Origin of the sequence: Rathayibacter sp. SW19 (assembly GCF_030866825.1) — a bacterium.
GTDB lineage: Bacteria > Actinomycetota > Actinomycetes > Actinomycetales > Microbacteriaceae > Rathayibacter_A > Rathayibacter_A soli.
In genome coordinates this window covers 285,097-515,782 of the sequence record NZ_CP133020.1, presented here as the reverse complement: position 1 = coordinate 515,782, position 230,686 = coordinate 285,097, and the positions used below count along the sequence as shown (strand labels likewise).

Below are 230,686 nucleotides of genomic sequence, written 5' to 3'. Positions count from 1 at the left end.
TCTTCGCACAGTGGATATCTCAATCACGGACCCATCCCCGGCCGACAAGATCGTTTCGGACCTGCAAGCGCACCCCGACACACAGTTCTTCATCACCCCGGGTGACCAGTTCCAGATCGGGCTGGGCCAGAAGGCAAAGCTGGCGGGAGTCACGAACGCCAAGGGGATCGGACAGTCCTCTGTCGCGCCGAACATCCAGCAGATCGCCGGAGGCCAACAGACGGCAGGGTTCGCCGTCGACTACGACATGTACATCTGGATGGCGCTTGACGAAGGCTTCCGACGTCTGCAGGGTCAGGATGTGAAGTACGACGACTGGTCAAAGGTGGTGCTGTCGATGTCGCGGGTACTCACCGAGAAGACCGCGAAAGACTACTCCACCCCGGCGGGCTACATCGCCGACCCGAACATGGCAGCGGAGTTCGTCAAGCTCTGGAAATGATCTGAGGCGAACACGAGGGGCCCGGACACCGTCCGGGCCCCTCGCTGTGTGCTTGTCAGATCACTGATTGCGGGTCTTGATCACCTTGTCGAAGTACGGCGACGGCGCCACTGTTGCCCGGATCGGCTTCACCTCGTGGGCGTCTACCGAGCTGCGCTTGCTGTCCGGCTCGCCCCACAGCAGCGTGAGCTCCGTGCCGGGCTCGGCGTGTTCGAGGCCGACCAGGGCAGTGGAGACGAGGTGTCCACTGTTGGGGGTGAACGACGACCACTGTGAGACGCCGACGATGTCACCCCCGGCCAGGACGGCATCCGACTCGAAGGTCGCGTACATCGGAGTCGGCATGGCCATGAACCTGCCGGCGCGCGCTCCCCCGAAGAGTGAAGACGCAATAGCGCCGGCCACGTCGTCGTCATTCCACTCCAGTGTGACCTTCGTGCGCCGCTGATTGTCGGCCTTCTGCCGGAGCGCGTCTCGTCCCACGAAATCGCGATCCCAATCGACTAGTCCACCGTAGCCGACTTCAATCGGGTCGACGTAGTAGTCCTCGATCCGATCGGACACGAGGCTTCCGCCCAGCGAGCCGATGGTCTCAAGGAAGTAGCCGTTGAGCCACTCGCGGTATGCGCCGAGCGCGGGGTCGGCGTAGATCGCGGGAAGTGGCATCGGCATCCACCCGGATTCCTGTGCCGTCACCGAGTATGCGAATGAACCGGTGCGGCGGATGTCGTACTTCTCGCCAATTGCGAGGAGCGTCTCGCGCACCGCGTCTTGGTCGGCCCACGCGCCGTAGATCTCGAAGCCCGGCGTGCCGGCCATCCCGTGACGCAGCGCGCGCACCGGCTTTCCGCCGATCGCGAACTCGCCGATGCCGAAGAACTTCACATCCGGCAGCGTTCCGCCTGCGGCTTCCGTGACGACATCGAGGGCGTGGCGCCCCTGCACCTGCACCCTGAAGACATCGCGGGGAGCCTGGCGCACAGACCAGTTGTCGTTCTTCTCGGCCGAGATATCGAGTTCGCTGCTCTCAGCGTTGAACTGTAGCCAGTCGCTGGCGAACGGAGCGCCGACGACTCGGTAGAAGTTCTCGTCCTCGTGGAAGATGATCGCGTCGGCGATGAGGTTGCCGTCCGGTGCGGCGAGCACGAGCTGCTTGCCACGTCGAACGGGAAACACGTCGAGCTTGTTGACCGCGAACTGCTTGAGGAACGGGATCACCTCCGGCCCGCGCAGGTGTAGTTCTGTCATGTGATACGACTGCTCGAGCAGAGCAACGCCGTCTTTCCATGCACGCACCTCGTCCCGCCAGTTCGTGAACTCGGACGGGATGCCCGGGAACTGGTACGGGCCGAGGCTCGAGCTGCGCAGCAACGGGACCGCGCCCCCCGCCTGGTCGATCAGAGCCTGCAGGCTCGGTGGATTCTGCGCATCGTTGCTCATGGGTACTCCTTATCATCGGACGCGACAGCGCGCCACGGATTCTCGCTGGTAAAAACAATACGGGATACTGACTAGTATGCAGATTACAATCAGTAGGTCAAGCCTTCGGCGCGGATTGAGGAGTCCAGGCTTTCGTTGACAGGGTGGAAGCGCGATAAGATACTGAGTTGGATACAGATTCCGATCGGAATGTGAATCATATTGATCGCACTGGATGCTGAAGCCAGATCGCGACATGCAAGGGAGCATCAACATATGTCCGACTTTGCACACACTATTCCCACTCTCGAGCAGCGACTCACGGATGCCGGCGGTGCCGTGTCATTACTGAGAGGGCCCGGCCAGCTTGGCCCATACGTGTTCCCCGACATCCCAACGGAGTTCACGAACTGGCGTGCGGAGCAGCGGGCGTGGAAAGACGGAGTCGCTCTGCTCGAGCAGTCGTACCATATGTCTGAGCTCCATCTTCGAGGCTCCGGGGTGATCCTCTTTCTCAAGCAGTTCGCCATCAACAAACTCGATTCTTTTCCCGTTCGCAAGGCGAAGCAACTGGTCGCGGCGAGTCCGGACGGGTATCTCGTGGGCGATGCCATTCTCTTCCACGAGGACGATGGTTTCTTCCGGCTCGTGGGAGCGCCGTTCCTGCACGACTGGCTGCTGTTCCACGCGCAGACGACGAACCACGACGTGACGGCAGAGCTCAATCACAACTGGTCGGTCGTCGAGGCTCCGCGCGACGTCTTCCGTTTGCAGATCCAGGGTCGCTATGCCTTCGATCTGATGCGCGAGGTGGTCGACGGCGATCTGCCTGAAGTGAAGTTCTTCTCGATCGGCGAGATCTCAATCGCCGGCCACCAGGTCCGAGCCCTTCGCCACGGCATGGCGGGTACGCCAGGGTTCGAGGTGTACGGCCCCTGGGACAGCCAGTCAGCTGTTCGCGACGCCTTCGATGCCGCCGGGCGCGATTTCGGGCTGCGCAAGGTCGGTGCGTTCGCCTATGCCACCGGCGCACAGGAGTCCGGATGGCTGCCGCTACCGCTGCCGGCCGTGTACCACGGTGACGGCGTGTTGCACGCGTATCGGGAGTGGACGAGCGCGTTCTCGCTCGAGGCGATGGGTTCGCTCGGCGGAAGCCTGGAATCCGAGAAGATCGAGGACTACTACGTCGATCCGATCGAGGCAGGATATGGCGGGCTCATCGACTGGGACCGTGATTTCCTCGGCAGAGAGGCGCTGCGCCAGAGGGCAGACGATCCGCGCCGCACCAAGATCACTCTGGTCTGGAATGACGAGGATGTCGCGGCGGCGATCGACTCGTCGCTGTTCGACACCGAAGATGCCGCCCAGTTCCTCGCGCTGCCGTCGCCGATGTACTCGACGTGGGCGGCCGACGCAGTGCAGAGCCGAGGAGAGACCGTTGGCTTTTCGCAGTACATGTCGCACTCGGCCAACGCCGGACACGTTCTCTCGCACGGCATCATCGCGACAGAGTTGTCCCAGCCTGGGACCGAGTTGACTCTTCTCTGGGGCGAACCGAACAGCCGTCGCGACAACGTTGACCCGAACTCCCTTCGCAGTATCCGTGCCACGGTTGCGCCCTCGCCGTACTTCACGAAGGCGATCAAGGCCGACAATCGCTGAACTCCCACCCACACCGATCTGACGACGAGGACTTGTCCCTGATGAACCTCACCGAGCCCGACACCGCTGGTGCCCCGCCAACGATCCCAGACGAGATGGTGAGTGATCTCATCGCCGTCGTGGGGGAGGATGCCGTATTCATCGATCGAGCGAAGCTCGACGAGTTCTCGGATGCATACTGGATCCCCGCCGACGATACCTATGCTGCGTCGGCTTTGGTTCAGCCGAGCACCACGGAGCAGGTGCAGGAGATCGTTCGCATCGCCAACCGTTATGCGGTGCCGGTGTGGCCGATCAGTCAGGGGCGCAATCTGGGGCACGGAGGCCCGTCTCCCCGCGTGCGCGGCTCGATCCAGCTCGGCCTCCAGCGAATGAATCGCATCCTCGAGATGAACGACGAGCTCGCGTACGCCGTCGTCGAGCCCGGGGTCACCTGGCAGGACTTGTACGACGCGGCCGCCACTGCGGGCTACCGGCTGCTCACTCCCGCGCCCGATCTGGGCTGGGGCTCGATCGTCGGTAATTCGATGGACAGCGGTCACACCTATCAGCACTACGGCGCCGATTACATGATGCCCACCGGGCTCGAAGTGGTGCTGCCGGACGGCGACATCCTCCGAACAGGGCAGGGTGGCATCCCGAACAGCAGCACGTGGCATCTCTACAAGCGCAGTCTCGGGCCGACCCTGGATCCACTGTTCCTCCAGTCGAACCTCGGCATCGTGACGCGGATGGGCGTATGGCTGAAACGCCTCCCACAGGCGTATGCGCCGCTCACCCTGGTCATCGACGATGACGCCGACCTCGAAATCGCCATCGACACGATCCGCGAGCTCCGCCTCGAAGGGCATCTCGAAGGGATCCCCGCGGTCTACTCGACCCTGCGCGCCGCGCAGATGGTGCGTGACAATCCGGTGCCAGCGCGGCAGGAGCCGTTCTCCGACGACGAACTGCGTCAAATCGCCGCAGAGCGAGGGGTTGGAGCGTGGGCAGTGCGCGCGTATGTCTGGGGCGACCCCGAGCTGGTAGCGCTGCGCCTGCGGCGGATCACTGCCGCCTGGCAGACGATCCCGAGCGGCCACGTCGACGAGCCCCGGATCTACACGCCGGACGAGTACGGTGAGTTGACGCTCTCGGCAGCGCAGATCGGCATCGGCATCCCGACGCTCAAGGCGCTGGAGACCACACCGGCGCACGTCGCGCACCTGGACATCTCGCCCATCGTGCCACTACGGGGCACCGACATCCGGATCGTTGTCGACGAACTGCGCCGGCAGTACGCCACGGCCGGTCTCAATTTCGGGCTCGGCATCATGGTCACCGGTGAGCGCTCGGCTGTTCCCATTGCGGGCATCCGCTACGACAGGACGGATGTGGCAGCCGTGAACACCGCACTGGACCTGGGGCGCACCATGATCGAGGCACTTGCCCGGCTTGGCTATGTCGACGGTCGCCCGCACTTGCATTTCATGGATTTCGCCGCCGAGCAGCACTCATTCAACGAGCATGCCTACCGGCGTTTCGTGGAACGCATCAAGGATGCGGTAGACCCCGGTGGCATACTTGCGCCGGGGCGCCACGGCATCTGGCCCGCTCGATACCGCGAGGCCGCTTCGTAGGCGGTCGGTGCATGCAGTCCCGGCGCGCAGGTATTCTGGGTAGGTTCCGACAGGCCCCTCACCGGTGCTGTCGGGTCCGGAGCGAAGGAGGATCATGGCGCGGCTGACGCGAGAGCAGAGTCAGGCACTGACGCGCGAGCGGATCCTGGAGGCGGCGGGAGATGTCGTCGCACGTGATGGCTACGACGGTGCGTCCGTGGATCGCATCGCCGAAGCCGCCGGCTATTCGAAGGGGGCTTTCTACTCGAACTTCTCGTCGAAGGAGGACGTGCTCAATCATCTGCTCGAAGGCAACACCGGCCGTGATTCGGTCGAGCTTCGCGAAATCCTGGCAGATCTCACCGAGGTGGATGAGATCATCGATGCTGTCGCTCAGTGGAGTGACTCACGGGCCGCGGAGTTGAAGTGGGGCATGCTCGCCATCGAGTTCCTTCGGCGCGCGCGTCGTGATGGCACCCTCGGCGACGAGCAGCGGCATCCGTTCATCGTGCAGTGGCGCGAAGTCGGCACACTCCTCATGACCAAGCTCTTCCCCGGTCAAACTCCGCCGATCGATCCCATCGACTTCGGTGGCATCCTTCTCAACCTGACCTACGGCGGTATCACCGTGTTTCTCGCGACGAGCAGCACCGGCCAGATGGTGCGCGAGGTGCTGACCGCGTTCGTGGCGGCATATCGCCCCGTCTCAGCGCGCTAAGCGCACTCGCATCCGATCGTCGGCGCGTGACGCGCTTGACGTGGCGTCCCATCAGAGATACTGTCAAGTATCTGAAGACTTCTAAGTATCTGGCTTGTGCCGGGTGTCGATGAAGATCAAGCTGACACCGCTGTCGTGGCGATGTCCTGTCTGCGATGAAGGAGCGCCACGATGACCGGTCTTGTGATCGACTGCCATGGGCACTTCACGACTGAGCCGACGGCGTTTCACGGCTACCGCCGTGCTCTCGTCGAGCACGCATACGGCCGCGCCGACGCGCCCGTCACCTATGACGGAGTCGACGACGACGAACTGGCCACGATCATCTCGGGCAACCAGCTGCGCCTGCAGCGTGAGCGTGGAACGGACTTCACGCTGCTGTCGCCGCGCGCGTCGGGAATGGGCCATCACGTGCCGGGGCAGCAGGCCGCCGACGCGTGGGCTCGGCTCTCCAACGACACGATCGCGTCGATCTGTCGGCTGTTCCCTGAGAACTTCGCGGGAGTGTGCCAGCTTCCGCAGACCGTGGACGGCGACCTCGGGCCGGTCATCGCGGAGCTGGAACGGTGTGTGGATGCCGGCTTCGTCGGCTGCAACGTCAACCCAGACCCCTCCGGCGGGCACTGGTCGACACCGCCCTTGACCGACTCCTGGTGGAACCCGCTCTGGGGTGCTCTGGAGCGACTGGACGTCCCGGCGATGATCCATGTATCTGGGTCGACACTGCCCGCCGTGCACACCACCGGCGCATACTATCTGTCGGCAGACACGACCGCGTTCATGCAGCTGCTGCAAGGCGATCTCTTCTCCACTCGCCCTGGGCTGCGGCTGGTCATCCCCCACGGCGGCGGTGCGGTCCCCTATCACTGGGGCCGATTCGAAGGCATCGCGATCGGGTTGGAAAAGCCGGCGCTGGCCGAGCACCTGCTGTGCAACGTGTTCTTCGACACATGCGTCTATCACCAGCCAGGCATCGACCTGCTGTTCGAGACGATCGGGGCAGGCAACGTCCTGTTCGGCTCGGAACTGCTCGGCGCAGTGAAGGCGCTCGACCCGAGCACGGGACAGGCATTCGACGACACGAAGCGCTACGTCGATGCCCTCGACCTGGACGACGAGAGCCGTGCCGCCGTGTTCGAGCAGAACGTGCGAGCCGTCTACCCACGGCTGGACGCTCTGCTGGCACGTCAAGGCCGATGACGAGACGACGCAGGAAAGGAATCCGCAATGACCGAATACGCGACGCTGCGATTCGCCGGAGGTGCCCAGGGATTCAACTGGCTTCCGGTATTCGTCGCCGAGGAGCAGGGGCTCTTCGACCGCGCCGGCCTGAAGATCGAGTATCTGCGACTCGGCTCGGTGGGCAAGGCCACTGCTGCCGTGCGCAGCGGCGACGCCGACGTAGCGATTACGCCCCCAGAGGGCGCAATCGTCGACCACCTGACCGGCGGATCGCTGCGCATTGTGGGTTCGAACTCCCAGCGGCTGCCGATGTCGCTCGTGGCGCGGCCAGGGATCACAGAGCTGTCTGGCTTGAAGGGTGGACGGATCGGCACGTCGTCGCTGACAGAAGGGACGTCGCTGTACACGCGGCCGCTACTGGCCACGGCGGGGCTGACATATCCGGATGACTATGAATTCGTGCTTGCCGGTGTGCATACCAGCAGGTGGGATGCCCTGCAGAACGGCGAGATCGATGCCGCACCGCAGCCCGCACCGTGGAACTTCCTGGCCGAAAGCGAAGGCTACGGTCTGCTTGGAGAGATTCCCGACGTCATCCCCGAGATCATCTTCGCCGCGGTCATCGGCAACGAGTCGTGGCTGACCGAGAACAGGAAAGCCGTCACTGGCCTGATCGGCGCGCTCGCCGAGGCGCACGACTTTGTGAACGACGCGGCCAACGATGCCGTGACGCTGCCGATCTACCAGCGCATCACCACCCCGGACGAACCGGAGCTCGCAGCGCGGGGCCTGACGTACACACGCGGGCTGGGGATGTGGCCAGCGAGCCTGCGGGTGTCCGCCAAGGCCCTTGAAGCGACCATCGACGTCATGATCCAGGCCGGCCTCATGACTGCTGATCGCCGGGCCGACGCGCGCGGTGTCGTCGACCTCGACTTCACGAAGGTGGCGTAGGCGCGCCATGGCCACCGTTCACACCGTGGTGTCACGCACCGAGAAGACATTGGCAGCAGCCTTCGCCGAATGGGGCGTGGCCACGGTCCATGAGGCGCAGGGACGCACGGGACTGCTCGACCACCGTCTCATCCCGCGCCAAGAAGGTTCCGCTATCTCGGGCACGGCGCTGACGTGCGAGGTCGCGCCAGGCGACAACTGGATGATCCATGTCGCCATCGAACAGGCGCAACCGGGAGACATTCTTGTCGTCAGCCCGACATCGCCCTGCGACGATGGCTACTTCGGCGACCTGCTGGCGACTTCCGCGGCGGCCCACGGCATCCGAGGTCTTGTGATTGACGCCGGCGTGCGCGATGTCAAAGACCTGCGCCGAATGGGGTTCCCGGTCTGGAGCAAGACAGTCAGCGCGCAGGGCACGGTCAAGGAGACGCTCGCCGATGTGCAGGCGCCCCTCGTCTGCGCGGGTCGGCTGATCCATCCCGGCGATGTCGTGGTGGCCGACGACGATGGTGTCTGCATTGTGCCGAGGGTGGATGCAGCGACCGTCCTTGCCGCGGCACGTGACCGAGCGGCAGCCGAAGAAGACAAGCGAGCTCTTTATGCCTCCGGGCTGCTGAGTCTGGACGTCAGTCCCTCCCTACGGGACGGACTCAACAGAAAGGGACTGGTCTATGAGCGGTCTTGATGAGAATTACGTGCCACGCCGAGTGGTCACAGCAGTGCGGGATGGAAAGTCGGTGTTCCTCAGCGACGGGCCGCCGCCGAATGCCCACCAGTACAGTGCAATCCCGGGGATGATGACGTCAGTGGTGTACCGCACGGCGGCGCAGTGCTCGGTGGATCCGACCGGCGACGAGACCGCACCGATTTTGGGCGCACTCCTGCCGGCGCCTGGCGAGACGAGCCTTGTCATTGTCACGTTTCCGCCCGATAGCGTCTTCGCCCGCCCTGGTCTCGATTTCGCCGCAATCGACCAGGAACAGTACGACTTCGCACCGGACTTCGCCGACGCATTCGAAAAGGACAACCCGGGCAAGCACCAGACCGACAGCATCGACTATGACATAGTGCTCGACGGTGAGATCTGGCTGGAGCTGGACGAGGAGACCAAGCACCTGCATACGGGTGACGTCGTCATCCAGGGCGGTGCCCGCCACGCATGGCGAAACAAAGGTGATCGCCCGGCCACGATGTGCTTCGTGCTCGTCGGGGCACGGCGATGAGCCAGCGTACCCAGGCTGACCCAAATCGACCCGACTGCACGCACAGTACGGGTCACCATCACAACGGAGAACGAAAATGACGACGATACTTCCCCGCGAACAGGTCGAGGACACGACGCGGCGGCGGATGCGCGCTGCCCGCATGCACCAGGTGGGCGAACCTCTGGTCATCGAGGATGTGGACCGCCCGCGCGCCACCGGTACCGACGTGGTCGTGCAGGTGAAGGCCTGCGGCATGGTGCCGAACCTCGGGAACGTGCTTGCCAACTGGGAAACCTGGTACCCGCACGAACCGCTGCCGCCGCGCCCCGCGATATTCGGACTTGACCCGGTCGGCATCGTGCACGAAGTCGGTGAGCAGGTCGTCGCGTTCACCCCAGGTGATCGCGTCTATGTCAACCCAACGCGCTCGTGCGGCGCCTGCCACGCCTGCACATCGGGAGCGCCGCAGGCCTGCGACTACTGGACCTTCTCCGGCTACTTCGGTTTCAACCAGAACAGCCTGCAGATGTACGAGAAATACCCGGAAGGGGGCTTCTGCGAGTACATGAAGGCTCCGCAGGCGTCGCTAGTGACGCTGCCAGACAACCTGGGCTTTCGGCACGCGACCCGCCTCGGCTACCTGGGCACGGCATATGCTGCAGTGAAGAAGCTCGGGCCGCTCGCTGGCAAGACGCTCATCGTGAATGGTGCCACGGGGACCCTCGGGGTCGGCGTCACAATCCTCGCCCTCGCGCTCGGCGTCTCCCGCGTCTTCGCCGTCGCCCGCGGCGTGCCGCTGCTCGAACGCCTCCAAGCGCTCGCTCCCGGGCGAATCGAGACGTTCTCGAACCTCGACGGCAGCGCCGCCGAATGGGTGATGTCGCGCACGGACGGCCGCGGTGCCGATCTGATGATCGATTCGCTCGGCGCGGTCGCTTCGCTCGATTCATTCAAGGATGCGATGCATGGACTGCGTCGCGGGGGGCGGCTCGTCAACGTCGGCGGAACCGCCGGTGAACTCGGTTTCGACGTGAAATGGGGCATGGACAACTCCATCTCGTTCACCGGCTCGGCGTGGTTCACGACAGCGGAAGGGCTTGAGCTCGCAGACATGATTCGCTACGGGGTCGTCGATCTGTCGATCATGGAGCCCAAGTCGTGGCCGTTTGAGCAGATCAATGAAGCCATCAACGGCGTCACCAGCGGTGACGGCGGCTTCACCAGCTACCTGATCGAGATCTGAGAACGAGGAGAAGCATAATGGCACATATCGCGCCCGCAACGAGCAAGACCGCAGCTTTGCAGCTGGTGGATGACTTCTCTCTGGAGATGACGGGGAAGGACGTTCCTGGGTTGCAGGAAGCGGCGTCGGTGATCCCGGCTGGCACCAAGGTCAATGTGACCTTCCTGGGCAACGAGGACCTGCCGATGCGCGTCGCCGCGGCGAAGGCAGTGAAGGAGGCCGGGTTCGTCCCGGTCCCGCACATCTCCGCCAGGCGGATCGGATCGCAGTCCCAGCTGGAGGACTTCTTGGGTGCCCTGCACGAGGTAGGGGCCACTGAGCGCGTGTTCAGCGTGGGTGGCGACCCCGCCGAGCCCGAGGGCCTATATCCGGACTCGCTTTCGCTGATCCGCACCGGCATCCTGCAGAAGTACGGGGTGAAGCAAGTGAGCATCGCCGGGTATCCGGAAGGGCACCCCGATATCCCAGACGACGTGCTGTGGCGGCATCTTCAGGACAAGTCGATTGCGCTGAAAGAGCAGGGAATGGATGCTGTCATCCTGACCCAGTTCTCCTTCGACACCGACCCGGTGATGTCCTGGATCAAGCAGGTGCGCGATAAGGGGATCGACACGCAGATCCGGATCGGCACGCCCGGACCGGCAGGAATCAAGCGGCTGCTCGGATTCGCTCGCCGGTTCGGGATCGGGGCGAACGCGATGATCGTGAAGAAGTACGGGTTCTCCCTGACAAACCTGATGGGCACCGCCGGCCCCGACCGGTTCGTGTCCGATCTGTCCGCACTCCTCGCCCAGGACGAGTCGTCCGGTCAGGTGAAACTGCACTTCTACACGTTCGGCGGGCTGAAAGCCACTTCCGAATGGGCCGCTGAATATACGGCAGCGCAGTCCTGATGACGGCGCGTGTGCTGGACGGAAAGGCTGCGGCTGCGGCAATCAGGCTGGAACTGGCAGAGCGGGTCGCGGAGCTGAATGCTCGGGGGGTCACTCCGGGGATCGCGACGGTATTGGTTGGGGATGATCCCGCCTCGCAACTGTATGTGGGAATGAAGCACCGGCAGTCCGAGGCGATCGGGATGAACTCGATCCACGTCGAGCTGCCGGCCGACGCGTCGCAGGCAGAGGTTGAGGCGGCGATCGATCGGCTGAACGCGGATCCGGGATGTCACGGATACATCGTGCAGTTGCCGCTGCCGAAGCACTTAGACACCGACGCGATCCTGGAGCGGATCGATCCGGGCAAGGATGCCGATGGCCTCCATCCGACGAATCTTGGCCGGCTGACGTTGAACGTGAACCGTCCGATCACCACCCCGTTGCCGTGCACTCCGCGCGGGGCGATCGAGCTGCTGGTACGCAACGGCTACGACCTGAAGGGCAAGCATGTGGTCGTGGTGGGCCGCGGGGTGACGATCGGCCGGTCGATCGGGTTGCTGCTGACGCGGCGTGAGATCAACGCGACAGTGACGTTGACGCACACCGGCACGGTGGATCTGCCGTCGTATCTGCGGCAGGCGGATGTGATCGTGGCCGCCGCAGGAGTCAAGTATCTCGTGCGACCGGGGGACGTCAAGCCTGGAGCAGCGGTGCTGGATGTCGGGGTGACCCGCCAGTACGACGCTGAAAGCGGCACGTCCACGGTATTCGGCGATGTTGACCCGGCCGTGATCGAGGTCGCCGGATACGTGTCACCGAACCCGGGCGGAGTCGGCCCGATGACCGTCACCCTGCTGATGACCAACGTCGTCGAGGCCGCCGAACGCGCAGCATCCTGACCACAGAACGAATCCTCAAGGAGAATCCCATGTCCCCGCATATCACGTTGAAGATCGATCACGCGTGCCTGATTGTGCACGGTCCGGACCAGCCTGGTCTGGTCGCTGCGGTCACCGGGCTGATCACCCGCAATCAGGGCAACATCATCTCACTGGATCAGTACACGTCCGATCCGGAAGGCGGCGCGTTCTTCCAACGTGTGGTGTTCCACCGTGCCGACCTTGCCGCCGCGATCCCCGACATCGAAGCCGATCTGCGCGAGGCGCTGGCTCTGTACGGGGTGGAATACACCCTCACCGACCAATCCATCCCCAAACGAATGGCGATTCTGGCCTCCACCAGCGACCATTGCCTGCTCGAATTGCTCTGGCGGCACCGGCGCGGCGAATTGCCCGTGACCATCCCGATGGTCGTCAGCAACCACACCAACACTGCCGAAGACGTCCGCAGCTTCGGGATCCCGTTCTTCCACATCCCCTCGCAGGCGCCGGACAAGAGTGAGGCAGAATCGAAGATCCTGCAACTACTCAAGGGGAACGTGGACTTCGTGGTCCTGGCCAGGTACATGCAGATCATCAGTGATGACTTCCTGAACGAGATCGGTGTCCCGGTGATCAACATCCACCACTCGTTCCTGCCGGCTTTCATCGGCGCCGCCCCGTATCGAAAAGCTGCAGAACGCGGCGTGAAACTGATCGGGGCGACATCCCACTACGTCACCCGCGACCTCGATCAGGGCCCCATAATCGAGCAGGACGTCGCCCGCGTTGACCACTCCATGACAGCGGCCGACCTGCAAGCTCGCGGCGCGTATGTGGAACGTGCCGTCCTGTCCCGTGCCGTCGAGTGGCACGCCGAAGACCGCGTCATCCGAGACGGCAACCACACCATCGTCTTCAACTGAGCGACTCCGTGCGTGCTCGCCAGCTCGTGGAGGGCTGCTCGCTCGACATGGTGGGCAGACACCTCGACGCGCTGCCGTCGGCGGCGGCCCTGCTGCGGCCGGGCACCCGGATCAACATCGCGGCGGCGCCTGGCGAGAGCCCGGAGCTGCGCCGAGCCACGGCCGCGGCGATCGCAGCACATCAGCTCACACCGGTGCCGCAGGTGGCCGCCCGTCGGATCACTTCCGCCCAGACGCTGAAGAGCTTCCTGTCCGGATTGCAGGCGGACGGCACGTCGGGTCATCTGCTGACCCTCGGCGGTGACCCGGATCCCGCGGAGGGGCCGTACGCCCAGGCCCTCGCAGTGATCCGATCGGTCCGCCTTGCCGACTACGACGCGGTGACCGTCGGCGTCGCCGGCCACCCGGAGGGCCATCCTGCGGTTCGCTCCGATGTGCTCTGGGACGCGCTGCGGGCCAAGACCGCTGAGCTTGCGGCACAGGGGCTCAGCGCCGAGATCTTCACCCAGCTGACGCTGGACGTCGATGCCGTGGTCTCGTGGATCGAGGTGGTACGCCGGGAGGGGATCGCGGTACCCATCCGCGTCGGGCTCAGCGGACCGGTCGAGCCTGCGCGACTGCTGGCGTACGCGCGCCGGGTGGGTGCGGCATCGGGCACCGAGGTCGCAGAACGGTACGGACTCTCGCCGGATGATCCGCCGCAGCCCGTCGGCCCAGCCCGGTTCATCGATGAGCTTGCGCGACGGCTCGACCCAAGGGACCATGGCGACGTGCGGGTGCACCTGTACTCACTGGGCGGCCTGCGCGAGACCGCCGAGTGGATTCACGACGCGCTGCGGTGATGGGTGCGCATCATCCGTCTCACCGTGTCATCTCGGCGCCGGAGAGCAGGAAGTCGCGCAAGGCGACGTACTTCGCCGTGCGAGGCCCATCGCGGGGCCGGCCGAGGCCGACCACGGTCGGCGAGATCCGCTCGGCGAGATCGAGGGTGGCGAGGGTGTGACCGTCGTACGTCAGCTGTGACGCGGGGCGTTGATAGAGCACCGAGTAGCCGAGGCCGCGGCCGACCAGGCACCGCGCGAGTTCGTAGTTTGTCGTGGTGTGTCCGATGGACGGCCGAAGGCCGAGCGAGGCGAATAGATACTCGGTGTTCTGCAGACTCGGCTGCATGTCGAGCTGGATGAGCGGTTCGGTCACCAACTCGGCAAGGCGCACGCTGCGACGGCCGGCGAGACGATGAGAGTCGGCCACGATTACGTGCGGACGATACTCATTCAGTGGTTCGAAGCTCACCTGCCCCGACACGTCGATGCGATAGAGCAGGATCGCATCGACTCTGCCCTGAAACAGGAGATCATGCAGCTCCGGGGCGGATGCCTCGACGAAGTCGAGCTCAAGCCCGCTGTGCGTTCGGCGGAACCCGTCCATCACGGCGGGAAGGAAGAACGGGGTCAACGGTGAGAAGCATCCGACGACGAAACGCCCGGTCAGTCCGACGGCGCTCTGCGACGCCTCGCCGGCGAAAGACTCGGCGCCGGCCAACAGCTGGCGTGCGTGTGCGAGTAGGCGCGCGCCGGCCGGCGCCAGCTCCACCCCTTTGCCCTTGCGCCGGATGAAGAGCTGGAGGCCCAGACGAGATTCAAGTTCATCCAGCGCCAGGGCGAGTGCGGAGGCGCTCACATGACAGCGATGGGCCGCGCCGGCCAGCGAGCCTTCGCCAGCGATGGCATCGAAGTACTCCAGCTGACGCAGAGTGAACGGCACGGGCATGGTCACAGTTTAGCTGGGGTGAATACGCATATAAAACTGTTTTACATGCGATCCCATTGAGATGACACTGGAAGCAGGGCCGGAGCAGGCCCAACCCGCTTTTCAAGGAGGAATTACCGTGGCTACCAATCTCGAGGAAGCGATCGCCGAGGCAGGCGACGCGCACACTTTGCTCTGGGAGTCGCAGAGCCCGCCGATCGTCAGCACCCCAGTGACACCGGAGTTCAGCAATTGGCGTGACGAGCAGCTCGCGTGGCGGCATAGCGCGGTGCTCTTCGACCAGTCGCATCACATGGCCGACCTGAACATCAAGGGTCCGGATGCGCTCAAGCTCATCCGCGACACTGCCGTCAACAGCGTCGAGTACTTCCCGGTGGATGCCGCGAAGCAGTACGTGGCAGTGAACGCGGACAGTGAGTTGATCGGTGACAACATCCTGTTTCGCTACGAGGAGGACGAGTTCCAGGCCGTCGGCATCCCGCCGTCGATCAACTGGCTTCAGTTCCACGCGGAGACCGGCGGCTATGACGTCGAGATCTCACGCGACAACCCGTCGTACGGGCGGGTGGGTGACCCGGTGTCATACCGCTACGAAGTGCAGGGTCCTGGCGCGATGGACGTCATCCGCGAGGTGCTCGGCGAGGAGCCTCCGACGGTGAAGTTCTTCCACGGCACCCGCTTCACAATCGCGGGCAAGACCGTGCGCGCGCTACGCCACGGAATGGCCGGTGAGCCTGGGTTCGAGTTCGTCGGGCCGTGGGCCGATCGCGACGCCGTGATCGGCGCGATCGTGGAGGCCGGCGAAAAACACGGACTCGTGAAGGTCGGCGGGCGAGCCTACCTCACGAACTCGCTGGAATCCGGCTGGATGCCGCGGCCGCTGCCCGCGTTTTACTCCGGCGACAGCACGGCGGACTTCCGCAGATGGCTGTCGGCCTCGGACATCGACTCCGACGTGTCGCTCGGCGGCAGCTTCTACTCGCAGAACCTCTCGGACTACTACCTATCGCCATACGACGCCGGGTACGGACGTGTCATCAAGTTCGACCACGACTTCATCGGACGGGGCGCGCTTGAGAAGCAGGTCGAGTCCGGTCGGTCAACCGCGCGCCACAAGGTGACGCTGGCATGGAACGGCGACGACACCGAGAAGGCGTTCGGGTCGATGTTCCACGGCGGCGCAGGGGCGAAGTTCATCAACCTGCCGATTGCGCACTACGCCACTTACCACTACGACCGTGTGGAAACCTCCGGCGGCGACCTGCACGGTCTGTCGTTGCACACAGGGTACTCGGCGAACTTCCGCTCGATGCTGTCGATCGCGACCGTCGACCAGGAGATCGCCGAGCCAGGAACCGAGGTTGAAGTTGTGTGGGGAGAGCCCAGGCCGTCGTCCAAGCCGGCCGTCGAGGACCACGTGCAGGTCAAGATCCGCGCCACGGTTAACCCGGCGCCGATCGAGGCTAAGGCACGCAACGAGTACCGCTCAAACACGGCGGCGTAGCTGCTCACTGGGTAGATGCTCACACGAGGGGAGGGTCGGCCGCCCCCCTTGTCGGTGGCGGGTCGTGACACGCTCCTTGCAGTCGATGCAGCCATGCACCATCGCAACCAATAGAACGAGGAGGAAGATTGTGTACAGCAGTTCTCCCGCGGACATTTATGCCGAATTGTGCATGCGCATCGGCGAAAGCCGCCCTCAGCCCCGGCTCTCCGCAACTCGGCACGCACTGAGCGAGCTGGGGAATCCCCATCTGAATTTTCCATTCATTCACGTAACAGGTACAAACGGCAAGACGACCACGAGCAGAATCGCCCAAAAGATCCTCCAGACAACCGGCAGGCGAACAGGCCTTTTCACGAGCCCGCACCTGGTCGGCTTCTCAGAGCGAATCGCCATTGACGGTGTGCCGATCTCTGCGCACGACCTCGCTGCCAACTGGCGTGCGGTCAGCGTGGCGCTCGAACACACTGACTCTCAGTTACGTGGCATCGGCCAGCCCCCGCTGTCGTTCTTCGAAGCGCTCACAGTGCTCGCGTACACAAGCTTTTCTCGAGGACGCGTGGATTGCGCCGTCATTGAGGTTGGGATGGGCGGCGCCTGGGACTCCACCAATGTCGCAGATGGAAACGTCGCAGTGATCACGCCGATTGCGCTGGATCACACCGCTCAGCTGGGCCGCACAGTGGAAGCGATCGCTCGCACGAAAAGCGGGATCATCAAGTCACGCGCGCACGTCGTATGCGCGGCACAACCACCGAGCGCTCTGCGCGCTATCGACGACGCGGCGCGGAGCCAACGCGCGACCATGACCACGTTGGGACGTGACTTCGGGGTGACGTCGTCTACGATTCCCACGGGGCAACAGATCTCAGTGTCGGGCCTACGCAACGAGTACCAGTCACTGTATTTGCCTCTCCACGGAGACCATCAAGCAGTCAACGCCGCACTTGCGATCGCCGCCGTTGAAGCCTTCCTACCTGCCCATGGTCTCGACTCGGCGACGGTCGCAGCGGGGTTGCAGAGTGTCACATCGCCCGGACGACTTGAATGCATCCAACAATCTCCCGATGTTTTCCTCGACATCGCGCACAACCCTGCCGGTGTCAACGCGCTCGCATGCACTCTGAACCAGATCTCCGACCGTACCTTGGCCGCGGTCGTTAGTGTTCTGGAAGAAAAGGACGCTGCAGGGATCATCTCCGCCCTATCACACGTCACGCGAACATACTTTGTAACGCGGTCGGCTTCTGATCGCGCACTATCGCCACGCCGACTCGCCAACACGATCCGAGCGGTGGATCCTGATGCCATGATCGACGTGCACGAAACGCCGCGCGGTGCCCTCGCAGCGGCATTGGCCTGGGCCGATCGACGCGACGACCGGTCAGTCATCGTCACCGGATCCGCAACCCTGGTCGGTGACGTGATGAAACTTGCAGCGAAGCATCCGGAAGTTTACAGTGTCCCTGCCTAGTGTTCGGACGGTTCCGACTGCTGTTGGATCGGCCACAACGAGAGAGTCCAGAATCGATCCTGCGGCATTCGCGCGTGTCTTCTTCATGGGACACGAAGATGCATTCTGGCTTGACGGCGGGCCTGACGGCGACAGTCTCTTCGGATTCGGAAGCGTCATTTCCGGCGACGAAACGCTGAAAGAGATCGATCGATGTCTTGGCGCTTTCAGGGCGAGGTCCAGCGAAGCAACCGGGCCGCAACCGGGATTCGTGGGTTGGATTCCATACGATTTCACGCGCAGAACATTGCTCATCGACCTACAGCGCGACGGGGAAGCGCCCGAGGTGTCCTTTATCAGGGCAGAGCACATTGTGCGAATCGACAATCGCTCCGGTGACATCGAAATCGCCGTATTTCCTCAAGGGGACAACCAGACCGTCGTTCCATGGCGAGAAGCAGTCGCGCAGATGATTCGGCAATCCCGCCTTGGTTCGGACACGGATGCGCCGCCATGCGATTCACCCGTGTCGTGGACGGTTGACGACGACGAATATGGCGCGAAGATCTCGCGCTGTCAGGACGAAATCGCGTCCGGCAATGCCTACGTGCTCTGCCTGACGACGCGCGTGATTGCGCCGGGGGCGTGGGACGACCTCGAGACTTTCATTGCACTGCGCGAGTCCAGCCCAAGTCATCATGGCGCGCTGGTCAGGATCGGCGCCACGAGCCTGGTCAGTTGCTCACCGGAGAGGTTCATCGAGGTCGCCGCGGATCGGACCATTCGCACTCATCCGATCAAAGGAACCCGGCGCAGATCTGACGATCGCGAAGTAGACGATGCGCTGCGAGACGAGCTTCGGAGCGATGAGAAGGAGCGGTCTGAGAACCTCATGATCGTCGATCTGATGCGCAATGATCTCGCGCGTGTATGCACGATCGGTAGCGTGGGTGTCGAGAGACTGTTCGCGGTGGAAACGTACCCGCATGTCCATCAGTTGGTGAGCACGATTGTCGGAACGCTGCTCGATGGCGCGGGCGCGGCAGAAATCATTTCAGCCGTGTTCCCAGCCGGGTCGATGACGGGAGCGCCAAAAGCAATGGCTGTGCGACTGCTCGACGCCATGGAGAGCAGCCCGCGGGGCTTGTACGCCGGTGCGTTCGGACTCATCGGTCTTGACGGCACGATCGATCTGGCGATGAGCATCCGATGCGTCGAAATTCACGAAGGATACGCGCAGATCGGTACTGGCGGTGGGATCACTGCGATGTCGGATAGGCGTGCGGAAGTGGATGAGATCCATCTCAAGGCGGCGGCCCCGATGGCCGCTTTGCGCAGTCGAGTGCCCTCGCGCGAACTCGCCGGCGCAGGGGTGTAGTAATGCACGTGTTTGGCGTGGTGAATGCCACCCCCGATTCGTTCAGCGACGGGGGTCGTCACAACGAAGTGCCAGAAGCCGTTGACCACGCGCTGAGGCTTGTTCGCCACGGTGCAGATGTGATCGACGTCGGCGGCGAATCGACGCGGCCGGGCGCAGTTCCAATCGGACCCAACGAGGAACAGCGTCGCGTCATGCCGATCATCGAGCGACTCGTCGCGCACAACATTCCCGTCAGCATAGACACCATGCACAGCCAGACCGCGGGCGCAGCGCTGCGCGCCGGCGCTCGGTTCGTCAACGACGTATCGGGCGGGCAGGCCGATCCACTGATGATCCCGACCGTCATCGACGCCGACGTTGACTACATCGCAATGCATTGGGGAGGTGGAGCGAATGCGACGCCGCCGTCCGGCAGCGCCACGGGCGGCGTGATCGCGTCTTTGCGTTCGACAGTCCGCTACCTCGTCTCAGCCGGAATGCGAGCGGAGCGGATCATTGTGGATCCCGGCCTCGGGTTCGGCAAATCCAACCAACAGAACTGGGAGCTGATTGGCTCGCTCAAATCCTTGTGCGAGATCGGGCCGAGAGTACTAGTAGGTCACTCGCGGAAGCGATTCATCGGAAGCCTGCTGCCCAACGGGACGCAACCGGCAGATAGGGACGTCGCCTCAGCGGGCATCAGCATTCTCTGCGCTGCCGCCGGAGTATGGGGTGTGCGAGTGCACGACCCTGAGGTCACTCGTCGCGTGCTCGCCGCAACCGGAATCGTAATGTTCGACGGATAGCGTGCTGTATGCCTTACAGTGCTGACCCCGTTCGGGTCATACGTGCGTCCGACCCTGCGAAGATCGTAAGTTGTTCGCTCCGACTGATGCCGTCGCGGTGGGCGTCCGGCTTGCGGGCGCACCTGCAGTCTCTCCCAGCGTCGCCTTCACGCGGGGAGTGCAGCGTACAGACGGGTCCATTTCCGATGGTAGGCGGGACGTGCTATTCCGGCACCGGCCGCGATGAGGGCCGGGTAAGAGGACACGAGTCCGTTCCACGTCGAGGTCTGATGCGTCTTCTCGATGGGACTCAGATCGGTGACTAACGAGTCCGACTTGCGAGTGTTGCACGCGGCGTGAAGCGTGGTTAGGTTCTCGAGCACATTCGGGCCGCCGAGACTATGCGGGTAGACGTGGTCAGCTTCGGGTGCCAAGGCCCAGAAGACCGGGTGGATCTTCCCCCTCGCATAGTGCGCGTCGTATGGGACCGTGTCGGGGAAGAGATCGTGGATCGCGACGAGAATGCTCCGCGGTACAGCACGCCCGCCGCAACAGGTGCACCGAAACCGGTCGCGTATGAACACCTGCGCTCGAAGGGTTTCGTTCGTCAGTCGTGCGCGGGCGGGCCTTTCGCCTCCTCCCGTCGGCGTCTTGCTTGCAGAGGTTAGTCTGCCCGTCCAAACCTCGCCGGCGATCGGGTGCAACTGAGCGGCCGCGGCGATCAGGTCGCCTTCGCTAACGCTGGCCACGGTCCTTGCGAGGACGTCGGCGTACTTCTCCACATCGGCCTCGTCGAAGGCGGTGATGTCAACCATGACCGCAAACGTAGCCGATCCAACAGGATCGAAAGCGTCGTTCGGCGTCCCGCCTGCATGCGAAGCCCAGACAGGGATGGCGTTGTGAGACACCCGGTTCAGCGCTTTCAGAGTCGCTAACGTGATGAGCAGGCGATCGCGCGGAACCCGGTCCCGGCTATGGCCCAGGTCGTGCCGCTCTGGTGCATTGCAGCGTCGTCGCCGCGACCATCACAGGCGAGGGTGCGGACGTGGTGCTGACGGGCAACGGGTTCGCTAGCGGAGGTCCTCCGATGTGGCACCTTCGAATCCGAAAAAGGCAAGGTAGGCCGGGACCATCTCGAACAACATGTCGCTACCGTTTTGAATCATGCAGCCCCTATCGCGTGCTGCGGCCAAGAATGGGGTGATTTCAGTCTTGTTGACCACATCTGCAACGTGGGCCCCGCTGTCGACGCTGTCGAGGTCGACAGGCAGCGGGTCGCCCTCATGCGTGCCCAAGGAGGTCGCGTTCACGATCAGGTCATACCCTCGAAGGTCTTTCGACCCAAGACCAGTCTTCACACCCGGGTAATAGATTCCAAGACGCTGTGAAAGAGCCTCTGCGGGAGCGCTGTGACGATTGAGGAGTCCGATCTCACTAACCTGCGCCCCCGCCAAAGACGCGGCGATGGCTGAACCTACTCCGCCCGCGCCAATGATCATCACGCGCTTGCCTCCGGGGTCGAATCCCTTTTTGACAATCGCGCGGACAAAGCCGGCACCGTCGAACTGGTCAGCCAGCAGTGAGCCGTCTTCACGCTTCACTACGGCGTTAGTGGCACCAGCGATCGCCGCTGCGGGGCAGACTTCGTCAACAAGCTCCATAGTAGTGACCTTGTGGGGCATCGTGACGAGTGCCCCGCGGAGATTGGTCAGGGTGAACAAGGATCGGAAGAGGTCCGGATAACCTTCTCCCTTGGCCGACATCGGAACGACTGCCGCATCGAAACCGTTTTTCTCAAACCAGGGATTGCATATTGAGGGCGAAGTGAAAGTGTCCGTTGGGTAACCCAGGTGCACTATCAGCGTAGTCCTCCCGCTGATCATCGGAAATCCCTCTTGGTGTGGCCGACCTCATGCCGGCCCATACACACGTCAGAAATAGGCCTCAACGCATCGTCTCCCCTCTTTGGTAGGTCTTCCTGCACGTGATTCGTAACGTTGTCGCAGGCAATTTTGTAACAAATGCCCGCATCGCTGGAGCTTGTGTTCGTTCTCATTTAGGCGCCCAACGTTCGCGTGTCGACGTGGTCGTGTCTGCCTGCGAGGACGTCGTCGAAGAGTATCGGTCGGTGGAGGGTTGCGGAAATGTAGACAGATTGCACGAGCGCTAATGCATTGAAAGCGTCTTGAATGGTGACCTGGGGGGCCTCACCTGTCTGGATCGCGCGGACGACATCTTGGTACTGGCGGTGATGGCTTGCTGGATCGAGGCGGTACTGACCGGCGTCGGTCGCGGCTGGAAGAGGCAATCCAAGGCGGTATTCTGGCTCAGCCGTCGTTGCGAGGATCTCGGCCGCATGGTTTCCCTGTGCCACGCGAAGCCCCATGGGTCCGACATTGGTCCCGGCTTTCGCGGCAGCGTGGTAGTAGGCCAGTTCGTCGTCTTCTATTACGGCGGAGCCGAGGGTTCCCATCAGCTGGAGGCGGGTCGAGAGTCCCGGATAGGCGGCCGTTGTTGCGTGTACTGCGGCCACGGCGCCCGATTCGAAGCTGATTGTGGCGGTGGCGGAATCTTCGACTTGTATCCGCTCATGGGCGAGGAGAGCGGTGTGACCGGACACTTCGGTGGGGTGTCCCATGAATGATAGGAGTAGATCGACGTTGTGAACGCTTTGGTTCATGAGGGCTCCGCCCCCGTCCATTTGCCAGGTGCCGCGCCATGGCGCGGAGTCGTAGTAACTCTGGGGGCGCCACCAGGCGGTGGATGCTATCGCGCTGGTGATCCGGCCGAAAGCTTGGCTCGCTAACGCTTGGGCGATGAGACGGCTTGCTGTGTCGAAGCGATGCTGACTGATGACGCTGACGACCAGACCGTGATCTTTGACCATTTGGGCCCGGTCAGTGAGCGCCCGGGCTCTGACCAGGTTGACGTCCAGGGGCTTTTCGATGATGACGTGCCGCCGCGCATCGAGCGCGGCGTTTGCTTGATCGATGTGTAGTCCGCTGGGCGTTGTCAGCACGACGAGGTCGACCTCGTGGAGGGCTAGCGCTACTTCCAAGGACTCGCATTCTTGTGGGCGACGGAACCCCTCCCTCGCCAGCTTGTCGGCTAACCGGGCCGTGGCCGCACCCACGGCGTCCACGACGGCGACGATCTCGATTGAATCGAGACCGGAGGCGATTGCGGTATGCACCTGTCCAATCGCGCCGCACCCCACGATTGCTACGCCGATCCTCGTCGAGCTCATGTCTCCTGCTTTCGTTGCGTTGTTCATTACGTCTGTGGGGGAATATCTCGTCGTCATAGCGACGAAGCAACCCCGTTTGCGATCACGCTCAGTCCGCCCGGAGCTGCAATCAGGAGCGTCATGGGGCGGATGATTCCTCCGGGACGCGGCGGGTGAAGATCGACCCGACGATTGCCTCCACGATGAGGCCGATGACCGCCCACCATAGTTGGCTGAAAGCGAGCGCGGTCGCAACCACAATGACGATGCCCGATACCAGGGTGAGCGTCGGTGTCCGGATCGTCGAGGCGATCAGGTCAGGAGCGTTGGCGCCACAATGATCGCGGCGGGAATCAACAGTCGTGCAGCGTCCCCTAACCTCGCTGATCGGTACGTCCGGATAAGGACGTACGCGTTGAGCAGGATGGACATGAGCAGGACCGTTCTTGTCGACTCAGCATGTCACCCAGCGAGACTACGGAAAGGTCGACGGTGATGTCAGGGTTCGCCTTCTCGAAATTGACGATGTTCTCCTTCAGTGCGGCAGAACGGGGAGTGTTCTGACTGGGGTCGATGAAATCTCAGTACGAGATCGTCACTGGCCCGGATGTTTGCTGTGCGTCGCCGGAAGCGGAGCACCCGGTGAGCATCATGCCGACCACTGCCAGTGCTCCTGCGGAAAGGACCCAGCGTTTGTTTTTCATGTTTCTCTCCTTTGGTTGTGTTGGTGCTGCGGCAGCCCATGTGGCGGGTTACTGTGGTGCGTCGGAATTACGACTGAGTTAGGACTTTGAGCTTGGCCGACCGGGAATGTGGCTGAGAATCGATATTGAGAAGCCACCATCGACAGTGATATCTTGCCCCGTGACGTAGCCGGACAGCGGGCTGACGAGGAATTCGATGACATTCGCGATGTCGATGGGGTCCCCAATTCTCGACAACGGGATGAGTAATTCCCGGGCCTTTTTGATTTCGGGGTCGGTGTACATTTTTTCGGTCATTCCTGTGCGAGTCATGCCCGGGGAAACGACGTTGACACGGATTCCGTCAGGAGCCCATTCCAATGCGAGCGTCTGAGCTAGGAGTGTCAGCGCGGCCTTAGTGGGACTGTAGGCACCGGATCCGGCGTGCGGTATGTGGCCGGACTGCGAAGAGGTGAAACACACGGCACCGTGGCTGCCCCTCAAGTGCGGGTAACTTTCTTTGGCGAGGAGCCACGCGCCGCGGACGTTGACGGAGAACATGTCATCCCAGTCGTCAACGGAGAGGTCCTTCAGCGGGACAGGGTTGGCAGTTCCGGCGTTCGCGACCAGTGCGTCCAGGCCGCCGAATTCGTCTATTGCAGCTGCTACCAGCTGGGTTGGCACGTCGGGATCGCCGAGGTCGCCTACCAAGGCAATTGCAGTACCTCCCATTGCCTGAATCGAACGAACGACGTCTTTTTGCGTCTCGTTCTGCTGGTGTCCACACACCGCGATCATCGGCTGGGTGCCCCGGGCAAGAGCCGCCTCCGCGAGTCTCAGGCAGGCGGCTGCGCCGATGCCACTACTTCCGCCGCTTACTATAGCTTTCATTGCACACTCATCCTCTTTCTTCTGGTTCCTTCTGGGCGTTGTTCGTGTCTGGACGACTTAGGATGGTCCCGGCCATGGGATTCGGTGAGTTCGTTGGCGATGAACGGTAGTCACGTGTGGCGCCCGACCTTTGGCGGGTGGGTGCCGGCGTCGACGTTCCAGCCGCGGCTTTTGAGGTAGCGCATCGCCGCGTCAAATTCATCCCGCGGGTTTTTTTCGCGGATGATTTCGAGAACGACGTTTTCCGAGCCGAGGGTTGCCTCGACGGCCTCGCCTAACCCGTTCCAGTCGATTACGCCAGTGCCGAGCGGATCGTGGCCCCAGGTGTCTAAGCCCGTATCTGAGATGTGCATCAGGGCGATCGATTCGTGATGTGAGAGCAGACTTGCCAGAGGGTCTTCGCGGATGTAGGCAGCGTTGGCGACGTCGTAGACGATTTTGAGGGAATCGTCGTTGACCGTGTGCACGATGCCGGTCAAGTCTTGGATCGTAGGAGCGAAGCAATAGGGTGTGTTTTCGAAGAGCAAGCGCACACCTGCCTGCTTGGCTATGGGAATCAGGTCGTTCAGGCTCTCGTAGAGCCAACCGTGGACGCTCTCAAGCGGTGGCGAGATCATGGGGCGCCTTGTGCCAGGAGAGATCACAACCTCGGAGGCTTCCCAGACCTCGGCCAGTTCGATAACCGACGTGATGTGGTCAATGCTCTTTCGTCGCATGTTGGCGCCAGGGCTCGCGAGGTTGATGTCGTACCCACCAGCATTCAGAGACCTGATCTTTGCTCCACGTTGCTTCAGGTCTTCGAACGACTCGGATCGCTTCGATACCGACATCTCGTCGGGCCAGCAGTGCGGTGAGCTGATCGGCACCTCGAAGGTGTCGTACCCGTTCTCACACAGTTCCGCGATCGCCTCCGCGGCAGTCGCTGACCACAGGTAGGAGAATGTGTTGATAATCATGTTCATGTCGGTTCCAATCAGTATTTGAAATCGGTCACGCGGGCGACGGATGTCTAAGCCGTAAGCTTCTCCGCGGCAGCGAGGTACGCGTAGCTTGGCCAATCCCAGTTGCGGGGCTACGTACCCATCCCCAGGTGCGCACCTCCCGCAACGTCGAGACTGACACCGGTGATGTACCGATTCCGGGGATCCGTGAGGAACAGCGCCGCACTCGCGACCTCGTCCGGCTGCGCGAACCGCTGCATCGGCAGCTGGGCGGCACGCTCCGCCCGTGCACGCGTCGCCGAGTCAGCAGCGTCCCCCGAGGCGTCGGCGAGTTGAGCCCACATGTTCGTCTCCACCGGGCCCGGAGTGATCGCATTCACCGAGATTCCCGAGGGTCCCAAGATCTGAGCCATGGACCACATAATGTGGAGCACGGCGATCTTGCTCGCGTTGTAGGGCAGATAAGTCCGGCGAGCCTCTTTGGCTGCCACCGACGAGAACAGCAGGATTGTTCCCTTGATCTGGTGATCCAGCATCGCCTGCGCAGTTTCACGGACGATGGTGAAGGTGCCGGTGGCGTTGATCGTCATGATGCGCGCGAACTCGGACGTGCTGGTCTTCAGCGGGTCGGGGGTCTCCCCCAGCACGCCGGCGGCATGAACCAGCGCGTCGATCCGGCCGTAGCGGTCGATGATGTCGGCGACAGCAGCTGCCGTCGCTCGCTCATCCGTTACGTCGAGGTCGAAGTATGCGACTGCTGCCTCGGGCTTCTCCCCGCCGCGATCCGAGGCGATGACAGTTGCTCCGCTTTCAGCGTAAGCCGAGACCATCGAGCTGCCGATGCCGCCGTTCGCGCCCGTGACGAGGACGATCCGATTCTGTATAGACAACGTGAAATCCTTCCCGTGCTACTTCTTCGCGTGGCTGGACCAGGCGCGACCGGGCTGCTCTTCAACCGGCAGCCCTGCCGCCGACAGGATGCGGTCCAGCAGCTGTTGCGTTTTGGCTGCCTCCGCACCCGAGGTAAGTGGCTGCTTGCGATCCCGGACGCGATCGAGGAAGTGGTTCACGGCGCCGGCGAAGCCGAAGGTCTGGGTCGCGGTTGCCCACCCGAACGCCTCCGATGACATCTCCCGAACAGTCGTCTGACCGTCGTGCGTGATCGCGACGCTGTCGGGGGCTGAAATAGTTGCTGTCACACCGTCGCCGTAGGCGTCGAGCTTCTCACTCCAGGCGCCCGCATTTCGCGCGGCCATCAGCACGCCGGTGTTGCCGCTGTCGAATCGAATGAGCGCGCTGACGCCGTCTTCCTGCCACGGGTCGTCGCCGGCGGGGTGGGCGTTCACCTCCACCGGTTCGCCTCCGCAGTACCAGCGCAGAAGGTCGACCATGTGGATGGCGTTCTCGAACGTCGCGCGGTATTCAGAGCCGGCTCGGTTCTTCTGCGCGACGCAGAAGGATGCGCCGCGCGCGCTGAATGCTTCCCGGCCGGCCTCGTAGACGGGGGCGAAGCGTCTATTGAATCCCACCATCAAGATGCGGCCGCCCTCGTCTGCTTGCTGCGCGAGGGACAGTGCGTCTTCCGTGCGGGTGGCCAGCGGCTTTTCACAGAAGACGTCGACTCTGGCCGCCAAAGCAGAACGTGTGGCCTCCACATGCTCCGAACGCGGCGTCAGGATGAACACCGCATCGAGGGTCTCCGCCTCCAGCATCGCGTCAACCGTCGAATAGGCCCGTCCGAAGCCCCACCGGCGCATCAGCGGCTGCGGATCCGCTTTGCGGGTGACCACGGCACTCAGCTCGACATCGTCACGGGCCACGAGGGTCGGCAGTTGCGCGATCGTCGCGATGTTGCCTACGCCGACTACACCGACACGGAGCGGCCCAGCGGTCACTGGGACACCACCGCGGAGAGGATCGCGCGCACCGCCCGGGCGGAGTCGGCGAATCCCGTAGCAGGGCCAGGGAGATCCTGCGGGTGCCAACGGTATTCGTACTCGAGGGTCAGCACCTCGTCGTATCCGCGGCGCGAGAGCTCTTGGATGATGTCCGCCCAGGGCACGCTGCCGGTGCCGACGACACGAGAGCGGATCGCGCGTTCATCCGCCTTGACCCGGGCGGTGTCCGAAGCCCGGAACGGAGCGTTGCGGTCCTTGAAGATGAGGTCCTTCACGTGGACGTGGCTGATCAGGTCACCCTGAACGGCGAAGGCCTGAATCCAGTCCTCGTCGTGTGTGAACGTCAGGTTGGCCTGATCGTAGAGCACACGCACGGCCGGTGAGTCGACTTCGCGAACCAGGCGGGCGGTGTCGGACGCCGTCTGTGTCATGGTTCCGAAGTGGTTCTCGACACACAACACCACGCCGGCCTGCTGCGCGTCGACCGCCAGGACGCTCAGCGCCGCGCTGAGCCGTTCCCAGTGCGCACTGTAATCGGCTGCCCCTGGTTGCCAGGCGCCGGCGTAGACCCGGACGCGCGCGGCGCCCACTTCGTGCGCTGCCTCGATGCATCCCCGGAACTCGTCGATACCAGCTTGCCAGCTCTCGACGTCGAGGCTGTTGATGCTCGTCGTGTAGGGGGTCAGCGCGACGATGGGGAGGCCTTCATCGTGGGCAACAGCGGCTGCGTGCTGCGCCGACTTCTTGTCCGAAGGAGAGATTGCGGCGGGGTACGCGTCTTGGTAGATGACTTCCGCTGCGTCCAGTCCTGCCGTCTTGAACAGGCGGATCGCTTCCTGGAGTGTCATGCCCGGTGTTCCGAGCGTGTGTCCGGCGATGATCATGAGGAAGTGGTTCTTCTTTCGATGGGGCGGATCCAGTCCGCCGGTCCAACAAAGTTCGGGGGGCTCTGCACGCGGGAGCGGTCAACCAACTCCATCAGAAGACCCCAAGGTGTGAGGAAGTAGATCCAGCGATTGCCCGCGACGGCAGGACTATCCCCGGCGACCTCTTTGCGTTCGCCGAGGATGCGCACGCCGGGGATCTGCTGTAGATGACTGACGGCCCGATCGACGTCGTCCACGGCGAAGCAGAGGTGATGACCACCTCGGTCGCTGTGACGGGGGTGCTCCGTTCGACGTTCCACGGTCTGCCACCGAAACAGCTCGATATTCAGGTTGGGCGGCATTCTCAGCATCGACAGTTCGAGGGCGGCGTCGGAGGGCACATCGAAGTTGGCAGGCATGAACGCCGCATCCGGACCGCGCGAGGAGCGGTACAGCTCTTCTGCCCCGAGAACGTCGACGAAGAAGGACACCGCCTCGTCGAGATCCGGAACCGTGTAGGCCGCATGGTCCACATACTGGAGTCCGGGCATTCGCGTCGAGCTCATCGCACAGACCTCGTCGAGGAACGGATGAGCAGTTCCGGCTGCAGGATCACGTGCTCGACCTCGCCGTTCTGCGAGGCGCGCTCGGCCAGGCTTATGGCGATCCGGCCCATTTCGGCGATCGGCTGCCGCACCGACGTCAGCGGCGGGTTGATGTGCGCGCCGAGGAGAAGGCCGTCGTAGCCGACGACCGAGACGTCATCGGGCACGGAGAGGCCGTATGTGCCGAGTGCGCTGATGACGCCGAACGCGACCATGTCGTTCGCCGCGATCACCGCTAAAGGCCGATGGTCCATCGTCGCCAGATCCTGCGCGGCACGCGCTCCGGCATGCGCGCCGATGCCGCTGTCCAGCTCGATCGGGGTCATCCCATGCCGCGCAGCAAGGTCCTGGTAGGCGGCGCGCCGATCTGCAGCCGTGTGTGTTCCAGGGATACCCGAGACGTAGGCGACCGAGGTGTGGCCAAGCTCCAGCAGATGGTCGAACGCCAGCTCGATTCCCTTCGCGCTGTCGACGGTCACGGTGGGCACCTGAACGTCCGACTCGATACGGTCGATGACGACCAGGCGGTTACCGAAGCCGAACTGCACGAACTCGGCCGGGTCCACCCGCGTCGAGGGTGCGATCACCCCGAACGGCGCATACATCGACTGCATAGCGTGAAGGTATCCAGCTGTCGCCCCGGGTTCGTTCTCGGTGACGCACAGCACCAGCTGGTAGCCGCGCTCCCCGGCAACCGCGGTCATCGTCTTCGCCAGCTCTGCGAAAAATGGGTTGGTGATGTCCGGGACGATGAGCGGCACCAGAGTGCTGCTCTTGGTACGAAGCGCCTGCGCGAGCGGGCTCATCGTATAGCCCATCGAGGCGGCGACCTTCAGGATGTGATCCCGCGTTTCCTGCTTAACCGCTTCAGGGCGCGAGAATGCGCGCGAAACCGTCGAACGGTGCACGCCTGCCGCGGCTGCCACCTCGTCAATGCTGTAGTTGGACACCGATACCCCCTAGACCTGCCCTTGAATACGCATCCCAGACGACGGTCATCGTCGCTTCCAGGTCCTGAATCCCCGGAAGCCCCTCGAACCCGTGGGTCAACTGGTCGGCCACCTTGTTGACGAACGGTTCGTACAGGGGGTCGCTGTCCACGTTGAGTTGCGATGTCTCGGTGAGGCCGCCGGTGGACGTGAAGGATGCGCTTCCATCCGACCATATCGTCGCCGTTCCCTCGGCGCCGATCCGCATATACGCGCAATGGCGCTTCAGCGGCGAGGCTGGGAAGGCGTAGCCCACCTGGACGGTCGCGACCCGCCCGTCGGGGGTGGCGAGGGTGAGCGAGGCGTAGTCTTCGACCTCCCCGCTATGCAGCTTGGCGGAGATTGCCGCTGTCACGGTGACCTCTTGAGCTCCCGAGGACTGAAGGAACAAGTCCACGAAGTGGGGCGCCAGGTTGATCATGCACCCGCCTCCGGCACGCTCGAGCTCCACCATCCAGGGATTGCCGCTGATCGGGTATCGGTCGGGGGGTCCGGCGATGAACTGAGTGCTCTCGTAGACGGAGCTCCCCGCCTTGCCGAGCCACTGCTCCACGGGGCCGCCTCGCTGCACGAGGGGGACGGCGATCGGTACGCCGGCTGCTTCGGCGGCCCGCCGAACCTCCACCACTTGGTGGAGCGAGATACCGGCCGGCTTCTCAACGACGAGCGGAACCCCTCGCTCGATGAGTGCTAGGCAGATAGTGCGCATCGTGTCGTGAGGTGCGGAGACGTATGCCAACTCGATGTCGTCGTAGTTTGCCAGCAGCTCCTCCCATGAGGAGTGCAGCGTGCCCCCCCACAGGTGGCTCAGGGGTTCGACCCGAGGCATATCCGGATCAGAGGCGCCGAGCACTTCGTGCCGATCCGCGATCGCCTGGGCGTAGAGCGGAACGTGCCAGTGCGATGCACCGATGATGACAGTTCTTGCTTTGCTCATACCCGCTCTCGCACCTCTGCCAGAATCGCGTCTGCGATCTCAGTCGCTCGCAGCGCTTGCCGATATCCAGCCGTTGGACGCTGTCCACCGGCGTTCAGGAGCCCAGCTTCCGCCTGTCTGCGAATGAGGGCGACGACCCGCGCACCGTTCGCAAGGAAAGAATGGGCATGACGACTCCCGGCCCACCCGGCCGCGCCGATGACCGCCACCCGGATCGCTTCGCTCATCCCTTCACCCCACCGGATGTCAGCCCCGCGATGAACCAGCGCTGGAACAGTGCGAACAGCGCCAGTACGGGAATGAATGCGACAGTGACGAAGGCTGCGAAGAGGCCCCAGAACGCGCCGTACCCCGTTTGGAGGTACTGCACGATGCCATTCTGAACCGTCTTCATGTCTTGAGTCGTGGCGAGGACGGTGCCCACCAGGTAGTCATTCCAGACGAACACGAAGATGAAGATCGCGATAGCGGCGATGCCGGGGCGGATGAGAGGGAGGACGATCCGCCACAGGATTTGCACACGCGAGCATCCGTCGATGGCCGCAGCTTCTTCGATTTCAAGAGGAATGTTCTCGATGAAGTTTCGGATGAAGAGGATGGTCTGCCCGCAGATGATCGCCGCGTACACGACGATGAGGAAAGGGTACGTGTTGATCAGCGCCGTCTTCACGAACATGGAGTACAGGGCTATGAAGACGACGATGGCGGGGACCATGGATAGCACGAGGATTCCGGTCATCACGGTTTCCATGCGACGGCTGCGGAACCTGGTCGCGACGTATGCCGCGGGGATGCAGATCGCGAGGGCGAGAACGATCGAACCGCACGAGTAGATCAACGAGTTGAGGAAGAAGCGCATGTTCGTCGGTGTGAAGATACCGGCGTAGTTCGCGAAAGAAAACGGGTCCGGGATCCAATTCGGCGGGAACTGGATGGTGTTGGCCGGGAGCTTCAGGGAAGTCGAGAGAATCCATGCCACGGGCGGGAGCACGAGTAGGGCCGAAAGGACGATGAACACCCATCTCGGGATGCCCCGGAGGATGTTAGCCCACCGGCTACTCCGGCGAGCGGTCGTTGACGTGGTCATAAGCTTTCCCTCCGTCGGAAGCGCAGCGCGATCAAGGTGAGGACGACGTTGATGGCGAAGAGGAGAATGGCTGTCGCGGACGCGCCGGACAGATTGTACTGCTGGAAGACTTGATTGAAGACACGCATCGAGAGCGTCTCGGTGGCCCGGAGCGGGCCGCCTCGCGTGGTGACCAGGATGATCGTGACCATCTGCACGTAGAGCATCAGCAGCACTACCACCACGGATACGATCGTGTTTCGTAGATAGGGCAGCGTGACGTTGGCGAAGCTGCGCCAGACGCCACCACCGTCGACCCGGACGCTTTCGTAGAGCTCCTTGGGCACGGTCTGGAGCGCGCCGAGGAAAAGCAACATTGCTTGCGGATACGACCACCACGCCGTAATAAGGGTGACCGCGACCAGGGCGCCCCCTGTCGTGGAAAAGACGTCGGATGGGCCGAATCCGAGAGCTTGGGTGATGGCGTTCCCGGGTCCGTAGTTCGGGTTGAGGAACCAGACCCACATGGTCCCGGCTGTTGCCTGGGACAGCAGCCAGGGCAGGAGGAACAGGCTTCGTACGGTGCGCTTGAACCGGTGCAGGTTATTCAGGACCATCGCTGACAATAGGCCGGCGGGTAGCGCGATTACGAGCGCCCCGAGCGAGAAGACAACGGTGATGCCGATGCTGTTCGCCAGGTTGGGGTCGGAGAAGAGCGCGACGAAGGACTCCAGTCCGCTGAACTTTCCGATCTGGTAGTAGGTGGTTTCGTGGAGCGCTGTCCATGCGGTGTAGAAGAGAGGTCCGACGAAGACGAAAAGGAAGACCACGCAGACAGGGGTGACGTACAGCCACAGAACGCGGTCTTTTCGTCGTCGTCGGCCGGTCGAATCTTGTGGTCGAGGAGGCTGCTGAACGGAGCTGCGCGACGACAGACTCGTCGTTGACATGATGTCCTGCTTTCCTTGGGGGAGCCGGCGGGCGCTGGCTCCCCCAAGCTATTCGGGCCGGAGGGGCTACTTGCTGTTTCCGGCGTCTTGCGCGGACTTGATGAACTCGGTGCCAGAACTGCCCTTCAGGATCAAGGCCTGGCCTGCGTTGGCCAACCCTGTGGACAACGTGTTCCAGTTGTCGGGATAGTTGCGGGGCTTGCTGTTGCTCTTCACAAAGTCCGCGATGTCATTGATCGTCTTCGCGTCCGCCGTGGAGAAGAACGGCTGCTTGAACGTCGCCGCGCGAGGAGGTACTTCACCGCCAGTGGCCATCACCGCACCAGCCTTCGGACCCGTCATGTACTGGATGAATTTCCAGGCGTCGTCGGCATGTTTGCTGCCGGCACCGATACCGAGGGTCCAGCCGAAGGTGGTCCCGGTTGTGCCACCGGTGCCCGCCGCGGGAAGCGAGGTCCACTTCACGTCGGGCGCGGTCTTACTGAACGTCACGATGCGCTCCGTACCGAGCACCGCCATAGCGACGGTCCCGTTCGCGAGCCCATCGGCGACCGAACTGTACGTGTCCGAAACGACATTCTTACCGAGAGCCTTCGCATCCCGAAGGTCGGCAAGGAAATTGCCGAACGCATCGCCTTTGGACGTCGCGAAGTCGTATTTCCCGTTCTTTTGAAGCGGCTGCCCGATCTGGTTCATGAAGCAATCGAAGAAGGTGCCGATGACGGCCGAGTTGTCCGTGTCCGAGAACCCCGTGCCGAACCCGGTGAACCCGGCGGCGGCGGCCTTCTTGGCGACATCGACGACCTGGTCGTATGTCGTCGGAACCGTGGCGCCGATCTGATTCAGGATCTTCTGGTTGTAGTACAGGGTGCAGGTGCGGTACTCATACGGCTCCGCCACCTGCTTCCCGTCCGGCCCCGCCAGATTGCTCGTCGGATGCAGCCAGTCAGTGATCTTCGAGGCGTCGGCGGGCAGTGGCGAGTACGCACCCGCGGCAGCCATCTGAGGAACTACTGGCGAGAACATCTTGAACACATCGGGCGCAGTGCCCGCCGCCGCAGCCTGCGGCAGCCGAGAAAGCATGTCACCCAGCGACACCACCGAAAGGTTGATCTTGATGTCGGGATTCGCCTTCTCAAAGTTGGCGATGTTCTCTTTCAACGCGGCAGAGCGCGGGTTGTCCTGATTGGGATCGATGAAGTCCCAATATGAGAGCGTCACTGGTCCTTTCGATTTGGTGGGTGCGGATGTCGGGGAGCATCCAGCGAGCACCATTGCTGCAATCACTGCGGACGCGACTGCAAAACCCCATCGCTTTCGATACATAGTCTCTCCAATGAGATCGGTTGCTGAGATCGGTTGCAGTTACATTAACGTCTAGCAGCTCCAATGTCAACCCTCCATGTCGCGAAAATGAGATCGGTTGCATTTTCGCCACCGGGCGTGTTTACTGGGTCGCGTGTTCCACAAACTTGACACTCTGACGACCATCCACGATTCCGGCGCCGTGCTCATCGTTCGCCTCGACGACGCGGAGGAAGCCTTCCAAGCGGCCTCGGCCGCCGTCGACGGCGGGATCCGCGCGCTCGAGATCACCCTCTCGATCCCTGGCGCGCTGCAGGTGATCGAGCGACTGACCGAACGCTTCGCCGGCCGAGACGTCACGATCGGCGCCGGAACCGTGCTCGACGGCTACGCCGCGTGGTCGAGCATCCAGTCCGGGGCGCAATTCCTCGTGAGCCCCAACCTGAACCCCGAGATGATCCGCGTCGCCAATCGCTACCAGGTGGCCACGATCAGCGGTGCATACACACCGACGGAGATCTTGAACACTGTCGAAGCTGGATCGGACATGGTGAAGCTCTTCCCGACCGAGGCCGGCGGAATGCCCTATGCCAAGGCGATCCTCGCGCCGCTCGCTCACATCCCGCTCGTTCCTGCCGGAGGCGTAACCACTGCGAACGTCGGTGAATGGTTCAACGCCGGCGTCGTGGCTGTCGGCGTCGGCAGCGCGATCACGAAGGCCGCCCGGAGCGACGGTGATGTGAAGCGCGTCACGAAGGCTGCGGAAGACTTCGTCGCCGCGATCGAGCGGGCCCGCAGTCCACGATGAGCCCCGCCAGGCGGGCCGCCGCATACATCACGCTCGGAGGGGCCGGGTCCGGCAAATCGACGGTGTCTCGCCACATCAGTGAGTACACGGGCGCTCTGTACCTGGACAAGGATGCCCTAGCCGGTCCGCTGGTCGGCGTTGCACTCGAGGCGCTCGGCCAGAACGCCTCGGACCGGGAATCGAACGACGTCTACCTTTACAGGGTCATGCCGCTCGAATATGACGCGCTGTTCGCGGTCGCCGGCCAGAATCTGCGCCTCGGCCACTCGGTCGTCCTCGATGCGCCGTTCGTCGCATACCTCTCGGATCCTGACTACCTTCGCACCGCCATGGCGGGAGCGTCCTGGCCGGAGGTGCGAGTCCGTGTCATTCAGGTGGTCGCCTCTGCGCAAACCGTCAAGCGACGTCTGATCGAGCGCGCCAGCGCCCGCGACCGCATCAAACTCAGCGACTGGGACGCGTACTGGCAAGCGTTCGGATCTCTGAAATGCTCGTGGCAAGGCGTTGAGCATGTTCAGGCCGCCAACGACAAGGACAACGATTTCTCGGAGATCGACACCCTCCTGGGTGCCCTTCACGATTGACCCTCGGACCACGACCGTCCCGCGAGCCGCCATCGTACTTTCACGCGATTGTCAGTAGGCCGAAAAGGTACTCGAAGGAGAGCCAACCGATGAGCTCACCAGGAAAATCCCTCACCCAGGATCTCGTGACTGAACGGCATGATCGCTCAGAGCGCCCCATCAACATGATCGCGGGAACGATCGGCCACTTCGTCGAGTGGTACGACCGTCCTCCAGGGCATTTCCGCCGGCAGTGAGCAGCGGAGCGCGATCGCAATCATGGTCGAGCATGCACCAGCGAAGCGGTAGTTGATGCGCGCTGGAGTCATTCGGTCGCCGGGCGTCTGCTGAAGGTTCCTCAAACGGGACGGTCGGCACCGCCATTTCAAATCGAAAGAACACCGCCACGGAAATCAGAAGTCACAAAGCTCAGCTGTGAGCAGGCCCGCCACAGCCAAGAGCCTTACGGCGGGCACATACGCCGTCCAGCAGATCGTGGACCTCGTCAAAACGCCCCGGGGCCTTAGCGGACGTTTCCGTTCCACTATAACTCAGACCCCTGTCCTCCTTGCCGCTCGGGAACCTCCACAGTCGCCGCAGCGTTGAGAAGCCCGGCGTGCGAGACGTGACACGTAGAAACGCGATGCCGTTGGGTGGTCAGATACCGCTCACTTTTGAGTACTCTGTTGCAACTTTCTTGCTTCTGTAGCAGACTTCGGGTGTGAATGATTCGGCGCTTCCGGGGTCGGCGCAACTAGGCCTCGTTGCGGGTATCGTCCATCTCAACGAGCGTGAGGCCGTATGGACTGCGATGCTGGCAGGCTGGGAACGGCAACAGCGCAGTCGCGGCGTTGGCGCGACGACGGTGGCTGCAAACGTCCGGATCGTGAGTCGGTTCTTCGCGTTCGCGGGGACCTACCCGTGGCAATGGATGCCGGGCGATGTCGAGGATTTCACCGTGCAGCTGATGGCGGGAAACGACCGGCTGGCTCCGAGCACAATCCGGCGTTACCACGCAGCGATTCGCTCGTTCTGCACGCTTGTGACCGACGCGCGCTATGGCTGGCCTGTCGAGTGCGAGCGACGCTTCGGCGAACTACCTCAGCAGATCTGCCATGCACAGAACACGCTCGCGCATCTGGCGGAGTATGAGGGCAAGCCGGCTCGACGCCCGTTCACGTTCGATGAGATTCAGAGGCTGTTCGACACTGCTGACGACGAGGTGGCCCGCGTGGGAAGCGGCCACACCAAGGGCGCCGTCAGCGCACTGCGCGACGCATACATGGTGCGCGTCGCGTATGCGTATGGGCTCCGTCGCCGTGAACTCATCATGTTGGAGACCGTTGACCTGCATCGCAATCCCGCGTCACCAGAGTACGACAGTTTCGGCGCACTGCACGTACGCTTCGCCAAGGGGTCACGAGGCACCGGGCCCATGCGTCGCACGGTGCTCACCGTGCCCGAGTTGGACTGGGTTGTCGAATCCCTACGCGAGTGGTTGCACTACCGGGCAGAGGCAGACATCGAGGGGACCGTCCTGTGGCCCTCCGAGCGCGGTGGAACGATGGGCTCGGGTTACTGGGATCGACGATTTAGCCACATCCGAGAAGTCGCCGGCCTCGACGCCCACCTCACCCCGCACGCGCTTCGCCATTCCTATGTGACGCACCTGACCGAGTTCGGCTATCCGATGGAGTTCGTGCGACAGCAGGTCGGCCACCTCTACGCCGCGACGACGCAGACCTACGCGGCCGTCTCTGACGACTTCCGGCAACGCCTGATCATGAATTCCCTTGCCCGCATCAATCAGATGGGAACACCCCGATGAACGCCACCACGACGGTTCACTGGCACCTGCGCGAACTCCTGGCCCTCAAGGGCATCTATCAAACGACGCACCTGGTCCCGATGCTCGCGGAGCGCGACGTGCATCTTTCTCGCGAGCAGGTCTACCGCCTCGTCACGCAGACCCCGCAGCGACTGAACCTCGACGTGCTCGCGGCTCTGTGTGCCGTCCTCGGCTGCGGGCCAGAGGACCTGATCACCTTCTCGGCCGAAGAGGTCGCCGCTCCACGTCGCGCCGCCGGCGCCTCAAAGCGCGGGATCGCGCCAGCGGCAGCCCGACCGTCGAAGACCACCATCCGGCGGCCAAGCTCGAACGATGGCTGACGCGATCGCCCGCATTGCCGCGGTGATCTCGGCGCAGTTTCCCGGGGTTGACGATGATGTTGTCAAGACCGCGATCCTGGAAACGCGAGGGCCGTCGGCTCCCGGTCGCCTCTCGCGGCTTGCGCGTTTCGTCGAGGCGAATCCTGACTTCGCCCTCAACCCGACACCCGCACTGCCGGCCATGCTCCAGCGCCTGAGCGCAGCGCTGCAGCACGCCGGATTCCCGTCGCGTCTGCCCCGGTGTCAGTCCTGCACACACGAGAGGGTGCTGCTGAAATCCAGTCGGTCCGGCCTGTCCGTCTGCCGCTCGTGTCGGACATACGAGGCCGCCGAGACGTGTTCTCGCTGCCGTCGGCATCGCCCGATCGCAGCCGTTATCGACGGGCAGAGACTCTGTTCCCCCTGTGGCCGCCTGTACCCTTCGCGACACACAACCTGCATCAAGTGCGGCCTGGCGAAGCCAGCCGTGGTCAGAACCGCCGATGGCGGCATCTGCCAGGCTTGCTACGTCTGCCCAGAAGAGATCTGCGGCGGCTGTGGCGAGCTGAAGCCCGTCACCGCCCGCATCTGGGGCTCGCCGCGATGCGCGAAGTGCTGGATGAGAGCGAAACGGGCGCCGGCCAACTGTCCAGGATGCGGAGAGCTTCGCGTTGTCGCCTATCCGAGCCCTGGCGACAGCGCCATGCTTGTTTGCGCGCGATGCGCCGGGAAGGGATCAAAGAATGCTTGCGAGGACTGCGGGCGTGAAGACCTCCGATACGCCCGCCGGTGCCAGCTCTGCGAACTCTCGCGTCGGCTGAACGCGCTTTTCGAGCACCCACACCCGTTGCAGCGCACCTGGGTCGACGCGTTCGAGAGCAACCTCCTCGACGTCATGCAACCCTCCAGCATCCTCCGCTGGCTCGGACAACGTGGCACAGAAGAGCGGCTGCGATCACTTGCAGCGAGGGATAAGCCTCTCACCCACTGGGTGGTATCCAGCGCCCAGCGATGCCTCGACCTCGCAATGGTGGGACGGAACAAACTGGACCGAGCACAAGCGAGTGCCCGAAGGTAGTTAGACGCCGCTATTTCTGGCACGATCTCGCGCAGGAGAAAGCCTCCGGTATCCGCAAGGAGCCGGGGGCTTTCTCACGCTCCCCCACGCGGCTCACGCCGTTTTGTAGCCATTTCGCGCGATCTTTCCGGCGCTACTCACGGCTCCAAGAGTCGCGCATTTCGTGCGCCGGATGGTGTGGGCGTCTTTACACTACCTTTCCTTGGAATTCGCTGAGAATTGTGTAACGTTAACGACATGCCCGCCATCCGGCGAGCAATACAACACAAAAGAGCCGAGCAACTAGCCCGGCTCTCTTGAAAGATCCGGCCCGTTACAGCGGGCCAGAATCGAGGAATTGCAGTGATCACGAAGAACGATAGCACTTTCGACGTGCGCCGGTTCACAGCCAGCGTCAAGGACATGTCGGACCATATCGGCGTCGACACGTCGACCATACGGCGTTACGTTGCCCAGGGCATCCTCAGCGCTGTGCGGATCGGCAAGACGACGCTGCGGATTGACCCTGACTCGCTCCAGGTAACGCCGGTTGGAGCGGCGGCATGAGCTGCGAGAGCCCGCGCGGCGAGGGTTCCGCCGCCGCCTCCGTCAGAGGGCTGTGTCTCCGGCATGCGGTCAAGCTGGCCGCGCATCTCGCCGCACCCCTTCCCGTGATTGACAGGCCGCTCCACCCGAGCACGCCTGGCTACCAGGAAGCCGTAGACGCGATCCTCAGCGCCGATCGCTGCGACGAGTGCCCGGCGCTTACGGACGACATCCCAAGGCGTCTATCGCCCTACCAGCCGCGGTTAGGCAAGAATTGCCTGGATGACGCAAAGAAGGCCGCGGATATGGAGTACCCTCACAATCTGCCAAGGGTCGAGATCGGAACCCCTCACTCGGACCAGGAGCGCGCGGCATCCGCAGTGGCGCTGCAGGCACAGGGTCTAATCAATGACGCATGGGAGGCCGTGATTCTCTCGTGGCAGCCTTGCGAGTACTGCCCTGTCGCTGAGCCGCCGAAACCGCCGAAGAAGGAGCGGACGGCGAGCCCGGCGGATGCGGTCTTGGAGGTGCTGGCAAGGACCGGCGACGAACTAGGCCGCTCAGCGCTTATCGAGATGGTGGCCAGCCTCGATAAGAACAACTTCTCGAGCACGGTGCAGCCCCTTGTTGATTCGGGGCAGGTCACCGAGCGGAAGGTGGGGACCGCGAAGCTCTACCGGCTCGCCACGCCGTAGCGACATCCCCCACCATTACGGCCCCGGTTGGTTCCTCCTCCTTCCGGGGCTGTTTTGGTTGTGTTGTCAGTCCTTCCTGTGGGCCGCTCTTGGCTCGATGCATATGTCCGTCCGTCCGTGCGCTCCTTTAGGAGCGCCGGGAAGGACGAACAGATCATCAGCGTAGAGCGGCGAGGGTTTAAGTGTTGTTGGTTGTTCCGTCCGTCCGTTCGTGAGTGAGTTTTGAGGGAGCCGGGGGCAGGGGCAAGCGGGGCAGGCGACCCACGTCCTAGCGAAATTTGTCCACGCTCCCGCCCCGCCCGTTTTTCGCCCCCGCCCCCGTGACAATCCGGGATGTTTCCGCTCCATCTGCTGCGATCATCCGAAGCTAGAGGATCACAATCTCTCGGGGCCGCTACCCCCTCGACGCCTCCTTGTAGAGAGCGCGCTCGCCGTCGCCCGGGGCTGGCTAGATTGCCCTGTCATTGAGTCACACATTGCATGGAGATTGCACGAGCCAATACAGCAGCGGCGCTTACAGTGGCTGGAATTGCCATTTGACCGGGACTTTTACAGTGTGCGCCCGAAGGGATTCGAACCCCCAACCTTCTGATCCGTAGTCAGATGCTCTATCCGTTGAGCTACGGGCGCGATCGGTGCTGGCCTTCAGTTCCGTACTGATTCAGCCAACCTGAAGACTATATCAGGAACCGACGAGTGACTTCGCACTCGGCCCTTCTGTAATGGTTGTGGCTGGTCTGGTACTGGCTGGCAGACTGGCGTTTTCAGCTTTGTCTGGTGTGACTCACCGCCCTTCCGACCGCGCGCAGCGTGTGTCTTGCAGTCGACATGTCCACCAGGCAGGGCGGGAAGCGCCGGCCTGACCGCGTGAACATGGCTTGATAGAAGCTCGTCCGGGACCTTGTAAGAGATCCCGTGACTCATTACAGAAACGCCTGCTCGACGACCAGACCGGCACGTAATAACACCCCCTACAGAAGGAGTTACCGTGCCCATCGTCTCACAACTGGTTTGGCAACAGTACGACCACGTCATCGGGGTCGACACGCATGCCAGGACCCACACCCTGGCCGTGCTCAGCAGTGCCGGAGCGCTGCTGAAGTCGGCGACTTTCCCGACCAGTAAACCCGGGCTGGACCGCGCCTACGCGTGGATGCTGCGCGAGGCACCAGGCCACACCCTGGTCGCGATGGAAGGCACCGGCTCCTACGGGGCAACCTTCACCGACCTGCTGAGTGCCCACCGGGTGGAAGTCACCGAAACGAAACCACCGAAACGAGGTGTCCGCCGGGCCGGTAAAAGCGACGTCATCGACGCCGAACACGCCGCCCGCCACGCACTGGCCCTGCCCGTGGACCGGCTGATGATCCCCCGCACACACCACGGCGACCAGGCCGCACTGCGAGTCCTTTTGACCTCCCGGAAAGCACTGCAGAAGAACAAAACCGCCACCAGCAACGCGTTGACCGCGCTGCTGCGTGGCTTTCCCCTCGGCATCGACGCCCGCAAGAAACTGACGAAAGCACAAATCGGCCAGGTCGCCGCCTGGCGCACCCGCAGCACCGACACCCCCGCACAGAACACCATCCGAGCCGAAGCAACCCGGATGGCCCAGGAAATCCACACCCGGCAGGGCGAGATCGCCACCATCAACGCCAAGCTGACCATCCACGTCACCGCACTGGCCGCCTGGCTACTGGAAGAGAACGGTCTCGGACCCTTCACCGCCGCCCAACTCCTGGTCTCCTTCTCCGCCCACGGCCGCATCCGCTCCGAGGCCGCATTCGCCCGCCTCGCCGGCGTCGCCCCGATCCCCGCGTCCTCCGGGAACACCACCCGGCACCGCCTGCACCGCGGCGGCGACCGGCAACTCAACCACGCCCTCTACATCATCGCCTCCCACCGCATGCTCAACGACGAGCCCACCAAGGCCTACACCGCCAAACGCCAAGAACAAGGCCACAACCGCCGCGAAACCCTCCGCAACCTCAAACGCCACATCGCACGCTCAATCTTCCGAAAACTCAACGCCAACACTTGACAAAACCCATAGAAGCGTCGACTACGCTCAGGGACCGACAGCAAGCACCTCGGCAAGGAAGTCGACGAGCGCACGCCAGCTGCGCACATCCGCTACGGGGCGATAGCGATCGCTGCCCGGTACGGTGAAGGCGTGCGGCGCACCGCTGTAGCTCACCACCTGCCAGTCGAGTGCAGGCACAGCGCGCAGTTCGTCCTTGAATGCGTCCAGTGCAGCGTCGGGCACCGCCGGGTCCGCCGCGCCTGTCAGCACCAGCAACGACGCACGAATTGCGGATGCGTCACTCGGCTCATGCGCAATCAACACACCGTGAAACGACACCACGCCACGCACCGGCGCCCCAGTGCGTGCGAACTCGAGAGCCGCGCTGCCGCCGAAACAATAGCCCATGACCGCGATTCGTTTCGGATCCACCCGCGGATCGGCCGCCAGCCGCTGATACCCGGCCTGCACCCGCTCGCGAAGCAGCGACAAGTCGGCGTAATACTTGCGGGCTTCAGCGGATGCCGCCTCCCCCGTCGGGCGCACCCCCTTGCCATAGATGTCGGCGGCGAGCGCCACATAGCCGAGACGCGCCAGCATTTGGGCGCGCATCTGCACGTTCGGGCCGACGCCGGTCCAGTCGTGCACGATCAGCACGGCCGGACGTGGGCCGGTCAGCGCGGCATCGTGCGCGAGGTAGCCCTCGAGTTCGGTGCGTTCGCCGGATGCCGCCACGTGCTCGTACAGCACACCTTCAGTCTCGATCCGTGCGGCCGGCCGCACCGGCACGGTCTCAAGGATGGTGCGCTGCTCGTCGCTGAACGCCTCTGTCACGGTTGCTCCTTCGGTCTGCGTCACAGTGGTCTGCGCCACAGTGCATAGACAGGCTATGCCTCAGCAACCGTCGACGCCACGACACTCATGCGACCAGAATGACCGCCAGCACCACCATCGCCAGGCTCAGCACCCCGAGGCCCGCCCGCAGCGCCAGCGCGCGCTGCCCGCCTCTGCGCACGCGCGTTGCCAACGCGGTGTCTTCGGGAGCCGCGACGACCGCTCGACGCAGGCGCGACATCCGCCGGGCCTGAAGAACGCCGACACCGAGCACAATTAGAATCACGACTGCGACGACCACCAATAGCGTCGACACAACGCTCCACGGCACGGCCGCCAGCAGAATGATGCCCGAGATGTAGGCCAGCACAAGTGCAATCGTTGCAACGATGCCGAAACGCGGGCCGAAGTGGCGGAAGAACGCCACGCGATCGTGACGAGACAGCGTGGCCGTCGTGCTGCGTGCGACGACGACCAACGCCACCCATCCGCCCAGCCAGACCGCGGAGGAGACAATCAGCACGCCGAGCAGCGTGCCGGCGAGCGCAGCAGGAAGGTCAGTGCTCATAGAAGGTCAGTGCTCATAGAAAGTCCGTGCTCATAAAAGCTCAGCGTTCATGGAAGGCCCCGCGTTCACGGAAGGTCCGCACTCATAGCGAGCCCGATGCCCGAACGACTCAGCGCAACGCAGCACAACTCGACTCAGGCGACCGCCACCGGCCGAGCAATCTCGACGCGCCACACCTCGGGGCCCTGCTCCAGGTATTCCCAGGTGAAGTTGCCCGCGTGCTCGGCTTCGAACTGGTAGTACAGCGGCTTCGGATCGTGGTCGTTGACCAGGATGTAACCCTCGCCCGGCGTGAGCGCGTTGTAGTGCTCGAAGATCAGCTCGTGTCGACGCTGCGGAATCTCTGTGCGAACATCGAGCACGGGGCGCTCAGCCATTGTGTTCCTTTCGGTTGTCATCCTGGAGCTCAGATGCTCAGGACATTTAAAAGTAATAAAATCATCGTAAACCAGCTTCATGCTGTTTGCTCAACACCCTGCTCGCCCAACACGATGCCCGCGAAACGAGGACGACATCCACGACGCACCCGGCAAGCCCACGGCCGGCAAGCCCACACCCGGCAGGCGCCCGCGCACGCGGCCCGTGCTCAGCCGCACCGGCACGCGCCTTGCGTTCCTGATTCCCGGCGGCATCGCACTGCTGGCCGGTCTGGATGCCGCGCTGCTCCTTCTCGGACTCCCCGCCCCCCTGACATTCGCGCGTTTGCCCATCGTGCACGGTCCGCTGCTGGTGTTCGGTTTCATCGGCACGGTGATCGCCCTCGAACGCGCGGTGGCGATCCGCAAATGGTGGGCATTCGGCTCACCCGCCGCCTTCGGCCTGGCCGGCTTCCTAATGCTCTCGCCGCTGCCACTTGCCGTCGGCGCCGGAATGTTGGCGGTCGGGTCGATCGCGCTGCTGTTCATCTACCTGGCGATCTGGCGCCGGCAGGCGATGCTCGCATCAGCCATCCAAGCCCTGGGCGCATTCCTGGGGCTGGCCTCTGCAGTGCTGTGGATCGGCGGCCTGGACGCATCCGCCCTCGTTCCCGGCATGGCCGGCTTCATGATCCTGACCATCGCCGGCGAGCGCGTCGAACTCGCCCGGATGGTCGCCCTCAGTCACGCGACGGAGCGCGCCGCCTTCGCGGTCTGCGTTGCACTCGCACTCGGAGTTCTCGCCGCGATGCTGTGGCCTGCGGCGGGGTACCCGATCTTCGGTGCCGCGCTGATCGCCGTCGTCATCTGGTTGACCGTGTTCGACGTCGCCACTCGGCTTGTCAAAGCCAAGGGGCTGCCCCGGTACATCGCGGCCTGCCTGCTCGCCGGCTACTTCTGGCTCGTCGTCGCCGGCCTGATCTGGCTGTTCAACGGGCCCGTCACGTCCGGGCCGCTCTACGACGCGACCGTGCACTCGGTTTTCCTCGGGTTCACCCTGGCCATGATCATGGCGCATGCCCCCGTGATCCTGCCTGCCGTGCTGCGCAAGCCCTTGCCATATCGCCCGATCTTCTACCTGCCGGTCGTGCTGCTGCACCTGTCGTTGGCGCTGCGCATCCTCGCCGGCGATCTGCGCGATCTGCCCGTTCTCGTACAGTGGGGCGGCGTGCTGAACATCATCGCTGTGCTGCTGTTCGTGATCCTCGCCATTGCATCCGTGCTGCGCGGCGTTCCTAAGAAGCAGGCTGCGGCCGCCGCCGCAGCACGACGCGAGCGGATTTCTGCGGCGGAGCGCCAGCATCCGGTCGCGCATGCAGACCTGCCTGATGAGGCCCCGTGAGCCCGACACTCGGGCGCGGCGCCGCGAGCGGGCAGCGGCATCCTGCAGCTCGCGGCGTGCGCCGCAAACTCTGGTACGGCGTGACCAACTCGATCGTCGCGGCCTGGCTCGTGGCGGCACTCGTCGTCATGATCTCGCAGCGCGGCATTCCCGCCGCGGACTGGCTGGGCGTTCACCTCACACTGCTCGGCGCGGCGAGCACCGCGATCATCATCTGGAGCCAGCACTTCGCGGATACTCTGCTGCGCCGCGGGGCGGGCGCCGGTCGGGTCGGGCTCAGCATCCGTCTCGGGGTGCACACTGCTGGCGCGATCGCGGTCGTCGTCGTCGTCATCATCGCTTCTGTCTGGCCTCTGGTCGTGGTCGGCGGGGCTCTCGTTCTCGGTGCAGCCATCGCGCAGGCGACCAGCCTGACGCTGCAAGTGCGGGCAGCCCTGCCGTCGCGGTTCGGCACGCTCGTGCGCTACTACATCGTGGCCGCACTGATGCTGGTGATCGGTGTCGTGCTCGGCGTGCTGATGGCCGAAACGGGGGCGACCGGCGAGGATCACGATCGCCTTTATCTCGCACACATCGGCTTCAATCTGGCCGGTTGGGTGGGCCTCACCGTGGTCGGCACGATCGTGTTGCTCTGGCCGACCGTGCTGCACGCGCGCATTCTTCCCACAGCGGATGCCGCCGCCCGGCGCGCCCTCCCCATGCTCGCGTTCGGCGTGCTCATCATCGGCCTCGCCTGTTTGATCGGGCTCCGTTGGGGTGTTGTGCTGGGTCTCGCGCTGTACCTTGCCGGCCTCGCTCTGGTGCTGATCGAGGCCGGTCGGCAGGCAGTCAAGTCACCGCCCACGACATATGCCGGTTGGAGCATGGGAGCCGCGCTGCTCTGGTTCTTCGGCTCGGTGCTGACCTTCGCAGTGCTCGTCGCCGTTGCTCCGAACTGGGCGGATGCTGCGGCCGGCCTCCCCGCTCTGCTGATTCCCCTGGTGGTCGGCTTCGTGGCTCAGCTGGTGTTCGCAGCGCTGAGCTACCTGATCCCCGTCGTTATCGGCGGCGGGCCGGTGGCGACCCGTTGCATGAACTACGAGGTCGATCGATTCGGCGTCTTCCGGGTAATCGTCGTCAACGGCGCGCTGCTGGTCGGACTGCTGCCACTTCCCGTGCCGGTGGAGATCACTCTCATGGCGATCGTGGCCGTCGCGTTGCTGACGGTGATTCCGCTCGCCGTCAGGGCGGCCGTCGTTTCCCGGCACGCGAAGGCGGAAGATTGGCCGGTGACCTCGCCGAAGAGCGCGAAACCCACGTTGCACACGCGCAGCGGCACGATGATGTCGGCGATCGGCACCCTCGTGCTGGCGGTGGCCGTCGGCGTTGCGTTCAGCCCCGCAGGCACGCTCGGGCCGACCGGGGCGGCAAGCGGCGGCGGCAGCGGCGCCGGAAACGGCGCGGCCGCGGGCACCTCCTCGGTTGTGGCAACCGGGCAGACAACCACCGTGAAGATGAGCATGAAGGACATGCGATTCTCGCCCAGCTCCGTGCGCGTGCCGGCGGGCAACAAGCTAATCATCGACCTGACGAACGCCGACGACATGGTGCACGACCTGACGCTGGCAACCGGGGTAACCTCCGGGCGGATGGTGGGCGGGGCATCCGCGAAGGTCGATGTGGGCGTGATCACCGCCGACATCGCCGGTTGGTGTTCCATCACCGGCCACCGGCAGTTGGGCATGGTGATGAACATCGTCGCGATCGGTGCGCCGTCTGCGACGGACTCGAGCAGCGCGTCGGGCGGCCACGACGGCATGGACATGGGCGCTGCGACCGGGCCGTCCGCTGCAAAGGACATCGACCTTGCGAAGAAGCCACCCGCGTCGTTCCAGCCGTATGACGCCGCGCTGAAGCCCGCCGCAACTGCGACAGCACCGGGCGGCACCGTGCACACGCTGACTCTGACTGTGCGCGACACACTCACGCAGGTTGCTCCAGGCGTCTACCAGACCCTGTGGACCTACAACGGCACGGCGCCGGGGCCGACACTGCGTGGGCACGTCGGCGACAGGTTCGAGATCACCCTGGTCAACGATGCGTCTATGGGTCATTCGATTGACTTCCATGCCGGTGCACTCGCGCCGGACAAGCCGATGCGCACCATCCAGCCCGGCCAAAGCCTGCACTACACGTTCACGGCGACGCGTTCCGGCATTTGGCTGTACCACTGCTCGACCATGCCGATGTCTGCACATATCGCCAACGGAATGTTCGGTGCCGTCATCATCGATCCCCCCGGGCTGGATGCGGTCTCCGCGGAATACGTGCTCGTCCAGTCCGAGTACTACCTCGGTCCGCAGAAGGGCGAAGTCGATGCGGCCAAGGTTGCGACCGAGAAACCGGATCTGGTTGTCTTCAACGGGTACGCGAACCAATACAGCTATCGTCCGCTGACGGCGAAGGCCGGCGAGAAGGTTCGCATCTGGGTGCTGGATGCCGGCCCCAACCTGTTCAGCGCATTCCATATCGTGGGCGCACAGTTCGACACCGTCTATTCGGAAGGCGACTACCTGCTCAGGAACGGCGGCAGCACGGGCACGGGCGGCTCCCAAGTGCTCGGGCTGTTGCCTGCACAGGGCGGGTTCGTCGAGCTGACCTTCCCGGAAGCCGGCAACTACCCGTTCGTGACGCATGCGATGTCGGATGCCGAGCGCGGCGCATCCGGAACCTTCGCCGTGTCGAAATAGTCCGCTTTCGCTCCCTGCGCGGAGCCGACGGGCGATCAGGTTCGATCGGCGATCAGCGCGGGCAGCTCACCCATCGATTCGAAGATCGTCGTGTTCGGGCCCTCCAACCACTGTGCACGGCTCAGCCCACCCGCGTATGCCAAGACCTCCATGCCTGCACGCCTGGCCGCCGCAACGCCGAACCTGCTGTCCTCGACAACTAGACAATGCGCAGGGTCCACGCCAAGCGTGGCCGCGGCATGTAGAAACAGATCAGGTGCGGGCTTGCCATGCAACACGTCCTCGGCGCTGAACGCAGCACCATCGAAATAGTGAAACAACTCGACCTGATCGAGCATGCGGCGAATTCTCTCGTGGCTACTGTTCGAGGCGACGCAGAACGGCAGCTTCAATCTCGCCAGCACAGGCTCGATACCGGCAATCGGTTTCAGCTCACGCTCGAATGCGTCTGAATACCACGACGAGTACTGCTGGTTCCACCCGGGTTCGAGCGCTCGACCCAGGTGCTCCTCGAGCTGACGATCGAAGGTGCCCGTCGCAGAGCCGAGAAAGCGCTCCACGATCTCGTCGATGCTGAGCAGCCATCCGAAGTCGGCGAGAACCGATTGGCTGACGGTGGCTGCAATCGGTTCGCTGTCGACCAGTACTCCGTCGCAGTCGAAGATCACCAGCTCGATCATCTGAAGCGCGATGGCTGGAATGCGTCGAGCAGCGGATGCGGCACATCGCGCACGATCGTGTCGGCAAGAAGCTCGCCGGCTATCAACCCGATTGTCGCGCCGCTGTGGGTGAAGGCAACGTGGTAGCCGTCCACAGAGTCAAGCGCGCCGAGCACGGGTTCACCGTCGCCTGGAATGGGCTTTCTGCCGACGAAATAGCGCTCGAGTTCGAGCCGCGGATTTCCCTCGAGCACCCGCGACGCCTCGGTGAGTAGTTCCTCGACGACGCCGTCTGGCACCTCCCAGCCGCCGTCACGCTCGACGACCGCCCGCTGGGACCATCCGGAATCCATCACCAGGGTTCCTCCAGGCGCCGGGCGCAATGACACACGCGGGGTGTTCAATACAGCGTTCAGCGCGACATCGACTTTCTTCGTGCGCACCAGCAGTGCGTTGGTCGTTTGGGCCGGAAGTTCGACGCCCACGGATCGTGTCATTGCCGGCACGGCGGCGCCGGTGGCCACGAGCACCGCGTCGGCCTCGATGCGAGTGCCGTCGGTCGTCACCACGCCGGTCACGCGCGAGCCGGCCATTGAGACTTCGGTTGGTCCGGCCTGTTGCACGAGCCTGCCGCCGAGCGCGAGGAATTCCTGTGCGAGGTCGTGAACCAGCGGCACCAGGTCGACCCACCCTTCGCCCGGATTGAAGACGGCACCATCCGGGCTGACGGCCGCCGCGTCCACACCGGGGGTGGTCGTAGCGACCTGGTCGGGGGTAAGCCAGTGCGCGTCGTACCCGTGCGCGCGCTCGTGGTCGAACAGCTCACGCAGGGCAGGCGCCGCCGCGGCTGTCATCCACCGCAGTCCACCGCCGAATTGCAGGTAGTCGGAGCTCGCGCCCGCTGCGGCACGCGTTCGATACCGGTCGATGCCGAGAGTACGAAGCCGATGGTACGCGGCCGAGTAGGTGCCCGACGAGTTCAACCAGGACAGGGATCTTCCGGACGCTCCAGCCGCCAGACCCTTCTCGTCAACGAGCACGACCGTTGCTCCGGCCCGCGCAAGCGACACTGCGCTCGACACCCCGATGATTCCGGCGCCGATGACGACGACGCGCTTACGCGTGTTCACACTGTCTCGATTCACGCTGTCCATCCTCATTTTCCGATTCCGTCAGACAGGCCACGAACGAAGTACCGTTGGCCCGCAAAGAACATGATGATCATGGGCAGTGCTGCCAACGTCATCCCGGCCAAGACCATCGGATAGTTCGTTGACAGCCGCGACGAGAGGTCGGCAAGCCCAACGGGGAGTGTCTTCACCACATCGCTGCTGACGAAGATGAACGCGAAGAGGTATTCGTTCCAGGCAAAGAGACATTGCAGGATGATGCTCGACACGATGATCGGCATCGACATCGGGAAGGTGAGTCGCCAGAAGGTCTGGGCTCGAGTGCAGCCGTCCAGCCGAGCGGCTTCATCCACTTCGTACGGCAGGTCGATCATGTACGACCGGATCAGGAAGGTGATGAAGGGAATGCGAAACGCCGTGTACAGAATGATCAAGCCGAAGAGCGTGTCATAGATGCCGAGGGTTTGCAGTAGCTGCAGAAGCGGCACGAGAGCAACTGTCGGTGCGAGCATCAGGCCGCCGACGATCATGAACAGTACGGTCTTGGAGAACGGCATCACCAGCTTGGTCAGCCCGAAGGCCGCCCACGCGCTGATCAGTGTTGTCGTGACGACCGAGAACACGGTGACGATCAGGCTGTTCAGCAGATACTGGCCGATCCCGCGGTCCCAGGCCACTGCATAGTTCTCGAAGTGGATGGATGTGGGGAGCCCGAACGGGCTTGAGAGAAAGTCTTGATTGTCTTTCACACTGCCGAGCACCATCCACAGCAGCGGATACAGCACCAGGATGGCCAGCACGATCAAGACGCCCCAGACGAGCAGCCGCAGCACAATGCCCGAGAAGCCGAGTTTCGTTACCATTCGACTCTCCTTTTGCGAGCGAACCAGAGTTGCCCCATCGCGAGCCCGAAGGTGATCACGAAGATCACGGTCGCGATCGCCGCGGCGTAACCGAAGTCATTGTTGATGAAGCCGCTGTTGTACAGCCAGGTCCCGAGAACCTGACTGGAATTATTCGGCCCACCGCCTGTCATCACCATGACCTCGTTGAACACTTGGAACGCCCCCGAGATTGTCACGATGATCAGCAATGTGCTCATCTCGCGCACGAGCGGCATGGTGATCTGCGTGATCCGGCGGATCGGTCCGATGCCGTCGATGTCTGCCGCGTCGTACAGATCGTGAGGAATCCGCTGAATAGCCACCGAATACAGCAGCGTGGTGTAGCCGAAACTCTGCCACTGACTCATCACGATGATGGCCCAGATTGCGGTGTTCTCCTGCCCGAGCCAGGTCTGCGCGAACTGGCCGAGACCAACGGTGTTCAGCGCGACATTCAACAGCCCGGTCTCCGGCTGGTAGATGAAGTAGAACAGCAGTGCCGCAACCGTGATCGACACCGCGGACGGAATGAAGTAGATCGCCCGAAGCGCTCCGCGGAATCCCTTGCGAACGAAGTCCTCGATGATCGCGGCAAGAACCAACGCTCCACCGACTTGGAATACGAGCGAGACCACGGCGTAGGCGATGTTGTTGAACAGCGATCGCCAGAAGACCGGGTCACCGGCGGCTTTGACGTAGTTCGCACCGCCCACGAACTTCTGATCGGGGTCGAATACCGTCCAATGGAAGAAACTGAGGACAACGTTCTGAACCAGCGGAAAGTACACGAAGACGGCGATCAAGACCAACCCGGGCAGCACCCAGATGAGGGAACGCCAGCCACCGAGGCGGCTGCGCTTGCGCGAACCGTCCTTGTACCCTCCATCGGGTATGCGGTGGGTGCGCCCGGCGCTTGTCGCACCGGGCGCATCCATCATGCGATTGTCCACCATCAACTCCGCGAGGTATTACTGCTATCGCACGCCGGCTGCGGCGGACTGCACGGACTTCATGACCTCTTCCGGCGTGAGACTGCCGGAGATCAGCCCTTCAACACCGGATAGATACGCCTGGGCGACCGGAGGTGCCGTCACCGTGTCCAGCCAGATGGCGAATCCGGATGCCTTGTTCACCACGTCGAGCGCGTCAACTGACTGCGGGCTGGCGTTGTCGGCAGTGAGAGAACCGAGAACGGGGCTGGGGTAGCCGATCATCAGCTTTTGCATGATCTTCGCGTTGTCCTTGCTGACGACGAACTTCATGAAGTCGACAGCGAGCGCTGCATTCTTCGCTTTCGGGTTGATCAGGAATCCGTCGGGAGCACCGGTGATGACGTCGGTGGCCCCTGCTGCACCGCTCGCGGCGGGCAACTGGAAGAAGCTCCAGTCGTCTTTGGCCAGCTGCGTTCCGTCGACCGCGCCGAACTCAACCCACTCCTGGTACATCATGGCTTCCTTGCCGCCATAGAAGGAGACTGCCGCGTCGTTGTGGTCGATGCCGTTGGACTTCGCGCCGCTGCTCGTGCAGTCGTCCAGGATCTGCTTGAACTGCGTCAGCGCCTTGACGTAACCGGCATCGGTGAACTTGCCGACCTTGGGGTTGTAGTCCTTGGCCAACGTGGCGGCGGGTACGTTGTATGCGTTCAACTGGGTGATGTAGTGGATCGCCGGCCAGCCGTTCTTGTTCCCGAACGCGATCGGGTCGACACCGGACGCTTTCAGTGTCTTGCACGAGCCCAGGAGGTCATCGAGCGTCTTCGGAGCAGTCAGCCCGGCTGCGTCGAAGATCTTCTTGTTGTACAGCATGAACTTTGCGTCGAGGTCGAGCGGAATGCCATAGTTCTTGCCGTCGTACTCGAAGGCAGCAACCGCAGACGGCGCGAGGGTCTTGCCCCAGGTCGTGTCCGCACCGATCTGCGAACTGAGGTCCAGTGCGAACCCGGCGTTCACGAACTGTTTCGCGTAGTCACCCGCCCAGGAGAAGTAGATGTCAGGGAGGTTCTTCGTCGTCGTCAGCACCTTGATCTTGTCTTTGTAGCCCTGATCGGACTCCTGCTGGATCGTGACCTTAACGTCGGGGTGCAGCTTTTCGTACGCCTTCGCCATTGCGGGGAAGAACGCGGATGTCGTCGGGTCTGCGAACTTGTTCACCATCGTGATCGTGCCGCTGTAGTCGACCTTGTTCAGGTCGGCTTTTGCGCCGCCGGATGTCTGAGCCGAGCAGCCGCTCAACAGCAAGAGCGCCGCGACGACGCCTGCGCCCACCTTCACGACCGATTTCTTGGCCATCATCTTTCACACTTACCTCTCTGTAACGTGCATTGCGCCTCATGGCGTTGCCCGAGTATAACCATGATGTGATACCGGTATCAATAGTAAATCACAGATCGTTACGGATCGGGCGCTCGCAGCCGCGGGCGCTACTGCGGTGGTCTTGCGATCGAGTGCCTCTGAATGATCCTGGCCTGCAGGGTGTGCACGCGAGGAGCGCCCGCGGTACCGTCGATGCGTCTCAGCAACTGCTCCGCCGCCGTCACGCCGAGCTGGGCCATGGGCTGTTCGATCATGGTGAGCGGCGGGTCGATGACGCGAGCCCACGCGCTGTCGTCGAAGCTGATCAGTGAAATATCGCCCGGGTATTCCAACCGTTTGAGCCGCATGGCGCGCAGGGCGCCCACCAGGGCGTCCGTCTCGGTTGCGATCAGCGCGGTCGGCGGTGCCGACAGTTCCAGCATCCGGCCGACGGCCAGAGTCGTACCGACTTCGGTGCGCGGGCCGTGCGTGACCAGGTCAGGGTCGAATTCGATGTCCGCGGCCGCGAGGGCCTCGAGATAGCCGCGCAGACGTTCGGCCTCGCTGAAGATCGTGAGCCCGGCCAGTTCGAGCAACCGGTCGCCGGAGTCCGCCGGCACCGGCGTTGTCGGACCCCAGACGAACGCGATTCGGCGATGCCCCTCGGCGATGAATTCGTCGACAGCGGCTCGCGACACCTCCCGGTTGTTGATCACAACGGTGTCAAGCTCGAACGCGTCGATCGTGCGGTCGAGAAGAACGATGGGGATGTCGCGGTCGAGAGCATCCCGAATATGTGAGACGTCATCTTTTCGCGTGGCGGCGGATGCGAGGATGATCCCGTCGACCTGCTTGTCCATCAGCACGCCGATCGCCGCTCTCTCGTGCTCGAGATTCTCATCGGTGCTGATCACGATCGCCGCATAGCCACCGAGATGACACGCGTCGTCGATGCCTCTCATCACACCGGCGAAGAAGGGGTTGCCGATGTCTGCCACCAGCACTCCGAGGGTCTGCGTCTTGCCGGTGGTCATGCTGCGCGCCAGGCTATTCGGCCGGTAGCGGAGTTTCTCCGCAGCCGCGATCACACGGGCCCGTACCGCCGGGCTGACCGACCCGTAATTGCCGAGCGTGCGAGCGGCCGTCGCCCTGCCGACCCCCGCAGCGGCGGCAACCTCATCGATCGTCGCCGGTGGGTTGTGCCGGTGGTGTTCAGGGGGCAATGGAACGTCCTCCTCGACTTCGCTAGCGTGCTTCGAGCATCAACCTACACCGAACTCATCCACTGCCCGAGCGCGAGCACGACCGTAGCCGAACGCGCCCGCGACAAGGCACTGACGCATGGCGAAGTCTGCAGCATCTCCCAGCGCCCGCGCCACGACGTCGGGACCGGCCAGGGTGTCGCGGTTCCAACCAGAGCGAAGGAGCTCGACAGCGAAGGCCGCGACGAACGCGTCACCGCAACCCATCGTGTCGACGACCAGTGCCGCGTTCGGGATGGGAACAGCCGCGGTGCGGTGGAACATCGTGCCGTCGAACAGAATCGCCCCACGCGTTCCGCGCGTGCCCAGCGCGTAGCGGGCACCGTGGTTCACGACCAGCGCCAGGTCCCGCTTGGTTTCGACCTCCGTGAGGTTCGAGCATGACAGCAGAGCCAGGTCAACGAACGGGGCCACGCGCTGAAGATAGTCTGCCGAACGGAATTCCCGTTCGCTCGAGAGGTCGTATGACACCAGCGCATCCAGGGTGCGCAGCTTCGCAAGCTCCGATTCAGAATTGGAGTAGACGCTGGAATGCACGAGGTCAAATTCTGCAAGGAAGTCAAGCTCTCCCGTGCCGAGCAACAACGGCTCAGCCACGCTGACACCGCCGAGATTGCCACCGCGAAAGTGCCGCTCACCGTCGACGACCTCGACTTCTGCGTAGCCACTTTCACCGACACGCACGATCGACTGGGAGACGTCAACGCCGATCTCGTCGAGCACCTCCCGGATGTGTCCGCCGGCGGCATCGGACCCGAAGACGCCGAGATATGCCGCAGATGCTCCCCTTTGACGCGCGAACACCGCGAAGTTCACGCAGTTCCCGCCCGGATAGTCGATGCCCCTGTCGAGAAAGCGATCGATCACATTGTCGCCGAAGCCCGCTACCTTCGGCGCCGGCCGCAACCCCACGCCGGCTCTAGTATTCGACGACACGGTAATAACGGCGTAGGGCGAGGTCGTGGTTGCGCTCGGCCTCGAGGTGTTTGCTGACGCGGGTGGCGACCGTGTCCATGATCAATGGGCTGAGCAGCCCTCGGAATTCCGGGCTGATCTCGGCGAGAGGAAATTCTGCCGTGTCGAGAGTGGTCACGTCGTCAGAGTAGTTCTGAGCAAATCTTTGCACACGCTCCATGAGCGGACGGGTTTCGTCTTCACCCACGAACAGTAGAACGGTCGTGTCCTTCTCGATCAGTTCGAGCGAACCGTGGAAGAACTCTGCCCCGTGCACGCGCGTCGTCCGCAGCCACTGGCATTCCTCAAGCACGCACATCGAATACAAATATGCGAAGCCCCACAGGTTTCCAGCGCCCACGACGAATATATAGTCGCTATCTTTGTGAGCGCGCGCAAATTCGGCAGCGGCCGGATCGGCCTGCATGGCGACATGCACCAAGGCCTGCGGGATTGTGGCGAGTTCACCCACCAGTTTCTCGTAGCCCGCGAACTCTCCCCGACTGGACATCAGCCGGGTGGTGAGGAGCAGCAATTGCAGGTCGAACCACGTCTCGGGCACAGTGAGAAGCACACGATCCACGGCGCGCGCGATGGGACTGTCGCCCGCCCCTGTTAGTGCAACCGTGTACGCGCCCTGCGCCTTCGAGTACTCGATCGCCTTCAGCACATCTTCCGTCGTACCCGAAGCGGATGCGAAAACGGCGAGCGACTGAGGGCCGAACGTGGCGTCGCCGGAGAGAACGAGTTCGGCGGCGATGACGGCACGCGTCGGAAAGCTCGAGTTGCGGCGCATCAACAGTTCGTATGGCATCATCGTCGCGTACGTGCCGCCGGCACCGATCAAGAAAAGGTTCTTCAGCTCCCGTTTGTGGACTTCCTCCACGAGCGCCTCAATCTCCGGGCGCAAGCCGAGCGCGCTGGTCAGCTGAGAAACGAACTCTTCTTCATTGAATTTGAGCATTCCGTGCACCTTTCCTACGGTATCGATCGTCGCAATTCGCGTATTGATACCGGTATCAATTTCCTAATAGTGGCACAGAATCGCCAGCGCGTCAAAGCTCAGGCAGACGTGCTACAGAACGGCCGATCGCTATCGACGACGAAGCACGTTGAACGCGATTTCGCTTCCGCGATGGTAATCCTGGGCGAACAACACGCGCGTCCCGTCGACCGTGAGACACGTCTCGACGACGAGAAGCCAGGCGCCAAGACCGCCCAGCTGATACCGCGATTCGACGTCCTCCGGGAGCGTCACCGCGCTGATCTGGGCGGCTGAAGAGTTAATGGCCCAGCCCTGGGCGTCCAGCGCGGCCGTGACAGACCCGGTCCAGTCCCTGTGCACAACGGCACCGGGGAGCGCCTCGCGCAGGATCGTATTGACGCTGAACACCATCGGCCGGTCGTTACCGTAGCGAAGCCTGGTCAAGCGGATGACCGGATCGCCGGCTTCGATCCCGAGTGCGACGGCTTCGGCCTGCGTCGAGGAGACCTCCCCGACCTCTAGCACCGCATTCGTGACAGCGTAACCGAGCTCCTCCAGCATCGAGGTGATGCTCTCGTACTTCGTGATTGGCCGCTCAACGCTCAGCGAGCCGATTGCGGACAGAAATCGCCCGTTGCCCTGCACTGCGTGAAACAGCCCCTCGTGTTCCAGTCGCTTCAGGGCCTCTCGCACGGTCGAGCGCGCGACGCCGTAGAGCTGCGCGATCTCGGCCTCGGTCGGGAGGCGATCGCCCGGGCGCAGGTTGCGATCATCGACGAGCTTGCGGATGTCGAGCCGTACCTGGTCGACGATCTTCATCGGAAATCATTCCCTCGGAGGTTGTCCTGTCCCACATGTCGCCCAGTACGCGTGTCGGCCTGGCTGCACCTGAAATGCTCAGTGCTTGAGAAGCTCAGTGCTTGAGATGCTCAGTGCTTGAGAAGTTCTGTGCTTGAAGAGCTCTGTGCCTCAAATGTTAGCGGGCTCCTGACGCACTGCAGCGTGAACCGCTATCGAACTGCCTCCTGCGGGTACCCACCGCGATGCCGACAGGTCGCCGACGCCCATGCAGAACCCTGCAACAACGCCTGCTGCACGGACGCGCCACGGCACCTACTCGCGACGAATCCGGCGATGAAGCTGTCGCCTGCACCGGTCGTATCGAGCACGTCCGTCGGCAGCGCGTCTTGTTGCCACCACGTGTCGCCATCGTAGGCAACGGAGCCGCGGGCCCCGCGGGTGATGACGGCGAGGCGCGCTCCTGCCGCGAGCGCTGCAGTGGCGCGTGACTTCGCATCCAACGCGTCTTCGCCGACCGACTCGAATGCGACGGCAAGGCCGTCGTGCCCGCTCGATACCGCGCAATCCTGGCTGATAACGACGGCAGGATTGCGAGCAAGCAGCTCGTTCCTCAGTTCACCCGCCCTCGGCAGCATGCCGATGTGCACCCAGTCCGCTGCAGCGAGCTCTTCCAGTGCCGGCGCATCAGGATAATACTCCGCGGTCACTCCGAAATCCTCCCTCTCGAAGACTCGATCGCCGTCGCGTGTGAGCCGGATTTGCGTCAGGGCCGTTTCCCCCGGTATCACGACTAAACCGGAGGTGCTCACGCCGGACCGCGAAAGCCCGCCGGCGATCAACTCGGCTTCCGGATCGGCGCCGACTGCACCGAAGTACACGACCCGTTCCGCAGCCAGGCCCAGCTGCGCCGCAACGTTGAGTGCGTTTCCTCCGATGAATTCGGCTTCCCCGGCACCCACGTAGCGATCGATCGTATTGTCCCCCACAACAGCGAACGACGGTCGGTCGTCTTTGCGCCGAGCGGAATGAAGGTCTTCAGTCATGGCACTGACTCACGATGAGTTGTCACAGTTCAGTAGGGCACGCGCTTGTAATAGCGCCGGGTCGTCAGCGGGTGATCGCGAAGCACCTCGAGGTGAGCACTGAGGCGCTCGAGCACCGTAGCGATCAACACCTGGGAAATGAGCGCGCGCACCTCAGCCGATACCCCGGGCAACTCGAATTCCGCTGCGTCGATGACTCGGACACGGCTCGTGATCGTCGGCGCCCACGCTTCGATCCGCTCGACGAGCGCGCGCGTCGAGTCTTCGCCCTTGAACACGAGCAGGCTCACCCCCTCTTCCAGCAGTTCCAGCGTGCCATGGAAGAAGTCTGATGCGTGCACCGGGCGTGTGCGGATCCACTGCATCTCCTCGAGGATGCACGTGCTGTAGTACCAGGCCTCCGGCCAGGTCGACCCCGCCCCCGTGATGATGTGATATTCGTCGTCTTTGATCTCGGCCGCGAGCAGAGCAGCCCGGGGCTCGAAGCTGCGCTTCACCTCCACCAGCGCGGCGGGCAGGGTGGACAGTTGCGCGATGACGGCCCGATAGTCCGCTTCCGTGTATTCGCCGAGGTGACACAGCAGCGACAGGGCCAGGACGAGGGACTGCAGGTAGAACGACTCTGACGACGTGTCGTCCGCGGTGAAGGTGGTGAAGTTGTGATCTGCCTGTAGCGCCAGCGGCGTGTCGGCATGCCCGGTCAAGGTGATGACCGTCGCACCCTTCGCGCGGCTGAACTCGAGGATTTCGACAGCTTCCTTCGTCGTACCGGACACCGAGGGGATGACGACGATCGAGTGCGGACCGAGGTTGATCGAGTCCGTCATCCGCAGCTCGGCCGCCTGGGTCAAGAAGACGGGAAAACTCGTGCTGCGCTGTAGCAACTGCGCGGCCGGCTGCATCAGAACTCCGACGCCGCCGGCACCCAGAAAGTAGAGGTTCTTCGCGCCCTGGGAGACGAGGGCGCCAATGGTTTCATGGATTGGGTCGGCGAGCGCAAGGGCATCCGATTGAATGCGAACAAAACGGTTCTCATCGAAGTTCAGCATGGGTAGCGCCTTTCTGGGTGGTCCGTCGTCCGGGCGGAGCGACAGCACGGTCTCGGTGTTGGCAGTATTCGGAATACGGAGCAAATTCAGTTGTCTGATGACTCTTGAGGTCCTCAGACATGAAGTATCACCGGTATCACTTGGGAAAGCAAGCCCCTACCCTGACTATTGACCCTCGTTGCCAGGCGTGCAACGATATCAACTGTACTGATACCGGTATCACAAATGGGAAAGCAGGAATCAATGACGACGACAGACTTTGCTTCGGCGTTGGACATCGACGAAGATGCCTTCGTGAGAGCGGGAGCAGCTGCACTCTCTCGGCGCAAGCAGATCGAGCGCGTTGCGGACGAATTGACCGCCCGCGGCGTCACGTCGTTGGCTTTCATCGGTTCAGGCGGCACATACGCGAACGCATTCCAATTCGAACAGCTTGCACGACTGAGTTCGACACTCCCCGTGCGAGTATTGGTGGCCGCGGAGGTCGTAGCGTCGGGCGACCCGCTTCTCACAGCGACATCCATAGCGGTATTCACCTCCGACAGCGGAACAACCGAGGACGTGCGCGCGGCGATTGACTACTGCCGCTCGCGTGGAGTGCATACGATCGGCTTCGTGCCTGTCGCAGACAGCCCGATTGCGCAGGCCGTCGACTCGTACATCCAGACCGAGCCGGAATGGCGCGGATGGGACATTTACCTGCTCCTCCTGACGGCGCGACTGCTGTCCTCCCGCGGCGAGTTTGACGGCTATGAGCAGCTGGCCACGGAATTGAGCCTGCTCCCTGCCGCGCTCTTGGAGGTGGCAAAGCGGGCCGACCCGATTGCCAAGAACTTCGCGCAGGCGCACCGGGACACCCAATACATGTTCTTGGTCGGATCGGGCAATCTGTGGGGCTTCACATACATCTACTCGATGTGCGTCCTCGAAGAAATGCTCTGGATCAGAACGACCCGAGTCACGGGTGCGGAGTTCTTCCACGGTTCGCTCGAGCTGATCGAGCGGGACACACCGGTGCTGATCCTGCAAGGCGAAGATTTCTCGCGCCCGATCACTGACCGGGCCATCCGCTTCGCACGAGAATACTCCGACGATGTGACCGTGCTGGACAGCAAAGACCACGCGCTAGCGGGCATCAGCGAGCGCTTCCGCCCCCTTGTGTCTTCGGCCGTGATCGGCGCCGTAACGAGGCGCATCAGTCTGCACCTGCAGAACGAGCGCGATCGCGATCTCACGCTACGTCGCTACTACCGCGTGGTCCCGTACTAAGCGCGCGCAATCCGCGCTGCGCGGCATCCGCTCGTCATAGCGCTGTGGCGGAAGACTGGTGGTGGCGCGCACCGAGCACTTTGCTCAGCAGGTCGAGCAACACGAGCGCCAATGCGGCGAGCGCGACGGTCGCCCACGCCGCGAGCGTGCCGCTGAGCAGGCAGGCGAGCACCGGTAGCAGGATGCCCGGTATCGCCAGCAGGGCGATACCGCGGATCGGGCGGCCCAGCCGCACGCCCACAGCGGCGTTGACCAGGTAGAAACCACCGATACCGCAGGCGAGTAAGACGCGACCGGCGAGCGACAGCGGGGCACTCGCATCCGCAACCGCTAACCCGATGGACGCGGCAACCAGCGTCAGTGCGGTGACAAGAAAGAACGGCAGATACATGACCACATCGCGCATCGCGCCGTACGATCGGGCTCGCCTCGCCGCGAGGAGTCCAACCTCGGTGGTCGGCGAACCCCATCGATAGAACGCGCGCGCCAGCAGCGCGCAGATCAGCAATCCCGCGATTCCCGCCGCGCCGCCGCCGATCGTCGGCTGGTGTGCGAGTTCGGTCACGGCAAGGTAGACCGCTTCGCCGATCACGATGACGACGAATAGACCGACGCGCTCCAGCAAGTGTGAAATCGACGCCTCCTGGTAGATGCTGTCAGAAAACCCGCCTTGGCGGATCGCAAGCAGGAGTACCTCCGCCACGACCGCGATCGCCCAGAGCGCGTATCGATACGGCGTCGGAACCGCGATCGAGCCCAGCCAGATCGCCGCCGTACCCAGGTTGTACACGAGCGGGCGCCACAGCGGCACGACGATCGCCTTCTTCGCGTATGCGATCAGCCACATCGCCAGGAGCACCAGGCGAATCCAGGCAGCACCGGCTGCGTACAGCCATCCGTCATTCTGGATGCCGCCGGACACGGCGATTGCCATCGCCGCCGCGCCGGGCATCGCGGCGATCACGAGCGCCCCGATGGCCGGGAATCGCACGCCGTAGAGGTTGTTGGTCACCATCAGGTTGACCCATGCCCACCACAGGGGAAAGAACAGCAAGACGAACACCAGCACCGTGCCGACGGTCGGATCAACCTCGATCATGTCGGCCGAGATCGCGATGACGACAACGAAGACGAGGTCGAAGAACAGCTCGTACCAGTCGGCTGCGCGTCGCTCATCTGGCTGCTCGAGTGCCGTCGTCATTGCCGCTCCTCCCGCGGTCAACAACAATAGTGCCCGCGGCCATGGACTCATCCATGGCCGCGGGCATGTCATGGGCACGCGCGGTCGTGCCGTGTTCGATTAGCCCTGATGCGCGAGTGCCTTCGCCTTCAGCGCGTTGTACTCGTCTTGCGTGATGGTCCCGGCGTCGAGCAGTGACTTGGCCTTCGCAATTTCATCGGCCGGACTGGCACCGGCAACACTGCGAATGTAGTCGTTCGCTTCACTCTGCGCCTGCCTGCTGGCCTTCTGGCTGCGCTCGGCCATGCCGCGGCCGCGTGCAATCAGGTAGACCAGTGCGGTCAGGAACGGCACGAAGATCAGGAAGACGATCCAGAGTGCCTTCCACCAGCCGTTGAGCTTGCTGTCGCGGAACAGATCCGCCACGATCGCGAACAGCGCGAACAGGTAGGCGACGAACGCGAAGCTCCAGAAGAAGATCCAAAGAATATTCCAGAAGTTCATGTCAGGCATTTCCTTTCCGTTGATGCAGAGTGCCCAGCGTAGTGCCTCGCACGGCCGCGAGTGCAGGCCTTTCTTATCTCATTCATAGAGGATGCCGGGCCAGACGCCATCATCCGATTGGGGTGAGCCTGCGTGCTCCCGCAGGTTCTGCTGGATCACGCGCAACCGCGCGACCGCGCGGCCGCTGCGCTCACCGATTGACCGCTGCAGCTAGAGCTGGCCGATGCCCTTGCCGATCACAGCGACGCCGATGACGAGCAGCAAGATCGACATGATCGCCGCATTGTTCTGGGCAAGCCAGCCGCGCATGGCGTCCAGTGGAGCCCGGAGCTTGTCCGCTGACACCAGGTAGCCCACGACGGGGATCAGCACTGTGCTGGCCGCGATCAGCACGAAGATGACGATCACGATGGTCGAAGAACCGATTGACAGCGCTGCCGCTCCGACCGTGACGCCCGCCGAAATCGCCATAATCAAGTTCTTCGGGTTGACGCCCGCGAGCAGAAACCCGAGGACGAACGCGCGAGCGGCTGTCATCGAATCAATAGCGCTCATCCACTTCGGCAGCTTCGCCTCGTCACCCGTCTTCGGACGACTCCGCCATTGCTTCACAGCTACGAGCAGCAACAACACCCCCAGCACCAGCTGCACGATTGCGACGATCGGATGCGACACCGACGAATCCTGCGCCGGCAAGATCGCGGAGAGCAACGTGAAGACGACGACGACCACGACCATGCCGAGCACCCAACCGACCAGGAAGCCAACACTGGTCGACCGCGCCTTCGGCGAGAGGAGCATCAGGATCGCCGCGATGATCGGGATCGGGCTGATTGCGATTCCGACGGCAACTGGAAGTATTGCTCCGATGACAGGTCCCATGGTGTGTTCCTCTCCTGCGAGCGCAACCCGGCGGTCTTGCCTGCCTCGAGAATACTGGCGCGTGCGCCCGCACCGGTCCTCTATTTCGGGTGAGGGTGGCCGCGCGTCATGAACGAGGACGATGCGCAGCCGCGCGAGCGCCGACTCAGTCGGAAGGCCGATCGTCGCGGCCGCGATCCGCTTGTTCATCGCGACCCCGACCGGAAAGGTCGTCATGATGTCCCAGCGGGCGATCGCCCCCCAGGCGATGGGTGATCCGTTCGGACAGATACGAGACGATCAAGGCACTGGCGGTTCCAATGATCGCGACGCCGCCGACCATCAGCACGACGGCCAGAATCCGACCCATGACGGTGACCGGGGTGTAGTCGCCGTAACCGACCGTTGCGATCGTGACGCACGCCCACCAGATCGAGTCACCGAACGAGACGATCGTTGCGTGCGGGGCATGCCGTTCGATTGCAAGCTCGGTCAGGGCGATGATATAGACGAACATCGCCGCGTACGCGAGCGCGATCACGACAACCCGCGACCGAAGGGCGGTGCCGCCATTACCCCTGAAGCCAGGCAGCGTATGCAAAAGCCTCAGCAGCTTGAACGGACGCACCAGCGGGAGCACGGCGGAGGCGAGATCGACTTTCTCTTGGCGCGCGTACGCGGCGCGCGACCCTCGCGGCGTTGCAACGAAGCGCACCACAAAGTCGACGACGAATGCGGCCCACGCGATGAAGAACACATCCACGAGCGCCAGTCGCGGCCCACCGGACGGCAACGGGGCCAGCACTAGCAGTGAATACACAACGATGAACGCAGCTGACAGGCCGAGCAACGGCCACCGGGTCACGCGCTCCCAACGATCGCGGAACCGCACCCGGCTCCGTACGGCAGCTACTGCCTGCGAACGTGCCATCAGGATGCCCCCGCCGGCACCTGCTCCGCGGGCTCGACCACGATCATCCGCGGCGCGCGGGAGACGAGCAGCCACACCGGCAGCACCGCGATGCACAACACCGGCAGAACGACGATGCCGCCGGTGACGGCAGTGGCGACGAAGATCGCGATCCAGCCGTCGCGAGCAACGGCCAGGACCATCCCGAGCACCCCGGCCGACACCGCGACTGCCAGCGGAATACCCGGGATGAGCGCGCTCGCGAACAAGCCGATCGCGACACCGATGAAGACGGCAGGGAAGATCCGGCCGCCGCGGAACCCGGCCGCGGCCGCAATCACGAGCGCGACGATCTTGACCGCGACGATCAGCGCCAACTGGCCCGCGCCGTAGTCGGCACGCTGCGCGACCAACTGACCCATTTGCGAGAGGCCCTTGAACAGTGTGATCGGCCCGCCGATCGCGCCGAGAACGCCGAGCAGCACCCCACCGAGGGTGATGTACAACACCGGATTGCGCAGCATCCGGAACGCACTATGCGCTCGCGGAAGCGCAACCGACGCGGCGAGGCCAAGCAGCGCAGCGACGGCAGCGATCACGGCACAGCTGAGCAGGTCGATCGGAGCCACGGAGGTGTAGGCCGGAAGGGTCAGGGCCATTCCGGCTGACTGGTCGAACATCAACATGGTGATCGAGCCGGCCGCCGCCGCGACCAACGGAAGAAACAGCCGATCCCAGATCGCACCGCCGGCCTTGAACGCCCCGACGACCCCCGTGAACACCAGCGCTGCGGCAACGGGCGTGCCGAACAACGCCCCGATGGTCGCGGCGGCGCTCGTCATCACGACCAGAGCTGTTGGCACCTTCGGCCAAAGCCGCGCGATCACCGCCACAAGCACCCCGGTGTTGATCGCGATGATCGGATTCTCCGGGCCGAGGCTCACCCCGCCGGCGAGCGCGAGCACTGTGACGACAATGAGCGACGGCAACACGGCCAGGCGCAGCGGGTCCGCGATCAGCTCGGTCGTCGCAGAGTCCCGTCCGCCGTGGCCGGGCATCAGCCAAACGACGAGCCCCACTGCAAGCCCGGTGAGGCTGAGAACACCGAAGATCCACCATCCAGACGCCGGATTCACGCCGAGTGCCTTCGGCAGACCCGACCAGATCCCGGTCTGCAGGAGGCCGGCGAGCGACTCGAGACCGTAGAGGATCGACGCCGAAACAACTCCGACGAGCAGGGCAGGCACCGACAACACGAGTTGCATTCGTACCGTCGGCGCAGTATTCGCATCCGTGGCTTCCATGACGAACCCCTTCGCTCACGCGCCCGGCTCTCCTCCCTTTCGGGTGAAAGACGAGCATCACTCTAGTGGAGCCGGTGACGCCTGCCTAGGGTGGATGGCATCCACCCGCCTCCCCCAGTTGCGTGCGCTCGTGACGGAAGCTCCACGCCATCCGAACAAGAGTCAAGAGCCAGGCGAACATGAGTCAAGAGTCAGGCGATCTAAACGGCAGGCTAACGTGAGAACCGTGAGCACGCGCCCAGAACTCATCGGGTCCTTCGGTATGGCCGCGTCGACGCACTGGCTCGCGTCGGCCGTGGCCATGAGCATTCTCGAGCGCGGAGGCAACGCCGCCGACGCCGCAGTCGCGGGCGGTTTCGTGCTGCAAGTCGTCGAACCACATTTGAACGGACCGGGCGGCGACGCCCCGATCCTCGTCTGGTCGGAGAGCGACCGGGCCGTCTCGGTGATCTGCGGTCAAGGAGTCGCCCCGGCCGCAGCATCCATCGAGCGGATGCTCGCCCTCGGCGTCGAGGCGATCCCCGGCACCGGCATGCTCCCCGCCGTTGTGCCCGGCGCATTCGACGCGTGGCTGACACTGCTCGAACGCCACGGCACCATGACGCTGAGGCAGGTGCTCGAGCCGGCCATCCACTATGCAGACGATGGGCATCCGCTGTTGCCGAGCGCGGCGGCGACAATCGCACGGGTCGAGGCGCTGTTTCGAGGCGAGTGGACGACATCCGCCGCTCTCTGGCTGCCCGACGGGCACGTGCCGCAGCCGGGTGCGAGAGTGCGCAACCGGGCACTCGCCGCGACGTTCCGGCGCGTGCTCGCCGAAGCAGAGAGCGCTGGCACGAGCAGACAGGCGCAGATCGACGGCGCCCGGCGCTCCTGGTATCAGGGCTTCGTCGCAGAGGCGATCGAGCGGTTCGTGGCGAACACCGAGGTGATGGACGCCACCGGCAGTCGGCACCGCGGGCTGCTCACCGGCGACGACCTCGCGTCGTGGCACGCCACGATCGAGTCTCCCGTGTCATTTGCCTATGGCCGATACACGGTATTCAAGACACAGACCTGGGGCCAAGGACCCGTCTTTCTGCAACAGTTGGCACTGCTCGAGGCGACGGATCTCAGCGAAACCGAACCCGGTTCCGCCGACTGGATTCACACGATCGTCGAGGCCGGCAAGCTCGCCTTCGCCGACCGCGAAGCCTGGTATGGCGACCCGCAGTTCACCGATGTGCCGCTCACCGACCTCCTGTCGCCGGAATACAACGCACAGCGCCGCATCCTCATCACAGCGGATGCTTCGCTCGAGTTGCGACCCGGGTCACCGGGTGGGCGGGCGGTGCGGATGCCGCCGCTGCCGGCATCCGCCGATCACGGCTGGAAGACAACCGACGAGGTGCGAATCGGCGGCGCGGCGGCCGGTCTCGGTGAGCCCACCGTCGCTCCGGACGGCATCACCCGCGGCGACACCTGCCACATCGACGTGGTCGACGCTGCGGGAATGATGATCTCCGCCACACCGAGCGGCGGGTGGTTGCAGTCTTCGCCGACGATCCCGTCCCTGGGTTTTTGCCTCGGCACACGCGGGCAGATGTTCTGGCTGCAGCACGGCCTGGCGAACTCCCTGCGGCCCGGTGCGCGGCCCCGCACGACGCTGTCACCGTCGTTCGCACTCCGCGACGGCGAGCCGTGGATGGCGTTCGGCACGCCTGGCGGCGACAGTCAGGACCAGTGGTCACTGCAGTTCTTTCTCAGCCTGGTGCACGGCGGGCGCAATCTTCAGGAGACGATCGATGCGCCGGCCTTCCATTCCGATCATGCGCCCGATTCGTTCGCCCCACGCGCGTCCCACCCGGGGCAGCTTGTTGTCGAGAGCCGTATCGGCGCGGACGTCATCGAGGACTTGCGGCGGCGCGGTCATCGTGTCGTCGTCGGGCCGCCGTGGTCGGAGGGCCGTCTCAGCGTTGTCGCACGCGACGGCGGCTGGCTCAAGGCTGCTGCCAACTCGCGCGGGAACCAGGGGTACGCCGTCGGGCGCTGAGGGTGCCGTCAAGCACCGAATTCCCATGGGGCGCGGAACGCCCGGCGGGCAGTCAGAGCGAGCGCGCGCAGCGGAACCCGATGTGTGTCGTCGCTGAATCGTCGGCCTGCGGCGAGCGCGCGGCCGGTCGATAGCGCAGGCAATACTCGGGCGCACACAGGTGCGACCCGCCCTTGAGCGCCCGGCGCGGGATGGCGGATCCGGGCTCGGCACTGCGTGCGCGAGCCTGCTGCTCGTCGACGCCGGTGCGTGCCAGCGAGGCGGCGTCCGGTCCGCAGGCGCAACCGTCGCCGCACGATCCGGATGCTGCGAGCGCAGCTTCGCCCGTCGCATCCGTCGCCGAGGTCGCGGCGTTCGCCGCGTTCGCAACCGACACGTCGGTCAACCCGAGCACCCGTCCGACCGGCACGTCGTGCCGCGGCGCGTAGTACGTGCTCGTCCACTCCCACACGTTTCCGATCATGTCGACCAGGCCGTTGGCGTTGGGCTGGAACGAGCCGACCGGCGAGGTGCCGATCCAGCCATCAGCTCCTGTGTTCAGGTAGGGAAAGCGCCCTTGCCAGGTGTTGGCCATCAACGCGCCGTCGACCCGCGGCTCCGCGCCCCAGGCGTATGGCCACTCGGCCGGCGCGCCGGCGCGGGCCGCGAATTCCCACTCGGCCTCGGTGGGAAGCCGCTTGCCGGTCCACGCGGCGTAGGCACTCGCATCCTCGAAGCTCACCTGCACGACCGGGTGCCGCTCCCGGCCCTCGATGCTCGAGCCTGGGCCGAACGGATGCCGCCAATCGGCTCCCGGCGCCCACGACCACCACTGACGCCAGTCGGACAGGTCGACCGGGCCGCGCGACCCGGTGAACACGAGGCCGCCGGGCACGAGGTCGGCCCGATCGACCCCGGGGTAATCTTCGGCGGCGAGCGGGCGCTGTGCAACCGTCACATAGCCGGTCTCATCGACGAACCGAGCGAACTGAGCATTGGTGACCGGATGCACATCCAACTCGAACGATGCGACTGTCACCTCATGCACGGGGCCCTCGTCTGCGTAGAACGACTCCGACCCCATTAGGAACATTCCGCCGGGGACGGTCACCACGCGGTCGGCCGCGGTGGCAAGCGAATCTGACATGCGGACATCCAATCTCGACGAAGTCGGTCCGCTACCAGTTTCGCAGGTCAGAGTGCTCGCGCGGAGCTTTCGCGCGGCCTTTGCGAAGTCGGCAAACGCACCGCCCGGTGGTCGAGTAGCGAGCCTCGGCGGTCGAGTAGCGAGCGTCGGTGGTCGAGTAGCGAGCGTCGGTGGTCGAGTAGCGAGCGTCGGTGGTCGAGTAGCGAGCGTCGGTGGTCGAGTAGCGAGCGTCGGTGGTCGAGTAGCGAGCGTCGGTGGTCGAGTAGCGAGCGTCGGTGGTCGAGTAGCGAGCGTCGGTGGTCGAGTAGCGAGCGTCGGTGGTCGAGTAGCGAGGAACGAGCGTATCGAGACCCGTATCGAGGTCTCTTGGTCTCGATACGCTCGCTACTCGACCACCGTCCGTTCCTCGCTACTCGACCACCGTCTTTTCCTCGCCACTCGACCACCAGAATCGCTCGAATTCACGATTTTGCAAAGGCCCCAGGGTTTTTTCGTGCGCGCGGCTATGGTCGCTCGCCTACCAGGCGGACGCCGGCGCCTGCACGATCTCGACCGGTGCCGTGCTCCAGTGCGAGCCGTTGCCGTAGTGGCTGGCAGCCCACGGTGAAGCCCAGATCGCCTGAGCCGTGGCATCCGCCGAGGTGCCAGCCGCCAGGCCCGCGACGATGCCCGGGTAGCCGCGCTGCAGATTGAGGGCGGCGTACATCGCGGCGTCCTCGAGGGTAGCGTAGCTGCCGAATCCGGAGCCGCCGCCGGAACCGTAGCCGTTGTTCAGCGGATTGTTGCGGTTCCACCAATCGGGCGGGCCGTTCTCCTGACGCATCCAGCGAAGCATGACGGTGATGTTCGCCGTCGTTTGCGGCCAGCCGCCGTCGAGGAGCACAAGCTTGGCCCAGTCTTCGTTGGTGCCGCTTGTTGCCAGGGTCTGCACGCCGGCCGTCGTCGTATAGACAGCCTGGCTGAGCACAGGTGCAGCAACGTTACTGTCGACGAGCAACACACGCTGCGAGGGCATGGAAACATCGGCGGCCGGCAACGCGGCCTGCGCGTGCTGCGTCGGCGCAATGGACAGGCCGGCGACCAAAGCGAGTACGACGGCGCCGACGGCGACCGTGACCTGCAGCGAAGCCTTCTGTCGCGATGGCTTCTGTCGGGGTGCCTTCTGCCCCGGTGCGTTGCGTGGCGATGGCTTCTGCCGCGGGGCCTTCTGCCGGAGTGCCTTCTGTCGTGCAGCAGGCGCACGCGACGTTGTCAGTTTGTGTTGCGGCGCCGTGACGTGCAGGCCCGCACTGCTGACTGTCGAATCCACCGCGGGGGCCACGACAGGGCGGCCGGCAGAGCGGCGGCCGTGAGTCGGGTTGGCAGATTCGGGTGGCATACGGTATTAGAGGTTAGCAAACTCTCGTGGGAGCGCCAGTCCGGCGGCGAATGTCGACGGCTGCCGCCGACATCTGGCGGCAATAGAGTTGAAGTCGGTCCGCGCCGCATCGCTGCGGTCGTTGCGGGCCGCTTTCTGTTCCGGAATTCAGGAGGACCCATTGGCCGAATCCGCACCGCTCGATCCGACGTCGTCACCCGCGTGGCAGCAACTCACTCGCATCGCAGAAGGCTTCTCGCCTGATCTTCGCGGCTGGTTCGAAGCCGACCCCGCTCGAGCCGATCGATACACCTTCCAGGCCGCCGACCTGACGGTCGACCTCTCGAAAGGGCTCCTGACCGAAGATATCCTGACCCAGCTCCTGAGGCTGGCCAAGGATGCCGACGTCTCCGGTCGCTACCAAGCCATGATCGCTGGCGATCACATCAACGTGACAGAAGACCGGGCAGTTCTGCACACGGCCCTTCGCCGCCCGAAGGATGGCACAGACCTCGTGCCGCCGCAGGGTTTTCTCGTCGACGGTGAAGACATCGACGCCGAAGTCCACGCCACGCTGGACAAGGTCTACGCCTTTGCCGAATCCGTGCGGTCCGGCACGTGGACAGGTGTGACGGGCAAACGCATCGCGACCGTCGTCAACATCGGGATCGGCGGTTCCGATCTCGGCCCCGTCATGGTCTACGAGGCACTGAAGCCGTATCTGCAAGCGGGGCTCGAGTGCCGGTTCGTCTCAAACATCGACCCCAGTGACGTGTATGAGAAGACGGCAGATCTCGACCCCGAGACCACGCTGTTCATCGTCGCGTCGAAGACGTTCGGAACCCTTGAGACCCTCACGAACGCGCGGCTGGCACGCCAGTGGCTGTGGGAGCGACTCGGTGCCTCGGGCGCCATCAGTGACAGCGATGCGGCCAGACAGGATGCCGTCGCGAAGCACTTCGTCGCCGTGTCGACCGCCCTCGACAAGGTGGCCGCCTTTGGGATCGACCCGGCGAACGCCTTCGGGTTCTGGGACTGGGTCGGCGGCCGCTACTCGGTCGATTCCGCGATCGGCACCTCCGTTGTCATCGCCATCGGGCCGGACAACTGGCGCGAATTCCTTGCCGGCTTCCACGCCATCGACGAGCACACGCGAACCGCACCGCTCGAACAGAACGTGCCGGTGCTGATGGGTCTGCTCAACGTCTGGTACACCAATTTTCTGGGGGCGCAGAGCCACGCGGTTCTCCCCTACGCGCAGTACCTCCACCGTTTTCCCGCCTACCTCCAGCAGCTCACCATGGAATCGAATGGAAAGAGCGTGCGCTGGGACGGCTCCCCTGTCACCACCGACACCGGTGAGATCTTCTGGGGTGAACCGGGCACGAACGGTCAGCACGCGTTCTACCAACTCATCCACCAAGGCACACGTCTGATACCGGCGGACTTCATCGCCGTGGCGAATCCGGCGCATCCGCTCAAGGACAAGACCGGCGACGGCACCACGGTGCAGCCCGGCCAGGACGTCCAGGCGCTGTTCATGGCCAACTTCTTCGCTCAGACCAAGGCGCTGGCGTTTGGTAAAACGGCCGAAGAGGTGCGTGCAGAAGGAACCAAGGAGTCTGTCGTGCCGGCCCGGGTATTCAGCGGCAACCGGCCGACCACCTCGATCCTCGCACCGGCTCTCACGCCGAGCGTTCTGGGCCAACTCATCGCGCTCTACGAGCACATCGTGTTCACAGAAGGCACGATTTGGGGTGTCGATTCGTTCGATCAGTGGGGCGTGGAGCTTGGCAAGCAACTCGCACTTCAGGTCGCTCCGGCTGTCGACGGTGATGCCGAGGCACTCAGGTCCCAAGATTCGTCAACCCGGGCACTCATCGCGAAGTACCTGGAGTTGCGCGACTGACTCCGCGCGCCGTCAGTGTCGGCGCGCTGTCAGTGTCTGCGCGCTCTAGCGCCTGTATCCTCTGCCCGCGCCGCCGAACATCGCGTAGGTCAGCGGAAGGGCCGAAACGCACATCAGCACGATTCCGAGCGGCGCAGCATCCGGAATCAGAAGGATGCCACCGATCAGGAATCCGCCGAACAGGATCGCGCCAACGGCGCGATGGACGAGCCGCTCGAGCCGGCTGAGGCGGCGATCGATCGAGGGAGTCGCGACCGTCACCGTGCCCTCGTTGATGCGCGTGATGAGTGCGTCGATGCGGCCAGGCAGGCGCGCGGCGATGCCTGCAGCCCCAACCGCCTCTTTCGCGACCGACGCGACGACGTTGCCGCCCTCCTCGCGCAGCAGCCGCGACGCGTACGGTTCGATCGCGCCCCAGACATTGAACTCGGGATCGAGCGCGCTGCACACACCCGACGTCAGCGACATCGCACGGATGACAAGCAGAAAGTTCTCGGGCAGCTGCAGCGGCAGTGAGCGAACGACGGCGCCGAACTCCCGGCCGAAATCGCGGAACTCACGTTGATCGATGTTGCGCAGCTGCGCGAATCCCATGCCCCCGAAACGGTCGAAAAGCTGCGTCATGGCGTGTTCGAGGTCAGTCGTGTTGGTGGTGGGCAGCAGGATGCCGACATCCTGGATGCTTTCCACGAGTCTGCGCCCATCGCGGGCGGCGACCGCGATGAGCAGTCTGCGCAGGCCGTCGCGCAGCTCGTCGGTAACCTCGCCCATCATGCCGAAGTCGACGAAGGTGAGCCGCCAGGCGGGGCCCGCGGTGTTCCCGCCGGGCGCTGCCGCGTCGCGGCCGGGCGCCGCAGCGACTGGGGTCACGAAGATGTTGCCGGGATGCGGATCGGCATGGAAGTAGCCGTGACCGAAGAGCTGCTCGAACATCACCTCGGCGAAGACGGCAGCGACCTCGGACGGATCAATGCCCGCCGCACGGAGACCCTCGACGTCATTGATCTTGATGGCCGTGACATCCGACAGTGTGAGCACCCGCCGGGAGGTGCGCTCCCAGACGACCACCGGCACGGCGACGCGCGGGTCGCCTGCGAACATTTCGCCGAATCGCTCCGCACCGGTCGCTTCGTGGAGGTAGTCGATCTCTTGGAGGCTCGTCGCCGCGAACTCCGCGACCAGCGCATGCGGGTCGACATGGTCGGACACGACTCGCAACCGGCTGAGCCATCCCGCGACCCGGCGCAGCGCGGCGAGGTCGACGTCGACGATGGCCTGAATACCCGGCCGCTGCACCTTCACGACGACGTGCTCGAAGCCGCTCTGTGCAGCATCCGTCGCCATGAGGCGGGCACGGTGCGCCTGACCGAGGGATGCAGCGGCCACCGGCATCTCGTCGAACGATGCGTAAGCGCGCGAGAGCGGCACCCCCAACTCCGCCTCGGCAAGCTCCCGGATCGCAGCGAAGGATGCCGGCGGCACCTCGTCCTGGAGCCCCGCGAGCTCTGATGTGATCTCCGGCGGCAGCACGTCGAGTCTTGAGGACAGGAACTGTCCGACCTTGATCATCAGCCCGCCGAGCTCGATGGCGAGAGCGTGGAAGCGCTGCGCGATGTGCGTCAACCGGGCGGTTCGCCCGCGCTCCGCGACGCGCTCGAGCCCGATGCGCGGCAGCAGGATTTCAAACCACCAGGTCTGCGTCAGCGCGCGCAAGGCGAACCGCAAGATCCGGCGATATCGGGCGCGCTCGGGCCCGGTGTCGTACGTCGCGCGCTGTCGAGGGTCGGCTGCCACCGGCATCCGTCAGCCTTGGGCGAGGATTGTGTAGAGCTTGCGGCGGGCCTCGTCGAGCACGGCCACAGCCTGTTCGACCTGTTCGGGAGTACCCGTGTGCTTCACCTGCGCGGCGGCCTGCGCCAACGCCATGCCCGATTTGGGCAGAGCGCCCATGCCGAGCAGGTCACCGCGATCGGATGCCTCCCACGGCGCTCCCTTGTCGGCTGCGGCTTCCGCCTCAGCGCGCCCTTGATCGGTGAGCGAGTAGGTCTTTCGGCCGTCCGCCACTTCGACGCTGACAAGGTCCTCATCGGCGAGCAGCTGCAGCGTCGGATACACCGAGCCCGCGCTCGGCTTCCACGCGCCGCCGCTGCGCTCATTGATCTCAGCGATGATCTGGTAACCGTGCATCGGCTTCTCGGCCAACAGCGTGAGGATGGCGGCGCGCACGTCGCCACGCGCCATCCGGGGGGCGACGCGCTGCTCGAACATCGCACGTAGCTGATCGACCGCTTCTGCCAAGTGCGGGCCGACGGCACCCGCCCGCCCGCTACCGAAACTGCGGGAGCCGAAGCCGCCGCCGGTGGATGAACCGCTCATGATGACCTCTCCGATCTCGAGGCTCAACTCGGCCTCGACGACATACTACGATATATCGTTCAGAATTGGTTGTGTCGAGAATTCTTGTGGTTCATTATTTCTCGTCTCGACGAGGGGTGGCGCCGAGAAGTGCGTCAGAAGAGCATGTACAACAGGTGTGCAAAGACGCTCCGCTGATATTCTGGCATTCCTGGCTCATGTGCGGGTCGTTCGGGTGCGCCTCAACTGGGACAAATGCCCGCCCGTTTCCATATTGCACGGTTTTCGGGTCGGCTCACGATAAGAAAAAAAATGAACCCATGGATGCGACAAACGAGCCTCTAACCACGTTCGCAGCTGCCGCCGAGCCGCACGTGCGCGACCGCGCGCGGGTCATGCTCTACGTTGTACTGCTCATCGGCGTGCTCGTCGTGAATGTCGTCGTGTTCGCGTGGGGCATGGTGGCTGGATGGTGGCAGCCGCACGCGACTAGCTTGCAGTTCATCGCGGCGATTTCCCAGCTGAACATCTTGTTCGCGGTTCTGCCGCGCCAGCACTGGATGGTGAACTTCATCTCCTGGGCGGCGACGCGGCCACCGTCGTCGTGGCCGTTGCGGTTACGTTGGCGGTTCGCACAGTACTATCACGTCGGCGGCCTGCATGTCGGCGGCGCCCTGTCCGGCACGGCCTGGTACGTGCTCTACGTTGTGCTCCTGGCCCCCGCGTGGGCCAACGGGGAATTGGGCTACGACGATTTCTCGGTGGGTTTCGCGCTGGCGATCGCGGTCCTGTTGCTCGCCATCTGCGTTCTGGCGACGCCCGGGTTGCGTACCCGACACCATGACCTGTTCGAGGCGTCCCATCGTTTCGGCACCTGGACGGTGTTCCTGTTTTCGTGGATCAACGCGCTGCTCCTTGCGCAACTGCAAACCCCGGCGCGCACCTTCGGCGAGGCGTTGTTCACCTCGCCGATCTTCTGGATGCTCGTGGCGTCGACCGTGCTCGCGGCATGGCCGTGGCTGTTGCTGCGGAGGGTGGCAATCACGGTCGAACACCCCTCTCGTCACGCGGCAATCGTGCGGCTGGATCACGGATCCGTTCCGCCGGTGGGTACGACGCGTGCGATCAGTCGGCATCCGTTGTTCGGCTGGCACCCGTTCGCGTGCGTGCCGGCAGTATCCGGAGACTCCGGTTATCGCATGGTGGTATCGCGGGCGGGCGGATGGACCTCGCAGTTCATCGATCAGCCCCCGACGCACGTGTGGGTCCGAGGCATTCCCACCGCCGGGGTCGCGAATGCGAAGCGGCTTTTCTCCCGGGTACTGTACGTGGTCACCGGAAGCGGTATCGGTCCCGTGCTGGGGCATCTCCTGACCGACACGCAGGGTGCCCGACTGGTGTGGGTCACCAAGGCCCCGCGAGAGACCTACGGCGATGGACTCCTCCACGAGGTGACCACCGCGCAACCCGAAGCGGTGATCTGGAACACCTCCGAGCAGGGCAAACCCGATGTGTTCACGCTGTCCTACGACGCGTATGTCATCTCCGGGGCGGATGCCGTGATCTGCGTCGCGAACAAGTCCGTCACCGACCGAGTCGTCGGCGAGTTCGAACGCCGCGACATCCCCGCATTCGGTCCAATCTGGGACTCCTGAACTCCAGGCACGCACTTAGAACGCCGCCATCGCAGATCATCATGTGCGTTATCCAGGCCTGTCCTGCACGCCATCAGCAGCAACGCTATCGGCAGATCGTTGGGTGACGGACGGATTCTGCCATCGCGTTCTGATGAACGCGTGCTCAGCCGCCGGGTCCATCCCGAACTTCGCAGTGCAGGCCCAGACCGACACGGGATGGTCGCTGCAGGAGTGTAAGTGCGGCGAGTGCGACCAGATTTAGTGCGAGCACGACGAGGAATGGTGCTGCGTGCTGCACGGTGAAAAGAGTGCCGAACAGTATCGGGCAGATGATTTCGGCCGCCATGAACGAGTATTGCCACACCGCGAGGTAGTCGCCGCGTCGCCTCGTGGCGGCCATCGAGCTCACGATGGCGACCGACGTCGGGGCGTGCAGGATCTCGGCGAAGCTGAAAGCGAAGACCGCGGCGGCGAGTATGGCCATGGCGACTGGGAGGGCGGTGGATGCGGCAATAGCGAGGAGGGCGCATCCGGCGGCCCAGCAGGTGGCGGCCATTCGGAGCACGCTGAAAGGGCGATGCCGGGCAGCCCGGCGCGCACCTACGATGCCGAGGCTCGAAATGATGAGCGCGTTCCCGACGAGCACGACCGAACTCAGCCATCCCGGGCCGTTGAGCGCGTCGTGCACGACCACCGGAATGGTGAGCCCAAGGAGCAGTGTCGAGATGGCGAACACCGTGTTGGTGGTGAGAAGACCGAGGAAGCGGGCGTCCCGGAGCACGCTGTCTGGCGACGGCGACTGGGATGGCAGCGACTGCGGCGACGAGGACCGCGTCAACGACTGCCATGCAGCGGCGGGCAGCATAAGCACTGCGGATGCCGCGAGGCAGAGCGCCGCGGCATCCGCGAGCATGATGTAGACGGTCGTGCCGGGAACGGTGAGTACGATGCCGGTGATGACACCGCCGGCGGCGAGTCCGGCCGTGCGTGCAATGTTGGTGATGGCGAACCAATGCTGTTGCCGAGCATCGTCGCCGGCGTGGTCGGCGACGGCCGCGAAAATCGTGGACCAGAACAGCCGGCCACCGATAGACATCAATGCCGTCACGACGAAGACGCTCAATGAATCCCGGGCGAAGACATACCCGGCGAAGGCGACCGCCTGAATCGTCTGCGCGACCACGACGAGTCGGATCGCGCCATAACGGTCGGCGAGGCGCCCGGCCATGGCGGGAACCGGGACCGAGGCGAGGCCGGACAGTCCGACTATGACGCCGACGACGCTCAGCGGGATGACGGTGAGTTCGGTGAAGAACACCAGCGAGAGCGGCAGGAAGAGGCCGGTGGCGATGGAGACGAAAACGAGGGAAGCAGTCAGCGACGCGTCACGTGCGCGTCGCCCGAGAAGGACGGACATCGAAAGACTTTCGTGTGGAGGTTGACAGGGCAGCATGCATCGCCCGCGCGCCTCAGCGACACGCGGGAGCTAGCCCTGTCTGACGTCCATCACGAAGATCACGTCGCGATCATAGACCAGCGGAGCACCCGTCGGTAGGCGCAACCCTCGGCAGACGCGGAGGAAGCTAAAGCAACCAGGTCAAACCCGTCGCTCACCGTGACCGCCGACCAGGACGGCAACACGGGAGTCCTACGCGTCGCCGACTCCCCTGCGACGAAGCCTGCTTCCTGATCTTGTTGAACTTATTCCCGAGACAACCCCGGAGGTGTGCGTGACGATTCTGCACGTGATCAAACCGCTGACTCCCGAGACCTTCCCGGCGTGGCTTGCGCTCGCGCAGAAGCACAACGGGGTCTGGGGCGGGTGCTACTGCTCGTGGTTCCACAACGACACGGAGCACACCGTCAAGAGCGACTACCACGGGCCGACGTTCAAGCAGAGACTCGTGGCGGAGGGTGTCGCGCACGCCGCGCTCGTCTTCGACGGCGACGACGCTATCGGGTGGTGCGAGTACGGCAGCCCGGTCGAACTGCCGCGCATCTACCACCGCAAGGAGTACGACGCGGGCGAGACCAAGCCGGCGCCGTGGCGCATCACTTGCTTTTTCGTCGACCGCGACCACCGACGTTCGGGAGTGGCACGGGAGGCGTTGGATGGTGCGCTCGAGCTGATCGCGCGGGCCGGCGGGGGCGAGGTGGTCTCGTTCCCCAACGAGCTCGCGCCAGGCAAGAGGACGTCGTCCTCGTTCCTCCACAACGGCACGAGGCCCATGTTCGAGAGGGTGGGATTCACGTTCGAGCGTCACATCGGCAAGAGCAAGACCGTGATGCGCAAGACGGTCCCGTGGGCTCGCGGCTGACGCCGGCTTCGCGCAGGCCGGCCGACAGCGTCATCCACGCCAATCGCCTTGCGCGGTTATGGTCGGCAAGGATTAACTGGACTGTTGCCAGATTCTTGCCAATGGTCTGATATTTGTTACGGAAACATTGTCTGACCAGATAAGACAAGGGCGGAGACGGAGGGATTTGAACCCTCGCGTGACTTCAAAATCTGCCAGCCATCCGTGACTATTCGCTGAATTACTGGGCTTCCTGGCGCACCACGGCACTCTCCAATTAGCACAACCGAGCACAGTTGTTGCCATTTTGTTGCCACAGGGTTGGTAGTTGCGGTAGGCCATTACGATTCGCGGGCCGGCCACTCTAAACCGGCGACAGTCGGGAATGTACGCTCGCACTGCCCCGGAACCGCAGCTGCCGTCGACCGGATGCCTTGCCTCGGCCCACTGCCACCGCACCCCGGGCAGGCAACACGCCCGACCCTCAGCTCCAACTCGACAAAAACAACATCATTACTGCCCGTGAGGCAACAGGGCGACGACGAGCCCCGGGCGCCGAAGGCGGTCCTACTGTTGGAATCGAACGTGGCCAGAGCTTTTGCTGTTTGGACATCGAAAGTGACATTCGGAGGTCGTGCTTAACGTGGAACAGTATGGCGCTCCTGGCGGAACGCCGACTTACTCTTTACCGGCGCCAACTACCAATGTCTTGGACTCGCAACACAATCATTCAGCTCGATTGAGGCGTCTCTCGGACCGCCAGGCCGCAGGCATTATGCAAGCGCCAAGCTCAATCAACAAGCGCTAAGACAGTGCGAATTTCTCCCACGAGCGCAAGACGTAAGCACGAACCCGCGATGCCCTGAGGCATCTCAGCCCTGGCCCATCACAGCGGTGGTTGCTTCGCGCTTGCCTGACCGCAATCTCGGGTCAGGTCGAGGAAACCGGGAACCAGAAATCTGCGGGACGACGGTGGGTGGCGATATGTTGACGACATGGCCACTATCCTTGATCCTCGCTTGAGCTTGGCGACTGCGCTAGACAGCCAGCCAGGTGTTTACGCGCTCTTGCTCGGTTCAGGGGCCTCGACCGGCGCTGGGATCCCGACTGGCTGGGGCGTTGTCGAATCTCTGGTCAGAAAGGCGGCGGTCGCCGGAGGAGAAAGCCCTGGAGCGACATTCGATGCCGATAAATGGTGGGCGGTCAACGGCGAAGGCGAACTCGGATACTCGTCCGTCCTGGCCGCGCTCGCCTCGACTCGGAGTGCGCGGCGGGCCCTGCTTGCAAGATTCTTCGAGCCGACAGACGACGACCGAACCGATGGTAAAAAGGTACCCGGTAGCGCTCACAAGGCGATTGCGGCCTTGGTCCGCAAAGGAATCATCCGGGTGATCGTGACGACTAATTTCGACCGATTGATGGAGTCGGCCTTACAGGCCGAGGGCGTCACGGTGCAGGTCATCGACTCCGCAGCCAAGGCAACCGGAATGGAGCCACTACAACATATGGCGTGCACCGTGATCAAACTGCACGGGGACTATGCGAGCCTTGATCAGCGCAACACGGTCGACGAGTTGGCTTCGTACCCGACGCCCATCAAACGACTGCTCACTCGTGTCTTGGATGAATACGGCTTGATCGTCAGTGGTTGGTCCGGCGACTGGGATGCGGCGCTGGTGTCAGCGATCGAAGCGAACGCGAACCGCAGATACCCACTGTACTGGGTCGCACGCTCCGCTCCTGGAGGTGTCGCCCAACGACTCACCGCTCGATCCGGCTCCCATATCATCGAGGGGCTGACCGCAGACGAGTTCTTTCCCGACTTACTCTCGCGCATTGACGCCTTGGAAACTATGGGAGAATCGCCCGACTCGGTCAATCTTGCGCTTGGTCGTCTGAAGAGAGTTCTACCAGATCCAGTCAGGCACATCGAGGTTCGAGACCTGTTTGATGCGGAGTTGGTCAAGCTTTCGGAGTTCCTCGAAGAGGCAGTGAAATGGACCCAACCCCCAGACTGGGACGGTGCCGAAGCCGGTCTCGCGGATTTGAGGACGCACACGGCCACCCTCCTCAAGCTCTACACGAACGGCATCCTGCTGGATCGCGATCGTCAACACACCGACTTATGGGTGGAAGTGCTTCGACGCTCAATGGCTGCTCGGAGGCCGGACTGGGCAAACTCCTGGTGGCTCAAGTACCTGCACGTCCCAGCATTACTTCTGATGCGGGCCGGAACCATGGCGGCGTTGCTGGCGCGCCACGAGGACGTGGCGCGCAAGATCATGCAGGAGCCCACATGGCACTCGATCTTCGTCGACAGCAACACAGCACAACCGGCCTGGTCGGTGCTCCAGCCGTGGAACGTCTTTGCAGATACACTCAACAACCTTCCGCGGTTCGCCCTCACCGGCTCAAAATACCACTGGCCTGAGAGTCGCCTCGTGCGGGAAGACCTCCAAGAGTTCGTCGAGCCACTCGCCGCAGGCGAGGACTACACAACACTGCATGACCGAGCTGAGTTCCGAGCAGCGTTGGCCTACCAGTTTGCAGAACACCAATACCGCCAGCCGATTCACGGCGAGTTCATCGGCGACCAAAAGTGGACGTGGCGCGCGGGTGACGGTGAGAAGGAGAAGCCGATCCTCGGAATCGACTTCGCGGAGAATGGCGACACTAAGGCATGGGGTCTCGACGAAGAAAACAGCGATTGGTTCAACACTCAGATCGAAGAGCTATACGAACAACTTCGGAAGGGTCGACGTTTCGGCTGAGCACTACCGTCAAGCTGAGAGATTTTTGAACCTCTTTGTCGAACGGTCTTCGAGTAAGGAGGCAGCAAGACCGGACCGAACGAGGTTATGCCCTGCAACGTCGACGCCTGACGCCACCAAGTCGCTGCCAACCACGACTGACGCTTGCCCCTTCAACCGCCGAGGGTCGTGCTGAGGCGGCAGGAATGTGGCCAAAGGCGGGTAGTCGCAGGCAGATCAACAACTTGCGGAACTGTAATAGTACGCTCATCAGCCATTTCCCTGCGGAGATGGAGGGATTTGAACCCTGTCAAAGTGGGTCATGCTCCCGCCGATCGGCTCTTCTCTCGCGTAATTCCGCGGTTTTGGAGTCAACGCGACGACTTAGGTTCACATGGATTGCAGCCCGCTTGTTGCCGTTCTGTGCCAGCTAAGGTCGGGCGTAGGCGTGGGACGCTAGTCCATGGCGGCAACGCGAAACCGACGAAAACCCAGCGACACTTCCAAGTATCAGCAGCACTCTGGCATGCCGCGGCCTACGTCAACCTTCCTTGATTTCGTTCAAATGCGGCCCAATGAGGCCACCAGGACCGGCGCCGCATGGATCGCCTCGCCAGTGAGCATTTGCGTTCAGGGCGCTCAATGCCGTCCACGTGAAACTGACGACAGACGACCTGATCACTCTGAATGGCCAGGCGGTTACCGGCACGAACCCACCCGCAACGTTCCGGCGTGGCCATTTCGTCTTCCTCTCGGATGCAGGAAGTGCCGATGCCGACGGCAAGGGTTGGCAGCCGTCCAACTGTGGCGGCTTCGCCGGAGACCTCGGCATTGAGACCGGCGAGCGAGCCACAACATGTGGAGTGTTATCGCCCCGGATTGGGTCTCATCCGAAGCGCGTAACTCCTCCTATCTCGCCTTCACCCCTCGATCGGACGCAACCGTTGGCTAGGTCGCGAGTAGCCCCTCGGGAATCGAGGCACTAAGCACTGCTGCCTGAAGTTCTGGGTTGAGTGCGATACCACCTTCGGCCATAGCGTCAAGCACAGTGCCGAGAATGGGAACTGCTCCGGTGGCCACGATGGCGCAGCCGGGAACGGCAACAGAGAGTTCCGCGGTCAGAGCGCGGCGTAGCACTGAGTCGGTTGCGGCAAGCACGCTTCCGCCCAACACGATTGTTGGTTGTTGCAGGTCGACCCGAGCCGCACTGACTGCGGCGTAGTTGGCAATAGCGGCAGCGTGATCAGCAACGATCGCCATCGCAACCGGGTCGCCGGCCTGTGCCGTCGCTAGAACGGTACGCGCGGCACTTCCCTTTGCGATGTGGCCGAGGTGGGCATTCCGGTTGGTAAATGCATGCAGAAGACCTTCGACCGTGGATTGTCGATAGAACTCCAGCAGTGCCGCGCTGAGGGCTGTCTCCTCAGCCAGGCCGAGCTCGGCAAGCATTACGGCTTTCACCGCATCGCTGCCGAGCCCGGTCGCGCCGAAACCGCGCTGGAACCACCACGACACCACGAACTCTTCACCTGCACTGCCGCGTGCACCGATCGCGGCGCCGGTGCCGAGTGAAATCGCCACACCGATACCTTGCGTGTCGCCGCAGCGTAACAGGGCCAGGCCGTCGTTGCTGATGCTTCGCGTCGTGCGCCGCGCCAAAACCGGGGCAAGCGCTTCTTTCCACAGCACGGCATCTTCGGGCCAGTCAACACCGGCCAACCGGAAGGCTGCAGCGCGCAGGTCCTCAAGACCCGCCCCAGCATTTGCCACAGCCTGCCGGAGAACATCGCAGACTACATTTACTGCGTCCTGCGGCGTGGCCGCACCATATATGTCGCCGAGGCCTCCGCGCGCGAAACCGAGAATGCGACCGCTGTCATCGGCGACCGCGGCCAGGGTTTTGCTGTTTCCGGCGTCAACGCCGAGGAAGAGTTCGCTCATTGCCCCTGCTATTTCAGCAGGCGCGCCGGAAGGTACTGCGCGTGCGCGGCAGCCATTTCGTCATACAACTCCTCTGCCACCGGCAGGTTATCCACCAACGGGTTCGCGACCAGTGCGCGGATGCCGTCGGCCCGGTTGCCGTCCCAGCCCGCCTTGGCCGCGAGAATTTGATATTCGGCCAGCTGCTGGGTGATGCCAAGCACCGAGTGTGGTAGCGGCTTCTGTGATGGGATGTGGAATCCTGATGCGTCAACCTTGGTCCACACTTCAACAACCGTTTCCTCGGAAAATCCGGGCAGCGCCCCGCCCTTATTGGGCAGGTTGACCGGAAGTACCGCTCCGGTGTCGTTGTAGTGCGCGCTCATCACATCGATCGCCAACTCCAGTTCATGGATACCGCCGCGGGAGCGTGCCGGGTCAAGTTCTGGCTTGGCCACGGCAGCTTGCTCCCGGTAGTGCTCCCAATAACCGGGAATCGCATCCATGATGATCTCCGAGCGGGTTCGTAACGCACCCTGCTGCTCACGCAGCAGCTCCTCCCGGAAGTAGTAATAGTTGAAATAGTCGGAGGGGATCGAGCCCATAGTCACGGCCAGGTGAAGCGCCCGCCGCGAGTTGGCGTCCAGAGTGGGGTTGGCCAGCTGCCGTTCCCAGGCCTGTGCCAGCAGCGGCATCACATCCTTGCCGTCGTAGAGGTGTTCCGTGCTCCAGATGTTGTGGTTGACCCCGGCCATCGTCACGCTTGCTCGCGCTGGGTCAAGACCGGCCGCCTTCAGCACGACCGGCGGGAAAACAATTGCCCCCTCGCACATGGAGACGATCTCGACGTCGCTGTACTGGCTGACCGCCTGGGCGACAATGTTCACCGGGTTGGTGTAGTTGAATATTTTTGCTCTCGGCGCAACCGCGTTAAGGTCGGCGACTACATCTTTAAGCACTGCAACCGAACGTAGCGACATAAAGAACCCACCTGCGCCCTGAGTTTCTTGACCGATCACGCTGTGTTTGACCGGGATGCGCTCATCCAGTGCGCGGGCCGCAAAACCACCGGGACGGAAACTAGACAGCACCGCGTCCACATCATCGAGTCCGGCGCGCCTGTCGGTTGTCGCCGTGACAATCATATCGATTCCGGCATCGGCAATCAACTTTTCGGAGATTGTTTTCACAATCTGTAGGTGATCGGCGTCCAAGTCGATCAGGGTGATCTCGGACCCGTCGAATTCTTTGCCGTGCCAAATCAGCGAGGCCATGGTACCTGCCGCGCGTGACGAGCCGCCGCCCAGATATGCGAGTTTGATGCGTGCCATTGTTGAAAGAGCCTTTCTTAGTGGGTGGTGGTTAGGCAATCGGCTCAAGCAGAGCAGCTGCCGCGCGGTCAATCAGAAACAGTGGAGAGTTGCATTCGCTGAGGATGGTGGCCGGCCAGCTTGGGTCGTATTCGGTTGCCGCGCTGATTCGGCGCACAGCCTCGCTTTTTTGCTCCCCGAGCGCGATCATGATCACTGTCCTTGATAGCTTTTGGATGGTTTGGATACCGACCGTTGCGCCAACCCTTGGTACATCATCCAGCCCGGTGAAACTAGGGAAGGTGTCCAGGTTGTCTCGCCGGGTGGACTCCTCCAACTCAACAATCCTGGTCATGCTCTGACGGTCTGAACCAATCGGGTTGAGCGCGATGTGCCCATCGGATGCTCCGGTGGCGAGCAGGAAAACATCGATTCCACCGGCGGCTTCGAGCTTCCGGTCGTAGTCACCGGGGTTTTCCAGCTGCGGAAACCAAAGGTTGTCTGGCGTAATGCCCTTGCCCGGTCCGGCTGCGGCCGACAACGGTGCAACAATCTCGCGTCGCCCGAAGCCCACGCAACTGTGGGCGCGTCCTGCATCAACCAGGCGGTAGCCGGGCGGATCGAGTTCGACGTACTCATCCATCAGCGCAATCACCACCCGGCTGAGGTCAAGCCTGCGGCGGGTTGTCTCGGCGGCCAGCGCCCGGTAGGTGCTCACCGGGCTGCGTCCACTTGGGCAGCCCAGCACAAACGGCCGGTCCCCAGCGGCAACTATCGCGTCTGCAATGAGCAGTGCCGCCTGCTGACCAACGTCATCGGGTGTTTCAAAAATCTGTGCTGTTACCTGCATTGATTGTGCTCCGAATTTCTTGTGGATAGGAGTGGGAAGAAAACGTGTTCCGCGTGCAACGGGGCTACTCTTTGAGCGCCCCGTTGATCACGCCCTGAATGAAGTGTCGTTGGAAGAAGACATAGAGAATCAAGACCGGGAGGGCAACAATCAGCGCACCGGCTGCGAGGTGACTGATGTCCACCGTCCGCTGCCCCTGAAACACGCCAAGGGCAAGAGTTGCTGGCTGTTTGGTTGGGTCTGAGATGAAAATCAGTGACAAGAAGAAGTCGTTCCAGGTCCACATAAACGACAGCAGCGCGAGGGTGAAAACCGATGGCCGGGCGATTGGCATGAGCACCCCCCAGAGGATGCGCCAAGAATGAGCACCATCGATCTGCGCCGCCTCGATCAGCGCCTTGGGAATGGCGCGGAAGGTTGCCCGCATCCAGAACACACCGAACGGTACCCCCATCCCGATTTGGATAATGATCAATCCCAGCCAGGAGTCGGTGAGCCCGATGGCCTGAAACTGGTAGTACAGCGGAATGATGAACACCTCGGAGGACACCATCAGGCCAACCAGGATGATTGGAAAGATGATCTTCTGCCCGACGACACCCAGAATGCCGAAGCCATAACCGGACAGAATGGCCAAAAGAACTTGCCCGAGCACCGAGCCGACCGTGATCACAGTGGAGGCCCACATCGCCGGAGCAAAATTGCCAACCTGCCAGGCACTCGGAAAGTTGCTGAACGTGAGGTGGGTCAGGTCAATCTGGCCGGTCGTCGAAGGGCTCAGGGAAGTCAGTACGAACCAAATCACCGGAAATACGACCAGAATCGAAACAATCACGAGGACGGTGTGATTGAGCGCCCTTTCGGAGTGTGAGATCATCCCTATTTCTCCTCTGACACACGGTTGACGACCAAAGCAATCACCAGGCAGAACAGGGCCATGACGATACCGATCGCGGCGGCCGTTCCGATATCGGGATTAAGGAACGCCTTTTGATAGAGCAACAAGGCGGGCGTGGTTGTGGAGGTGCCAGGGCCACCCTGGGTGATGATCCAGACCAAGTCGAATGCGCGCAGCGCGCCGGTCACGGTCAGCGTGATCGCAATGGCCATCTGGCCGCGCAGGCCGGGCAGGGTGACCGCAAAAAACTCGCTGATCGGCCCGGCCCCATCGATGCGCGCCTGCTCATAAAGTTCGTTTGGGATGCCAGCGACACCGGAGATGAAAAGCACCATACAAAAGCCGAGTGTTCCCCAGGTGCCAATCAGGCCGAGCGCCGGTAGCGCCCAGTTGAAGTCGCCGAGCCAATTCACTGCAAGATTTCCCAGTCCCACCGCGTGCAGCGCCTCGTTGATCGGACCGGACGGGCCGTAGAGACGCTTCCAGATGATGGCAACAACAACACTGGTCAAAACCTGCGGCAAGAACAGCAGCCATTGGTAAATCCCTTGGCCTTTGACCCGACCACGGCCCAGTAGCGCGGCACTGAGCAGTCCCAGAATGATAGGGAGCATGGCAAAGAACACCACCAGCACCAGCACATGCTCAAGCGAGGCCAGCAAAGCCGGGTCGGTGAAGAAGGTGATGTAGTTGTTGATCCCCACCCAGGTGGCTGTTGTGACCCCGTTCCATTTGTAGAACGAGTAGTTCAGGCTCTGGAACAGGGGCACGATCACGACATAGCCGTACGCCACGATAGCCGGTGCGGCATACGCCAGCCCGATCCAACCACCGCGTTTGCGCCGACCACGTTGGGTACGCCGCCGGGCGGTGGGCCGGACTCTTGGTGCCGAGGCGGCGACCGGGATTTCCGGTCGCCGCACCTGGGCGTTCGATGGCATTGCCTGCCCTATTTCCGGCTAGCTTGGAAGGCTTCGTAATCGGTTTGGCCAGCCTGAGCTAACTTCTCCGGGGTGGACAACCCAGCCAGCAGTTCCTGCACCTGACCGCCCAACGTGTTCAGCATGGTTGGAGTGGACCAGTCGAAGTACGGAACGTAACCGTTGTCTTTGTCCAGGCTCTGCTGGCCAGCAATTTGCGAAGACAACAGGAGGTTGTGTTTCGGCACCGTCACCGCGTGCAAAAGCGGGAGAAACCCGTTATTGACCGCGATCTGCGCCGACTGCTGGCCAGCCATGAAGTTCAGGAAAGCCGCTGCCGCATCGGGATTCTTGCATTTAGAGGAGATCGCCAGAATGCCATTCGCCGCGCCGGTTCCCACCACAGTGTTACCGCTCAGCTGCGGTAGCTGGACATAACCGAATGTGTTGTTTTGGGCCGGTTTGAACGGAATGGTACCTGTGTAGTCAAAACGGAACACGCCGTGACCGTTGAGGAAATTCGTCTCGGCGTCGGTCGACTGAATTCCGGCATAGTCCGGTGTGAACCAGCCGTTATCCGCATATTGCTTCAACTTGGTGGCAGCCTGAACCATGCCAGTATCAGTGATCGGCACGGTGCCTGTGGAGTAGATGAAGTTGCCGATGTTCTTGACGCTGCCGATCAGGTCCTGCAGGGCGAACAGATCCGCAGTCGCTGAACCTTGATCTTGCGAGCCAAAGGCGATTGGGATCTGTCCAGCGGCCTTGATTTTCGCGGAATCGGATTCAAAATCGGCAAGTGTTTTCGGCACCGACAGATGCAAGGAGTCAAGAATGGTTTTGTTGTAGTACAACCCGATCAACGACGAACTGGCAACCGGGGTGGCGTACATCGACCCGCTTCCCATGCTCTTACCGTCAGCGGTGAACTGCACCTGACGCAGCTGGGTTTCTGGGAATTCTTTGTTCCAGCCGTAGAGGTTGGCGTAGGCGTCCAGGTTCATCACCCGGCCCCCTTGCGCGAGTGTCCCTAGCGCCTGCCAGCCGTTGTTGACCGTCTCAATATCCGGCCCATTGGGGTCAGCCAAACGCAGATTCGCGGTCTTGACCACTGTTCCCCAGTCTTGGGTAGTGCGTTTGATGGTGATGTTGGGGTATTTTTTCTCGAACGCCGCGATGCTCTGCGTCACCCAGGGGTTCTGTTGGTAAAAATCGAGAAGTTTGAGGGTAACTTTCTTCCCTGAAACATCCATCGACACCGCCTTCTGCGTTCCGCTTGCAGTTGAACCAGTTGGCGCGCATGCGCTCATCAGCAACAGCATGGGTAGTGCAACGGCAAGAGCACCGATAATGTGTCTTTTCTTCGTCACTCGCGAGTCTCCTTTGAACTCCGACTCCCGCTCGGGAGAACATGCGACCAATAATACGCACATGCAGACCAGTTAATCCAGTAATTCATATTTACATACCAGTAGGTTAACTGGTACGGTCGGCGTATGGCTTCTGAAACAGTGAGCGATAGCGTCTATCGCCAACTTGCCGATTCCATTCGGCGCGGGCTCTACCGCCCCGGAGTTCGGCTCCCCGGCGAGCGAACACTCGCTGAACAGCTCCAGGTGAGTCGGTCCACACTCCGGGTCGCATTGGAACGACTCGAGAGCGACAAAACACTTTCCCGTTCCGCCCAGCGCGGCTGGTTTGTCCCCCAACCCACCCTTGGTGAGCCCCCGAGCACATTGCAGAGCTTCAGCGAAATGGCCAGGATGCGCGGACTCAACCCCACCGCCCAGGTGCTCGAAAAGAAAGTGCGCACCGCCAGCCTTGACGAAGCCGAACAGCTCGGAATCGCCCCCGGCGCCTCCGTTTTCACGCTCGTTCGCCTGCGCGGAATGGACAGAACTCCGGTTTGTGTCGACTCGAATGTGCTCGCACTTGCCGTCGCCGAACCGCTGGTGGATGCCGACCTCACCGATCGATCCCTCTACGAAGTACTCGAGCAGCTCTGCCATATCACCATCCAACGCAGCGCATATTCCGTACAAGCCGCCGCCGCAAGCGGCGAACTTGCCCCCCTACTGAATGTCACACCGGGAAGCCCGGTATTGATTGGACGCGAAGTTGCCTACAGCCCGGAAGGGAAACCGGTACTTCTCGGTATTAACACCTACCGGGGAGATGCGTATCGATTCGAAGCAGATCTGTATCGCGCAATCCCCTAAGGCCGAGCAAAATACAGTCCACGCACCTTCGTTCGGATCTTACTGATCCGCCATTATCCTCGACTCCGGCGAAAGCCTTCTGCCCCACGGCGGCTCCGCAATTCAATGCGGACCAAGGTGATTTGGCGCCCTGCGCCCGATCCTGGCCCACACTCGGTTTTTGAGCTCTATCGCACCGCTAAGTTTCACGGTGCATTGAAAGGTTAGCGAGCGATACTTCCATACCGCGAAGAGCGGCCGGTGCCGATACCCTTGTGTTCTTTGAGCGGACCGTTTACCAATGGCAAAACCCATCGGCATCCGCGGTACGACGATCCGAAGATGGCAGGGCGAAGCGGCGGCACATTGCGAACGTCGCGATGGAATCATTCGGACTCTGCAGGAGCCTTCGCCTTTCAGAAATCGTCAAGCGGAATGCGCCTTCCTACCAGGTGCAGGTTTGCACCCGTGATGCCCGCCGCAACGCCGGCGGCGTTGTGCCGAGCGCCGCAGCGGTGCGGCCAGCGTTCGTCAAGCTGACGTTGCGTTCGGTCCGCTTAACGTTCGCAAACGCGGTGATATCGATCCCGACCAATTTCGCCAACGCGTCCTGAGATATTCCGGGGTGAGCAGCGTGACGGTGTTTGATATTCTGACCGAAGTCCTCCGCAACTGTCGACTCAGGCACAAGGCAAATGTGCCGGTTACACAATCACCGTTTCTGCATGAGCTGGAGTCACTCCACCAGAGGGCCATTCGAGGCTCGTCGCCAAGTTGCTGCCGCACACGACAGTGGGTTCCTATCCAAATGCGACACAGGCGCGTCGGTGGGCCGCCCGGCTGAACGAGATCCGATTCGGGTGGATTGCGTAGTACTGCTCGCCTGCGGCGAAATAGCTGTCCCAGGTGGTGCCGACCCAGGCTTTGAAATCGGCCGGGGTACTTGGCAGGCCTGCGGCCTTGAGCAGTGAGCCGTCGAATCAGATCGCCGTGGGTGCTGCATCGACGCCGTAGAAACGCAGCCGTCCCGTCTTATGTGTAGCGAGAGCTGATTTCCAGGTCACCCAGCGATTTGTCAACGATTTGCTCACCGGGAGCCACTTGGTGGGGTATTGCGTTTCTGCAGCGAGGAATCCGCCCTCGACGGCGACAACGTCGTCTATGCCATTTCCTGCTGCGAGGTGGGTGTTGATTGCCGTCTCCGCGGCCTGAGACGAAGCAACCGTTTGCGCATTGATTGTGATGTTCGGATGCAGCTTTTCGTATGTCCTAATCAGCCCGCTGTAGCCGAACTGGCCCCAAGTTTGCAATGTCAACGTAACTTTCGACGAGCTACTGGAGGTGCCGGATGCGCAGCCAGCCAGTAGCGCGATCGATGCGGCGGCGGCATCACTGCAACGGCACGACGCTTGATATGGGTTCTCATGTCACAAAACTCCCTTGTTCCTGGAAAATGTTGTAGGTGATGGTGCTGTGTTCTTATTCGGAAGCGACAGCGATCGGTCGCCCGCTTTCTCTGAGGCTTTGATTGATCGCGTCAATGCACGCGATCGAGTTGAAGTTCTGAGCCAGCGTGTTGAGAGGCTCCACGTCACCGCGCACCGCATGGGTGAAGTGGAGGATTTGATTCTCGAAGCGCTCCGGTCCAAGATCAGCCACTAGGCCTGCGTCAATGGCGGCAACGCCCGCGTCAGCAGCTGCCGCCGCAGAGAAGTCGATTACACCTTCGATGTCATGCGCCGGCGCGTAGAGCAGGGGCCCGAGATAGGTTCCAAGGCCACGAAGTTGCCGCGTGAGACCGCCGTTCTGACCGAACAAGGTGACGGACTCCGACGCGAACCGGCGTGGTGCGGTGTAGCTTGCGAACATGCTGCCGGTTGCGCCGTTTTGCATTGTGACAAGAACTGACGCTGAGGACTCGGCTCCGGCGTGGAACGGAGCACTCAAGAGGCCTTTTGCCGACACCTCTGCGTAGTCGGTACCACCCAGGAATCGCAACAGGTCTAGCTGGTGGATCGCTAGGGACACAATCACGCCGCCACCGGCGAGTTCACCATTTAGGAGCCAGTGGCTTAGACCAACCTGCTCGGTGTACTCAGTGATGTCTTGCCAGCAATGCAACTCAAAGGATTCAAGTGCACCGAATCGTGATGAATCCAGATCCAGCCACCGCCGTCCGAGGACGTTCGTGCGGTCGAAGCGGTGCATTTGTCCGGCGACGACCAATGTCCCAGTTTTGTCCGCGATGTCGCGCAGCTGCCGAAGCTGATCCAAAGTCGTGACAAGGGGTTTTTCTACGAGCACCGGAATGCTTGCCGAGGCGAAAGAGAACGCCTGACTGAAGTGGAGGAAGTGTGGCGTCGCGATTATGCCGGCATCAATCACTCCGGAGGCAATTAGGTCGTCAACGGCGGTAAACCGTTTCGCGTCGGGTACAAAGGCGCCAAACGTCTCGAGCGCCGACGTGTTGGGGTCGCAGATTGCAGAGATCACCACTTGGTCTGCGTGCGGGAGGATTGCGGCTAGGTGCTTTTGTGCGATCGCCCCGGTACCGACTATCCCGACACGGAGTGGCTTTGGCGTCACCATCAGCTGGCCATCGAGACGTTGAGCGAGCAGCGCTTCTTCAGCAAGTCCTTTAGGAACGCTAAGCTACGCTCGGCTTCGTCGATTGTGCCGCATTCCACCGACAGTGTGAGCTCGCGCTCGAGTGGGTCGACAATCGAGAGAACGCGATCCCAGTCGACAACACCTTCACCGACTGCGCAGCCGACCGGTGTGCCGGTCACCTGACCGCGGTCGCTCTGTGCTTGCTCGAAGCTGATGTCTTTTGCATGGAGATGTAACACCTTTTGGGCCACGGCAGTGAGAGCATCGTAGGGGTCCTCTTCGCCCGCGAGATAAGCGTTGCCGGTGTCCCAGTTGACGCCGATCCAGGGCGACTTGACCAGGTTGACGATTTTCAGCAGGCCTTCGCTTGTCTTCGTGTAGACGCCATGTGGCTCAATGCAAATGTATTTCCGGTGACGTGCCGCAACCTGCGCGACGCGAGTAAGCGTGTAGTACATCGCTTCGTGGGCTCGCTGCTCATCCATCCAGTCAGGCTTAACCATTTCGTCGGTGTTCAGAAATTCCGTGTTGACATAGTCCGCCAGGACTGCGGCCCGGGTCAGTCGAGGAACCGCCGCCTCGGGCTTCATGAGTGGGCTGTGTGCAGACAGCGACGAGACCTTGACGCCGGCCTGATCACAGATCTCCTTCATCAGGAGCGGATCTTCCTCCATTGAGAATGAATGGAAGTAGTGCACTTCGCTGAGCAACTCCCAGCCGGTGTGAACCATTGGTTCGACGTATTCATAGCCCAATTGCGCCGCGGTCTCTACTCCCGCCTGAAAGCCGAGGTCCGCACTACGGACGAATTCCATGTTGGCTGAGATTTTGTACTTTGCCATTGAGGCAAACCTCCTTGTTTGAATCCGTGGCGGCCCGCAAATTGCTCGCGCCTGCCCGGCTTACACCACCTCCTTGGCGGCGTGTTGCTCTGTGACTAGTATCGACACCACGTCCATTGCGTTCTTCCTGATTCGTTCGGCGGTAAATAATGAAACAAGTTGGTAAAGCTCAACGACCTCGGTTCGTGGACTATGACGAGGTCTACTTCGCGGATGCCTGCGAACCTTTAGAAGAAGCTGTTGCGAACGGCGAGGTTGAATTGCGCACCCTTGCCCGCGGCACGTATCCCGGCACCCCGCTTCCGGCTGGCGTCGCCGAGGGCATTCGGACCGTGGGCTACTGGAACGCCAATAAGCCCCAACGATGGGGTTTGGACTGGCACAGAAACGAGGGTATTGAGATCACGCTGCTCGACCGCGGTGCGCTCACTTTCTCGACGCGAGAGTCATCATGGGACTTGCGTTCCGGCGAGATTACGGTCACAAGGCCGTGGCAAGAGCACTGCGTGGGCAATCCTTTGATCGGCGCCTCCCACCTGGCATGGATCATTGTCGATGTCGGCGTGCGCAGGCCTCATCAGCAATGGAACTGGCCAAGTTGGATTGGGCTTAGTCGAGGAGATTTGACGCGATTGACTAGCCACCTGCAACACAACGAGAAGCCAGTCTGGGCTGGCAGCCCCGAAATCCGAGCGGCATTCAACGCGCTACAAAAAGCAGCCACTCATCCTGATTCCCTCAGTATCGAGTCAGAACTGCAACTCGCGACCGGTCAACTTCTGCTGGCGCTGCTGCGCACTTTCGACAGTCAAGACATGACCGCCGACGAAGGGCTGACGTCACCGCTCCGCGCTGTCGAGATGTACCTCCACGAACTTGACTCGCACCTGGACCACCTATGGACTTTGCCCGAAATGGCACGCGCTTGCGGGCTCGGTCGATCCCAATTCAGCGGCTACGTGCGGCAGATCACTAACATGTCGCCAGTGGAATTTCTCACGCACCGGCGGATTCTTCGCGCCGCGAGCGACCTACAGTCAAACAGATCTCGATCGATTACCGATATTGCGGTCGGATGCGGATTTCAGTCAAGTCAATACTTTGCTACGACATTTCGCAGACACTACGGCATCTCCCCCAGAGAGTTCCGGAATGGAGGCCTTGACACGCAAGCAGCCACGACTGAACCGCGAACGGGCGAGATTCTGACCGTAAGCTAGTTGTCAACCTTGCGGATGTCTGCAATCACCGAACTGATGCCGCCCCACAGGTGTGAACGAAATTCTGCGTCAGAGTACGCCTCCGCATTGTGCCCAAGTGCGGTGTACCAGGTGCGGCCGGCCCCATAGCGAGCAGTCCAGCTGACTGGGTGATCCGCGCCCATCGGCTCCAATTCCGGGTCATACGTCGACTCATCAACCGTTAGCAGAACCGACACCCGTGGGCGCGGATTCGACTTGAATGCGTAGAACTCGTCGGTCCACACCCACGGGTTCGGAAGCTCGGCTGTCGATGCGTGGCCGTGCCGTTCGCTGCGCATCGTCGCGCGTTGGAATTGGTGCTCCCGCGGATGGAAGAGGAAGCGCGCACCAAGAATGGTGTCGTACTCCGGCCAACTCCACTCCGCGTCCGCCGGTCCGTGAATCGCCGCAAAGCCGCCGCCTGCCCGCAAATAGGAAGCAAACGCACGCCGACCGTCCTGATCGAGCACGTCACCTGACACATTGAGCCAAACGACCGCAGCATAACGTTGAAGGCTATCCGTGGTAAATACTGCTGAGTCCTCCGTGTGGTCCACAACTACTCCCGCTGCCGCAGCCAATTGGGTAACGGCGTCGACACCCGCCTCCATCGAGTCGTGACGATAACCGGTGGTCTTGGTGAAAAGAAGAATTCGTTGCATGAAGCTAACTCCTCGCAGTGCGTGACATCGAGATTGCCCTGGACGGACAATCCGACGCTAGCCAAACGATAGCGCCATCGCGTTCCGGATTGGCCGCCGGTAAATCGTTAACGCTCGGAGCGCGTGATATCTCTGTGTAACACTCAGGCTCAAGTGGCCTGCTCATCGTCATCGCCGCCGCTCCGAGTTCTGTCGGATCTTGAGCGTGTCATTGATCGACTCGATGATTTGACGGAGCGGTTTGAAGAACCGTTGTTCCGGACGGGCCGGCTCACCCTTCCCTGCGCCAACCCACCGAAACGAGCCGAATTGGACAGCCTGAGCGATTCACCCGCCTTCGACACCCACGTTTCAACCTCGTAAACCCTGCAGAAATTCGGCGAGTCGCCCTTTTTGATCAAATAGACGAGGGCAGCCGATTAACCGCGGCCCGATGGATGCGCCCGACATTGAGCCCTACTGCCAGACACGTACACACGAGGTGCGCTGTCTAAGACACCTACAGCATTCCAAGACACTCCCCGGTCGCCCACAGGTCGTAGCGTGAGATCCGTGGAATTCGGCAGAGTCTGATTGTGTCGAAAATTGCCTCATCCCGCCGCGTATCTCACCGATTAGCGAATGGGTTTCTCGTCGAGCCGATCTTTGCGGATCCGCACGAAGGGGATCCGATCGACACCGGCTACGCCAGAGTGCTGCCGAACAGGTCCAGGACCGATCGGACGTCGGCGTAGAGCGCGGTGATCGGTTCGACGCCGCGGCGTCTCACCGGGGTTCCCTCGAAGATCACCCAGCACTCAAAGTCACCGAGGCGTGAGACGCAGCAGATGCCGGCGTAGAGCGCAGGACCATGGTCATCGACCTGGCTGTAGACCCAGCTTGCGACAGCCCGGGTTAGGAGTCGGCTCGGACCGCGCACCGTCGCGACGTCAAGTTTGCCAATGCCGATCCGGCCGAAGACGTCCAATGCCAGAACGGTCAGCGCGGTGTGCGTTGCGGGATCCTTAATATCGATAGGGGGCAGCGCGCCTTAGACGGTGAGCCGTGTCCCGGATCAGCTGCATCTCACGCATCGGAGGCTTAGCGCCCGCGGCGATCCACCGAGTCACCTACCGCGGGCCCCGGCCAGTGATCATCGCCACCACTTCCCGGCCGATTACCGTTTGTAGACGCGACACAATCGAGACCACGTCGCCGCGCACCGCGTCGACACGATGAACCACCCGTTCGATCGGACGCACCGCAAGATTCATCATGTGCCAAGTCTGCCGCAACGCCACCCAATAAGACACCTAATCCAACACCTCTGGGTGCGGTCGTGCATAGCAGATGCCTTCTGCCGAGCGACCACCGCGAGGATCGTGGTGAACAGCCGCGACATTAGAGAGTCCGGTTGGTAGAGCACTCCCCCGATGTTCAACGCCACGCCGAGCTCAGTGAGCTCATTGGCGATAGGTAACGAATCGCGGGCGTTGCGCGCGAACCTATCCATCGCCGGGCCAAGGAACTCGTCGCCAGCCCATCGCGCCTTAATGGCGTTCTCATACCCGGCGCGGGTCATCGTCTTGTCTGTGAAGCCCTGATCCAGGTAGGCGTAATCATTCTCCGGGCCAATTACCTCGCCACAGTTACGATCAGCCTGGATGAATTAGGCTGCGGCCAATTTGTTGCCACGAGCCTAGGTTCTCGTCGCAGAAATATCATTTGACCAGGTAAAATAACTGCGGAGACGGAGGGATTTGAACCCTCGGACCCCTTACGGGGTCTCCACCTTAGCAGCGTGGTGCACTATGCCGAACTATGCGACGTCTCTCTTGCGGTTCTAGCCTGGCCGGTCCCCATTCCGTTGTGTTTACAGGGAAGTCCGGGCATCGCACGGCTCACACGCCCTGCACTCCTCACACGCCAGAATCGGCCCGAAACGGCATCCTCGGGAGGCGCGGGGTCACCTGGGGGTCACCTGGCGCGGTTCCTGAAGAGCCCCATTTCGTGTCGATTACGGGCCGAGTAGAGCAAGTGGTACGACGGCGATGCCGTCCGCCCTGCGGTAAGCGTAGGGGCCAGTGTGGAGGACGACGGCGTCTGTAAGCCGGTCACCGAGCTGTTCGCGGAGCCAGTGGAGGTGGCGCACGTCATCGTCGTGGATCGTGTCGGATACCTTGACCTCGAAGGCGACGCATCGGGTGTCGTTTGTCTCGATGATGATGTCGACCTCATGGTCGCCGTTCTTCGTGCGCAGGTGGCCGACGCGCGCATTCATCGCGTCGGCGTAGACGCGGACCGACTGTACGGCCAGCGACTCGAACAGCGCCCCGAGCCAGGTTCCCGTCGCCGGAGACACGGTCTCGCCCTCTCCCAGCAAGAGCCCTTTCGCGCCAACGCCGACGAGTCGTGCGGCCAGCGCGGGGTCGACCAGGTGGTGCTTCGGCGAGTAGATGAGGCGCTTGAGCGGCGCAAAGGCGGGAGTCCACGCCTCAACAGGGTCGAGGAGGTAGAGGCGGCGCAAGTGCTCGCGGTACCCGTCGATGGTGGCCTTGGCCGGCTTGTCCGGCTCCCCGGCGGTGGCGGCGTCGAGAATCTTCGTGTAGTCAGCCGTCGACGCGGTCGCCGCCGCATAGGCGCGCAGCCAGGCGCGCAGCGCGGCGGGTCGGCGCACAGTGATGCCGTTGTCCGGCATGTCGCGCTCCACGATCCGGGCCAGATACCCGTCGAGTTGGCGATCCCGGTCACCCGGTGCGAGGTCACGGATGCCGGGGAACCCGGATCGCAGGATCTCCTCGACGTAGTCCTTGACGCCCAGCTTGCTCGCCCCTGCGATCGTCGCGCTGCCGGTGCGAAGGGAACGCAGGGAGACGGTGGGGACCTGAACGTCCCGCTCGCTGAGCGCCATCGGCCGCATCGTCAGGCTCACGATCCGACCCGCACCGCTATGGATGCGCACCCCCGGCGCGATGCCCGCAGAACCGGCCAGCAGGAAACGCCCGCCCGCGGTCGGGTCGGCGTCGACAGCTTGCCGCACGCGATCCCACACCTGCGGTTCCAACTGCCACTCGTCGATGAACACCGGCGGATCGACCTCGGCTACGAGGTCGTAGTTCCCCGCGACGCTCGCCCGGTTCCGCGGGTCGGCCAGCGAGATGACCGTGGTGGCCCGTCGGGACGCCGTCGCCGTCTTGCCGACGCCTTTCGCTCCCTCCAACGCGATCGCAGCAAGCCCTGGCAGAGAGGCGTCCAACACATCGTCGATGACGCGGCGCCGGTACTCCATGACCCAAACCTAGCACTTGGACGGTCGTGAACTAGTCGTTTCGACAAGTGCAAACTAATCGTTCCGACAGTCTTAGATTAGTCGTTTCGACAGTCTTGAACTAGTCGTTTCGACAGTCGTGCTCTAGTTTGGCACTGGTTCAGGACGAAGCACTCAGCGGTCCACCAGAGAAAGAAAGATGGCGGAGACGGAGGGATTTGAACCCTCGGACCCCTTACGGGGTCTCCACCTTAGCAGGGTGGTGCACTAGGCCGAACTATGCGACGTCTCCTCGTGGGCCACTCGCGCGACACACGACGACAATCATAACGGACGCTGGGCCCGCGATCGAACCGCCACTGGAAGTGCGCAAACAGGCCGTGAGCCGTGCCGCGCGCCACTTTGTGCAGTATGCGCCACACCAACCGGCGCAGGCCACAGCAACTGGCGCAGAACTGGCGCCGCCGCCCACTACCTGGAGCTTCGACCAGCCCCAACGCCGACCACCGCAGCAGTCAGCGTCAGTTATTGCCTTTGGTACAGGTCTGCTGCGCCGCCGTCTGGCCGACGATGCTTGACGGCAGCGCGACAGCCGTCGCGCCGGGAGTCGCCGTCGCGGGCGGAGAGGCCGCGTCTGTAGACGCAGGCGTCGTCGCATCCGTGGGCGTCGCATCCGGAGCAACCGGCGCAGCCGTGTTCACCTCGGCGGCACGACCGGTGGTACCCGTGAGCTGCACCGGCTGGTCTGCGACCAGGGCATCCATCAGTACTCGCGCGGATGACGTGTCCGGCACCACGCGATCGACATTGTCCGGATCGGTGAACACGGGGTATTGCAGAAACACGACATTCGCCAGCGGAATGTTCTTCAAGGCCAGCGCGATCTGCACCATGGTCGACGGGTCCTCCAACGTGTCGGAGAGTCGCATGTTGCTGACCGCCGCTTTGGCGAGCGGATACAGCTGCAGCGGGTTCGACAGCACGCCGCCGTCCTTGATCTTGCGCACAAGCGCAGACAGGAACACCTGCTGATTGCTGATCCGGCCGAGGTCGCTGCCGTCGCCGATGCCGTGCCGGCTACGCAGGAATGAGAGCGCGACCGGCCCGACGAGCGTCTGCTCCCCGGCGGGCAGATCCAGTTGCGGATCCGTGTATTCGTCCTTCACGGGGGTCGCCAGGCACACGCTCACACCGCCGACGGCGTTCGACATCGCGGTGACACCGTCGAAGGTGATCTCAGCCGCAAACGGGATGGTGAGCCCGGTCAGCTTCTCGATCGTGAGCACCGGGCAGGGCAGCCCACCGTAGGTCAGCGACGAGTTCAGCATCTGACTGGTCATCGACGAGAACGAGCCGCCGGTCGGGTCCGGGCACGACGGGATCGGAATCATCAGATCGCGCGGAAAGCTCACAACCGTCGCGCTCTGATGATCCTGCGCGATATGCATCAGGATCGTCACATCGTTGTTGCCGGCGCCCGAACTGCCGTCCAACTGGTCCTGGCTGGAGAACGCGCCGCCCTGGTCAGTGCGGGTGTCCGTGCCGACCAGCAGCAGGTTGACGCCGCCTTGGATTGCACCGATCTGTGGAATTTGCCCGGCAGGCGCCACCTTCACGCCGGGCAGGTGGGCCAACTTGATGCCGGGCTTGATGGTGCTTGCCACCTCCCAGGTGGCGATCGCGGCCACCGAGATCGAACTGATCAGCGCCACGACGAGCACGCTGGCCGCGATCTTCGCGATCGTTACGAGCGGATGCGATCGCTTCCGTCGGCCGTGTCGCACCGCCCCCACACCGGCACGACCGCGTGCTCGCGCCCGTGCCGCGGCCCGACCGCCCTCCCGGCGGGGCGGGACTGCCTCGCCGATGTGGTCGACCTCAATACTCACGCGGAGGGCGTGGGATTCGAACCCACGAAGGCTTTCACCTCACCAGTTTTCAAGACTGGCTCCATCGGCCGCTCGGACAGCCCTCCTGATCCGCGCCGCGAATTCGCGCCCCGGTCAAGGCATGAGTCTAATCGACGCGCAATTGAGCGTGCGAACACACGAGGGCCTTTTCAAAGTCGTGGACTTGAGCGATTCCGCTGGTCGAGTAGCGAGGAACGAGCGTATCGAGACCCCGCACGAGGTCTCTTGGTCTCTTGGTCTCTTGGTCTCTTGGTCTCTTGGTCTCTTGGTCTCTTGGTCTCTTGGTCCCTTGGTCTCTTGGTCTCTTGGTCTCTTGGTCTCGATACGCTCGCTGGCGCTCGCTACTCGACCACCGGGGCGCTGGCGCTCGCTACTCGACCACCGGGGCGCTGACGCTCGCTCGCGCTCGCTACTCGACCACCCGGCGCTGCATCCGCCGACTGTGCACAGGCCCTGCGAACACACGCCAACACGAATCCGCGCGGGCGAACCGCTGTCAGTCTTGGAACGGCTTCGAGCAGGTGTACTGGCTCGCGGTCTGGCCGTGCACATTCTCGGGCAGCGCGACGTCCGTCGGCGTGCCGCTGGGAGCCGCAGACGCAGACGAACTCGGGCCAGACGTCGCGGGCGGTGTGGCGGCACCCGAGGATGCCGGCGCGTTCGGGTCTGCTTCGGACCCGATACCTGTCGTTCCAGTCAGTGAGATCGGCGTATCGCTGGCAAGGGCACCGAACAGGGCCGTCGCAGATGACACATCCGGTGCAACCCCATCACCCTGGTAGTAGTTCGGATACTGCACGAACACAATCTGGTCGAGGCTGATGTCCTTGAGCGCCATCGCCATCGACGCCAGCGTCGGAACGCTGTTGAACCCGTTCGAGAAAGTCATGTTGCTGACAGCTGCCTTCGCGAGGCCATACACCTTGGCGGGGTTCGCCAGGGTGTCCGCACTCTTGATCGTGCGCATCAACGACGACAAAAAGACCTGCTGGTTGCTGATGCGGCCGAGGTCGCTGCCGTCGCCGACGCCGTGCCGGGTGCGCAGGAAGGCGAGTGCATCCGCACCCTGCAACGTGTGCTGCCCGGCGCTGAGATTGAGCCCGGTGTATGGGTCCGTGATCGCTCCTGCCACGCAAACCGGCACACCGCCGATCGCGTTAGACATCTCGATCACGCCATCGAACTGGATGACCGCGGCATACGGAATCGTCATGCCCGTCAACTTCTCAACGGTCAGCACCGTGCACGGCAGCCCGCCGTAGGTGAGCGTCGTGTTGATTTTCTGCGAGCTCATCGAGGAGAACGACCCGCCGGACGGATCGGGGCAGGAGGGAATCGACACATACATGTCGCGCGGAAAGCTCACGACCGTCGCATTCTTGTGGTCCTTCGACACGTGCAAGAGCATTGTCACGTCGTTGAGGTTCTCGCCGCGGTCGCCGTAGGCCGGATTTCCGTCGCCGCTGTCACTGCCTGCAAGAAGCACGTTGAACGCGCCATCCATCGCCCCGACCTGAGGAACGATGGTGTTGCCGTGTTTGTCGACAAGCGCCACCGATTTCTTCGCGCTGGCCGCGACATCCCAGGTGGCAATGGCGGCGATGGACGTGCCGCTCACGAGCGCGACGGTCACGGCCGCGACAGCGATCTTCGCGATCGTGCGCCACGGCCGAGATGCCCGCAGCCGACCGTGCCGCGCAAGGGTCGCCGGTCGCCCAGGACGGTTGTGACGGGGGCGCAGCTCGTTCATTCACTCACTTTCGGCAGACCGGTAGACGTGCGGCAGGCTTCCCAGAATGTCACAAGACTCTGGCAGAGCGCTGGAAGGGCGCGGGCCTCTTGGTCTCGATACGCTCGCTGGCGCTCGCTACTCGACCACCGAGCGCGTCAGCGCCGGATGCCCGCGAGCACCTCGGCAAGCCCGTCATCAAGAACGGATGCGACCACCTCGTTCGCTGCAGCCTTCACTTCGTCGGGCGCCTGCCCCATCGCGATGCCGCAACCGTATTCCGCGGCCCAACTCAGCATGTCGATATCGTTGCGCCCGTCGCCGACCGCGACCACGTCCGTTCGCGGAATGCCCAGCCGCCCGCGCACCCACTCCAGCGCGGTCGCCTTGTTCACGCCCTCCGGTGCGATGTCGAGCCAGGCCGTCCAGCCGATCGCATAGCTGACTTTGTGCAGACCCATCTGCCCGACGATGTCGAGGAACGACTCCTGATCGTGGTCAGGCGACATCACCACAACCCTGCTGGCCGGATGCCCCGCCAGCTCTTCGAACGACACCTCGGCGCCGTTCGTCAACGACCAGTCGCTCATCCCGGCGGTGTACCGCCGGAAACCGTGCGCATCTTCAACCATGAACGTTCCACTCGGCAGATACGGGCGGATGCGTCGCAACACCTCCCCCGGGTCGAACGTCTCGACGCGCTCGCGTCTATACCCCGTGGGCTCCTCGCGATCGCGCTGCATCGTCAATGCGCCGTTGGAGCACACGACATATTCCGGCTGCAATTCGAACTGTTCGAGGATGCCGTGCGCAGCCTCCCAGCTGCGGCCGGTTGCCAGCGTCACCTCATGGCCGAGCGCCGCGACTCTGCGCACTTCGTCGAGCACGGGGTCGCCGATCGACTCGTCCTCATGGATGAGTGTGCCGTCGACATCCAATGCGATCAGCAGGCGGTCGCCCGTCACTGGGCAGCCGGCTGCAGCACGTCGATGCCGCCCAGGTACGGCTGCAATGCCTGCGGAACCAGCACGGACCCATCCGCGCGCTGATGTGTTTCCAACAGGGCGACGAGCCAGCGGGTCGTCGCAAGGGTGCCGTTCAATGTGGCGACCGGAGCCGTTTTGCCGCTCTCGGTGCGGTAGCGGGAGCCGAGCCTGCGCGATTGGAATGTCGTGCAATTCGATGTCGAGGTCAGTTCGCGGTACGCGCCCTGGGTGGGCACCCAGGCCTCAATGTCGTACTTGCGCGCGGCACTGGAACCCAAATCGCCTGCCGCCACGTCGATCACGCGGTAGCTGAGACCAAGCGACTGCAGCATCTCCTCCTGCATGCCGACCAGCCGCAGATGCTCGGCCTCTGCATCTTCCGGCAACGTGTAGACGAACATCTCCAACTTGTTGAACTGGTGCACTCGGATGATCCCCCGCGTGTCTTTGCCCGCAGAGCCGGCCTCGCGCCGGTAGCAGGTCGACCAGCCCGCGTAGCGCAGTGCTCCGTCTGAAAGATCGAGAATCTCATCGGCGTGGTAGCCGGCGAGCGCGACTTCGCTCGTGCCGGTGAGGTATAAGTCGTCGTCGCGCAGCCGGTACACCTCGTCGGCATGCTCGCCGAGGAACCCGGTGCCCTGCATGATCTCCGGCCGCACGAGCGTCGGCGTGATCATCGGCACGAAACCGGCTCGCATCGCCCTGTCGAGCGCCATGTTCATGATGCCGAGTTCGAGCAGTGCACCGACGCCGCGGAGAAAGTAGAAACGGGTGCCCGAGACCTTGGCGCCGCGCGTCATGTCGATGGCGTGCAGCAACTCGCCCAGCTCAAGATGGTCGCGAGCCTCGAAGTCGAACGTCGGGATCTCACCAACGGTGCGCAGCGTATTGAAATTCTCCTCGCCGCCGGCTGGTACGCCCTCGATGATGACGTTGCCGAGTCGGCGCACCACGTCGGTGAATGCATCATCGGCTTCGGCGGATGCGCGTTGCGCGGCCTTGACGCGCGCAGCTAAATCCTGCGCTTGGCCGACGAGCGCCTTCTTCTCATCCTTCTGGGCGGCAGCGACACGCTTGCCGAACGCGTTCTGCTCCGCCCGAAGCGACTCGAAGTCCGCGATGCTGGCGCGGCGAGCGGCATCCGCTTCGAGTGCGGCGTCAACGAGTTCCGGGGAGTCTCCGCGAGCCTCCTGCGAGCGCCTGATCAGGTCGGGGTTGTCACGGAGCAAGACGGGATCGATCACACGGCAAGTCTACGCAAGCGCGCCCATGTCGCCTGCTGTGCGCATACGAGTACGGTAAGGGGGGTGACCGCGTCATTGCCCCCCGTCTCAAAGGTTCGGCGCGCCGCGGTGATCTTCCACCCGGGCAAGGACAACGTCAAGGTCCTGAAAAAGGCGGTGAGAGCATCCGCTCGTGCGGGCGGGTGGACGGACACGCTGTGGCTCGAGACGAGCGCGGAGGATCCGGGTTTCGGTATGGCGGCGCAGGCGCTGGCTGCAGGAGCCCAGCTTGTGTTGGCCTCCGGCGGCGACGGAACGGTGCGCGCGGTTGCGCACGCGCTTCGCGGCAGCGGGGTCTCGCTCGGAATCATTCCAGGTGGCACCGGGAACCTCCTCGCGCGCAACCTGGGCCTGCCGCTGTCGGACACAGCGGAATCCGTCGCGATTGCGTTCTCCGGCGCCGACCGCACCATTGACGCAGGCGTTGCGGAGTTCACCAGGGCGGACGGCACGCAATTCCAAGACGGGTTCGTGGTGATGGCCGGTCTCGGTCTGGACGCCGCGTTGATCGCCAACACGAATTCAGCACTCAAACAGCGCGTCGGCTGGCTTGCATATGTCGAAAGCGGCATGCGTTCACTGCCCGGTGCGGATAAGATCCACATCCGCTACCGAATCGATGGGCAGAGTGAGCACTCAGCGCACGTCGGGATGATATTGACTGGCAACTGCGGAGTGCTCCCCGGAAACATCGAACTGATGCCCGGCGCCGAGTTGGATGATGGCGAACTCGACATCGCCGTGCTGCAACCGCGCAACCTGTTCGGCTGGCTGACGATCTGGCGCAAGGTCGGTTGGGAAGACCGCGTGTTGCGCCGAAGTGCGCTCGGACGCAGGATCGTGCGTTACACCGGGTCAGACACCTCGAAGATGCTGACCTACCTGCGCGGTCGGGGCGTCACCATCCGTGTCGACGAACCTCAGGAGGTCGAGTTGGACGGCGACAGTTTCGGCGCCGTCACGCGCATCCGGTTGTGGGCGGATGCCGGTGCTCTCGTCGTGAAGGTACCGCACTAGAGCGCTCGCCTGTCCCAGTGCACGGCCAGCGCGAAGAGCACACCGACCCCGGCGGTGAGTCCGAGGGTCATAAGGATTCGGATCCAGGCGGGCACCAAACTCAGCATGACAACGACGGGCGTCATGCTGCCGTTGACCGCTATCACCCCTGCTGGCTGCGCCGACAACGTGAACACCTCGAGTGCGGCCGCCGCAAGCAGCGCCAGCACGGCGAATGCGCCAACCGCCCACACCAATCGGCTCATGGCCGACGCTGCCCCTGGTGATGGCGAACGGCGAGGAGGAACAGCAGGCCGACGACCGTCGCGAGCCCAGTCGTGATCAGTGGGCCGCCAACAGAGTATGCGAGGTTGAGAAGCACGGCGTTCAACGGAACTCCGCCCCGCGGATCGTACGACACGTTCACCGCTTCGGTCTGCGCCCACAGTTGCAGCCCGATCCCCGCGACGACGAACCCGATGCCGATGATCCACAGCGCCCTCAGGTACGGGTTCGTGCGCGGAGCCCGGGGTTCGAAAGCCGGCGGTTCGAAAGCCGGCGGTTCAAAGTTCGCCGGTTCGAACGCCCGCGGTTCGAAGTTCTGGGCCTCGTCATCGAACGGAGCGACCTCTTCCGAGGCTGCGTTTCCCGGGCCCTTGGCGCCGTTCCCCACGGCGTCGTTCCCCACGTTTTCGGGCACCGCGTCGTGCCGTGGCGCGGCGTGGCCCGGCCGATAGCCGCGTTGGAATGCGGGGTCGAAGCGGGGGTCGATCCTCGGTTCCGGCGGGCCGGCCGCATCAGGCTGCCGCCGCGCTTCGTCTTTCGATGACATCCGGCCTCCTTGCCCGCACCGCACCGTCCATCCGGCGGGCGCAACGATCGAGCGGTCAGCCGCCGGCCGCGGCGGACTCGTTGTCGTCCGGTTCCTCGGTGAGCAACCCGCGCAACCAGTCGCGCGCCTCGATGAACACGTCATCGCTGTAGCGATTGTGATAGTCGACCGGCACGTGGTCGGCGCGTGGGTACGAGCCGAGGAAGATCAGCTTGGGGCTGAATCTGCGCAGCCCGAGCAGGGCATCCGCCATCCGCTCTTCGTGCACGTGACCGTCGGCGTCGATCACGAAGCGATAGCGCCCGAGCGCGTCGCCGATCGGCCGCGACTGGATCAGGCTCAGGTTGATGCCGCGGGTCGAGAACTGCTCGAGCAGACCGAGCAAGGCTCCGGCCTGATCGTCAGGCAGCTCGGCGATGAGGCTGGTCTTGTCCGCGCCGGTCGGCTGCGGGATGCGGCGGCTGCGGCTGACCAGCGCGAACCGGGTGATCGCGTTCGGGTTGTCGATGATGCCCTCTGCCAACACGACCAGGTTGTCGAGGTGGTCGAGGATGTTCGGGGGTGCAATCGCAGCGTCGGCTGCACTGGTGAAGTGCCCGACGGCATCCGTCACGAGAAGTGAGGCGGCAGCCTGAACGTTGCTCGACGCGGGGACCTGGTCGTGCTCCGGCAGGTTCTCGTTCAGCCAGGTCTGGCACTGCGCATAGGCGACCGGATGCGCCGCGACGGTCTTCACGTCGGCCAGCGTCGTGCCCGCACGGGCGACGAGCACGAAACCGACGGGCACGAGGTACTCACCGATGATCCGCAGCCCCGGGATCGTTGCGAGCGCATCCTGTGCGACGGTGACGCCGCCCTCGATCGAGTTCTCCAGCGCGATCATCGCGGCGACGCTGCGGCCTTCGACGACATCCGCGAGCGCCTCCCCCACGTTGTTGACGGCCCGCCACGGCTTGCCCGCCGCTTCGGGCACCTGGGCGAGAGCGGCCTCCGTGAACGTGCCGGTCGGGCCGAGAAAACTGTAGGTCTCTTCGTTGCCGGGGCTCACACTCATGCCCCTGAGCCTAGAACACTCGTGGCGCTCACAAAACGACGGAGATCCTGCGCGACAGGCCGCCGCGCGCCGCGCACGGTCGGCGTTTCCTGCAGAATCTCCGTCGTTTTGGAAATGGAGCCGCGGTGCCAGACTGGGGGCATGAACGATCGCGCGGGAACTCCGGCCCAGGATTCAGACCTGATCGACGTGGAGGCGCTCGTGCATGCGTATTACACGTTGAAGCCGGATGCGTCCATCCCCGGCCAGCGCGTCGTCTTCGGCACGAGCGGCCACCGAGGCAGCGCCTTCGACACGGCGTTCAACGACGACCATATCGCCGCCACGACCCAGGCGATCGTCGAGTACCGAGCTGCGCAGGGCATCACCGGCCCGCTGTTCATCGGATCAGACACGCACGCGCTCAGCGCACCGGCGCAGACGACGGCACTCGAGGTGCTCGTCGGCAACAGTGTGCACGTGCGTGTTGACGCGCACGGCGATTACACGCCCACTCCGGCGGTCAGTCACGCGATCATCGCGTATAACAAGAAGCACGGGCCGAGTGGCGGCCCTTCGGCAAGCTCAGGGACCGGACGGGCAAGCTCAGGGACCGGAGGGGCAAGGGCAGCGACCGGAGCGGCACGCGCAGCGACCGGAACGGCAAGCGCTGGGGCTGGGCTGGCCGACGGCATCGTTGTCACTCCCAGCCACAACCCTCCGCGCGACGGCGGCTTCAAGTACAACCCGCCGCACGGCGGCCCGGCCGACAGCGACGCGACCTCCTGGATTGCCAACCGGGCGAACGAGATCATCGCAGACGGCATGCGCGAGGTGCGGCGTGCGCAGGCCAGCGCCGTAGATACGTATGACTTTCGCAAGCACTACGTGGCCGACCTCGAGAACATCATCGACATCGCCGCGATCAAGAAGGCCGGAGTGAAGATCGGCGCCGATCCGCTGGGCGGCGCGAGCGTCAGCTACTGGGCGACCATCCGCGATCACTACGGGCTTGACCTCACCGTCGTCAACCCGAACGTCGACGCCCGGTGGGGCTTTATGACCCTGGACTGGGACGGCAAGATCCGCATGGATCCGTCGAGCAAGTCGGCGATGGCATCCGTTCTCGCCCGCAAAGACGACTTCGACGTGCTCACCGGCAACGACGCGGATGCCGACCGGCACGGCATCGTCACGCCGGATGGCGGGCTGATGAACCCCAACCACTACCTCGCCGTCGCGATCCAGTATCTCTACGCGCATCGACCGAACTGGCGAGCGGATGCCGCCATCGGCAAAACCCTCGTCTCCTCTTCCATGATCGATCGCGTTGCGAGCTCGCTCGGGCGCCGACTGTGGGAGGTGCCGGTCGGGTTCAAATGGTTCGTTCCCGGGCTGGTCGACGGCTCGGTCGGCTTCGGCGGCGAGGAAAGCGCCGGCGCAAGCTTTCTGCGCATGGACGGCAGCGCCTGGACGACAGACAAAGACGGCATCCTGCTGGCACTGCTGGCCGCAGAGATCATCGCGGTCACGGGCAAGAGTCCGTCGAAGCTGTACGGGGAACTGACCGAACAGTTCGGCGACCCTGTGTACGAGCGGGTGGATGCCGTCGCGACGAAGGCGCAGAAGGCCGCGCTCGGCAAGCTCGACGGCGACGCGATCGTCGCCACCGAGTTGGCCGGAGAGCCGATCATCGCGAAACTGTCGCGGGCTCCCGGCAACGACGCGGCGGTCGGCGGCGTGAAGGTCGTCACCGAGAACGCCTGGTTCGCCGCACGGCCGAGCGGAACGGAAGACGTTTACAAGATTTACGCGGAGTCGTTCCTCGGTCTCGAACACTTGCGCCGGGTGCAAGCCGAGGCGCGCGCGATCGTCGACGCGGCGATCGCCTGAGCTACCGGCGGTCGAGTGGGGCGCGCCTGTCCGTGAGCTTGTCGAAGGGCGACTGTACCCAGGCCCGTGAGCCGACCTGTCGGGGTCTCGATACGCCTGCTCGCTGCGCTCGCGGGCTACTCGACCAACGGGGCAGCATACTCGACCAACGGGGTAGCAATCGACGCTGCGTCACTGCGGGTAGACCGTGCCCCCTGGCACACCGAAGAACTCCTCGAGCGTTGTCACCCCGGTCTTGTGCAGCTGCGCCGCAAGGTCGGTGCCGATGTAACGGAAGTGCCACGGTTCGTAGGTGTACCCGGTCACGGCGACTTTGTCTGCCGGGTAGCGCAGCAGAAATCCGAACCGCCAAGCGTTGGCGGCGAGCCAGATGCCCTGCGGCGTGGTGCCGAAGCAGGCGTCCAGAGAACAGGATGCCGGCACCGCGCTGATATCGACGGCCAGCCCGGTCTGGTGTTCGCTTGTGCCCGGCCGAGCGGTGTCTGTATCGGCATACGCCTGCCCGTGGGCCGCGACATCCTGGTTGTAGACCCGCACCTGCGTGTCATACGAGCGATACGCGCTCTGCACGGACAAGCCCAGCCCCGCTTCCGTGCGTGCGGCGGCGAACATCGCCACGAGCGCAGTGGCCGTCTCCTGTCGCATCGGCTGGTGGTTCACATTCGGCACGTCTGGATAGACAAGGTCGGTGGGTGCGTAGGTTTTCGGATTGAGCGGACGCGACTTGTTTGCGATCACCCAGATGCTCGCGGGGTCGTCGAGAGAATGCGCGCCCTTGTCGAAGGTCACGACCGGGATCGGTTGGCCGAGTGCCGTCGGTGTCGGCCGGGCGGCCGGGCCAGGCGGCGTGGAACTGGGTTCAGCGCGGCCCGCAGCGTCGTGCGTAGAGGCGGTTTCCCTCGGCGGTGAGATCGTCGTGCAGGCCGCGATGGCCCCGGCGGCAGTGGCGAGCACTGCGACGACGCCGATACTCACCGAGAGAACGATCACCCGACGCCGTCGATACACACGCTTGGGCGCACGTCGCAGAGTCACAAATCGAGCTTAGGGCCGCGCGCGCTGTTCGCAGCCGTGGCGCTCGCCCCAGTCAGCGTGTCAAATGCCAGAAATGCCCTGTTGCCCCCGGGTGCTCCACAGTGATCTCGTTGTCCAGATCACGGAAGTCGTAGTCGTCGTTGTGGCTGGCCATCTCGATCTTGATCGTGCCGTTCACGTTCGTGACCTTCGTCACGACCTGCACGTGATCCGGCGAGGTGTCACCGTTCCATTCGAAGACGACGATGTCGCCGACGGCGATCTGACTGCGTTGATCGAAGTTGAACTCCTGCAGCCCAAGCGACGCCGCGTTGCTGGCGAAGTAATCATCCATCGCGGGCACGTATCCCCACGCGGGGCTCCAGTCGCCTGCAGCATCGTGGTTGTACCATTCGTCGTTCATGGTCCAGCCGCGTGCGACGAGCGTTTGGCTGACGAAGTTGGCGCAGTCGCCACCGACCGGATTGAGGTCACCGTACTCGGCAGTGTTGTAGCTCTTCCAATACGTCAGCGCGTACTCGAGCTGCTTCGCCACTCCACTGCTCGCCGTATATGCGTACGCGGCGGGCTTGGTGGCGATGGGCTTGCCCTGGCCGTCGAGGAGTGTGACCGGCACTATGGTCGGCTGATAGTTCGCCGCCGCAGGCGCCGTCACGGTGAGCTTGTCCGCTGTGCGCTTGCCGGTGATCTCGGCGGCCTGCGAGCCGAACTGCACGGTCTTCACCTTTCCGAGCGCCCTGCCGGTGATCGTCACCGTCTGCTGCTCCACCACTGACGCAACCGCCGATGACACGGACGCAACGGCCGGAGTCGCGACGGCCGTCGTTGCAGGGGACCCGGCGGTGTGCCCGGCATCCGGAGCGGCAGTGCAGCCGACCAGAGCCAGAGCGACGGCGGTGCTGAATACGACGATGGCGGCATGACGCCGCCGTCGTGCGCGAGAAACGTTGGGGAAGTCGTGAAAGGGGCGCATAACGATCCGGACAAGCTACCCTGCCGGCCTCAGAAACGCCTGTGCACAGCTGAGGGATTCAATTAGTTCGCCGCTGGCGAACGGAGAGGATGCACAGCCGCAACGCATTGCCTCAGACGGTGCGCGGGTGTAACTTTGCACCCTGCGCAAACTTTTGTGCCTGCCAACGACGGTGGATGTCGATGGCCTCGACATCCCTCCCCCCTTGAAGAGGATCAATGTCACACGCCGACGCTGCACCACAACCCGAGTTGGCGCGCACCGCCAATCCGGTCATGACCCACCGGATGATCATGTTCGTGATCTTCGGCCTGATGGCGGGGATGTTTCTCTCCGCTCTCGATCAGACCGTCGTCGGAACCGCCATCCGCACAATCGGTGACGATCTGCACGGGCTCAGCCTGCAGGCCTGGGTCACCACCGCTTATCTGATCGTGTCGACGATTTCGACTCCGATCTACGGCAAGCTCTCCGACATCTTCGGCCGCCGCCCTCTGTTCATCTTCGCGATCGTGGTCTTCATCATCGGCTCGATCCTCTCGTCTTTCTCGTCGTCGATGATCGAGCTCGCCGTGTTCCGCGCCGTGCAAGGTCTCGGTGCCGGCGGCCTGATGTCGATGCCGCTGGCGATCATGGGTGACATTCTCGCGCCACGCGAGCGCGCAAAATACCAGGGCTACTTCCTTGCGGTGTTTGGCGTCTCGAGCGTCATCGGCCCGCTGATCGGCGGGCTCTTCGCGGGCACCAGCTCGATCCTCTGGATCGCGGGTTGGCGCTGGGTGTTCTTGATCAATGTGCCGATCGGCCTCATCGCCCTCGCCATGGTGCTGCGGTTCCTGCACCTGCCGAAGATCAGCAGGCATTCCGTGCGTATCGACTGGTGGGGTGCCACCGCTGTCATCGTGGCGTTGGTGCCGCTACTGCTGGTCGCAGAAGAGGGCCAGACCTGGGGTTGGAGCAGCGCTATCGCAATCGGCTGCTACGTCGTTGGCCTGATCGGCGTCATCGCGTTCATCTTCATTGAGATCCGCATGAAGGATGATGCTCTGATCCCGATCCACCTGTTCCACTCTTCGACGTTCTCGATGGCGACGCTGATCGGTGTGCTGGTCGGCTTCGGCATGTTCGGCGCGATGATGACGATCCCGCTCTACCTGCAGATCGTGCTCGGTTCGACGCCGACTGAGAGCGGCTTCCAGATGCTGCCGATGATTCTCGGTCTGATGATCGCGTCGATTGCCAGCGGCCAGTTGATCGCGCGAAATGGAAAGTACCGCATCTACCCGATCCTCGGTACGGCGTTCCTGACCGGTGGATTCTTCTACCTGACCTTCCTGAAGTACGACTCGTCGTACTGGTTCGTTGCCGGTGCCATGCTGTTGATCGGCCTCGGCCTCGGCCAGTTGATGCAGACCCTGACGATCGCAAGCCAGAACTCGGTGGGCTTGCGGGACATGGGCGTTGCCACGAGTGCGTCGACGTTCTTCCGGCAGATCGGTGGGACGCTCGGAACGGCCGTCTTGCTGTCGTTGCTGTTCACCGTGATGCCGCTGAACATCCAATCGTCGCTGACGGAAAACGCCACGCTCAAGAGTGCGTTGAACGCTGCGATGACGCCGACGGTGGCGAGCGCGCCGGAGAACGCGAAGATCATGAACATGATTTACAGCAAGATCGTGACCCCGATCGAGAAGGGTGCGCAGGAGGGCGCACATGCGGCCGGTGTCGCCGCGCTCGTCAAACAGGGCGTTCCACAAGACGTTGCATCGGCCAAAGTTCCAGCGCAGCCGCTGGACTTCTCCAAGCAGAGCGTGCGCAGCACGGTGATCAACGCGTCAGCTCCGACGATCGAGAAGAAGATGAAGTCGTCGACGAGTTTGTCCGGCGGCAGCAGCGCGATCAATGACACGTCGTTCTTGAACGGTGCGGACCCGCGACTGACTAAACCGTTCCTCGTCGGATTCAGCCAGTCGACGGTGGAGATCTACTGGGTTGCGATGATCGTCGTCTTGATCGCGTTCGTGCTCGCCCTGTTCTTCAAGACGCCGACGTTGCGAGCCAAGTCCGCACTGCAGGAAGCGGCCGACGACCAGGCCGAAGCCTTCGCGAAACGCGCAGCCGACAGCATGGGCGCGCTGGTCGAACCGACGGCCGACACCGCGGGCATCCGCGTGCAGGCAGTGGGAACCGCGGGCGGAGCACACGCGGTGCAGGAGAAGTAGCGCCGCTCAGGCGAGCCACCGGAACAGGCGATTGCCTGCCGCAGCCAACGCGAACGAGACGGCGATGATTGCGGCAAGGCCGCCGACGTATGCGATGAGAAGATGACTGGCGCCCGCCAGGGCCGATACGTAGGTGACCACGAGGGCGATGGCGGCGACCACGGCGCACCCGATCGCGATCCAGACCAGAGTCAGCAGCCGGGCTGCAACGGATGACAGTGCCGTGCGGGCACGAGAGCGCGCGAGCACGAAGCCGGCAGCGCAGCCCCAGAACGCCACAACGAGCAGTGCAGCGACCACATCGCTCGGGCGATGCCATTGGTCGACGAGCGTCGCGGCCCCTGCGACAATCGTGAAGATCGCTCCGAGCATGGCGACCAGCGGGCGAAGGCGCGGTGCGGCCACCAGGAAAACGACAAGAGCCGCCGATGCCGCAACTGTGGCATGCCCCGACGGCAGCGAGTTCGCCAGCCCATCCGCGACACCGTGCTGCGGCCGGCCGAGAAAGAGGTACTTCAGCAGCTGCGTGCAGACGTTGGCCGCCGCAGCCGCGGCGAGTGCCGCGACGAACACCAGCCAGTTACGTCGTACCAGCACAATGGCAATGCCGAGCAGGGTTGCAGCACCCACCGCGACGTACGGCAACACGTTGAGAAAATGTTGCGTCGCCGTGACGAAACCGGCCTGCCAGGCATCCGCCCCCGCGAACGCCCGCTCATCGACCAACTGTCCCATATAACTGCGCACGAAGAACAGATAGACACCCGCGAACGCGGCAGCGCTACCGAGTGCGCCCCAGACGAACGGGGCGGCTCTGAGTGGGCTTCGGGAGGGCTGCCTTCGTGCGAACATCGCCGTCAAGCCTTGCACATCTCGCTTGGGCATTCGCCCAGATAGCGCGCCGTCGTCAGCGCGCCGTCGTCAGCTGGCGTCGGCCGATGGCTCCGGCGCGTCGAGCTCGAACTCGACATCCACGCCGACCAACGGCGCGAACCGTGCACGCATCACCGCGATCGCCTCGGCGTTCTGGTCGACGAGTACGAATCGACGGCCGAGAGCGCCCGCGACAGCGCCGGTCGTGCCGCTGCCTGCGAAGAAATCGAGCACCCAATCCCCCGGCCGACTGGATGCCTGCACCATGCGTCGCAGCACCCCCTCCGGTTTCTGGGTGGGGTAGCCTGTTTTTTCGCGACCAGTCGGCGACACGATGGTGTGCCACCAGACATCCGTCGGCAATTTGCCGCGAGCGACCTTTTCCGGAGTGACGAGCCCGGGGGCCATGTACGGCTCGCGGTCAACCGACGCGGAGTCGAAGAAATAGCGCTTCGGGTTCTTGACGTAGACCAGAATCGTGTCGTGTTTCGCCGGCCATTTGTTCTTCGACTTGGCGCCGTAGTCGTAAGCCCAGATGATCTCATTGAGGAACGACGCCCGCCCGAACAGGGCGTCAAGGAGCACCTTGGCGTAATGCGCCTCCCGATAGTCGAGATGCAGGTAGAGCGTGCCGTCGTCGGCGAGCAGTCGCCAGGCCTCGGCCAGCCGCGGTTCGAGGAACTCCCAATAATTCTCGAACCGGTCATCATAACTCAGCAGATCACCTTTGATCCGCTCATAGCTGTGCCCTTTGAAACCGGTGATTGTGCCGGTCGGAGAGCGAACGGATGTCGTGCTCTGCCGGCTTTGCTCACGCCCGGTGTTGAACGGCGGGTCGAGGTAGACGACGGTGAACGCGGCATCCGGAAGCGCCGGAAGAACGACAAGGTTATCGGCCTGGATCACACGGTTGCTCGACTCTGGGGTCCACGGTGCACACATCACTCCATTCTCCCCTGACCTGTCGCGTAGGCTGACGCTATGGCTCACGTCGTGACGAATGAAACAGACCGCAATCGGTATGTGATTTCGAAAGAGGATGGCGAAGCCGGCTTCGCCGAGTACCGAATCGATGACGGCACCATCGTGTTCACGCACACGGTGATCGACCCGGAGAAACGCGAGCGCGGACTGGCTTCAGAGTTGGTGCAGTTCGCACTGGACGACGTGCGGGCGACGACTGATCTTCGAGTGGTCGCGGAGTGCCCGTACGTCAAGCACTGGCTCGAAGAGCACCCCGACTACCAGGATCTGCTGACCCGCTGAGTCGCCCTTCGGTGGTCGAGTAGGGAGCGCTAGCGAGCGTATCGAGACCGTCCCCTCGGTGGTCGAGCAGCGAGCGTTAGCGAGCGTCCCGAGACCGTCCCCTCGGTGGTCGAGTAGCGAGCGCTAGCGAGCGTATCGAGACCTGGTTGCGGCAGTGCAGGGGGTCTCGATACGCCTGCTCGCTTCGCTCGCGGGCTACTCGACCACCGGGGGTACTCAGCGAACCGAATTGCCGTCAGCGTCGAGGCGGATGCGCACCGGCCCGTCGTGGAAGATGCCCTTGTCGCCGTCTCCGGCGATCGGTGCGGGTGCCGGAAGAATCGTCTGACGATCCAGTTCGGCCTGAGCTTCGTGCCTGGTCGGCGCGAACACTTCGTCGCCGATTGACAGCACACCGCTTCCGCGTCCGCCGCGCCTGCTCTTGTCCGACAGGTCGATCCAGCCGAGGGCGTTCCCGACGACGAGCACGACGACCACGAGTACGATGACGCCCGCGATGATCCACCCATTCACCGCGTCAGGATACACGACGCGACTGAACACAATGGTTGACCCTCATTGTGGGGGTCTGGGGCGTTCACGGCACGCGATTCAGCCAGGCAGCCGTGGAGAACTTGTCCGTCACCAGCTGGGCGGCTTTTGCGTACTCCTCTGCGCTGATATCCCCGGGCGTGCCACCGTGCAGGCGCACAAACGTTTCCTTCATCCGCTCGATGATCTCGGCGCGGCTGAGCCCGGTCTGGCTGCGCAGCGGGTCAACCCGCTTCGCGGCGGATGCGATGCCCTTGTCACTGATCTTCTCGCGTCCGATGCGCAGCACCTCGAGCAGCTTCTGCCCATCCATGTCGTAGCTCATCGTCACGTGGTGCAGCACACCGCCATTGCCGAATCGCTTTTGGGCGGCGCCGCCAATCTTGCCCTTTGGACTCGTGATGTCATTGAGCGGTTGATAGGAGGCGTCAATGCCGATCGACTGCAGCGCGATCACGGTCCACTCGTCGAGGAACGCATAGCTGTCTGCGAAGGTCATTCCCTGCACGAGTTCGGCGGGCACGTAGAGCGAGTACGTGACCACGGCGCCCTTTTCCATCATCATGGCGCCACCGCCGGAGATGCGTCGCACCACGTCATAGCCGTACTTCGCCGCGCCGACTGGGTCGACCTCGTTTTTCACCGACTGGAAGCTGCCGATCACGACCGCTGATTCGTCCCATTCCCAGATCCGCAGCGTCGGCTTGCGGCGGCCCTCGCCGACCTCGGTTGCGAGCACTTCGTCCAGGGCCAAGTGCATGGCGGGTGAGACAGCCTTGGCATGCACGATCTGCCAGTCGTAGTCGCGCCAGGTTGTCGCGCGGGCGAGCGAGCGGCGGACCGCGACAGCGACCGCATCCGGGGAGAAGCCGAGTAGAACAGCATCCGCAGGCAGTGCGCGCTGAACGGCGGCGGCGATCAGCTTCGCATCGGCATCCGCTGGGAGACCGTTGACGGCGGTGTCGATGAGTTCGAGCGCGCTGTCGGGTTCGAGAAAGAAGTCGCCGGACAGATGGAAGTTTTCGATGACGCCGTCGACCACTTCGAGGTCGACGACAACGAGTTTGCCGCCAGGAACCTTGTACTCACCATGCATGCTGACAGCTTATTCCGCGGGCGCGGTGCGTCGGGCGCGCGTGCGCGTAACCCGCTGAGGTGCGGGCTTATGTCGCTTTTGCGCCGCAGGGCGCGACATAAATCCGCACCTCACGGTTGGTCGCACGGTTGGTCGCGCGATTGGTCGCGCGGTTGGTCGCGCGGATGGTCATGCGACTGGTCAGGCCCGCGGAAAGCGGGCGTCGAGCCAGGTGACGAGGTCGGCCATGACTTCGGCGCGGTTGGTCTCGTTGTAGATTTCGTGGCGCGCGCCTGGATAGACAGTGAGCGTGACATCGGTCAGGCCTGAACGCTTGCGGTAGGCGGCGGCGAGGCGGGCATTGCTCGGAGCACCGCCGACCGGGTCGTCGTCGCCCAATTGAATGAGCAGCGGAAGCGCCACAGGAAGGCCGCGCGCCGGCCGGCCGAGGATGCGCAGCGTGTCCGCTGGACCGAAGAGTTTTGCCAGCGGGGTCAGTGTCGTGAGCGGATCCGCGACGAAGGCCCGCGCGACCTCGGGGTCGCGACTCAGCCATTCGGCACCGGTCGCGTTCGGACCCTTGTACTTCGCGTTGAGATCGCCGCTGTTGAGCGAGCCGAGCATCAGATAAGCGCTGCCGGAGAGCACGACGGCGGCGTAGTCATCCGCGTGCTTGTTGACGATCTTCTGAGTCATGAACGAGCCCCAGCTGTGCCCGAGGATCACCAGCGGAATGCCCGGATGCTCGGCCAGAATGATCTCGCTGAACTGGTGCACGTCGCGCTCCGCGGCCCGCAGGCCGCCCACGCCGAGCTTGCCGAGCTTGCTTACGTCGCCGTGCCATTGCTCCATGCCGGTCTGGCCGTGGCCGCGATGATCGTCGGCATAGACGGTGTAGCCGGCGGCGTTCAGGGTCGCGGCGAGTTCCTCGTAGCGGCGAGCGTGCTCGCCCACCCCGTGCACGACCTGCACGATCGCTCGCGTTCGGGTGACCGGCCACACGTAATAGCTGATCGCGACGCCGTCTCCATCGGTGAATTGGGGCACACGCTGATTGTGTCACGGAGTGCGGCGGCGTGCGCGGGTGTGGCACCTCACGGCTCGCGCGGCAACGCGGCCAGCGGTCCGACGGTGGCGCCGCCATCGACGGGCAAGGTGACGCCGGTGATCCACGCGGCATCCGCCGAGGCGAGGAACGCGATTGCGGATGCAATGTCAGCCGGCTCCCCCACACGACCGAGCGGATACAGCGGCAGCAATGCATCCGCACCACCCCTCTGGTTGTCCCACACGCGGGTGCGCACGGTTCCCGGGGCGACCACGTTGATGCGCACACCGTCCGGACCCAGTGTCACCGCAAGGTTGCGAGCGAGCAATGAAAGCCCGGCCTTCGCACTCGAATAAGCCGGCTGCCCGAACGCCTGGATGCCGTTGACCGAGCCGACAAGAACGATCGCGCCGTGCGATTGCTTGAGTTGAGAAAGGCACGCACGAATCAGCCGCACCGGGCCGTGGAGGTTCCAACTGACCACGGTGTTCCAGTGCGCCTCGCCCAGCGGGTCGTCGGGCACGATATCGCCGCCGGCGACGGAGGCGAGCACGTCGATCCGGCCGTAGTGTTCGACAACGGATGCGACGGCCGCGTCGACCGACGCCGCGTCCAGAATGTCGCAGCCGGCTACGAAAACGCGGGCGTCGCCGTCGCCGGTATCCGTCGACAGCTCCTTGCTCGCCTGCTCGGCGGCATCCACATCGATGTCAAGCAGTGCGACCCGCGCGCCTTCCGCCAGAAATCGCTCAACGGTCGCCCGGCCGATGCCGTGAGCGCCGCCAGTTACTACGACGACTTTGTCCGCGAATCTCATGCGGACACACTACTCACGTCGAACGTGAGAGTCTGCACCGGCACTAAGGCTCGACTACCGCACAAGCATCCGGCGTTCTTCGCCCGCGGCTGGTGAAGGCATCGCGACCGGTCCACCCGACCGTCTACCCGTCAACGTGTACCGCTGTTTGGCAGTGCCATCTTCTCGACATTCGGGTGGATCACCAATGTTACGGTTCACGCATTCCAACCCGGCTCACCACGGAGGTGCGGTAAGACCATGACTCCAAACACAGCGATAATGAACACACGCTCGGCAACCAGCAGTCTGCTGACCCGCCGTACACTCTTGCGGGGCCTGGCAGCGACGACGCTGGTTGGCTTCGGCGGCAGCACGCTCGCGTCGTGCGCGAGCCCTGGAAGTGCCGGTGGTCCGACGTCCGGCGGCGGCAAGGGACCCGTGACAATGGGCTCTTACAACTCCAATCCCGGCGTCAAGGACTCGCAGCAGGCGCTCATCGATGCCGCGTCGAAATCGACGGGCCTCGACATCAATTTGAACCTCGTCGATCACGAGACATTCAAGAGCAGCATCAGCAACTATCTCCAGGCAACACCGGACGACCTCTTCACGTGGTTCGCCGGATTCCGTATGCAGTTCTTCGCGGCGCAAGGACTCGCGACGCCGATCGATGACGTGTGGGACAAGGTCGGATCGAACTTCGGGCCAGCCGCCAAGGCGCTATCCAAGGGGCTCGACGGAAAGTACTATTTCATCCCGATGTACAACTACCCCTGGGTCTTCTTCCACAACAAGAGCGCTTTCGAAAAGGGCGGGTACGCGGTTCCGAACAGCTGGGACGAACTGATCACCCTCTGCAAGCGGGTGCAATCCGACGGACTGATCCCGATCGCCTTCGCCGACAAAGACTTGTGGCCGGCGTGTGGATTCTTCGACACCATCGACCTCAGACTCAACGGCTACGACTACCACATGAAGCTGATGCGCCACGAGGTGCCGTGGACCGACCCAGGCGTGACGGCGACTTTCGAGCAATATGCCGAGCTGCTGCCGTACTGCCAGACCGGTGCCAACGGGCGCATCTGGCAGGACGCCGCCAAGGCCCTGGAAAACAAGGAGGCCGTGATGATGTTCCAGGGTTCCAACCAAGTCGGGGCGAACTACTCCCCTGAGAACCTTCCCGATTTGGACTTCTTCGAATTCCCCGCCATCAACAGCAAGTACGGGACGGATTACATGGAGGCGCCTGCCGACGGTTACATGTGCTCCGCGAAAGCGAAGAACCCGGACGCGGCCAAGAAGGTGCTGGAGTACCTCGGTACCGGTGCCGCAGCTGCGAAGTTCCTCGAGACTGACAAGTGGGACGTCGGTATGACCAAGGATGCGGACACCTCCAACTACACGGAGCTCCAGAAGAAGTCGGCCACGTTGATCTCATCGAAGAAGGCCGTTTCGCAGTTCCTCGATCGCGACACGGACCCGGCCATGGCAGCAGCGGCATTCTCTGGTCTGCAGGACTTCATCCAGGACCCGAGCAAGTCCAACATCCTCGCAATCCAGAAGCGGCTGGAGGACCAAGCCAAGACGATTTTCGCGTGATCAGCGCGTCACGCGAGCTCGATTCAGATTGTAGAGGGGGCACGGCATGCTGCGGCTAGCCCATCTGTCACGCACAGACAAGCTCGTGGTCGCGATTCTGGTGGGGATTCCGACGCTGGCGCTTCTGGCCTTCGTATGGGGGCCAGCGCTGGCGTCCGTGCTCTTGTCCTTCACGCGCTGGAACGGTGTCGGCGGGCTCACCATGCAGGCGTGCCAGCCGCCGCCCATGCCTTCGGTTCTGAACAATGGATGCTGGTACGGGGCCCAGAATTACGTGCAGGCCGCGACCATCTATCCTGAATTCTGGCCGGCGGTACTCCACAACGTCATCTGGCTTCTCGTCTTCGTCGGATTCGCGACGCCGCTCGGAATGGCCTTCGCGCTCATCATCGACAGCGGTGTGAAGGGGAGTCGCTTCTACCAGAGCGCACTGTTCATGCCTGTGCTCCTGTCCCTCGCCCTGATCGGCATCATCTGGCAGTTCATGTACTCGTCGAACTACGGTCTGATCAACAGCGTCTTGGGCCGCACGTCGAACAGCAATCTCATCGACTGGCTCGGGAATCCGAATTTGAACCTGTGGGCCGTTCTGGTGGAGGCCAGTTGGCGGCAGGCCGGCTATGTCATGGTGCTCTACCTGGCCGGACTCAAGTCCGTCGATCCTGCGCTCAAAGAGGCTGCCTCACTGGATGGGGTCAACGAGTGGCAGAGATTCCGTTTTGTGACCTTCCCGGTGATGCGCCCCATCAACATCGTGATCCTCATCGTCACGGTCATCGAGTCTCTGCGGGCGTTCGATCTGGTCTACATCACAAATCGCGGTCATCACGGGCTTGAGCTGCTGTCTGTGCTCGTCACCAACAACATCGTGGGCGAGATTCAGCGAATCGGATTCGGCTCGGCACTCGGGGTGGTGCTGCTGGTCATCGCACTGGTTCCGATCACCTTCTTCCTCTGGCAGGCCTTCAAACGAGAGGGGAGCTTCCGATGATCGGCACAGACATCCGTACTGCGCACGCCGCAGTGGACGGGACGCCGCCACGAAGCCCGGAGAAGCGGAAAGTACACTTTCGGATGCGCCCGTGGAAGATCGTGGCCGAGGTTTTCATGGCCAGCTGCGCCATCCTGTGGCTGCTGCCTGTGCTCTTCGCCCTGTACGTCAGCCTGCGACCGATCACCGAGACCAACAAGCTGGGCTATGTCTCCCTGCCTAAGACGCTGACGTTGCAGAACTACATCGAGGCCTGGCAGCAATCCAATATCTGGGGCTACTTCGTCAACTCGGTGTTGATCACATTGCCGGGCGTGCTCATCACGTTGTTCTTTGCATCCGGCGTCGCATTTGTGATCACCCGCATTAACATCAAGTTGAACATTCTGCTTCTGATGATCTTCACCGCCGGCAATCTGCTGCCGCAGCAGGTGATCATCACGCCGCTCTACCGTCTCTATCTCGCGATTCCGTTGCCGGAGTTCCTCAGCTCAAGCGGATCGATGTACAACTCGATCTTCGGACTCATCGTCATCAATGTGATTTTCCAAGTAGGCTTTTGCGTTTTCGTCCTGAGCAACTACATGAGAACCATCCCTCAAGAGATGTACGAGGCCGCCCTGGTGGATGGAGCCTCACTGTGGACAAGGTACTGGAATCTGACATTGCCGACGATTCGCCCGGCGCTCGCGGCACTGGCAACGCTTCTCACGACGTGGATCTACAACGACTTCTTCTGGGCGATCACCCTGATATCGACGGGCAAGAATCGGCCGATCACGTCGGCCCTGACCGATCTTCAGGGTGAATTCGTCGCCAATCAGAACATGATTGCCGCGGCAGCCCTGATGGCTGCCATCCCGACCATCATCATCTTTTTCCTTTTGCAGAAGCAGTTCATTGCTGGCCTGACACTCGGGTCTACCAAAGGGTAAGGAGAGCGCGAAAAGAAATGGCGGCCGACTCGGGAGTGAGGATCAGACAATGACGACCACATTAGAGGATGCGTGGCACGAGATCCGCGCAGAAGCGGAACTGATGTCGCAGATGTCGGCGTTCCCGATCTGGACGGATGGTGACCACTGGGTGACATCTGAATTCGACCAGAACGAGCGCGGCGTTCTGCCCCACCACGGGTCATGGATGGTCGGCGACCTGCCGGCAATCCTGTGGTTTTTGGCGGCACACGGGGACGATCCGAACGAGCGTGCAAAATGGGGTGAACGTGCATTCACGTGGAGCGACCGTCTGACCAACAGAGCAGGCCTGCGGAGTTTCGCCTCGGTGGCCCATATGTTCTTTCGGGGCTCCCTCGTCGGGATGGCGGTCGCCCACGACGACCGGTTACGGCCGTTGGCGCTGGCGGCCGCGAAGACCGTCTCTGAGCGCTTTCTCGAGATCGGATACATGAAATCGTTCGGAACACCGGACGATACGCAATACCCGTTCACCACGGTGGACGACGTCATCAATCTCGCCGTTCCGCTGTGGTACGCGCGGCAAACCGGGGATGACGGTCTTTCACGCGCTGCACTGGCTGCGGTGGAACTCATCGCGGACCAGCTTGTTCGTCCAAACGGATCGACCGGTCAGGTGCTTCTGTTCGACGGAAGCGGCCACCCGGATGGTATCGACACCTACCAGGGCTACTCGCCGGAGGGTTGCTGGTCCCGCGGTCAAGCCTGGGGCATTTACGGCTTCGCCACCGTGTACCTGATCACCGGCGAACACCGGTACCTCCAACTCGCCCACACAATGGCCGACTACTGGATCGACCGGGTTCAAGACGAGCCGGCGCCGCTCTGGGATTTCGATCTGCCAGCCGGTGAAGAGCCGATTCGCGACACCTTCGCAGCGAGTCTGGCCTATGCGGGAATTCTGGAGTTGGCCGACCTCGGTGACGCACGCCGACGATCTGACCTGCACGACTATGCCGCAAGAATGCTCGAGGCGCTGTCTGTGAAGTACGTGAATGGGAGCCGACGTGGGCGTGGCATCCTGCGCGGCGCCGCACTCGACGTGCCACATGACCACGGCATCGGTGGATCGGTGATTGTCGGCGACAGCTACTACACCGAGGCCGTGTGGCGACTCCTGGCGGGTAAGAACGCACGCCACTCACATCGCGTGTTCCCGGTTTGAGAGTCGGGAACCTCCATCCTGCTCGAACTGTAACCTAAGGAGAGGATTGAAATCTCCGGGAGCACCGGACGTGGCACGCACCTTGATGCCCCGTACCGAGGACGGCGCGGGGCCGTATTTTGGTACCGAAACAGTTCTCACGGAACTCAATGAAGGCAATATCATCGACTTCTGCACTTTCCCGACCGGGGAATTCCTTGAGGGCTTGCCGCATTCCGTGTCGCTCAAGAATCTGGCGCCCGCGGAGCGGCCGGGGCAGGGGCACTCGGATGCCTGCAGGTTGGATTGTCGGCGCCTGGGCTCTTGCACGACTACTTCGCAATCCGCGCCGAGGTTGTCGCGCGAGGCGCCGCGCGCGAGCGCATCCGCGAGCGACTGTCCGGACTCCTGATCGGCTACGAAGCAGCGCAAGCGAAGTGACGGTCACTGCTGCCGGACGGTGCACAATTCGTCGTACTCGGAGACGGGGCACTCACCCGTCAGTACTCCGCAGCACTGACGTGTCCGCAGCTTCCATACACTAGCGCCGGTGGTGAGACGTTTCTGCAAGGTTGGCTTGCGCTATACAAAACTTCAGGGGCAGCTCCTCACGCATCGGCGACGATGCGTATCTGACAGCCGGACTTTCTATGGTTCGTTGCTGGTGCCTCGGCTGTGCCCGAGCCCGGTACCGATCATGTGAGCAGCGGTCCGGAGCAGTGCCAGTCTCGCGGGAATTGTCTGTCTGTTCAGCCTCGAAACGGAACCGGCGAGCGCGAGCGACGCGATCACTGCACCGTTAGGGGCACGCACCGGGATCGCCAGGGAACATAGTCCGATGTCGCATTCCTGCCAGCAGGTCGCGTACTCTTGCAGGCGCACCTGCGCCAGCTCCCAGCGCAACTTGTCCCCATCGACAATTGTCGCCTCGGTCAACCGGGCCAATGGACGTGACATGATGCGTTGCAGCAGGCCCGTGTCGTCCGTGAAAGCCAGAAGCACCTTTCCGGACGCCGTGGAGTGGAGAGCTGTTCGCTGCCCGACATTCGCAACCAGGTGAAATCCACTGCTTGCTTCGCCACGGTCTAGATAAAGCACTGAGTCCCGATCCAGCAACCCCAACAGAACGGACACGCCTGTCTTGGCGGCCAGCCAGTCAAGGTATCGTCGCGCGACCCGGGCCAGGTCGACCCTTCGCACCACGGTGGCTCCCAGCTCATACAAACCCCAACTCAGCCGATACTGCGCAAGCATCGGATCACGAACGACAAGTTGCCGAGACTCCAGTGTTCCGAGCAGTTGGTGCACCGTGGCCTTGCTGAGCCCTACGCGCTGCGCCACCATGCTCACCCCCATCCCGTGGGGGGCGCCCGCGAGCGCTTGTAGGACATCGATAGCGTGTTCGACCGACTGGACACGCCGCGTGCGCCGCGTGCGGGAAACAGCAATGCTCGGCTGTGCCGTTGATAGTGCAATAGTCTCGACCGTCATCGCTCTCGCCTATTCTTTGCGCCTCACGTCTACTGTGAACGACACGCGAGAATAATTCAATAGCGACAAGTAAATACTGTTAGCCATCAGCAACTAGCCAGGTTTGCCCGCCGAAAGGACCCAGTGTCCAGGTTCCGACCTCGTGACCGAGGAACAGTTTAGAGACGACCTCGCGGTTGCCACAGGGAGCGAGATCCTGAAAGACCGTTGCGCCACCGAGATTGTGTGCTCCTTGACGAGTGTCAATCGAAGGCTGCCTACCGCACACGGTGATTGTTGCAGAGTCGTGCGGACGCAGGCGCGAGCGTCTTCTCCGCGTCGACTTGCCTGCCCAGTTATCCCCAACAATGGTGAGGACCTCCCGGGGTAAACGTCAAGGTCGACGCCGCCGAGGGCATGTATGGCACCGAACGCATTGGAGATCCGCGCAGAGACAAGATGGGCTCCACTGTGTTGTGCGTCTCGGATTCAGACCGGGATGCCCTTATCATCGTTGACCTTCTTTCCCTGGTCGAATCGGAGCAACCGTTATGGCGCCTTGATGCTCTTCGGGGCCAGCCGCGCCATTGCGGCAAAGGCGATTGGCCGAAGGATCCTCTAGGGAACCCCGGCAGACCCCTGCTGTTACTTGACACCTGCGGATGCACACGATTCCGCGTAATCTGCCGCGCAGATCTCGGACACCGTTATCTACTGGTCACATGTGACGATCGGCTGGAGTCAAGCGAGCCACGCATCGAGACCGGACACGGGCGGGATCGCCGAGCATACACTGGCGCTCCTGGCTGCAGCGGCAGATGCTCCGTTGTCATCGTCGGTTTGCGATGGCTAACACAATTTTGTGACAGTTATTGCTTGCTCATGACTGCGATCCTAAGCTGCAGGAGAGCGAGCTCGATCCGAGGCGGTCAGAAGCAAGGACGCAAAGGCACAGTGAGACAATGACGACCGATCCGGGCCCTGCAGGCTCATCAGTTGCGCGCCGCGTGCGACCCGTCCGGCTGGGTGTACTCGGCTACGCGGCAATCTTCACGGGCGCAATCTTCCCCTCCCTGGCCGGTTCGATCGCAGTCACCGTCACGGCGATAGCATCCAGGCGGCAGATATCCGTTCCCGACGACTCGATCCGACTGTATACAGGCGAAGGCGCGTATCAGCAACTCCTTGACGACCCGCAGATCGACGCGGTGTACATCCCGCTGCCCAACCACCTGCACAAAGAATGGACGATCAAGGCAGCCGAGGCCGGCAAGCACGTCCTCTGCGAAAAGCCACTCGGGGTCACCGCAGCCGAAGCGTCTGAGATGGTCGAAGCGTGCTCAGCCAGTGGCGTGCAGCTCGTCGAGGCATTCATGTACCGCTACAACCCTCAGCACTCCAGAGCTCGCGAGATCTTGCGATCCGGTGAAATCGGGGAGCTCGCGCTGGTTCGCGTTGGATTCACCGTTCCGCTGGACGACCCTCATCGCAACGTGCGTTACGGCCCGTACCCGGGCGCAGGCGCCATCCACGACGTGGGCAGTTACGGCATCAATCTCGCCCGCTGGATGATGGGCGACGAGCCCACACGTGCACACGCGTTCGCGTGCAATCTCCCAGGCACGCAGGCCGACATCCTTCACGCCATAACGCTCGAGTTTCCCGCGGACCGGCTTGCGACGATCAGCGGCGGGCTCGCGCAGGCCCGCAAGAACACGTACGAGTTGATCGGATCCACCGGGCGAATCGAGGTCGAACGACCGTTCGCCACTCCGCCGTTCGTGGAGTCCGATGGCGACCTGGTCTTGCAGGTGACGACCCCGGCGGGCACACGCGAGGAGGCCTTCCCCGATGCGAGTCAATACGCCATGCAGATGGAGCAGTTCGCTCGGCTCGTGCGTGGCGAACCGAACGAGGTTTATCGTCCCGACGACTCCATACTCACTCTTCACGTGATCGACGCATGCATGCGCTCTCTCGCGTCCGGCGCATCCGAACGTGTGAATTTCAACGGCTAGGAGTTACACCATGGCGGGAAAAATCAATGTTGCGATCGTCGGACTGAATTTCGGCTCGTCGTTCGTGCCGAGCTACAAGTTCCATCCGAACATCGGCGAAGTCACCATCTGCGATCTGAACCCGACGCTGATCAGTCGGGTCGGAGATCGTTGGGACATCGCGAAACGCTATTCATCGCTCGACGATGTGCTGGCAGACGACACGATCGACGCGGTACATCTGCTGACTAACATCACGAGCCATGTCGACCAGTCCGTCGCCGTCCTCGAGGCAGGCAAGCACTGCGCGTGTGCCGTTCCGATGTCGTTGACGCGCGAGGGCGTGGAGCGGATTGTGAAAGCGCAGCAAGAGGCGGAGCGCGAATATCTGCTCGCAGAATCCGTGATCTTCACGCGCAATTATCTGTACGTAAAGCAACTCCTCGAGTCTGGGGAAATGGGCCGCATCCAGTTCATGCGCGGAGCCCACTACCAAGACATGGATGGCTGGCCGGCGTACTGGAAGGGCATGCCTCCGATGTTCTACGCGACCCATGCTCTGGCGCCTTCGTTCGCAGCAACGAAAAGCACGGCCAGGCGCGTCGTGTGCTTCGGGTCCGGGGTGATGCGTGCGCAGCTGCACGAACAGTACGGAAACCCGTACCCCATGGAGACTGCACTGTTCGAGATGCAGACCGGAACGCTGACCGAGATCACACGGACGCTCTTCAACAACCCACGCGGATACACCGAGGCTTTCACGATCAGCGGGGAGAACGTGACGTTCGAGACCGGCCAGCTCGACACGGACCTTCCCGTGGTGTGGAAGTACAAAGATCACGGTGTCTTCGACCCGAACATGAAGCTGGAGACGTTCACGACCATGGGCCGGCAGGTCACCGAAGACAGGATCGAGCCGCCCGATCACCTGGATGCGCTGCCGGAAAGCATCCGTGAGTACACCCGCTCACACCAGATCGCCAGCCTCACGGATCCGTCCGACGTCTTCGACTACCTCACCATCGGTGGATTCCATCCGCACCTCGTGGACGAGTTCGTGATGAGCATCGTCGGTGATCGACGGCCGGAGTTCGACGTGTACGGCGCCGCGAACCTCACCGCGGCATGCCTCGCCGCACACGACTCGGCCATGGCTGGCGGCAAGGAGGTCTTGATCCCGACCTACGGTCCCGAGCAGTAATCTGCGGCCGCAGGCTCAGCAGGCGCTGAAACGGCGAGATCAGGCCACGCGAACACTGGCCTTGCGGCACTATCTATGAGAGAACTCGCAACGTACCTACGCCCGGAGGGCAGCGGGGATCAGGTCACCGTGAGCGGCAAACAGTTCATCGCACATTGACCTGACCTCCCGCGTGGTCAGCGATGCGGCGGTGTTCGGGTCGAGCAGTGCAGCCTGGTAGACGTGGTCGCGATTGCCTTCCAGCACGGCCTTCACTGTCAGCTCGACAACGTTCAGGAATGTGCGATTCAGCGCCATAAGTTGCGGCGGTAAGGAGCCGACTGCGCGTGGATGCAGGCCGTCTGCATCCACGGTCGCAGGTACTTCGATGCAGCATTCGTCCGGCAGCCCGGTGATCAGCCCTGAATTGCGCACGTTGACGTAGAGTTCGGCCGAGCGGCCGGTTTGGTGGGCGAGGATGAACTCAGACGCCATCTCCGAAGTCGGTTCGAGCTTCAGTGGCGCTGCGGATTCCAGCTCACGCAGAGTCGAGTGGTACTCTTCCAGGCTGCGCTCGGACCGGTCGAGGTAGTCACCCACGAAGATGCGGAACTGATCTATTTGCTCATCGTGGCGCATGAACCATGGCACGTATTCCGCGCTGTGTTCACTTGACTCCGTGGGAAAGTATCCGAAATTCCGGAAGATTTCAACCCGCACACGCCGCTGTAAGTCAGGGTCGGAATCGATGACCTCCCGTAACCGCGGGTAAAGGTCCTTGCCGTCGTGCTCAAACTTCAGCACGAACGCCTGGTGGTTGAATCCCGCGGTCACGAAGTCGATCTCGGGTACAGACAAGCCGACCAGCCCCGCAAGCAAGTCGTGGGTATTCCGCACCGAGTGACACAGGCCGACCACGCGCTCGAACGGGCTCCCCGCGTATACAGCCCACGGCAGCATCGCCATCGGATTGCTGTAATTCAAAAAGTATGAATCAGGGGCTTCCTTCGCCAAGTCCTCACCGATGCCCAAGAGCACGGGGATGGTGCGCAGGCCGCGGAAGATCCCGCCGATCCCGATCGTATCGGAAATAGTCTGTCGAACACCGTATCGTGCCGGAATGTCGAAGTCCTTCCGAGTCGCGTCGTATCCGCCGACCTGAATCTCGTTGACAACATAGTCCGCTCCGGCTATCGCCGGAGCTCGAGTGATGCTCGACGTCACCTTGGCGCCGGCACCGCTTTGCACGTTGATGCGATTGACGAGCGCTTCAGCGTACGCCAGCCGTTCGCTGTCGATGTCGTGCAAGGAGAACTCTATGTTCCCGTGAAGTTCTTCGTAGCTACACAAATCGGTGATGACGTTTCGTGTGAATTGAACGCTTCCAGCTCCGATGAATGCAACCTTGATCATTTGGCCAGTATTACAGTTTGCACATGTCACGAACAAGTGACTTAAGCAAGTGCGCAATAAATTGTGTGTTCATTGTTCGTTTAGATAAGCATTTCCATGCAATGTTGCACAATGGGTGATGCTCACACACGGACGACGCGGCAACCTTGCCTGTAGATCTGGTCCAACGCATCCTCTGGTGCCCGTACGTCCGTGATCAGCACATCGACGTCGGACATCGGGCAGACGCGCGCTAATGCCACCCTCGATATCTTCGTGGCATCAGCGAGCACCACACTCGTTCGAGCGCGCTGCAGAAGAGCCGCGTTCACGCGAGCGCCGACCGGATCATAGTTTGTACATCCTGCCGACGCGTCCACACCGTCCACTCCGAGGAATGCGACGTCAATGTTGTACTCCATTAAAAACTTCTCGGCGGTCGGCCCGACCGTTTCCTGGCTGCTGTTGCGAACTTCTCCGCCGGCAGCAAATACTCGAAGCCCCTGATTGGCGACCAGGACCGTTGCAATGTTGAGAGCGTTGGTGACGATCGTCAACCCACTGCGGTCTGCGAGAAGCTTCGCGAACTCATACATCGTGGTTCCGCCCGTCATCCCGACGACGCGCGCGCCTTCCAGGAACTCGAGCGCGTGCTGGGCGATGCGCCGTTTCTCGGCAAGATCCTGGGCCATCTTGAACCCGAGCGGAACGTCATTGAACGCCGAATTGCTCGTGGCACCCCCGTGCGTGCGCGTTACCAGCTGTTGGTTCTCAAGCAGTTCGAGGTCACGACGAATTGTCGCCTCCGAGACATCGAACTGGCCAGCGAGCCAGCCGACGTCAACGCTGCCTCGGTCGATTACTGTCGACACGATGTGATTCAACCGTTGCTTACGTTGCACCTCAGTAATTTAGCACCAGTGTGCAGAATACGCGCACTATTTAATTGGATAACTGCACGCCCGGGCAGGAGTAGTGCTGATATTCCTGCCGACGGGCCCTAAAGTGCGAATGATTATTGACAAGTTGATCGTTTTGCGCGAATCTGGAATTGCTTTCGATTGCGCATTATGCGCACTCTGCGCATTTAATGTGCATAACCGTAGTGCTTCAACGAGGAAGGACCAAATAATGGACACCAAACGTCATCACGTAAGGAGGCTCGCGGTGCTCGCCGGCGCAGCCTGCCTCAGCATGGTCCTCGCAGGCTGTTCAAGTGGAGACAGTGGGTCCGGGTCATCCCAGACCACGGGCGTGACCATCAATGTCGCCCTCGGGAGTCCACCACCGAAAGCGGCACTGGCTGCCTTCACCAAGAGCACCGGCATCACGGTGAAGTGGTCGAACGTCGACTGGGACAGTTTGCAAACGAAGATTTCGGCAGCCGCCACGGCCAATACCTACTTTGCAGACGCAACGGACGTCGACTGGTCGCGCGTGGGTCAACTGGGCCAACTCAACTGGTTCTACCCGATGGAAAAGTACCTAGACACGAAAGCTATGGCGGCGGACATGCCGCAGTTGAACACGTTCACCTCGGGCAGTCATGTGATCGGCATCCCGTATGACGCATCGTTCATGGTCACGACAGTTAACAAGGACATGTTCGCTAAGGCCGGGATCACCACGATGCCGACCACCATCGAGCAGTACACCAAGGACCTTCAGCAGATCAAGACGGCCGGAATCAGTCAGTACCCACTCAACATTCCATTCGCGGCCGCTGAGGGTCTCTCCACCTACTGGTACCAGACAACCGGAGCGTTCGGCGGAACGATTCTCAACGGGAAGGATGTGCCGCAGTTCACCGATCCCGGCTCACCCGGATACAAGGCGGCACAATGGATGGTGGACGCTCTCAAAAATGGTCTGGTACCCCCGGGAAACATCAACGTCAATGACAGTCAGGGGCAGCAAACCTTGATGGCAAAGGGAACAGTGGCCACCACTTTCTCCGACTATTCCGGAAACGTCGGCAGCCTCTATGACGTGCCGGCCTCATCCAGCGTTGTGGGCCAGGTGCAATACCTGCCGACTCCTGGAGTAAACGGCCCCGCCAAGAACCTGGACAATCCGGACGGTATCGGGATTCCGCGTCAGGCTAAGTACCCCGCCGCAGCCGCGGAGTTCATCAAGTGGTTCACCTCAGCCGACGTTCAAGTGGAACTAACTGGAGCAAACGGCCCCGAGCTGGCCATGGAGAGTTACAACTTCCCCTCCCGGCTAAGCGCCGTCAAGACGCTCGCGTCCAAGGGCAAGCTAAGCGGTAGCGACCAGTTGATCGAAATGTTCCAAAACAACACCAGCCCGGTCTTCCCGCAGGGTGCGCCCAAGTGGTATCCGCAGTTCTCTAACGCTGTTTACACAAATTTGCACGCCGCAGCCACCGGATCGATGACTGTCGACGCCGCGATCAAGGCGATCGCCGGCACCGCGAGCAAGCTGGCGAGCGGATCGTGAGACCGCCGGTCGCGCCGCAACGACTCGCACATCGATGAATTCCCGATTGCGGAAAGGTCCGCAGCCCACACTCCAGGTGAGCACCGACGGCACGGCTGGACATCGTTCCGGCCGTCGCCGCCGGTTGGACTTGTTACCTTACGCGCTTGTCGCCCCGCTGGCGCTATTCATCGTCGCGCTGGCATTGATACCGGCACTGTTCACGATTATTCGATCATTCTACCGAGACCAGCCCCTGGATCCCCCGGTCAGGTTCACGGGTCTGGCGAATTTCGAGCAACTGTTCAGCGACAATGCGGTGGTTTCCAGTATGGGAAATACGGCACTGTACGTGATCATCGGGGTGTCGCTCTCGACCGCGCTCGGCATTCTGATGGCGGTCATCCTCCAAAAGAAGTTCTTTGGGCGCTCCGTTCTCATTGCCGTACTCATCCTGCCCTGGGCATTGCCGGGCGTTGTCGAGGGTGTCATCTGGAGCGGGATCTGGGACAGCAACACTGGGCTACTCAACAGCCTGCTCAGTTCCATGAACCTCATCGAGCACTACCAGGTGTTCCTTGGTGAGAACCAGTTCTTGACCATCCTCGCCATCGAGGTCGTTCAGGTGTGGCAGATCACGCCGCTTTCCACGCTTCTGATACTTGCAACGCTGCAGAATATTCCGGGGGATCTGTATGAGGCCGCCAGCCTCGACGGTTGTTCTCCGTGGGCGTCCTTTCGCCGAATCACGCTTCCGCTCGCCCGTGCAGGCATCGCCGTCGCGATGGTGCAGGCCCTGATCTCGACCTTGAACGTGTTCGACCAACCCTGGGTCCTTAATGGGGCGGCGTCTACAGGTGCGTCCGTGACGATGCAGACGTACTTCATTACCTTCCAGAACCTGAACTTCGGGGAAGGGTACGCACTATCGCTGCTGATCAGTATCGTCACCGTGGTTGTGTCGCTCGGCGTGGTGCGGCTGGTATATCGACGGGTGGAGTTCTGATGAGACAACGCGTGCGATGGGGAAGATACGCAGGAGTCGCCTTCATCCTGCTCTGGACGTTGGTGCCGCTGTACTGGGCGCTGAACATCAGCCTGCAAACAGATGCTCAGATGAGCGCGAAGCCATCCAACTATTTGCCGCCCACACCCTCCTTGAAGAATTACCTCACCCTACTGAGCGGTTCAGGCGATCTGTCCGACGCCATCCGCCGATCGGCCGTGAACACGATCATCGAGTGCGGAGTGGCGACAATCGTGACAGTGGTGTTGTCAACTCTGGCGGCGTACGCCTTCGCCCGAATGGAATTCAAGGGCCACAACGTGCTCTTTTACGCTGTTCTCGCCACGATGGCCTTTCCCGCGTATACGACGCTGATTCCGCTGTACCGGATCATGTCCAGCTTCGGTCTCGTCAACACCTACACGGGAATCATCCTCGTATATGTGTCCGGGTTCCTTCCGCTCGCCACGTGGATCATGTATAACTACATGTCAAGCCTCCCGATCGCTCTCGAAGAGGCGGGTGAAGTCGACGGAGCAAGCCGCATGCAGGTGTTGTGGCATGTCGTGCTGCCGCTTGCGCGACCCGGGATCATCTCAACGGCGATCATCACGTTCCTGTTCGCGTGGGCGCAGTTCCTGTTCCCACTGGTGTTGTCCAGTGACCTGTCCACCCAACCGTTGACAGTGGTCATCGCGGCCATGCAGGGCAGGCACGTCGTTCCGTTCACGCTTCTCAGTGCGGCCGGAGTGCTCGCGCTTGCGATTCCCGCCGTGATCGCACTGATTCTGAACCGTTACATCGTGAGTGGATTATTGACCGGAAGTGTCAAGTGAGTGAGCCATGAGCCAAAACCGGACGTTCGTCCTTATCGGTGCCGGAAGCACCGTCTTTACGCCGGGCCTGTTGAGCGACCTCGCCGCGTCCGAGACCTTTGACGATTTCACGATTCGGCTCGTCGATGTCAATCGCCAGGCCTCCGACACGATGGCAGAGCTCGGACGTCGAATCGCCAAACAGTCCGGCTCTCGCATGCGCGTCGAATCATATGTGGATCGCAGGCAAGCGCTGCCTGGCGCACGCTTTGTGGCAACCACGATCGCCGTTGGTTCTGCCGCCGCGTGGCTTCGCGACATCGAAATTCCGGCCGCGTACGGAATCCAGCAAACCGTCGGTGACTCGGTCGGCCCCGGCGGTGTTCTTCGAGCGTTGCGGCACTCACCTGAGCTCGTTGCCATAGCGCGAGACATCGAGGAACTGGCGCCGAGCGCGCAGTTGATCAATTACAGCAACCCTCTCACCGCCAACGTGCGTGCGGTCCGCAAGTACACGAACGTCAGTGCGATCGGCTTGTGTCACGGAACAATGCATACCAAGGGTGTGCTCGCCCGTGACCTCGGCCTCGATCCGGATGACGTACACGCGGTGTTCGCAGGAATCAACCACTTATGCTGGCTGCTTGACATCAGAACCGGCAGTCACGACCTCTACCCGCAGTTGCGCGAACTGGTGGCGGAACGTGCGGGAGGCAAGGACTCCCCATCATCCGGCGACGAAGGGGTGCACGCTGCCGTCTCCGCTGACCTGATGCAGACGTTCGGCCTCTACCCTGCCCCCGGAGATCGGCACACCTCGGAATTCTTCGGCAGCTACCTTTCTCTCCGGCCATCTGGGGAACTCGAGTGGGGGCTTCAAGGGGGCAAGGACGCGACGCTGCACTACATCGGGGAAAAGGCGGAGTTATGGGATGTGCTCCGCGCACAAGCATCCGGAACGGCGCCGCTTCAGGTGAGCCAGAACCAAGAAGCCGAGCGGCTTGTCTCGATCGCAGAATCTCTGGTGACGGGCACGGACCGCATCGAGCTCGCGGTCAACCTGCCCAACGAAGGCAAAATTCCGAACCTTCCCGATTCGGCCGTCGTCGAAGTGCCCGCCGTCATCGGAGCGGCAGGCATCACCGGCCTTGCCGTCGGCCGGATGCCCGACGGGATTGCCGCGATTCTGACGTCGCGGGCGCGACAACAGGAGTTGATCGTCGACGCCGCAATCCTAGGCAGCCGCGCCCTCGCGATACAGGCCCTCGTGCTCGACCCTCTTGTACCCAGCGCGCAGGTCGCCCGCTCGATTCTCGATGACGCGGTTGCAGCGGACCCCGAACGCTTACGGCGATTCGCATGACCAGGCCGCTCGACGGCACGGCTCCGGTGATCGCCCTCGATGTCGGGGGAACAGCGATGAAGGGGGCAGTAGTCGAGCACAGCGGGGTGCCGACCCGCGAGTATCGATGGTCGACGCCGCGCCGAGACGGTCCGGACGCGGTCGTTGATGCGGTCCTCCGCGCGATCGATGAACTCGTGGCGGCGACTCCGTCGGCCGCCGCAGTCGGACTCGTGGTACCCGGCGTCGTCGACGACGCGGCAGGAGTCGCGGTTTACTCAGAAAACATCCTGTGGCACGATGTTTCGTTTCGCGACGCGATCGCTTCGAGAACGGGCCTCCCGACCGCTGTCGGACACGACGTTCGGGCCGGCGGCGCGGCCGAGTGGCTGCTGGGCGCAGGCCACCAGGCCGACGACGGGTTGTTCCTGCCGATCGGCACGGGAATATCCGGTGCGCTGCGGGTGCAGGGTCGGTTCATCACGCATCCGCTCGCTGGGGAGATCGGCCATATCGACGTCGGCGCAGACGAGTCGTGTGCATGCGGTGCGCGCGGATGTCTGGAATCAATCGCATCCGCAGCCGCAATCGCGCGGCGCTATGAGCGCGCAAGCGGTTCGACCGCAATAAACGGGGCGAAGGGCGTCTGCGAGCGAATGCAAGCGGGTGACCGGATCGCACAACGGGTTTGGGCTGAGGCCGTCAGCGCACTTGTTCGGGCGCTGACAATCTATATCTCACTGCTGGCACCCACGATCGTCGTCATCGGCGGCGGGCTGTCCAAAGCGGGCGACGCACTGTTCGACCCACTGCGGAAGCGGCTTGCTGACGCGTTGATCTGGCAGGAGCAGCCGATGATCGCGCGTTCCACACTTGGCGACAATTCCGGTTGCATCGGAGCCGGAATACTCGCACTCGATTTGATCGGCATCCAGCCGGCGACTCCAATTCAAGACGACCAATAGAACGGATCATCATGGCAGACACACCCAAAGCCCCCGGCTCCTTCACGAGCACCGAAATTGCGAGTCAACCCGAACTGTGGAAACGCGCCCAGTCTGATTCACCCGGCGAAATATCCGGCCTGCCGGCCTCTGGGGAACGAGTACTCGTTCTCGGATGCGGCACGTCCTACTTTGTCGCCGCAGCATATGCTTGGCTGCGCGAGCAGGGCGGGCACGGCATGACAGACGCGATCATCGCCTCTGAACTGCCGGCGATAACGCGTGAATACGACCGAGTCATCGCCATCAGCCGTTCCGGCACCACCACGGAGGTGATCCGCGCACTTGAAGCGCTCGGCGGCGCAATCCCCGTGACTGCAGTCCTCGGAGCACATGGGACTCCCGTCGAGAGGCTTGCCGATGACGTGATCGACCTCGGCTATGCCGACGAGAAGAGTGTCGTGCAGACCCGCTTCCCCACGACTCTGCTCACTCTTCTCCGAATCCACCTCGGTGCAACCAACGAGCAGATAGGCACTGTCATCGAACAGGTCACGGAGGTGTTGAATGCTGATCTCGAGTTGCCTGCGCCGCGGCAACTGGTGGTTCTCGGATCCGGCTGGGCCGCGCCGCTTGCACAAGAGGCGGCTCTCAAGTGCCGCGAAGCGGCCGGGATGTGGGCCGAAGCATACGCCACCGGCGAGTACCGTCACGGGCCTATCGGGGTAGCAGGGCCCGGCACCTTGGTGTGGGCTCTCTCACCGCTCACGAAGCCCGCTGCGCGATCGATCGAGGAGGCTGGCGCCGAACTGCATCAGGGATTCAACGACCCTCAGGTCGAGCTGGTCGCACTGCAACGATATGCTCTGAAATGGGCTCTCGGGAACGGACGTAACGCAGATGCACCGACTCATCTGTCGCGCTCCGTCACGGTCGTGTAATCGCTCGCGGTAATATCGATCGCTTGCGACTCAAGACGCCTATCTGCTCAGTTCGGCTCTGCTCGGCTCTACTTGCGCTTCCGCTGTCAGGCTTCGGGTGATTGCCGCAGCTGTGTTCGTGAGCTCAGCGAGCAGCCCGGGCAACACTTGTCCGGTGAAGCGGCTGGTCGGGGCGGCGATCGCCAGTGACGCCTGCACTGCTCCGCACGCGCTCCCCACTGGAACGGCGAGGCTGGACAGACCAATCTCCTGTTCCTGGCTGCAGGTAGCATAACCGCGCTTACGCACGAGCTCCAGTTCTGATGCGAGCACCGCCGCATCCGTGATGGTCACAGATGTCGCCTGCACAAGAGGTCCGCCCACGTAGGCGTCAATATATGCGGAATCCTGGTGCGCGAGCAGCACCTTGCCCGACGCCGTCGTGTGCAATGGAGAGCGCCTGCCGACGTTCGCGACCATTGCAAACGCGTCGTCTCGCTGACCGCGATCCAAATACAGGACCGTTCCGTGGTGGAGGATGCCCAGGAGCAGGATCTCACCCGTGCGCTCGGCCAGGTGGTCCAGGCGCATGCGTGCGGCGCGCGCGAGGTCCAGGGGGCGGATTACCGCACTGCCGAGTTCGTACAGCCCCCAACTGAGCCCATAGCGGGCCGTCGCGTCCCGTGCAACCAATCCGGCGCCCTCTAGGGTCTTCAGCAGTACATAGGTCGCGGGTTTGCTCAACCTGACCTTTCGTGCAAGTTCGCTGAGCGTCGTCGGTCGACCCGCCTTTTTGTCCGCGAATCTCATGCGGACACACTACCTGCCCTTGGCCCGGCCGTGGCGGCTGCGCCGGTTGCTGCGGCATGCGCCACTTCACGTGGCGCATGCCGCACAAGTTGGCGCAGCGCGCGTCGGCTGGCAAGACCTACGCGGTCCCGTGTGCCGCCCGCGAACGCCGTGACAGTGAATCGACGATGACGGCGACTACGAGCACTCCACCGGTGATCATGAAGCGAATCGACGAGTCCAAATTCAGCAGGTTGAGCCCGCTGGCAATGGCTTCGATCACCAAGATGCCCAACAGTGCCGACTGGGCGCTGCCACGACCACCGAACAGACTGGTGCCACCGATGACTGCGGCGGCGATCGCGTCCAGATTGACTTCCCCGGTGCCGCTGCTCAACGTGGCAGAGGCGAGGCGACCGGCTGCGAGTAGGCCGCCGATCGCTGCAAGCGCTGAGGAGAGGACGAAGGCCGACATATAGACCGCGTTCACCCTGATGCCCGCCCGTCGCGCTGCCTCGACGTTGCCACCGATGGCATACATCGCGCGCCCCCAACGCGTGCGCTTAAGCGCGTAGGCGGTCACACCGATGATCGCGATGAAGAAGATGAACATCACGGCTACGCCACGGGAAAGGTTCAAATACCAGACGATGCCGGCAAGCACGACCAGGATCACGACGCCGCGAACGTAAATGCCCGCCGCCGAGGGCGCGGACAGATTGCCGGCAGCGCGCTTGCGCGATGACCCGAGTGCGAGCACGACGTAGAGCACGGCGATGATCACGACGAGCGCATAGGAGATGATCGCCGGCAGGAACATCGTCTGCGCGAACTCCACGATGAACGAGTCGAAGGGCAGATTGATCGATCCGTTGGTGCCAAGTAGATAGAGCTGGAATCCGAGCACGGCGAGGAGGCCACCCAGAGTCGACACGAAGCTCGGCACGCCGAAGTGCAGGAACAGCAATCCGTAAACCATCCCGAGAATCGCACCCGCCACGATCGGAACGAGCAGCGTCAACGCCAGCGGCCAGTGCAGTTGCACGAACGTGACGGCGAGGATCGCAGCCGCGAAGCCGCTGACCGAGCCGATCGACAGGTCGATCTGAGCGAGGAGCAGCACGAGTACAACGCCGACGGCGATGGTTCCGATCGCTGCCGAATCCAGCATCAGGTTGACGAGGTTGATGCTCGAGAGGAACAGCGGATTCAGAGTCTGGAACACCGCAGCGATGAGGATGAGGCCGACGACGACCGGCAACGACCCGATATCGCCATTGCGGATTCGGTTCCACAGCGACTGGGCCTCGCCGACCAGGCCCGACCGGAATTCGATCCGCTCGTCTTGGCGGTCTAGGGGACGGACACTCACTTCGCCTGCTCCTTCTCGTCGTGCGCAGCGGCCCGTTCCGTGACGGCATTCTCGGCTGCGCCTGTGATCGCCGTGATGATGTCTTCATAGGTGACTTCACGCGTCACGAATGACCCGCTGTTCATGCCGAGCCGCAACACGACGATGCGATCGGAGACGTTCTGCACGTTGGCCATGTTGTGGCTGATCAGGATGACGCCGAGCCCGCGTTCGCGCAGCCGTTCGACCAGGTTGAGCACCTCGGCCGTCTGCGCGACGCCGAGAGCTGCCGTCGGCTCGTCGAGGATCACGACCGACGGCTCGCCGACAAGTGAACGTGCGATCGCCACGGTTTGACGCTGACCGCCGGAAAGGCTGGCAACTGGAACCCGCACAGATGGGATCTTGGCCGAGAGTTGCTGCAGCAGCCCCCAGGATCGTTTCTCCATGTCAACCTCGTTCATGGCGAATGCGGACCCGCTTTCGCGTCCGAGAAACAAGTTCTGCACGACGTCGAGGTTGTCGCACAGCGCCAGGTCCTGATACACCGTGGCGATGCCGAGTTGCTGCGCCTCGATGGGGCTGGATATCGTGACCGGCTCGCCTTTCCACAGGATCGAACCAGTGTCGGCAGGATGCGCACCCGCGAGGATCTTGACAAGGGTTGACTTTCCCGCGCCGTTGTCGCCGACGAGCGCAACGATCTCCCCTGCGTAGACATCGAACTCGACGGCAGTGAGCGCGTTTACAGCTCCGAAGGCCTTGCTGATTCCGCGAAGTGAAAGCAGCGGAACCCGCTCGCCGCCGGGCGTGGAGGTCTTGTCGGTCACAATTCTCCTTCGAATGGCCGCGACGTGTGTCGCGGCCGCTGGGACCATCCGAGCGATTGTGCCCTGGCCGGAAAGCCAGGGCACAACTGCGAATCTGTCGTTACTGGATTCCGTTTGCCGTGCACGCAGCCGCGAACTGTGCGGTGCAGATGTCGCTCACCTTGTAGACACCGTCTTTGACAACTGTCGACTGAATGGTGTCGATCGTCACAGCCTGCGGTTGTTGCAGGAAGGCAGGGATCCCGTTGACCTTGTCTGTGGAACTCACCTTGTGACCCTGCGCCAGCGCGACTGCAACCTTGGCCGCCTGCGTCGCCTCGCCTTTGAACGAGTTGTATACGGTCATGTACTGCTGACCGGCGAGAATCGACTGGATGCCGGCGAGTGTCGCGTCAAGCCCCGTCGTCGGCACCAGCGCCATACCGGCCGCCTTCATGGCGGAGATTGCAGCCTGGGCATTGCCGTCGTTCGCGGTGTAGATCGCCTTGATTTGAGTGCCGAACTTGGCGATCTGCGAACCGGCGAATTGCTGGGCGGTTGGCGGATCCCAGGTCTCGACGTGACTGAGCACCTTGTAGCCCGCGGGTTCGATCTTGCTCAACGCGCCCTTTTGGATGTTGACTGCGTTGTTGTCGGTCGAGGCGCCGTTGATCATGACGATGCCGCTGCCTGCCGGAACGTTGTCCTTCTGCAGCTTCTCCACGAGGGCCTGTCCCTGCAACTCGCCGACCTTGACGTAGTTGTTCGAGATCACGAATGAAAGCTTCGGGCTCTGGATGATGCGGTCGTAGGCGATGACCGGAACGTTCTGCGCCGCTGCGGAATTGACAATGCTGGCGGCGGCAACGCCGTCCCATGGGTCGACGACCAATGCCTTAACACCCTGGGTCAACATCGACTGGGCTTGTTGCTGCTGCTTCGACGCATCCTGATTGGCGTTGGCGTACAACACTTCGCAGGTGGGGCATTCCGCTTTGACGGCGGCCACGAAGTCTGGCTTGTCCTGGGTCTCGTAGCGAGTCGACGTCTCGTCAGGTAGCAAGAGGCCGATCTTGAACCCCTGTGCAGCGGCTGCACCGTTCGAGCTACTCCCACTGGACGGGTCAGTGGCAGAACATGCTGTCATCACTCCCGCCACAGTGAGCAGCGCGGCCGCCAGGCCAATCGCTTTCATGCTTCGCATTCTCATGACAAAACCTCCGTGTATTCAGCTGTGCATTCAGCAGGGAATCTGCATCAGAGGTCCTGGCCCGTGGCTATCCGCTGCGGACAGGTGACAACCGCGTCACGCACCTCTCAGTTGATCGAACGGTATCCCGCAGTCGCCTTGCCAATCAATAGCAAGGTGAAAATAGTATTCGCTAATCGCTAACAAGGGGTGTTACCGGGGCAACGGCGGGCACGGCAGCGATCAGAACGGATGTCTTCTGCAGCTCATCCAAGAGGCGCGGAAGGGCATCGAAAGTGAACTTGCTCGCCGGCGTAGCGATCGCCAACGCAGCCTGGACTCCGCCGGCCGGGCCAAAGACCGGTACTGCGATGCTCGACAGGCCAATTTCTTGCTCTTGACGGCACAGTGCGTAGCCGCGTGCACGCACTCGATGCAGCGCGTTCACGAGAGCGGCCGGATCTGTGATGGTCTGCGAGGTGGCCTGCCGCAACGGGCGTCGCACATGAGCGTTGACATACGCGGCGTCCTGGTACGCGAGCAAGACTTTGCCTGACGCAGTCGTGTGCAGCGGTGAACGCCGGCCAACATTGGCGATCATCGCGAAGTTGTCGTCGACCTCGCCGCGATCGAGGTACAGAACGGACCCGCGGTCGAGAATGCCGAGCAGCACAATCTCGCCGGTACGTTGAGCAAGGTGGTCCAACTGCATGCGCGCAGCGCGAGCGAAATCGACAGGACGGATGACCGCGCTGCCCAACTCGTAGAGCCCCCAACCGAGTGTGTAACGAGCTGCCTCGTCCTTGACGATCAGGCCTTCCGCTTCCAGCGTCTGCAATAGCACGTAGGTCGCGGGCTTGCTGAGCTGGATCTTTCGCGCCAGGTCACTCAACGACGTGGGACGACCACTCTTGTGGAGCGCCTTCAGCAGCCCCGATGCGTGAACCAGAGAGCGAACCACGCGCGGTTCCTTGGCAGCAGGTGCAGCACTGATTGCAGGCGCAATTGACATCGCCATTCTCCTTGTCCACCGTTGGGCTGGAAACGCAGCTTCAGTTAATGATATTAGCAGTGAACGAATACTATTTGCGAGGAGCTATTGATCGTTGTGAACAGGGCGGACTACCTTTCGAAGGTGATGGCACCGGAATCGTCGCGTGCCCCACAACCACCGAAGGCGCACCCCACATGACACTTGAGACCCATTCGGGCAACACGGGCGACGTGGATGCGGAGCGCGCTCTGTCGATCGCCGAGCACCGCGTGTGGAACCTGGTCAGGCAGCATCCGGGGCAAGTGCCGGTCTACACGTCCAACGGACGCTGGCAATTCGACGGAGACTCGTGGGCACCGATCTGGACTGGTGGATTTCTTGCGGGAATGATGTGGATCTTCGCGGAACAGACGGGAAAGCCCGAATGGCGCGAGCAAGCCGAGAGGTATAGCCGTATCGTCGAACCCCGCAAGCTGGACACCAGCACGCACGACATCGGCTTTCTGTTCACACCGAGTTGGGGCCGTTGGCACGCCGCCCACCCGAACGATGAGACGCGCGACGTGCTGATCCAGGCCGGCCGCACCATGGCCAGACGTTTCAACCGTGCCGGCCGGTATCTGCGCACCTGGGTCAGCCCGGGCAGCACGTTCATCGATGTGATGATGAACATCGGGATCATCTACCAAGCCGCGGAACTCAGCGGCGATCCCGCTCTTGCCGACATTGCGACCGCGCATGCACTGACCTCGCGCCGTTTCCTCGTGCGCGGTGACGCCAGCACGGTGCATGAAGGATGGTTTGACCCGGATTCCGGCGAGTTTCTACGAGCAGCAACACACCAGGGCTATCGCTCAGATTCCTCCTGGGTGCGCGGGCACGCTTGGGCGATCTACGGGTTCGGCACCGCATACCAGTGGACCCATGACGAACGTTTTCTTGACAGCGCCCGCCGCTGCGCTGACCTGTACATCGCCCAAGTCGGCGCTGATTTCGTTGGGCCCAATGACTGGAGCGATCCCCACCCGGAATTTCGGTACGAGGCGTCGGGGGCCAGCATCACGGCATCCGCGATGCTGCAGCTGGCCGAGCTGCTCGGCGACGCCGGAGCGGGCGCGACGTATCGCGAGTATGCCCGTGGTATTGTCGCGCGGCTGAGCAGCCCCGAATTCCTCGGCACCGATGAGGACGGCTGGGAGGGCATCCTGCGGCATTCGCTGTACCACCGCGGCGAGGGTATCGGTGTCGATGAGAGCGTGATGTGGGGCGACTACTACTTCGTCGAGGCGTTGGACCGGCTCTCGCGCATCCCCACGGCTGAGTAGCGCGGACGGAGTGCGGGGTCTCGAGACGGCCGCGGGCGGCCTCCTCGACCACCAATGCTGCGGCCGCGGGCGGCCTCCTCGACCACCAATGCTGCGGCCGCGGGCGGCCTCCTCGAACAGCAATGCTGCGGCCGAGGTCAGCCGGCGGAGCGGGTGCTCAACGCCGGCTCTAGCGCGCCGAGTTTGCTCGAAATCTGGTGCGCCTCATCCTGAAGGCGCTGCACGAAACCCGGCACGGAGAGCTTGGTCACCCGCTCGGCCGGCCCGGCGATGGCCATCGCTGCACATGCCTTTCCGGTGTAGTCGAAGATCGGCACGGCGATGCTGCACAGTCCGAGCTCCTGTTCCTGCCAGCACGTGGCGTAGCCGTCGCGGCGCACGTCGAGAAGTTGTACCTCGAGTTCGCGAGGGTTGCAGACTGTCGCCGGCGTGTTCGCTTCAAGCGGTTTGCCGAGCACGGTCGCAATGAACCGCTGATCCTGATGTGCGAGCAGCACTTTGCCGGATGCGTTCGTGTGCAGCGGTGAACGACGCCCCACATTTGCGACCATCGTGAACGACTCAGTCGACTGACCGCGATCCAAATACAGCACAGACTCGCCGTCAAGGATGCTCAGCAGCACCGCCTCGCCGGTCTCCTCTGCCAGTCGATCGAGATGGATGCGTGTCACTCGCGTCAGATCAACCGACCGGATGACCGCGCTCCCGAGCTCATACAAACCCCAGTCCAACTGATACGTCGCGTCCGGGCCCTTCACGACGAAGCCCTCAAGCTCGAGCGTGCGCAAAAGGTGGAAGGTAGCAGGCTTGCTGATCTCGATGGAACGCGCGAGATCGCTGAGCCCCATCGGCTTGCCTCTGGCCGCCATCGCTTTCAGCAGAGTTGCCGCCCTGGCCACCGAGCGCACGATACGTGGCGCCGATGTCGCTTCAGTTTCCGTCTGAACAACCGTTGAATCAACTAGCTCTGGTGTATCCACGATCTTCCCTCGCCGTCGCTCCCGCACCAACCCGTTCAGCGGGACAGGAACAGACTAATACGCAGAGTTGCTAATAGCTAACACAATTTTCTACCTGCTATTGCAGTCCCTGAGTGGCCCTCATACGATCGAGAGTAGTCGGGGTTCCCGGATGCTCCGCGCATTCGTGCGCAGCGACATCAGCGGGAATTTCAGGAGCATCGCCGACGATCGCGCACCTGGCGAAGCACCGACAGCACGAGAAGCAACGAGGAGAACATGCGTTTCTGCAATGCCGAAGAAGCCGTCGCACTGATCCGCGACGGCGCGACCGTCATCGTGGACGGATCCGGCGGCGGCGTCAACGAACCGGGCACAATCCTCAAGGCGCTCGAAGCGCGTTTTCTTTCGACGGGATCTCCCCGCGACCTCTGCGTCGTGCACGTCTCCGGCATGGGTTCCGGCCACGGCGACGGCATCGACCGGTTCGCACATATCGGCATGGTGAAGCGGGTCATCGGCGGGCACTGGGGCTGGACCAAAGGCATGCAGGAGCTCGCGGCCGACAACCTGATCGAGGCATACTGCCTGCCGCAGGGCACCATCTCGCATCTGTTGCGGGTCGCCGCCGCGCACGGCCCAGGCGTCATCAGCCACATCGGCCTGAACACGTTCGTGGACCCACGCATCGAAGGTGGCCGCCTGAACGCCGCAGCCGTCGACGACATCGTCGAACTAGTCACCCTTTCAGGCAAGGAATGGATCTATACGCCGGTCTTCCCCATCGATGTCGCCATCATCCGCGGAACGACAGCCGACGAGAACGGCAACATCACCATGGAAGGCGAGGGACTGCTCGCCGAAACCCTCGCGGCTGCGCAAGCGGTGCAGAACAACGGCGGAATCGTGCTCGCACAGGTGCGCAACCGGGTCGCGGCAGGATCGCTTATCGCCGATCAGGTGCGCGTGCCCGGCATCCTCGTCGATGCGATCGTCGTCGATCCGACACAACGGCTTTCCAATGCGACAGATCGAGACCCGGCTCTCGAAGGGCGCACGCGGCTCGGCAACGTCGCGATCAAGCCGATGGAACTCGGCGTGCGCAAGGTCATCGCCCGCAGGGCCGCGGCCGAGTTGCAAAGCGGCGACATCATCAATCTCGGATTCGGCATGCCGGACGGCGTCGCCGCGGTGCTCGCAGAAGAGGGGCGGGCATCCGAAGTCACGTTCACGGTCGAGCAAGGTCACATCGGCGGCGTGCCCGCAGGCGGCACCGACTTCGGCATGGCCCGGAACGCACAGGCATCCGTCACCTCTGACCAGCAGTTCGACTGGTACGACGGCGGCGGCGTCGACATCGCCGTTCTCAGCTTCGCCGAGGTGGATGCCCATGGCAACGTCAATGTCGGACGTTTCGGCCGGCGCGCCCCAGGCGTCGGCGGCTTCATCAACATCTCTCAAGGCTCGCACCGCGTTGTCTTCGTCGGCACGTTCGTCGCCGGCGGAAAGTACGATGTCGACGGCTCGGGAACAATCGCATTGCCGGAGGGCGGCAAGCAGAAGTTCGTCGAGCAGGTGCAGCAGATCAGTTTCTCCGGCGAGCGCGCAACCGCCATCGGCCAGCCGGTGCTCTACGTCAGCGAGCGCGCTGTGTTCGAGCTCGGCCCAGACGGCCCTGTGCTGATCGAACTCGCGCCCGGTGCCGACCTCGAACGAGACGTGATCGCCAACATGGGCTTCCGGCCGAAAGTCGCAGCCAACCTCAAGGTCATGGACCCGGCATTCTTCACGGATGCAGCGCGAGCACTTGAGCTCACGGGCACCGCTCGCGCCGCCTCGGCTCTCGCGGCGGAAGGCGCATGATGTCGGAATCACTGCTGTCCGCTGCACCCGTGTTGCCCGATGACGTCTTGTTGGTCGAACGCCGGGACGACGTGCTTCTTGTCACGCTCAATCGGCCCCGCAAGGGCAACGCTCTCAGCGATGAGCTGATCGACGCGATCGGCGATCTGGCCGTGAGCCTGCATCCAGGCGGCCGCAACGGATCTGCCATCGCAGTGGTGCTCACCGGTTCGGGTTCCACGACGTTCAGTGCCGGTGCCGATATCAACGGCTTGGTCGGTCTGACCGAAACCACGGCCATCGCGAAGATGCGCCGCGGTCAGTCGGTGTTCGATGCACTGGAAGATGCACCTCAGGTGATCATCGCCGCCGTCAACGGGATCGCGTTCGGCGGCGGGCTGGAGCTTGCAATGGCCTGCGACATCCGCATCGCCGCTCCCCACGCACGACTGGGACAACCGGAGATCACACTGGGCAACATTCCGGGTTGGGGCGGCACCCAACGGCTGCCGCCTCTGATCGGCGAAGGCCGCGCGCTCGAATTGATCGTGACGGGAGACCCTGTCGACGCCGCGCGTGCACTCGAGCTCGGCCTCATTAACAGCATCGCCGACGACCCGGTCTCGGCAGCACTCGCGCTCGCCGATCGCATCGCGGCGCGGAGTGCCATCGCCGTGTCTGCGGCAAAGCAGGCCGTTTACGCCGGCGTGCGGCACGGGATCACCGCCGGCCTCGAAACGGAGGCCACCCTCGTCGGAACGTGTTCCGTCAGCCCGCAGCAGCGCGCCGCGGTTCAAGCATTCTTCGACCGTAAGAAGGCCAAGCCAGCCACCTCATCCGCTGAACAACCGGATGCAACTACGAAGGAATCCTGATGAGCCAACGCTTCTCCTCCCCGCCCCGCCTCATCCTGGGCGACCGCGCCCTCGAACAGCTCGCCTCCGAATTGGCGAGTTTCGGAACGAAGGTGCTGGTGGTGACCGACCCGGGCATCGTTGCGGCCGGCATCCTGGACCGCGTTCTTGCTGTGCTGAAGACAGGCAACCTTGAGATCGCATCCTTCACGGATGTTGTCGGCAATCCGGATATCGCGACCGTCAACGCTGCCAATCAGGCTCGGATCGATGCGGGCGCCGACATCATGGTCGCGATCGGTGGCGGGTCGAGCATGGATGTCGCCAAGTCGATCGCGATCCTCGCCACCAACGGCGGGGCCATCGCCGACTACGAGGGCGTGGACAAGTTCAGCACACCCCCGCTGCCGGTGATCGCGATCCCGACAACCGTCGGCAGCGGCAGCGAGGTCACCAAGGGCGCGGTGATCACGAACCCGGAGACGCAGGTGAAGATGGTGATCGTCTCCGACCTGATGTTCGTGAAGATCGCGCTGCTCGACCGGCGCGTGGTCGCCGGCCTTCCCGGCCGCATCGCAGCCACCACCGGAATGGATGCGCTTACTCACGCCATCGAGGCTTACGTTGCGAAGGGCGCGAACCCGGTGACGGATGCCATCAACATCGGCGCGATCGAGATCATCGGGGCGAACCTCGTCAAGGCCTCGCAGGGTGATGAAGACGCGCTGTACAACATGCTCGTTGCCTCATCGATGGCCGGAATCGGGTTCCACGACGCCGGGCTCGGTGCCGTGCATGCGCTCGCGAACACGATCGGTGCTCACTTCGGCGTGCACCACGGAACAGCCAACGCGCTGTTCCTTCCTTATGTGATGGACTTCAACATCTCCTCGTCCCCAGCCCGGTTCGCGCGCATCGCGCGGGCGCTCGGCGAGGACACGACCGGACTCACGGATGAGCAGGCGGCCGAGCGCGCGGCATCCGCAGTGCATCGGCTCGCGAAGGAGACCGGGGTTCCGCGCAAACTCTCCGAAGTCGGAGTTCCCGCTGACGCCATCGACGCGCTGGCAGCGGATGCGCTCGTGCAGGCGGATCTGCCCGGCAATCCGCGCAAGGTCACCATCGACGACATTCAAGCGTTGTATCGCAAGGCGCTTTAGGCAATATCACCGAAAGCAGTATCAGGAGAATCATCATGGCAGCATCCGCTCGCATCATCGGCAATTTCGTCGACGGCGACTACGTCGAGTCCGCGGGGCTCGAACTCATCGACCGCAGGGCGCCCGGCACGGACGAGGTGGTGAGTCAGGTGGTCGCGACGAGCGTCGAGGCGGTCGAGCGAGCCATCAGTGTCGCGCGCACGGCGTTCGATTCCGGCACCTGGCCGCATACGAGCGGCATGGAGCGGGCAATCATCCTGAATCGCCTCGCGGACCTGATCGACCGGGATGCCGCAAAGCTCGCCCGGCTGGACAGCGAAGAGGGCGGCAAGCCCATCATCCTGGCCGAAGGTGACATCGGCGGTGCTGCCGGGTTGTGCCGGTACGCGGCATCGCTCGCCCTGAACATGCAGGGCAAGACCTTCACCAACAACGGGTCGGATTTCACCGGCCTCGTACTGCGCGAGCCGGTCGGGGTCGTCGGCCTGATCATTCCGTGGAACTTCCCGGCACTGATCCTGTGCCAGAAGTTGCCGTTCGCGCTGGCCGCGGGCTGCACCGTCGTGGTGAAGCCGAGCGAGTTCACCAGCTCAAGCGCGTGGGAGATCATGAAGCTCGTCGCGGAGGCCGGGGTTCCGGACGGCGTCGTGAACATGGTCTCGGGTGCGGGCCCTGCCGGGCAGGCGTTGACCGAGTCGCCGATGGTCGACCTGGTGTCGTTCACCGGCTCGACGGTTACCGGTAAGAAGGTGCTTGCCGCAGCAGCGGGCAACATGAAGAAGATCTCCCTCGAACTGGGCGGCAAGGCTGCGAACCTCGTGTTCGCCGACGCCGATCTCGAGGATGCCGCCGCGGGCGTCGTCTTCGGCATGAACTTCAACAACGGTGAGTGCTGCGTCTCGCAGCCGCGGCTGCTGGTCGAGAAGTCGGTTGCAAACGACTTCGTCGCCGAGGTTGCTCGACGTGCGGCGACACTCAAGGTCGGGCAGCCGCTTGATCGCACAACGGACATCGGTGCGCTCATCCACGCGGCGCATTTGAACAAGGTGACCGCCTACGTCAAGGACGCACCAGGCCAGGGCGCAGACGTCGTGACCGGCGGGCAGCGCCTGACTGGTGGTGTGTACGGGGCCGGTCAATTCTTGCAGCCGACGGTCATCGACAATGTGCCGGCAACGGCATCCGCGTTCCGCGAGGAGATCTTCGGACCAGTGCTGACGGTGACCCGTTTCACCGACCAAGCGGATGCCGTTCGGCTCGCCAACAGCGTCGACTACGGCCTCTCGAACAGCGTGTGGAGCAAGAACATCGACACGGTGCTGACCGTGGCGAAGGGGCTGAAGAGCGGCACGGTCTATGCCAACACGACGATCGACGCTCCCCCGCAGATGCCGTTCGGCGGCTACAAGGCCAGCGGCATCGGCCGCGAGATGGGCGAGGCCGGGTTCGAGGAATTCACCGAACTGAAGTCGGTCAACATTCGCACCGGAAAGCGCTCAGGCACGTTCGCGATTCCGTCCGCGCGCTGAACCCCGCGCCGTGCGCCAGTCGGTGTCGGATGCGCCACTTCAACTGGCGCATGCCGCCGCAGCTGGCGCACAGGCCGCTGCGTCTTCGCTCAGCGGTGGCGCGCGGTGCGGGTGGGATCAGCCGACGATCTCGAACCGCACTCCGACAGCTTCGTAGGTGCTCTTGGCTCGTGCGTCGCGGGTTGCGAGCGTGAAGTCGTTCTCCAGCGCAGCAAGCGCCACCATCGCGTCATAGACAGCTCCGCCGGCGATGGCCAGCGCGGCAAGAACCTCAACCAGGTGACCCGCAGTCTTCGTCTTCAGCACCAATGGACTACTGAATCGTGTCGCAAGCAAGCGCGCGGCGTCCGTTGGTGCGAGGCGCGCATCGCCTGGCAGCCGCGTAAGCACGGAGTATGTCTCCGCCAACGCGTGCCCCGAAAGAGAGAGTTCGCGGCCATCCCACCACTGGACGATCCGGGCGTGCGCAGTGTGGTTTCTGACAAGTAACGGAACGGCCACGCTGGTGTCCAGTGCGATTGGAGAACTCACCGGCGCCCGGCGTCTATGAGCCCGAAGAGAACATCGTCATCGATCTCGATGCCGGATTCGGCGACAAGCACTCCAGACTCTTCGACAAGTCGAGCGGTGCGACCGGCCGGAACCACCTGCAGCCCTGCACCGTAGCGAGACACGTCTACCGTCGAGCCGGCGTGAAGACCGAGGGCGTCGCGGAGCGCCTTGGGCACTACGATGCGCCCGACCGAATCCATCGTCACCTCCATAGGGAACACTCTACCAGTCGATTCCCTATAGTTATTTCAAGGCCTATCGCCGCCGTGCATCACGGATTCGCCTCGGGAACTATGCCGCTGTTTTCGCTATGTTAAATGCGCCTTGTGTAAGTAAATGCGCCTTGTGTAAGGCGGATTTGAAACAAGGGAAAACGGGCACATCGATCGCTCGCCGAGCCGCTAGTTTTCAAGGAGGTTGGGCGAGCGCAAGAAAAGCAACCGGCGGGGAAACAGACATACATACCTCCGGTGCCACCGTGTGTTCAGCGTGACTTCAGCAGCGTCGCCTTGATCTCGCTCTTCAGAACCTTGCCGACTTTGGAGCGGGGCAGATTGGCCCAAACCTCGATCTGCTTCGGCGCCTTGACGCTGCCGAGCTCGCCCCGCACGAACAGGCGCAACTGTTCCGTGTCGACGCGCGCGTCGGCATCCGGTTGGACGACGGCGGTGACCTGCTCGCCCCACTTATCATCCGGCAGGCCGACGACCGCGCAATCCCGCACGCCGGGAAAGCGCATGATCGACTGCTCGACTTCAGCCGAGTACACATTGAATCCGCCGGTGATGATCATGTCCTTGGCGCGGTCGACGATGAACAGGTAGCCGTCGGCATCCACATAGCCGATGTCGCCGGTGTGGTGCCAGCCGAACTTCGAAGCCTCGGCGCTCGCATCCGGATTCTTGTAGTAGCCGGCCATCACCAGCGCGCTGCGGATGACGATCTCGCCGCGTTCGCCCGACTCGAGAATCGCTCCCGACTCGTCCATGACCGCGACCGTTACCAAGGGCGCGGCATGGCCGGCGGATGCGAGCCTGCCGCGATCGAGCGTGCCATCCGCCTGGAAATGTTCGCGAGGCGCCATCGTCGAGATCATCATCGGCGCCTCGGTCTGCCCGAACAGCTGGGCCATCACCGGGCCGATGCGAGTGATCGCCTCCTCCAGGCGAGCGGTTGACATCGGCGCAGCGCCGTACCAGAAGCACTGCAACGACGAGAGGTCGCGCTGATCGAGCAGTGGGTCTGCCAGCAACATGTAGATGAGCGTCGGCGGCAGGAACGCGTGCGTCACGTGATGCCGCTCGACCAGGTCGACCCACTCATGGATGTCCGGCTTCGGCATGATGACGATCTCGCCTCCCAGCGCGAGAATCGGAAAACACAGCACACCGGCCGCGTGGGTCAGCGGCGGCAATGCGAGATAGACGGGGCGACCGCGGAACGGATAACTCATCAGCACGATCGCCGTCATCGTCTCGAGGTTGCGGGTTGTGAGCATCACCCCCTTCGGCTTGCCGGTCGTGCCGCCGGTGCCGACAATCATCGCTAGATCGTCGACGAGTTCGCCGCGCACCGATTCAGCGGTCGCGCCGCCCGCCGTTGCCTGGCCCGCCGTTGCGCCGTCAGCGGATGCGCCGCCCGCCGTTGTACCAGCTAGCCTTGCGCTCTCGGGTCGGCCCGCCGCGATCCAGTCAGCGAACATGACGCCGAGCTCGGTCGGGCCGTCCAAGCACACCACGGTGGTGATCTTGGGCAATCCCGGCAGAATCGTGGCCACCAACTCTGTGAAACTCGACTGGTAAATGAGCGTCGTGCAATCGAACCGATCTAACAGTTCGCGATCCTCCGACGCCTCACTTCGCGGGTTGATCGGGCTCCAAACGGCACCGACTCGCGAGATGCCGAATACGGTCGCGAAGGCCACGGGATCGTTCGCCGACAGGATCGCGACGGTGTCACCCGAAGCCACTCCGCTCGCCCGCAGGGCCGCAGCGATGTCGACGCTCGACTGCTGCACGTCGGCGTACGAGAGCGATTGCCCGTTCGTGGTGAAGCAGGGGGCGTCCGCCCCCAGGGACGCCCCCTTGTCCAGATAGTCACTCAGGCGCATGACTGCGCCCTGACCAGGCTGCTCTCAGTCACGACCACCGACTCCTTCAGTTGATCCGCGTCACGGACGGATTCAGCACGAGGCCGAAACTGCGCAGCTGGCCGAGCAGTTCGCGGTACCCGAACGCCTGGCAGGCAGACGCGAACCCGACCCGTTTCGGTGCCTGCTGCAGCAGCGAGTACGCCGAATACGCCTGCAGCAGGCCTGTCTGCTTGTAGTTCGAGTTGCCGTGGATGACGACATGCGCACGACTGAGCGGACCGGATGCGAGCACGGAGTCGACCGAGTTGTTGATCCGAGGATTCTCACGCGGCGGCATCCCCGCCTGCACGGATGCCGCGATGTCGGCCAGCGCCGCTTCCTGAGCTGCGGGCTCGAGCGGCCTGATCTGCTCCTCGAACATCTTGGTCGTTGCGATCACATTCTCCATCACCGCGCGCTCCATGACGCCGCCGGCGACCTTGACGTTCGCCACCCGCGGGTCCCGCTTGAACCAGACCGGATGCGACGTGCCACCCCATGGGACGGCCAACGCCGTTTCGTGCTGGCCGGGCACATTGACCGTGAAGGTCGTTGTCAGCGGCCACTCCACATACTCGTTCTGCTGCAGGTAGTAGTGGTTCGCCTTCAGGATCGTGAAGATCGTCTGCATCGACGCATAGGTCGGGAAGCCCCTCCAGAGCACGAGGATGTCCAGCGTGTCCAGAGTTGTGTCCTCGAGCGCGATGTTCGCCGCGATCTCACCGGTCGTGTACATCTGCGCGACGCCCGGCGCAAGCAATAGTGCCTTCTGCGCGAAACGCTCGCCCCAGTGCTCATCGCAGTGCATCACCCAGTCTTGCTCCCCTGTGGTGTCCAGGTAATGGCATCCGGAATTCAGTGCCGCCTCGACGACCGTGTCACCGTTCTTGATAAACGGGCCCGCCGTGTTGCAGACGACCTTCGCTCCGTCGAAGAGTTCCGCGAGCGCCTCGACTGTATGCTCGACCTGGATCACCCCGTGCGGCACGGTCTCGATGCCGGGCACCTTGTCGACGACCTCTTGGATGCGGTCCTTGTCGCGGCCGGCAGCGATGAACGGCACGTTGAACTCGCGCAAGTACTCGACGATGAGCCGGCCGGTGTAGCCGGAAACGCCGTAGACGACAACGGGCTTCTTTGTGGTCGCCATGGTCATGACCCCATTCCGCCGTCGACGGCGAGCCCGGTGCCGGTTACGAAGCTCGCGGCATCCGATGCCAGGAAAACGACAGCGTTGGCCATGTCGGTCTGCTCGCCCAGGTGACCAAGCGGTGTCAGGCCGACGACGCCGTTCACCGCCGACTGGACGTCTGGATACAGACCGAGCTCGACGACATCCGTCGCCAGCTTGAGCCCCATCTCGTTGGCGATCAGCCCCGGGTAGATGCAGTTCACGCGAACGCCGTAGCCGAGCGCGCCCGATTCGGCCGCCGCGATGCGGGTGATGCGATCGACGGCCGACTTCGTGGCCGAATAGCCCGAAAGCGCCGGGAAGGCGATAAGCGCTGCCACCGACGCGATATTGATCACGGCGCCACCCTTGCCCGCCGCGCCGCCCGGCTTCATCGCGTTGAACGCGTTCTTGATGCCGAGAGAGGTGCCGACGACGTTGACGTCGAGCATGGTGCGCAACTGCGCCGGGTCGAAGTCCGCCAAGAGCGCGGTCACCTCGATGCCCGCGTTGTTGACCAGAATGTCCAGACCGCCGAGGTCGGCGATCGCCTTCGGCATCGCCGCGTTCCAACTGTCTTCGTCGGTGATGTCGAGATGCACAAAGGATGCTTTCGCCCCCGCTTCGCGCATCGAGGCTGCGGTCGCCTCGCCCACGTCATCCTTCAGGTCGCCGATGACCACTGATGCACCGGCATCGGCGAGGGCTTTCGCGATAGCGGCGCCGAGGTTTTGGGCGCCTCCCGTCACGAGGGCCATTCGGCCGTTGAGGTCAAACTGACTCATCCGAAACTCCTCCTCGAGTATGTGCCGGTCCGGCCGCGCGCTGCTCTGCACCGGCCGGAAGCGGCATCTGCGATCACCCTAATCCAGCGTTTAGACATCTGTCCAAGTTTTTTTGGACAATCGTCTAAAATAGTCTGACCAGGTGTTCAAAACAGCACGATTCCCGCGAGGGTTCGAGCACCGAGGGGTTTAGACTGCGAGCACGAGAAGGGCACGATGACAGACCAAAGCGTCAGCGAACGACAGGGCGCGGCAACGAATGCCGCTGCCCTGCGCATCGAGCGTCGCCAGGTCGACAAGTTCGGCGAACGCCGAGCGCAGCTCGCGGCGGACGCGCTGATCACGCTCTCCGAGCTCGGCTACGCGCGCACGAGCCTTCGTGAAATCGCGCAGAAGTCTGGTTTCTCACACGGCGTCTTCCACTATTACTTTCGCGACAAGGTCGATCTGATCACCTATTGCGTGCGCGAATACAAGGCGGCGTGCATCGGTCACTACGACTTGATCATCGCGACCGCGACCTCTGCCGAGCAACTGCGCCTGTCGTTCGCGGCCGCGCTGGCGGCATCCGCTCGCGATGATACCGCTATGCACCGGCTCTGGTACGACCTGCGCAACCAGAGCATGTTCGAGACCGACTTCCAGGCAGACGTCGCCGAAGTCGACGACAGTCTCGAGCAGATGATCTGGCGCATCATGACCACCTACGCCGGTTTCGTCGGCGCCGAGATCGCTCTCACCCGTGGTGCGACCTATGCGGTGTTCGACGGGCTGTTCCAGCAGGCACTGATCGGCCTACATGCGGGCAATGCGGATGCCATCCCCGCCCTCCAGGAGGGCGTCTGGCAGGTGCTCCCCCGACTGCTGGTCGGCTTCGGTTCCGAGCGCGAAGCGTTGGCGGATTAGCGTACGACGCTCAGGTCCGGCACGTGGTGCGCCAGTTGCTGCGCCCTGCGCCAGTTCAACTGGCGCAAGACGCAGCACGTGGCGCACACGCTGGCCGGCGCCGCTTTGTGGGCACTGTTTGGCCGGCGCGGCTTGGTGGGCGTCGCTGTAACGCTGCGTAACCGTGTTTGGGCCGCTACCCAGGCCTGGGTAGCGTGAAAGACAAGCCATTGGCACGTCGCATCCGACGTTTCTCGTCTGCGCGCGCCCTCGAAGGAGTCCCCATGAAGTCACGGTTTGCCGTTGTCGGCGCCGTCGCCGCCGCTCTCGCGCTCGCTCTTTCCGGATGCTCCGGGGGTGCAGCCGGGGCCGGTTCGAACGCAACGGCGAGTACGGCCGCGGCATCCGGAAGTGCGGATCTTGTCGCAGCACGAACGAACGGACTCGTCATCGGCACGGAGGGGACCTACCGACCGTTTTCTTACCACGATGCAACGACCAACAAGCTGACCGGGTATGACATCGATGTGACGAACGCCGTCGCGAAGCAACTCGGTATCAAAGTCACGTTCCAGGAGACGCAGTGGGACGGCATCTTCGCCGCGCTCGATTCCAAACGCATCGACGTGATCGCGAACCAGGTTTCGATCACTCCGGAACGCCAGGCGAAGTACTCGTTCAGCACCCCGTACACGGTTTCGCCCGGCGTCATCATCACGCGCGCCGACGATAAGAGCATCACCAGCTTTGCGGACCTGAAGGGCAAGACGACCGCCCAGTCGAACACGAGTGACTGGTATGCGCTCGCTCAGAAGAACGGCGCGAATGTGCAGGCGGTCGAAGGCTGGGCACAGTCCATCGCGTTGCTCACCCAGGGCCGCATCGACGCGACCGTCAATGACAAGTTGACGTTGCTGGACTATGAGAAGCAGCATCCTGAGGCGAAGCTGCGCATCGCGGCCACCGCCGCCGACCCGGCCAAGAACGCGTTCACGTTCCGCAAGAGCAGCACGCTCGCGCCCGACTTCGACAAGGCATTGGCTACGTTGGCTGCGAACGGAACGCTGGCGAAGATCTCGGAGAAGTACTTCGGCCAAGACGTGTCGAAGTAGCTGGCGCCAGCCCGTGACATTGTGGCAGTGCCGACCTCGAGCCGGGCAGAACTTGCGGCTGAGCGGTGACCCATGGTTGAGTGGCGAGTCATGACCACACGATGGCGACGCGGATGACGCCCGCGGTCGGCACTGCCGACTATTACTGGCAGCTCGTCATCCACTCGCTCTGGCCGCTCTTGCAGGGCGCAATTCTCGGCACCATTCCGCTCTCGCTGGCGTCATTCGCGATCGGCCTCGCTCTGGCGATCGGGGTCGCGATCATGCGCCTGTCAAAGAATCGGTTCGCGCGCGGGATCGCCCGCGGCTATGTCTCGATCATCCGGGGCACGCCGATGCTCGTGCAGTTGTTCGTGGTGTTCTACGGCTTGCCGACGATCGGCGTGGTGATCGACCCATGGCCGAGCGCGATCATAGCGCTGTCGCTCAATGTGGGCGGATACGCATCCGAAGTCGTGCGCGCCGCCATTTTGGCGGTGCCGCGGGGTCAATGGGAGGCCGCGTCCACGATCGGCATGAGCAACGGCCAGGCGATGCGCAGGATCATCCTGCCGCAGGCCGCCCGCGTTTCGGTGCCGCCGCTGTCGAACACCTTCATCAGCCTCGTCAAAGATACGTCGCTGGCATCCGTGATTCTCGTCACCGAGTTGTTCAGGGAGGCTCAGCAGATCGCCGCGGCGAGCAGCGAGTTCCTGGTGTTGTACATCGAGGCGGCGGCTATCTACTGGGTGATCTGCTTGGCGCTCTCCAGCGGGCAGTCTGCGCTCGAGAAGAGATTGGACCGGTATGTCGCCCACGCCTGAGGGGAGCGCGCCTGGCGGTGGCGCGGTGCCGCGACTCCAGGTCACCAACCTGCGCAAGTCGTTCGGCGACCACGAGGTGATCCACGACATCAGCTTCGAGGTCGGTGTCGGTCGGGTCGTCGTGCTGATCGGCCCATCCGGTTCGGGCAAGACGACGATCCTGCGCTGTCTGAACGCGCTGGAGACGCCGGATGCCGGCATCATCCAGATCGACGACGACGTGAACGTCGATTTCTCGGCGCCGGTCGGCAAGGCGGCGGTTGCCGCGCTGCGTCGCAAGTCGGCGATGGTCTTTCAGCAGTACAACCTGTTCCCGCACAAGACCGTTCTCGAGAACCTGATCGAGGGCCCGGTGCAGGTGCAGAAGCGTTCGCGTGCAGACGCGACTGCGGATGCCCTTGCCCTGCTTACGCAGGTCGGTCTCGAGGCGAAGAAGGACGTCTACCCCTTCCAGCTGTCGGGCGGCCAGCAGCAGCGCGTGGGAATCGCCCGAGCCGTAGCGCTCAAGCCGGGGCTGATCCTATTCGACGAGCCGACATCGGCACTCGACCCCGAACTGGTCGGCGATGTGCTCGGTGTCATGAAGACCCTCGCGCAGGAGGGTTGGACGATGGTCGTTGTCACGCACGAGCTGGAGTTCGCGCGCCTGGTCGCCGACGAGGTGCTCTTCCTCGACGGCGGGGTCATCGTCGAGCGCGGCAAGCCGAACCAGATCTTCCGGCATCCGGCGCACGAGCGCACGCAACAGTTCCTGAGCCGGTTGCTGCATCCGCTGGACTGAGCGGCGGTGCGCTGGCCCGCTGCGACTGCTGGCATCGTGTGTCATGCCATGCGCCGAGAACGGCAAAGCGATGGCTTGGTCGCGTCAGCGCTGGATGCGGGCGAGGTGCAACATGCGGGCGAGGTTCTTGTCGAGTTCGTCGTCGCGGAAGATCTTCTTCCAGTCGTCCTTGACGATGGACTCGCGGCCGTAGTCCATCGCGATCAGGCAAGCGTCGCTGAACGGGTTGTCGCCGCGCAGGCCATTGGCTAGCGCGACCTGCGTGTGCCCGTAGAGGATGCTGCGCGCCGCCGCCGCGGGGACCCCCATCGTGTTCACAGCCTCGGACAGTGCTTCGTTCAGGAGCGAGCCGATCATGCAGGCAACGGTCTCCACCAGGGTCGGCTCGAGCTGGGCGAGCTGCTTGATGGTGACATAGTGCACGTCGATCACGGGCGCGTAGATGGCGCGGACCGTGGCGTCCAAGATGGCCTTCTTCGCCGGGTCGTCCGACTCGATCGCTGCGATCGCGTCCTGCGGTGCGGCGATCCCGCCGAAGGTGTCGGCATACTCCTCGGGCGTCCTGCGCTGCAGGAAGATCGACGGGTGGCACGGATGCGCCACAGCGCGGATGATGTCACCGCGGTCGGTCAGCAGGCCGGCGTACGCGGCTGCGGGATCGAGGGTCAGCGCGATCGCGCCTGACTGCATCTGGGGGACGAGTTCGGCCGTCACGGACTGCAGCGCGAGGTCCGGCACGGCAAACACGACGATGTCGGCGTCGTCGACGGCGGCCGCGGCATCCGTGAGTTCGCGTCCTGCGTCCCGGGTGCGCTGCTGCCCGGCCGGCGAATTCTCGACGTAGCGAACCGTGTGGTCGGTCTTCACGAGGTTGTTCGACACGCGCATGCCCATCTTGCCGCCCGCACCGATCACCGCGATCGTGTGGCTGTCAGCTACTGTCGTCGTCATCATCATGGTGTTCTCCTGAGATATTCGAGGGTCGTGCGGGTCCATTCCCGCTCGGTTCGGATGGTGGTCCCGGCATCGCCCTGCCAGCTGAGCCAGTGCTCGACGACCTCGTCGACACCGCGTTCGCGCGGGCGCACGGTTGCCAGCAGGTGCGGATAGTCGTGCAGTCCGGTCCCCATCGGCACGCCGCCGTAACGGAAGCCGACCCAGCCGGCCTGACGGGCGAACGCGAAATCCTTCACGTGCACATTCTTCACATACGGCGCGGTCTGCTCGACGCAGTCACGCGGGGTCTCCAGCCGTGCGACGACGTTCGCCGGGTCCAGGCAGATGCCCAGTGCCGGGCTGTCGATCCGCGCTACGAGGTCGACGAGATCGGCGGTAGCCACCTGTTCGTAGGTCTCCAGGGCGAGGGTCACCCCCGCCGCCTCGTAGCCGGGCACCGCCTGACGCAGCCAGGTCTCCGCCTCGGCGAGATCCGGCCAGAAGTTCGCCCCGTGCAGCATGCTGCGTACCAGCCGGGCGTCGAACCGTCGCGCATGATCGAGGAAACGCGACAGTCGCTCCGGCTCGATGCCCTTCGTGCCGAGCTGCACGGTGAGTCCGAGCCCGCCGGCTGCGGCCGCGGCATCCCGGATCTCGCGGTCGGTCATCGCTTCGAGCGGGGCGTAGTCGCAGATCTGGAAAAGCTCGACGCCAAGCTCACGCGTCGCCTCGAACGCGCCGATGAGCGAAAGGGGATCGGGCGCATCCACGGACTGCTGCCAAAAGAAGGCGTAGCTGCCCAGGCCGATCATCAGGGCCCCCCTGAGCAGCATGCGAGACGGGACGCCTCGTCGAGGACGGCGGCGAGGGTCGCGGGGTCGTGGGCGAAACGGCCCAGGAACAGCCCATCGATGTGCTCGCCGATGCGGTCGAACAGTCCGGGGCCGGCCGAACCGCCGTAGATGACGGTGCTGCCGGCGCGGCCGGGGAGCATCCGAACGGCATCCCGCACCGCCCGCGTGACCGTAGTGATATGCGTGTCGGGGGCAGGTTCAGGCGCTCCGATCGCCCAGACCGGCTCGTAGGCGACGATCACCGCCCCGTGCGGCGCGCCGTCCAGGCTCGCCTGCAGCTGAGTGACGGTGGCCCGTGCAGCCTCCGTCGGCGGAACCTGGTCGGCCTCGCCGACGCACAACACGGGGGTGAGGCCGTTGCGCAAGGCGGCCGCGGTCTTCGCGGCGACGACGGCATCCGTCTCGCAGAACAGGCGGCGGCGTTCGGCGTGCCCGATCTCGGCGAGCAGCACGCCGAGCTCCGCAAGTTCGGCCGGGCTCACCTCCCCGGTGAACGGGCCGGCGTCCTCCGCCGCGACGTCCTGGGCGCCGATGCGCACGGTCGTGCCGGCGAACGCCTCGAGCGCGGGCAGGATCTGCAGATACCCGGGGACGACGAACAACTCGACGGCGCCGGCGACCACGGCTGGGTGGGTGCGAGCCAGGTCAGCGACCGCCGCGCACCATTCCGCGCCCCGGCGATGACCGAAGTACATCTTCAGGCTCACGCCCACCGTGATCGGTGCCATCAGCAGGATCCGGTCGTCTCGTAGTCGCCGATTACGGCGACCTTGGCGGCGGAGGCGGAGGTCGGGTCGAACCGGTAGGTCAGCCACTCGCGCACGAGCCGGCGCGCCAGCCCGATGCCGACGACGCGCTGACCCATGGCGAGCACCTGGGCGTCGTTGGAGAGGACGCCGCGCTCCACCGAGAAGCTGTCGTGAGCGGTGACGGCGCGGATCCCGGGCACCTTGTTCGCTGCGATGGCGACGCCGAGTCCGGTTCCGCAGATCAGCAGGGCCCGGTCTGCCTCGCCGGACGCCACGCGCTGTGCGGCCTCGATCGCGACCTTCGGATAGGGCGTGTGCCCCGACACATCGACACCGACATCCAGAACGGATGCCACGCCCGGGTTCTGTTGAAGGTCCTTCTTAAGGATCTCCTTGTAGTCGAAGCCGGCGTCGTCGCTGCCGACGACGATCCGCAGCGGTTCGGTCATCTGTGGTTCCTTTCGGTGGTGGTGACCGCGACGACGTCTGCCACGGCCGTGACGATGAGGGCGAAGGAGTGGGCACCCGGATCGGGGATGCCGAGGCTCTTGTGTGCGTGCAGGCGAGCGCGTCCCATCCGTGGCAGCAGATCGGTGGTGGCCGCCGCGGCCGCGGTCGCCGCGGCTGCTGCCGCGCGCCACGCCTCGGCCAGCTCGGCGCCTGCGTCGACGGCGCCGGTCAGGGCTCTGCTGAACGGCACGAGCGAATCGAGCATGGTCTTGTCGCCAACCTGCGCCTTGCCGAAGGCCATCACGCCGGCCATGCCGGCGGCGACTCCGGCGGCGACGGCAGCATTCTCCGGTGTGCCCTCGTCGCCGAGCCGAGCGGCCAAGGCCGACAGGATGACGCCCCACAGCGCCCCGGACGTGCCGCCTGCCCGGTCGGACCAGGCATCCGCCGCTTTGCCCAGGACGGTACCGGCGCCCGCAGTCGCGGCCGCCGCGGCCCGGGCCGCAGCTAAGGCCGCGTGCGAGCCGCGCTGCATTCCGATGCCGTGGTCGCCGTCGCCGGCGATCGCATCGATCCGCCCGAACTCGTCGACGTTCTCGTCCACGGTCGCGACGATCGCCTCCAGAGCCGCCACGACGGTTTGCGCAGTCTCGCGCGAGGCCTTGTCGGCGACGGGGAAAGCCTCGACCTTCCCGTCTGCGTTCCCGTCAGCGTCTGCCTGCTCTCGCGGGGGAACGGACCCGCGGCGGTACGCCGCAGTGTCAACCGGCGTGTCCCACAACTGCTCGAGCTCATCATCCAGCCAGAAAAGGGTCAGCGAGCCGCCTGTCATGTCGAAGCTCGTGCAGTACTCGCCGACGTGCGGGTCGACGATCTCGGCACCGGCATCCTCCAGCAACTGCGCGACCCGCCGATAGACGACGAACAGCTCCTCGTATTTGAGAGAGCCCAGGCCGTTCAGAATCGGCACCACCCGCGCGCCCCGAATCGGCACGCCGTCAGGCGCCTCTGCCAGCAGGCGCGAGACGAATAGCTCGGCAAGGCCGTCCGCCGTGGGGATGTCGGTCTCGTCAATGCCCGGCTCGCCGTGGATGCCGAGCCCGACCGCCATCCGGCCGACGGGAACGGTGAACAGCGGTTCGCTCGCTCCCGGCAGAGTGCAGCCGGTGAAAGCAACGCCGATGGACCGGGTGCGCTCGTTGGTGAGGGTGGCGAGCCGGGATACCTCTTCGAGGTTCGCACCTGCCTCTGCGGCCGCGGCGGCGATGCGGAACACGGTCAGATCTCCGGTGATACCGCGGCGTTTGTGTCGCTCGCACGCCGATGCGCTGACGATGTCATCGGTCACAGCGACACTCTGGCAGGCGATGCCCTCCTCACCCAGCCGCTGCGCGGCCGCGTCGAAGTTCAGCACGTCGCCGGCGTAGTTGCCATAGCCGAACAGCACCCCGCCGCCGCGGTGTGCCGCCCGGGCGACCGAGAGGATCTGCTGCGTCGATGGGGAGGCGAAGAGGTTGCCCATGGCCGCGCCGTGTGCCAGTCCCGGCCCAACGAGCCCGCCAAACGCCGGATAGTGCCCCGATCCGCCGCCGATCACGAGTGCGACCTGCCCTGGCAGGATGACCGTGCTTCGGACCACTCCGCCGGGGACACGGCGCACGTGCCGGGCGTTGGCGGCGACGAACCCGTCGATCATCTCGTCGGCGAAGTCCGCGGGGTCGTTCCAGAGTCGTGTCACGGGCGCGGCTCCGCTGTGACCCCAGGTTCGGTCGACGCAGCGCGGATGTGCCGGTCTCGGCGTGCCAGCAGCACCATGAGGATCGCGGAGACCAGGTCATTCTCGAATGTGTCGGTCGTGTCCGCTCGGGTCCACGTGACCGCGCGTATTGTCGACTTCGCGACTCCGGAGCACTCACGCACATCCGTTGCCGTGGCGGTGGATGATTGGTCCACATTGACTCCTGATCTGTCTCAACATCGATAACGGCGGGAAGCATGCCGTTCTCTCATTCTGACAAACCGGTTGACCAATTACAAGTCCTGCGAATAGCTTTATGTTGTAGGTTTTTCTCATGCCCGCCTACGCCGGTGACCGTTCGAGTGACATCGCATCCGCCCTCGACGCACTGCCCTCCAGCACACCCGTCTCAGCGGTGGCGCGGCGACTGCTCGACCTTTTCACCAGCGGATCGATTGCACCCGGAACCCGGCTGCCCCCGGAGCGGCAGCTCGCGGAGATCCTCGGCGTCGGGCGGTCCGCAGTGCGCGAAGCACTTGCTGCACTCGAGATTCTCGGAATCGTCGACGTGCGACCGGGCTCCGGTACCTACCTCCGCGGAAACGCCAGCGAACTGCTGCCCCAGACACTGCGCTGGGGGCTGTTGATCGGCGAGCGCAACACTGCGGAGTTGCTTGAGTTGCGTTCCGGGTTGGAGATTCACGTCACGCGCCTGGCCGCCGGACGCTCCGATCCCGCAGTATGCGATGACCTGGGCATACAGCTCGAGCGGATGCGGAAGTCGCTTGCCGACCTCAAAGCGTTCGCCCAGGCCGACAGCGAGTTCCACCGCACGCTCGCCGCAGCGGCGAACAATGCCGTGCTGATCGACCTACTGCACGTCGCCCGCTCCCTGCTGCAGGTGTACGCCGATCGTGCCGTGCACGGCACCGATGAGGCGCTCACTGCCGTCGCAGAGCATGACGCGGTATATCGTGCCGTCTGCGCCGGGGATGAGGACGCCGCCGCCTCGGCGATGGCCACGCATATGACGACCGCGTCGTCCCGAATCGCATCAGCGGTCGCGAGTTGACTACAGGTGGTCAGCCACCCACATCTGACACGGAAGCATACAAACGTCGCAACATCATCACGTGATCGTTTACGGCATTCAAACGATGACACCAACCGCCAGGGGCAGACTCAACATACAGGCCGCATGCCACTACCACCACACCGTAAATTGGGGAGATCCTTGCGCGCCCGCTGGCCGAGACTACGTGACCAATGGCCGTGGTCGTTCGCAGACAGGTTCAATCCGTTTCCAACGTCCCCGTGATGGGTGACGCCGTTACTCTCGCACACGTCCGCAACGCGGCTTGCGCGCCGGATCAGTTCGGCAGGTGCATCCTCGTAGTCGGACATTGCGTCACCCGCAGGCCACGCCTGCGCGAGCAATCCCACGTTGAACACCCCGACGGCGATCACAGAGAACTGTTCTGATATCCTTAACTCTTGCACTGGGATTCCGGATCGTATCTAGTGCCGGGGAAGTACACACTTGGGCACGTACACAAAGGAGCTGCTATGTACTCCGATCGAATCGACATCCACGTAAGCACCATCGGTTCGCCATACGGCAACGGGTCAGTCGGATACCCCGTGCCTAGCCTCGCTGCAGCCATGCAAATCGTGCGACGGCAGCGTACTCCAGGGCAGCGCGCTGCCGTTTGGGTACACCCAGGCACCTATCGACAACACGAGACACTGACTCTGACGTCGGCCGACTCCTACACGTCGATTTGTGCGTGGGAACCGGACGAGCCGACGATCATCGAGGGCGCACAGGAGATTACGAATTGGTCGCCTGCCGTATTCCGCGGCACAGCGATCTGGGTCGCGGACGCTCCCACACACCTGGCCCGATCACTCTTCGTCAACGGCGAACGACGTCCGCGACCGCGCTACCCACGCGAGGGATTCCTTCGGATTGCCGAGCAGAAGGGGCTCGACGTTACCGCCGACTTCGTCGCCACACTGTTCGATGGGGCCGACCGCTTCGGCTTCGTGCCGGACGATATTCCAGACTTGACCGACGAGTCAAGCGTCGAGGCCGTGGTACCGCACTACTGGCTGCAAGAGCGGATGGCGATCGCCTCAGTCGACCGGGAGTCAAACGTCGTGCACAGCACCACGCGCAGCATCTTTGCATTGCGTGATGACGCCGCCCGGAGGTTCGCGCGTTACTTTCTCGAGAACGTCGTCGACACGCTCGGCGACATGCCAGGTGAGTGGTATCTGGACAGGCACGGGGTCGTGAAGCTCGACGGCGAGTCCGAAGAGCCCGGCCGGTGCCGGCTACTCTACGTGCCGCGCGACGGCGAGCGGATCGACGAACACCGAGCACTTGTTCCGTGCATCGACCGATTCGTCGTGATCGCCGGCGAACCTGCCATCGACAGCTACGCGAACGAAATCCGATTCGAAGGGATCGATTTCAGGTACGCCGACTGGCTCGAAGCGCCATCTTCGCGCCCGCCGTACGGCGTGCGCGAAGACCCGGTCTTGCCGCGAGACGTCGACTATGCCGCCGGCGTGCAGGCGGCATCCGAAGTTCCTGCGGCAATAGAATTCATCGGTGCACGCTCCTGCGCTTTTGTCCTCGGTTCCGTCGAGCACGTCGGAGGCTATGCGATCAGTCTCGGGCCCGGATGCCGGGGCAACCTCATCGCGGCTTCAACATTCACAGACCTCGGCGCCGGAGCGATCAAGGCCGGCGGTGACGCCGACCCCGCGTCGAACGGTTTCACTCGAGCGAATACGGTCATCGACAACGAGATCCGTTCGGGAGGGCACGCGTACCCGCACGCTGTGGCCGTGCTCTTCATGCATGGCTCACACAACACAATTGCGCACAACCACATCCGTGACTTCTTCTACACGGGCGTCTCGGTCGGCTGGGTCTGGGACTACGAGGAGAACCCGTCGCACTCGAACCTGATCGAGGCGAACCACATCCATGACCTCGGGCGTGGACTGCTCAACGACATGGGCGGCGTCTATCTGCTTGGCATCGCACCAGGCACCCGAGTGCGCGGCAATCACATTCACGACATCGCCTGCGCAAACTACGGTGGTTGGGGCATCTACCTCGATGAAGGGTCGAGCCACGTCGTGGTCGAGGGCAACGTCGTGCACGACGTCTCCAGCCAGTGTTGCCACCATCACTACGGCCGCGAGAACACGCTGCGGTACAACATCTTCGCGTACGGGGGGCAGGGCCAGCTGTCGATCACCCGACCGGAGAGTTCGGTGTCGTTCACGTGCGAGCGCAACGTGATCGTCGGCGAGAACTCTCCCGGGTTCGCGGGAACGCCGGGATCGCGTGACGTGCGCAGATACACGGTTGTGAGCGACCTGAACCTGTTCTGGGACACCGCAGCGGGGGAACGGGCCGTCATCGCGGCGAACGGCGAGAAGACAGACGGTGTTTCATGGTCGGTCACGGAGCCCGTGGATCGAGAGTGGATCGCGGCAGGCCACGATGCGCACTCCGTCATCGCCGACCCACTGTTCGCAGACGCCGGTTCCCGCGACTTCACCTTGATGGAAGAGTCTCCGGCTTTCGCCCTGGGTTTCCGAGTCCCGAATACCGAGTCGGCGGGCCCCCGCCGATACTCCGAGGATGTTCACCCGCTGGCTCCCCGAACACGCAGGCTCGACAGAGGCGATGCCGAACGTGCGTGAGGCGGGCTATGCCTCCGCCTTGATGTGCTCGAGGTGCGCGATCGCGCGGTCGATGATGCGCTGCAGCGCATCCTGCGGTCCGTCTGCGACACCAGAGCGCAGCACCTGCACGAGCTCCTCATGGTCGGCGATCGGGCCGTCGAGGGTCGCGTGGGTCTCGAGATGCTGTACGTTGCGGTTCGCCATGAAGCGGCGCATCGGCCCACGAATTGCGAGCATGCTCCGCAACAGCACTCTGTTGTGAGCCGCTTCGGCGAGCACAACGTGGAACTCCGAGTCTGCCTCGAGGAAAGCCTCGCCATCGGTGTGGGCCGTTCGCATTCTCGCGAGAATCTCCTCGAGCTGCAGAAGCTGCCCGTCAGTACGACGCTGTGCGGCGAATCGGATGATCGCCGACTCGATGACCTGGCGTGCCTCGATAAGCTCGAGGTACTCGTCCGCCTCTGACGCCCCGAGCATCCAGGGTGCGATCCGTTCGTTCTCGTCGAGGGCCCTCACGAATGTCCCAACGCCGTGCCGAGTCTCCACCAGACCCCTCGCCTGAAGTGTTCGAATACCCTCGCGCACCGTCAGCATCGACACCCCCGTCTCGGCCGCGAGTGTCCTGAGCGAGGGTAGTACCGTTCCTGGGGCCCAGTCACCGGAGATGATGCGCCTGGTGAGCTGCTCGACGATCTCATCGACCACGCTGATCCGCTTCACCTGCGTGATATCGCGCACCATGTCAACCTCGCTTCCCTGCCGTCGTCCAATCGGGCAGCCTATAGAACACCGCGGCACTCCGCCACAGGATGTTCGCCGCTTCGACACCCGAGAGTGTGTCCGTCCAGCCCATCACCAGATCGAGCCATCGAGCATAGTCCGTGTGTGTTGATGATGCCGGCCAGTCGCTCCCGAACATACATCGTTCCGCGCCAAAAGACGCGAGTGCGTGCTCCAGAAACGGTATGACCTCAGAATCCGACCACGTGGCCGACCCCGTCTGAGGCGCAAGACCGGAGAGCTTGCAGGCGACCTGCGGCCGCCGTGCCAGTTCGGCGAGGTCACGGCGCCAGGCATCGTGGTTTGTCGTCGTCAGGTCGGGTTTACCCAAATGGTCGAGGACGATGCGCAGTTCGGGAACCGCATCGGCCAGGGTGGCAAGATCAGGCAGTTGGTCGTAAGTGATGCAAGCGTCGAACGACAGCCCGCGCGCAGCGAGTTCCCGAGCGCCGGTGATGACCTCCGGCGAGCGAGCGAATCCAAGCGGCTCCGACTGCAGCAGACGACGCACGCCGACAACTCTACTGTTGCTACTGAGCACGTCGAGTATCGGTGCCGCGTCGCGCGGTCGCTCGAGCGGTGCGTACACAATAATGCCGGAGACCGGATGGACGCCTGCGAGCGCAGACACGAGCGCGATCTCTTCGAGCGCCTGATCGGGTGCGCAGTCGGCCTGGACAAACACGAAGCCGTCTAAATCCATGATGCGCGACCCGAGCTCCGCATCGAGCTCGTCGAATCCAAACTGGCGATTCAACTCAGGGCTCGCCTCGAGCCAGTCGTATCGAAGGCAGTCCGGGTACCAGACGTGAAGATGTGCATCAATCAGTGGCATGCCGACTCACATCCGCGATCTCGCAGGAACCACAGGTGTTCAGGACACATCATTGCCACCTTCGATCGCGAGGCCCAGCCCTGCGTGCGCAGAGCGCGCGTGCGGGCCACCCGGCACTGCCCATGCCCCGACGCGCTCGGATACCGTGATCGCACGCTCGTCCACCACGATGCCGATTCCAGGCCGATCGCCCAGGATGACGGCACCGTGCTCGTACCGCTGATCAACGTCGAGGCCAACCGGCATTCCGAGATCCTGCACCTCGATTGCGAGGCAGTTAGGTACCGAGGCGGCGGCAGCGGCCAGCGGATTTGCGTCGTAAGCGACCGGACTGACTGGCAGGTCAAAGGCGTGTGCCAGAGCCGCCACCCGTAGGAAGTGCGTGATGCCCCAGACGCTACCCGTCTGAACGATATCGACCGCACCGGCAGTGAGAAGCGGCCGAAACTGCTCTATCCCCGTGAGGTTCTCACCTGAGGCCACCGCGGCGCGAGTCAGTCTGCGGATGGCGGCGTGGCCCGCAGCATCCCAGCGCCGCACCGGCTCTTCGATCCACGCAAGGTCGAGCTGCGCCTCGAGGCGTGCAAGGTAACGCGTCCCCTGCGCGCGATTCCAGCTCTCGTTGACATCAAGCATGAGCGAGGGATGCTCCACACCATGACCGGCGAAGACGTGAGCCACAAGCTCGAACCGACGGATGTCGCGCGCAGCATCCGCTCCCCCCTTGAGCTTGGCCGCTCTGAAACCGGCGCCCGCGAACCGCTCGTACAGGCTGACGAGTTGCGCATCATCGAGGCCCGCGTCGAGCCCCGATGCGTATCCGGGAACGACTCGGTCACGCGCACCCAGCAGGCGCCACAGCGGTTCTTTCGCCGCCTTGGCCTTGATATCCCACAACGCCATGTCGAGCGCGCCGATTGTGCCGAAGACCGCGCCCGCATGGCCAGACTTGAAGACACTGCGCAGCATTCGGTCGTAGAGCGCCGTCACAGCGCGAGGATCTTCACCCTCTATGGCGCTGAACACCGTCTCGATCGCAGGATGTGCACCGAGCCCGACCCCGGTGATACCCACGTCGGTCTCGACCAGAATGATCGGAACGTCCGTGACGCCCGATGCAATCACGCCATTGACATCGCCAACCGGCCGCCCCCAGTCGTGCACGGTGGTGAGCTGTCGGTACCCCGTGATCTTCACGAACGTTCACCCCTTCGTCGCGCCGACGACGACACCTGCAGCGATCTGGCGCTGGAAGACGAGGTAGACGAGCACCATCGGCAATGCCGCGATCACAACTCCGGCGATGTAAGTCGGCATATTGTCAGGATACTGGCCGAGAAGCGACGCAACGCCGATCATCACCGTGCGGTGCTGCGGCGAGCGCATGACTAGGAGCGCGATCAGGATGTCGTTCCAGCAGAACAGGGCATTGAGGATGCTGATCGACAATAGTGCGGGCTTGCCTAGCTGGATCATGATCCGGCGGTAGACGCCCCAGGTTGTGTTCCCGTCAATGCGTGCTGCCTCAATGATCTCGCGTGGGATCCGCGCATAGTAGCTGGTCATCAGGTAGACGGTAAAAGGCAGGAACTGCCCCACGTATGCGAGCACGAGCCCAGGGTAAGTGTCCAGTAACCCGATCTCACTAAGCACCTTGACGAACGGCACCATGATCACCTGGAATGGGATCATCATCGCTGCTAGACAGAGAAGGAACAGCGTCTGGCTTCCACGGAACTTGAGCTGGCTGAACGAGTATCCCGCCATGGAGCCGATGATTGCCAAGAGGACCACAGTGCTGACCGTAACGACGATCGAGTTGATGAGGTACGTGCCGATCGAGGAGGTCAGCCAGGCCTCAATGTAGTTGCTCAAGCCGAACTGCTTGGCAAGCGAGAGCGGATTGATGACGAACTCAAGCTTCGACATCATGGAGATGTTCGCGGCGAAGAACATCGGGTACAGCGTCGCCAGTCCGAGCAGTGCCATCGGGATCGCGATGATCCAGCGCGTGCGTCTTTCGGTCTTCATTAGTCCTCCGTGTTGGTGCGGCGCAGTATCCGGATCTGGATCAGGCCGATGACCAGCGTGATCGCGAATAGCACCATCGACGCGGCGGATGCCATCGCCGGCCGGTTCAGAGTGCCCTGTTCGTTCCAGATGTAGAGCTCCGGCAGGTAGCTCGCGGTTCCAGGCCCGCCGTAGGTCATGACGTAAAGCAAGCCGAACATGCCTGTCAGCATGCCGATGGTCGTCGTTACGATGACGAACTGGATCGTCTGCGACAACCCGGGGATGACCACGTGCCGGACTAGCTGCCGTAGGTTCGCCCCGTCGACCCTGGCGGCGTCGATCAGCGACTGGTCGAGGGTGGAGAACCCCGCGAGGAAGATGATCAGCGTCATACCGAACGTTGCCCAGATCTGCACGAGCACGACGCTCGGCAGCGCCGTGGTGCTCGTACCGAGCCAGTCGACGCTCGGGATCCCGAACAGCCCGAGAAACCAGTTCAGCGGCCCGTTGACGGCGAGCACACGGTTGAAGATCGCACCGATGACCACCGAGGAAAGAATGGCCGGGAGGAAGTACACGCTGCGGTAGAACCGGTGGCCGGGAACCCGCAGGTACAGGAACGTGGCGAGAATGCCGGGGAAGAACACCGCGAGCGGGAGGAAGGCCAGGAGGACCAGGATGTGCGTGAATGAGGCGATGAAGACCGGATCCTGGAACAGCTGGATGTAGTTCTGGATGCCGATGAACTGCCCGCTCTTGTCGCCGTCACCGGTGAACGAGAAACTCAGGCCGAGAAACAGTGGGTAGATCCGGATCAGGACGATGATCAGGATCGCCGGCAGCACCAGCAGGAACGGTGCCGCGAGCTCGCCTGGCGGCTTATGTCCGCGCCGGATCAGGGCCGGGCGCACACCCGGCGGCTGGTCGGCCCGTTCGACCGTCTTGGCCATGGTTGTCATGTCTCACTTCCTGTCTCTGAAGAGTGCTGGATGACGACCCTGGGCCTGGCGCCACCCTGCACGACGCGGTGCCGGGTCACGGCTGACCGAACCCGGCACCATCCTGCGTGGTGCCAGCCTTCCGACCGACACGACACTTGTGTCGCTAGAGCTGTCCGGACGTCTTCGCGTCGGACGCTGCCAGCTGCGAGATCGCGCTGTCGACGGAGACGGAGCCTTCAAGGATCTCCGTCGTGAGCTGCCCCATCAAGTTCTCGGTGTCGGCTGAGACCTTGTCGTGCAGCAGAGACTTGCCGTTCTTGAGCCAGGAGAAGATGTCTTTGCCTGCCTGGTTAGTGGTCTTCGGCGTGATCGTCGTGTCGGCCGAGACGGCACCCGCGTCGACGCTGAAAGTGGTGAGCGCGCCGTGATCCGCGTAGGCGAGTGCAAGCTGAGCCGCGAGCTTCGGGTTCTTCGTCCACTTCGTTACACCGAAACCGATGCCGCCTTCAATGGGCATGAAGGTCTCTGTCACCTTCGGGTTCTCGATCGGCGGCAGTGTCACACCGAGGTTCTTCCCCAAATACTGGCCGAACTGCCGGTAGTTGTCGGATCCGGAAGTGAGGCCTACGACGAACGCAGCCTTGCCCGCGCTGAACAGGTTGAACGAATCGTTGAACATCGCGGTCGAGTTGACGCCAGCGTTGTACCAACCGTCATCGTACGTCTGCTTCCAGAGGTCGAACACCTTCTTGACATCCGGAGAGTTCCAGTCGCGCTTGCCGTCAAGCCAGTTCTGATACTCGGTCGGGGTGAGGATACCGGGGCCGAACTCTGAGAAGAACAGCCCGAAGCCCAACCCCTCCTTGTTGCCAAGAGCGAAGCAACTCGCCTGGGTCTTCGATTTGACGGCAGCGCAGTCGGCGGAGAGTTGATCCCATGTCTTCGGTGCGGAGGTGATACCGGCCTCCTTCAGAACCTTCTTGTTGTAGTAAAGCGCGAAGCCTTGCATGGTGGTGGGTACCGCGTACTTGGTGCTGCCCTTGCTGAACATGTCCCACCCGGTGAGGCGTTTGGCGTCCGCAGCGGGTACGTACTTGTTCAGCGGCACAAGAGCGCTCGTCCTGCTCCAGATCTGCGATCCTCCGTTGAAAAGCACGACATCGGGGCCGGAGTTCGACTGGATGGCAGCGCCAAGGAGCGTGTAGTAGTTGGCATTCGGTTGTGAGACGACCTGCACCTGGACGTTCGGGTGCTCTTTCTTGAAGACCGCAAGCACCTGCGCCGAATACTCTGTCGATTCGCCGCCGGGATCGCCCCAGTTCCATACGACGAGGGTTCCTGATCCGGAGCCAGATGCCGACGACGCTGCCGATGTCGACTGGGCCGACACCCCAGCGCCACCGCACCCTGTGAGACACGCTGCAACTGCAGCGCCAATGGCGAGTAGTCCGATTAATCGCTTCATCGCGATGTACCTTTCATCTAGAACCTGGGTGAAACGCTGCGTACCGCAACTCGATGCCGATGCTCGGCGTATGGATAGGTCCCACAGACGCACCATTACAGTAACTGTTCATAACACCTAAAGTCAATAACAGTAAAATTACAATTTAAGAACAAGATGAATCGATTCATTGAGATACGCGCTCAGCACTGAGCCGAGCATGCCGGCCGGCCAGAATGCGGATGATCGTGCAATATTCGCGACCCTCGGCGTGCTCGAGCCAGATCATCGAACCGTCGGCACGCGCGACGTCCTCGCCGCCGATCCCGTGTGTTGACGGCTCCAGACCGACGGCATACTGACCCTCGCGCAGGTTCTGCCACTCAAAGAAATGCGGCATCGCCGCATGATCCCACGCCACTTCGACGCCCAACTCGCGATCGGCGCGCACCAGCGCAACCCGGCAGATTCCCTCGCGTGGCAGCAGACGATGCTCGAAGACCTGCTCAACGAGACCGCGCGACGGGCCAGGCAGCAGCCCGTACGGCACCCCCTGTTCGCGGACGGAATCGGACTGCCAGATCGTGTCGTCGACGTCGGCGATGAATTCGGTGCCCTCCTCAACCACCGGCCACCCGATGTTGATGTGGTACAGGAACATGTGCGGCGTGCGCTCGAACCCGAGGTTTTCCACTCGGTCGTGCAGCCTGATCTCAACGCCGTCGACGTCGACCTCGATAGTGCGCGTCAGGCGAAGATGCTCGCCAAATACGGTCGACTGCACAATCTCGCCGACGACGCGCAGCACGCCGCGCCCACCCTCCCAGACCTCCTGCGCCTGAAGCACCCGGCCGGGGATCGTTGAAAGCCTGCCGTGTAGGCCGTGACGGATCATGCGACGCGGCGGGTACCGATAGTGCCCCGCGTCGTATTCGCCGCCGAACAGCGTGTGGTCGAGGCCGGCCGACACGAGCAGACCATCAAGCCCGCGCAGCCAGGCAAGGCCGCCTTCGTCCTCCTCCGCGAGGCCGGGATGCCGGAACCCAACGCCGGACCGCCAGCCGAACGGAACCCCGCGCCACCTCGCGGCGCCGATGTCGAACGCGCGGTCAACCAGGACGTCGAACTCCAGGCCCGCCGCCGTGCGCACCTCGATGACCCGCACCGCGTGCTCGACGCCGCCGTCGAGAACGACGGATCGAAGGCCCCACAGGGCCTCCGTGTCGCCCGTTCGTCGCCGGATGCCGTCGGCATCGACCTCGGTACCCAGAATTATCATGCGTCACTCCATGATCCAGCCGCCGTCGACATTGATCGTCTGCCCCGTCACGAAGCTCGCATCGGGGCCGGCCAAGAACGACACAACGGAGGCGAGTTCCTCCGGCGCGCCGCGACGTTTGATGGCCTGGTTTTCGAGCACGAACTCGGCGTATGATGCCGGGTCGCCCTGGATTTCTTCGGCTTTCGTGGGGAACGCCCCGGGTGAGACTGCGTTGACCCGCACCCCGTGGCCACCGAGCTCGCGCGCGAGCGCTCTGGTGAGTGCGACGGCCGCACCCTTGGTCGAGACGTAGCTCGCTAGCGACGGCCATCCGCCGTGCCATGTAATGGACGAGACGTTGACGATCGCCCCGGTCCCGCGGCGCACCATGCGGCCGGCCGCCGCCTGTGCCGCAGCGAAATACGCCCGCTGATTCACCGCGACGACATCGTCATACTCGGCGAGGGAGATATCGAGGAAAGGCGTCGGCGGGTAGATCGCAGCGTTGTTGACCAGCAGGGTCAGTGGCGCCCGATCCGTGTCCGCACGCTCGATCGCCGCAGTCAGAGCACCGACGTCACGCAGATCGACCGGCGCGGCTTCCACTGTCGCGCCGTCCGCTTCAACGAGTTCAGCAGTGCGAGCCAACGCGACCTCATCGATGTCGCTGACGACGACCGCGAAGCCGTCTGCGCCGAGTCTGCGAGCGATCGCACGACCAAGGGAGCCGCCCGCTCCCGTCACAAATGTCGTCGCATTCGGTGCCGCCATCTATCGCACCCTCCTCCGTCGCGTCCTGCCTGTCAGTACCAGCTGATGAGCTTGGTGCGAGTGAAGAACTCCATCGACTCCGGGCCATGCTCTTTCGATGTCGTGCCGGATGACTTGAAGCCTCCGAACGGCGCGGCAAGCTCGATTCCGGCGGTCGCGCCGCCCACTGCGACGACGCCGCAGTCCGCGCGCTCGGCGACCCGCTGAGCGATGCGGATGTCACGCGTGTGCACGGCCGACGACAGACCGTATGCCGTGCCATTGAGCACGTCAATGGCGTCATCGACGTCCCTTGCGACCATGATCGAAAGCACAGGGCCGAAGACCTCCCGCATGGCGATCTCGCTCGACCGATCCACACGGGTGAGCACGGTCGGCGCATAGTACGATCCCGGACGATCGAGGCGATGCCCGCCTGTTGCGATCACCGCGCCGGCTTCGACTGCGCGCCGCACATACCCGTCGGTCGTGCTCAGTTGCCGCTCGTCGATGAGGGGGCCCATCTGCGTGGCTTCGTCGGCAGTGTCACTGACGGTGAGCGCCTCTGCCCGTTCGACGATCAGGTCGGTGACGGCGTCGGCGACCGCGGCGTGCACGATAACGCGCGATGTCGCTGTGCACTGCTGACCGGCCGCGGCGAACGCGGCTTGCACGATCAGCTGCGTGGCGCGATCCAGGTCGGCGTCCGGCATCACGATGGCGCCGTTCTTACCGCCGAGCTCAAGTTGCAGTTTCGTGAGGGTTCCCGACAATGATGTCTGAAGCGCAAGCCCGACCTCGGTCGATCCGGTAAAGCTCACCGCTCCGACGCGCCGGTTCGTGGCAACGGCCTCACCGACGGTCGACCCCGCTCCCGGTAAAAACTGTACGAGACCCTGGGGCAGTCCGGCGTCGTACAGCGCTCGCACCAGATGCCATGCGGTCAGCGGGGTTGCCGATGCCGGCTTGAGCAGCACGGCGTTACCCGCCAGGAGCGCAGGCGCAAGTTTGCGCGCGGGGGACGCGGCTGGAACGTTCCACGGGGTAATGGCTGCTGCCACGCCAACCGGCTCCCGCCGTGTCTCGTGCCTGACACCGCCGGAACCGGCGAACGAACGCCCGTCGAGCGCGCCAACGAGGCCCGCATAGTAACGGAACGTCTTGACAGCCTTCGCCACCTCGGCTTCCGCCTCGCGCCGTGGTCTGCCGCCCTCGCAGCGCAATACGTCGGCGATCTCGACGGAGCGCCCCTGTAAGACATTGCCTGCCGCTGCCAGCACGACGGCACGCTCGGCGGGCGGCACGGCGCGCCAAGAACGACCTGCGTCCTCGGCCACCGCAGCCGCATGGTCGACATCGGCACTATCGACGGTGACAATGGAGCCAACCGTAGGTCCGCCCGAGGGGTCGTCGACCTGCCGAATCGGACCCCGGGCCAGCCAGCCTGTGCCGACGTACGCTGCTGCATGGACCTCTGAGCTGGCCGTCACGACATCACCAGCCCGCCGTCGACGTTGAGCGCCTGCCCTGTAATGTTGCCAGCCAGCGGCGATGCCAAGAACACCACGGCATTGCCGACGTCCTGCGGAGTCTGCCCACGACCCAGTGGGATCGAGCGCACGACTTTTGCCGCAAAGAACTCCTCGTCGGTCTGGGCTGCAGCGACAGGGTCGTTCTCGGCCACGGCGCTGCGCTGCTGAGCATAGAACGGCGTGAAGACCATACCGGGGCAGATCGAGTTCACGCGCACATTGTGCACGGCGAGGTCGCGCGCCATAACCTGCGTGATATTGATCACGGCCGCCTTCGACGCCGAGTACGGCGGGGAGGTCTGGAAGCCGGTACGACCAGACACCGAAGCGATATTCACAATCGCCCCACCGCCCGCGGCGATCATGGCAGAACTCACGGCCTTGGACACCAGAAACGTGCCGACGACGTTGACCTGCCACGGGAGGGACCAATCGCGCTGGTCGAGACGGGTGAATGGCATGCCGGTACGGCCTGCCACTCCGGCACCGTTTACGACTATCGTGGGTGCACCGACGGACGCCACGCTTTCGAGGCCGCGCGCCACGTCCGCTTCATCGGTCACGTCGAAGGCGACCGACTCTACCCGTTCCGGCATGTGCGCGAACGTGCTTTCGAGCACGGAGAGGTCGCGGTCGGCCGCGATAACGGTTGCGCCCGCGTCATGCAGCGCCTGTACGATGCCCTTGCCGATGCCGCCTGATGCACCCGTGACGAGTGCGACGGAGCCGCTCAAGTCGATCTTGATGCTCATACGAACTCCAGCACGCCGGGGCCGACCCAGCCAGGCAGTTGATCCAAACGCGACGGTGCGAACAATTCATAATAGACTGCGCCCCCGGACCCGACGGCGAGCGCACCGTGCAGGGACCCCGGCGGGAAGAACACGAGGTCGCCTGGCACTGCATCGAACACTTCGTCGTCGATTTGGAGAGTCACCACTCCCGTGATCATGATGAGGATCTGCTCGTTCTCGTGGCGATGAAGTGTGCCGTCGAACGCCGCATCGGGCGCCGTGACCACACGCACAGCAGATATATTGCGCGCTGCGATCGCCTGCCGGGCGGAACCGGGCCGCATTCCGCTCGCGACGGGTATGGATTTCCAGTCGATCAGCATCGTCTACGCCGCCATTCCGCGTCCGGGAAGGATCGCCGGCTCGCCCTGCCACGGGTGCGCACGCACGAAATCCCAGTCGATCTCGAAGCCCAGCCCTGGTCCCGGTGGGGGATACACCTTGCCACCCTCCAACCGCAGCGTGTAGTCACCGAGCCGCGTCATCAGGTCGTTGTGCGTGATGTCCCACTCGAACATCGCGGAATGCGCCGCCGACGCCACTAGATGCAGGTTCGCAGCCACCGTGATGATGTCGTTGAAGGTGTGCGGATTCCAGCTGAGATGTGCGGATGCGGCAGTTTCGGCGATCCCGCGGACCTCGGTGAACCCCCCGGCTCGACTGACATCGGCTTGGAGGACGTCGATGGCTCCTTCGCGTATGAAGTCGTGGAACGCGCTGCGCGTGTAGAGGTTCTCGCCGGTCGCAACGCGCACCGCGGTGTGCCGATCACGGAGCATTCGGTGCCCCTCGATGTCGTCGAGAGAGATGGGCTCCTCGAACCAGTACACCTCGTGCTCATCGAGCACGTTAAGCAGGCGCAGTGCCTGATGCCGACTCAGGCTCTGATTGGCGTCGACGAGCAATTCGACCCCTTCGCCCGCCCGATCACGCAGGGCCGCAAGATTCCGCACGTCGCGCCGCAGATCTCGACCGACCTTGAGCTTCACCGCAGTGAATCCGTGCTCGATCCAGCCTTCGACCTCGTCGGCAGCCTGCTGGGGGCTCAGATCCCAATAGATCGAGCTGGCGTAAGCGCGCACGCCGTCGCGATGGTAGAGACCGCCCAGTAGCTCATAGAGGGGCTGCTGCAGCGCCCGCCCCTTGATATCCCAGAGCGCGATGTCGACGCCGGAAAGCGCCGCGATGCCGACGGACCTGTGACCGAGGTTGCGCGAGACTTCGCCGTGAAAGATCTTGTTCCATAGAAAGGGCGCGGCGAACGGATCCTCGCCTATCAAATGAGGCCCGATCACCCCTTCGATGATCCGGGTCAGGACCGCGAGGTCATAGGGCCCAGAGGGCGAGCCGATACCTGTGATGCCTTCGTCTGTCGACACCTCGACGAGCACCATCTGGCGGTTCAGCTTGAGTCCGGCTCCCGATTCGATGCGCCGCCGTTCGGGTATAGGTGTGCTGAGTGGATGCGCCTGCACGCGTGTAATCTTCATCCGAGGAGGCCTATGCCCTTTCCGCCATCGACGGCGATGGTCGTTCCAGTGAGATATGAAGCTGCGGGCGAGCATACGAACGCGACAACGGCGCCAAACTCGGCTGGTGTGCCGTACCTACCCATGGGTATGGCTGATTCCGACGCGCTACGCACGTCTCCGACGGGCTTTCCGGTGCGCTCCGCGGCTGCGGCGTCAAGTTCGCCGACACGCTCGGTTTCGATGCGTCCCGGCGCTACGGCGAGGACACGGACACCGTTCGGAGCGAACTCTGCGGCAGCGCATTTCATGAGCGCTGTCACACCTGCGCGCATAATATTCGAGGTTGCGAGGCCGAGGATCGGCTCGCGCACTCCCGAGGAGGTGACGATCACGATGACGCCTCGACCGCACCTCGCCATGGCTGACCCGGCGATTGCCACGATCTGCGTCGTTGGTCGTAGAAGGCAAGCGTAAGCGGCGTCCAGTTCGCCTGGCGCAAGCTCGCGCACCGTGCTCGGCGGCGGTCCCCCTGACGAGACGACGATCGCATCGGGCGGATCCGAGTTCACGACCTCGAGAACTCGGATAAGAGACGACGCCTTGGAGAGATCTAGCGGTAGTGCCACTATCTCGCGGTGTGGATGAGCCCCGCGAAGCTCGGCGACCGCGCGGTCAAGCCTCACGCCATGGCGCGCTGAGATCATCAGGTCATAGCCGGCGTTGGCGAGCGCCTCGGCCGAACAGCGCCCCAGGCCGCGACTCGCTCCGACCATCCACGCTTTGGGCATCGCGCCGCCTCTCGTCTAGTTCCCATAGTTCCCACGCGACGCAAGATCGCTGTCTCAGCGCTCACATCGTTTCTAACTGTTTAAAATACCTTATGTCAACCTTGTCGAGTGTATACCCACTCGCGTAAAGTGTATAAGTGACCTAAACACTCAAAACCTCGATACAGTAGTACCCGCTCCGACGATCAGCAGAATGGCGTGACGCGAACGCATGACCACACTCCGACCCCGCCTGCCCGATACCCTCGTGGATGCGTCAAAGCACATAATCCAAACGAAGCAGGCGTGGGAAGGGCGAAAAGCAGAACTTCGTGCGCTGTTCGAGTCGGAGATGTACGGCCCCTGGCCAGGAACGCCCGCTGTGTCACACGTGCGAGCTCTTGAGGACGGATACGCATTCGGTGACACCGCGGTGGTGCGGCGCATTCGAGTAAGCACGCAGCGGCCGACGAGCGAATTCGTCCTGACCATCGTGCGCCCTACCGGTACACAGACGCCCGTGCCGTGTTTCGTCTATCCGAACTTCGATGGCGACCCAGCGCTACCGGCAGATACCGCCCCTGTGGCGCAGGAGGCCGAACAACTGGGGCACGCTACGGACGCATGGGATCTGCCGTCCACGCTCGCAGCTGGCTATGCCGTCGCGACATTCCGCTACGCCTCGGTCGTGCCCGATGAACTCGCCGCGGCCGAGCGGTCGCTTCTCGGCTTCACCGCCGGCGGTCCTCGCCCGGGTGGCCTCATCGTGTGGGCATGGGCCGCGTCGCGCGCTCGCGAGGCCCTCTCGGCAGTTCCGGAGATCGATCACGATCGCGTCATCGTCGCGGGACATTCCCGGATGGGCAAGGTCGCGCTCATTGCGGCCGCGTTCGACGAACGGTTCTGCGGGGCCGTCGCCCACCAGTCCGGATGCTGCGGTGCGGCTCCGTCCCGTGCGCACCCAATGCTGGCTAAGCCTGGGGCGGACGGCCGCCCGGCAGTCGAGACCATCGCGTCGATCACACACGCCTTCCCGCACTGGTTCACTCCACGGCTATCGACTTACGCTGACAGCACCGGCGATCTGCCCGTTGATCAGCACGAGCTCATCGCGCTTTGCGCACCGCGCCCTGTTTTGCTGTCCAACGCTGCCGACGATCAGTGGGCCGACCCTGAAGGACAGTTCGAGATGCTCCGCGCTGCCGAGCCGGTCTACCGACTGCTCACCGGCACTGGACACGATACCGCGCAGCCATCGGCTCCAGAAATGCTCGCCAACGGGCTTCTGGCGTACACACTGCGCGAGGGCGGGCACGCGGTGACAGCCGCCGATTGGCGCACCTGGTGCGAATTTGCTGACAGCAGGTTCGGAAGGTTCGGCGCAGCAGACGAGGAAGGCTGAGAGCATGTCATCACGGCAAACGGTGGAGTTGAACCTGCACTGGAAAACGGCGCTTGGGGGCGACCCGGCGTGGGCCGCAGAGTCGTTCAACGACGCCGCGTGGGTCGAGGTGGACTTACCACACAACTGGGACTCCTACCACGGCTATCATCAGGTCTCGCACGGCAACCTGCACGGCGAATGCTGGTACCGCACCACATTCCTTGCGCCGGCCGCTTCTGCCGGCAGGCATGCCTTCGCGACGTTCGAAGGCGCGGGGTCCTACGCCGAGGTCTTCGTCGGCGGCGTGAGCGTCGGGTCGCATAGCGGCGGCCGCACCTCCTTCACAGTGGAGCTGTCACGACACATGCACTGGGGTGAGGCCAACACAATCGCAGTGCACATCCGGCATCCGGCGGGCATAGACGACCTGCCGTGGGTGTGCGGTGGCTGCTGGGGCACACCGAACACCGAAGGATCGCAGCCATTCGGGATATTCCGCCCGGTGCGCCTGGAGTACACCGCAGACGTCATCGTCGAGCCTTTCGGCGTCGGCGTCAGCACCGCGACGATCGGCGACAGTCACGCGACGATCGCGCTTGTCAGTGAACTGAAGAACTACGCACAGACGGCGCGGCCGTTCATCCTCACCCAGTCGGCGTTCGACGCTTCCGGCGTACACGTCGCCAGCCAAACGACGACCGGCGAGCTCGGCGCCGGGGACACTGCGACCGTCAGAGGGGTGATGCACATCGATCATCCGCGTCTCTGGTCGCTGGAGGATCCACATCTGTACCGGCTGGTCAGCGAGGTCGCCGACGACGTGGGCGGCGCGGATGCGACGACCACGAGATTCGGCGTGCGGACGATCGAATGGCTGCGCGATGACGACCCCGCCGAAAAGCCAACCATCGACCCAGCCAAGATCGACGAGATGCCGTCCGCGGCGAACAACCGTTTCACGCAACGCACGATCGGCGATGGGAAGCGCCCGGTCCACATCGATCCGTGCGGAGTCGCCGTCGAGCTGCCCGATTTCACCTCGCGCCGCACGAGCATCGCCGTCACGACGACACTCTCCAACACTGACGACATCCCGCATCGCGTCGTGCTCGACTCGTTTGTGCAGAACCACGACAGAACGAAGTTCATCGCCAGGTTGTCGCAGACACTCGACCTTGCGCCAAACGAGCAGCGCACAGTGCGGCAGCAGGCCCAGCCGGTCAACATGCCCGATCTTTGGTCGCGCGAGGCACCCTACCTGCACGCGATCGTCAGCACGGTCCGCTCGAAAGATCGTTGGGAAGGCATCTGGGATCAGACCCGGACGACGTTCGCGATCGCCGAGATCGACGGGCTCGCGAACCGTGGCGACCCGATCGTGCGACCCGAACCCTCCTTGTCGCGGGCCCAGTTCCTACTCAATGGCCAGCCCGTCTTCATCAATGGCACAGCCGAGTACGAGCACCTCCTCGGCCGCGACCATGCATTCTCGGATGAACTGATCACGGCCCGCATCGACCAGATCCAGGCGGCCGGGTTCAACGCCTTCCGCGAGGCCCACCATCCGCACAACCTGCGCTACATTGCCGAGTGCGACGCGCGCGGCATCCTGTACTGGCCACAGATGGGCGCGCACATCTGGTTCGATACCGATGGGTTCCGGGAAAATTTTCGCGCACTTTTGCGCGAGTTCGTGAAGGAGCGCCGCAACAGCCCGTCCGTGATCATGTGGGGGATCCAGAACGAGTCGATCCTGCCGCGGCGATTCACCGAAGAACTCGCGGGGATCGTGCGAGAGCTGGACCCAACGGCGGGCGGGGAACGGCCGACGACCACTTGCAATGGGGGCGAGGGCGGCGACTGGAACATCCCGCAGAACTGGAGCGGCACGTACGGCGGCACCTCCAATGCGTACGACCTTGAGCTCGCCGAGTGCAAGCTGGTAGGCGAATACGGCCAGTACCGCGTGTCTGGGCTGCACACCGATGCGAATCCAGAAGCCCTCCAGAATCTCGGCGCACAGACGCCGGAAGAGATCTTCACCTACTGCCTCGAGAACAAGATCCGACTCGGCGAAAGAATCCGCGAACGGGTGTTCGGGCACTTCCAGTGGCTTTTCGCCTCCCACGCCAACCCAGGCAGAGAGACGATCTACTGCACGGATGGCACGGGCAACGGCGCCGTCGGAGTGGTCAACAACAAGGGCCTGCTAACGGCGTGGGGTGAGCCAGTCGATGCGTTCCACATGTATCGGTCGAACTACACGCCCGCGAGCCTCTCCCCCATGATCTACATCTCGTCGCACACCTGGCGAGATCGGTTCGCGGGCACGGAGCAGGTGGGTGACATCAGTGTCTACTCGAACTGCGAGGAGGTCGAGCTCTTCAACGACGTAGGATCTGTCTCGCTGGGAACACAGTCGCGGGGCCCGGCTGGCACGCATTTTCTGTTCCGCGGCGTACGTCCCAGCTGTAACGTGCTGTACGCAGAGGGTCGTGTGGGTGGCGTCACGGTCGCCAGGGATGCTATCGTGCTCGACGGATTGCCACCCGCCCCGCATGTTGAGTTGCTTTACGGTGAACGTGTGCCAGACACACGCCCCGAGCCAGGCAGAGAATATCTCTATCGCGTCAACTGCGCCGGGAGCGAGTACATCGACGCCTGCGGCACCGTGTGGACCGGTGACCGTGTCGCTGGCGACGACTCCTGGGGAGTCCAGACCTGGGCGCACGCATTCGACGATGTGAACCCCGAACTCGGCAGCAGGGGGTGGGCGCACGGCATCGTGCGGGGCACAGCCGATCCCGGGCTCTATGAGACGTTCCGCTACGGCGACGGCACGCTGAGCTATCGGTTCCCGGTACCTGACGGCGACTACAGCATCGACCTTTACTTTGCCGAGCCCTGGTACGGGGTCGGTGGCGGGCTTGATTGCAAGGGCTGGCGCGTGTTCGACGTGGCGGTGTGCGGCACCACGGTTCTCGCAGGCCTCGACATCTGGGCCGAAGCCGGATGTCTGACGGCCTTGAAGAAGACGGTTCGGTCGACTGCGACAGGCGGGATGCTCGTGGTCGGCTTCCCGAGTACTCCGAGCTACCCGGCCGTCATCAGCGCGATCGCCGTACACCGAAGCGCATAAGCCTAGCGTCTCGCGAGCGCACGGACACGCCGATATCCAGCGTGCTGCATATATAATATATAACTGGCCAGGTTGTGTCGGCGGCCGCCTGGCCGCCATCCACGCGCAGCCACCCGGTCGGCCGGCCTGCCCCGCCGCCCTGCCCCGGCCTGCCCCGCCCTGGCCCCGCCCCGCCCCGCCCTGGCCCTGCCCCGCCCCGCCCTGGCCCTGCCCCGGCCTGACCTGGCCCTGTCCTGGTGCCGCGAGTTGTCACAAACGGTCCAGTCGGGGCGATACGGAGCGAATATTGCACCATTCGCGCCAACTCACGACTAGCAACCAGCCGCCAACAGCTGGCGGCTGGCGGCTGGCTGTCAGCAACCGACGGCCGGAGCCGAGGCCACGACGCGTGCCCTCGGCCCAGCAAACACTGGCGCCGTCACCCCCGCCGGGAAAACACCGTCGGACACCGTCAGACCCGAACTGGCGCAGGACCCGGCGCGGGGTCGCCCCGACCATGACACCCCCACAACACCACCCCCACAACACCAAGACCCCCAAGCATTGCCACACCGCCCGTGACAACCCAACCCGCACACACAAACAACCCGACCAGTTACTGCTGCATATAATTTCGCGAACGCATGATGATACGCTCGGAGTGGAGCGCCCGACGGCTACGCGCGAATGTGCACTACGTACGATAGCGTTCCGAGATCGAGCAGGCTGAGGGATCGGAGCACGCGATGGCGCACAACGGCTACGTTCCTCCCGTCGACGGGCAGGTCCGCTTACTCACCAAGGTGGCGCGGATGTACCATGAGCACGGCATCCGGCAGGCCGACATTGCGGCGACCCTTAATATCTCGCAGGCCAAGGTGTCACGGCTGCTGAAGCGCGCGACCGATGTTGGAATCGTGCGCACGACGATCATGGTCGCGCCCGGCATGCATACTGAGCTCGAAGATGCCTTGCAGCAGCGATTCGGACTGCTGGACGCGGTCGTCGTCGACATCTCGCGCGACGATGACGAGACCTCCGTCGTCAACTCGATCGGTGCTGCGGCTGCGAGCTATCTCGAGGCAACGCTGTCGGGCAGCGAACGTGTCGGAGTGTCGTCGTGGAGTCAGACCCTGCTCGCCACGGTCGAACGCATGCGCCCCTTCTCGGCACGCGGAGCAAGCGAGGTCGTGCAACTGCTCGGCGGCATCGGCCTGCCCGACGCGCAGCATCAGGCTCAGCGGCTGACCGGCGACCTGGCTCGCGTGCTCGGCGCTGACGCGATCTACGTGCAGGCTCCCGGTGTCGTCGCCAACCGCACGATCCGCGACAGCCTGCTGAACAACGCCGCTCTCGCGGAAGTCACCAGGCGCTGGAACGCACTCACGATGGCGATCGTCGGCGTCGGCAGCGTCGAGCCGAGCCAGCTGCTCACCGTCAGCGGCAACGCGTTCGTGCCCGAAGACCAGGAGCGTCTTCTCGCCGCGGGAGCCGTCGGCGACATCTGCCACCACGTCTTCACGGTCGACGGCGAGGATGTCACGGGAGAGCTCGGCGAACGTACGATCGCGATCCCGGTTGACAGCTACCGGGCTATTCCGCGGCGCATCGGCATCGCGGGCGGCAAGCGCAAGCACGAGCCGGTGCTCGGCGCCCTGATGGGGTCGTGGATCAACGTGCTCATCACCGATGTGCGCACAGCCGAGGGGCTCGTGGACGAGGGGCTCGTGGACGACGGGCGCGCGGGCGACGAAAGGGTACCGGCCGTCACTGCGGCGGGAGGGACTCTACAAGCCCGCGCAGACGCTTGACACCCGATTCGATACTGGTCAGCACGGGCACAGCGACTTCGACGGCGTCCACCGCGCTCGCCATCGAGGCCTGTGCGAGCACGATCACGTCAGCATCGGCCACAGCATCGCGGATTGCGCATGCGACGAGCGCATCGTGTGCCGCCCGATCTCCCGACGCCACCGCATCGAAGGCGCCCTCCACAACCACACTCGAGATGAGCGGCGACCTGCCCGCACGCGCAGCCCGCTCCGCTATCAACCTCGCCGTCGGCCCGCAGGTTGTCGGCAGCGTCGCGATCACGGTGATGCGCTGGCCGATCCCGATCGCCTCGTCGGCCATTGCCTCGTCGATGCGCAGCACAGGCACGCCGACCGCATCCGCGGTCTGCGCTGCGAGCTCGGATATCGAGGAACAGGTCAGCAGGATTGCCGCGGCACCGCCGTCGACCGCGGCCTGGGCGAGCTCTCGCACGCGAGCGGGTACCGACAGTGCGGCACGCTCATCGGCGAGGTCCGCGACGATCCTGTCATCGAGATAGTTGACCGCTGTGACCCGCGGCAGCTCGCGCTCGATGAATCTCGCTGTCATGGGGATCACCACTGCGCCCGTGTGCACGAGCGCGATGCGTGAGACCTCGGCCATGGGTTCTCCTATCCTTTGACTGACCCGGCGGCCATACCCGCCATGATCTTCTTATTCAACACAAGGAACATCGCCAGCAACACGATGATGTTGACGCTCACGGCGGCGAACAGTGGGCCGTACTGCGTCGAACCGTATTGGCCGCTCAGGCTCAATAACCCAACCTGGATGGTCGCCAGACTGGGGTTGGTAGTGAAGGTCAGAGCGATGAGCAGGTCGTTCCAGACGCTGAAGAACTCGACGAGGCCGATGGTCAGCAATGCGTTCTTCATCATCGGCAGCCCGATCAGGAAGAACGCGCGTAACGGCCCAGCGCCATCCACCGTGACCGCTTCGAAGATTTCGCGCGGAAGCGTGCGGAAGTAAGTGGCCATCAAGAAAGTCGTCAACGGAAGTCCCATGACGACGTAGGTGACGATGAGCGGCAGCAGCGTGTTCGTGATACCGACGTGGAAGTACACGATGAACAGCGGAACGAGGATCATCTGGCCCGGAACCATGATGCCGCCGAGGATGTAGAGCAAGGTGCCACGCCGGCCTCTCCACACCATGATCTCAAGCGCGTAGCCCGCCGCCGCCCCGATGAACACGATGAGCACGACCGACGGCAGCGTGACGCTGATGCTGTTGAGATAGTTCTGCGCCACGTTGCCGTTGGTGAGCGCGGCGATGTAGTTGCTGAAATCCCAGTGTTGCGGCAGCGACAGCGCCGGGTTGGAGAGGAACTCCGCCTGGGTCTTGAACGAGCCGAGCACCATCCACACTTGCGGGTAGAGCACCACGATGAGCACGATCGCCACGACGATCCATACCGGGATGCGACGCAGCAGGCGTCGTATCCGGCGGGCGCGAAGCGACGTTCGACCCGGCCGGCTGGCACTCTGGTGCACGGGCACCGCGTTCCGTCGCGTCACAGTATCGAGAGCCATCTCAGTCCTCCGCCTTGCGTCGCGTCGCGCGGAATACCAGGAGGGTGAAGACCAGGCAGAGCAGGGTGAGCGCAAGCGCGATTGTGGAGCCGTAGCCGTACTCCGAGTAGCTGAACGCCGTCTGGTACATGTACAGGGTCAACGGTGCCGTGGACGTTCCGGGCCCGCCGTTGTTGAGCGCGAGCAGGCTGTCGAACACCTTCAGAGTCGAGTTGAGGCTGAAGATCACGGACGACAGCAGGATCGGCAGCGACAGCGGCAGGATGATATGCCGCACGAGCCTGCCGCCGTTGGCGCCGTCGAGCCGAGCCGACTCGATGACCTCGTCGGGGATGTCGAGCAGGCCGGCATAGAGCAGCACGGCGTAGAAGCCCATGGAACCCCACAGCGTCATCACGATCGCCGTCGCCATGGTGCCCACGGGCGAGGCGAGCACGTCAACGCTCTTGCCGCCGAAGAAGTTGATGATGTCGTTGACCGGCCCCTGGTTCTGGCCGACGGCGACGAAGCTCTTGAACAGCAGCGCAACCGCGACGGTGGGCAGGATGGCCGGGAAGAACACGATCGTTCGCAGGAACGCCGACCCCTTACGCAGTACGAAGACGTAGAGCAGTGCCAGCAGGTAGCCGAGAGTCACCTGTCCGGCGGTCGCGATGAGTGCGAAGACGATGCTCACCAGCACCGAGTGCAGAGCGACCGGATCGGTCGCGAACTGAGTGAAGTTCTTGACGCCCACCCAGGTGAAACCGCGCAGCGTGTTGCCCTGGAAAAACGAAAGCCCGAACGACCAGAGCACGGGCCCGACCTTGAGCAGGGTGTAGACAAGCAGGGCGGGGCCGAGCAGGATCACGATGGTCTTGCGATCCCCGAATACTGAGTTCACCGGTCACTCCTTGGCTAGTGCATGGGCCTGCCGACGACGGGGGCCGGCCCGGCGAACCGGGCCGGCCCCCGTCACGATCACTGCTTGTTGGCGTCGAGGCTCGACTGCAACTGCTGCATATAATCCTGCGGGCTCAACTGGCCCGTGACCAGCAGCGACGCGTTGCTCTGCGCAAGCGATGTGCTCTTGGCGTCGAACAGCGCCTCGAACCACAGCACGGTCGAGGTGACCTTGGACACCGTCTTCTGGATCTCAGCCGTGTTCGGCGAGACGCCCGCGACCTTCTTGTTCACGGTGAACCCGGAGATGATGCCCGAGTCCTTGAGCGCCTGCGCCCCGTAGTTCTTCGCGATGCAGTCCACCCAGTCCGAAACCTTCGGACCGTACTGCTTGGCGTTGAAGACCATCGGCGCCCCCGCATTAGCAGGGTAGTCATTGATCGAGCCTTTGCCGCCGGTGACGGCCGGGAACGGCATGAAGCCGACGTTGCTCGCACCGATCTTGTTCTGCGACGGGTCGTTGACCGAGGTGAGCATCCAGCTGCCGTTATAGGTCATGGCGGCCTGCCCGGTCAGGAACATGTTGTTCGACGCGTCCGTGTCGCGCGAGGTGACGCCCTCGCCGAAGTATCCCTTGGCCGCATAGTCGGCAAGCGCGCTCGCACCCGCGACGTAGGCGGCGTCGGTCAGCTTCGCATCGCCGTTCTGGATCGCCGTCATGGCATTTTTGCCGACGTTGCGGTAGATGTACATGCCGATGATGCGGGTCAGCGGCCATCCGTCCTTGCCGTCCTCGGTCATCGGCGTGATGCCGGCCTTCTGCAGCTTCGCGGAGTCCGAGACGAGCTGGTTCCAGGTCTTCGGTACCGTGATGTCGTTGTCGGAGAAGATCTTCTTGTTGTACCAGATACCTTCGATGTTGTACTGGTACGGCATCGAGACGAAGCCGCCGTAGACGTCCTGCTCGGTGGAGATCGCCCCGGGCAGCACGTACTTCAGCGCACCGGATGACTTCAGCGCCTTCTGCAGATTCTCGACGAGCCCGGCCTTGCCGAGGTCACCGTCGGGGCGGATCATCGCGGTTCCCGCGATCGTGTGGGTTGGCATGGCACCCTGGCTGGCGAGCAGGGTGATCTTCTGGACGGCGTTCGCCTGCGCCACCGTCTCGTGCTTGATCGGCAGTGCCTTGTTCTCGGCCTTGCACGAACCTGATGCCAGCGCGTCGAGGTCTTTGGCGAGCTGCGGGTTCTCGTTCGCGGTCATGACCGTGAACTGCGACGGGTCGGTGCCGGATGCGCCACTACCCGTAGAGCTCGACGATCCGGGTGATCCGCTCGAACACGCTGCGAGCGATGTGACAGCGGTTAGGGCGATCGCCGTCACCAGAATGATGCGGTGGCTGCGGGATTTTCTCATAGCGTCCTCCTTGACGACGGTCAGTGTGCGGGCGGGGTGACCCAGATCATGTCTGCGTTCTCAATCACAGCTGAGTGTTTATGCAGTACGTGACCTACCGCGAGATTAGCACATATTCATGCCATTTTGAATATTGATGCATATTTGCGAGAATACTCATGCCGACGAAGGCGCCCGGACCCTGACCGCGACCTTCCGGCGATCGAAGGAGACGTGATGACCACGACTGACACAGAAGCCCTTCGGGCGCTCGCACCGCTCGACGGAGCCTGCATGCGATGGACAGGCGGATTCTGGAGCGAACGTTCCGAGCGCACCATCAACGTCACCGTTCCGTCGATCTGGCAATCGCTGAGCAACCCGGAGGTCAGCCCGGCTTGGCGCAACTTCCTGATCGCGGCGGGCAGGCAGGACGGCACGCACCAGGGCCCGCCCTTTCTCGACGGCGATCTGTACAAGTGGCTCGAGGCCGCGATCGACGTGCTCGAGACGGTCGATGACCCCCGCCTCGCCGCCGTGGTCGACGAGGTCATCTCGACCATCGCGGAAATCCAGCGCGACGACGGGTACGTGCACACACCGACGCTCATCGCCGCGCGGCACGCAGGGAACGCCGAAGCGCTTGCCGATCGATTCGACTTCGAGACCTACAACCTCGGCCATCTCATCACCGTAGGCGTGCGCCATCACGCGGTCACCGGCTCTGACACGCTGCTCAACATTGCGCGCAGGGCAGCCGGCTTCCTCGAGAAACTTGCGACGGAGCATCCAGACCGGCTCGCACGCAGCGCGATCTGCCCCTCGCACTATATGGCCGTGATCGAGCTGTACCGGGCGACGGGCGACGGGCGGTATCTGCACCTCGCAGAGCAGTTTCTCGCCATGCGCGATGACTTCTCAGGCGGCGATGACAACCAGGACCGCATCCCGGTACGCGAGCAGACCACGGTCGCCGGTCATGCCGTGCGCGCCAACTACCTTTACGCTGGGCTCGCCGACCTCGCCGCAGAAACCGGCGACGAACAGCTTCGCGGAGTGCTCGATGCACTCTGGCACGACGCATCCGATCGCAAGATCGCCGTCACGGGCGGCTGCGGGGCACTCTACGACGGCGCGTCACCCGACGGCTACCCGTGGCAACACGAGATCAGCCGGGTGCACCAAGCATATGGGCGTGCCTACCAGCTTCCACACACCACGGCGCACAACGAGTCGTGCGCGAACATCGGCATGCTGATGTGGAGTGAGCGCATGCTCGCCATCACACGCAATGCGGAATACGCCGACATGATCGAGCGCATCGCCTACAACGTCCTGCTCGCAAGCATCAGTCTCGACGGCCGCCGTTACTCCTACACGAATCCGCTCCGCCAGGTTCGCGGCCTGCCGTACCCGCTGCGCATGCCAGGCGAGACGGCGGAGCATCCCACGCCAGAGCCGCCGCCGTCGGACGCACGAGAACGCACCGAGTACATGAGCGTGTTCTGCTGCCCGCCGAACATCGCACGCACGCTGGCACGCACGCACGAGTTCGCAGTCGGGGCGGCATCCGACGGCGTCTGGGTGCACCTCTACGGTGACGCCGAAATCGATGCCGACCGGATGCGCCTACGCATTCAGAGCGATCAGCCGTGGAGCGAGATCGTGCGCGTGACGATCACGGACGTCACGCGCGGCGGCGTTGCGCTGCATCTGCGGGTACCCGCCTGGGCCGACGGTGCAACGCTCGCAGTGAACGACGGCAACGCCGGGCCGGTTGCCGCCGGCACCTATGCACTCATCGATCGCGAGTGGTCTCCAGGCGACACGCTCGAGCTCACGCTGCCAATGCGTACACGACTGCTGCGCGGACACCGCCTGGCCGAAGAGTTGACCGGCCAGGTTTGTGTCGTCCGCGGCCCCATCGTGTACGCGATCGAGAGCGCGGACCTGCCTGACGGCATCCGGCTCGAGCAGGTCGCGCTACGTCGCGGCGCGAGATTCGAACGCATCGACACCGAGGTGTGCGGCCAGCGCATCGTCGCACTCGACTGTGAGGGTGTCGTGCTTCCCCTCACTGACGTCGACGACTTGTACACCGACCTTGAGGACGGCGACCTGCGGAGCCTGCAGATCCGCCTGGTGCCTTATTTCGCGTGGGGCAACAGAGGCCCGGGCGAGATGTCGATCTGGCTTCCGGTCGTGTGGTGATCGACGTGACGCAGACCGAAGTCTCTCCCGCCCCCGCGGACATCGACACCGCACACGTCGTGGCGACCTATCACATCGAAACGTCGCTTGAGCTGCAGCAAGCAGCCGAGATTCTCGCCGGCGAGCAGTCCACGGGCACCTTCATCCGCGTCGCTCGCGAGTCGGACGACGTGCGCGCCCGTTTCGCCGCGCAGGTCGAGTCGCTCGACGAGCTGCCGCTCACCGATTCATCACCCCTGCCCGGCTCCGTCGGCGATCCGGCGGGGCGCAGGCGGGCGCGACTCAGGTTGCGCTTTCCTCTCACCAACTTCGGGCCGTCGCTGCCGAATGTGCAGGCCGCCGTTGCGGGCAACCTGTTCGAGATCAGAGAGCTCGCTGCGATCAAGCTGATCGACCTGGAGCTGCCGCCCGCGTTCGCGGATCGCTACCCGGGGCCGGCGTTCGGGGTGGAGGGCACGCGCCGCCTGATTTCCCGGCCCGATGGCGTCATGATCGGCACGATCGTGAAGCCGAGCATCGGCCTGTCCCCGACGGAACTCGCCGAGCTCGTGGACGAACTGTGCTGGGCGGGCATCGACTTCATCAAGGACGACGAATTGCAGGGCAATGGGCCGTTCGCGCCGCTCGCCGAGCGCGTGCGCGCGGTCATGCCGGTCATCGAGCGCCACGCCGATCGCACGGGTGTCAAGCCGATGTACGCTTTCAACATCACCGATGACATCGACCGACTTCTTGCGAACCACGACCTGGTGGTGGCTGCAGGTGGGACGTGCGTGATGGCGTGCGTCAACCTTGTCGGCCTCGCCGGCATCGAATACCTGCGGCGCAACGCCCAGGTACCCATCCACGGACACCGCGCGATGTTCGGCGCGATCAGCCGCTCCGACCAGCTCGGCATCTCGTTCCGAGCCTGGCAGAAGCTCGCGCGCGTTGCGGGCGTCGACCATCTGCACACGAACGGCATCTCGAACAAGTTCTATGAGAGCGACGCCGAGGTACTCGACTCGATCTCTGCCGTGCGGCAGCCGTTGCTCGGCTACCGTACCACTGTGCCAGTGCTCTCGTCCGGCCAATGGGCGGGGCTCGCGCATGCAACCTACGCAGCGACGGGCACGAGCGACCTGCTCGTACTCGCGGGCGGCGGCATCCACGGCCACCCAGACGGCCCGGCCGAGGGGGTCGCCAGTATGCGCGACGCGTGGGCGTCTGCGTTGCGCGGTGAGCGGGTTCGTGATGCGCTCGCAGCCTCCGCAGCGTTCCGCCGCGCGACCGAAGTGTTCGGGGAGCCGCGTGAGTGAGACACTGCTGGCGTTCTACGGCGATGATTTCACGGGAAGCGTCGATGTCCTGTTGCAGTTGAACCGCGCAGGACTGCGCGGGCGACTTCTGCTCGGGCTGCCGAAAGACGGCAGTGTGCTCGCACGCGAGGCACGCGACGTGGATGCCATCGGCATCGCGGGCCTGGCCCGCTCGCTACCCACTGGTCGGCTGCGTGCCGAGGTGGAGCCGGCGCTTCGCGCGCTCGGGTCACTGCGCCCCCGCGTGCTGCAGTACAAGGCTTGTTCGACCGCGGACTCGTCTCCTGACGTGGGGAGCATCGGCCGCGTGATCGAGATCGCCCGCGACCTCACCGGCCGCGAGACGATCCCCGTGCTGTTCGCACAGCCCGATTTCGGGCGGTTCACCGTCTTCGGCCACCATTTCGCGACGGAGGCCGGTGTCGTCTACCGACTCGACCGGCAACCGACAATGTCTCATCACCCTGTGACGCCCATGCTGGAGTCAGACCTTGCGGCGCACCTCGGTCAACAGACGGCGCAACCGATCAGCCATATTCCGTTCACGGAATATACATCTGCCAAGCACGTCGCGGAGCTCCTCACCGAGTCTTCGAGCGCGGCGGCCGTGCTCGACGCAATAACGGACGAACACCTGACGCTTCTCGGAAAGGCTATCCTCTCAACGGCCGATCGGCACCGACCCCGGTTCGCGATCGGCTCCGGAGGGCTGACTACGGCGCTCGGTCGGGCGTTCTTAGGCTCCCGCCCGCATGACGAAACGGATGCCGCCGGGCCGGCGCCGCACGCATCCGGGCCGGTTCTCGTTGTCTCTGGAAGTCGCTCGTATCGCACGGCGGAGCAGATCGAAGCGGCACGGGCCGCAGGATGGCTCGTACTGCCGCTCGCCCTTGCGCATCCTCAGCGTGCAGCTGTGCGCGCCGAGGTGCTCGAAGCGCTCACAGCCGGCCGCGACGTCGTCGTGTCATCGTCAGAACTTGAGGAAAAGTATTCGCCTGACCTTGTTGAAACGATCGCGGTGGAGGCAGCCGCGCTGGTCTCCACAGCATTGCGTGCCGCCGTGACACAGCGCGTCATCGTATGCGGTGGTGACACCTCCAGTCGCGTGCTCGGCGTGCTCGGCGCCGAAGCGCTGTCGCTCGCGGCGAACCCGGTAGAGAACGTGGTGTTATGCAGGGTGCATTCGCCGCACTCGTGGCTCGACGGCGTCGAGATATTACTCAAGGGCGGTCAGGTCGGACCTGTCGGGTTGTTCGAGCTCCTGCGCGGGCCGCGCGGGCACGCGTGAGCCTCGGCTCGCCCCTCATGCCTGAAACCGCACGCGCCAGCTGGTCGGTTCCAATGGGATCCGGTAACGCTCAGGTAGTGCGGGGCCGACCGACGCCGAGCCGACCCCCAACTGCGCGGCATCGACGTTCAGCCAGACGCGCCCAGAGTCAACCAAGTCGTGCGGATGCCTCGCCTGCTCGAGTGCCTCGCTCGTCCAGCGGCGAGCCGTGAAGTCGAACACCGGATCACCGCTCACGCGCAGCCTCGGCACGCCGGCGCCGGCCAGTTCGAGCCAGCGCGTGCCAATGTGGTTCCCGTTCTCCTGCGGCACGGCGTAATCGGTCTGCAGGTCATCGATCATCGATGAGTATCGCCCGACGAGCGCGGCGCTCGACGAATCGACGTACGACTCTCCCGGTCCGCGGCCGAACCAGGTCGCGCGATCATAGGCACCCGGAAGCCCGAGGCGCAACCCGAGCCTGGGCAGCACGATCTCGCGGTGCTTGTAGGGCGTGTCGGCCCACGGGCCTGTGAACCGGACTGAGGTTTCAAGCACGACGCCGTCGCCGTCCGTACTCCAGTGATAGGTCGCGACGACCGCGTGCGGATGCGTCGCGGCAGCGACACGCACCGTGACCCGGAGTCCGTCGGGAGTCCGCTCGATCTCATCGGTGCGGTGCAGCATCCGGTCGATCCCGACGGCCTGCCAGAGCGTCGCGAGGTCGTTCACGCCACCCTGCCCGCGGTCGTTCTCGGTCGGCGCCCGATACAGATCAAGCACCGGCCCATCGAGAATCAGATCGCCGAGGCGCACAAGACGGCCGGATGCGGCGTCGAACTCCGCCACACCGAGACGGATGACGTCGGCCGCGCCGGCAATATCGGCCGCGTGGACGACGGGCGCCGAAGCGGTGCGCGGACGGGCTGGAGGCGGCTCACGGTTCGTGAGCCGTCCCTGCGCCGCCGCGACGATGTGGCCCGCCTTCGCCCAGGCGGTGTCCCTCGTGAGTCGGGCTTCGATCGTGAACCACCATTCGCCCGCCTCATCACCGGCGCTCGTGGGCAACGACAACGACGCCGACTCGCCCGGTTCGAGAGCCGGCACCGCGAGTTCGCCGACCGCGTGCGCGACTCCGTCGCACGCGAGACTCCATACGAACTCGAGATGATCGAGGCGGACATGGTCGTACCCGTTACGAATGTCGATGCGCTCTCCGATCGCGATCTCGACCGGCTGCACGACGGCCTTCAGTTCGGCAAGGCTGGGCGACGGCGCCCGGTCAGCGAAGACAAGCCCGTCGAGGCAGTACCTGCCGCCGTTCGGGCGGTAGCCGGTGACGTCCGCGCCGTGCATAACGAACCTGCGGCCACGCTCATCGAGGTGGTAGAAACCCGCGTCGATCCATTGCCAGACGAACCCGCCGCAGAACCGCTCGTGGGTGCGCAGGATGCGATGGTAGTCGCCGAGCGAGCCCGGCCCGTTGCCCATCGCGTGCGCGTATTCGCACAACAGGAACGGTAGCAGCCTGCGACGGGCGTCATCGTCATCCGCGACTCCGTCGGGCCGCGGATCCTCGCGCAGCCCGATCTGCTCGAGCAGTTCAAGCGACGGATACATGAGCGATGCGACGTCAGAGTGCCGATAGCTTGGGTCGCGTTCATAGTGGATCGGGCGCGACGAGTCGCGCTGCCGGATCCATGCTTCGAGCGCGCCGAAGTTCTCGCCCGATCCGCTCTCGTTCGCCATCGACCACATCACCACGCTCGGTCGGTTCTTGTCGCGTTCCACCATGCGTTTCGTACGGTCGAGCATTGCGGGCAGCCATTCGTGCCGCGCAGGCGGATTGCCCTCCCATCCGGCGTAGATGAAGCCGTGCGTCTCAAGGTCGCACTCCTCGAGAACCCAGAGCCCGTATTCGTCGCACAGCCGCGTGAACTCGGGGTGAGGCGGGTAGTGGCTCGTGCGCACGGCATTGATGTTGTGCCGCTTCATCATGACGATGTCGCGGATCATGGTCTCGGTGTCCAGCGTGCGTCCCGTGTCGGGATGATGTTCGTGACGGTTGACTCCGCGGAAGAACACGCGCGCACCGTTCACCGTCAGCACGCCGCTGGCGACCTCGACGCGGCGGAAGCCGACGGCGAGCTCGATGGTCTCGCTCTTCTCGCCCGGAATCGCCGGTACGGCAGTGAGCGTGCCGCGGTACAGCCGGGGCGACTCCGCACTCCACGGTTCGACCGGCACGGTCACGGCCTCGCCTACACGCATGCGGATGCCGAGCTCGGGGAGATCGACGACGGCCGGAGCCGAGGCATCGACCTGGAGCGTGCCCAGTCCCGTCGCGCGGTCATAGTCGGCATGCACGAAATAGTCGTCGATCGACGCGACAGGTCGCTCGATGAGCTCGACGTCGCGAAAGATGCCGGGCAGCCACCACATGTCCTGGTCTTCGAGGTACGTGCCCGCCGAGTACCGATGCACCCGCACGGCCAGAACGTTCTCGCCCGGCCGCAGCGGTGCGTCGAACTCGAATGGCAGACGGCTGCCCATCGAGTACCCGAGCTCCGCGCCGTTCAGCCACACCTGCGCGCACGAGTCGACGCCCTGGAAGCGCAGCACGGCGCGATCCCAGTCGTTCGGCGCCACAAACGCCAGCCGGTAGTCGCCTGTCGGGTTCTCGGTCGGCACGCGCGGCGCGTCGAGCGGGATCGGCAACGCGGTGTTGGTGTAAAGCGGGCCCTCGGGTGTTCCACGCAACGAACGCGCCGACCCGCCCGTGAGAGGCGTGATCTCCTCAAGTACCCAGTGAGACGGCACACGGATGCGATCCCAAGCGGAGTCGTCGAAGCCCGGCTGCATGAATGCGTCGCCCGTGCCATCCGCGGTGGAACTCAGCCGAAACCGCCATGCGCCGTTCAGAAGAATCCTGCGGGCGTCGCTCACGGCATCCGCTCGAGGCTCGCGGCGGCCGACACCGGGGGCCGGGTCCTCCCAATATCGGTTCATCATGTTCTTTCTCTGCACGGTTGTCTCGTCGCCTGGCGGCGGAGACTGCTCAGTCGAGGATCGGCGTCGGCGGGGTGCCGAGCGCGTCGAGTTCGCTCCAGAGCTCGCCGGGCACCGGTGTCAGCCGCATGAGCTCGAGGTTGGCGATGCGCGCCGGTGAGGAGGTCCCCACGACGGTCGTGTCGATGAGCGGCGAGCGAAGCGAGAAGTGCAGGGCGGCCGTGGGCAGGTCGATGCCGTGACGCAGGCAGACCTGCTCGGCGCGTGCGACCCAATCCAGCAGCGCCGGCGGACTCTGCGTGTAGTGATAGGTCGCGCCGCTCGCGGCGCCGCGCGCCAGCAGGCCGCCGCCGAACGGTGCCGCGTTGAAGACGCCCATACCGCGATCGCGTGCTGTCCTCAGCACGGGTTCGGCGCTGCGGTTCGCAAGCGTAAACCGGTTATGCGTGAGCACGAGGTCGAAGGCACCCGTCGCGACATACCGGTTGAGGGTGCTGATCGGGCCGAATGCGACGCCGATCGCGTCGACACGGCCCTCGTCTCTGAGCTCGATGAGGCCTGCGACCGCACCGCCTGCTGCCATCGCCTCGTCGAATGAGATCGTGTACGGGTCGTGCAGGTGCAGCACTTCGATGTGCTCGAGCCCGAGCCGCCGCGTGCTTTCGTCGAACGAGCGCAGCACGCGGTCGCGGTCGAACGCGCCCGTCTCGGGGTCGCGGTCGGCCTTCGTCGCGATCCGCCTGCCTTGCGCCGCTCCCGCACGCTTCAGCGCCGCGCCGAGAACAGTCTCGCTGCGGCCGTCCGCGTAGCCGTTCGACGTATCGATCAGCGCGTAAGGACCGTGCAGCATGGCCGCGGCGAGCGCAATCGCCTGCACTTCCTCCGGGCTGCCCGGCTGTGTGCCGCGACCGAGCTTGCTCGCACCGAGGGTGATGGGGCTGGCGTCCAGGCCCGTTCTGCCCAGCGGCCTGAGGGCGACCGGGGGCTCACCGTGATGGCGCGCAGTGCCAGTCTCGGCTTCGCCGGTTTCGGCATCCTTGTCGTTCCGCATCCTCGCTCCGCTCTCGGGAACCCTAACAACCTGGAACCCTAACAAAGTCGTGTATGCATGTTCAACATAGAATGAATATGCACTGCCAAAATCTGACTTCGCACCGCGCGTTCACCCCCAGGACGGCGCCATAAGATGCCCGGAAGGGGCAATCGCCACACCAGCATTACCAGCACCAACCCAGCACCAGCACCAGCCCAGAGGAGCAGGAATGACCGAGTTCGACCTTCTGGCCCCCGGCACTGAACTCGAGCGCCTCGCAACCGGCGCCGAGTGGAGCGAGGGGCCCGTCTGGTTGCCGAAGTCACGGCGCGTGCGATGGAGCGACATTCCGAACGACCGGATCCTGGAGTGGGATGCCGCGACCGGCTCGTACTCCGTCTTCCGGTCGGACGCCGAGTACCCCAACGGGCGCACCCTCGACACACAGGGGTGTGTCATCCAGTGCAGTCACGGCCGCCGGGCGATCGAGATCGAGACCGACGAGGGGCCGCGCACGCTTGTCGACCGCTGGTCCGGCGGACGGTTCAATTCGCCCAACGACCTCGCGGTCTCGTCGGACGGGTCCATCTGGTTCACCGACCCGCCGTACGGCATCCATCCGAGCGGCCGCGAGGGGCACCCAGGCGATCAGGAGTACGGAGGGTGTTTCGTCTTCCGCTTCGACCCGGCGGCGGGCGAAGTGACCCCCGTCGTGACCGACATGGTGCACCCGAACGGCATTGGGTTCTCACCGGGCGAGTCCGTGCTCTACGTCTCGGATACGGGCACGTACGCGGATCGTGCCGAGGCGTGTCACATCCGCGCATATCCGCTCGACGGCCCGACGGTGTCGGGTGAGAGCGTCGTGTTCGCGACCGTACCCGCTGGTCTGGCGGATGGTTTCGCCGTCGACGTCGCCGGGCGGGTGTGGACCTCGGCGGGCGACGGTGTCTACGTGTACGAGCCCGACGGCACGCTGCGCGGGCGGATACCGGTGCCCGAGACGGTTGCGAACGTCGTCTTCGGCGGCGATGAGCACAATGAGCTTTTCATCGCGGCGTCGACGAGCCTCTACCGAGTACGCACGCTGACCCGCGGCTGAGCCATCGGGCCGCTGAGCAGCCGGACCCGCGCAGAACCGGCGTGCGCGCGGACGCGCGCCTCAACTGTTCTCGCGCTGCCAGTGTGCGTATTCGTCGCGCCACAGATGCTGGGGGCGAAAGCCCAGGCGGCGGGCGGCCTTGTCGATCGACATGAGCGTCTCGAACTCGCCGAGCTGTTTCACGATCGGCACTCCGGGGAAGTTCCGCCTCGCCAGCTCAGCGGTCGGGATGGTGTTGCCGCTGTCCGGCGCAGCGATGTCGTAGACCTCGAAGCCGGGCACGGCGTGCGCCAGCGCAAGGGCGACGGCCGCAGCCCCGTCGCGAACATCGACATAGCTGTGCAGCAGATCGCGCCGGTAGTCCGGGTCGCCTGCGCGTTCGAACGGCCCGTACTCGTCGGGCGCCACGACGTTCGTGAACCGAAGCGCCATGAGACTCATGCCCTCTCTCCATCGCACGAGTTGTGCGGCGATCGCCTCTTCGGCGATCTTACCGAGTGCATAGGTGACGTTCGCCTCGGAGTACGACTCGTCGACCGGCAGCGCCGCCAGGTTCGCGAAGTCAGGGAACCCCATGGCGGTGATACTGGACGCCATCACGATCGTGCGGATGCCGGCACGTACGGCCGCGTGCAGCACGTGGAATGTCGCGGTGACGTTGTTCGTGAACGTCGCCGCGTCGGGCACGAGCCCGTTCACCGGCAGGGCCGCGAGGTGCACGATGGCGTCGAGTCCGTCATGGCGTGCCGTGACACCGAGCATGGCGTCGAGTACTTGCCCGTAATCGCCGAGATCCACGCGGACGAATCCGAGGCCGGGGGCGCCGACGACATCGAAGCCAACGACATGGTGCCCGTCGGCGCGAAGCCGTTCTACGGTGGCACGCCCCAGCTTTCCCGAGCTGCCGGTCACGGCGATGCGCATCGAGTCTCCTCTTTTCGGCCGCACGAGGCGGCATTCTCGACCTCGGAATCGTGTGCGCCGCCCACGCGCCGACCCGGGCCATCCGCCCTCATCTTCGCCCTTGGGCTTGAAACGTGTCAATTCATAAGCGAGTATCTATGCAACAGGATGAATGCCGCCGAAGGAGACCAATGACCGTAACCGTCAGCCCACCTCGCTTCGAGCACCTGCCTCACGCGCTCGGCATCGGAGTCGCCTCCCCCCGGCTCTCCTGGAAAACAGTCGCCCCGAGCGGATGGTCGCAGTCGGCGTACGAGGTGCAGATCGAGCGTGGCGACGCCTGCTGGCAAACCGATGCACCCGTCGCCTCGGACGAACAGGTGCTGGTGCCCTGGCCCGCCGCGCCGTTGCGCTCCCGCGAGCGTGCAACCGCTCGGGTGCGGGTGACCGGCACCGATGGCACGGTGTCGGAATGGAGCGAACCCGCCGCGGTGGAAGCCGGCCTCCTCGAGCCGACGGACTGGAGCGCCCTGGCGGTCGGGGCGACGTGGAATGAGGATCCGGGCAGCGACGACCGTAGACCGCCGCTGCTTCGCCGCGCGTTCCAAGCGGCTGAAGGCCTGGAGCGAGCCCGGCTCTACGCGTCGGCGCACGGCCTCTACGAGATCGAGATCAATGGCACGCGGATCGGCGACGATGCGATGTCGCCCGGCTGGACGTCGTACCGCCGCCGGTTGCGCTACTACACCTACGACGTCACTGAGGCGATCCGGGCAGGTGACAACGTCATCGGGGCGTGGCTCGGCGACGGATGGTACCGGGGACGGATGGGCTGGCGCGGCGGTTTCCGCAACGTCTACGGCACCGACCTGTCGCTCATCGCGCAACTCGAATTGCACTACGCGAACGGCGACACCCAGACTATCGCGACCGACGGCTCGTGGCGCGCCGCGCCCGGCCCGATCGTACGTACCGGCAACTACGACGGGGAGGTCTACGACGCCCGACTCGAGCTGCGCGGATGGTCGTCGCCCGACTACGACATGACCGGATGGGAGCACGTCGTCGCGGCGCACCGCGACCCTTCCACGCTCGTCGCACCGGAGGGGCCGCCCGTGCGGTGCACGCAACAGATAACACCGGTCGCCGTGCTGACCTCACCGAGCGGACGTCGCATCCTCGACTTCGGTCAGAACCTCGTCGGCCGGATCCGACTCCGGGTGCGCGGCGAAGAGGGCGAGCGCGTCGTCATTCGCACCGCCGAAGTGCTGCAAGACGGCGAGGTGTACCAGCGTCCCTTGCGCGACGCTCAATCGACCGACGACTACGTGCTGGCCGGGCGCGACGAGGAGGAATGGGAGCCGCGGTTCACCTTCCACGGTTTCCGCTTCGCCGAGGTAACGGGCTGGCCGGGTGACTTGGATGCCGCAGTAGCGGCAGGCGATCTCGTCGCGCGCGTGTATCACAGCGATCTCGAGCGCACCGGCTGGTTTCGCTGCTCCGATCCTCTCGTAGAGCGCTTACATGAGAACGTGGTGTGGAGCATGCGAGGCAACTTCCTCGACATTCCAACCGATTGCCCACAGCGCGACGAGCGCATCGGCTGGACGGGCGACCTTCAGGTCTTCGCACCGACGGCGTCATTCCTCTACGACGTTTCGGGCATGCTGTCCTCTTGGTTGAAGGACGTAGCGGTCGAGCAGCTGCCGGATGGCACCGTGCCGTGGTACGTGCCCGTTATCCCGGCCCACAACCTGTGGACGCCGATCCGGCCCGGTGCCGCCTGGGGTGACGTCGCGACGATTGTACCCCTTACCCTGTTCGAGCGGTTCGGCGACCGAGGCGTGCTCGAGGCGCAGTACGACAGTGCACGGGCGTGGGTCGAGCTCGTCGAGCGGCTCGCAGGGCCGAGTCGGTTGTGGGACGAGGGTTTCCAGCTCGGCGACTGGCTCGACCCGGACGCTCCGCCGCAGGACCCTGCCGACGCCAAAACCGACCGCTACCTGGTGGCGACCGCATACTTCGCGCGCTCGGCGCAGTGCATGTCGCGCATCGCCGATGCCCTCGGCCGCTGCGACGATCGCGACCGCTTCGACCTGGTCGCCACAGAGGTGCGGGACGCTTTCAGGCACGCGTATCTGAGCGATGACGGCCGCATGACGAGCGACGCGCAGACCGCGTACGCACTGGCGATCGCCTTCGGCCTGGTCGACGGGTCCCTGCGCGAGACAGCCGGCGCCCGCCTTGCCGAACTCGTTGAGAAGGCGAGCCACCGCATCTCAACGGGCTTTGTCGGAACCCCGCTCGTATGCGACGCGCTCACCGAAACCGGGCACATCGGCAGCGCATACGACCTGCTGCTCGAACGGGAGGCACCGTCCTGGCTGTACGCCGTGACGCAGGGCGCGACGACGATCTGGGAGCGCTGGGACAGCCTCCGCCCGGACGGCACCGTGAACCCCGGCACCATGACGAGCTTCAACCACTACGCGCTCGGCGCCGTCGCCGACTGGCTGCACCGTGTCGTGGCGGGGCTCTCGCCTACCACGCCGGGGTATCGTTGCATCCGGTTCCGACCGCGACCGGGAGGGGGCCTCACCCACGCGTCGGCTGAGCACGAAACGCCCTATGGGCGGGCCGCGATCGCCTGGCGGATAGACGATGGCCGCCTCACGGTCGACGTCACGGTGCCCACCGGAGCGTCCGGCACCGTGGAGCTTCCAGGCGGCGAACCCGTCGCCGTTGCCAGTGGTGTGCACCGGTTCGAGGCGGCGCTGTGACCCCTCCGCGCCTCCGCTCTCGCCCTGCGAGCCGAGCGCCGTCGGAACCCACTGAGAACCAGAACCCACCAGTGCCGGCCGGGAACGGCCGCGCTTCTGGCTACGATGCATTTGAACGGTTTCAATGAGGGTGAGGCAGCCGTGGCAACCTCGAATGTGAGCGTCAAGGATGTAGCGACGCACGCCGGAGTTTCACTCGGCACCGTCTCGAACGTGCTGAACCGTCCGGATCGTGTGTCCGAGTCAACCCGGATGCGGGTGCTGTCCTCGATCTCTGCACTCGGATTCGTGCGCAACGAGTCGGCACGACAGCTCCGCGCCGGTCACAGCACCACAATCGGCTTCATCGTGCTTGACGTGAGCAACCCGTTCTTCATCGATGTCGCGCGGGGCGCGGAGCGCGCTGCGAACGCCGTGGGCAGCTCGGTGCTCATCGCCAACAGCGACGAGCAAGCGGAGCGCGAAAGAACCTACCTCGACCTGTTCGAAGAACAACGCGCCCAGGGTGTGCTGATTTCACCGGTCGGCGACGTCACCGAGCGGCTACGGCGGCTGCGCGCCCGCGGTATCCCCGCCGTACTGGTCGATGCGGCCGCTCCAGACACGACGTTCTCCTCTGTGCAGACCGACAATATCGCGGGGGGGCGTCTCGCAGTCGAACATCTCATCGCGACGGGCCGCACCGATATTCTGTTCGTCGGTGGACCGCTCGGCCTGCATCAGATCCGCGACCGGTTCGCCGGCGCCCGCAGCGCCGCCGAATCAAGCGGCCTCGGTGCGGACGCAGTGCGGTCATGGCCCACGCCCACACCGACCGTTGAGGCCGGACGCCGTGCCGGAGCTGCGATCGCACAAGGTGAGCAGCGTCCCAATGCGATCTTCGCAGCCAATGACCTACTGGCGATCGGCATCATGGAAGCGTTCCTGTTCGGCGGCTTGGTGCGGATCCCTGACGAGATCGCTCTGATCGGATACGACGACATCGGCTGGGCAGCCTCCGCCATCGTTTCGCTTACTTCGGTGCGCCAGCCGAGCGAACGGATCGGTGAGACAGCCGCGCGCCTGCTAATCGATGAGGGCGCAGCGACGGCACCGGTCGCGCACCGCCAGCTGCAGTTCGCGCCCGAGCTTGTGGTCCGGGACTCGACACGGTTGGTCTGACGGTGCGGGCTCGGTAGCGCGTTGTTCTCAGCGTTCGCCACAAAACGCCGAAAATATACTGAAGACTACTCAACCGGCGCGACCCTGAGTGAGTGAACCGCGTCCACGAACCGGCCATGAACTGCTCCGTAGACTGGCTCGTGCCCGACTCCATGCCGACGGAAGAGCGGGAAGCGCGACACCGCTGCGGGCTGTCGACGATCACATTGACACGTCCGATCGAATGATCTATTCTCAAATGAGTTTGAAACGATTCAAATGATTCCACATGTAGAGAAAGGCCGTGGCACTGACATCGAGATGTGTGCAGCAAGTCTGCTTACAGGTTCAGTGGCACGCCAGAAATTCGCCGCATACCAGTCCGGGCACTCCGTGGTGCGACAGAATCTGAAACAACAATCCGCCTCCGCCGGGGCGAACTGCAAAGGAAGCGCATCATGCTACTGCCTCCCGACGTCATCGGTCTGCTCGAGCAGCAGGCGATCGAACTACCCTCCTGGGCGTTCGGCAACTCGGGCACCCGGTTCGCGGTGTTCGGCAGCGCCGGCACACCGCGTGACCCGTTCGAGAAGATCTCGGATGCCGCACAGGTGCACACGTACACCGGTCTCGCGCCGTCGGTCGCTCTGCATATCCCATGGGATGACGTCGACGACTTCGACGCACTGAAAAAGCATGCCGAAGATAACGGCGTCAGCCTCGGCACGATCAACTCGAACACGTTCCAAGACGACGACTACAAGCTCGGCTCGGTCACCCACTCCGACCCGGCAATCCGACAAAAGGCGATCGACCACCACTTCCGCTGCATCGATGTCATGAACCAGACCGGGTCACGCGACCTGAAAATCTGGCTGGCCGACGGCACCAACTATCCCGGCCAAGACGACATCCGCGCCCGGCAGGATCGCCTCGCGGACTCCCTCGCGAAGATCTATGCACGGATCGGCGAGAACCAGCGTCTCGTGCTCGAGTACAAGTTCTTCGAACCGGCCTTCTACCACACCGATGTGCCGGACTGGGGCACGTCCTACGTGCAGACCCTGGCGCTCGGCAACCGAGCGTTCGTCTGCCTCGACACCGGCCATCACGCGCCGGGCACGAACATCGAGTTCATCGTCGCCCAGCTGCTTCGCCTCGGCAAACTCGGCTCATTCGATTTCAACTCCCGCTTCTACGCTGACGACGACCTCATCGTCGGGGCCGCCGACCCGTTCCAGTTGTTCCGCATCCTCTACGAAGTCATCCGAGGAGGAGGTTACGGTGCAGACGCCGACGTCGCCTTCATGCTCGACCAGTGCCACAACATCGAGAAGAAGATCCCAGGCCAGATCCGCAGTGTGCTCAACGTGCAGGAAATGACCGCGCGCGCCCTTCTTGTCGACACGGATGCGCTCGCAGCTGCGCAGGCAGCGGGCGACGTGCTGGCGGCGAACGGCATCATGATGGATGCTTTCTATACGGATGTCCGGCCCGACTTGGCCGCCTGGCGCGCGTCGCGCGGGCTGCCGGCCGACCCGATAGCGGCTTTCGCGGCATCCGGATACCAGGAGAAGATCGAAGCGGACCGGGTGGGCGGAACTCAAGCCGGCTGGGGAGCATAACGATGTCCAATCGCGCGGCTGTGATGACAGCGCCTCAGACAATCCAGATCATCGAGCGCGAGACTCGACCACCGGATGCGCATGAGGCTGTCGTGCACATCGAGGCTGTCGGCGTGTGCGGCTCCGACACGACCTACTTCACCGTCGGCCGCATCGGCGAGTGGGTCGTCGATGGTCCAATCGTGCTCGGGCATGAGGCAGCGGGTACTGTCGTGCAACTCGGCGCAGACGTGCGAAACGTCACCTTGGGTGACCGCGTGGCCATCGAACCGGGAACACCGTGCCGGGTCTGCGAGCAGTGTGTCGCCGGTCGGTATCACCTCTGCCCGTCACTGCAGTTTCTCGCGACGCCACCCTACGACGGCGCCCTGGTCGAGGAGCTGACCATCGACGCGAGCAATCTGCACCGGATTCCAGATTCGATGAGCTTCGAAGAAGGCGCGCTCGTCGAACCGCTTTCCGTCGGCCTGTGGGCCTGCAAACGTGCAGGGCTGGTCGCCGGCGACAGCGTTCTCGTCACCGGCGCGGGGCCCGTTGGGCTCCTCGCGGCGTCTGTCGCACGGGCGCTCGGCGCAAGCGATGTGACGGTGACGGATGTCTCCGACTTCCGAGTCGAGACAGCGCGAGCTTACGGATTCACGGCAGAACGGGCAGGCGAACGCGCGAGCGAGCCGACGGCATCCGATTTCGATGTGCTGCTGGAATGCTCAGGTGCACCCGGCGCCCTCGCGGCAGGGCTCGGGCGGCTGCGCGAAAACGGCCGAGCCGCGATGGTTGGCATTCCCAAGGGTGACGTCAGCCTGCCACTTGCGATGCTGCACAGCAAGGAATTGTCGATCAACCTCGTCAACCGCTACGCGCACACCTGGCCCAGCGCGATTGCTTTGGTGGCATCGGGCCGGGTTGATGTGGCGCCGCTGGTCACCCATCACTTCGGCCTGGACGGCACTGCCGACGCCCTGCTGCTCGCGCGGAACGTGCCGAACTCGATCAAAGCCATCGTTCACCCCGGCAAAGTCGGAACGGACCTCACCGAGACACGACCTACAGATGCCGCGCAGCCACGACCGCGCACACGAAAGTGAAAGACAACCAATATGACCAACCCGATCGCCGCACAACTCATCGCCCGTTCGAATCGACTGGGCGCTGATCCGCGCAACACGAACTACGCGGGCGGTAACACGTCGGCGAAGGGCACGGACATCGACCCAGTCACAGGCGAGCCGGTCGAACTGCTGTGGGTCAAGGGCTCCGGTGGCGACCTCGGCACGCTCACCGAAAAGGGTCTGGCCGTGCTGCGACTCGACCGACTGCGCGCGCTGCAGAACGTCTACCCCGGGGTCGAGCGCGAAGACGAGATGGTGGCCGCGTTCGACTACACCTTGCACGGCAAGGGCGGTGCCGCACCGTCAATCGACACGGCCATGCATGCACTGGTGGATGCCGCCCACGTCGACCACCTGCATCCGGATTCCGGCATCGCGTTTGCGACGGCGGCGGACGGTGAAGAGCTGACCACTAAGGCGTTCGGCGATCGCGTCGCCTGGGTGCCCTGGCGCCGTCCCGGCTTCCAACTCGGCCTCGACATCGCTGCGATCAAGGCCGCGAATCCGCGGGCGATCGGCTGCATCCTCGGCGGCCATGGCATCACGGCGTGGGGCGACACATCGGATGAGGCCGAAGCGAATTCGCTGTGGATCATCCAGACGGCCGCGGCGTACATTGACGAGCACGGCCGACCGGGACCATTTGGAACCTCCTTGACCGGTTACGGTGCGCTGCCCGAAGCAGAGCGCCGCGCGAAGGCCGCCACCCTCGCCCCAGTGCTGCGCGGGCTCGCCTCCACGGACCGACCGCAGGTCGGTCACTTCACCGACACGGATGTCGTACTCGACTTCCTGGCATCGGCCGAGCATCCGCGATTGGCTGCGCTCGGCACCAGTTGCCCCGACCATTTTCTGCGCACGAAGGTCAAACCGCTCGTGCTTGATCTGCCTTCCGATGCTTCTATCGAGGATTCGATTGCGCGGCTGCGGGAGTTGCATGAGGCGTACCGAGCCGAGTATGAGGCCTACTACGCAAGAGGTGTTGCGGCGGAGGTTTCGAGACGGCCGCGAACGGCCTCCTCAACCACCGACGGGGCGAACGGCGTACCCGCGATGCGGGGCGCCGACCCGGCGATCGTGCTGATTCCGGGCGTCGGCATGTTCAGTTACGGCAAGGACAAACAGACCGCGCGGGTGGCCGGCGAGTTCTACGTGAACGCCATCAACGTGATGCGGAGTGCCGAGGCGATCTCGACCTACGCGCCGATCGACGAGGCCGAGAAGTTCCGCATCGAATACTGGGCGTTGGAGGAAGCGAAGCTGCAGCGCCGGCCAAAGCCCCAGCCGCTGGCGACGCGCATCGCGCTCGTGACGGGCGCAGCATCCGGAATCGGCAAGGCCATCGCAACCCGGCTGGCCGCCGAGGGAGCATGCGTCGTCATCGCCGATCTCGACCTGGAGAAGGCGCAGGCGGTTGCCGCTGAGCTCGGCGCCGCATCGTCGCACGCCGCTTCAGCGAACCCGGCGGATGTTGCCATCGGCATCCAAGCGGACGTCACAGACGAGCGGGCGGTCCAGGCTGCAATCGACGCAACGCTGCTCGCGTTCGGCGGGCTCGACATCGTTGTCAACAACGCCGGGCTATCGTTGTCGAAGTCGCTGCTGGAAACGACGACAGCCGACTGGGACTTGCAACACAATGTGATGGCCCGCGGTTCGTTCCTCGTCTCGCGCGCCGCCGCTCGCGTACTGATCGGCCAGGGGCTCGGCGGCGACATCGTCTACATCTCCTCGAAGAACTCCGTGTTCGCCGGACCGAACAACATCGCATACTCGGCGACGAAAGCAGATCAAGCACACCAGGTTCGACTGCTCGCGGCCGAGCTCGGCGAGTTCGGCATCAAGGTCAACGGCATCAATCCGGACGGGGTCGTGCGCGGCTCCGGAATCTTTGCAGGCGGTTGGGGCGCGAAGCGTGCCGCCGTCTACGGAGTGCCCGAGGAGAAACTCGGCGAGTACTACGCGCAGCGCACACTGCTCAAGCGCGAGGTGCTGCCCGAGAACGTGGCCAACGCCGTGTACGTGCTCTGCACCAGTGACCTCGACCACACCACCGGGTTGCACATCCCTGTTGACGCCGGCGTGGCGGCCGCGTTCCTGCGCTAGCGACGCCGTGCACGTTCCTGTTACTGTTGCGCCGCTTGGTGCGCCAGTTACTGCGTTATGCGCCACTTCAACCGGCGCATACCGCCGCAGACGGCGCACGAGCCGGAGCCGACTACTGCCCCCACGGATTGACCAGACGGATGCCGCACCCCTCGAAATCGCGCACGTTGCGCGTCGCGAGGGTCGCCTCATGCACCAGGCAGACGGCAGCGATCTGTGCGTCGCCCATGGACATCGGGCGACCCGACCGGCGACGAACCGACCGCACGTGCGCGTACGCTTCGGCCGCACGCAGGTCGAATGGCACGACGCGCTCGGCGAATGGGCCCGCGATCGCCGCTCCCACTCGGGCTTCCAGTGCGGCTCGCCGCTTGCCCACCGGCAGGATGCCCGCCCCGAACAGGAGTTCCGCACAGACAGTCGCAGTGAGGGTGAGTTCAGTGGGCACCATGCGCCCGACCCAGTTCAATACGGCAGCATTCGGATTATCCGCGATCAGTTCGGAGACGACGTTGGTGTCGACGATGATCATGAATCATCACGCACAGAGTCATCGAACTCCGGATCACCGACAAAGGGGATTCTGCGGGATGTTGGAATCAATTCCTCCGCCTCGCGGTCCGGCAAGTTCTGGATGAGATCGTCCGCGTACCCGACATCGGCAAAGATCGCACGAAGCCTCGCAAGCCACTCCGCCCCGGTCTCAGCGCTGGCAGCATCAGCCACCGCATCGCTCAGAATCGATCGTGCCTCTGCTTCCATCGACACTCCCTTCTCCGCCGCGCGCATGCGCAACCGCCGTTTGACGTCGTCGTCAAGGTCTCTGATCGTCAACGTCGCCATGGCTACCCTCGATCTCTGCGCTAATCTCACCCGCGCTAATCTCAACCGTACTGATTGCGTTGCTGTCAATGCTAGCAGCGGAGTGGATGTCGCAACCTGTGACAACCTGAAGGTACCGATTGCCGGCCGGCGCGACGCGCCCGACCACCTGAATCTGAGGAGAACTGACCGACCCATGGCCCTGTGGAGAATGCAATGACCGAACCCGGCCGCGGCACTGCAACAGGCGCTGCAACAGGCAACGCAACAGGCACGGTCGTCGCCGTCGACATCGGCGCGACCAGCGGGCGCGTCATCATCGGGCATGTCGGCCCGGACGAGCTGCGGTTGGAGCAGGTCGCCCGCTTTCCGAACACACCCGTCACCACAGCCGAAGACAACGGTGCTGGCCTGCACTGGGACATCCACGAACTGGACCGCAATGTGATGGCCGGGCTGAGAGCCGCAGGAACAGCAGCGGAAGCGGCCGGCGACCGCATCGCAAGCATCGGTATCGACGCGTGGGCGGTCGACTACGCGCTCATGCGCGGAGGCCGAATGATCGGCACGCCCTTCCACTACCGCGACGAGCGCACCGCCGCAGGAGTCGAGGCGGTACACGCCCTCCTGTCGTTCGACGACCTCTACACACAATCCGGCCTCCAATTCCTGCCGTTTAACACGATCTACCAGCTCACCGTCGACAAGGCCGCCGGCGCGTTCGAGCGTGCGAGAACCATCCTGCTCATCCCCGACCTGTTCACCTTCTGGCTCACCGGCGTTCGGGTCGCCGAGGTCACGAACGCGTCAACCACCGGGCTGCTGAAGGCCGGCCGGGTGCTGGGCAGCCGCAAGGCCGGCCTCCCGCAGCTGAACCGCGAACTCATCGAGACGCTCGGTCTGCCCCAAGACATCCTGTCCCGACTTGTCAACCCCGGCTACGAAATAGGCCCGCTGCTTCCCGACGTCGCGAGCGAACTCGGCTACGACACCACGGTGACCGCCGTCGGGTCGCACGACACGGCATCCGCTGTGGTCGCCGTTCCGATGACCGATCCGGATGCCGCCTACATCTCCTGCGGAACCTGGGGACTCGTCGGCGTCGAGCTCGACAACCCTGTTCTGAGCGATGCGGCCCGTGACGCCAACTTCACCAACGAGCGCGGCGTGGACGGGCGCATCCGATTCCTGCACAACGTGATGGGTTTGTGGCTGCTGAGCGAGTCGATGCGCACCTGGGAGCACGAGGGATTGCGCGTCGAACTGGCTCCGCTGCTGGCCGAGGCCGCCGCGCTGCGCGATCCGGTTCCGATCTTCGATGCGAACGATCCGCGCTTTCTGGCGCCGGGCGACATGCCCGCTCGTATCGCCGACTGGTGTCGCGAGCACGGGCAGCCGGTGCCGCAGACGCAGGCAACGTTCGCGCGCAGCATCCTCGAGTCGCTGGCGGATGCGTTCGCTCGCGCCGCGCACACCGCCGCCGAGCTCTCGGGCAAACGCGTTTCAGTCATCCACCTGGTCGGGGGCGGGTCTCAGAATGAACTGCTCTGTCAACTGACGGCCGATCGCTCGGGCCTGCCCGTGCTGGCCGGACCGGTTGAAGCGACGGCGATCGGCAATGTGCTCGTGCAGGCGCGCGCGGTCGGCCTAGTCCGGGGTGACCTCGAGACGCTTCGTGCGCTCGTCGCACGCACGCATCCGCCGCGTCGTTACAAGCCGCGCGGCGACCGCTCGTGTTGAATCCGGCTCCGGCTGAGCTCGGCGCGCGGCGGTTTCGACGAATCGTCAGCCTCACACAAGAAGCACGGGAGCGCCGTACTCGGCCACGCGCTTGTCGGCGGTGAGCAGCGTGAACCCCTCCACACGTGACGACTGCGCCACCAGCACCCGGTCAAACGGGTCATGATGGATGGGCGGGAGCTGCCCGACAGCCACAGCGTGCGCGATGGTGATGTCGAGCTCGAGGTAGCCTGCCTCGATGAGCGCACGGCGCAGCACTGCGGGCGCGATATCGAACGAAGGACGGCCGAGCCCTGCCTTGACCGCGATTTCCCAGATCGACAATGCACTGAATACCAAAGCGTTCTCTGAGTCCTTGATCAGCGCACGCGCGCGACGGCTGAGTCGGGCTGGGGAGTATGCGGCCCACAGCACAAGATGGGTGTCCAGTAGCAGCCTCACCTACAGGCGCTCCGGGTCCGCGCCTTCGAAGAGTGCGACGATCTCGTCCTGCATGAACGTGTCGAAGTCGTCCGGAACCTGCACCATGCCTTCCAGAAACCCAAGCCGCTTCGGCGGCGACTCGGGTGCATCCAACCGTGTCAGCTTTGCCACCGGATGCCCCGCCTTCGCGATCACGATGACGTCTCCTGCGGATGCCTCGTCAACGAGGCGAGAAAACGTGGTCTTGGCCTCGTGTATGTTTACCGTGCGCATGCCGCGCCTCTACTCGACTAGATCTAGTGGACTAAGTCTAGCCAATCTGAATCTCCCCGCTATCAGAATCCTCATCCGATAGTTCATACCCGAACCGCTGGTAGAAGCCATCGTCTGGGCATTCGATTTCTGCACCGCCGGCGAGGCGCGTCTTGGCAAAGTGCCGAGGCCGGCGGGAACTGATCTTCGGCAGGTCATCCTCACAGAGATAGGTTTTGAAGAACGACATCGGCCCGGTTGAACACCAGTATTCACGATCGACGTGCAGCTCGCCGATCAGATGCATGCCGATCACCGCGGCCTTCCGCTCGAGTCGATGCGATTCATTGAAGTCGACGGACTCATGCCGAGCCTGCGCCGACCGATGGGCGACAGCAAAATAGCGCGCGTAGTCCTTGTCAACGGCACGCAGGATCTGGTCGTGATGGTCGTCGAGGCGGCCGCTGTAGTGCTTCGTGACGGTCTTGACGAAGTAGAGTTCGAGGTCACCCGTCATCACGACGGCCACGAGTGGGGATGTTCGTTCCTTCTTCCAAAGTCGTCGCTTGGTGAGCCGCAGAAGGTCCGAGCCAGTGTCGATGATCATGAGGCGACGGTATGGCATCGCGCACGCACGCTTCCCCGGAATCAACGGGTATGTGCAATACTGGCCGGCATCGCGATTGTGGAGGCAGAGAAGTGCGACATCCACGGACAGGTGTGCTGGCTATCCTCGAATCATGACCTCACTCTTCATCGTCAGCGTTCCCGGCCCTACTCTGCGCAATGCCTTCGGCGAAGTACCAGAGGGCGTCGAACTCGTCGAATGGGACCTGGTCGGGCCACCGCCGGCCGCAGCCTTTGACATTGTCGTGCCGCCGTACATGGGCGGCACAGCCGTCCTCGCCGCATTGAGTGGCGTGACCACTCGGCTCGTTCAGAGCCAGTCGATCGGCTACGACGGCGTTGCGCGCTACTTACCGCCCGGAAACACATTCGCGAACGCCGCATCGGTGCATGAGACGTCGACCGCCGAATTGACCCTCGCACTTATGCTGGCCGCACAGCGCGGCATCCCGCAGTTCGTGCGGGCGGCCGAGCAAGGGCACTGGGCGCCCGCACGCCTTGCTTCGCTCGCCGACCGCACCGTGCTGCTTCTCGGCTATGGCGGAGTGGGGCGGGCTGTTGAAGAGCGTCTGGCCGGCTTCGAAACCACGATCGTTCGCGTGGCCTCGCGCTCCCGGGAGGACGTGAACGGCCACGTCCACGGCATCGACGAGCTGCCGGCACTCCTGCCGCAGGCAGACATCGTCGTGATCGGCGTGCCGCTCAACGCCGAAACCAGGCACCTCGTCGACGACGGCTTCCTCTCCCTGATGAAGGATGGCGCGCTGCTCGTGAACATCGCCCGCGGTGCCGTTGCGGACACTGCGGCTCTGCTCGACCACGCCGGGCGCGGGAGAATCCGGCTGGCACTGGACGTGACGGATCCGGAGCCGCTGCCCGACGGGCATCCGCTGTTCGCCCTGCCGAACGTGCTCATCTCCCCACACGTCGGCGGCGCCTCGAGCGCGATGATTCCGCGGATGGCCCGCCTTCTGCGCCGCCAGGTCGACCGGATGCTGCGCGGCGAAGACCCGCTCAACGTCGTCGTGCGTAGCTGACGCCCACCTGCGCCAGCGGCACACATAAGTTAGCCCAGTTGAGCGGACACCTGCCACGCGCCACGCCGCACCGCGCGCTCCAGGTCGCGCGCTCGAAGCGAGAAGTCGCTGGCAGATACGGACACCGACACGGCGCCGATCGTCTTTCCGGATGCCGATTTCACCGGCGCCGCGATACATGCCAATTGCGACATATATTCCTCGATCTCGACGGCGAGCTGTTGCGCACGTACGTCGTCGAGCTGTTCGCGCAGGGTCGCCAGGTCCGTCACGCTGCGCGGGGTGAAGGCCAGCGGGCTGTGCCGTTCGAGAAACCGTTCCAGGCCGGCATCGTCTTTTGCCGCCAGCATGAGCTTGCCGAACGCGGTGACGTGCGAGGCATCCGAGAAGCCGACATGAAGTTGGCCGATCCGCGGATGCTCGGGTGAATCTTCGATATGAGCGACCGCGATGTCGTCGCCGCGGAACACTGTCAGATACGCAGCCGCATGCACGGTATCGTGCACGTTGCGGAGCGTGGCCCGGATGCCCGGCGTCGCAACGAGCTGCTGAGAAAGCGCCCGGCTGAGCTCATCGACCGTGCGCCCGAGAATGTAGCGATGATCGCCGCGCTGTCGACCGATGTAGTCCTGGCGCTGAAGTGTGCCGAGCAACCGATACGTCGTCGACGGTGTCAGGTCCAGCGCCATAGCGATTTCTGCGGCACTCAGCCCGGCCGGCGAAGCACCGATCAACTCGAGGATGCGCAGCACTCGCTCCGCCGAGCGGTTGCCAGCAGCCTCGCGCTGTTGCGGTCGCAGCTGACCGCGTGGTTCCGGCACCGGCTGGATCTTCTGCTGCTCCCGTGCAGTCATGGCCTGAGTCTACGTCTGGGTTACGTTGTGCACATCCGGGCCGTTCGCGTGCCCGCTGCACCGTTCAGGGCTGCACTGTTCAGGGCTGAACTGTTCAGGGCTGAACTGTTCAGGGCTGCAGCCGCTGCGCACTCCACTGGCCCGCGCCGCCGGTGTAGACGAGCCGACGATGCATCCGGTTGACGCGCCCCTGCCAGAACTCGATGCGCGCCGGAACGATAAGGTATCCGGCCCAGGTTGATGGTCGGGTCAGTGGTGTCGTTGCGTGTTCAAGGGCGGCGGCGCGGGCGGCGAGTTCCTCCTCGTCGGCCAGCGGCAGGCCACCAGCCGAGACGATCGATGCGACCTGTGCCCCGCGCGGCCGCTCAAGAAACAGGGCATCTGACGCTTCGCCTGACAGCTGCACAGCTTCACCACGCACATTCAATTGCTGCATCGTCTCCCGCCAATAGAACGTGATCGAGACATGCGGATTCTCGGCCATGTCTGCGGCCTTGTGTGTCGTCAGGGCCGAGGTGAAAACGACGCCGCGGGCTGCTATTCCCTTCACGGAGACGACCCGGCTTGTTGGATTCCCATTCCGCCCCGCGGTCGCGAGCACCGCACTGCGCGGTTCGCGCACCGGGTACGCTTCGGCCGCGGCAAGCCACGACATCGCAAGGCGCACCGGGTCTTCGGGCGGCGCGTCGAACTCCGGCAAGTCGATGTCGGTAACGCCGGACAGTGTCGACGCGGTGGGTTCTGGCACGGTTCCTCCAGCGGGTCTGATCTGCGCAGCGGGTCTGATCTGCGCAGCGGGTCTGATCTGCGCAGCGGGTCTGATCTGCGCAGGTGAATGACAGTACGTTAGCGCCAGCACCCCGGCGCCGACAGTGAGGTACGCGCCACGTCGAGCACGATTCGCGCCACTGCGAGCCCAGAGTTCGACCGGATTCCCAACGGGTGGGAAAGCTGGTTGCTCCAGCCGGGAACGCGAACGACAGTGGGGGCATGCGGATGCCGGCCCCGCGCATCCGCACGTCGATCGCAGAATGCGGCTCGCAGATCACAACTGGCAGCGCGCACAGATCGGCAACAGACCGATAACAGAGAGGTTTCGCTCATGACCAAGATCCTGATTCTTACCGGTGACGCCGCAGAGACGCTCGAGGTGTTCTACCCGTATCAGCGCTTGCTCGAGGCCGGCTACGAAGTGCACATCGGTGCGCCGGAAAAGAAGAAGCTACAGTTCGTGGTGCACGACTTCGTCGATGGATTCGACACCTACACCGAGAAGCTCGGCCACACCTGGGATGCCGACATCGCCTTCGCCGACGTCGACCCGACCGAGTACGCCGCGATCGTGGTGCCCGGCGGACGGGCACCCGAGTACATCCGCAACAACGAAGACGCCAAACGGATCGTGCGGTACTTCTTCGAGAAGGATGCACCGGTCGCCGCTCTCTGTCACGGGCCGATGCTACTGGCCGCGGCAGGCGTGCTGCACGGGCGCACCTCCTCCGCGTATCCGGCACTGCAGCCTGACGTCGAACTCGGTGGCGGCGTCTTCGAGAACGGTGCAGGCGTGGTCGACGGCAATCTGGTCTCCGGCCGCGCGTGGCCGGACCACCCGTCGTGGATGCGCGAGTTCATGAAGGTGCTCGAAGCATCCGGGGTCACGCCGTAAGCATCTGCCCGACGCGATAAACACGGGCCGCCAGCCGCGCGAGTTCGAGGCTGACGGCTAGCACGGAAATAACCGAGCGTGCCGCGCCCCCCGTGCGGGGCAATCGGTAGCCCAGAGCGTGATCCGTACGCTAGCTTCTACTGGGGGGCTGGCGCCAAATGGCAATACTTCTGTATCGAATTGGGGCGTTCGCGGCGAAACGGCGATTTCTCGTCGTGGTCGTGTGGCTGCTCGTTGTGGTTGCCGCGATGGTCGGCGCGAAGATCTTCGACGGGCAGATGTCGCAATCCGTCGAGATTCCGGGCACTCAATCGCAGACGGCAATCGACATGCTGCAGAGTCGTTTCCCACAGGCGAGCGGGGCGAGCGCGAAGGTGATCTTCGTGGCGCCGGAAGGCGCGGACATCCGTTCGTTCGAGGCTCCGATCGAATCCGCTGTCGACAAGTTGAGTCGGCTTGAGCACGTCGTGGCGGTCACGAACCCGTTCGCGGCAGGCAACGGCAGCCAGGTCGCGTCGGACAACAGCATGGCGTTTGCGAGCGTGCAATACGACGTTGCTCAAACCTCGTTGACCCAGGTCGATGAGTCAGCGATTCAGGCGGCTGGAAACTCGGCACGGCAGTCCGGCTTGACGACGGCATACGCGGGCGTGACGCCGCCGCCCACAGCAGCTGACAACAGCCAAGAAGCGGTCGGCCTACTGCTCGCCCTGATCATCACGGCGATCACGCTCGGGTCACTTCTTGCAGCCGGGATGCCGCTGATCACCGCAGCGATCGGCGTGCTGATCTCCATCAGCGCGATCACGATTTTCGCTGACTTCGTGACCATCTCGTCGACCGCGCCCGTGCTCGCTTCAATGTTGGGGCTCGCCGTCGGGATCGACTACGCCCTATTCATCGTGTCGCGACATCGATCGCAACTTGCCGCCGGAGTATCGCCGGCCGAGTCTGTGGCGGTCGCCACCGCGACGGCGGGTAGCGCGGTCGTCTTCGCTGGGCTGACCGTGATCATCGCACTCGTCGGCCTTTCGGTGGTGGGGATTCCTTTCCTATCCGTGATGGGGTTCGGGGCGGCCGTCGGGGTGCTGATCGCGATCCTGGTGTCCCTCACTCTGCTGCCGGCGATCCTCGGCATCATCGGGCGCAAGCTGATTCCGAAGCCGATGTCTCGGGCGGCGAAGCGTGAAGCGGAACTGCGTGAACCGGCAGGCCGCAAGCCGAGCATGGGCCGTCGCTGGGTGACCTTCGTCACGCGCAGACCACTCATCACACTGATCGCGACCGTTCTCGGGCTTGTCGTTGTCGCGTTGCCGGCACTGAGCCTGCGCCTGACGATCCCGGATGCGGGATACGACGCGGCCGGAACGCAGGCGCGCGTCGCGTACGACCTGCTCGCCAAAGGGTTTGGCCCCGGCTTCAACGGTCCCCTTCTCGTGACGGCCGACATCAGCAAAACGATGGACATTCCGGGGGCGCTGAACGCGCTCGAGAAGCAATTCGCCAACGTGGACGACGTCGCGGCGGTCAGTCAGGCCGTGCCGAACCAGGGCCTGGACATGGCCATCATCTCGCTGACGCCGGCGAGCTCGCCGGATTCGGATGCGACCACTGCGCTCGTGCGCACGATCCGCGCCGAGATGCCCGCGTTCGAGAAGGCGCACGGTTTCGGCTACATGGTCACGGGCACCACCGCCGTCGCTATTGACATCTCGGACCGGCTGATGGATGCCCTCATTCCGTTCGCGCTCGTCGTGGTCGGGCTGTGCATTGTGGTGCTCGCGATGGTGTTCCGCTCGATCGCCGTGCCTGTTACGGCGACCATCGGATTTCTGCTCTCGGTGAGCGCCACACTCGGCGTGATCACCGCCGTCTTCAACTGGGGCTGGTTGGCCGCACCGCTCAGCGTGGAGAAGGTGGGCCCCGTCATCAGCTTCATGCCGATTCTCCTGATGGCCGTTCTGTTCGGCCTCGCGATGGACTATCAGGTGTTCCTGGTGTCGCGCATGCGCGAGGATTTCGCCAAGACGGCCGCGGCGAAACCGTCGGTGATCGACGGCTTCAGCGCATCTGCCCGGGTTGTGACGGCTGCAGCGCTGATCATGTTCAGTGTGTTCGCGTCTTTTGTGCCGGGCGGTGGGGCCGTGCTTCAGCCACTGGCCGGGGCGCTGGCGATCGGTGTGCTCATCGACGCGTTCGTGGTGCGCATGACTTTCATCCCTGCCATCATGGCGCTGCTCGGCGCACGAGCCTGGTGGTTCCCGCGGTGGCTGCAGCGAATCGTGCCCGATATCGACCTTGAAGGCGAACGGGTGCACGATCTGATCGCCGCGCGGGCGTGGCGCCCGGAACGGTCGGTGATCGATGACTTCCCAGACCAGGTGGGAGAGGACGACACGTCGCCGGTCGTCGAACGCACGGTCGCTGACGAGCTGCCTACTGGCATAGCCGCGGGGGGCCTCATCGTGTGCGGATCGGCTCCGCTCGATGTGGAAGTTCCGCCCGGAGGCACACTGATCGTCACGGACGTCTCCCTGAACCGCGCCGTGTTGGCCGCGATCACCGGGCGTCTCGCCCCGACCGCCGGCCGGCTCACCGTGCTCGGCAATGTTCTTCCGTTCGAGTCGGCCCGGCTTCAGCGCCGCTCCGTTCTGGTGCACCGGGCCCAGGCAGACGACGCAGGCATCACGATTGGTGAATATCTCGTCTCGCAGGTGCGGCTCACCGCCCGGTTCACCCAGCGACGCGCGCAGTTGCGCCTCACCGCACAGTACCTTCGCCGATTCGAATCGTTGACACGCGCAGCTGATTCGGCCCAGCTGATCGACGAGGCCACCGGCCTGCGTGAGCTCAGTACACTCGCGCGCTGGTGCCTCGACGTAGCCCTCGCACTGGCGTCCGGGCGGCCACTGATCGCCATCGATATGGTCGGTCTCGACGGCGCACTGGTGCCGGAACTCATCAACGAGGTGGGCAATGTTGCCGGTCACGATGTGACGCTGGCGTTCGCGACGGATGCGCCCGCACTGCTGTTCGAATCGGCACTGTCTGAATCGGCGCTGTCTGAATCGGCGCTGTTCGAATCGGCGCTGTCTGATTCAACACCGCCTGAATCAACGCCGGACGGCCGAATCGTCGTCTGCATCGCTGCGCGCGCCCCCGGCCGAGAACGAACGGTCGCCGACCCGGCCGAGCAGGAGGCACTGGTTTGAAATTCCTCTCATTTCTACTCAAAGCACCGGATGCCCCAAGCCGGTCGCGCACGATGCGCACCGTTGCTGTGGTGCTCGCGCTGGTCACGCCACTGCTCGTGGCTGGCTTCGCCGTCACGTCGGTGACGCAAAGCCAGGCAGGCGTGAACGGCACACCGAATCTGCCGGCCGCTGTAGTCAATCTCGACAAACCCATCCAGATCACCGTCGACGGAAAGCAGGTACCGGTTGCTGCCGGGAAACTCCTGACCAGCGAGCTTCGCTCGAGCAACAGCAGCGGGCTGCACTGGACGATCACAGACGCGGATGCGGCATCCGCTGGGCTGGCATCCGGAGCATACTCTGCCGTCGTTACGATCCCGGCAGACTTCTCTCGGCAGTACAGCTCCAGCCAGGGCCCCGCGCCGACGGTCGCAACGCTCGATGTTCAGACCGATCGGGCGCAGGGCTATGTAGCGAGCGTGCTGGCGGCGTCCCTCGTGACGCGCATCCAGGCGCAATTATCGCAGTCGTTGACACGGACATACGTCGCGGGCACACTCAGCGGATTCAGCGAGCTGCACACGCAGCTGGCGTCCGTTGCGACGAACACCCAGAAGCTCGCCGCCGGTGCGGACGGTCTGGCGTCGGGTCTCCGGCAGGCAGCGACCGGGATGACGGCGCTGGATTCCGGCGCCCAACTGCTGAGCACCGGAATGCAACAGTTGGCAGGGTCCACGCCGCCGATCGTTCAAGCCGCTGATGGTCTCTCGTCAGCGGCAGGCGTCACCGCGGGGGCAGCGCAGATTCTGTCGGACGGCACCAATACGATCGCTGACTCGCAGCGGGACGCAAGAACGCAGCAGGTAACCCTCGACGCCGGCATTGCACAGTTGCAATCCGACCTCCCGTCGTTGACCCCAGCAGAAGTGGCCGCGCGACTGCAAGCACTCAAGTCACAGTCGAGCGACGTCGTGAGCAAGGGCGCATCGATCGGCGACTCATTGGCCGTGGCGACCGTTGGCGCCGGCGCAGTGAAGGTCGGTGCCGGCCTGGTTTCGCAGGGCACATCGGCACTTGCGAGCGGCATGCCGGTTCTCAGCAAGGCAATAGCCGGGGCCGCCGATGGGGCAGTAGCACTGGCTTCCGGAACCGGACCGCTCAGCGCGGGCACTGCGCAACTCGCGGCGGGTGCGGGCACGCTCGCGACCGGCGCTGGGGCGCTTGCGTCAGGCCTCGGCAGCGCCGCTACGGCCGTTCCTTCTTATACGGCCGCAGAGCAGAAAACGCTCTCGACCGTCGTCAGCGCACCGGTGTCCATGACGGTGACCGACGCGGCAGGCGCACCCGGTGCGGCGAGCGCTGCAGGCACAACAGGCGCAGCGGACGCGGCAGGCACGGCAGGTACCGGTGGCGCAGCCGGTGGTGCGAACACAGCCGCCGGTGCCGGTGGCGGCGCGGCTGCCGCAGGCGCAGGCGCCGCGACCGCGCTCGGCGCTATTGCGGCCGTGATGGTTCCGGTTGCGCTGTGGCTTGGTGCCTTTGCACTGTACCTGGTGCTTTCACCCTTCGATCCAAAAGCCCTCGGGTCGGCCGCATCCACCTGGCGCGTCGCCCGCCAGTCGCTGGTTCCGAGCGTGGTACTCGGCTGCATCCAGGCTCTGATCGTGGTGCTCGGGCTCGGGCTGCTCGGTGTGAGTCCTGCCCATCGCGCGGCCAGTGCACTTTTCGTGCTCGTGCTTTCGGCGGCATTCGTCTGCGTGCATCACGGAGTGATCGCTCTGTTCGGTCGGGCCGGCCGGATGCTTTCCCTCGCGTTCATCTCGCTACAGGTTGTCGCTGCTGGGGTGCTGGTGCCTGCCGCGTTCAGCCCGAGCTGGCTCAGCGCCGTATCCGGCGTCATGCCACTGACGGCAGCGGTGCAGGGGATGCAAGCGTTGCTGATGGGGCAGAATGTGCAGGCGGCGATCGGGACGATCGTGATGCTGATCGCAGCGGCGGCTATCGGAGTTGCGCTGACAGGCATCGCCGTGTCGCGTGCGCGGTTACGTGCGCAGCAGCAGTAGCCAGGCGTATAGGGCCATTGCTGCGGCATAGAGCACCGCAACGACGATCACGCCGATGAGTTGGACCCTCCACCCCGGCTTCGGCTTCAGCCACCAGTCGAATTGGCGGAAGATCCAGGGCACGACGAACCAGCCGAGCAATTGTGTGCTCACCAGGTTGCCGATGAACAGTGACAGCCAGAACGGCACGCCCTGTGAGTCGATCAGCGGCTCGCTGACGAAGTAGCCCCACAGAAAGACCATCGGGTAAAGCACCAGCAGCACGAGCAGGTTGTTCTTGATGATCGGAATGTCCGGGTCTTTCACCGCCGACCAGAAGTCGAAGCCGAAGCTCGCCTTTTTCACCTTCAGATCGAGGTTGAAGCGCGAGCCCTCCTCGAGCAATCGTCTGCGCTCGGGAGAGTGAATCCATTCGTCCAGGTGTTCATTCGTGTCGAAAGTGAGGATGATCACCCACTTCTGCTGGATGCCTGGCACAGGTGGCTGCAGCCGGTGCGCACGAAATCCCCGAAAGCGTGATTCCGCCTCAGAAATCCGCGCCTGCCATTCTATGAACGCATCCTCGTCGGCCGGGGCGACTGTCGACGAGACGATGACAGTGGCGCCGTCAGGCGCCGAGCGAGACTGCTCGCTGATGAGCTGGATCTCTTCATCACTGTCGATCCCGACACGCTCGGCGTAGAGCGAGCGCCGCTTCGAACCGTCGAACCATCCCCGGGCGGCTTGGGCGTTGCGGAACCGGTCAACGATGACCAGGTCGTCCTGCCCGGCGGATGGTGGAACGGTTGTGCGGCTGATGAACCCGGGGCTGGCCTCCAGCGCCTCGGTCACGCGGGCCTGCCACTGATCGTATGCCGAGTCGTCACTTGAAATGCGCCGGTGGATCACGATCGAAACGGGTGCCTCGTCGATGAGCGGGAGGGATTCCATCGCGTTAGGCCTTCTTGTATGCGCGCTCGCCGAGGATCCAAGTTTCGTCCACGTTCCGCTCGTCGCCCACCATCATGACGCCGAACAGCAGCTGGGCAGCCTCCTCGACGCTCGCGGGACGGTGCGCGACCACTGCCGATTGATGCCAGGCCAACGCGCTCGGGCCGCTGTTCCAGTCGATTGCAACGAAGTCGGCCTCTTTACCGATATCGAAACTGCCGACGTACTCGTCGATGTACAGCCCTTCAGCACCGCCGAGCGTGATCGACCAGAACGCGCGGTACGCCGAGAGCTTGTTCCGCTCCGACTCCGCGAGGTCCTGCGTCAACGGACTGGTGCTGCCGTCAAGCATGGTGTTGTTGAGCATCCCGACCTTGTATGCCTCTTCGAGAACACTCAGCATGCTGAACCGGTTGCCGCCGCCGACATCGGTTCCGAACGACATTCTGATGCGTGTGCGCGGGTCGGTTGCGCGGCCGAGTCGAAACAGCCCGCTGCCCAAGAACAGGTTGGAGCATGGGCAGAAGGTTATCGAACCGCCGCTGTCGTGCAGCCGTTCGAACTCGCCGTCCGAGAGCCACACGCCGTGCCCTCCCGAGAACTTCGGCCCGACGAGATCGTACTTCTCGTACACGCTGAGATAGTCGGTGCAGTCGGGGTGTTCCCGGAGAAGTGCTCTGATCTCGGACGGGTTCTCCGAAATGTGGGTGTTGATCCACAAATCCGGATTCTCCTGCTTGAGCGCCTGGCATGCTGCCAGGAGTTCGTTCGACGCGCCCAGGGCGAACCGTGGCGTGATGGCATACAGCAGGCGGTCCTTGCGGTGGTATTTTTCGATCAGCGCCGTGCTGTCGCGGTAGAAATTCTCTGGCGTGTCGATGGTGCCTTCTGGGGCGTTGCGGTCAATGCCGGTCAAGCCACCGATCACCCGCAGGTGGCGATTGGCGGCCTCGTCGAAGAACGCTTCTGTCGACACCGGCGAACTCGACGTGAACGCCTGGACAGTCGTCGTTCCTGCTGCGAGCACGTTATCGAAGAATCGCGATGTCCCCGCTGCCGCGTATGCGGGATCCGAGTATTTGGTTTCCTCGGGAAAGACCGTGTCATTGAGCCATGGCAGCAGCTGTTGACCGAAAGCGCCAAGAACGCGCGTTTGTGGCACATGAATGTGCCCGTCAATGAATCCCGGCGTGATGATCCGGTCGGGGATCCGCGTCACCGGCACGTCAGGGTGGCGCGCGCTCACCTCTCGGTAATCACCGAAATCCGAGATGATCCCGTCCCTGACGACGAGCAGACCGTCCTCCACGAACCGCGCGGCGTCTTGCTCACTGCCGACATGTTTCCATGGGTCGTCGACGAAGTCGAAGAATGTTCCGCGGATGCCGATGACCGTCATGTAGTTCCCCCTCACGACTCCCTGGGGAATCGTGCAAATGCCCGGGTGCGTCTTCACGTGGGCGGGCCTGGTTCAACCGCACCGAAGTTCACCAGGCTACGGCTCATACTACTGGGCACGATGTCGAGAGCTTCACCCCAGAACAGGCGGGGTCGCGGAACGAACTCTCGGCGTGTAACATGTGGTCTGACCACATAGATTCTCCACGAGGAGGGGCGCTTTGACCCCGGATGCCGCGCTCGGGTCGCCTGCACCGCCCGCGGGCAGCCCACCATCCGCCACCGCACCATCCGGCAGCGCACCATCCGGCAGCGCACGCGCGTGGGAGACGGTGCTGCAGTCGATCGAGGCGGCGCTGCTCGACGGGCGGCTGCGCCCCGGCGACCATCTGCCCCCCGAGCGCGCACTGGCGAGCGAACTCGGCGTCGGCCGATCCTCGGTGCGCGAGGCTGTGCGGGTGCTCGAAGTGCTGGGCCTGATTCGCACCGCGACGGGATCGGGGCCGAGCGCCGGCGCGATCATCGTCGCGACACCATCCGGCGGCATGAGCGCACTCATGCGCTTGCAGGTCGCCGCCCAGGGCTTCGCCGTCGAGGATGTCGTGGCCACCCGCCTCCTGCTTGAAACCTCGATCGTGTCGGACCTGGCGTCTGCGGCCGCCGCCGCGTCTGCCGCCACCGCCGCGTCTGCTCGCCTGCGCCACGTCGCGCGCGATGCGCCACTTGAAGTGGCGCAAGGCGACGAAGCTGGCGCACACGACGCCGCACACCGCACCTACCACCACGCGGCGAGCAGGCGCCCCACACTCACCCCCGCAACGCAACTTCTCGACGCGATGGATTCCCTCGCGCTCACCGAGGCAGAGTTCCTCGCGCTCGACGCGAGATTCCATGTCGCGCTGGCAGAGGCATCCGGAAACAGCGTCATCGCCGCCATGATGGAGGGCCTGCGCAACTCGATCGAGAGCTACGTGCTTGCGGCCGTGCCGAATCTGCCGTCGTGGGCGCGGACATCCGCTCGCCTGCGCGAGGAGCACCGCGGCATCCTGCAGGCGATCGCTGGGGGCGACCCGGCGGATGCTGCCGCCCGCGTCCGCGCGCACATCACCGGCTACTACGCCGAGTCGGCTCTGACTAACCAACCCACTAGCGAAGGAACACACGATGGTTGAACGACGGATTCCGAAGATCCACGACCTTGCACCGCTCATGCAGTTCAAGAAGCCGGAGCTGAATGCCAAGAAACGCCGGCTCGCCAAAGCGCTGACCATTTACGACCTGCGCACGATTGCGAAGCGACGCACGCCGAAGCCCGCGTTCGACTACACGGATGGATCGGCCGAGGCCGAGCTGAGCCTTGCCCGCGCGCGCCAGGCGTTCGAAGACATCCAGTTCAATCCGTCAATCCTGCGTGACGTCTCACAAGTGGACACGACGCGGGAGGTGCTCGGCGGTCCGAGCGCGCTCCCATTCGGCATCGCGCCGACCGGTTTCACGCGCATGATGCAGACCGAGGGCGAGATCGCAGGGGCGAGCGCGGCCGGTGCAGCGGGCATCCCGTTCTCCTTGTCGACGATGGGCACCGCGGCGATCGAAGACGTCAAGGCGGCCAACCCGAACGGTCGCAACTGGTTCCAGCTCTACATGTGGAAGGACCGCGACCGCTCGATGGCGCTGGTCGACCGGGCCGCGAAAGCCGGCTTCGACACGCTGTTGGTCACCGTCGACGTGCCTGTCGCCGGCGCGCGGCTGCGCGACTCCCGCAACGGGATGACGATCCCGCCGGCGCTGACTCCGAAGACCATCATCAACGCGCTGCCGCGACCTGCCTGGTGGATCAACTTCTTGACCACTGAGCCGCTGGCATTCGCGAGCCTCGACCGCTGGAGCGGCACCGTAGCGGCCATGCTCGACGCCATGTTCGACGCCACCGTCACCTTCGAGGACCTCGCCTGGATCAAAACCCAGTGGCCCGGAAAACTCGTCGTCAAAGGCGTGCAGAACATCGCGGATGCCCGCAAGCTCGCCTCGATGGGCGTGGACGGCATCATCCTGTCGAACCACGGTGGCCGCCAGCTCGACCGCGCACCGATCCCGTTCCACCTGCTGCCCGAGGTCGCCCGCGAGGTCGGGCGTGACACCGAGGTGCTGCTCGACACCGGCATCATGAGCGGGGCGGATGTCGTTGCAGCAATCGCGCTCGGCGCGCGTTTCACCCTGGTCGGCCGCGCATATCTCTACGGGCTGATGGCCGGCGGACGCGAGGGCGTCGACCGCACGATCGAGATCCTCTCGACGCAGCTCCGGCGCACCATGCGGCTGCTCGGCGTCTCCTCGCTCGACGAGCTGAACCCATCGCATGTCACGCAGCTGCAGCGGCTGACCCCGATCTCGCGGCCTGCCTTGAATGAAGCGGCTGACGCAGCGGATGCCGCGGTGTCCGCGCGCGCATCCGTCACGTCGCGCTCCCGCGCAACGTCCCCGCGCAAGTCGTCGGCCGGCGCGGCTCAAGCGAAGGCACCTGCGACGCGAGCAACGAAGCCGAAGGCGTAGCGCAGCGAGCGCCAACCCGGTGGTCGAGTAGCGCGTGCGCAGCGAGCGCCAACCCGCTGGTCGATTAGCGCGTGCGTGGCGAACACCAACCCGGTGGTCGAGTAGCGCGCGAGCGCAGCGAGCACGCGTATCGAGACCCCAAGCGCATCACAGATCTCGAAACGGGTCTCGATACACTCGCTGGCGCTCGTTACTCGATACACTCGCTGGCGCTCGTTACTCGACCACCGCGAGCGCTCGTTACTCGACCACCACCTCGCCAGCCTCAATCAGCGGGTTTTGCAACTCGGTGACCCACGCGCTCACGTTGTCCATGGGACTTTCCAGGTAGACCTCGCGGGCGAACCCGGTGGAGCGATACTCGTTCGCATCAACCCACTGGGCCAGTGCCTGCACGGTCTGCATGACGTCGTCCATGGGGCCGCGATGCAGGATCGTCGCTGCCCGCACCTCCGGCAGGTTGACCATCCTCGCACCGATGTCGGCGGCGGTATCGGCGTCGAGCTGCTCCCGCAATTGCGAACGCCGAAGCACCAACGTGCCGCGCAGCTCGTCGATGCCGATCGAGTCGCAGTGGCGCAGCATCCGCACAGACACGCGTCCGTAACGGGCGAATTCTCCGATGGTGAACATGACGCTTTCTGCTCTAGACCCTCACACGGTGTCAGGGTCAAGCTCTCCCATGCATCAATTCGCGTCCCCCGATCGGATGGCCACGATTCCGCCATCAGATCATCCAATCAGTCGACCACGAGTCACTCGATGCGGCCGCAACGTTGTAGTGAGCCCGGAAACGCCGGGCCACCGCCAGAGCCTCTGGCACACGACAACACAGAAACCGGAGTCACTATCATGCGTAATCGTTTTCGCATCCTCGCCGCGACCGGCTTGGTCGCAGCCAGCCTGGTCGGAATCGCCGGCGCTGCCAGCGCCGCCAGCGCCGACGCGGCCGCCCCCAGGTCGATCACAGACGTCGTCTACGGCAAGATCAAGCACAACGCGACATCATTCAACGCGACATCGACGCGCGCCACGGCGGTCGGCCACTTCACCGCAGAGGACGAGGTGGAAACCCTCTGCCATCGGGAAGGCCAAACGCTCAACGGGCGCTCCCTGTGGTTCAAGATCTCCCAGGGTCTCGACAAGTACGACCAGCCGATAGTGTCCTACATCCACGCCGACTCCATCTTTGTGGAACCTGAGTCGGTGGGATACTGCTACAACACGCCGTAGGTCGAACACCGGGGCGTCGACCGGCGAAGCCGGCACCAAGCGGGCACGGCAGCTATTGCGAGAGCAGGCTGCGGTGCCCGCTTTGTCGCGCGCTCCCTCGTGCGCGCTCCATCGTGCCCGCTTCGTCCTGCCCCGACCCCTGGAGTTCCCTGGTCCCGCAGGACAGCCGGCAATCGATCGACACGCGGTGTCCCCCGATCGGCCACAGCGGTGTCCCCGATCAGTGGGGCCGCGGCTCCACCGCCGTATCAGCTGATCGGCCGGCCAGACGGCACCCGTGACGGCCGCATCGTAGGAGCAGGTCCCGAAATGCTGGGCCACCGCCAGAACCTCTGGCACACGACAGCACAGACATAGGAGTCACTAATCATGCGTAATCGTTTTCGTATCCTCACCGCGGCCGGCTTGGTCGCAGCCAGCATTGTCGGGGTCGCCGGCGCCGCCACCGCCGCAACGGCCAGCACCGCAACCGCAACATCGGCCACCACCGCGACAGAGTGGTCAGTGCGCCTGCCAGCACTCACCGAAACGAATATTCCGCAATTGGTCTGCCCAGCAAGCAAACCTTTCCTGATCAACCAGGAACTGTCCCCCGCGCGCCTCGTGCCCCGAGGAGTGCAAGTCATCGAATCAGGCTTTGGCATTTTCGTTACCATCCCAAGTCCGGTCCACGACGGGTCCGGGACTGCGGGCGGAATCAGCAGCGTCGGCGCTGTCGCGACCAACTGGGACTTCTTCTCCACACAGGACCTCACCATCAAATTGCACTGCACCAGCGACCGAGACGCGTCCTACCCGGTAGCCTGACCAGACGCCCGCGGGCTACGTAAGCTCAGCCGGCCTATCGCGCCATGGTGCCGAACCGACCGGCGCGTTAGCACAAGAGATGCCCAGGACTATTGCACAGTCAGCGAATTGCGTTATCCCGTTGGTCGAGTAGCCCGCGAGCGCAGCGAGCAGGAGTATCGAGACCCCGCAACGAGGTCTCGATACGCTCGTTCCTCGCTACTCGACCACCGTCTTTTCCTCGCTACTCGAGCAACAGAATCGTTCGAAGCTACAACTTTGCAAAGGCCCTGCAGATACACGAACCTCGGGCCGAGCGTTAGCCGACACGCGGTGTCGGCCGATCGGGTGACATGCGGTTCCACCGCAACACCCGCTGATCGGCCGACCACGCGCGAGGCAACGCACCCGCAGCCTTGTATTAGGGCCGGAATCGCCGGCCCACCACCAGAATTCCAGGCACCTAACCGCACAGAAACCGGAGTAGAAATCATGAGCGTTCGCACAATCGTCGCCGCCAGCTTGATCGCAGCCGGCCTGCTCGGCGTCACGGCAGCTGCAGCCATCACCCCCAGCGCGGGCGGCGTCAACGGCCCCGTGGGCGGCCTCGATCAGACCAACAGCGTCATCACTCAGGCGACGACATCGTTCACTGCGCCGTCGACGCAGGCGCAGCAGGTCCACACGCTCCAACTCGGCGAACGCGTGGATGCCATCTGCCACGGCACGGGCCAGACCGTCAATGGCAACTCAGACTGGGTGCGGATCGCCAAGGACGGCACAACCGGATACGTCTACACCGGCGCAATCACCGCCCCAACGAACCTGCCGCTCTGCAGCGCGTAATAGCTGCAGTCCGTAATGACTGTGCGCCGCACGGCCGTTATGCCGATTCAGCCGGGGCGGCCGCATCCGCCGGCACACTCGCCCCAGCAGCCGGCACGCTCACCTCAACCGGCACACTCGCCTCGGCGTGTGTGCCGCGAGGCTCCCCCGCCCGCAACACCAGCACACCGCCCGCGGCCTCCAAGCGGATGCGACGGGACGCGATCCCGATGTGACCGGCGGCCAAGCGCTCCTCGAGAGCGCTCTCGGGGAGGCCACGTCCGTCGTCACTCACCGTGAGATGGCCTGTTGCGAAGCCGGCCGTTCCGTCGCGCAACGCCAATGTGACTCGCACCTGCGAGGCATCCGCATGCTTGAGCACGTTTCTCAACAGCTCGCGTGCGGTTGCGTACAGGAGGTCGTCCGCCGAGGTCTTGACACCTTTCGGCCAGAGTTGCGTGTCTGTCTCTACGTTGAACGCTCCACGCGCAGTCAATCTCGCGGCCAACTCTTCGACAGCGTGACGCAGCCCTGCCTGCTCCAAGACAGCCGGATGCAACCCCGTTACGGTCGCGCGCAACAACTGCGCGGACTCGCTCAGCGCATGGTCGAGACGCTCGAACGACCCGGCGTCGCCCGCGTCGCGCGCATCCGCCAGATCGTGGCGGGCCGCCAGCACGTACTGGAGCGCACCGTCGTGCAGGTGCTCGGCGAGCGCTTGCCGTTCCCGAGACTCGATTCCTACCATGTCCGCCAGCAGAGCCCCGCGCTCGAAAACGTGCGAGGCGATCGTCAGCACGCGTGACTGCTGCACGCGGCAGAGCAGCACGCATCCGGTCGCCAATCCGACGAACACACCCGTTCGCAGCCAGAGCGACACCCACGGCTCGTCATTCGAGACGCGCGTGACGACGCTGCAGAACAGGTAGACGGCGCTCGTCGGAACGCACACCGACAGACAAACCCAAGGTCGCAACTGCGTTGCCGCCATCACCGGCAGCAGAAAGAAACCGTTGAGCAGAATGTCGGCGCTCCAGCTGTCGGACGCCGCAACGCCGTCCAGCACGCACAGACTGCCGAGCGCGACCACGTCGATATACAGGGCCAGCCAGATATACCGCACCAGCCATGCTTTGGCGCGGCGCGTCACGACCAGCAGCACCAGGGTTGACAGCAGGTACAGCGCGGCGATCAGATACCCGATCCAGCGATAATGGGCCACCGGCACCAGGATGACCACGAGCGCGATGAACACCACCAGAACACCGCGCAGCATGAACTGAACCCGGATGCCGCGGTAGGCATGGTCGATCAGCACGCGCCCGAGTTCCGGATTTCCGGCAATCTCACCGAGCTTGCCCCATCGTTCGTCGCGCGCCATCCTTCCCCCTCGGATGCCGCTACTCGAGCAGCCCGCGCCGCATTCCTTCTGCGACGGCGGCGGCGCGATCGGAGACGCCGAGTTTCTCATAGAGACGTTGGGTGTGCGTCTTTACCGTGCTGACCCCGATGAACAGTTCGGCTGCCAGTTGCGGGATGGAGAGCCCCTGCGCGAACCCGCGCAGCACCTCCTGTTCGCGCTGGCTGAGCGCCGGCGCATCCGGTTGCGAGCGCAGCCGGATCTGCTCGGCCAGGCCGGCGGTCAGTTCCGGTGGCACAACGGTTCCTCCGCGCGCCACGGTCATCACCGCTTCGACGATCTGCTCGCGGCTGCTGTCCTTGGACAGATATCCCTTGGCACCCTCCTCAAGTGCCTTGAAGACGACTGCACTGCCGGTCTCGGCCGACAGGAGGATCACCTTGGTGCCCAGCCCGTCACGATTCACGGCGTGTACCACGCCGATACCGTCGATGTCGGGCATCTGGTAGTCGACGACGGCGACATCGGGTTGCTCGCGCGTGATCACCTCGAGCGCTTCCCGGCCGTTCCCGGCCTCGCCAACGACGGCGATCCGCCCAGTGAACGTCAGGCCTCTGGTGATTCCGTCACGGAAGAACGGATGATCGTCGACCACCACAACACGAACCGGTCGTTGCGAGGATTCCACGCTGACTCCTGCCGAAAAACGCATCTCTACCGATCGACGAACCCGGCCCGACCTGGCTCGTTTCGGTCGGTTCAGTATAGGCGCGCCCGGATGCCTGCTGCCATGCAATCCGTGTAGTCCTCCGGTTGGAGGACGCGCGCGTCAACCGCGCAGTCATCCGCTCGGCCGACCCGGTCTCTCCGGAAGCGCTGCGACCGTTGACATACGGCCGCAACTACGCGGCCCGCTACCAGCAGGAGGTTCTTCCCATGTTCACCACACCGAAACCGACCAACGATGCCAACAAGCCCCATCGGCGCGGCCGAGGGTTTCTGCTCGGCGCGTGCGTTACCGCCGCCGTCATCGCCGGCGCGGTGCTAGCACCCGCCGCAGCAAACGCCGCGACCCCCGCCACCGCAGCCGCTGCGCAGTCCGCACCGAGCAACCCGAAGACATCGCCACAGGTGGCCCGCG

212 protein-coding genes and 4 tRNA genes (2 of these 216 running past the window's edge) are annotated in these 230,686 nt (G+C 63.7%); 87 read left to right on the top strand and 129 right to left on the bottom strand.

Annotated features, from left to right (window positions below):
* Positions 1-442, top strand: partial view of a sugar ABC transporter substrate-binding protein gene (locus QU604_RS02450; RefSeq protein WP_308467212.1) — the end only. 713 nt of this gene lie to the left of the window's left edge; the window shows 442 of its 1,155 coding nt (coding positions 714-1,155); its start codon lies off the left edge, out of view; the stop codon is at positions 440-442.
* A gap of 60 nt (positions 443-502) precedes the next feature.
* Here QU604_RS02450 and QU604_RS02445 read toward each other — a convergent pair whose 3' ends face one another.
* Positions 503-1,882 carry an aminomethyl transferase family protein gene (locus QU604_RS02445; protein WP_308467211.1) on the bottom strand — a complete coding sequence of 460 codons (1,380 nt, stop codon included), beginning with the start codon at positions 1,880-1,882 and terminating at the stop codon, positions 503-505.
* A gap of 255 nt (positions 1,883-2,137) precedes the next feature.
* Here QU604_RS02445 and QU604_RS02440 point away from each other — a divergent pair, with 255 nt between their 5' ends.
* The 12 genes from QU604_RS02440 (at position 2,138) to QU604_RS02385 (ending at position 13,947) form a co-directional block, all read left to right on the top strand.
* Entirely contained in the window at positions 2,138-3,523 is a 1,386-nt protein-coding gene (locus QU604_RS02440) for an aminomethyl transferase family protein (RefSeq protein ID WP_308467210.1), read from the top strand.
* 41 nt (positions 3,524-3,564) lie between these two features.
* Complete coding sequence (locus QU604_RS02435; RefSeq protein ID WP_308467209.1) at positions 3,565-5,142, top strand: FAD-binding oxidoreductase; 1,578 nt, start codon at positions 3,565-3,567, stop codon at positions 5,140-5,142.
* 94 nt (positions 5,143-5,236) lie between these two features.
* A complete protein-coding gene (locus QU604_RS02430) occupies positions 5,237-5,839 on the top strand; it encodes a TetR/AcrR family transcriptional regulator (RefSeq protein ID WP_308467208.1) in 603 nt (200 codons plus the stop codon).
* Between the two features lie 171 nt (positions 5,840-6,010).
* On the top strand, positions 6,011-7,039 hold the full coding sequence (locus tag QU604_RS02425; protein ID WP_308467207.1) for an amidohydrolase family protein: 1,029 nt from the start codon (positions 6,011-6,013) through the stop codon (positions 7,037-7,039).
* Positions 7,040-7,066: 27 nt separating this feature from the next.
* Positions 7,067-7,975 carry an ABC transporter substrate-binding protein gene (locus tag QU604_RS02420; RefSeq protein ID WP_308467206.1) on the top strand — a complete coding sequence of 303 codons (909 nt, stop codon included), beginning with the start codon at positions 7,067-7,069 and terminating at the stop codon, positions 7,973-7,975.
* A gap of 7 nt (positions 7,976-7,982) precedes the next feature.
* The gene (locus QU604_RS02415) at positions 7,983-8,663 is read left to right on the top strand and encodes a 4-carboxy-4-hydroxy-2-oxoadipate aldolase/oxaloacetate decarboxylase (protein ID WP_308467205.1); all 681 of its coding nucleotides are present in this window, start codon (positions 7,983-7,985) and stop codon (positions 8,661-8,663) included.
* Positions 8,650-9,201 carry a cupin domain-containing protein gene (locus QU604_RS02410; RefSeq protein ID WP_308467204.1) on the top strand — a complete coding sequence of 184 codons (552 nt, stop codon included), beginning with the start codon at positions 8,650-8,652 and terminating at the stop codon, positions 9,199-9,201. The genes QU604_RS02415 and QU604_RS02410 overlap by 14 nt, the downstream gene beginning before the upstream one ends.
* A gap of 76 nt (positions 9,202-9,277) precedes the next feature.
* The gene (locus tag QU604_RS02405; protein WP_308467203.1) at positions 9,278-10,426 is read left to right on the top strand and encodes an alcohol dehydrogenase catalytic domain-containing protein; all 1,149 of its coding nucleotides are present in this window, start codon (positions 9,278-9,280) and stop codon (positions 10,424-10,426) included.
* Between the two features lie 17 nt (positions 10,427-10,443).
* A complete protein-coding gene (locus QU604_RS02400; RefSeq protein WP_308467202.1) occupies positions 10,444-11,319 on the top strand; it encodes a methylenetetrahydrofolate reductase in 876 nt (291 codons plus the stop codon).
* Complete coding sequence (locus QU604_RS02395) at positions 11,319-12,200, top strand: bifunctional methylenetetrahydrofolate dehydrogenase/methenyltetrahydrofolate cyclohydrolase (RefSeq protein ID WP_308467201.1); 882 nt, start codon at positions 11,319-11,321, stop codon at positions 12,198-12,200. Before QU604_RS02400 ends, QU604_RS02395 begins: the two co-directional genes overlap by 1 nt.
* Positions 12,201-12,229: 29 nt before the next feature.
* The gene (gene purU / locus QU604_RS02390; protein WP_308467200.1) at positions 12,230-13,105 is read left to right on the top strand and encodes a formyltetrahydrofolate deformylase; all 876 of its coding nucleotides are present in this window, start codon (positions 12,230-12,232) and stop codon (positions 13,103-13,105) included.
* An 8-nt stretch (positions 13,106-13,113) separates the two neighbouring features.
* A complete protein-coding gene (locus QU604_RS02385; RefSeq protein ID WP_308467199.1) occupies positions 13,114-13,947 on the top strand; it encodes a methylenetetrahydrofolate reductase in 834 nt (277 codons plus the stop codon).
* A gap of 19 nt (positions 13,948-13,966) precedes the next feature.
* Here the strand turns inward: QU604_RS02385 and QU604_RS02380 are convergent, their stop codons facing one another.
* Entirely contained in the window at positions 13,967-14,875 is a 909-nt protein-coding gene (locus tag QU604_RS02380) for a LysR family transcriptional regulator (protein WP_308467198.1), read from the bottom strand.
* Positions 14,876-14,993: 118 nt separating this feature from the next.
* Here QU604_RS02380 and QU604_RS02375 point away from each other — a divergent pair, with 118 nt between their 5' ends.
* The 4 genes from QU604_RS02375 to folP all read left to right on the top strand — a co-directional run bounded on the left by QU604_RS02375 (position 14,994) and on the right by folP (position 19,998).
* Positions 14,994-16,379 (top strand): aminomethyl transferase family protein, encoded by a 1,386-nt coding sequence (locus QU604_RS02375; RefSeq protein ID WP_308467197.1) that lies wholly within the window; start codon positions 14,994-14,996, stop codon positions 16,377-16,379.
* A gap of 130 nt (positions 16,380-16,509) precedes the next feature.
* Positions 16,510-17,853, top strand: coding sequence for a bifunctional folylpolyglutamate synthase/dihydrofolate synthase (locus QU604_RS02370; protein ID WP_308467196.1), 1,344 nt, complete (start codon positions 16,510-16,512; stop codon positions 17,851-17,853).
* An 85-nt stretch (positions 17,854-17,938) separates the two neighbouring features.
* Entirely contained in the window at positions 17,939-19,210 is a 1,272-nt protein-coding gene (locus QU604_RS02365; RefSeq protein WP_308467195.1) for an anthranilate synthase component I family protein, read from the top strand.
* A gap of 2 nt (positions 19,211-19,212) precedes the next feature.
* Positions 19,213-19,998, top strand: coding sequence for a dihydropteroate synthase (gene folP / locus QU604_RS02360; RefSeq protein WP_308467194.1), 786 nt, complete (start codon positions 19,213-19,215; stop codon positions 19,996-19,998).
* 146 nt (positions 19,999-20,144) lie between these two features.
* Here the strand turns inward: folP and QU604_RS02355 are convergent, their stop codons facing one another.
* From QU604_RS02355 to QU604_RS02280, 16 genes are all read right to left on the bottom strand, one after another.
* On the bottom strand, positions 20,145-20,792 hold the full coding sequence (locus QU604_RS02355; RefSeq protein ID WP_308467193.1) for an HNH endonuclease: 648 nt from the start codon (positions 20,790-20,792) through the stop codon (positions 20,145-20,147).
* 255 nt (positions 20,793-21,047) lie between these two features.
* Positions 21,048-21,860, bottom strand: a complete 813-nt coding sequence (locus QU604_RS02350; RefSeq protein ID WP_308467192.1) for a shikimate dehydrogenase family protein — start codon at positions 21,858-21,860, stop codon at positions 21,048-21,050.
* A 173-nt stretch (positions 21,861-22,033) separates the two neighbouring features.
* A complete protein-coding gene (locus QU604_RS02345; RefSeq protein ID WP_308467191.1) occupies positions 22,034-23,224 on the bottom strand; it encodes a Gfo/Idh/MocA family oxidoreductase in 1,191 nt (396 codons plus the stop codon).
* 560 nt (positions 23,225-23,784) lie between these two features.
* A complete protein-coding gene (locus tag QU604_RS02340) occupies positions 23,785-23,907 on the bottom strand; it encodes a hypothetical protein (protein ID WP_308467190.1) in 123 nt (40 codons plus the stop codon).
* Between the two features lie 78 nt (positions 23,908-23,985).
* Positions 23,986-24,777, bottom strand: coding sequence for an SDR family NAD(P)-dependent oxidoreductase (locus QU604_RS02335; protein WP_308467189.1), 792 nt, complete (start codon positions 24,775-24,777; stop codon positions 23,986-23,988).
* A gap of 110 nt (positions 24,778-24,887) precedes the next feature.
* A complete protein-coding gene (locus QU604_RS02330) occupies positions 24,888-25,835 on the bottom strand; it encodes a sugar phosphate isomerase/epimerase family protein (protein ID WP_308467188.1) in 948 nt (315 codons plus the stop codon).
* 14 nt (positions 25,836-25,849) lie between these two features.
* The gene (locus QU604_RS02325; protein WP_308467187.1) at positions 25,850-26,608 is read right to left on the bottom strand and encodes an SDR family NAD(P)-dependent oxidoreductase; all 759 of its coding nucleotides are present in this window, start codon (positions 26,606-26,608) and stop codon (positions 25,850-25,852) included.
* A gap of 18 nt (positions 26,609-26,626) precedes the next feature.
* The gene (locus tag QU604_RS02320) at positions 26,627-27,613 is read right to left on the bottom strand and encodes a Gfo/Idh/MocA family protein (protein ID WP_308467186.1); all 987 of its coding nucleotides are present in this window, start codon (positions 27,611-27,613) and stop codon (positions 26,627-26,629) included.
* The gene (locus QU604_RS02315) at positions 27,610-28,500 is read right to left on the bottom strand and encodes a sugar phosphate isomerase/epimerase family protein (protein ID WP_308467185.1); all 891 of its coding nucleotides are present in this window, start codon (positions 28,498-28,500) and stop codon (positions 27,610-27,612) included. The genes QU604_RS02320 and QU604_RS02315 overlap by 4 nt, the downstream gene beginning before the upstream one ends.
* Positions 28,497-29,048 (bottom strand): VOC family protein, encoded by a 552-nt coding sequence (locus QU604_RS02310; RefSeq protein WP_308467184.1) that lies wholly within the window; start codon positions 29,046-29,048, stop codon positions 28,497-28,499. Before QU604_RS02310 ends, QU604_RS02315 begins: the two co-directional genes overlap by 4 nt.
* Positions 29,045-30,037 (bottom strand): LacI family DNA-binding transcriptional regulator, encoded by a 993-nt coding sequence (locus QU604_RS02305; RefSeq protein ID WP_308467183.1) that lies wholly within the window; start codon positions 30,035-30,037, stop codon positions 29,045-29,047. The genes QU604_RS02310 and QU604_RS02305 overlap by 4 nt, the downstream gene beginning before the upstream one ends.
* The gene (locus QU604_RS02300) at positions 30,018-31,013 is read right to left on the bottom strand and encodes a Gfo/Idh/MocA family protein (protein ID WP_308467182.1); all 996 of its coding nucleotides are present in this window, start codon (positions 31,011-31,013) and stop codon (positions 30,018-30,020) included. Before QU604_RS02300 ends, QU604_RS02305 begins: the two co-directional genes overlap by 20 nt.
* On the bottom strand, positions 31,010-31,240 hold the full coding sequence (locus QU604_RS02295) for a hypothetical protein (protein WP_308467181.1): 231 nt from the start codon (positions 31,238-31,240) through the stop codon (positions 31,010-31,012). The genes QU604_RS02300 and QU604_RS02295 overlap by 4 nt, the downstream gene beginning before the upstream one ends.
* Positions 31,237-32,100 (bottom strand): carbohydrate ABC transporter permease, encoded by an 864-nt coding sequence (locus tag QU604_RS02290; RefSeq protein ID WP_308467180.1) that lies wholly within the window; start codon positions 32,098-32,100, stop codon positions 31,237-31,239. The genes QU604_RS02295 and QU604_RS02290 overlap by 4 nt, the downstream gene beginning before the upstream one ends.
* Positions 32,097-33,029, bottom strand: a complete 933-nt coding sequence (locus QU604_RS02285; protein WP_308467179.1) for a carbohydrate ABC transporter permease — start codon at positions 33,027-33,029, stop codon at positions 32,097-32,099. Before QU604_RS02285 ends, QU604_RS02290 begins: the two co-directional genes overlap by 4 nt.
* A 66-nt stretch (positions 33,030-33,095) precedes the next feature.
* A complete protein-coding gene (locus QU604_RS02280; protein ID WP_308467178.1) occupies positions 33,096-34,250 on the bottom strand; it encodes an ABC transporter substrate-binding protein in 1,155 nt (384 codons plus the stop codon).
* Positions 34,251-34,488: 238 nt separating this feature from the next.
* Between QU604_RS02280 and QU604_RS02275 the strand changes: the two genes are divergently transcribed.
* The 5 genes from QU604_RS02275 to QU604_RS02255 all read left to right on the top strand — a co-directional run bounded on the left by QU604_RS02275 (position 34,489) and on the right by QU604_RS02255 (position 37,874).
* Positions 34,489-35,142: a bifunctional 4-hydroxy-2-oxoglutarate aldolase/2-dehydro-3-deoxy-phosphogluconate aldolase gene (locus QU604_RS02275; protein ID WP_308467177.1), complete on the top strand. Its 654-nt coding sequence runs from the start codon at positions 34,489-34,491 to the stop codon at positions 35,140-35,142.
* On the top strand, positions 35,139-35,726 hold the full coding sequence (locus tag QU604_RS02270; protein WP_308467176.1) for a P-loop nucleotide/nucleoside kinase family protein: 588 nt from the start codon (positions 35,139-35,141) through the stop codon (positions 35,724-35,726). Before QU604_RS02275 ends, QU604_RS02270 begins: the two co-directional genes overlap by 4 nt.
* An 89-nt stretch (positions 35,727-35,815) precedes the next feature.
* Positions 35,816-35,962, top strand: coding sequence for a hypothetical protein (locus QU604_RS02265; RefSeq protein WP_308467175.1), 147 nt, complete (start codon positions 35,816-35,818; stop codon positions 35,960-35,962).
* A 464-nt stretch (positions 35,963-36,426) separates the two neighbouring features.
* Positions 36,427-37,533, top strand: coding sequence for a tyrosine-type recombinase/integrase (locus tag QU604_RS02260; protein ID WP_308467173.1), 1,107 nt, complete (start codon positions 36,427-36,429; stop codon positions 37,531-37,533).
* Entirely contained in the window at positions 37,530-37,874 is a 345-nt protein-coding gene (locus QU604_RS02255) for a helix-turn-helix domain-containing protein (protein ID WP_308467172.1), read from the top strand. Before QU604_RS02260 ends, QU604_RS02255 begins: the two co-directional genes overlap by 4 nt.
* Before the next feature lie 715 nt (positions 37,875-38,589).
* Here QU604_RS02255 and QU604_RS02250 read toward each other — a convergent pair.
* Complete coding sequence (locus tag QU604_RS02250) at positions 38,590-38,784, bottom strand: hypothetical protein (protein WP_308467171.1); 195 nt, start codon at positions 38,782-38,784, stop codon at positions 38,590-38,592.
* A 1-nt stretch (position 38,785) separates the two neighbouring features.
* Here QU604_RS02250 and QU604_RS22130 point away from each other — a divergent pair, with 1 nt between their 5' ends.
* From QU604_RS22130 to QU604_RS02240, 3 genes are all read left to right on the top strand, one after another.
* On the top strand, positions 38,786-38,935 hold the full coding sequence (locus tag QU604_RS22130; protein ID WP_409349991.1) for a DUF2510 domain-containing protein: 150 nt from the start codon (positions 38,786-38,788) through the stop codon (positions 38,933-38,935).
* Positions 38,936-39,273: 338 nt separating this feature from the next.
* On the top strand, positions 39,274-39,477 hold the full coding sequence (locus QU604_RS02245; protein ID WP_308467170.1) for a helix-turn-helix domain-containing protein: 204 nt from the start codon (positions 39,274-39,276) through the stop codon (positions 39,475-39,477).
* Positions 39,474-40,151, top strand: coding sequence for a hypothetical protein (locus QU604_RS02240; protein ID WP_308467169.1), 678 nt, complete (start codon positions 39,474-39,476; stop codon positions 40,149-40,151). Before QU604_RS02245 ends, QU604_RS02240 begins: the two co-directional genes overlap by 4 nt.
* 557 nt (positions 40,152-40,708) lie before the next feature.
* Here QU604_RS02240 and QU604_RS02235 read toward each other — a convergent pair.
* Positions 40,709-40,781, bottom strand: a tRNA-Arg gene (locus QU604_RS02235).
* A gap of 358 nt (positions 40,782-41,139) precedes the next feature.
* Between QU604_RS02235 and QU604_RS02230 the strand changes: the two genes are divergently transcribed.
* Positions 41,140-42,192: an IS110 family RNA-guided transposase gene (locus QU604_RS02230; RefSeq protein ID WP_308466613.1), complete on the top strand. Its 1,053-nt coding sequence runs from the start codon at positions 41,140-41,142 to the stop codon at positions 42,190-42,192.
* A gap of 27 nt (positions 42,193-42,219) precedes the next feature.
* On the opposite strand, the gene QU604_RS02225 is transcribed toward QU604_RS02230, so the two are convergent.
* The 3 genes from QU604_RS02225 to QU604_RS02215 all read right to left on the bottom strand — a co-directional run bounded on the left by QU604_RS02225 (position 42,220) and on the right by QU604_RS02215 (position 43,953).
* A complete protein-coding gene (locus QU604_RS02225) occupies positions 42,220-43,008 on the bottom strand; it encodes a dienelactone hydrolase family protein (RefSeq protein WP_308467168.1) in 789 nt (262 codons plus the stop codon).
* Positions 43,009-43,093: 85 nt separating this feature from the next.
* Positions 43,094-43,576: a hypothetical protein gene (locus QU604_RS02220; RefSeq protein WP_308467167.1), complete on the bottom strand. Its 483-nt coding sequence runs from the start codon at positions 43,574-43,576 to the stop codon at positions 43,094-43,096.
* A 134-nt stretch (positions 43,577-43,710) separates the two neighbouring features.
* Entirely contained in the window at positions 43,711-43,953 is a 243-nt protein-coding gene (locus QU604_RS02215) for a DUF2249 domain-containing protein (RefSeq protein WP_308467166.1), read from the bottom strand.
* A 79-nt stretch (positions 43,954-44,032) separates the two neighbouring features.
* On the opposite strand from QU604_RS02215, the gene QU604_RS02210 reads away from it, so the two are divergent.
* Together QU604_RS02210 and QU604_RS02205 are read left to right on the top strand one after the other, a co-directional pair.
* On the top strand, positions 44,033-45,334 hold the full coding sequence (locus QU604_RS02210; protein ID WP_308467165.1) for a DUF8744 domain-containing protein: 1,302 nt from the start codon (positions 44,033-44,035) through the stop codon (positions 45,332-45,334).
* Entirely contained in the window at positions 45,331-48,063 is a 2,733-nt protein-coding gene (locus tag QU604_RS02205) for a multicopper oxidase domain-containing protein (protein WP_308467164.1), read from the top strand. Before QU604_RS02210 ends, QU604_RS02205 begins: the two co-directional genes overlap by 4 nt.
* Positions 48,064-48,098: 35 nt before the next feature.
* Here the strand turns inward: QU604_RS02205 and QU604_RS02200 are convergent, their stop codons facing one another.
* The 11 genes from QU604_RS02200 to QU604_RS02150 form a co-directional block, all read right to left on the bottom strand.
* A complete protein-coding gene (locus QU604_RS02200; protein ID WP_308467163.1) occupies positions 48,099-48,743 on the bottom strand; it encodes an HAD family hydrolase in 645 nt (214 codons plus the stop codon).
* Positions 48,740-49,867, bottom strand: a complete 1,128-nt coding sequence (locus tag QU604_RS02195; protein WP_409349990.1) for an NAD(P)/FAD-dependent oxidoreductase — start codon at positions 49,865-49,867, stop codon at positions 48,740-48,742. The genes QU604_RS02200 and QU604_RS02195 overlap by 4 nt, the downstream gene beginning before the upstream one ends.
* A gap of 11 nt (positions 49,868-49,878) precedes the next feature.
* The gene (locus QU604_RS02190) at positions 49,879-50,715 is read right to left on the bottom strand and encodes a carbohydrate ABC transporter permease (protein WP_308467162.1); all 837 of its coding nucleotides are present in this window, start codon (positions 50,713-50,715) and stop codon (positions 49,879-49,881) included.
* Positions 50,709-51,674, bottom strand: a complete 966-nt coding sequence (locus QU604_RS02185; protein WP_308467161.1) for a carbohydrate ABC transporter permease — start codon at positions 51,672-51,674, stop codon at positions 50,709-50,711. The genes QU604_RS02190 and QU604_RS02185 overlap by 7 nt, the downstream gene beginning before the upstream one ends.
* A 36-nt stretch (positions 51,675-51,710) precedes the next feature.
* A complete protein-coding gene (locus QU604_RS02180) occupies positions 51,711-53,027 on the bottom strand; it encodes an ABC transporter substrate-binding protein (RefSeq protein ID WP_308467160.1) in 1,317 nt (438 codons plus the stop codon).
* 128 nt (positions 53,028-53,155) lie between these two features.
* The gene (locus QU604_RS02175) at positions 53,156-54,250 is read right to left on the bottom strand and encodes a substrate-binding domain-containing protein (RefSeq protein WP_308467159.1); all 1,095 of its coding nucleotides are present in this window, start codon (positions 54,248-54,250) and stop codon (positions 53,156-53,158) included.
* Positions 54,251-54,289: 39 nt separating this feature from the next.
* Complete coding sequence (locus tag QU604_RS02170) at positions 54,290-55,225, bottom strand: PfkB family carbohydrate kinase (protein ID WP_308467158.1); 936 nt, start codon at positions 55,223-55,225, stop codon at positions 54,290-54,292.
* Positions 55,209-56,207: an SIS domain-containing protein gene (locus QU604_RS02165; protein WP_308467157.1), complete on the bottom strand. Its 999-nt coding sequence runs from the start codon at positions 56,205-56,207 to the stop codon at positions 55,209-55,211. The genes QU604_RS02170 and QU604_RS02165 overlap by 17 nt, the downstream gene beginning before the upstream one ends.
* A 129-nt stretch (positions 56,208-56,336) precedes the next feature.
* Positions 56,337-57,047, bottom strand: coding sequence for a GntR family transcriptional regulator (locus QU604_RS02160; RefSeq protein ID WP_308467156.1), 711 nt, complete (start codon positions 57,045-57,047; stop codon positions 56,337-56,339).
* 191 nt (positions 57,048-57,238) lie between these two features.
* A complete protein-coding gene (locus tag QU604_RS02155) occupies positions 57,239-58,072 on the bottom strand; it encodes a PfkB family carbohydrate kinase (protein WP_308467155.1) in 834 nt (277 codons plus the stop codon).
* Between the two features lie 29 nt (positions 58,073-58,101).
* The gene (locus tag QU604_RS02150; RefSeq protein WP_308467154.1) at positions 58,102-59,121 is read right to left on the bottom strand and encodes an SIS domain-containing protein; all 1,020 of its coding nucleotides are present in this window, start codon (positions 59,119-59,121) and stop codon (positions 58,102-58,104) included.
* A 243-nt stretch (positions 59,122-59,364) separates the two neighbouring features.
* On the opposite strand from QU604_RS02150, the gene QU604_RS02145 reads away from it, so the two are divergent.
* Positions 59,365-60,390 (top strand): SIS domain-containing protein, encoded by a 1,026-nt coding sequence (locus tag QU604_RS02145; RefSeq protein ID WP_308467153.1) that lies wholly within the window; start codon positions 59,365-59,367, stop codon positions 60,388-60,390.
* A 34-nt stretch (positions 60,391-60,424) separates the two neighbouring features.
* Here the strand turns inward: QU604_RS02145 and QU604_RS02140 are convergent, their stop codons facing one another.
* The 5 genes from QU604_RS02140 to QU604_RS02120 form a co-directional block, all read right to left on the bottom strand.
* Entirely contained in the window at positions 60,425-61,591 is a 1,167-nt protein-coding gene (locus QU604_RS02140) for a low temperature requirement protein A (RefSeq protein WP_308467152.1), read from the bottom strand.
* 99 nt (positions 61,592-61,690) lie between these two features.
* Positions 61,691-62,074, bottom strand: coding sequence for an SHOCT domain-containing protein (locus QU604_RS02135; protein WP_308469017.1), 384 nt, complete (start codon positions 62,072-62,074; stop codon positions 61,691-61,693).
* A 210-nt stretch (positions 62,075-62,284) separates the two neighbouring features.
* Positions 62,285-62,956 carry a GAP family protein gene (locus QU604_RS02130; protein ID WP_308467151.1) on the bottom strand — a complete coding sequence of 224 codons (672 nt, stop codon included), beginning with the start codon at positions 62,954-62,956 and terminating at the stop codon, positions 62,285-62,287.
* Positions 62,957-63,101: 145 nt separating this feature from the next.
* Positions 63,102-63,866 (bottom strand): potassium channel family protein, encoded by a 765-nt coding sequence (locus QU604_RS02125; RefSeq protein WP_308467150.1) that lies wholly within the window; start codon positions 63,864-63,866, stop codon positions 63,102-63,104.
* Positions 63,866-65,149: an ion channel protein gene (locus tag QU604_RS02120; protein ID WP_308467149.1), complete on the bottom strand. Its 1,284-nt coding sequence runs from the start codon at positions 65,147-65,149 to the stop codon at positions 63,866-63,868. Before QU604_RS02120 ends, QU604_RS02125 begins: the two co-directional genes overlap by 1 nt.
* Positions 65,150-65,375: 226 nt before the next feature.
* On the opposite strand from QU604_RS02120, the gene QU604_RS02115 reads away from it, so the two are divergent.
* Complete coding sequence (locus tag QU604_RS02115) at positions 65,376-67,181, top strand: gamma-glutamyltransferase family protein (RefSeq protein ID WP_409349989.1); 1,806 nt, start codon at positions 65,376-65,378, stop codon at positions 67,179-67,181.
* A gap of 52 nt (positions 67,182-67,233) precedes the next feature.
* On the opposite strand, the gene QU604_RS02110 is transcribed toward QU604_RS02115, so the two are convergent.
* Entirely contained in the window at positions 67,234-68,307 is a 1,074-nt protein-coding gene (locus QU604_RS02110; protein ID WP_308467148.1) for a formylglycine-generating enzyme family protein, read from the bottom strand.
* Between the two features lie 517 nt (positions 68,308-68,824).
* Positions 68,825-69,685 carry a hypothetical protein gene (locus QU604_RS02105; RefSeq protein ID WP_308467147.1) on the bottom strand — a complete coding sequence of 287 codons (861 nt, stop codon included), beginning with the start codon at positions 69,683-69,685 and terminating at the stop codon, positions 68,825-68,827.
* Between the two features lie 160 nt (positions 69,686-69,845).
* Here QU604_RS02105 and pgi point away from each other — a divergent pair, with 160 nt between their 5' ends.
* Positions 69,846-71,573: a glucose-6-phosphate isomerase gene (gene pgi, locus QU604_RS02100; RefSeq protein ID WP_308467146.1), complete on the top strand. Its 1,728-nt coding sequence runs from the start codon at positions 69,846-69,848 to the stop codon at positions 71,571-71,573.
* 45 nt (positions 71,574-71,618) lie between these two features.
* Here pgi and QU604_RS02095 read toward each other — a convergent pair whose 3' ends face one another.
* Together QU604_RS02095 and QU604_RS02090 are read right to left on the bottom strand one after the other, a co-directional pair.
* Positions 71,619-73,373 carry an ABC1 kinase family protein gene (locus tag QU604_RS02095; protein WP_308467145.1) on the bottom strand — a complete coding sequence of 585 codons (1,755 nt, stop codon included), beginning with the start codon at positions 73,371-73,373 and terminating at the stop codon, positions 71,619-71,621.
* A gap of 3 nt (positions 73,374-73,376) precedes the next feature.
* On the bottom strand, positions 73,377-73,949 hold the full coding sequence (locus QU604_RS02090; protein WP_308467144.1) for a PadR family transcriptional regulator: 573 nt from the start codon (positions 73,947-73,949) through the stop codon (positions 73,377-73,379).
* Positions 73,950-74,248: 299 nt separating this feature from the next.
* Here QU604_RS02090 and QU604_RS02085 point away from each other — a divergent pair, with 299 nt between their 5' ends.
* Complete coding sequence (locus QU604_RS02085) at positions 74,249-75,583, top strand: FNR domain-containing protein (protein WP_308467143.1); 1,335 nt, start codon at positions 74,249-74,251, stop codon at positions 75,581-75,583.
* A 145-nt stretch (positions 75,584-75,728) separates the two neighbouring features.
* Here the strand turns inward: QU604_RS02085 and QU604_RS02080 are convergent, their stop codons facing one another.
* Complete coding sequence (locus QU604_RS02080) at positions 75,729-76,982, bottom strand: MFS transporter (RefSeq protein WP_308467142.1); 1,254 nt, start codon at positions 76,980-76,982, stop codon at positions 75,729-75,731.
* A 307-nt stretch (positions 76,983-77,289) separates the two neighbouring features.
* Here QU604_RS02080 and QU604_RS02075 point away from each other — a divergent pair, with 307 nt between their 5' ends.
* The gene (locus QU604_RS02075) at positions 77,290-77,883 is read left to right on the top strand and encodes a GNAT family N-acetyltransferase (protein WP_308467141.1); all 594 of its coding nucleotides are present in this window, start codon (positions 77,290-77,292) and stop codon (positions 77,881-77,883) included.
* Positions 77,884-78,857: 974 nt separating this feature from the next.
* Entirely contained in the window at positions 78,858-80,633 is a 1,776-nt protein-coding gene (locus tag QU604_RS02070; protein ID WP_308467140.1) for an SIR2 family protein, read from the top strand.
* Positions 80,634-81,560: 927 nt separating this feature from the next.
* Here QU604_RS02070 and QU604_RS02065 read toward each other — a convergent pair.
* The 6 genes from QU604_RS02065 to QU604_RS02040 all read right to left on the bottom strand — a co-directional run bounded on the left by QU604_RS02065 (position 81,561) and on the right by QU604_RS02040 (position 87,880).
* On the bottom strand, positions 81,561-82,553 hold the full coding sequence (locus tag QU604_RS02065; RefSeq protein WP_308467139.1) for a BadF/BadG/BcrA/BcrD ATPase family protein: 993 nt from the start codon (positions 82,551-82,553) through the stop codon (positions 81,561-81,563).
* An 8-nt stretch (positions 82,554-82,561) separates the two neighbouring features.
* A complete protein-coding gene (locus QU604_RS02060; protein WP_308467138.1) occupies positions 82,562-83,863 on the bottom strand; it encodes a family 4 glycosyl hydrolase in 1,302 nt (433 codons plus the stop codon).
* A gap of 31 nt (positions 83,864-83,894) precedes the next feature.
* Positions 83,895-84,692, bottom strand: coding sequence for a 6-phosphogluconolactonase (locus QU604_RS02055; RefSeq protein WP_308467137.1), 798 nt, complete (start codon positions 84,690-84,692; stop codon positions 83,895-83,897).
* 64 nt (positions 84,693-84,756) lie between these two features.
* Positions 84,757-85,569, bottom strand: a complete 813-nt coding sequence (locus QU604_RS02050; RefSeq protein ID WP_308467136.1) for a carbohydrate ABC transporter permease — start codon at positions 85,567-85,569, stop codon at positions 84,757-84,759.
* Between the two features lie 2 nt (positions 85,570-85,571).
* Positions 85,572-86,531 carry a carbohydrate ABC transporter permease gene (locus tag QU604_RS02045; RefSeq protein WP_308467135.1) on the bottom strand — a complete coding sequence of 320 codons (960 nt, stop codon included), beginning with the start codon at positions 86,529-86,531 and terminating at the stop codon, positions 85,572-85,574.
* 8 nt (positions 86,532-86,539) lie between these two features.
* Positions 86,540-87,880 (bottom strand): ABC transporter substrate-binding protein, encoded by a 1,341-nt coding sequence (locus QU604_RS02040; protein WP_308467134.1) that lies wholly within the window; start codon positions 87,878-87,880, stop codon positions 86,540-86,542.
* 126 nt (positions 87,881-88,006) lie between these two features.
* On the opposite strand from QU604_RS02040, the gene QU604_RS02035 reads away from it, so the two are divergent.
* A complete protein-coding gene (locus tag QU604_RS02035) occupies positions 88,007-88,729 on the top strand; it encodes a GntR family transcriptional regulator (RefSeq protein ID WP_308467133.1) in 723 nt (240 codons plus the stop codon).
* Positions 88,730-89,153: 424 nt separating this feature from the next.
* On the opposite strand, the gene QU604_RS02030 is transcribed toward QU604_RS02035, so the two are convergent.
* The 4 genes from QU604_RS02030 to QU604_RS02015 all read right to left on the bottom strand — a co-directional run bounded on the left by QU604_RS02030 (position 89,154) and on the right by QU604_RS02015 (position 92,160).
* Positions 89,154-89,396, bottom strand: coding sequence for a helix-turn-helix domain-containing protein (locus QU604_RS02030; protein WP_308467132.1), 243 nt, complete (start codon positions 89,394-89,396; stop codon positions 89,154-89,156).
* Between the two features lie 292 nt (positions 89,397-89,688).
* Entirely contained in the window at positions 89,689-90,024 is a 336-nt protein-coding gene (locus QU604_RS02025) for an extracellular solute-binding protein (protein WP_308467131.1), read from the bottom strand.
* 163 nt (positions 90,025-90,187) lie between these two features.
* Positions 90,188-91,297: a Gfo/Idh/MocA family protein gene (locus QU604_RS02020; RefSeq protein WP_308467130.1), complete on the bottom strand. Its 1,110-nt coding sequence runs from the start codon at positions 91,295-91,297 to the stop codon at positions 90,188-90,190.
* Complete coding sequence (locus tag QU604_RS02015; protein WP_308467129.1) at positions 91,297-92,160, bottom strand: sugar phosphate isomerase/epimerase family protein; 864 nt, start codon at positions 92,158-92,160, stop codon at positions 91,297-91,299. Before QU604_RS02015 ends, QU604_RS02020 begins: the two co-directional genes overlap by 1 nt.
* A gap of 185 nt (positions 92,161-92,345) precedes the next feature.
* On the opposite strand from QU604_RS02015, the gene QU604_RS02010 reads away from it, so the two are divergent.
* A complete protein-coding gene (locus tag QU604_RS02010) occupies positions 92,346-93,380 on the top strand; it encodes a helix-turn-helix transcriptional regulator (protein WP_308467128.1) in 1,035 nt (344 codons plus the stop codon).
* Here QU604_RS02010 and QU604_RS02005 read toward each other — a convergent pair.
* From QU604_RS02005 to serS, 12 genes are all read right to left on the bottom strand, one after another.
* Complete coding sequence (locus tag QU604_RS02005; protein WP_308467127.1) at positions 93,377-94,063, bottom strand: ThuA domain-containing protein; 687 nt, start codon at positions 94,061-94,063, stop codon at positions 93,377-93,379. The two genes, QU604_RS02010 and QU604_RS02005, sit on opposite strands and share 4 nt — an antisense overlap.
* A 682-nt stretch (positions 94,064-94,745) precedes the next feature.
* The gene (locus QU604_RS02000) at positions 94,746-95,030 is read right to left on the bottom strand and encodes a hypothetical protein (RefSeq protein ID WP_308467126.1); all 285 of its coding nucleotides are present in this window, start codon (positions 95,028-95,030) and stop codon (positions 94,746-94,748) included.
* 142 nt (positions 95,031-95,172) lie between these two features.
* Entirely contained in the window at positions 95,173-95,319 is a 147-nt protein-coding gene (locus QU604_RS01995; RefSeq protein ID WP_308467125.1) for a hypothetical protein, read from the bottom strand.
* Entirely contained in the window at positions 95,316-95,651 is a 336-nt protein-coding gene (locus QU604_RS22125) for a recombinase family protein (RefSeq protein WP_409350051.1), read from the bottom strand. Before QU604_RS22125 ends, QU604_RS01995 begins: the two co-directional genes overlap by 4 nt.
* A 136-nt stretch (positions 95,652-95,787) precedes the next feature.
* Positions 95,788-95,875, bottom strand: a tRNA-Ser gene (locus tag QU604_RS01990).
* A 184-nt stretch (positions 95,876-96,059) separates the two neighbouring features.
* Positions 96,060-97,331 carry an ATP-binding protein gene (locus QU604_RS01985; RefSeq protein ID WP_308467124.1) on the bottom strand — a complete coding sequence of 424 codons (1,272 nt, stop codon included), beginning with the start codon at positions 97,329-97,331 and terminating at the stop codon, positions 96,060-96,062.
* A 179-nt stretch (positions 97,332-97,510) separates the two neighbouring features.
* A tRNA-Ser gene (locus QU604_RS01980) sits at positions 97,511-97,602 on the bottom strand.
* Between the two features lie 229 nt (positions 97,603-97,831).
* On the bottom strand, positions 97,832-99,199 hold the full coding sequence (locus QU604_RS01975) for an LCP family protein (RefSeq protein ID WP_308467123.1): 1,368 nt from the start codon (positions 99,197-99,199) through the stop codon (positions 97,832-97,834).
* A gap of 1 nt (position 99,200) precedes the next feature.
* Positions 99,201-99,285, bottom strand: a tRNA-Ser gene (locus QU604_RS01970).
* Between the two features lie 431 nt (positions 99,286-99,716).
* Positions 99,717-100,970 carry an LCP family protein gene (locus tag QU604_RS01965; RefSeq protein ID WP_308467122.1) on the bottom strand — a complete coding sequence of 418 codons (1,254 nt, stop codon included), beginning with the start codon at positions 100,968-100,970 and terminating at the stop codon, positions 99,717-99,719.
* Positions 100,971-101,107: 137 nt separating this feature from the next.
* Positions 101,108-101,914 carry an HAD family hydrolase gene (locus QU604_RS01960; RefSeq protein WP_308467121.1) on the bottom strand — a complete coding sequence of 269 codons (807 nt, stop codon included), beginning with the start codon at positions 101,912-101,914 and terminating at the stop codon, positions 101,108-101,110.
* A complete protein-coding gene (gene serS / locus QU604_RS01955; RefSeq protein ID WP_308467120.1) occupies positions 101,911-103,179 on the bottom strand; it encodes a serine--tRNA ligase in 1,269 nt (422 codons plus the stop codon). The genes QU604_RS01960 and serS overlap by 4 nt, the downstream gene beginning before the upstream one ends.
* A 63-nt stretch (positions 103,180-103,242) precedes the next feature.
* Here serS and QU604_RS01950 point away from each other — a divergent pair, with 63 nt between their 5' ends.
* On the top strand, positions 103,243-104,235 hold the full coding sequence (locus QU604_RS01950; RefSeq protein ID WP_308467119.1) for a diacylglycerol/lipid kinase family protein: 993 nt from the start codon (positions 103,243-103,245) through the stop codon (positions 104,233-104,235).
* On the opposite strand, the gene QU604_RS01945 is transcribed toward QU604_RS01950, so the two are convergent.
* The 3 genes from QU604_RS01945 to pheA are packed head-to-tail and all read right to left on the bottom strand — an operon-like array spanning position 104,232 to position 106,100.
* Positions 104,232-104,480 (bottom strand): hypothetical protein, encoded by a 249-nt coding sequence (locus QU604_RS01945; protein ID WP_308467118.1) that lies wholly within the window; start codon positions 104,478-104,480, stop codon positions 104,232-104,234. The genes QU604_RS01950 and QU604_RS01945 overlap by 4 nt on opposite strands.
* Positions 104,477-105,046 carry a hypothetical protein gene (locus QU604_RS01940; RefSeq protein WP_308467117.1) on the bottom strand — a complete coding sequence of 190 codons (570 nt, stop codon included), beginning with the start codon at positions 105,044-105,046 and terminating at the stop codon, positions 104,477-104,479. Before QU604_RS01940 ends, QU604_RS01945 begins: the two co-directional genes overlap by 4 nt.
* 55 nt (positions 105,047-105,101) lie before the next feature.
* Positions 105,102-106,100 (bottom strand): prephenate dehydratase, encoded by a 999-nt coding sequence (pheA, locus tag QU604_RS01935; protein WP_308467116.1) that lies wholly within the window; start codon positions 106,098-106,100, stop codon positions 105,102-105,104.
* Between the two features lie 141 nt (positions 106,101-106,241).
* Here pheA and QU604_RS01930 point away from each other — a divergent pair, with 141 nt between their 5' ends.
* Positions 106,242-107,972 carry a phosphoglucomutase gene (locus QU604_RS01930; protein WP_308467115.1) on the top strand — a complete coding sequence of 577 codons (1,731 nt, stop codon included), beginning with the start codon at positions 106,242-106,244 and terminating at the stop codon, positions 107,970-107,972.
* 171 nt (positions 107,973-108,143) lie between these two features.
* Here QU604_RS01930 and QU604_RS01925 read toward each other — a convergent pair whose 3' ends face one another.
* Together QU604_RS01925 and QU604_RS01920 are read right to left on the bottom strand one after the other, a co-directional pair.
* A complete protein-coding gene (locus QU604_RS01925; RefSeq protein WP_308467114.1) occupies positions 108,144-109,007 on the bottom strand; it encodes a M15 family metallopeptidase in 864 nt (287 codons plus the stop codon).
* A 52-nt stretch (positions 109,008-109,059) separates the two neighbouring features.
* Positions 109,060-109,980, bottom strand: a complete 921-nt coding sequence (locus QU604_RS01920) for an amidase domain-containing protein (RefSeq protein WP_308467113.1) — start codon at positions 109,978-109,980, stop codon at positions 109,060-109,062.
* Between the two features lie 218 nt (positions 109,981-110,198).
* Here QU604_RS01920 and QU604_RS01915 point away from each other — a divergent pair, with 218 nt between their 5' ends.
* A complete protein-coding gene (locus QU604_RS01915; RefSeq protein ID WP_308467112.1) occupies positions 110,199-112,202 on the top strand; it encodes a DHA2 family efflux MFS transporter permease subunit in 2,004 nt (667 codons plus the stop codon).
* Positions 112,203-112,208: 6 nt separating this feature from the next.
* Here QU604_RS01915 and QU604_RS01910 read toward each other — a convergent pair whose 3' ends face one another.
* Positions 112,209-113,087, bottom strand: a complete 879-nt coding sequence (locus tag QU604_RS01910; protein ID WP_308467111.1) for a phosphatase PAP2 family protein — start codon at positions 113,085-113,087, stop codon at positions 112,209-112,211.
* 36 nt (positions 113,088-113,123) lie between these two features.
* Positions 113,124-114,017 (bottom strand): DNA-methyltransferase, encoded by an 894-nt coding sequence (locus QU604_RS01905; RefSeq protein ID WP_308467110.1) that lies wholly within the window; start codon positions 114,015-114,017, stop codon positions 113,124-113,126.
* A gap of 39 nt (positions 114,018-114,056) precedes the next feature.
* Between QU604_RS01905 and QU604_RS01900 the strand changes: the two genes are divergently transcribed.
* Positions 114,057-114,341, top strand: a complete 285-nt coding sequence (locus QU604_RS01900; RefSeq protein WP_308467109.1) for a GNAT family N-acetyltransferase — start codon at positions 114,057-114,059, stop codon at positions 114,339-114,341.
* Positions 114,342-114,557: 216 nt separating this feature from the next.
* Here QU604_RS01900 and QU604_RS01895 read toward each other — a convergent pair whose 3' ends face one another.
* The 4 genes from QU604_RS01895 to QU604_RS01880 all read right to left on the bottom strand — a co-directional run bounded on the left by QU604_RS01895 (position 114,558) and on the right by QU604_RS01880 (position 117,812).
* Complete coding sequence (locus QU604_RS01895) at positions 114,558-114,854, bottom strand: hypothetical protein (protein ID WP_308467108.1); 297 nt, start codon at positions 114,852-114,854, stop codon at positions 114,558-114,560.
* A 64-nt stretch (positions 114,855-114,918) separates the two neighbouring features.
* Positions 114,919-115,968: a lipoate-protein ligase LplAB gene (locus tag QU604_RS01890; RefSeq protein ID WP_308467107.1), complete on the bottom strand. Its 1,050-nt coding sequence runs from the start codon at positions 115,966-115,968 to the stop codon at positions 114,919-114,921.
* A gap of 180 nt (positions 115,969-116,148) precedes the next feature.
* A complete protein-coding gene (locus QU604_RS01885; protein ID WP_308467106.1) occupies positions 116,149-116,994 on the bottom strand; it encodes an alpha/beta fold hydrolase in 846 nt (281 codons plus the stop codon).
* A gap of 47 nt (positions 116,995-117,041) precedes the next feature.
* A complete protein-coding gene (locus tag QU604_RS01880) occupies positions 117,042-117,812 on the bottom strand; it encodes an SDR family NAD(P)-dependent oxidoreductase (protein WP_308467105.1) in 771 nt (256 codons plus the stop codon).
* 261 nt (positions 117,813-118,073) lie between these two features.
* Between QU604_RS01880 and QU604_RS01875 the strand changes: the two genes are divergently transcribed.
* The 5 genes from QU604_RS01875 (at position 118,074) to QU604_RS01855 (ending at position 122,946) form a co-directional block, all read left to right on the top strand.
* The gene (locus QU604_RS01875; protein ID WP_308467104.1) at positions 118,074-119,393 is read left to right on the top strand and encodes an ABC transporter substrate-binding protein; all 1,320 of its coding nucleotides are present in this window, start codon (positions 118,074-118,076) and stop codon (positions 119,391-119,393) included.
* 46 nt (positions 119,394-119,439) lie between these two features.
* Positions 119,440-120,384, top strand: coding sequence for a carbohydrate ABC transporter permease (locus QU604_RS01870; protein ID WP_308467103.1), 945 nt, complete (start codon positions 119,440-119,442; stop codon positions 120,382-120,384).
* A complete protein-coding gene (locus QU604_RS01865; protein ID WP_308467102.1) occupies positions 120,381-121,319 on the top strand; it encodes a carbohydrate ABC transporter permease in 939 nt (312 codons plus the stop codon). Before QU604_RS01870 ends, QU604_RS01865 begins: the two co-directional genes overlap by 4 nt.
* Positions 121,320-121,368: 49 nt before the next feature.
* A complete protein-coding gene (locus QU604_RS01860) occupies positions 121,369-122,526 on the top strand; it encodes a YyaL domain-containing protein (RefSeq protein WP_308467101.1) in 1,158 nt (385 codons plus the stop codon).
* A 273-nt stretch (positions 122,527-122,799) separates the two neighbouring features.
* The gene (locus tag QU604_RS01855) at positions 122,800-122,946 is read left to right on the top strand and encodes a 2-dehydro-3-deoxygalactonokinase (protein WP_345784282.1); all 147 of its coding nucleotides are present in this window, start codon (positions 122,800-122,802) and stop codon (positions 122,944-122,946) included.
* Positions 122,947-123,153: 207 nt separating this feature from the next.
* Here QU604_RS01855 and QU604_RS01850 read toward each other — a convergent pair whose 3' ends face one another.
* On the bottom strand, positions 123,154-123,996 hold the full coding sequence (locus tag QU604_RS01850; protein ID WP_308467099.1) for an IclR family transcriptional regulator: 843 nt from the start codon (positions 123,994-123,996) through the stop codon (positions 123,154-123,156).
* 941 nt (positions 123,997-124,937) lie between these two features.
* Between QU604_RS01850 and QU604_RS01845 the strand changes: the two genes are divergently transcribed.
* Both QU604_RS01845 and QU604_RS01840 read left to right on the top strand, forming a co-directional pair.
* Positions 124,938-125,993, top strand: a complete 1,056-nt coding sequence (locus tag QU604_RS01845; protein WP_308467098.1) for a Gfo/Idh/MocA family protein — start codon at positions 124,938-124,940, stop codon at positions 125,991-125,993.
* 10 nt (positions 125,994-126,003) lie between these two features.
* A complete protein-coding gene (locus QU604_RS01840; protein WP_308467097.1) occupies positions 126,004-127,173 on the top strand; it encodes a Gfo/Idh/MocA family protein in 1,170 nt (389 codons plus the stop codon).
* A 96-nt stretch (positions 127,174-127,269) separates the two neighbouring features.
* Here QU604_RS01840 and melA read toward each other — a convergent pair whose 3' ends face one another.
* Both melA and QU604_RS01830 read right to left on the bottom strand, forming a co-directional pair.
* Positions 127,270-128,565 (bottom strand): alpha-galactosidase, encoded by a 1,296-nt coding sequence (gene melA / locus QU604_RS01835; protein WP_308467096.1) that lies wholly within the window; start codon positions 128,563-128,565, stop codon positions 127,270-127,272.
* Positions 128,566-128,687: 122 nt separating this feature from the next.
* On the bottom strand, positions 128,688-129,446 hold the full coding sequence (locus QU604_RS01830) for a DeoR/GlpR family DNA-binding transcription regulator (protein WP_308467095.1): 759 nt from the start codon (positions 129,444-129,446) through the stop codon (positions 128,688-128,690).
* 229 nt (positions 129,447-129,675) lie between these two features.
* Between QU604_RS01830 and QU604_RS01825 the strand changes: the two genes are divergently transcribed.
* The 6 genes from QU604_RS01825 to QU604_RS01800 all read left to right on the top strand — a co-directional run bounded on the left by QU604_RS01825 (position 129,676) and on the right by QU604_RS01800 (position 136,031).
* Positions 129,676-131,004: an extracellular solute-binding protein gene (locus QU604_RS01825; RefSeq protein WP_308467094.1), complete on the top strand. Its 1,329-nt coding sequence runs from the start codon at positions 129,676-129,678 to the stop codon at positions 131,002-131,004.
* A 76-nt stretch (positions 131,005-131,080) separates the two neighbouring features.
* Positions 131,081-131,989: a carbohydrate ABC transporter permease gene (locus QU604_RS01820; RefSeq protein WP_308467093.1), complete on the top strand. Its 909-nt coding sequence runs from the start codon at positions 131,081-131,083 to the stop codon at positions 131,987-131,989.
* Positions 131,989-132,825: a carbohydrate ABC transporter permease gene (locus QU604_RS01815; protein ID WP_308467092.1), complete on the top strand. Its 837-nt coding sequence runs from the start codon at positions 131,989-131,991 to the stop codon at positions 132,823-132,825. The genes QU604_RS01820 and QU604_RS01815 overlap by 1 nt, the downstream gene beginning before the upstream one ends.
* A 7-nt stretch (positions 132,826-132,832) precedes the next feature.
* The gene (locus QU604_RS01810; protein ID WP_308467091.1) at positions 132,833-134,167 is read left to right on the top strand and encodes a family 4 glycosyl hydrolase; all 1,335 of its coding nucleotides are present in this window, start codon (positions 132,833-132,835) and stop codon (positions 134,165-134,167) included.
* Positions 134,164-135,111 carry an ROK family protein gene (locus QU604_RS01805; RefSeq protein ID WP_308467090.1) on the top strand — a complete coding sequence of 316 codons (948 nt, stop codon included), beginning with the start codon at positions 134,164-134,166 and terminating at the stop codon, positions 135,109-135,111. The genes QU604_RS01810 and QU604_RS01805 overlap by 4 nt, the downstream gene beginning before the upstream one ends.
* Before the next feature lie 11 nt (positions 135,112-135,122).
* Positions 135,123-136,031, top strand: coding sequence for an SIS domain-containing protein (locus QU604_RS01800; RefSeq protein WP_308467089.1), 909 nt, complete (start codon positions 135,123-135,125; stop codon positions 136,029-136,031).
* Between the two features lie 39 nt (positions 136,032-136,070).
* Here QU604_RS01800 and QU604_RS01795 read toward each other — a convergent pair whose 3' ends face one another.
* From QU604_RS01795 to QU604_RS01775, 5 genes are all read right to left on the bottom strand, one after another.
* Positions 136,071-136,820: an IclR family transcriptional regulator gene (locus QU604_RS01795; RefSeq protein ID WP_308467088.1), complete on the bottom strand. Its 750-nt coding sequence runs from the start codon at positions 136,818-136,820 to the stop codon at positions 136,071-136,073.
* Positions 136,821-136,938: 118 nt separating this feature from the next.
* Positions 136,939-138,171 (bottom strand): sugar ABC transporter permease, encoded by a 1,233-nt coding sequence (locus QU604_RS01790; protein ID WP_308467087.1) that lies wholly within the window; start codon positions 138,169-138,171, stop codon positions 136,939-136,941.
* Complete coding sequence (locus QU604_RS01785) at positions 138,168-138,980, bottom strand: ATP-binding cassette domain-containing protein (RefSeq protein ID WP_308467086.1); 813 nt, start codon at positions 138,978-138,980, stop codon at positions 138,168-138,170. The genes QU604_RS01790 and QU604_RS01785 overlap by 4 nt, the downstream gene beginning before the upstream one ends.
* 100 nt (positions 138,981-139,080) lie before the next feature.
* Positions 139,081-140,154 (bottom strand): substrate-binding domain-containing protein, encoded by a 1,074-nt coding sequence (locus tag QU604_RS01780; RefSeq protein WP_308467085.1) that lies wholly within the window; start codon positions 140,152-140,154, stop codon positions 139,081-139,083.
* A 187-nt stretch (positions 140,155-140,341) separates the two neighbouring features.
* Positions 140,342-141,160: an IclR family transcriptional regulator gene (locus tag QU604_RS01775; RefSeq protein ID WP_308467084.1), complete on the bottom strand. Its 819-nt coding sequence runs from the start codon at positions 141,158-141,160 to the stop codon at positions 140,342-140,344.
* A gap of 176 nt (positions 141,161-141,336) precedes the next feature.
* Between QU604_RS01775 and QU604_RS01770 the strand changes: the two genes are divergently transcribed.
* Complete coding sequence (locus tag QU604_RS01770) at positions 141,337-142,467, top strand: glycoside hydrolase family 88 protein (protein WP_308467083.1); 1,131 nt, start codon at positions 141,337-141,339, stop codon at positions 142,465-142,467.
* A 137-nt stretch (positions 142,468-142,604) separates the two neighbouring features.
* Here the strand turns inward: QU604_RS01770 and QU604_RS01765 are convergent, their stop codons facing one another.
* The gene (locus QU604_RS01765) at positions 142,605-143,366 is read right to left on the bottom strand and encodes an IclR family transcriptional regulator (protein WP_308467082.1); all 762 of its coding nucleotides are present in this window, start codon (positions 143,364-143,366) and stop codon (positions 142,605-142,607) included.
* Positions 143,367-143,705: 339 nt separating this feature from the next.
* Between QU604_RS01765 and QU604_RS01760 the strand changes: the two genes are divergently transcribed.
* From QU604_RS01760 to QU604_RS01745, 4 genes are read left to right on the top strand one after another with little or no spacing between them, the layout of a single operon-like run.
* Positions 143,706-145,289, top strand: coding sequence for an acyl CoA:acetate/3-ketoacid CoA transferase (locus QU604_RS01760; RefSeq protein ID WP_308467081.1), 1,584 nt, complete (start codon positions 143,706-143,708; stop codon positions 145,287-145,289).
* Positions 145,286-146,143 carry an enoyl-CoA hydratase/isomerase family protein gene (locus QU604_RS01755; protein ID WP_308467080.1) on the top strand — a complete coding sequence of 286 codons (858 nt, stop codon included), beginning with the start codon at positions 145,286-145,288 and terminating at the stop codon, positions 146,141-146,143. The genes QU604_RS01760 and QU604_RS01755 overlap by 4 nt, the downstream gene beginning before the upstream one ends.
* The gene (locus tag QU604_RS01750) at positions 146,143-147,282 is read left to right on the top strand and encodes an iron-containing alcohol dehydrogenase (protein WP_308467079.1); all 1,140 of its coding nucleotides are present in this window, start codon (positions 146,143-146,145) and stop codon (positions 147,280-147,282) included. Before QU604_RS01755 ends, QU604_RS01750 begins: the two co-directional genes overlap by 1 nt.
* A gap of 35 nt (positions 147,283-147,317) precedes the next feature.
* Positions 147,318-148,811 (top strand): aldehyde dehydrogenase family protein, encoded by a 1,494-nt coding sequence (locus QU604_RS01745; protein WP_308467078.1) that lies wholly within the window; start codon positions 147,318-147,320, stop codon positions 148,809-148,811.
* 117 nt (positions 148,812-148,928) lie between these two features.
* On the opposite strand, the gene QU604_RS01740 is transcribed toward QU604_RS01745, so the two are convergent.
* The 5 genes from QU604_RS01740 to QU604_RS01720 all read right to left on the bottom strand — a co-directional run bounded on the left by QU604_RS01740 (position 148,929) and on the right by QU604_RS01720 (position 153,450).
* Entirely contained in the window at positions 148,929-149,342 is a 414-nt protein-coding gene (locus QU604_RS01740) for a PIN domain-containing protein (RefSeq protein ID WP_308467077.1), read from the bottom strand.
* Positions 149,339-149,575 (bottom strand): AbrB/MazE/SpoVT family DNA-binding domain-containing protein, encoded by a 237-nt coding sequence (locus tag QU604_RS01735; RefSeq protein ID WP_308467076.1) that lies wholly within the window; start codon positions 149,573-149,575, stop codon positions 149,339-149,341. The genes QU604_RS01740 and QU604_RS01735 overlap by 4 nt, the downstream gene beginning before the upstream one ends.
* 272 nt (positions 149,576-149,847) lie before the next feature.
* On the bottom strand, positions 149,848-151,473 hold the full coding sequence (locus tag QU604_RS01730; RefSeq protein ID WP_308467075.1) for an AMP-binding protein: 1,626 nt from the start codon (positions 151,471-151,473) through the stop codon (positions 149,848-149,850).
* A 46-nt stretch (positions 151,474-151,519) separates the two neighbouring features.
* Positions 151,520-152,650: a DUF5938 domain-containing protein gene (locus QU604_RS01725; RefSeq protein ID WP_308467074.1), complete on the bottom strand. Its 1,131-nt coding sequence runs from the start codon at positions 152,648-152,650 to the stop codon at positions 151,520-151,522.
* Complete coding sequence (locus QU604_RS01720; RefSeq protein ID WP_308467073.1) at positions 152,647-153,450, bottom strand: SDR family NAD(P)-dependent oxidoreductase; 804 nt, start codon at positions 153,448-153,450, stop codon at positions 152,647-152,649. The genes QU604_RS01725 and QU604_RS01720 overlap by 4 nt, the downstream gene beginning before the upstream one ends.
* A 216-nt stretch (positions 153,451-153,666) precedes the next feature.
* On the opposite strand from QU604_RS01720, the gene QU604_RS01715 reads away from it, so the two are divergent.
* From QU604_RS01715 to QU604_RS01700, 4 genes are all read left to right on the top strand, one after another.
* Entirely contained in the window at positions 153,667-154,356 is a 690-nt protein-coding gene (locus QU604_RS01715; protein WP_308467072.1) for a TetR/AcrR family transcriptional regulator, read from the top strand.
* Between the two features lie 263 nt (positions 154,357-154,619).
* Positions 154,620-155,447 (top strand): amino acid ABC transporter substrate-binding protein, encoded by an 828-nt coding sequence (locus QU604_RS01710; RefSeq protein ID WP_308467071.1) that lies wholly within the window; start codon positions 154,620-154,622, stop codon positions 155,445-155,447.
* A 113-nt stretch (positions 155,448-155,560) separates the two neighbouring features.
* A complete protein-coding gene (locus QU604_RS01705) occupies positions 155,561-156,250 on the top strand; it encodes an amino acid ABC transporter permease (RefSeq protein WP_308469015.1) in 690 nt (229 codons plus the stop codon).
* The gene (locus QU604_RS01700; protein WP_308467070.1) at positions 156,234-157,031 is read left to right on the top strand and encodes an amino acid ABC transporter ATP-binding protein; all 798 of its coding nucleotides are present in this window, start codon (positions 156,234-156,236) and stop codon (positions 157,029-157,031) included. The genes QU604_RS01705 and QU604_RS01700 overlap by 17 nt, the downstream gene beginning before the upstream one ends.
* Before the next feature lie 84 nt (positions 157,032-157,115).
* Here QU604_RS01700 and QU604_RS01695 read toward each other — a convergent pair whose 3' ends face one another.
* The 6 genes from QU604_RS01695 to QU604_RS01670 are packed head-to-tail and all read right to left on the bottom strand — an operon-like array spanning position 157,116 to position 161,973.
* Positions 157,116-157,982 (bottom strand): phosphogluconate dehydrogenase C-terminal domain-containing protein, encoded by an 867-nt coding sequence (locus tag QU604_RS01695; RefSeq protein ID WP_308469014.1) that lies wholly within the window; start codon positions 157,980-157,982, stop codon positions 157,116-157,118.
* A 2-nt stretch (positions 157,983-157,984) separates the two neighbouring features.
* Complete coding sequence (locus tag QU604_RS01690) at positions 157,985-158,800, bottom strand: sugar phosphate isomerase/epimerase family protein (protein WP_308467069.1); 816 nt, start codon at positions 158,798-158,800, stop codon at positions 157,985-157,987.
* A complete protein-coding gene (locus QU604_RS01685) occupies positions 158,779-159,549 on the bottom strand; it encodes a triose-phosphate isomerase family protein (protein WP_308467068.1) in 771 nt (256 codons plus the stop codon). The genes QU604_RS01690 and QU604_RS01685 overlap by 22 nt, the downstream gene beginning before the upstream one ends.
* On the bottom strand, positions 159,549-160,019 hold the full coding sequence (locus QU604_RS01680; protein WP_308467067.1) for a ribose-5-phosphate isomerase: 471 nt from the start codon (positions 160,017-160,019) through the stop codon (positions 159,549-159,551). Before QU604_RS01680 ends, QU604_RS01685 begins: the two co-directional genes overlap by 1 nt.
* Positions 160,016-161,758, bottom strand: coding sequence for a dihydroxyacetone kinase family protein (locus QU604_RS01675; protein WP_308467066.1), 1,743 nt, complete (start codon positions 161,756-161,758; stop codon positions 160,016-160,018). Before QU604_RS01675 ends, QU604_RS01680 begins: the two co-directional genes overlap by 4 nt.
* On the bottom strand, positions 161,755-161,973 hold the full coding sequence (locus tag QU604_RS01670) for a hypothetical protein (RefSeq protein ID WP_308467065.1): 219 nt from the start codon (positions 161,971-161,973) through the stop codon (positions 161,755-161,757). Before QU604_RS01670 ends, QU604_RS01675 begins: the two co-directional genes overlap by 4 nt.
* A 119-nt stretch (positions 161,974-162,092) precedes the next feature.
* On the opposite strand from QU604_RS01670, the gene QU604_RS01665 reads away from it, so the two are divergent.
* Both QU604_RS01665 and QU604_RS01660 read left to right on the top strand, forming a co-directional pair.
* Positions 162,093-162,830 (top strand): FadR/GntR family transcriptional regulator, encoded by a 738-nt coding sequence (locus QU604_RS01665; RefSeq protein ID WP_308467064.1) that lies wholly within the window; start codon positions 162,093-162,095, stop codon positions 162,828-162,830.
* 494 nt (positions 162,831-163,324) lie between these two features.
* Positions 163,325-165,484 carry a right-handed parallel beta-helix repeat-containing protein gene (locus tag QU604_RS01660; RefSeq protein ID WP_308467063.1) on the top strand — a complete coding sequence of 720 codons (2,160 nt, stop codon included), beginning with the start codon at positions 163,325-163,327 and terminating at the stop codon, positions 165,482-165,484.
* Between the two features lie 6 nt (positions 165,485-165,490).
* On the opposite strand, the gene QU604_RS01655 is transcribed toward QU604_RS01660, so the two are convergent.
* The 13 genes from QU604_RS01655 to QU604_RS01595 form a co-directional block, all read right to left on the bottom strand.
* A complete protein-coding gene (locus QU604_RS01655; RefSeq protein WP_308467062.1) occupies positions 165,491-166,207 on the bottom strand; it encodes a FadR/GntR family transcriptional regulator in 717 nt (238 codons plus the stop codon).
* 1 nt (position 166,208) lies between these two features.
* Complete coding sequence (locus QU604_RS01650) at positions 166,209-167,081, bottom strand: amidohydrolase family protein (protein ID WP_308467061.1); 873 nt, start codon at positions 167,079-167,081, stop codon at positions 166,209-166,211.
* Between the two features lie 39 nt (positions 167,082-167,120).
* The gene (locus QU604_RS01645; protein WP_308467060.1) at positions 167,121-168,278 is read right to left on the bottom strand and encodes a mandelate racemase/muconate lactonizing enzyme family protein; all 1,158 of its coding nucleotides are present in this window, start codon (positions 168,276-168,278) and stop codon (positions 167,121-167,123) included.
* 6 nt (positions 168,279-168,284) lie between these two features.
* Complete coding sequence (locus QU604_RS01640; protein ID WP_308467059.1) at positions 168,285-169,112, bottom strand: carbohydrate ABC transporter permease; 828 nt, start codon at positions 169,110-169,112, stop codon at positions 168,285-168,287.
* The gene (locus QU604_RS01635; protein ID WP_308467058.1) at positions 169,112-170,053 is read right to left on the bottom strand and encodes a carbohydrate ABC transporter permease; all 942 of its coding nucleotides are present in this window, start codon (positions 170,051-170,053) and stop codon (positions 169,112-169,114) included. Before QU604_RS01635 ends, QU604_RS01640 begins: the two co-directional genes overlap by 1 nt.
* A gap of 145 nt (positions 170,054-170,198) precedes the next feature.
* Complete coding sequence (locus QU604_RS01630) at positions 170,199-171,500, bottom strand: ABC transporter substrate-binding protein (protein WP_308467057.1); 1,302 nt, start codon at positions 171,498-171,500, stop codon at positions 170,199-170,201.
* A gap of 166 nt (positions 171,501-171,666) precedes the next feature.
* Positions 171,667-172,758 carry a DUF4432 family protein gene (locus QU604_RS01625; RefSeq protein WP_308467056.1) on the bottom strand — a complete coding sequence of 364 codons (1,092 nt, stop codon included), beginning with the start codon at positions 172,756-172,758 and terminating at the stop codon, positions 171,667-171,669.
* Between the two features lie 3 nt (positions 172,759-172,761).
* Positions 172,762-173,511 (bottom strand): SDR family NAD(P)-dependent oxidoreductase, encoded by a 750-nt coding sequence (locus tag QU604_RS01620; protein WP_308467055.1) that lies wholly within the window; start codon positions 173,509-173,511, stop codon positions 172,762-172,764.
* Positions 173,512-173,543: 32 nt separating this feature from the next.
* Positions 173,544-174,980 (bottom strand): aldehyde dehydrogenase family protein, encoded by a 1,437-nt coding sequence (locus tag QU604_RS01615; protein ID WP_308467054.1) that lies wholly within the window; start codon positions 174,978-174,980, stop codon positions 173,544-173,546.
* A complete protein-coding gene (locus QU604_RS01610; protein ID WP_308467053.1) occupies positions 174,977-175,774 on the bottom strand; it encodes an SDR family NAD(P)-dependent oxidoreductase in 798 nt (265 codons plus the stop codon). The genes QU604_RS01615 and QU604_RS01610 overlap by 4 nt, the downstream gene beginning before the upstream one ends.
* Entirely contained in the window at positions 175,771-176,139 is a 369-nt protein-coding gene (locus tag QU604_RS01605; protein WP_308467052.1) for a cupin domain-containing protein, read from the bottom strand. The genes QU604_RS01610 and QU604_RS01605 overlap by 4 nt, the downstream gene beginning before the upstream one ends.
* Before the next feature lie 3 nt (positions 176,140-176,142).
* Positions 176,143-177,306 carry a mandelate racemase/muconate lactonizing enzyme family protein gene (locus tag QU604_RS01600; RefSeq protein WP_308467051.1) on the bottom strand — a complete coding sequence of 388 codons (1,164 nt, stop codon included), beginning with the start codon at positions 177,304-177,306 and terminating at the stop codon, positions 176,143-176,145.
* Positions 177,303-178,076, bottom strand: a complete 774-nt coding sequence (locus QU604_RS01595; protein ID WP_308467050.1) for an SDR family oxidoreductase — start codon at positions 178,074-178,076, stop codon at positions 177,303-177,305. The genes QU604_RS01600 and QU604_RS01595 overlap by 4 nt, the downstream gene beginning before the upstream one ends.
* 211 nt (positions 178,077-178,287) lie before the next feature.
* Between QU604_RS01595 and QU604_RS01590 the strand changes: the two genes are divergently transcribed.
* From QU604_RS01590 to QU604_RS01580, 3 genes are all read left to right on the top strand, one after another.
* Positions 178,288-179,457 (top strand): glucuronyl esterase domain-containing protein, encoded by a 1,170-nt coding sequence (locus QU604_RS01590; RefSeq protein ID WP_308467049.1) that lies wholly within the window; start codon positions 178,288-178,290, stop codon positions 179,455-179,457.
* Positions 179,458-179,461: 4 nt separating this feature from the next.
* On the top strand, positions 179,462-182,578 hold the full coding sequence (locus tag QU604_RS01585; protein WP_308467048.1) for a malectin domain-containing carbohydrate-binding protein: 3,117 nt from the start codon (positions 179,462-179,464) through the stop codon (positions 182,576-182,578).
* Between the two features lie 725 nt (positions 182,579-183,303).
* The gene (locus tag QU604_RS01580; protein WP_308467047.1) at positions 183,304-184,368 is read left to right on the top strand and encodes a sugar-binding transcriptional regulator; all 1,065 of its coding nucleotides are present in this window, start codon (positions 183,304-183,306) and stop codon (positions 184,366-184,368) included.
* On the opposite strand, the gene QU604_RS01575 is transcribed toward QU604_RS01580, so the two are convergent.
* From QU604_RS01575 to QU604_RS01560, 4 genes are all read right to left on the bottom strand, one after another.
* On the bottom strand, positions 184,325-184,993 hold the full coding sequence (locus QU604_RS01575) for an aspartate/glutamate racemase family protein (RefSeq protein WP_308467046.1): 669 nt from the start codon (positions 184,991-184,993) through the stop codon (positions 184,325-184,327). The two genes, QU604_RS01580 and QU604_RS01575, sit on opposite strands and share 44 nt — an antisense overlap.
* Before the next feature lie 8 nt (positions 184,994-185,001).
* Positions 185,002-185,922, bottom strand: coding sequence for a carbohydrate ABC transporter permease (locus QU604_RS01570; protein ID WP_308467045.1), 921 nt, complete (start codon positions 185,920-185,922; stop codon positions 185,002-185,004).
* 1 nt (position 185,923) lies between these two features.
* Entirely contained in the window at positions 185,924-186,805 is an 882-nt protein-coding gene (locus tag QU604_RS01565) for a carbohydrate ABC transporter permease (RefSeq protein WP_308467044.1), read from the bottom strand.
* Positions 186,806-186,882: 77 nt separating this feature from the next.
* On the bottom strand, positions 186,883-188,220 hold the full coding sequence (locus tag QU604_RS01560) for an ABC transporter substrate-binding protein (protein ID WP_308467043.1): 1,338 nt from the start codon (positions 188,218-188,220) through the stop codon (positions 186,883-186,885).
* 216 nt (positions 188,221-188,436) lie between these two features.
* Between QU604_RS01560 and QU604_RS01555 the strand changes: the two genes are divergently transcribed.
* From QU604_RS01555 to QU604_RS01545, 3 genes are read left to right on the top strand one after another with little or no spacing between them, the layout of a single operon-like run.
* Positions 188,437-190,410, top strand: coding sequence for a glycoside hydrolase family 127 protein (locus QU604_RS01555; RefSeq protein WP_308467042.1), 1,974 nt, complete (start codon positions 188,437-188,439; stop codon positions 190,408-190,410).
* 5 nt (positions 190,411-190,415) lie between these two features.
* Entirely contained in the window at positions 190,416-191,708 is a 1,293-nt protein-coding gene (locus QU604_RS01550) for a RuBisCO large subunit C-terminal-like domain-containing protein (RefSeq protein WP_308467041.1), read from the top strand.
* The gene (locus QU604_RS01545) at positions 191,701-192,996 is read left to right on the top strand and encodes a four-carbon acid sugar kinase family protein (RefSeq protein WP_308467040.1); all 1,296 of its coding nucleotides are present in this window, start codon (positions 191,701-191,703) and stop codon (positions 192,994-192,996) included. The genes QU604_RS01550 and QU604_RS01545 overlap by 8 nt, the downstream gene beginning before the upstream one ends.
* A 15-nt stretch (positions 192,997-193,011) precedes the next feature.
* Here QU604_RS01545 and QU604_RS01540 read toward each other — a convergent pair whose 3' ends face one another.
* Together QU604_RS01540 and QU604_RS01535 are read right to left on the bottom strand one after the other, a co-directional pair.
* Positions 193,012-196,002, bottom strand: a complete 2,991-nt coding sequence (locus tag QU604_RS01540; protein WP_308467039.1) for a glycoside hydrolase family 2 TIM barrel-domain containing protein — start codon at positions 196,000-196,002, stop codon at positions 193,012-193,014.
* A 31-nt stretch (positions 196,003-196,033) separates the two neighbouring features.
* Positions 196,034-197,035, bottom strand: coding sequence for an aldo/keto reductase (locus QU604_RS01535; protein WP_308467038.1), 1,002 nt, complete (start codon positions 197,033-197,035; stop codon positions 196,034-196,036).
* Between the two features lie 211 nt (positions 197,036-197,246).
* On the opposite strand from QU604_RS01535, the gene QU604_RS01530 reads away from it, so the two are divergent.
* Complete coding sequence (locus tag QU604_RS01530; RefSeq protein WP_308467037.1) at positions 197,247-198,119, top strand: SMP-30/gluconolactonase/LRE family protein; 873 nt, start codon at positions 197,247-197,249, stop codon at positions 198,117-198,119.
* Positions 198,120-198,179: 60 nt separating this feature from the next.
* Here QU604_RS01530 and QU604_RS01525 read toward each other — a convergent pair whose 3' ends face one another.
* Positions 198,180-199,043, bottom strand: coding sequence for an NAD-dependent epimerase/dehydratase family protein (locus QU604_RS01525; protein WP_308467036.1), 864 nt, complete (start codon positions 199,041-199,043; stop codon positions 198,180-198,182).
* A gap of 170 nt (positions 199,044-199,213) precedes the next feature.
* Between QU604_RS01525 and QU604_RS01520 the strand changes: the two genes are divergently transcribed.
* The 5 genes from QU604_RS01520 (at position 199,214) to QU604_RS01500 (ending at position 207,782) form a co-directional block, all read left to right on the top strand.
* Positions 199,214-201,802 (top strand): family 78 glycoside hydrolase catalytic domain, encoded by a 2,589-nt coding sequence (locus tag QU604_RS01520; RefSeq protein WP_308467035.1) that lies wholly within the window; start codon positions 199,214-199,216, stop codon positions 201,800-201,802.
* A gap of 141 nt (positions 201,803-201,943) precedes the next feature.
* The gene (locus QU604_RS01515) at positions 201,944-202,963 is read left to right on the top strand and encodes a LacI family DNA-binding transcriptional regulator (RefSeq protein WP_308467034.1); all 1,020 of its coding nucleotides are present in this window, start codon (positions 201,944-201,946) and stop codon (positions 202,961-202,963) included.
* Between the two features lie 437 nt (positions 202,964-203,400).
* A complete protein-coding gene (rhaI, locus tag QU604_RS01510; protein WP_308467033.1) occupies positions 203,401-204,567 on the top strand; it encodes an L-rhamnose isomerase in 1,167 nt (388 codons plus the stop codon).
* 2 nt (positions 204,568-204,569) lie between these two features.
* Positions 204,570-205,652, top strand: coding sequence for an NAD(P)-dependent alcohol dehydrogenase (locus QU604_RS01505; protein WP_308467032.1), 1,083 nt, complete (start codon positions 204,570-204,572; stop codon positions 205,650-205,652).
* Between the two features lie 12 nt (positions 205,653-205,664).
* The gene (locus tag QU604_RS01500) at positions 205,665-207,782 is read left to right on the top strand and encodes a bifunctional aldolase/short-chain dehydrogenase (protein ID WP_308467031.1); all 2,118 of its coding nucleotides are present in this window, start codon (positions 205,665-205,667) and stop codon (positions 207,780-207,782) included.
* A 112-nt stretch (positions 207,783-207,894) separates the two neighbouring features.
* On the opposite strand, the gene QU604_RS01495 is transcribed toward QU604_RS01500, so the two are convergent.
* Both QU604_RS01495 and QU604_RS01490 read right to left on the bottom strand, forming a co-directional pair.
* Positions 207,895-208,314 (bottom strand): type II toxin-antitoxin system VapC family toxin, encoded by a 420-nt coding sequence (locus QU604_RS01495; RefSeq protein WP_308467030.1) that lies wholly within the window; start codon positions 208,312-208,314, stop codon positions 207,895-207,897.
* On the bottom strand, positions 208,311-208,625 hold the full coding sequence (locus tag QU604_RS01490) for a FitA-like ribbon-helix-helix domain-containing protein (RefSeq protein ID WP_308467029.1): 315 nt from the start codon (positions 208,623-208,625) through the stop codon (positions 208,311-208,313). Before QU604_RS01490 ends, QU604_RS01495 begins: the two co-directional genes overlap by 4 nt.
* Before the next feature lie 195 nt (positions 208,626-208,820).
* Here QU604_RS01490 and QU604_RS01485 point away from each other — a divergent pair, with 195 nt between their 5' ends.
* Complete coding sequence (locus QU604_RS01485; RefSeq protein WP_308467028.1) at positions 208,821-210,344, top strand: rhamnulokinase; 1,524 nt, start codon at positions 208,821-208,823, stop codon at positions 210,342-210,344.
* A gap of 51 nt (positions 210,345-210,395) precedes the next feature.
* Here the strand turns inward: QU604_RS01485 and QU604_RS01480 are convergent, their stop codons facing one another.
* Genes QU604_RS01480 through QU604_RS01470 form a run of 3 tightly spaced genes read right to left on the bottom strand, consistent with a single transcriptional unit; the run spans position 210,396 to position 211,626 of the window.
* On the bottom strand, positions 210,396-210,785 hold the full coding sequence (locus QU604_RS01480) for a type II toxin-antitoxin system VapC family toxin (RefSeq protein ID WP_308467027.1): 390 nt from the start codon (positions 210,783-210,785) through the stop codon (positions 210,396-210,398).
* A complete protein-coding gene (locus QU604_RS01475; protein WP_308467026.1) occupies positions 210,786-211,040 on the bottom strand; it encodes a type II toxin-antitoxin system Phd/YefM family antitoxin in 255 nt (84 codons plus the stop codon).
* Positions 211,041-211,077: 37 nt separating this feature from the next.
* Positions 211,078-211,626: a hypothetical protein gene (locus QU604_RS01470; protein ID WP_308467025.1), complete on the bottom strand. Its 549-nt coding sequence runs from the start codon at positions 211,624-211,626 to the stop codon at positions 211,078-211,080.
* A 133-nt stretch (positions 211,627-211,759) separates the two neighbouring features.
* Between QU604_RS01470 and QU604_RS01465 the strand changes: the two genes are divergently transcribed.
* Positions 211,760-212,683, top strand: coding sequence for a 2-hydroxyacid dehydrogenase (locus tag QU604_RS01465; RefSeq protein WP_308467024.1), 924 nt, complete (start codon positions 211,760-211,762; stop codon positions 212,681-212,683).
* A gap of 29 nt (positions 212,684-212,712) precedes the next feature.
* Here QU604_RS01465 and QU604_RS01460 read toward each other — a convergent pair whose 3' ends face one another.
* Both QU604_RS01460 and QU604_RS01455 read right to left on the bottom strand, forming a co-directional pair.
* Positions 212,713-213,537 carry an IclR family transcriptional regulator gene (locus tag QU604_RS01460; protein WP_308467023.1) on the bottom strand — a complete coding sequence of 275 codons (825 nt, stop codon included), beginning with the start codon at positions 213,535-213,537 and terminating at the stop codon, positions 212,713-212,715.
* A 109-nt stretch (positions 213,538-213,646) separates the two neighbouring features.
* A complete protein-coding gene (locus QU604_RS01455; RefSeq protein ID WP_308467022.1) occupies positions 213,647-214,285 on the bottom strand; it encodes a pyridoxal 5'-phosphate synthase in 639 nt (212 codons plus the stop codon).
* 354 nt (positions 214,286-214,639) lie between these two features.
* Here QU604_RS01455 and QU604_RS01450 point away from each other — a divergent pair, with 354 nt between their 5' ends.
* From QU604_RS01450 to QU604_RS01440, 3 genes are all read left to right on the top strand, one after another.
* On the top strand, positions 214,640-215,203 hold the full coding sequence (locus QU604_RS01450) for a DJ-1/PfpI family protein (RefSeq protein ID WP_308467021.1): 564 nt from the start codon (positions 214,640-214,642) through the stop codon (positions 215,201-215,203).
* Positions 215,204-215,361: 158 nt separating this feature from the next.
* Complete coding sequence (locus QU604_RS01445; protein ID WP_308467020.1) at positions 215,362-218,415, top strand: MMPL family transporter; 3,054 nt, start codon at positions 215,362-215,364, stop codon at positions 218,413-218,415.
* Positions 218,412-220,460 (top strand): YhgE/Pip family protein, encoded by a 2,049-nt coding sequence (locus tag QU604_RS01440; RefSeq protein WP_308467019.1) that lies wholly within the window; start codon positions 218,412-218,414, stop codon positions 220,458-220,460. Before QU604_RS01445 ends, QU604_RS01440 begins: the two co-directional genes overlap by 4 nt.
* Here QU604_RS01440 and QU604_RS01435 read toward each other — a convergent pair.
* Positions 220,440-221,390 carry a putative antibiotic biosynthesis monooxygenase gene (locus QU604_RS01435; protein ID WP_308467018.1) on the bottom strand — a complete coding sequence of 317 codons (951 nt, stop codon included), beginning with the start codon at positions 221,388-221,390 and terminating at the stop codon, positions 220,440-220,442. The two genes, QU604_RS01440 and QU604_RS01435, sit on opposite strands and share 21 nt — an antisense overlap.
* Positions 221,391-221,394: 4 nt before the next feature.
* The gene (gene guaD / locus QU604_RS01430) at positions 221,395-222,804 is read right to left on the bottom strand and encodes a guanine deaminase (protein WP_308467017.1); all 1,410 of its coding nucleotides are present in this window, start codon (positions 222,802-222,804) and stop codon (positions 221,395-221,397) included.
* A gap of 205 nt (positions 222,805-223,009) precedes the next feature.
* Here guaD and QU604_RS01425 point away from each other — a divergent pair, with 205 nt between their 5' ends.
* Together QU604_RS01425 and QU604_RS01420 are read left to right on the top strand one after the other, a co-directional pair.
* Positions 223,010-223,960, top strand: coding sequence for a FadR/GntR family transcriptional regulator (locus QU604_RS01425; RefSeq protein WP_308467016.1), 951 nt, complete (start codon positions 223,010-223,012; stop codon positions 223,958-223,960).
* Entirely contained in the window at positions 223,953-225,341 is a 1,389-nt protein-coding gene (locus tag QU604_RS01420; RefSeq protein WP_308467015.1) for an alpha-hydroxy acid oxidase, read from the top strand. Before QU604_RS01425 ends, QU604_RS01420 begins: the two co-directional genes overlap by 8 nt.
* Positions 225,342-225,581: 240 nt before the next feature.
* Here the strand turns inward: QU604_RS01420 and QU604_RS01415 are convergent, their stop codons facing one another.
* On the bottom strand, positions 225,582-225,974 hold the full coding sequence (locus tag QU604_RS01415) for a MerR family transcriptional regulator (protein ID WP_308467014.1): 393 nt from the start codon (positions 225,972-225,974) through the stop codon (positions 225,582-225,584).
* A 219-nt stretch (positions 225,975-226,193) separates the two neighbouring features.
* On the opposite strand from QU604_RS01415, the gene QU604_RS01410 reads away from it, so the two are divergent.
* The 3 genes from QU604_RS01410 (at position 226,194) to QU604_RS01400 (ending at position 228,206) form a co-directional block, all read left to right on the top strand.
* Positions 226,194-226,574, top strand: coding sequence for a hypothetical protein (locus QU604_RS01410; RefSeq protein WP_308467013.1), 381 nt, complete (start codon positions 226,194-226,196; stop codon positions 226,572-226,574).
* Between the two features lie 369 nt (positions 226,575-226,943).
* Entirely contained in the window at positions 226,944-227,381 is a 438-nt protein-coding gene (locus QU604_RS01405; protein ID WP_308467012.1) for a hypothetical protein, read from the top strand.
* A gap of 471 nt (positions 227,382-227,852) precedes the next feature.
* Positions 227,853-228,206: an SH3 domain-containing protein gene (locus QU604_RS01400; RefSeq protein ID WP_308467011.1), complete on the top strand. Its 354-nt coding sequence runs from the start codon at positions 227,853-227,855 to the stop codon at positions 228,204-228,206.
* Between the two features lie 37 nt (positions 228,207-228,243).
* On the opposite strand, the gene QU604_RS01395 is transcribed toward QU604_RS01400, so the two are convergent.
* A complete protein-coding gene (locus tag QU604_RS01395; protein ID WP_308467010.1) occupies positions 228,244-229,566 on the bottom strand; it encodes a sensor histidine kinase in 1,323 nt (440 codons plus the stop codon).
* Between the two features lie 19 nt (positions 229,567-229,585).
* A complete protein-coding gene (locus tag QU604_RS01390) occupies positions 229,586-230,233 on the bottom strand; it encodes a response regulator (RefSeq protein WP_308467009.1) in 648 nt (215 codons plus the stop codon).
* A gap of 125 nt (positions 230,234-230,358) precedes the next feature.
* Here QU604_RS01390 and QU604_RS01385 point away from each other — a divergent pair, with 125 nt between their 5' ends.
* Positions 230,359-230,686, top strand: the 5' portion of a protein-coding gene (locus QU604_RS01385) for a hypothetical protein (RefSeq protein ID WP_308467008.1). Its footprint extends 815 nt past the window's final position; 328 of the gene's 1,143 nt are visible here — the first part of the coding sequence; the start codon lies at positions 230,359-230,361; its stop codon lies off the right edge, out of view.

What these genes read in the sequence shown, in the direction of transcription:
- QU604_RS01965 (WP_308467122.1), bottom strand. Translation starts at nt 100,970, where the DNA reads ATGAACGAGCTGCGCCCCCGTCACAACCGTCCTGGGCGACCGGCGACC.
- QU604_RS02255 (WP_308467172.1), top strand. Translation starts at nt 37,530, where the DNA reads ATGAACGCCACCACGACGGTTCACTGGCACCTGCGCGAACTCCTGGCC.
- QU604_RS02315 (WP_308467185.1), bottom strand. Translation starts at nt 28,500, where the DNA reads ATGATCATCGCCGGACACACGCTCGGAACACCGGGCATGACACTCCAG.
- QU604_RS01485 (WP_308467028.1), top strand. Translation starts at nt 208,821, where the DNA reads ATGACCGAACCCGGCCGCGGCACTGCAACAGGCGCTGCAACAGGCAAC.
- QU604_RS02285 (WP_308467179.1), bottom strand. Translation starts at nt 33,029, where the DNA reads ATGTCAACGACGAGTCTGTCGTCGCGCAGCTCCGTTCAGCAGCCTCCT.
- QU604_RS02095 (WP_308467145.1), bottom strand. Translation starts at nt 73,373, where the DNA reads ATGCCGGTGGCAGCCGACCCTCGACAGCGCGCGACGTACGACACCGGG.
- QU604_RS01920 (WP_308467113.1), bottom strand. Translation starts at nt 109,980, where the DNA reads ATGCGCCCCTTTCACGACTTCCCCAACGTTTCTCGCGCACGACGGCGG.
- QU604_RS02190 (WP_308467162.1), bottom strand. Translation starts at nt 50,715, where the DNA reads ATGGTAACGAAACTCGGCTTCTCGGGCATTGTGCTGCGGCTGCTCGTC.
- QU604_RS01610 (WP_308467053.1), bottom strand. Translation starts at nt 175,774, where the DNA reads ATGAGCATCAAGATCGACTTGAGCGGCTCCGTCGCACTCGTCACGGGT.
- QU604_RS01420 (WP_308467015.1), top strand. Translation starts at nt 223,953, where the DNA reads ATGGTTGAACGACGGATTCCGAAGATCCACGACCTTGCACCGCTCATG.
- QU604_RS02215 (WP_308467166.1), bottom strand. Translation starts at nt 43,953, where the DNA reads ATGGCTGAGCGCCCCGTGCTCGATGTTCGCACAGAGATTCCGCAGCGT.
- QU604_RS02060 (WP_308467138.1), bottom strand. Translation starts at nt 83,863, where the DNA reads ATGGCACGCATCAAACTCGCATATCTGGGCGGCGGCTCGTCACGCGCG.
- QU604_RS01985 (WP_308467124.1), bottom strand. Translation starts at nt 97,331, where the DNA reads ATGGAGTACCGGCGCCGCGTCATCGACGATGTGTTGGACGCCTCTCTG.
- QU604_RS02380 (WP_308467198.1), bottom strand. Translation starts at nt 14,875, where the DNA reads ATGCCCGTGCCGTTCACTCTGCGTCAGCTGGAGTACTTCGATGCCATC.
- QU604_RS01795 (WP_308467088.1), bottom strand. Translation starts at nt 136,820, where the DNA reads ATGAGATTCGCGGACAAAAAGGCGGGTCGACCGACGACGCTCAGCGAA.
- QU604_RS02085 (WP_308467143.1), top strand. Translation starts at nt 74,249, where the DNA reads ATGGATGCGACAAACGAGCCTCTAACCACGTTCGCAGCTGCCGCCGAG.
- QU604_RS01395 (WP_308467010.1), bottom strand. Translation starts at nt 229,566, where the DNA reads ATGGCGCGCGACGAACGATGGGGCAAGCTCGGTGAGATTGCCGGAAAT.
- QU604_RS02400 (WP_308467202.1), top strand. Translation starts at nt 10,444, where the DNA reads ATGGCACATATCGCGCCCGCAACGAGCAAGACCGCAGCTTTGCAGCTG.
- QU604_RS02295 (WP_308467181.1), bottom strand. Translation starts at nt 31,240, where the DNA reads ATGAGCGAAGCGATCCGGGTGGCGGTCATCGGCGCGGCCGGGTGGGCC.
- QU604_RS01500 (WP_308467031.1), top strand. Translation starts at nt 205,665, where the DNA reads ATGACCAACCCGATCGCCGCACAACTCATCGCCCGTTCGAATCGACTG.
- QU604_RS02395 (WP_308467201.1), top strand. Translation starts at nt 11,319, where the DNA reads ATGACGGCGCGTGTGCTGGACGGAAAGGCTGCGGCTGCGGCAATCAGG.
- QU604_RS02145 (WP_308467153.1), top strand. Translation starts at nt 59,365, where the DNA reads ATGACGACGACAGACTTTGCTTCGGCGTTGGACATCGACGAAGATGCC.
- QU604_RS02120 (WP_308467149.1), bottom strand. Translation starts at nt 65,149, where the DNA reads ATGGAAGCCACGGATGCGAATACTGCGCCGACGGTACGAATGCAACTC.
- QU604_RS01680 (WP_308467067.1), bottom strand. Translation starts at nt 160,019, where the DNA reads ATGACCGAACCGCTGCGGATCGTCGTCGGCAGCGACGACGCCGGCTTC.
- rhaI (WP_308467033.1), top strand. Translation starts at nt 203,401, where the DNA reads ATGCTACTGCCTCCCGACGTCATCGGTCTGCTCGAGCAGCAGGCGATC.
- QU604_RS02200 (WP_308467163.1), bottom strand. Translation starts at nt 48,743, where the DNA reads ATGATCGAGCTGGTGATCTTCGACTGCGACGGAGTACTGGTCGACAGC.
- QU604_RS01505 (WP_308467032.1), top strand. Translation starts at nt 204,570, where the DNA reads ATGTCCAATCGCGCGGCTGTGATGACAGCGCCTCAGACAATCCAGATC.
- QU604_RS01640 (WP_308467059.1), bottom strand. Translation starts at nt 169,112, where the DNA reads ATGAAGACCGAAAGACGCACGCGCTGGATCATCGCGATCCCGATGGCA.
- QU604_RS01825 (WP_308467094.1), top strand. Translation starts at nt 129,676, where the DNA reads ATGGACACCAAACGTCATCACGTAAGGAGGCTCGCGGTGCTCGCCGGC.
- QU604_RS01475 (WP_308467026.1), bottom strand. Translation starts at nt 211,040, where the DNA reads ATGCGCACGGTAAACATACACGAGGCCAAGACCACGTTTTCTCGCCTC.
- QU604_RS01405 (WP_308467012.1), top strand. Translation starts at nt 226,944, where the DNA reads ATGCGTAATCGTTTTCGTATCCTCACCGCGGCCGGCTTGGTCGCAGCC.
- QU604_RS01605 (WP_308467052.1), bottom strand. Translation starts at nt 176,139, where the DNA reads ATGCTGATCGACTGGAAATCCATACCCGTCGCGAGCGGAATGCGGCCC.
- QU604_RS01580 (WP_308467047.1), top strand. Translation starts at nt 183,304, where the DNA reads ATGGCGCACAACGGCTACGTTCCTCCCGTCGACGGGCAGGTCCGCTTA.
- QU604_RS02265 (WP_308467175.1), top strand. Translation starts at nt 35,816, where the DNA reads ATGAGCTCACCAGGAAAATCCCTCACCCAGGATCTCGTGACTGAACGG.
- QU604_RS02220 (WP_308467167.1), bottom strand. Translation starts at nt 43,576, where the DNA reads ATGAGCACTGACCTTCCTGCTGCGCTCGCCGGCACGCTGCTCGGCGTG.
- QU604_RS02165 (WP_308467157.1), bottom strand. Translation starts at nt 56,207, where the DNA reads ATGCTCAAATTCAATGAAGAAGAGTTCGTTTCTCAGCTGACCAGCGCG.
- QU604_RS02185 (WP_308467161.1), bottom strand. Translation starts at nt 51,674, where the DNA reads ATGATGGATGCGCCCGGTGCGACAAGCGCCGGGCGCACCCACCGCATA.
- QU604_RS02155 (WP_308467155.1), bottom strand. Translation starts at nt 58,072, where the DNA reads ATGACTGAAGACCTTCATTCCGCTCGGCGCAAAGACGACCGACCGTCG.
- QU604_RS02300 (WP_308467182.1), bottom strand. Translation starts at nt 31,013, where the DNA reads ATGAGCAAAGCAAGAACTGTCATCATCGGTGCATCGCACTGGCACGTT.
- QU604_RS01555 (WP_308467042.1), top strand. Translation starts at nt 188,437, where the DNA reads ATGACCACGACTGACACAGAAGCCCTTCGGGCGCTCGCACCGCTCGAC.
- QU604_RS02090 (WP_308467144.1), bottom strand. Translation starts at nt 73,949, where the DNA reads ATGAGCGGTTCATCCACCGGCGGCGGCTTCGGCTCCCGCAGTTTCGGT.
- QU604_RS02270 (WP_308467176.1), top strand. Translation starts at nt 35,139, where the DNA reads ATGAGCCCCGCCAGGCGGGCCGCCGCATACATCACGCTCGGAGGGGCC.
- QU604_RS01745 (WP_308467078.1), top strand. Translation starts at nt 147,318, where the DNA reads ATGGCAGCATCCGCTCGCATCATCGGCAATTTCGTCGACGGCGACTAC.
- QU604_RS02150 (WP_308467154.1), bottom strand. Translation starts at nt 59,121, where the DNA reads ATGCTGAACTTCGATGAGAACCGTTTTGTTCGCATTCAATCGGATGCC.
- QU604_RS01805 (WP_308467090.1), top strand. Translation starts at nt 134,164, where the DNA reads ATGACCAGGCCGCTCGACGGCACGGCTCCGGTGATCGCCCTCGATGTC.
- QU604_RS01520 (WP_308467035.1), top strand. Translation starts at nt 199,214, where the DNA reads ATGACCGTAACCGTCAGCCCACCTCGCTTCGAGCACCTGCCTCACGCG.
- QU604_RS01880 (WP_308467105.1), bottom strand. Translation starts at nt 117,812, where the DNA reads ATGAGATTCGCGGACAAAGTCGTCGTAGTAACTGGCGGCGCTCACGGC.
- QU604_RS02335 (WP_308467189.1), bottom strand. Translation starts at nt 24,777, where the DNA reads ATGAAAGCTATAGTAAGCGGCGGAAGTAGTGGCATCGGCGCAGCCGCC.
- QU604_RS01915 (WP_308467112.1), top strand. Translation starts at nt 110,199, where the DNA reads ATGTCACACGCCGACGCTGCACCACAACCCGAGTTGGCGCGCACCGCC.
- QU604_RS01995 (WP_308467125.1), bottom strand. Translation starts at nt 95,319, where the DNA reads ATGATGAATCTTGCGGTGCGTCCGATCGAACGGGTGGTTCATCGTGTC.
- QU604_RS01585 (WP_308467048.1), top strand. Translation starts at nt 179,462, where the DNA reads ATGTCATCACGGCAAACGGTGGAGTTGAACCTGCACTGGAAAACGGCG.
- QU604_RS01625 (WP_308467056.1), bottom strand. Translation starts at nt 172,758, where the DNA reads ATGATAATTCTGGGTACCGAGGTCGATGCCGACGGCATCCGGCGACGA.
- melA (WP_308467096.1), bottom strand. Translation starts at nt 128,565, where the DNA reads ATGATCAAGGTTGCATTCATCGGAGCTGGAAGCGTTCAATTCACACGA.
- QU604_RS02340 (WP_308467190.1), bottom strand. Translation starts at nt 23,907, where the DNA reads ATGAAAAACAAACGCTGGGTCCTTTCCGCAGGAGCACTGGCAGTGGTC.
- QU604_RS02080 (WP_308467142.1), bottom strand. Translation starts at nt 76,982, where the DNA reads ATGTCCGTCCTTCTCGGGCGACGCGCACGTGACGCGTCGCTGACTGCT.
- QU604_RS01715 (WP_308467072.1), top strand. Translation starts at nt 153,667, where the DNA reads ATGACAGACCAAAGCGTCAGCGAACGACAGGGCGCGGCAACGAATGCC.
- QU604_RS01600 (WP_308467051.1), bottom strand. Translation starts at nt 177,306, where the DNA reads ATGAAGATTACACGCGTGCAGGCGCATCCACTCAGCACACCTATACCC.
- QU604_RS01575 (WP_308467046.1), bottom strand. Translation starts at nt 184,993, where the DNA reads ATGGCCGAGGTCTCACGCATCGCGCTCGTGCACACGGGCGCAGTGGTG.
- QU604_RS01655 (WP_308467062.1), bottom strand. Translation starts at nt 166,207, where the DNA reads ATGGTGCGCGATATCACGCAGGTGAAGCGGATCAGCGTGGTCGATGAG.
- QU604_RS02445 (WP_308467211.1), bottom strand. Translation starts at nt 1,882, where the DNA reads ATGAGCAACGATGCGCAGAATCCACCGAGCCTGCAGGCTCTGATCGAC.
- QU604_RS02005 (WP_308467127.1), bottom strand. Translation starts at nt 94,063, where the DNA reads ATGCAACGAATTCTTCTTTTCACCAAGACCACCGGTTATCGTCACGAC.
- QU604_RS01595 (WP_308467050.1), bottom strand. Translation starts at nt 178,076, where the DNA reads ATGCCCAAAGCGTGGATGGTCGGAGCGAGTCGCGGCCTGGGGCGCTGT.
- QU604_RS02440 (WP_308467210.1), top strand. Translation starts at nt 2,138, where the DNA reads ATGTCCGACTTTGCACACACTATTCCCACTCTCGAGCAGCGACTCACG.
- QU604_RS01495 (WP_308467030.1), bottom strand. Translation starts at nt 208,314, where the DNA reads ATGATCATCGTCGACACCAACGTCGTCTCCGAACTGATCGCGGATAAT.
- QU604_RS01490 (WP_308467029.1), bottom strand. Translation starts at nt 208,625, where the DNA reads ATGGCGACGTTGACGATCAGAGACCTTGACGACGACGTCAAACGGCGG.
- QU604_RS01690 (WP_308467069.1), bottom strand. Translation starts at nt 158,800, where the DNA reads ATGCTGCTCAGGGGGGCCCTGATGATCGGCCTGGGCAGCTACGCCTTC.
- QU604_RS01700 (WP_308467070.1), top strand. Translation starts at nt 156,234, where the DNA reads ATGTCGCCCACGCCTGAGGGGAGCGCGCCTGGCGGTGGCGCGGTGCCG.
- QU604_RS02355 (WP_308467193.1), bottom strand. Translation starts at nt 20,792, where the DNA reads ATGGTTGACATCACCGCCTTCGACGAGGCCGATGTGGAGAAGTACGCC.
- QU604_RS02070 (WP_308467140.1), top strand. Translation starts at nt 78,858, where the DNA reads ATGGCCACTATCCTTGATCCTCGCTTGAGCTTGGCGACTGCGCTAGAC.
- purU (WP_308467200.1), top strand. Translation starts at nt 12,230, where the DNA reads ATGTCCCCGCATATCACGTTGAAGATCGATCACGCGTGCCTGATTGTG.
- QU604_RS01630 (WP_308467057.1), bottom strand. Translation starts at nt 171,500, where the DNA reads ATGAAGCGATTAATCGGACTACTCGCCATTGGCGCTGCAGTTGCAGCG.
- QU604_RS01635 (WP_308467058.1), bottom strand. Translation starts at nt 170,053, where the DNA reads ATGACAACCATGGCCAAGACGGTCGAACGGGCCGACCAGCCGCCGGGT.
- QU604_RS01460 (WP_308467023.1), bottom strand. Translation starts at nt 213,537, where the DNA reads ATGACTGCACGGGAGCAGCAGAAGATCCAGCCGGTGCCGGAACCACGC.
- QU604_RS01735 (WP_308467076.1), bottom strand. Translation starts at nt 149,575, where the DNA reads ATGGAGGTGACGATGGATTCGGTCGGGCGCATCGTAGTGCCCAAGGCG.
- QU604_RS01705 (WP_308469015.1), top strand. Translation starts at nt 155,561, where the DNA reads ATGACGCCCGCGGTCGGCACTGCCGACTATTACTGGCAGCTCGTCATC.
- QU604_RS01650 (WP_308467061.1), bottom strand. Translation starts at nt 167,081, where the DNA reads ATGCCACTGATTGATGCACATCTTCACGTCTGGTACCCGGACTGCCTT.
- QU604_RS02405 (WP_308467203.1), top strand. Translation starts at nt 9,278, where the DNA reads ATGACGACGATACTTCCCCGCGAACAGGTCGAGGACACGACGCGGCGG.
- QU604_RS01730 (WP_308467075.1), bottom strand. Translation starts at nt 151,473, where the DNA reads ATGCGCCTGAGTGACTATCTGGACAAGGGGGCGTCCCTGGGGGCGGAC.
- QU604_RS02055 (WP_308467137.1), bottom strand. Translation starts at nt 84,692, where the DNA reads ATGCAGGTAACAGCACAGATTTTTGAAACACCCGATGACGTTGGTCAG.
- QU604_RS02020 (WP_308467130.1), bottom strand. Translation starts at nt 91,297, where the DNA reads ATGGTGACGCCAAAGCCACTCCGTGTCGGGATAGTCGGTACCGGGGCG.
- QU604_RS01945 (WP_308467118.1), bottom strand. Translation starts at nt 104,480, where the DNA reads ATGAGCCGATTGGTGTGGGCGGTTGGCGCATTCGCCGTGCTGGCGCTG.
- QU604_RS01400 (WP_308467011.1), top strand. Translation starts at nt 227,853, where the DNA reads ATGAGCGTTCGCACAATCGTCGCCGCCAGCTTGATCGCAGCCGGCCTG.
- QU604_RS02365 (WP_308467195.1), top strand. Translation starts at nt 17,939, where the DNA reads ATGGGACACGAAGATGCATTCTGGCTTGACGGCGGGCCTGACGGCGAC.
- QU604_RS02240 (WP_308467169.1), top strand. Translation starts at nt 39,474, where the DNA reads ATGAGCTGCGAGAGCCCGCGCGGCGAGGGTTCCGCCGCCGCCTCCGTC.
- QU604_RS02430 (WP_308467208.1), top strand. Translation starts at nt 5,237, where the DNA reads ATGGCGCGGCTGACGCGAGAGCAGAGTCAGGCACTGACGCGCGAGCGG.
- QU604_RS02035 (WP_308467133.1), top strand. Translation starts at nt 88,007, where the DNA reads ATGGCTTCTGAAACAGTGAGCGATAGCGTCTATCGCCAACTTGCCGAT.
- QU604_RS01905 (WP_308467110.1), bottom strand. Translation starts at nt 114,017, where the DNA reads ATGTGTGCACCGTGGACCCCAGAGTCGAGCAACCGTGTGATCCAGGCC.
- QU604_RS01870 (WP_308467103.1), top strand. Translation starts at nt 119,440, where the DNA reads ATGCTGCGGCTAGCCCATCTGTCACGCACAGACAAGCTCGTGGTCGCG.
- QU604_RS01445 (WP_308467020.1), top strand. Translation starts at nt 215,362, where the DNA reads ATGGCAATACTTCTGTATCGAATTGGGGCGTTCGCGGCGAAACGGCGA.
- QU604_RS02135 (WP_308469017.1), bottom strand. Translation starts at nt 62,074, where the DNA reads ATGAACTTCTGGAATATTCTTTGGATCTTCTTCTGGAGCTTCGCGTTC.
- QU604_RS02350 (WP_308467192.1), bottom strand. Translation starts at nt 21,860, where the DNA reads ATGATCAGCGGGAGGACTACGCTGATAGTGCACCTGGGTTACCCAACG.
- QU604_RS01865 (WP_308467102.1), top strand. Translation starts at nt 120,381, where the DNA reads ATGATCGGCACAGACATCCGTACTGCGCACGCCGCAGTGGACGGGACG.
- QU604_RS02420 (WP_308467206.1), top strand. Translation starts at nt 7,067, where the DNA reads ATGACCGAATACGCGACGCTGCGATTCGCCGGAGGTGCCCAGGGATTC.
- QU604_RS01530 (WP_308467037.1), top strand. Translation starts at nt 197,247, where the DNA reads ATGACCGAGTTCGACCTTCTGGCCCCCGGCACTGAACTCGAGCGCCTC.
- QU604_RS01800 (WP_308467089.1), top strand. Translation starts at nt 135,123, where the DNA reads ATGGCAGACACACCCAAAGCCCCCGGCTCCTTCACGAGCACCGAAATT.
- QU604_RS01665 (WP_308467064.1), top strand. Translation starts at nt 162,093, where the DNA reads ATGCCCGCCTACGCCGGTGACCGTTCGAGTGACATCGCATCCGCCCTC.
- QU604_RS01590 (WP_308467049.1), top strand. Translation starts at nt 178,288, where the DNA reads ATGACCACACTCCGACCCCGCCTGCCCGATACCCTCGTGGATGCGTCA.
- QU604_RS01560 (WP_308467043.1), bottom strand. Translation starts at nt 188,220, where the DNA reads ATGAGAAAATCCCGCAGCCACCGCATCATTCTGGTGACGGCGATCGCC.
- QU604_RS02140 (WP_308467152.1), bottom strand. Translation starts at nt 61,591, where the DNA reads ATGACGACGGCACTCGAGCAGCCAGATGAGCGACGCGCAGCCGACTGG.
- folP (WP_308467194.1), top strand. Translation starts at nt 19,213, where the DNA reads ATGCACGTGTTTGGCGTGGTGAATGCCACCCCCGATTCGTTCAGCGAC.
- QU604_RS02045 (WP_308467135.1), bottom strand. Translation starts at nt 86,531, where the DNA reads ATGCCATCGAACGCCCAGGTGCGGCGACCGGAAATCCCGGTCGCCGCC.
- QU604_RS01850 (WP_308467099.1), bottom strand. Translation starts at nt 123,996, where the DNA reads ATGACGGTCGAGACTATTGCACTATCAACGGCACAGCCGAGCATTGCT.
- QU604_RS01875 (WP_308467104.1), top strand. Translation starts at nt 118,074, where the DNA reads ATGAACACACGCTCGGCAACCAGCAGTCTGCTGACCCGCCGTACACTC.
- QU604_RS02210 (WP_308467165.1), top strand. Translation starts at nt 44,033, where the DNA reads ATGCTGTTTGCTCAACACCCTGCTCGCCCAACACGATGCCCGCGAAAC.
- QU604_RS01900 (WP_308467109.1), top strand. Translation starts at nt 114,057, where the DNA reads ATGGCTCACGTCGTGACGAATGAAACAGACCGCAATCGGTATGTGATT.
- QU604_RS01710 (WP_308467071.1), top strand. Translation starts at nt 154,620, where the DNA reads ATGAAGTCACGGTTTGCCGTTGTCGGCGCCGTCGCCGCCGCTCTCGCG.
- QU604_RS01470 (WP_308467025.1), bottom strand. Translation starts at nt 211,626, where the DNA reads ATGATCATCGACACTGGCTCGGACCTTCTGCGGCTCACCAAGCGACGA.
- QU604_RS01775 (WP_308467084.1), bottom strand. Translation starts at nt 141,160, where the DNA reads ATGTCAATTGCGCCTGCAATCAGTGCTGCACCTGCTGCCAAGGAACCG.
- QU604_RS02310 (WP_308467184.1), bottom strand. Translation starts at nt 29,048, where the DNA reads ATGAGCTCGACGCGAATGCCCGGACTCCAGTATGTGGACCATGCGGCC.
- QU604_RS01465 (WP_308467024.1), top strand. Translation starts at nt 211,760, where the DNA reads ATGACCTCACTCTTCATCGTCAGCGTTCCCGGCCCTACTCTGCGCAAT.
- QU604_RS02130 (WP_308467151.1), bottom strand. Translation starts at nt 62,956, where the DNA reads ATGGGACCTGTCATCGGAGCAATACTTCCAGTTGCCGTCGGAATCGCA.
- QU604_RS01750 (WP_308467079.1), top strand. Translation starts at nt 146,143, where the DNA reads ATGAGCCAACGCTTCTCCTCCCCGCCCCGCCTCATCCTGGGCGACCGC.
- QU604_RS01660 (WP_308467063.1), top strand. Translation starts at nt 163,325, where the DNA reads ATGTACTCCGATCGAATCGACATCCACGTAAGCACCATCGGTTCGCCA.
- QU604_RS02160 (WP_308467156.1), bottom strand. Translation starts at nt 57,047, where the DNA reads ATGAAGATCGTCGACCAGGTACGGCTCGACATCCGCAAGCTCGTCGAT.
- QU604_RS02110 (WP_308467148.1), bottom strand. Translation starts at nt 68,307, where the DNA reads ATGTCAGATTCGCTTGCCACCGCGGCCGACCGCGTGGTGACCGTCCCC.
- QU604_RS01815 (WP_308467092.1), top strand. Translation starts at nt 131,989, where the DNA reads ATGAGACAACGCGTGCGATGGGGAAGATACGCAGGAGTCGCCTTCATC.
- QU604_RS01720 (WP_308467073.1), bottom strand. Translation starts at nt 153,450, where the DNA reads ATGAGTCAGTTTGACCTCAACGGCCGAATGGCCCTCGTGACGGGAGGC.
- QU604_RS01725 (WP_308467074.1), bottom strand. Translation starts at nt 152,650, where the DNA reads ATGACCATGGCGACCACAAAGAAGCCCGTTGTCGTCTACGGCGTTTCC.
- QU604_RS02105 (WP_308467147.1), bottom strand. Translation starts at nt 69,685, where the DNA reads ATGCCACCCGAATCTGCCAACCCGACTCACGGCCGCCGCTCTGCCGGC.
- QU604_RS01780 (WP_308467085.1), bottom strand. Translation starts at nt 140,154, where the DNA reads ATGAAAGCGATTGGCCTGGCGGCCGCGCTGCTCACTGTGGCGGGAGTG.
- QU604_RS01930 (WP_308467115.1), top strand. Translation starts at nt 106,242, where the DNA reads ATGAACGATCGCGCGGGAACTCCGGCCCAGGATTCAGACCTGATCGAC.
- QU604_RS02125 (WP_308467150.1), bottom strand. Translation starts at nt 63,866, where the DNA reads ATGGCACGTTCGCAGGCAGTAGCTGCCGTACGGAGCCGGGTGCGGTTC.
- QU604_RS01695 (WP_308469014.1), bottom strand. Translation starts at nt 157,982, where the DNA reads ATGACGACGACAGTAGCTGACAGCCACACGATCGCGGTGATCGGTGCG.
- QU604_RS02425 (WP_308467207.1), top strand. Translation starts at nt 6,011, where the DNA reads ATGACCGGTCTTGTGATCGACTGCCATGGGCACTTCACGACTGAGCCG.
- QU604_RS02345 (WP_308467191.1), bottom strand. Translation starts at nt 23,224, where the DNA reads ATGAGCTCGACGAGGATCGGCGTAGCAATCGTGGGGTGCGGCGCGATT.
- QU604_RS01910 (WP_308467111.1), bottom strand. Translation starts at nt 113,087, where the DNA reads ATGCCCAAGCGAGATGTGCAAGGCTTGACGGCGATGTTCGCACGAAGG.
- QU604_RS01860 (WP_308467101.1), top strand. Translation starts at nt 121,369, where the DNA reads ATGACGACCACATTAGAGGATGCGTGGCACGAGATCCGCGCAGAAGCG.
- QU604_RS01525 (WP_308467036.1), bottom strand. Translation starts at nt 199,043, where the DNA reads ATGCGCATCGCCGTGACCGGCAGCTCGGGAAAGCTGGGGCGTGCCACC.
- QU604_RS02415 (WP_308467205.1), top strand. Translation starts at nt 7,983, where the DNA reads ATGGCCACCGTTCACACCGTGGTGTCACGCACCGAGAAGACATTGGCA.
- QU604_RS01890 (WP_308467107.1), bottom strand. Translation starts at nt 115,968, where the DNA reads ATGCATGGTGAGTACAAGGTTCCTGGCGGCAAACTCGTTGTCGTCGAC.
- QU604_RS01450 (WP_308467021.1), top strand. Translation starts at nt 214,640, where the DNA reads ATGACCAAGATCCTGATTCTTACCGGTGACGCCGCAGAGACGCTCGAG.
- QU604_RS02290 (WP_308467180.1), bottom strand. Translation starts at nt 32,100, where the DNA reads ATGACCACGTCAACGACCGCTCGCCGGAGTAGCCGGTGGGCTAACATC.
- QU604_RS01940 (WP_308467117.1), bottom strand. Translation starts at nt 105,046, where the DNA reads ATGTCATCGAAAGACGAAGCGCGGCGGCAGCCTGATGCGGCCGGCCCG.
- QU604_RS02050 (WP_308467136.1), bottom strand. Translation starts at nt 85,569, where the DNA reads ATGATCTCACACTCCGAAAGGGCGCTCAATCACACCGTCCTCGTGATT.
- QU604_RS01755 (WP_308467080.1), top strand. Translation starts at nt 145,286, where the DNA reads ATGATGTCGGAATCACTGCTGTCCGCTGCACCCGTGTTGCCCGATGAC.
- QU604_RS01570 (WP_308467045.1), bottom strand. Translation starts at nt 185,922, where the DNA reads ATGGCTCTCGATACTGTGACGCGACGGAACGCGGTGCCCGTGCACCAG.
- QU604_RS01435 (WP_308467018.1), bottom strand. Translation starts at nt 221,390, where the DNA reads ATGGAATCCCTCCCGCTCATCGACGAGGCACCCGTTTCGATCGTGATC.
- QU604_RS02180 (WP_308467160.1), bottom strand. Translation starts at nt 53,027, where the DNA reads ATGATGGCCAAGAAATCGGTCGTGAAGGTGGGCGCAGGCGTCGTCGCG.
- QU604_RS01410 (WP_308467013.1), top strand. Translation starts at nt 226,194, where the DNA reads ATGCGTAATCGTTTTCGCATCCTCGCCGCGACCGGCTTGGTCGCAGCC.
- pheA (WP_308467116.1), bottom strand. Translation starts at nt 106,100, where the DNA reads ATGAGTGTGAGCCCCGGCAACGAAGAGACCTACAGTTTTCTCGGCCCG.
- QU604_RS01620 (WP_308467055.1), bottom strand. Translation starts at nt 173,511, where the DNA reads ATGGCGGCACCGAATGCGACGACATTTGTGACGGGAGCGGGCGGCTCC.
- QU604_RS01535 (WP_308467038.1), bottom strand. Translation starts at nt 197,035, where the DNA reads ATGCGGAACGACAAGGATGCCGAAACCGGCGAAGCCGAGACTGGCACT.
- QU604_RS01760 (WP_308467081.1), top strand. Translation starts at nt 143,706, where the DNA reads ATGCGTTTCTGCAATGCCGAAGAAGCCGTCGCACTGATCCGCGACGGC.
- QU604_RS01845 (WP_308467098.1), top strand. Translation starts at nt 124,938, where the DNA reads ATGACGACCGATCCGGGCCCTGCAGGCTCATCAGTTGCGCGCCGCGTG.
- QU604_RS02435 (WP_308467209.1), top strand. Translation starts at nt 3,565, where the DNA reads ATGAACCTCACCGAGCCCGACACCGCTGGTGCCCCGCCAACGATCCCA.
- QU604_RS01810 (WP_308467091.1), top strand. Translation starts at nt 132,833, where the DNA reads ATGAGCCAAAACCGGACGTTCGTCCTTATCGGTGCCGGAAGCACCGTC.
- QU604_RS01415 (WP_308467014.1), bottom strand. Translation starts at nt 225,974, where the DNA reads ATGTTCACCATCGGAGAATTCGCCCGTTACGGACGCGTGTCTGTGCGG.
- QU604_RS02410 (WP_308467204.1), top strand. Translation starts at nt 8,650, where the DNA reads ATGAGCGGTCTTGATGAGAATTACGTGCCACGCCGAGTGGTCACAGCA.
- QU604_RS02015 (WP_308467129.1), bottom strand. Translation starts at nt 92,160, where the DNA reads ATGGCAAAGTACAAAATCTCAGCCAACATGGAATTCGTCCGTAGTGCG.
- QU604_RS01770 (WP_308467083.1), top strand. Translation starts at nt 141,337, where the DNA reads ATGACACTTGAGACCCATTCGGGCAACACGGGCGACGTGGATGCGGAG.
- QU604_RS02065 (WP_308467139.1), bottom strand. Translation starts at nt 82,553, where the DNA reads ATGAGCGAACTCTTCCTCGGCGTTGACGCCGGAAACAGCAAAACCCTG.
- QU604_RS01840 (WP_308467097.1), top strand. Translation starts at nt 126,004, where the DNA reads ATGGCGGGAAAAATCAATGTTGCGATCGTCGGACTGAATTTCGGCTCG.
- QU604_RS01685 (WP_308467068.1), bottom strand. Translation starts at nt 159,549, where the DNA reads ATGGCACCGATCACGGTGGGCGTGAGCCTGAAGATGTACTTCGGTCAT.